This window comes from Pseudomonas chaetocerotis (assembly GCF_015712105.2).
Taxonomy (GTDB): Bacteria; Pseudomonadota; Gammaproteobacteria; order Pseudomonadales; family Pseudomonadaceae; genus Aquipseudomonas; species Aquipseudomonas chaetocerotis.
Genome location: NZ_JACFYX020000008.1, coordinates 1 through 225,052, shown reverse-complemented (window position 1 = coordinate 225,052; position 225,052 = coordinate 1). Strand labels below are relative to the sequence as shown.

Genomic DNA, 225,052 nt, shown 5'->3' with positions numbered 1-225,052 from the left:
GCGCAGCACGTAGCCACGACCTTCGTTGGACGGGGTCACGCCGTCGGCGATCAGGAAGCTGCAGGAACGGATGTGATCCGCCACCACCTTCAGCGAGGCCTGGCCTTCATTGGCGCAGCCGACGGCCTTGGCCGAAGCGGCCAGCAGGTTCTGAAACAGGTCGATCTCGTAGTTCGAGTTGACGTGCTGCAGCACGGCGCTGATGCGCTCCAGACCCATGCCGGTATCCACACTCGGAGCCGGCAGCGGATGCAGAACACCGTCAGCAGTGCGGTTGAACTGCATGAACACGTTGTTCCAGATCTCGATGTAGCGGTCGCCATCTTCTTCCGGACTGCCGGGTGGGCCGCCCCAGATGTGCTCGCCATGGTCGAAGAAAATCTCGGTGCACGGACCGCACGGGCCGGTATCGCCCATCGCCCAGAAGTTGTCGGAGGCGTACGGCGCGCCCTTGTTGTCACCGATGCGGATCATGCGCTCGGAGGGAACACCGATTTCCTTGTTCCAGATCTCGAAGGCCTCGTCATCGGTGGCGTAGACGGTGACCCAGAGCTTTTCCTTGGGCAGATTCAGCCACTTGTCGGAAGTCAGGAATTCCCAGGCGTAATGAATGGCATCGCGCTTGAAGTAGTCGCCGAAGCTGAAGTTGCCCAGCATTTCGAAGAAGGTGTGATGGCGCGCGGTGTAGCCAACGTTTTCCAGGTCGTTGTGCTTGCCGCCGGCGCGCACGCACTTCTGGCTGGTGGTGGCGCGAGTGTAGGCGCGCTTTTCCAGGCCCAGGAAGCAGTCCTTGAACTGGTTCATGCCCGCGTTGGTGAACAGCAGGGTCGGGTCGTTCGCCGGAATCAGCGAGCTGGAAGCGACACGGGTGTGCCCTTTTTCTTCGAAGAAGCTCAGGAAGGCTTCACGGATTTCTGCGCTTTTCATAGGGATATCCACGGAGTCAGGCGGCCACGGCAAAAGCCGGCAAAGCAGACCACGCGAACAAGGCGAGCAAGGGCCAGGCAAGGTCAAACAGGAGAAACGCGGTGTACAAGCTGTAAATTGAGCATGTCGACCGAGCTGGCGAGCAGCCTGTTTTAACGCCACATGACCGAGCGCAGCAGATTTCGCGCAGTCTGAAAGGGCCGCATTATATCGGGCCTACAGCCCGCGGCTAGTGCCTTTCTCGACTGTGCCGCCCTATCACCTGCAGAAAATCGAGCAAAACACCATTGATGCAATGAAGGAAGAGCCCCACGCTTTTCAGACACGTCTTATACAGCCCCTCCCCGCCCATCTTTAGAGTGGCCGCAGCTGTCGTCAGTCGGGAGGCCCCATGCACGCGCTCAAGATACTTCTCCTCGAACACAACCCCTACCAGTTGCTGGCCATGCATCAGCAGTTGAACGCTTGCGGGATCTACCAGGTCATGACCGCCGAGGACACCGCGCAGGCCGCCGACCTGATGGCGCGCCGTGGCAGCCCGGACATCCTGATTTGCGACCTGCTGCCGGATGACGAGGCTCGTCTGGCGTGGCTCAGGCAATTGAGCGAGCAACGCGCCTTCTACGCCCTGATCGTGCACGGCAACAGTCACCGCGCACAGCTCGAGCAGGCAACCCGACAAGCCAGGCAGCTTGGCATACAAGCATTGGGTTTCCTGCAGAAACCCTCCTCTCCACCTGCCTTGCGCAAGCTGCTGGAATTCTACAAAGCGGTATCCCTGCTACTGCCGGTGGCCATCGAACCCCACCACTACGGCGAGCTGCAGAGCCCCTCCGCCAGCCTGTGCCTGCCGAACTTCCCGAGCTGATCAGACGCGAGAAAACTCGGTGAAGGCCTGCACAACCTGCTCGACCTGCTCGGCGCCAACATCCAGATGGGTGACCAGGCGCAAGCGGGGCGCGGCACTCACCGCGATACCGCGCTCGGCCATGAAGGCCTTGACCGTGCCGGCCCGCTCACCGAGTTGCACGTAGACCATGTTGGTCTGCACCGGCTCGACGCTGTAGCCCAGTTCGATCAGAGCGCTGCCCAGGCGTGCCGCGTTGGCGTGGTCCTCGGCCAGGCGCTCGACCTGATGCTGCAGCGCATACAAGCCTGCCGCTGCCAGCACACCAGCCTGGCGCATACCACCGCCAACCATCTTGCGCAGGCGTCGCGCCCTGGCGATCAGCGCAACGCTGCCGCAGAGCACGGAGCCAACGGGCGCACCGAGCCCCTTGGACAGGCACACCGAGACCGAATCGAAGTGCTGGGTGATCTCGCGCGCCGGAACACCGAGCTTGACCGCCGCGTTGTACAGGCGGGCACCATCGAGGTGCAGGCTCAAGCCACGGCGACGAGTGAGTTCGCGGGCGGCAGCCAGGTAGTCGAGCGGCAGCACCTTGCCCTGCATGGTGTTTTCCAGCGCCAGCAGACGGGTACGGGCGAAGTGGAAGTCGTCCTGCTTGATCGCCGCTTCGACCTTGGCCAGATCCAGAGAGCCATCGGCTTCGCCGTCGATCGGCTGCGGCTGGATGGAGCCGAGTACGGCCGCACCGCCGCCCTCGTACTTGTAGGTGTGCGCTTGCTGGCCCACGATGTATTCGTCACCGCGTTCGCAGTGGGCCATCAGGCCCAGCAGGTTGCTCATGGTGCCGGTGGGGACGAACAGCGCCGCCGCGAAGCCCAGCTCATCGGCCAGCCAGGCCTCCAGACGATTTACCGTGGGGTCTTCGCCATATACATCATCACCCAGCTCGGCAGCCATCATGGCTTCGCGCATGGCGGCGGTAGGTTGGGTGACGGTGTCGCTACGCAGGTCGATCAGGGGCATGACAGGCTTTCCCGGCAATTGGCGAAAGGCTCATGCTAAAGAGGTCGCACAGACGGTGAAAGATACAGTTGCGCGATAAAGCGACTTGCCGACACCTTAGCCCGGATGCAATCCCGGGAAAATGTGCCGGTCATCCCCGGATTGCATCCGGGCTACAGCAAGCCGGCACCGTCATCCGGGACGATGAGAATGGCGGCGCGCAGGCCGTTCTTGACCTTGGGATTAGGGAAGATGATCCGCGCCCCCTTCTCTTCCACTATCCAGCGGCTGTCGGCGATGTCTTCGGCAAGCAGGTAACCGGGCTCCAGTTCGGTGAAATTTTCGATGTCGTCCGGCAGGTGCAACCGGAAGCTGTCGCTGTGCTTGATGACCTCACGTGACACCGCAAACAGCTGCAAGCCATCGAGCGTTGGCTCGCCGCTGATCACATTGCGCCCTTCGATCAGTGCGCGCAGCGCATTCTCCAGCAGATCGAGGTTGACCAACTCGTTCTGGCCGAAGGCACGCGCCTTGCCCAGCTCAAGGGTGAAGGCCTCGGCGCCGAGCTGTGCATAGGTGTAGGCGCTGAAGGTGATCGACGACTTGTTCTGCAGCAGCACCGCCTCGATACCGGCAGCGCGCAGACGCTCCAGCTCGCGACGCGAGTGAGCGCGACCTTCCTGCCAGGGATAGAGGGCGAACTGCTCGATCTTCGAGCCGCGAATAGCCGTGTGCAGGTCGTAATGCAGGCGAGTGCGACCCGTTTGCTTGCCGAAAAAGGTGGCGACCAGGTGCTCCAGATCGCAGGCACGAATGGCCTCGAAGCCACTGGATTGCTCGTGACGACCACTGAACAGGCGATTGAGGTCCTGCTCGATATAGCGCTCACCGCGGCGCATCGCCTCGGGATTGCCGAATAGAAAGAGAATACGCGCAGCCGGATGCAGTTCATTGCGCGCGATGCCGCGCAGCAGACGGTCGAGCAGCTCGATTGGCGCGGTTTCGTTGCCGTGGACACCGGCAGAAAGCAGCAGGTCGAGGCCATTGTCGCGCGCTGCAGGCGGAGTCACCTCCAGCGCTCCCTCATCGAGCCAGCGCAGACGCGTACCATCGGGCGTCAGTTGAATCTTCGCCGACGGCTCGTGGCCGGCCAGGGTCAGTTCAAGCAGTTTGCCGAGGGCAAGCATGGGGACTCCTTGGTTAGCAGCATTTTTGCAGGGTGGGCTTAAGCCCACCAACAGCGGCCAGCCTTGGTGGGCTGAAGCGGAGCGCCGCCCGGCACACCCTACAAGATTCAATCAGTGGTTGCAGTCCGGACCATGAACATGACCATCGTCATCGGCAATCATCGGCTCCATCTCCAGCTGCAGGCTCACCAGGTTGGTGGCCTGTGGACGCAACAGCAGGTTGACGTACTCGGTATCGCCCTCTTCCACATCGACACCGATCAGCAACTGATCACCAACGGCCTGTACCCATAGCTCCTTGCCCTGCCAGACCACGGCGAAGCGACTGCAGGAGGTCTCCAGCTGGGTACCGTCGTTATCTTCAAGAATCAGTTGCAGCGCGTCGCTCATAAAATCTCCGGGAATCGAGGTCAGGTTCAGGCTATCTGGAAAGGATAGACCGAGCCCAGTTTAAGGATCTGCGTCAGTTCATCCAATGCCGTGCGGCATTCGGTCAGCAATTGCGGGTCGGCCAGATCGGCTTCACTGAGGCGATCGCGGTAGTGCTTGTCGACCCAGGCCACCAGGGTGTCGTGTAGCGCGTCGCTCATCAGCACGCCCGGATTGACCGCAGCCAACTCCTGCTCATTGAGCGCCACACGCAGGCGCAGGCAAGCCGGACCACCGCCGTTCTGCATGCTCTGCTTGAGGTCAAACACGTGCACCTCGCGGATCGGCCCGCCGCTCGCGGTCAGTTGCTCCAGGTAGCGCCAGACACTGGCGTTGCTCTTGCACTCCTCTGGCACCACCAACAGCATGCTGCCATCGGCGCGGGTCAGCAGTTGGCTGTTGAACAGATAGGAACGCACCGCATCCTGCACGCTGACGGCAGAAGCTGGCACGCAGATGGCCTGGAAGTTGCCGCCGCGCCGAGCCAGTTTTTCACCCAGTTCGGCCAGTACCTTGTCAGTACCCAGGAAGGCATCCTGATGATAGAGCAGCACCTCGCCATTGCCCACGGCGATCACGTCATTATGGAACACGCCCTGATCGATCACTTCCGGATTCTGCTGGGCGAACACCACCCCGGCCTTGCCCAGGCCATGCAAGCGAGCCACCGCATGAGAGGCTTCCAGGGTCTGCCGCGCCGGGTAGCGCTGCGGAGCCGGATAGCGGCTGTCGAAGGCGCTGCGGCCGTAGACGAAGAACTCCACACCGGCGTCGCCGTAACCCTTGCAGAAGCGCGTGTGGTTGGCCGCACCCTCGTCGCCGAATTGGCTGACCGCCGGTAGCGCCGGGTGATGAGCGAAGTGCGCATCGCTGGCGAACATCGCCTGCAACACCCGGCTGGTGGTGGGGTGCTCGATGCTGCGATGGAACTTGCAGTTGAGGTTGGCAGCGGTGAAATGCACGCGTCCATCGGCCGTGTCGGCACTGGGGCTGACAGTGCAGGCATTGGCAGTCCACATGCTGGAGGCCGAACAGCTCGCAACCAATAAAGGCATGGCGCCCTTGGCAGCCTTGGCGATCACCTGCGCGTCGCTGCCGGTAAAGCCCAGGCTGCGCAAGGCGGCGACGTCCGGACGCTCCTGCGGGGCCAGCACGCCCTGCTTGAAGCCCATGTCCATCAGCGCCTTCATCTTCGCCAGGCCCTGCTTGGCAGCCTCCTTGGGGCTCGACACGGCCTGACTGTTGCTCTGCGACGCGACGTTACCATAGGACAACCCACCGTAGTTGTGAGTCGGCCCGACCAGGCCGTCGACATTCATTTCATAAGCAGTCATTACAGAGTCACTCCCGGGGTCAGGGTCGCGGGTAAGGCCAGATTTTCGCTCTCGAGCCCGGCCACCGGGTAAGCGCAGTAATCCGCTGCATAATAGGCACTGGCGCGGTGGTTGCCCGACGCGCCGATACCACCGAAAGGCGCAGTGCTGGCGGCGCCAGTGAGCTGTTTGTTCCAGTTGACGATACCGGCGCGGCTGTGCAGCCAGAACTGCTCGAAGCGCGCACGCGAGTCGGACAACAGGCCGGCGGCCAGACCATAAGCGGTGGCGTTGGCCTCGGCGATGGCTGCCTCGAAACTGTCGTAGCGGATCACCTGCAACAGCGGACCGAAGAACTCTTCGTCAGGACGATCACTCACGGCCGTGACATCGAGAATGCCGGGCGTCAGCAGCGCGGCACCTTCCTGCGGCTGGGTCATCGCCAGCAATGCGGTGGCGCCACCCGCCAGCAGGTCCTGCTGGGCCTGCATCAGTTGCGCGGCGGCCTGCAGGGAAATCACCGAACCCATGAACGGCGCCGGCTGCTCGTCGAAGCGACCGACCTTGATCTGCCCGACGACCTGCACCAGACGCGCCAGCAGAGCGTCGCCCCACTCCCCTTGCGGCACCAGCAGGCGGCGCGCGCAGGTGCAGCGCTGGCCGGCAGAAATGAACGCGGACTGGACGATGGTGTACACGGCGGCATCGACGTCCACGACCTGATCGACGATCAGCGGGTTGTTGCCGCCCATCTCCAGCGCCAGGATCTTGTCCGGGCGCCCGGCGAATTGGGCATGCAGCAGGTTGCCGGTGCGGCTGGATCCGGTGAAGAACAGCCCGTCGATACCGGGATGGCCGGCCAGGGCGACACCGGTTTCGCGGCCGCCTTGCAGCAGGCTGAGCACGCCTTCGGGCAGCCCGGCCTCTATCCAGCATTGCACGGTCAACTCGGCTACCTTCGGCGTCAGCTCGCTGGGCTTGAACAGCACGCAGTTACCAGCCAACAGCGCCGGCACGATATGGCCGTTAGGCAAGTGGCCGGGAAAGTTGTAGGGACCGAACACCGCGACCACGCCATGCGGCTTGTGGCGTAACACCGCGGTGGCGTCACCCAGCGGGCCGCTCTTCTCGCCAGTACGCTCGCGATAGCTCTGAATGGAAATGGCGACCTTGCCCACCATGCTGTTCACTTCGGTGGCAGCTTCCCACAATGGTTTGCCGGTCTCCTCGCCAATTGCCTGGCCCACTTCGTCGGCACGCGATTTCAGGCACGCGGCGAAGCGCTCCAGCACGGCGATACGGCCATCCAGCGAATGCGCGGCCCACAATGAGAAAGCGCCACGCGCAGAGGCAACGGCTGCATCGACCTGCGCAGCGGTGGCGCCCCGACCCTGCCAGAGCACGGCCTGGCTGACCGGGTCGAGCGATTGCAGCGACTCACCCTGACCGGGCTGCCACTGACCTGCGATGTAATGAGTGTTCATTTTGTTTTACCACTCCCAGCATTTTCCAGCGGCCTGCTTGGGCCGCCGCGCAAACCCATAACTCAGCCGTGCGCCGCCAGCGCCACGGCGCGTACCTGATCACCAGCGGAAAGGCGCAGACGCTTGGCGGTCAGCGGATCGACCACCAGAGTGCCGGCCGCCAGGCGCCCAGGCGCAGCGGTGATGCGGCAGTCCTGGCGCTTGCGGTTGTGCACCAGGAACGGTTTGGCGTCATCACCCGGCGTACCGATGGCCAGCACCAGATTCTGACTACTCTGCACGGCGCGAATCTTCGCGGTTTCCGCCTCTATGGCCGGACCTGCATCGAAGATGTCGACATAACCCTGATAACTGAAGCCCTCGGCCTTGAGCATGGCCAGCGCCGGCTCGGTGTCCGGGTGCACGCGGCCGATCACAGCGCGCGCATCCTCGGAAAGAAAGCAGGTATAGAGCGGAAACTTCGGCATCAACTCGGCAATGAAGGCCTTGTTGCCGACGCCGGTGAGGTAGTCCGCCTGACAGAACTCCATCTTGAAGAAATGCCGGCCGAGGCTCTCCCAGAACGGCGAGCGCCCACGCTCGTCGGACATGCCGCGCATCTCGGCGATCACCTTGTCGCCGAACAGCTCGCGAAACTCGGCGATGAACAGAAAGCGTGCCTTCGACAGCAAGCGTCCGTTGAGGCCAGTGCGGTAATCGGCGTGCAGGAACAGCGAGCACAGTTCGGAGTTGCCGGTCAGGTCGTTGGCCATGAACAGCGTCGGCACCTGGCGATGGATGTTCAACTCCTGCGAAGCGCTGACGGTCAGGCCGACCCGATAGTTGTACCAGGGCTCACGTAGACCGACGGCGCCGGCCACCGCAGAAATGCCCACGACCTTGCCGGCATCGTCTTCGAGCACGAACAGGTAGTCGGCGTCGGCCCGCTCGGCCTCGCCACGAAACGCCTTCTCCGCCCAGCCGACCCGATGCGCAAGGCGCTCCTCGTTGGCCGGCAACGTGGTCAGGCCAGCGCCGGTGCTGCGAGCCAGGTCGATCAGGGCCGGCAAGTCGGCACTGCGCACGGGACGAACAATCATAAAGCCTCCAGATTCCTCAAGAGCGCCGCCGGCACTCTCCTCTGCCCTTGAAGGGCGCCCACTCCAGCCGGAGAGAGCCTGTTAAACCGCTACCAACCTGACGCTGGCGCCTTCGCCGACACCCAGAGCCTCGGCCGCCTGTGCGCTGAGCACCACGGGCTTGCCCGGCACCCAGTCGAGGTCGGCGACGATGGCGCGAAAATCCTGCAGCTGGCCGTTGCTCACCAGATACTGGCGCCCGCCCGCCTCGGCCTCGCCGATCTTCACCGGCACCAGGCGGCTCTGCGCGATGCTGCGGATGCCCGAGGTGCGTGCATGCAGGGTCGGGCCACCGTCGAAGATATCGATGTAGTGATCGGTCTCGAAGCCTTCGCGCATGAGGATGTCGAAGGTGATCTGCGCGCGCGGATGCACCTGCCCCATGGACTCCTGCGCCTCGTCCGAGAGCAGCGGTACGTAGATGGGGTAATGTGGCATCAGCTCGGCGAGGAAGGTGCGGCTCTTGAGCCCGCACAGACGCTCGGCCTCGGCATAGGTCATGTCGAAGAAGTTACGCCCCAGCGCGTCCCAGAACGGCGAATCGCCGTTCTCGTCGCTGTGACCGACGATTTCCACCACCACGGCATCAGCGAAACGCTCCGGGTGACCCGCCATGAACAGCAGGCGCGCGCGCGAATTGAGCTCGGCGAACACGCTGCTGACCAGCGGGCGTTCAACGTAGAAGCTGGTTAGAAGGCTGTTGCCGGTCAGGTCGTGACACAGCGACAGCACGTGGATCTTGTTGTGGATCTTCAGCTCACGCGAGTTGTGCACGAAGGTTTCGTTGCGAAAGCTGTAGAAGGGTTCGGAATAGCCCGCCGAGGCGACGATGCCGGAACAACCGACCAGGCGACCGCTCTCGGTGTCTTCGAGGACGAAGAAGTAGCTTTCCTCGCCGTTGAAACTGACTTCGGCGGCGAACGACGCATCCGATGCGGCGATCTTGTCGCCCAGCCGATCTGCATCGTCCGGCAGTGAAGTGACACCTACCGGGCTGTCAGCAGCCAGTCGCTGCACTTCGGCCAGGTCCGCCATTTGCGCAGGGCGCATCACCAGCATGGGTCACTCCTTCTTAAACAGGGTATTCGTAGCCCGGGTCGGGCAAACAGCCGTGGGAGGCACTTTCGGCTCGGGCATCCTGCTTCGCTCTACCTCCTGCATCCATGCAGTCGCAGCGGCGATTGTCACGGCCAAAGCCTCCCACGGCAGGTCAGCAGGAACTCAGGCCGCCGTCAGTTTGCTCAGCGCACGCTCGAAACGCGCCAGGCCTTCGTCGATATCGGCCTCTTCGACCACCAGGCTCGGGGCGAAACGCACCACGTCCGGGCCGGCCTGCAGAATCATCAGCCCCTCGGCAGTGGCGGCATCGAGCACCTGCTTGGCCTTGCCCATCCACGCCTCGTTGAGTACGCAGCCGAGCAGCAGGCCCATACCACGTACTTGCCCGAACAGACCGTACTGCTTGCCCAGAGCCAGCAGGCGCGTCTTGAACTGCTCGCTCTTGACCTTCACACCGTCCAGGGTCTGGCGGGTGTTGACGATATCCAGCACCGCTTCACCGACCGCACAGGCCAGCGGGTTGCCGCCATAGGTGGTGCCGTGGGTGCCGGGCGAGAAATGCTTGGCCAGATCGGTGGTGGTGAGCATCGCGGCGATAGGGAAGCCGCCGCCCAGGCTCTTGGCGCTGGAGAGAATGTCCGGCACCACGCCGTAATTCATATAGGCGAATAGCTCGCCAGTACGGCCCATGCCGCTTTGTACTTCATCGAACACCAGCAGCGCGTTGTGTGCGTTGCACAGCTCGCGGGCGCCTTCCAGATAGGCCTTTTCAGCCGGAAGCACGCCGCCCTCGCCCTGCACGGGCTCCAGCACCACGGCGCAGGTCTTGTCGGAAATGGCGGCTTTCAGCGCGTCCAGATCGTTGTACGGCACATGGGTGATGCCTTGGATCTTCGGGCCAAAGCCGTCGGAGTACTTCGGCTGACCACCGACGCTGACGGTGAACAGCGTGCGGCCATGAAAGCTGTTGGTGGCGGCGATGATCTCGTGCTTTTCCGGGCCGAAACGGTCATGGGCGACGCGACGGGCCAGCTTGAACGCTGCCTCGTTGGCCTCGGCGCCGGAGTTGCAGAAGAACACCCGCTCGGCGAAGGTCGCTTCGACCAGCTTCTTGCCCAGGCGCAGGGTCGGCTCGTTGGTGAAGACGTTGGAGATGTGCCACAGGGTATTGGCCTGCTTGGTCAGCGCCGCGACCAGTGCCGGGTGGCAGTGGCCAAGCACGTTGACGGCGATGCCGCCGGCGAAGTCGATCAGCTCTCGACCGTTCTGATCCCAGACTCGCGAACCCAGGCCGCGCACGGGGACGAAGGCAGCAGGGGCGTAGTTGGGGACCATGAACTGGTCGAAATCGGCGCGTTGCACCGCATCGTGCTGAACGGACATCAAAGCTCTCCTGATGAGAAATACCGGCCGCTGGCAGGCGGTGAAGCGCCCGAAACGACAGGGAATGCAAGGATTGTAGGGACTGAATCGGGGCCGGCATTGTCGCCATGCGACAACTTCTTACAGCGCCACCCCGGGTTTTCCGCGGGTTTTCGTCCAAGCGACAGAAAGCGTCGGAAAGGCGCAGTTTAATCGCAGATCGCCGCCTGGAGCACGCCGCTGGAAAAATTATCCGCAGGCTGACCGGTCAGTATCGAAAGTCCTGCTTGCGTAGCTCGGATGCAATCCGGGGCCAACAACAGATCGCCCCGGATTTCATCCGGGCTACCGCCAGCGCACACCGTGGGAGGGGCGTTAGCCGCGACCGCCCCGATCAACCGCGCTCGACCGGCGTCGACGTCAGCTCGAAGGGGCTGTTGCTGCGACGCTGGTTGCGATCATCACGCGGCGTGGCGCCGAAGAAGTTGCGGTAGGCACTGGAGAAGTGCGGCCCCGAGGAGAAGCCGCAGGACAGGCCGATCTGGATGATCGACTTGCTGGTCTGCATCAGCAGCTGGCGTGCCTTGTTCAGGCGCAGCTCCAGGTAATACTGGCTGGGCACGCGGTTGAGGTACTGCTTGAAAATGCGCTCCAGCTGACGACGCGACACGCACACATGCTGGGCGATCTCGTCGGTGGTCAGCGGCTCCTCGATGTTGGCTTCCATCAGCAGCACGGCCTGGGTCAGCTTCGGATGGCTGGAGCCCAGGCGATTCTGCAGTGGAATACGCTGACGCTCACCGCCCTCGCGAATGCGCTCGACCACCAGTTCCTCGCTCACCGCACCGGCCAGTTCGGCGCCGTGATCGCGTGCCAGCACTGCCAGCAGCAGATCGAGCACCGCCAGGCCGCCACAGGCGGTCAGCCGATCACGATCCCAGTCGAACAGATGACTGGTGGCGATGACCTTGGGGAAGCGCTCGGAGAAATCGTCCTGCCAGCGCCAGTGCACTGCTGCGCGATAACCATCGAGCAAACCGAGCTGAGCCAGTGGATAGACCCCGGCGGACAGCCCGCCGATCACGCAACCGCTGCGCACCTGCTGCTTGAGCGCAGCCGCCAGACCGGCAGAAACCTGCGCCGGCGGCGCATCAGCGAGCAGGAACAGCTTGTCCAGCCCCTCCAGATGCCCGGCCCACGGCTCGCCAGGTAGACGCCAGTCGCCCGCGACCAACGGCTCGGCCTGGAGGAACACCAGCTCGTACACCACTTCCGGGTGAACACGCTGAGCGACACGCAGGGCCTCCTCCGCCAGAGACAGAGTCAGGGCCTTGGTGCCAGGCCAGTATAAAAAGCCGATTCGATGGGGTGTCATTAGTGTCTATTCAATGGGTTCAACGCACCAGTCAAGTGCGAAGTCTAGCTTCTTATTATTTGAGACTGCCGGAAAGGAACTGCTGCAGCCGCTCGGATTGCGGATTGGCCAGCACTTCCTTGGGGCAGCCGCGCTCTTCCACCAGCCCCTTGTGCAGAAATACCAGTTGGTTCGACACCTCGCGGGCAAAACCCATTTCGTGGGTCACCACAACCATGGTGCGGCCTTCGGTAGCCAGATCCTGCATGACCTTGAGCACTTCACCAACCAGCTCGGGGTCGAGCGCCGAAGTGGGTTCATCGAAAAGCATCACCTCCGGCTCCATCGCCAGGGCACGGGCGATGGCCACGCGCTGCTGCTCGCCACCGCTCATGTGCGCCGGGTAGGCGTCCTTGCGGTGCGCCACGCCAACCTTGGCCAGGTAGTGCTCGGCCTTGTCGCGAGCCTCGCCCTTGCTCACGCCCAGCACGTGCACTGGCGCTTCCATCACGTTCTCCAGGGCGCTCATGTGCGACCACAGGTTGAAGTGCTGGAACACCATGGCCAGACGCGAGCGCATGCGCTGCAGCTGCTTGGCGTCGGCGGCGCGCAGCGAACCGTCCTTGGCCGGTACCAGCCTCAGCTCTTCATTGTTGAGCAGGATCTTGCCGGCATGCGGCTGCTCCAGCAGATTCAGGCAGCGCAGAAAGGTGCTCTTGCCCGAGCCGCTGGAGCCGATGATGCTGATCACATCGCCCGCCTTGGCCGCCATCGACACGCCCTTGATCACCTCATGGCTGCCGTAGCGTTTGTGCAGGTCCTGAACTTCGAGTTTGTACATGTTCGGGTTCTCTTGAATCGTCAAGGCATCAGGCCTTGCGCGGCGCCATGTAGGCTAGCCAGCGGCGCTCGGCCAGCTTGAACAGGCGCACCAGGATGAAGGTCAACGCCAGGTAGAGCAGGCCGGCGGTGATGAAGGCTTCGAAAGGCATGTAGTACTGCGAGCTGACCGTACGCGCGGCGCCGGTGATGTCGATCAGGGTCACGATCGAGGCCAGCGAGGTGGTGTGTAGCATCATGATCACTTCGTTGCTGTACTGCGGCAGCGCACGGCGCAACGCCGACGGCAGCAGGATGCGCCGGTAGAGCTTGCTGCGCGACATGCCCATCGCCTTGGCCGCCTCGATCTCGCCGGGCGGCGTGGCCTTGAGGCTACCGGCAAGGATTTCCGCCGTGTAGGCGCTGGTGTTGATGGCAAACGCCAGGCAGGCACAGAAGGTGGCGCTGGAGAAATACGGCCACATGAAGCTGTCACGGATGAACTCGAACTGGGCCAGGCCGTAATAGATCAGGAACAGCTGTACCAGCATCGGCGTGCCGCGAATTACGTAGGTATAGAGCCAGGCCGGGAAGTTGACCCAAGGCGACTTAGACACCCGCATCAGCGCCAGTGGCAGCGCCAGGCTGAGGCCGAACGCCAGGGAGATCAGCAGGATTTTCAGGGTGACCAGCACGCCGCCCCAGTAAAGCGGCAGGTTCTCCCAGATCATTTGATAATCGAAAATCATAGATCAGCCACCTTGGCACCCACCGAGTAGCGCTTCTCGAGAAAGCGCAGCGCCAGCAGCGAAACACTGGTCAGCACCAGATACAGCCCGGCCACCGCCAGGTAGAAGGTAAATGGCTCACGCGTCGCGTCGGCCGCACTCTTGGCCTTGAACATCATGTCCTGCAGGCCGACCACGGAAATCAGCGCGGTGGCCTTGGTCAGCACCAGCCAGTTGTTGGTGAAACCGGGAATGGCGAAACGGATCATCTGCGGCACAAGAATGCGGAAGAACACCTGCATCCCGCTCATGCCGTAGGCCGCACCGGCTTCCGCCTGACCTTTGGGGATTGCCATGAAGGCGCCACGGAAGGTTTCCGACAGGTAGGCGCCGAAGATGAAGCCCATGGTGAAGACGCCAGCGACGAAGGGGTTGATGTCGATGTAGTCGTCATAACCGAGCATCGGCGCGATACGGTTCACCATGTCCTGGCCGCCGTAGAAGATCAGCAGGATCAGCACCAGGTCAGGAATGCCGCGAATAACCGTGGCGTAGGTATCGCCCAACGCCGCCAGCCAGCGGATCGGCGACAGACGAAAGGCCGCACCCAGCAGCCCGAGGAAGATCGCTACTGCCATCGACGTCAGCGCCAGAAGCAGAGTGAGCCAGGCACCATCGAGAATGGTCGAGCCGTAGCCTTGAAGCATGCGCTAATACCTCTCAGGCACCCCAGGCGCCGCCTAGCACAAAGAAAATTCATGTCGCTCACGCGACGGGCCGCAGGATGAATACCAGCATGGGTATTCACCGACTGCGCAGAACCAAGAAAAAAGTGGCACAACCTCAGAAGGTTAGTGCCACCTCTTCTGCCTGGGACGCTTACTCGCCGTATACGTCGAAGTCGAAGTACTTGTCCTGCACTGCCTTGTACTTGCCGTTGGCGCGGATGGCCAGGATGGCAGCACTGATCTTGTCGGCCAGCGCCTTGTCACCCTTGCGCACGGCGATACCCTGGCCTTCGCCGAAGTACTTCACGTCGGTGAAGTCCGGGCCGGCGAATGCGAAGCCCTTGCCAGCGTCGGTCTTGAGGAAGCCGTCATCGATGTTCACCGAGTCGGCCAGGGTGGCATCCAGACGGCCGGACTGCATATCCAGGAACACTTCGTTCTGCGAGCTGTAGCGCACGACTTCGGCTCCAGCCGGGGCGAAGATGTCGGTGGCGTAGCGGTCGTACACGGACGAACGCTGCACGCCAACCTTCTTGCCTTTCAGGTCGACCAGCGGGTCCTTGATCTCGGTACCGGCCTTCATCGCCAGCTTGGCAGGTGTGGCGTAGTACTTGCCGGTGAAGTCCACGGACTTCTTGCGATCTTCGGTGATCGACATGGAAGACAGTACAGCGTCGAACTTGCGCACTTTCAGTGCCGGGATCAGGCCATCGAACTCCTGCTCGATCCACTTGCACTCGACTTTCATCTCTTCGCACAGGGCGTTGCCGATGTCGTAGTCGAAGCCGGCAATCTGGCCATCGGGAGTCTTGAATGCGAAGGGCGGGTAAGCCGCCTCGATGCCGATGCGCAGCGGCTTCTCGGCCATGGCCAGGGGCGACATCAGGGACAGCGCCAGGGCGCCGAGCAGTGCGATCTTCTTCATTCTTTGCTCCTTCGAATTGGGTATGACATCGAGGCAGTGAGGGGCCCGGGCCTTTTAAGGATTGTAGAAGGCGGTGCTGCGCTGTCGTGGTGGACGAGCGACACAGGGGCCTTGGCTGGGTGTGCGGCATTCTAGCGGCAGGCAATGAGGCGATATTTCCTCAATGCGACAACTAATTACAGAAGCACAGGAAGCGCCGGCGACAGATATTGACAGCCAGGCAAAGGAGTGATCAAGCGAAAAGGGCAAACGGATATTTACAGCAATACTCAGGCCAGGAATCAACGAATGCCCATTTCATGGGCATCGACGCCTCTAACGCGCTCCATCCCGCGCTGAAATTTGCACCGTATCGGCACGCCCACGTTCCCTAACCGCCCAATTGAGTGCGCACTGTTACCGCGGCACCACTCAAACCGTAGGGTGCGCCGTGCGCACCGAGAGAACCGAGCTGATAGCGAAACCCACAAGAAGCCGGTGCGCATGGCGCACCCTACCCATCTACGCGCAGGCTCAGGCGCGCAGTCACGCGGTTTTCCTCGGCGCGGTCCAGCCCGGCTTCCTCGATGCGCACGCCCTGCCCCTCCAACGTCTGAATCCAGCGCAGCAACTGGGCGAATGCCACTGGCTGCAGGCTGACCTGCACCGCGCCAAAGCCCTCGGTATCCAGACGTTCGATCACCAGGCCCTGCTCGGCCGCACTTGCCGTGACTACCCCCTGCAGGCGCGCCGGTTCGAGGCTGGCGCGTGGCTGCAGGTCGCGCCCCTGCACCTGTGGCGCACGGCTCTGCATATAGGCGTACAGGGCTCGCTGCTCTTCGAATGCGCTACGCGCGGCCTGAGCATGACGCTGCACCGGTTGCCACAACGCCAGATAAAACAGCACCAACAGCAGGAAAACGCTCAGCGCCAAAAGTGCCAGGCGATCACGCGCCGGCAGCGTCTGCCAGCGCTGCGCCAGCGGCGAGCGCTGCCAGTGCAGGTGCAGACTTTCGCTCAACCCCGTCCTCGACATGCCCATCATCCTCCTATTACCACGCGTGCACTGACACCCTCGGCTTCACGGCTGGCCGAGCCCATCTGTACCGACAGGCCGGACTCCTCCAGACGCTCACGCAAACGCTCCAGCTCGGCAAAGCCCGGCGCCTGCAATTGCAACGACAGATCGCCACGGGTCGCGCTGTAATCGAGCTGATTGACCTGCACCAGCGCTGTGCCCTCGGCCTGCAGCGCCGCCGCGACCTCGGCCAGCAGGCCCAGCACCGGACTATCGCCGCCGGTGGACTGCGCCAGATGTTGATCGAACTGCGCACGCAGGTTGATCAGCTTGCTGTCCTGAGGAAACAACTCGCGGTACAGCGCCTCGCTGGACGCGGCGTAAGCATCGGCCTCGCGCTGCAGGTACCAACCCTGCGCGAGCGTGAAGCCCCACTGCAGTACGAAGCACAGCGCCAGTACCCCGGCCAGCGGGCGCCAACGCCGCCAACCGTCGCCACTCTGGCGCAGGGCGAACGCCCCCTGGGCCAGATCGACACCCTTGCCCTGACACACCAGCCATTGGTGCGCGTCCTCCAGCAGATGCACCTCATCGACCGGGTCGGGCAGCGCCTGCCCAGCCGGCGCACTGGCGATGCATGGCGATGGGCAACGACCTGCCAGCGCTGGCCAATCCTCGTTCTGCAAAGCCAGGCGCCAGGGCGCCTCGCCACCGAGCAACCAGCGCGACTGCAACCAGAGCAACTGACTGCCTTGTCGCGGTAACAGATCGGCATCGACGCGAATCGCCTGCGGCGGTTGCGCCGCGCACAGAGCCAGGCACTCGCGCAGCCAACTGGCGCGCAGCGCATAGACGCGGTGACGACCATCGGCCAGTTGCTCACCCAGCGCCAGGTGCATCAACTCGACATCCTCGGCCAGCAACTCCTCCACCGCGAACGGCAGCGCCTGGCGCATCCAGCGTGCCTTCTGTGTAGGCAGTTGCACGGCGCAGGCGGTGACCACCTCCACCGGCAGCACCAGCTCCCAGTGTGCCGGCAAATCAGCCAGGGCCTCGGCCAGACCAAGAGAGCGACTGCTGTCTGCCGTGACGCGCTGCACGGGTAGATCCGCTGAGGGCGCGTGGCACGCCTCAGGCGGCAGAAAAATCCATGTCGGGTTCATTCTTGTTCTTCCTCGATGGGCCGTGGCGGCATACCGCCCTGCCCCAGATCACGCGCCAGGACACTGACCTGGCCATCATTGCTGCGCTGCAGCAGGCTACGCAATACCACCCGGCGTTCACCCAGACTCACCTCGCTGAACACCTCGAAATACTGACTACCGACCGCCAGCCCCTGTACCACCTGTTCACCCAACCCGGCGAGCGCAGGCTGAGCGGCGAAAGCGGCCGGGCTCAGATACCCCTCGTTACCACGCCCGGCGATCAGTGCCAGGGCCGCGTCCGGCGTCAGGCCATCGGACAGGCTGGAGAGCACCATCGCGCTGGCGGTGTTGACGTTGAGCAGCGCCTCGCTCGGCAGCGCGCTGACGAAGGGCTGCAGCCGGCGATAGTCAGCGTCCTCCATCTCCAGCAGCAGGCGCAGTTCGGACACGTCGGTGATCTCGCGATTGGCAGTGCGATAAGGCGGTGTCGCCAGCAGATACTGGCCGTCCTCGGCGCCATTGCCGCCCCGCAGCTCACTGTCGCTATCGAGCCAATCCAGCAAGCGCTCGGCATAGGGTTTGTCGATGCCCAGACGCAACAAAAGGCGGCGCAGGCGCAGCACCGCCAGCTCATTGGGCCGGCCCTGGCGCACCAGACTGTTGAGGTTGAAACGGCCGTTGGGATCGGAGATGCGTACCCGTAGCTCGCCGCCTTCATCCAGCGGGAACGTCAGCAGCCTGGCCCAAGGTTCCAGCAGGTGATCAACCGGCTGACGTGGATCGCCCCGGCGCAGGTCGCGCTCCAGCACCGCCTTGGCCAGCGTCTCGCCCCCCAGGGCGTAGTGCCAGGCCTGGGTCACGTGCAACTGGTTGGCACTGCTGCGGATCGACAGCTGCTGACGAGCGATCAGCCCGGCGCATACCACCGTGACCACCGCGACCACCAGCAGCACAGTGATCAACGCCACCCCATTCTGCCGCTTCATGACTGCGGCACCTCGTTAGAATCCTCTGGCGGCACGCCGGTAGAGCTCTGCGCCGGCTGATCGGGCAGACGCAGCAGACGGCGCAGTTCGCCATAGCGGCGATGCTGCAGGCGTAGCTCCACAGCACGCGGCAGCTCGGTGAGCAAAGCGTCACCAGAGGCATTGGCCGGCGGCCAGTCAGGCTGCCACTGGCCGTCCTTGTCCAGATAACGCAGGCTCAACGACTCGACGCCATCGAGCGCCTGCTGGATCTGCGGCGTGCTGTCCTGCGCGCGATCCAGCACGCGCCAGTAACGCCGCTGCCACTGCTCGCCACTGAGCTGCCAACGCACCCGCTGTACCTCGGCACGCGGTTGGCCGAGCGGGTTGCGCCAGCCGACGCGGCTCAGCTCCAGTGCCGTGGCATCAGCCAGATCGCCGTGCAGCGCTGGCTGGGCATCACCGAAAGCATCGCGAATCGGCCGTACCGTCACCTGACGCAGATCGCGCTCGAAGGCTGACAGGGCGCGGGTCAACTCGCGCAACTGACGTTCGTGCTCGCGGGTGACAGCGTCGGTGCTGAGCACGCTGTCGAGCATGCGATAGGTGGCCAGACCCAGCAGGGCGAAGATGGCGATTGCGATCAGCAGCTCCAGCAGGGTGAAGCCGCGCTGTGGACGAGTCATTGCGGCGCCCCCAGGAAACCACTGAGCGTGACTTGCGCCCGCTCACGCAGATCGCCGCTGGCGCCGCGCTCCTCGGCGGCGACCCACAGCGTCACGCGACGCATGGCCGGCTCACTGGTGGCCTGAATTTCGCTCTGCCACGACCAGCGACGGCCGGCGAACGCCACCTGGCCCTGATCACGGCCATCAGCCGGTGGCGTGTCGGCCAGTTGCAGCTCGGTCAGCTGGTTGTCCGCCACCCACATGGCCAGGGTCTTGTTCTCAAGCTGGCTGGCCGTACGCACGCTCCGTGCGCTGGCAGTCAGCACGCTGGCGGCAATCAGGGCAAAGATGGCCAGGGCCACCAGCACTTCGAGCAGAGTAAAGCCGCGTAATGGCCTCATCGCGCGCGCCCCGTGCCCAGTTCCTCGACACGCGGCAGACCGAAGCCATCGCTGGACAGCTGCAGGCGCAGGCCGTCACGACGGGGTTCGGCGATACGCAGGCGAAACGGAGTCAGCTCGCCACTGGAAAGGATCAACAACTGCGGTGCATCAGCACTGGCCTCGCCCCCGAGCGTCAAGGCCTCGCCTTCCACGTCGCCCTCCACCTCAAGCGTCACTTCGGCCCACTCCGGCAGGCGATGAGCCTGGCGATCCAGCGCCTGCCATTCGCCGCGCTGCGGGTCGTAGCGCAGCACCCGATAGCCTTCACGGGTGAAACTCAGGCCGTACTCGCGATTGTCCAGCACCGCCTCGTCGACCAGCACGCCGATCAGCCCACCGAGGCGCTCGGCCTCGCTGCGCAGCTCGCGCGCGGGCCCGGCGATGCCGGTGCTGAGTACCGCCAGGCCGATCAGGCTGCCGAGAATGACCAGCACCACCAGTAGTTCGATGAGGGTGAAGCCGCGCGTCTTTAACGGCACGCCGATCATGTTCGGGTCAGAGATCCCAGTTGCCGATATCGGCGTTCAGATCGCTGCCACCCTGCTTACCGTCGGCGCCGAGCGAGTAGAGATCGAAGGCACCCTTGGTACCGGGGGCCAGGTACTGATACGGGTTGCCCCAGGGATCGATGGGCAGGCGCTTGAGGTAGCCATCCTTGCTCCAGTTCTTCGCTTGTGGGTTACCGCTCGGCTTGTTCACCAGCGCCTCCAGGCCCTGCTGGGTGCTGGGGTAGTTGTGGTTGTCGAGCTTGTACATGTCGAGCGACGCGCCGATAGCGCGGATGTCGTTCTGCGCAGCGGTGACCTTGGCCTGATCGGGCCGACTCATTACCTGCGGCACCACCAGTGCCGCCAGAATGCCCAGAATCACCACCACCACCATGATTTCAATCAGGGTGAAACCTGCTTGTCTGCTATTCACCTTGCTACCCCACCATCTGGTTCAAAGAAAGAATCGGCAGCAGGATGGCCAGAACGATCACCAGCACCACTGCCCCCATGAATACCAGCATGAACGGCTCGAACAAGCCGACCAGCAGCGCAATCTGCGCGCCGAGGTCGTTCTCCTGGTTCTTCGCCGTACGCGCCAACATCTGATCCAGCTCACCAGAGCGCTCACCGCTGGCGATCATGTGCAGCATCATCGGCGGGAACTGTCCGGTGGCCTCCAGCGAGCGGGTCAGGCTGCCACCCTCGCGCACTTTTTGCGCAGCCACCAGCACCTCACCACGAATCACCCGATTGCCGATCACCTCGCCGGCAATCGCCAGCGCCTCTACCAGCGGCACACCGCTGCGGGTGAGGATCGCCAGGGTCGAGGCGAAGCGCGCGCAATCGGTGGCGCGGCCCAGCTGACCGACCAGCGGTATGCGCAGCAGAAACCGATGCCAGCGCAGCCTGAACGCCTCATCACGCAGGGCTACGCGCAAGGCGACGACCGCCAGTATCAGCGCCACCAGGGCAACCAGCCCCCAGGCCTTGACCCAGTCGCTCAGGGCGATCAGCCCGCGTGTCAGGGCGGGCAGCGTCTGCCCCGAGTCGACGAACACCTTGACCACGTCCGGTACCACGTAGCCGAGCAGAAAGCCGACGATCAGCAACGAGGCACACATCAGGATCACCGGATAGAGCAACGCCAACTGCACCTTCTGCCGCGACTGCTGGCGCTGTTCGGTGTAGTCGGCCAATTGCTCCAGCACCGGACCGAGGTGCCCGGCATGTTCCCCGGCCGCCACTGTGGCGCGGTACAACTCGGGAAAGGCGGCCGGAAATTCCTTCAGGCTGCCGGCCAGGCTATGGCCCTCCAGCACGCGGGCGCGCACCGCCAGGAGCATGCCCTGGATACGCGAACGGGTGGATTGCGCCGCGGCAGCACGCAGCGCTTCTTCGATGGGCAGAGCCGCCTGGATCAGCGTCGCCAACTGGCGAGTGACCAGCGCCAGGTCGCGCGCCGACAGGCCACGTACAAAACCCAGGCGCGCCTGACCACTGTCCTGCTCGCGGCTGCGCGTGGCTTTGACCTCCAGCGGCGCCAGCTGGCGCTCGCGCAGCATTTGGCGCACCTGGCGCGCGCTGTCGGCTTCCAGCACGCCCTTCTGCTGGCGGCCGCGCCCATCGAGGGCAATATATTCAAAGGCAGCCATCGGCAAATCGCTCCGGTTGTTCCCGCAGCAGCGGCTTCAGCCGCGATCTCCGCCGACTCGCGGCTGAAGCGGAATGCCGCCCAGCCGCTCCTACAAGAGCCCATGCCAACATACCGATTGCCATCATTCCTCTCGCGTCACGCGCAGCACTTCCTCGACTGTGGTCACCCCTTCCAGCACCTTGCGTCGGCCATCGTCACGGATGCTCGGGCCCAGGCTGCGGGCGTGGCGAGTCAGGTCCTGCTCGGAAGCGCGGCTGTGCACCAGCGTGCGTATGACTTCATCGAAAACCACCAGTTCGTAGATACCGGTACGCCCACGGTAGCCCTGCTGATGACAGTGAGCGCAGCCGCGAGCGTGGTACAGGGTCGGCGGCGAGCTGGCCGGCACACCGAGCAACGCGCATTCGGCTGCATCGGCCGCATAGGGTTCCTTGCACGCGGGGCACAGCACCCGCACCAGGCGCTGGGCGAGCACACCCAGCAAGGATGACGACAGCAAAAAGGGCTCTACGCCCATGTCCACCAGGCGGGTTATGGCGCCGATGGCGCTGTTGGTGTGCAACGTGGAGAGCACCAGGTGGCCGGTCAGCGAAGCCTGTACGGCGATCTCGGCGGTTTCCTTGTCGCGGATCTCGCCGACCATCACCACGTCCGGGTCCTGGCGCAGGATGGCGCGCAGACCGCGGGCGAAGGTCATGTCCACCTTGGTGTTGACCTGAGTCTGGCCGATGCCTTCGAGGTGATATTCGATGGGGTCCTCGACGGTGAGGATATTGCGCGTATGGTCGTTGAGGCTGACCAGGCTGGCGTACAGCGTGGTGGTCTTGCCCGAGCCAGTGGGCCCGGTAACCAGCAGGATGCCGTGCGGCTTGCGCACCGTATCCTCCATGAGTTTGCGGTCCTCGGCGCGCATGCCCAGGTGCTGCAAAGACAGGCGCCCGGCCTGTTTGTCGAGCAGACGCAGCACCACCCGTTCACCATTGGCCGAAGGCAATGTGGACACGCGAATGTCCACCTCGCGCCCACCGACCTTGAGCGAAATGCGCCCGTCCTGCGGCACGCGCTTTTCGGCGATGTCCAGCCGCGCCATCACCTTCACCCGCGAGACCAGCAACGCGGCGAGCTCGCGCTTGGGTTCGAGCACCTCACGGAGGATGCCGTCGACGCGAAAGCGCACCACCAGGCGTTTCTCGAAGGTCTCCAGGTGAATGTCGGAAGCGTTTTCCTTGATCGCTTCGCCCAGGATGGCGTTGATCAGGCGGATGATTGGCGCGTCGTCCTCCTGCTCCAGCAGGTCTTCGGTTTCCGGCACCTGATCGGCCAGCGAGGCCAGATCGAAACTGCCGCCGATATCCTCGGCCAATTGCATGGACGCTGAATCGTGTTGATAGGCAGCACCCAACACCTGGGCGAACTCAGGGGCACTCAGTACCTGCAGCGGCAGGCGGCGCCCGGCGAAGCGCTGCGCCTCGGCCAGCGCCACCGGGTCACAATCGGCGCGATGGGCCAGGCTGGTGCGTTCGTCCTGCATGACGAACACCACACCGTGACGCTTGGCAAAGCTGAAGGGCAGACGGCGCAGCGGAATTTCCAGCAACGAAGTGTTCATGTGTGACCTTAGAACAGAACCTTATTCGGGCAGCACAGCCAAATCTGGCTGTTCGACCCAATGGCTACCTCTGGAACGGTCTTTTTATGCATACATTCGACTATCTTTAACACATCGTCTGTAACTGTACACCCACCCTATTTAGGGGATGCCAACCTCGCGCAGACTGCTATGATCAGCGCGCGACGCCCAGCACATAAGAAGAATTGGACTGTCGTTTTCGGAGTGATGCTTTTGCCCATCTCGGCTCTTTCCCAGCGGATCAAGGACAATGCCCCGAGCCTGATCGGTATGCTCGTGCTGATCGCCTTGAGCGTGAGTCTGGCGTGGCAAAGCGCAGAATTGCTGCGTCTGGTGCGCGGCCCCGTGCAGCAACCGCTCAGTCAGGATGCACCCGATCTGCAACAGCGCGCACAGGCGCCCATCGCCCAGTTGTTCGGCAGCCCGCGTCAGGCCGACAGCGGCCCGCTACCTGCCACCAACCTGCAACTGACCTTGCTCGGCAGCTTCGTCCACAGTGACCCGCAACGCTCCAGCGCCGTGCTCCAGCGCCAGGGCCAGAGCGCCCAGCGTTATACCGTCGGCATGGAGGTGGACAGTGGCGTGCGCCTGGATGCCGTCTATGCCGATCACGTCGAACTGCTGCGCAATGGCCGCCGCGAAAGCCTGGCCTTCCCTCGCCAGCAGAGTGGTCAGTACAGCCTGTATACGCCAGCGGAAGAGACAATCGACGACCCCGTCGAACAGCTCGATCAACTCGACCAGAACAACCTCGAACAACTGCGTCAGCGCATGCAAGACCTGCGCGAACAGATGGAAGCCTCTGGCACTCTGCCAGAGGAAACGCCCGCCGATCAGCTCATGGAAAGCGACTGAACCGATGCATGTTCTCCGAAGCAGACTGACCCTCGCCATCCTCGCCGCCGGCCTGGCTGCTGTCCCCTTGCCTTCGCTCGCGCAAATCGAGCAGGTACCGGCCAGCGCCAATCAGCAGGAAGAACGCTGGACCATCAACCTCAAAGGCGCCGACATTCGCGAGTTCATCGATCAGGTCGCCGCCATCACCGGGCAGACCTTCGTTGTCGATCCGCGCGTGAAAGGCCAGGTCAACGTGATCTCCAGCACGCCGCTGGGGCTGTCCGAGGTCTATCAACTGTTTCTCTCGGTGATGGCCACCCACGGTTTCAGCGTGCTTACCCAGGGCGACCAGGCGCGCATCGTGCCCAATGCCGAGGCCAAGGCCGAAGCCGATGCCGGCCGCCCGGCGCCGGACCGCCTGGAAACCCGCCTGATCCAGGTGCAGCACGCGCCAGTGGCCGAGCTGATCCCGCTGATTCGTCCACTGGTGCCGCAATATGGCCACCTGGCTGCCGTCACCTCGTCCAACGCGCTGATCATCAGCGACCGCAGCGCCAACATCGAACGCATCGAAGATCTGATGCGCCAGCTCGACCGCAGCGGCGCGCAGGACTTCAGCGTGGTCACCCTGCAGCACGCCTGGGTGATGGACGCCGCCGAAGTGCTCAACACCGCCATTGCTCGCGGCCAGGCCAAGGGCACCAGCGCGACCCAGGTGGTGGCCGACGCACGCACCAATCGCCTGATCCTGCTTGGCCCACCGGACGCCCGCACCAAACTGGCCGACCTTGCCCGCTCGCTGGACAGCCCCACCAGCCGCTCGGCCAACACCCGCGTGATCCGCCTGCGCCACAACGATGCCAAGTCCCTGGCCGAAACCCTCGGGGAGATCTCCGAAGGCCTGAAGAATCAGGAGAACAGCGAAACCACCGGCAGGCAGTCGAACATTCTCATCCGTGCCGACGAGAGCCTCAACGCGCTGGTGCTGCTGGCCGAGCCCGATCTGGTCGCCACCCTCGAAGACATCGTGCGTCAGCTCGACGTACCGCGTGCCCAGGTGATGGTCGAAGCGGCCATCGTCGAGGTCTCCGGCGACATCACCGACGCCCTCGGCGTGCAGTGGGCCGTGGATGCTCGTGGCGGCAGAGGCGGCCTGGGCGGGGTCAACTTCTCCGGCACCGGCCTGTCGGTGGGCAGCGTGCTGCAGATCCTGCAAAGTGACGAAATACCGGAAGACCTCACCCTGCCCGACGGCGCCATCATCGGCATCGGCAGTGATCGTTTCGGCGCACTGATCACCGCACTTTCGGCCAACAGCAAGAGCAACCTGCTGTCCACGCCGAGCCTGCTGACCCTGGACAACCAGAAGGCGGAAATCCTCGTCGGGCAGAACGTGCCCTTCCAGACCGGCTCCTACACAACCGACGCCTCGGGTGCCGGCAACCCCTTCACCACCATCGAACGCCAGGACATCGGCGTGACCCTCAAGGTCACCCCGCACATCAACGAAGGCGCCACCCTGCGCCTGGAGATCGAGCAGGAAATCTCCTCCATCGCCCCCAGCACCGGGCTCAACGCCCAGGCAGTCGATCTGGTGACCAACAAGCGCTCGATCAAGAGCACCATCCTCGCCGACGACGGTCAGGTGATCGTGCTGGGCGGCCTGATTCAGGACGACGTCACCCAGGCCATCTCCAAGGTGCCTCTGCTGGGCGACATTCCCTTGCTCGGCGGGTTGTTCCGTTCCACCCGCGAATCCCACATCAAACGCAACCTGATGGTCTTCCTGCGGCCGACCATCGTCCGCGACGGCGCTGGCCTGGCTGCACTGTCGGGCAAGAAGTACAGCGACATTCGCATCATCGGCAACGGCGGCCCGGACAACGGCCGCCCCAGCATCCTGCCCAGCACACCGGGCCAGTTGTTCGACGGCCAGGGCGCACCGGCGGTGGATTTGCGCCAGTAACGATAGGGCGTCATCTCGTATAGGGCGGTGAAACCCGCCGTTGCCATTGCGGCGGGTTTCACCCGCCCTACATATTGAGTTGTGGAGCGCCACAAACCGTGGGAGGCGCTTTAGCAGCGACAATTTCTGCAGCAGTCGCGGCTGAAGCCCCTCCTAAAGGGTGGCAGGTTCACGTCACAACGCAGGCGTGCGCGGCGGAACCTGACGCTTGCTGCCAGTCGACTCATAGGCCGCCGCCAGCTGCAGCAGTGCCGAATCATCATAGGCACGGCCGGCGAAGGTCAGGCCCACCGGCATGCCGATATCGGCCATCACGCCCATCGGCACGGTGACGGTCGGCACACCCAGGTGACGGATCGCCAGGTTGCCGTTGGCCACCCACACACCATTGCTCCAGGCGAGATCGGCGGATGCCGGATTCACATCGGCATCGGCCGGGCCGACGTCGGCCACGGTGGGGAATAACACCGCATCCAGGCCCAGTTGATCCATCCAGTCTTCCAGGTCGATCTTGCGTGTGTGCTCGAGGCCGCGCAGGCCGTCGGGCAGCGTGGTGATCTGATCCCAGGGCTTGATGCCGCGTTTAGCCATGTTGACGTACTCCTCCATGCCCGCCGCCAGATCACCCTCGCGGTTCGGCAGCGTGCCGGGGTCATGCGGAAAAATCTGCGGCCCGTCCACATCGGCCAGGCGGTTGAGTTTCGGATCAGCATTGGCGCGCAGGAAGTCGTCGAAAGCCCAGCCGCTCAGTTCCCACAGCTCGTCATGCAGGAACTCGGGCGTGACGATGCCGCGGTTGAACACAGTCGGTGCACCGGGGCGGTCGCCCTCACAGTTGGACACCAGCGGGAAGTCCACTTCGACCACCTCGGCGCCAGCCGCTTCCAGTGCCTGACGCGCCGCTTCCCAGAGAGCAATCACCGTCGGCCGGGTGTGAATGCGCTGGCCCGTCGGCCCGCCGATGCCAGGGCTCTCGCTGGTACCGGCCTCTTCGTCCTTATTGATGAACATGCGCGGCACGCCCAGGCGCTTGCCGGCCAATGCATCGGCCTTGGCCGCCAGCGCCAGGTAGGACTCGGGACGCACCTCGGAAGCTTTCGGGATCGCCACCCAAGGCTGCAGGCGCCACAGATCGCCACGGCTGTCGGCATCGTCGGCCACCACTACATCGAGCACTTCCAGCAGGTCGGCCATGGTGCGGGCATAGGGCACCACCACATCCATGGTCGGCGTAAGCGGCCAGTTGCCACGTACCGAAATCACCCCGCGCGACGGCGTGTAGGCGCACAGACCGTTGTTCGAGGCCGGGCCACGCCCGCTTGACCAGGTTTCCTCGGCCAGGCCGAAGGCCGCGAAGCTGGCGGCAGTCGCCGTGCCGGCGCCGTTGGACGAGCCCGAGGCGAACGGCGCCGTCAGGTAATCGGCGTTATACGGGCTTTCGGCACGGCCATAGACGCCACGCTGCATACCGCCATTGGCCATCGGCGGCATGTTGGTCTTGCCCAGGCAGATGGCGCCAGCCGCGCGCAGGCGCTCGACGGTGAAGGCATCACGCTGCGCCACCAGATCCTTGAACGCCGGGCTGCCGGAGGCCGCCGTCAGGCCCTTGACCAGATAGCTGTCCTTGGCGGTGTAGGGAATACCATCCAGCGGGCCGAGGGTTTCGCCGCGGGCGCGGCGCGCATCGGAGGCTTCGGCCTCCTTCAGCGCATCGGGGTTGCGCACCACCACCGCGTTGAGCCGGGTCTGCGTATTCGGGCCATCGTAGGCGTCGATACGCGCCAGGTAGGCCTTGACCAGCTCGACCGCCGTGGTGCGGCCGGACTCCAGCGCCGCGCGTAGCTCGGCAATGGAAACTTCGGTTACCTCGATCATGGTGTCATCACTCGCAGATGGCGGGCCGCGTCTACGGCCACAGATACGAAAACAGCGCTCGCATGACCGACGCGAACGGGCAGATTCAGTCATGCAACTATGTGCCCGATGATACATCCCACCAGGCTTCGCAGCATCCCGCGCCAATGGCCAGGATGCGCGCCAGCCATTACAGTCTCGTCACTGATTACGCAGCATTGAGCAGACGTGGCTTATGACCCGCGAAGAACGCATCCATCTGTGGTCGGCGCTTTCGGACGTATTCGTCGACACCGAAGTCGACTACGGATACATCGCCCGTCAGGTGGCAGGTTTCGACCCTGCCACAGTACAAGCCGCCTTCTTCGAGGACGTCGCTCCTGCGTGCTACTCCAACATGCTCGCGCCCATCCCACCGATCTGGACAGGCTTCGACAGCGCCTGGCTCAGCGAAATCATCGAACAAGCCCAGACCGCGCGACGAAGCTCCACCATGCGCCGCCTGCGCGACCGACTCTTCATCGCATACCTGAGGCGTGCCCTGAAAGCGGAATGGGCGAAGCTCGAGCAGGAACTGGATTTCGAACCGTAGGGGCCCGCTTACGGGCGATGCTTTTATCAGGATCGCCCGCAAGCGGGCTCTTACAACGTCATCGTCTTGCTCTTAACTGGCGAGCATTACGCCGCCTCCTGCTATGTTCTCAGTCCCCGAACACGAAACAGGAGAACATCGCCATGTCTCACCTCACCGGCGGCTGCCTCTGCGGCCAGGTGCGTTTCGAAACCAGCGGCCAGCCTTACAGGGTCGGCGTTTGCCACTGCATGGACTGTCGCAAGCACCACGGCGCCCTCTTTCACACCTCGGCAATCTTCCCGCAGGACGCGGTGAAGGTAGAGGGCGAAACCGGCCAGTACGCCGGCCGCCACTTCTGCCCACGCTGCGGCTCGCCGGTGTTCGCGCGCTCGGGGGATGAAGTCGAGCTGAACGTCGGGTCGCTGGACGAACCGAACCAGTTCACCCCCACCTACGAACTCTGGACCATCCGCCGCGAAGCCTGGCTACCGCCCTTGCCCTTCGACCGCCACTACCCACGCGACCGCGACCGCAGCACGCGCCACGAGTAGAGCCACTCAAGCATTGGTTTCGCGCCGGCTTATCCAACCATGCATCAGCCCCGCCTGGAAGAACTGCACCGGTGCCTTGAAACCGGCAGCCTGGATGATGCCAGCCACCTGCTGCGCCGGCAGCACCGCCACATCGCGGGCGTAGGCTGCACGTGCACGCTCCAGTGTCTGCGCATCGACCCCAGCCGATGCCATCAGCGTCATCCAGCCAGGCAGCAATACCTCGTAGGCCGGCGACTGGATATCCGCTGCCAGGTCGACACTGGCCAACAGCCCGCCGGGTTTCAGGCGCTGTGCGATCTGGCCGAAGAACGCGGTACGCGCGGCAGGTTCGAGCAGAAACTGCGACACCAGGAAACAGGTGGCGCCGTCGTAGACCGCCCCAGGCGCCAGCGTATCCAGATAGCCCAGGTGAAAGTCGCACCGCTGGGCAAAGCCGCCGCGCTCCGCACGCAGGCGACACACCTCGAGCATCGCCTCGGACGGATCGAGCGCGGTGAAACACCAGCCTGGAAAGCGCTCGGCCAGGTGCGCGATTTCCGCGCCCGTGCCGGTGCCCACGCACAGTATCCGCGCGTCAGCCGGCAGGTCGATGAACAGTGCATCGAGCAGCAGATACAGCGCCTCACGAATCGGCGTCATACCCGCCCACTGCTTGTCGTAGCCTGCTGCCTGTTGATCGAACAGCGCCTTGATTTCCTCATCACGCATGGCCATGCCTCCGTCGAATGATCACCATCACGCCTTCCAGTATCCCAGAGCTGTCAAGCCGCCCCACTGCATCGCCCAAAGCTCAATCCAACTTTGTCGGCACTTTGCCAGAGCATCGGGGGACTAACTGGCATGTCCCTTTCCAGCGAACTCGATATGCAGAGCCCGACCTTCGAACAGAAAGCCTTCATCCTGCTGCTCGTTCTGGTGACCATCGCCTTCTTCTGGATACTGCTGCCGTTCTATGGCGCGGTGTTCTGGGCCATGGTCCTGGCCGTGGTGTTTTTGCCCCTGCAGGAGCGCCTGATCCGTCGCATGGGCGGCCGAGGCAATCTGGCCGCTTTGCTGACGCTGATCATCTGCCTGCTGGTGGCGATTCTGCCGGTGATCTTCATCACCTCGGCCGTGGTGGCCGAAGGCACCGCCCTGTATCAGAAACTGGAGTCAGGCGAGCTGGATGCAGGCGCCTACGTCACCAGCGGCATACGCATGCTGCCGCCATCAATGCAGGAACAACTCGCCCGTGTCGGCATCTCCAACCTCGACGGCCTGCGCGAACAGATATCCAAGGGTGCCATGGCCGGTAGTCAGTATCTGGCCACCAAGGTGTTCGCCATCGGCCAGGGCACCTTCGAGTTCTTCATCGGCTTCTTCGTGATGCTGTACCTGCTGTTCTTCCTGCTGCGCGACGGCAAGTATCTGGTGCATAGAATCCGCACCGCCATCCCGCTGGCCGACACCACCAAACGGCGTTTGCAGATCAAGTTCACCCGCGTGGTGCGCGCCACGGTAAAAGGCAACGTGGTGGTCGCCGCCGTACAGGGCACACTCGGTGGCTTCATCTTCTGGGCGCTGGGCATCTACAGCCCACTGCTGTGGGGCGTGCTGATGGGCTTTCTGTCACTGCTGCCGGCAGCCGGCGCCGGCATCATCTGGGCGCCTGTGGCCATTTACCTGATGCTCAGCGGCAGCCTGATGCAAGGCATCATCCTCACCGCCTTCGGCGTGCTGGTGATCGGCCTGGTGGACAACATCCTGCGCCCCATTCTGGTCGGCAAGGACACCCGCCTGCCCGACTACCTGATCCTCATTTCCACCCTCGGCGGTCTGGCCCTGCTGGGCCTGAACGGCTTCGTGATCGGCCCGCTGGTAGCGGCGCTGTTCGTCGCCAGCTGGAATCTGTTCGGGGCGAAGAAGAAGGTCAGGTTGCCGGAGTGAGGACTACTGCGTGGGGCAGCACCGATCGCCTGCTACCGACCTCACCAGTCAGTCACTGGCCGGATCATCTGCGCTACAGGAGTCGGGATCATCGCTGAGCAGCATACGCACGATTCGGCCATCGTCGAAGTAAGGCACTTCGGGGCAATAGCGTTGGCCGGCAGAGGTCTCGGTCGATTTCCAGACAACGCTTTCTGAACGTAGAAGAAGCGGTTTCTCCCCAGGCTTGGCGGGTTTCCAGATGTCGATATGCGTGCGATGCAAAAAAGTCCAGTCGTCGATTTCGCAGGTGTTCGGGTCGATCTGATGCAGACGCAAGCGGCCATCTGCAGACTGCTCGACCCGGCCCGAATACTCGATGAAACCTTCACGGTAACCCGGGGCGACATAGCAAAGGCGCCGCGTACCACCAACCATCACAGGCAGGAAATAACTGCTCTGGCTATCGACTTCCTCCAGTTCGTCGCCCCGCCAGCGGTAAATGGATACGCCATGCTCACAACAACTGGCGCGCCAGAAGGAATAGACAATCTGGTGCTCCGGATCGAAATCAGGCGACGTGATGCCCTGCAACGTTGCAGGTGCATCGACGAAGCGCCCCGTCACCGGATCATAGAGCCATGTCTGATGAGGGATGTTAGGGCCCGCAGGCAGAAACTGAGCAATGCTCAGATCGGGCCAGCCATCGAAGTTCGCATCGAACAACACGGGCGTGAAAATACTGCAGGTCCCCTGAGACTCGGTTTCCAGCGTCTGCTGCAGCACACCGTCCTTGTACAGACGGATGGCCGACACCAGCGGGGGCGTCGGACAACCATCGCCCTCCGGCTCGGGTAGCCCATCCGCCAGCAGCCGTGTCTCATAGGAAAAGCGCACCTGCAAATCGCCCTCGGCCTCATACCTGCGCAAAGCCAGTGCAAGCCTGCGCTTGCCGTCAGGCGAAAGCCAGGTACCGGTGATCCCGTCTTGCAACGAGTCGATCTTCCAGATGCCGGTAGTGGCCGCTTGATTCGTGCGGTCTCGCTCGATCAGCTCCGCCCCGGCGCCTTGCATCTGCCCCTCCAGCACCAGTTGGATGCGCGTCTGATTGCTGCACGGTTGATAGCAGTAGGTACCCGACAGGTTATCGGCAACGCGGCTCAAGGAGAGCTCTACCTGCTTGCTGCCCAGCGTGCCGACAAAGGAGTGACTCCAGACAGGAAATTCCACCGAAGCGGCGGTGGCTTCAGTGGCACTGACATGCCGCGCGGGTATGCAGAGGGTGGTAATGAGGACCAAAAGAACAGGGAAATTTCGCATTGAAGGCATACAACGTCCTTGTTTCGTGGAGAGCCGGATGGCGTGCAGTATGCCGCCACAGAGGGAGGGAAGACGACTATCGACTGAAGCGTGCGCAGGGAAACGCCATCGTCTGCGTGAAAGTAGAGGGCTCCCTTTTCCCTAGCGTCCGACAAGGACACCCACATGCCCGACTACCGGATCCTCATTTTCACCCTTGGCGGCCTGGCACTGCTGGGCCACAACCGCTTCGTGATCGGCCCGCTGGTGGCAGTGCTGTTAGTGGCCAGCTGGAATCCGTTCGGGGCGAAGAAGACGGTCAGGTTGCCGGAGTGAGGGGGGCGCCGCTCACGCGCGCTCTGAAACTCCAAGGCAATGCGTCAGTTCGCCCCAGCGCATATTCAGTAAGGCAGTGATAAAAGACCGAGACGTCACTTTGCTCGGAACTAGAGATGGACTTCAGCGAATACGGAAACCCCGCAGGCAAACCGGTCGTTTACTTCCACGGGGTGCCGGGCTCGCCGTATGAGAGTTCCATATTCGACGCACCAGCGCGAGCACAGGGCCTGCGCATTATCTGTTTCGACCGTTTCGCCATCAATCCATCCATCACCGGCGCCGACTACCACCGGCATATCGCACAAGCCATCAGCGAGACGGTGCAAGGTGCCCGGGTCGACTTCATCGGCTTTTCCCTCGGCACGCATGCCGCATTGGAAGTCAGCACGCTTATGCCCGGCCAGATTCGCAGCCTGCATCTGGTTTGCGCCGCCGCCCCGCTCGATGGTGGGGACTTCCTCGATGAGATGGCCGGCAAGGCCGTGTTCTCACTGGCCAAGCGCAGCCCAGGTTTGTTCCAGTGGCTGGTGAAGTGGCAGGCGCTACTGGCCAAACGAGCACCGCAGATGCTGTTTCGCATGCTGTTCGCCAGCGCTGAGGGGCAGGATCGGGAGCGGGTGAAATCACCTGATTTCAGGGCGCTTATCTGTCAGGTATTGCAGCAATGCTTTGCTCAAGGCGCGTCCGGCTACACGCGGGATATCCAGCAGTATCTGAAGCCCTGGTCAGCCAGCATCTTCGCCAGCGAGGCAAACATCTGCCTGTGGCATGGCACGGCGGATAACTGGTCGCCTTTCGCTATGTCGGCCTATCTGGCAGAGCGTTTCTCACGCAAGGCACGCCTCGAGCGGATGGAGCGGCTCTCTCACTACTCCTGCCTGTATACCGCTGCACCGATCATTTGTGCACGGATTGCCAGCCCGTGATGTTGGCCCCTGACTGACACTTTGGGCGAGACGTTTAGTGGAGCCTTTACGTCTTTAATGATCGGGTTGCTTTCGGCCAGAAGCTGCCTCTCATAGAATTTGCTTCTAATTCAAGGTACCCGCCAGCACGGGAAGGCCTCATAGCCTCAGCTACTTCCGCTTGAAGGCTTCCCGGCGATCCTCGCGCTCGCCAAGGAAACGATTGCTGATCACCGCTTCCAGGTCCTTGCGCTCCACAGGGTCGCCGCAGTGAGGGCAAACGCGGGCCACGCCAACGTCATGGCCGCACGCGCGATGCACAAAATGCACGGCCAAGCCCTCATCCGGGTTCTTGCACCACTTCTCGCCCCAGGCGCGTAGCGCGTAGATCACGGGATAGAAGTCCCAGCCCTTGTCAGTCAGAAGGTATTCGTAGCGCAGCGGCTTTTCGCTGTAGGGCCGGCGTTCGACTAGGCCGTTGGCTTCCAGAGCTTTCAGGCGCGAGGTCAGCATCTGGGGCGTAGCTCCAGTCTGGATCTGCATTTCCTCGAAGCGTGTCGCGCCCATGTACAGCTCACGCATGACCAGAATGGTCCATTTGTCGCCCACCAAATCCACCGAGCGCGCCACCGGGCACACCGTGTCGTTCGTCTCATCCTGCATTGGCATAGCGCTGTTTTCCCTGTGGTAACTATCTTTTTCATAGTAACGCAACCAGGATCGCAATGCCTCACGGATAACCTCCCAAGGCCTCATTCCAATTGACACTATGATTTTCATAGTTAATATTAGCCCCGTGAGGATTACGCAGCGCCATGGGCAATCGAGGCATTTGCCCGTGCAGCATAAGTCCCAGCCCCTCTCCTCTATCTGGAGCACCGTCATGAGCCACCCTGTGTATTCCCCGGAGCGGACCGCTCTGCTGCTGGTCGACCCCTACAACGACTTCCTGTCCGATGGCGGCAAGCTGTTTCCCATGCTCAGAAGCGTCGCGGACGACGTTCATCTGCTCGACAACCTGCGCACCACTGTTGCCGCCGTTCGAGCGCAGGCCATCCAGGTGTACTACGTGCCACATCGGCGCTGGCAGCCCGGCGACTACGACCACTGGGATCACCCCAACCCGACCCAACGCCTGATCCAGCAGCGCCACACTTTTGCCAAGGGCTCCTGGGGCGGCGAATGGCATCCCGACTTCGTGCCGCAGGAGGACGACATCGTCGTCCAGGAGCACTGGGGACAAAGCGGGTTCGCCAATACCGACCTCGACTTCCAGCTCAAGCAGCGAGGCATCACACACGTGATCGTCGTCGGCCTGCTGGCGAACACCTGTATCGAATCAACCGCACGCTTCGCCATGGAGCTGGGTTACCACGTCACACTGGTACGAGATGCAACAGCCGCCTTCAGCAAGGAAATGATGCACGCGGCGCACGACCTGAACGGGCCAACGTTTGCGCACAGCATCGTCGATACCCACGGGCTCGTGCAGGCCCTGCAGCAGTGAAGGGATGGCGTCATGTCCGTCTCTTCTTCAGCTCCGATGAGCGTTTCCAGTCGACTCGTCACCCTCATGGCCCTTTGCTGCGCGCTGGCCGTCTCGACCATCTACTATCACCAGCCGCTTCTGCCACAGATGGCCGCGTCGTTTGGCCTGGCGCCGACACAGGCCGGTCTGGTCGCCACGTTGACGCAGCTTGGCTATGCGGCAGGCCTGCTGTTCATCGTGCCGCTCGCCGATTGCCGACAGCCACGCCAGCTCGCGTTGCTGGCCATCGCTGCAAATGCCGTCGCCTTGATCCTCTGCGCCATAGCGCCGAACTTCACAGTGTTGTGCGTGGGCAGCCTCCTGGTCGGTGTGACGGCAATCACTGCGCAGCTCATCATTCCCTCCCTGTCGGGACTGGCCACTCCGGCTGAGCGAGGTCGCATCGTCGGCAGCCTGCTCAGCGGCCTCTCGGCAGGTCTTTTGCTCGCGCGCACGCTCGGAGGGTTCGCCGGTGAAAATATGGGGTGGCGCGCCGTCTTCGTATTGGTTTCGCTCAGCGATGTCGTGCTGCTGATCATTGTTGCCAAGTGCCTGCCCGCTGCCACGAGCCTGACGACGATAAGCTATGGCTGGCTTCTGCGTTCGCTGGGCAGTCTGGTCAGGGAGGAAGGCGTGCTGCGTTACTGTGCGGCGAGCGGCCTGCTGATGTTCGCCGCGTTCAGTGCGCTTTGGGCCTCGCTTGCCGCGCTGTTGGCACAACCACCCTACGGCTTCGATTCCGCCACCATTGGGCTGTTTGGCCTGGTCGCGCTGTTGGGCATCGTCGCCTCTCCCCATATCGGCGCACTGACCGATCGTCTGGGCGTACGCACCATGGTCCTCGCCGGCGCAATGACCCTCGCCCTGGGCTTCGCCTGCATCGCAGCCGGCGGGCAACATCTTGGTTGGCTGATCCTAGGCATGGTGCTGCTCGACATTGGCAACCGTGCCGGACTGGTTGCCAACCAGGCACGCGTATTCACCCTGAGGCCCGAGGCCCGGAGCCGGCTCAATACCGTATTCATGGGGTCGTATTTTCTGGGCGGAGCGATCGGCGCCGCATTGGGCAATTACGGCGTGCACCGAGCAGGCTGGATCGGCCTTGCCGCTGTAGGCATCCTGCTGTCCTGCGCGGCCACGGTGCTCAATGCTCTTGCACCCCGTGAGTCGAACTCGGCGATGGGCAAGGTGCGCCCATGAGCGATGCAAAGACGACGCGGCCGCACACCTTCGGATGGTTGGCTTAGGCTTCGGGCCCTGCCGCAAGTCGGTGTTTAAGTGCCAGGCGGGTACATCACTCCGCCTGGAATTGGCGATGAGCCGGTCCAGCTCACTCGGCTGCGCGGTCCGCGCCAGCGCGCATATCCTTCAATCGCAGCAGCTCCTGAATGACTCGCTCCTGCTCTGCGTAATCGCCCTCGCCCATGTGCGCATAGCGAATATGCCCCTCGGCATCGATGAAGTAATGCGCGGGCCAGTACTGGTTCCCGAATGCACTCCACACCTGGTACTGATTGTCGATCGCCACCGGGTGGCGGATGCCCAGTTGTTTGATCGCCTGGCGGACGTTGGCAACGATGCGCTCATGGGGGTATTCCGGGGTATGCACGCCCACGACCACCAATCCCTGCTCGGCATAGCGCTGCGCCCACTGATTTACATAGGGCAGGCTGTTGCGGCAGTTGATGCAGTCATAGGTCCAGAAATCCACCAGCACCACCTTCCCTCGCAGTTGGGCCCAGTCTAGTGCTGCGCTGTTGAGCCACTGCGTAACGCCGCTCAGTTCAGGGGCGAGTCCCAGGTCTGGCAGATGAACGGGCACGTCCGCTCGAGCACTGCCGACCAACCCTTCGAACTCACGAGGCACCACCTCGAGCACCCGCCGTTCCAGAGTGGACAGCAAGCCCGACGCCGCCGGGTTGGCCAGTTGCGCATTGAGCCCACTGGCGATACCAATGATCGCCAGCAACGCCACCGCACCGGTGCCGCGCCGCAGCCATTCGACCAGGCGCAGCGAAGGTCGCAACCGCCGCAACGCAACGCGTCCGAGGAGGATCAGGATCGCCAGCGCCAGCGCGCTGCCCAGGCCGAAACTGAACAACAGCAGACTGGTGTTCGCGCTGGGCCCCTCAAGCATGGCCCCCGAAAGAATCAGTCCGAGTATCGGCCCGGCACAGGGTGCCCACAGCAAGCCGCTGGCAACACCCAGCAGCCAGGCCGAGAGCGCAGGCGGCAGGCGGCGGGCATCGCCCTGCAGGCGAGCGCCCAGCCACAGCCAGGGGCGGGACAAACAGGTGCCGACTCGCGCGGAGAGCAGCGCCAGCGCTGACAGCGTGAGGATCGCCAGGGCCAGATAGCGGCCCCATACGCTGGTCTCGATCACCCAGTTGGCAGAGACGGCGGCTAGGCTCGCCAGGGTGGCGAAGCCCGAAGCCAGCCCGAGCAGGGTCAGCAGGGTTGTACGGACGCTGCCACCGGCACTGCTCAGCAGCAACGGAATGACCGGCAGAATGCAGGGACTGAAGAGCGTCAGAACCCCGCCGAGAAAGGCGATGAGTAGCATGGTCACCTCGAAAACGAAAAAGGGTCAGGCCCGGCGAAACCGGGCACAGCGGTCTAAGGGCTGGGGATCAGTTTTCGTTCTCGCAAGCCTTGGCGTGCTTCAGATAGGCCAAGCTGCGCTCGTGGCCCTGGGAATCCAGGTAATCCATGCGTGCCTCCACGACCTGGCAACGCGATGACGGTACCTCTTCCAGCGCCAGAACCTTCTGAACATCCAGTTGCATGCCGTAGTGGTAGCGTTCAACCAGAGTGCGCTCCGCGGCGTGTAGGTTGAGGCTGCCGAAGGGCAGTACCAATGCGAGTACGAGGGAAGTGCGAGTAATCGCTTGCATGACAATCTCCTGATGATGGTGCGTGGGCGATGCGTCGCATCTGCCGGGTGCCCAATTGCACGTTCAGGAGGTATCGCCGATGTGTCCGCTGGCAAGAGTGATTGCAGCGCCAGGTATCACCCGGGCGCCCGGATACACTGCAATACAAAGGGTAGCGGGCAAGCGCCATCGAGCCCGATAGACTGGGCGCCGTCACTGCAATGAGAGATAGCCATGGAGCATGTCGATCACATCCTGATCGTCGACGACGACCGGGAAATCCGCGAGCTGGTGGGCAACTACCTGAAGAAGAACGGCCTGCGCGTGAGCCTGGCCGCCGATGGCCGGCAGATGCGCGCTGTCCTCGAAGGCAACGCGGTGGACCTGATCGTGCTCGACATCATGATGCCCGGCGACGACGGCCTGAAGCTGTGCCGCGAGCTGCGCGTGGGCAAACACAAGGCCACGCCGGTGCTGATGCTCACCGCGCGCAACGAGGAGACCGACCGCATCGTCGGCCTGGAGATGGGCGCCGACGACTACCTGACCAAGCCCTTCTCGGCCCGTGAGCTGCTGGCGCGGATCAACGCCGTACTGCGCCGAACCCGCATGTTGCCGCCGAACCTGCAGATCAGCGAGAGCAGCCGGCTGATCGGTTTCGGTCAGTGGCGCCTGGACACCAGCGCCCGCCACCTGCTGGACGAGGTCGACACCGTAGTCGCCCTCAGCGGCGCCGAGTACCGCCTGCTGCGGGTGTTCCTCGACCACCCGCAGCGGGTGCTGAGCCGCGAACAGCTGCTCAACTTGACCCAGGGCCGCGAGGCCGACGTGTTCGACCGCTCCATCGACCTGCTGGTCAGCCGCCTGCGCCAGCGCCTGCTGGACGACGCCCGCGAGCCGGCCTACATCAAGACGGTGCGCAGCGAGGGCTACGTGTTCTCGCTGCCCGTGCAACTGATCGAGCCCAACGCATGACGCCCCTGCTCCGCTGGCCGCGCAGTCTGGCCACGCGCCTCACGCTGATCTTCCTCACCGGCCTGGTGCTGGCCTACGGCCTATCGTTCGGCTCGCAGTTCTACGAGCGCTACCTGACCGGGCGCAACCTGATGCTCGACAACCTGGAGAGGGACCTGAGCACCTCCGTGGCGCTGATCGATCGCCTGCCGGCCGAGGAGCGAGCCAGCTGGCTACCGGTCCTGGAGCGGCGCAATTACCGCTATCGCCTGGACGGAGGTCTGCCCGGCACGCCGATGTCCATGGATGACATGCCCATGGCCGTGCCCTCCATCGAACGGGCCATCGGCAAGCGTTTCGCCCTGCGCTTCGAGACCATCGAGGGGCCGCACCCGCATTTCCAGGTGCACATCCGCCTCAGCGACGACAGCCCGCTGGTGCTGGACGTCACCCCCAGCAGCATTCCGGTGGCCCAGTGGCTGCCGCTGATGCTGGTCCTGCAGTTGCTGGTGCTGGCACTCTGCACCTGGCTGGCAGTGCGCACGGCGATTCGTCCGCTGACCCGCCTGGCCCACGCGGTGGATCACCTCGACCCGGACAGCCCGACGCCACTACTGGATGAACGCGGTCCCACGGAGGTGCAATACGCGGCCCGCGCCTTCAATGCACTGCAGGGCCGCATCGCTGCCTACCTGAAAGAACGCATGCAGCTGCTGGCGGCCATCTCCCACGACCTGCAGACGCCGATCACGCGCATGAAGCTGCGCGTCGAGCAGATGGACGATTCGCCGGAACGCGAGCGCCTGTGGAGCGACCTCGACGAGATGCAGCACCTGGTGCGCGAGGGCGTGGCTTATGCGCGCAGCATGGACGGCAGTCGCGAGGCGCTGTGTCGGATCGATCTGGACGCCTTCCTCGACAGCCTGGTGCTCGACTACCAGGACAGCGGCCAGGCGGTGAGCCTGGACGGCCGTAGCGGCGCGCTGATCGAGACCCGCCCGCACGCGCTGCGCCGAGTGCTGAGCAACCTGCTCGACAATGCCCTCAAGTTCGCCGGCAGCGCCCAGCTGCAGGTGCAGCGCGACGCACACGGCGTGCGCCTGCAGGTACTGGACGAGGGACCCGGCATCGCCGAGGCCGAACTGGAGGACGTGTTCAAGCCGTTCTACCGGGTGGAGAGCTCGCGCAACCGCAGTACCGGCGGCACCGGTCTCGGCCTGGCCATCGCTCTGCAGCTGAGTCAGGCCCTCGGCGCCCGCCTGAGTTTGCGCAACCGCGAACACGGCGGCCTGTGCGCGGAACTGGAACTCACTGTAACGAACTGAGACGAGGATACAGAGCGATACAAGACGGCCCTGGGCAGACACACGGGAGACAAAGCGGCTGGCGAGCATGACGGTCAACGCGGCACAGAACGCGCCGCGCCCATCCAAGGAGCCCGCCTCATGTCCCGATCCGCCACCTCATCCAGCCTGCACGGCTGGCGCCTGTTCAGCCTGCTCTCGCTGCTCGTCCTCGTCGCCACCGCGCTGGCCCTGCTCTGGCAGCCGCAGCTGGTGGAGGCACTGCGCAGTGCCATCCGCGTCACCGCCCGTACCTCCTTCGCCCTGTTCCTGATCGCCTTCCTCGCCTCGTCCCTGGCCCTCCTGCTGCCCAGCCCGACGACCCGCGCGCTGCTGCGCGAGCGTCGCTACTTTGGCCTGGCCTTCGCCTTCTCCCACCTGATCCACGGCGTGCTGATCCTGACCTACGCGAAGCTGTTTCCCGAGGTGTTCTGGGACGGTCGCTCGGTGGCCGCCAACATCCCCGGCTCGGTGGGCTACCTGTTCATCCTGCTGCTCAGCCTCACCTCCTTTCCCTGGGCGATGAAGGCCCTCGGTGGCCGCGGCTGGAAGTTGCTGCATGGCACCGGCACCTGGGTGTTGGCGGCGATCTTCTGCCTGTCTTTCTACAAGCGCATCCCGATCAGCCCCTGGTACGCGTTGGGCTTCGCCCTGATCTGCTCCGCCATCGTGCTCAAGCTCACCGCCAAGCTGGCCCAGCGCCTGCGCCGTGAGGTACAGCCGACCCGCGCCCCGCTCGTCACTACCCGCTGAGGTCACCATGTACAACAGCACATTCACCCCACTGCAAAACGCCTTCGCCCAGCTTGACCGTCTCGGTGTCTGGGGCGCCGACCTGCCGTTGCGCCTGTTCCTCGCCTGGGAATTTTTCGAGGCAGGCCTGGAGAAATGGAACGGGCAGAACTGGTTCGCCGAGCTGCAATTTCCCTTCCCCTTCCACCTGCTGCCAGCCGAACTGAACTGGCAGCTGTCGATGTGGGTGGAGCTGATCGCGCCGCTGCTCCTGCTGCTCGGTCTAGGTACGCGCCTGGCGTCGGCAATGCTGATCGTCCTGACCGTCGTGGCCATCGCCGCCGTGCACTGGCCGGCGCACTGGTCGAGCCTGGCGGAGCTGGCGCTGGGCTACTCGATCAGCGACCACGGCCATGGCAACTACAAGCTGCCGCTGATCTACCTGATAGCCCTGTTGCCGCTGCTGCTAGGCGGTGCGGGGCGCCTGAGCCTGGACGCGCGGCTGCGCCGCAGGGTCTGATCCGCGCAACAAAAAGCCCGCGCACCTTCACGGGTGCGCGGGCTTCTTATGGCCGCCGTTCAGGCGCCGCGGCGAGTGCCCAGCACCACGCCCTGACTGCGCAAGTCCTCCAGCAACGCCAGCCCGGCCGGCACGATTGCCTCCGGCGCCACGCCGATGGCCGCGGCCAGCAGCGCCAGATGCGCCTGGCCGCTGATAGTACGTTCCTGCAGCGACAGCAGCAGCGCATGGGCCAGCGGCGCCAGGCGCGAGAAGTACACGCGACGGTCCGCATCACGCCGCGCCAGGATCAGCGTGGGCTGCTCCGGAGCCTGCTGCGGCAGATGGCCCGGGCCGATCTCCGCCACCGGCCAGCGATAGGCCAGCGGCAGCGCCAGGGGCGACAACACCGGCACATCCTCGAGCAGATCGCCCCGCGGGTCGTGATGCGGCGTCGGCGCATCGCTGAGCAGCAGGACGCTCTCCATCCGCTCGTAGTGGGCCAGCTCGGCCAGCCACGGCGGCAGGTCCGCAGCCTCCGCGGTTTCCAGGTAGTCGACGAACTCGCCGCCCAGCTCGGTGAACAGCGGCGTGTGGCAGCGATGGTCTGCGTAGAAGGCCTGCACCAGCGCCTGCCAGCGGGCCGCGCCCAGGCTGGCCCGAGCAACGGGAAAGGCGCCGGCCAGCAGCGATTCGAGATTGCCGAGGAACAACTGCCGGTAGACCGCCAGACGCCGCGCCTCGACGCCCGGCGGCGGCGCGTGGCGTTGCGGGTCACGCACGTGGCGGGCCATGCGCATCAGCTGCTCGTGCAGTGCCTCAGCCATGGCGCACCTCCGGCAGCGCGGCGCGCTGATAGCGGCGGATCTGCCCGACCTCGGTCAGCAGCTCGGCCAGCGGCGGGAAGTTGAAGTCCCGCTCCAGCAGCGTCGGCACCGCGCCAAAGCGCGCGTAGGCCCGCTCCAGCAGGGTCCACACGTCAGCCTTCACAGCCGCGCCGTGGGTATCGATCTTCAGGTCCGGCGCCTCGTCGTAATGGCCGGCCACATGCAGGCAGACCACCCGCGCGGCGGGAATCGCCGCCAGGTAGGCCGCCGCATCGTAACCCTGGTTGATGGCGTTGACGAACAGGTTGTTGACGTCCAGCAGCAGGTCGCAGTCTGCCTCCTCCAGCACCGCACGGAGGAACTCGATCTCGCTCAGCGCCTGGTAGGGTGCGGCGTAGTAGGAGATGTTCTCCACCGCGATGCGCCGGCCGAGCACGTCCTGGGCCTGGCGGATGCGCGCGGCGACGTGGCGCACGGCCTCATCGGTAAACGGCAGCGGCAGCAGGTCGTACAGCTGGCCGTCGTCCGCGCAGTAGCTCAGGTGCTCGCTGTACAGCGGCACCCGGTGGCGTTCGAGGAACTGCCGGGTGCTGCGCAGCAGGTCGAGGTCCAGCGGCGCCGGGCCGCCAAGCGACAGCGACAGGCCGTGGCAGGTCAGCGGGATACGCTCGGTCAACGCGGCCAGGCCATCGCCGTGGGCGCCGCCGACGCCGATCCAGTTGTCCGGGGCGCATTCGAGAAAGTCGACGCTGCCCGGTGCCATCGCCAGCAACTCGGGAAGCAGGGCGCGGCGCAGGCCGAGGCCGGCACCGTGCACGGAAGAATGAGCGGTCATGGGGCTTCTCCAGATGGACGAACGCCCTCCCGGCCGATGACTGGGAGGGCGTGGTTACAGGGGACGGATCAGTCGCGGGCCTGGCTCATCTTGGTGAACAGCTCGGTCGGAACCTTCTTGCCGTTGCTGGTGTACTGGTTGCTGCGGAACCTGTAGACCTCGGCCTCGGACAGGTAGCCGTCGGCGTTGCTGTCCATGGCCTTGAACTCGTCGCTGCCGTTCGGCGCCACGGCCAGCAGCTCCTTGAGCGAGACGCGGCCGTCGTCGTCGGTGTCGGTACGGGCGAAGGAGGCATCGCCGCACTTGCCCTCACCGCATTTGCCTTCGGCCTGGGTCGTCTTGGCTTCGCCGCCACACTTGCCTTCGCCGCACTTGCCCTCCCCGGCCTTGTCGGCGGCAGCCAGCTGATAGCCCTGGGGCAGTTGCTCCACGGCGAAGGCGGTGGAGGCCAGGTGCATGCCGCCGGCCAGGGCGACAGCGAGCAGGCCGATGCGGGTCTTGTTGGAAACGGGGGTACGGGACATGGGAATTCTCCGGTGCTGAGCGCGATGGTGCGCGGATGTGCCACAAGGCAGTTGGCCCGGAGAGACCGCGCGGCGCGGACCACTCTCGGGTCGGGCCATTTGGCCGCGCGCGTGTGTCCGGCACGTATCGACGGCGGACGCGCTTTGTATGCCAGCGCCACAGGACGCGACGCCGATACAGAGTGATACGTAGGCTCAGACCTGAGCGGCCCAGCGGCGCTGCTGTTCCATGATGAAGTCGACGAAGGCGCGCAGGCGCAGGGGCATGTGCCGGCCATGGGGGTACAACAGGGTGAAAGGCCTCGAGCGCCCGGCAAAGGGTTGCAGCACCTCGACCAGCGAGCCCTCGGCCAGCTCGCGCTCGACGATGAAGCGATAGGTCTGGAACAGTCCCGCGCCGTGCTTGGCCAGGGTCACGCCGCCCAGCACGTCGTCGGAGCAGACGTAGCCGCCCTCGGTGAGGATCTCCCGCTCGGCCCCGCCCTCGCTGAACAGCCAGGTGATGCGTCGGCCGCTGCTGGGTAGCTCGAACTGGATGCAGTCGTGCCGCGCGAGGTCATCCAGGGTCTGCGGCGTGCCCGCACGCGCCAGGTACTCGGGTGTGGCCACCACCACCAGCCCGGCATCCTCCAGGGGCCTGGCGATCAGCGTCGAATCTGGCTGCGCACGCACGCGGATGGCCAGGTCGTAACCCTCACCGACGAAATCGATGTTGCGGTTACCCAGATGCACATCGACATGCACCTTCGGAAAGCGCCGGCGGAACTCGGGCAACAGCGGAAGAATGCGGTGATGGCCGTAGGTGGTGGGCAGGCTGATACGCAGGGTGCCGGTGGGCTCCTGCTGCTGGCCGGTCAGCGTGCGCTCGGCCTCCACCAATTGGGTTAGCGCCTGGCGGCACTGCTCGTAGTAGCCGCGCCCACCCTCGGTCAGGCGGATGCTGCGGGTGGTACGCACGAACAGCCGCGAGCCCAGGCGCTCCTCGAGCCGGCCGATCGAGCGGCTGACCGCCGCAGGCGTGACCCCCGCCGCCAACCCGGCCGCGGTGAAGCTGCCCAGCTCCGCCGCCAGGCAGAACAGCTCGATGCTGCCGAGCATCACGTCGTCGAATTGTCGCTGCATTAGTTACACCATGTACCAACTGAAGTTCGCGTGACCATATTTATCCGCCTATACAACAAAAATATAGTCCTCCCAACGGCGCTCTTCGGCGCCAACTGATCGGGAGAAACGACATGAGCAACAGCAAAACGGTGGTCATTACTGGCGCCTCCAGCGGCATCGGTCTCGGCCTGGCCAAGGCCTTCCTCGCCAACGGCTTCAATGTGGTCGGCAACGCCCGCTCGGCCGAACGCCTGGAAGAAGCCAGGGAACAATTGGGCAGCCCCTCCGCCTTCGTCGGTGTGGCCGGCGACATCGCCCGGCCGGACACCGCGAGCCGCCTGATCCAGACCGGCATCGAGGCCTTCGGCCAGGTCGACGTACTGGTCAACAACGCCGGTTTCTTCCTGCCCAAGCCTTTCATCGAGTACAGCCCGGAGGACATCGACGGCCTGCTGGAAACCAACCTCAAGGGCGTGGTCTACGCCTCCCAGGCCGCCGCCGTGCACATGATCGAGCGGCGCCAGGGGCAGATCATCAATATCACCGCCGCCGTGGCACTGCAGCCCAACCTCGCTGTGCCCGCCGCCCTACCGGTGCTGATCAAGGGCGGCCTGAACCAGGTCACCCGCGCCCTGGCGCTGGAACTGTCGCCGCACAACATCCAGGTCAATGCAGTGGCCCCAGGCATCATCGAGACGCCGATGCACGACCCGGCCAGCTTCGATTTCCTCAACGGCCTGCAGCCGGCCGGACGCATCGGCCGCGTCAGCGATATCGCCGACGCCGTGCTCTACCTGGCCAATGCCCGGTTCACCACGGGCGTGGTATTGCCGGTCGACGGCGGAATGAGCGTCGGTAAATGGTAATAGGCTGAACTTGACGGGGCGGCCTGCGCCTCCCCGTTTGACAACATCTACCCACACAGGAGCGACATCATGCCCTTCGTCAGCGTCCGTATCACTCGTGACGGCGTCACCCGCGAGCAGAAAGCCCAGGTCATCAAGGAAATTACCGAGACTTTGCAGCGCGTACTTAACAAGCAGCCCGAGCTCACCCACATCGTAATCGAGGAAGTCGACACCGATAACTGGGGTTACGCGGGCATGACCACCACCGAGTACCGCAGCAAAAAACCACAGGGATGAGCGCTCCAAGCTCGGCTATGCAAGCCCTGGGATGAATCAGGTCTTGCTGTATTGACCGCCCTGGAAGCGCAGATCAGCGCCTCCAGGGCGACCCCTTCGAGGTTTTCGCCTTAGAAGGAGCCCATGAATGCAGCGTCCCAAATAGGTCGTCGCTAGTGCAATCCTGCACTAACTGGTTAACGGCTAATGGTTGACCGCTATTGGCCGAAAGTATCCATTGCCCCTAACCCCAAACCGGTCCCCCTACTCCCACTCCACTCCACTCGATTCCGCCCGTGCATCTTCCCACGATACAGGGCGGCATCCGCCTGCTGCAGGTATGCATCGAAGTCCTGCGCACGGGTGAAGGCACCTGAACCGCCAAGGGTCGCCGTACAGCGAATCGGTTTGCTCAGCTCGGCGCCAGCCACTTCGCTGTGCTCGATTGCCACTCGCATGCGTTCGGCCAGTTGCAGAGCGCCGGCGCTGTCGGTGTCCAGGGCGATGACCACGAACTCCTCACCGCCCAAGCGGCAGACCAGGTCGCCCTGGCGTGCAGTAGCCTTGAGCGTACCGGCGACGTGGCTCAGAACACGGTCGCCCGCTTTGTGTCCGTGGGTGTCGTTGATGCGCTTGAAGTGGTCGATATCCACGATCAGTAGATACGCTGGAACGGCTGTGCGCGAACGGAAGTGTGCGTCCAGGGCGTCCATCAGCCCGCGCCGATTCAGCAACTGGGTGAGCGGATCATGTGCGGCCAGGTTGCGCAGCTCATCGGTAAGGCGGCGCAGCACCAGCCACACGACACTCGGCGGCAACACCGTCGCCAGGAACGACATGTAGAGGTAGAAAATCTTCTGGAAGCCACTGTTCATGTCGAGGGCGGCCAATCCGCCCTTGAGGATCATCCCGAACTTCATGGCGTTGAGGATGCAGATGCCGCCGATCAGCACGGCGAACACGAGCATCTCGACGCGCAGATCCCTGGCGAAGGTTCGACAGCCGTAGAGCACCGCCACCGTCATGGCCAGAAACAGCGATGCGCAGGCCGCTGCCAACATGGCGTGGCGGACTTCGACTCCCAGCAGCCATTGCACCAACAACTGCAATACCGTGTAGCCGGCAGCCAGGATTAGCAACGGACTCAGCACAAGCGTCGGACGCTCGAAAAAACGCATGGCGCCCAGCACGTAGACGACAGGAGCACTGAGCGTCATCGTGTGGTTGATGACACTCATCGGCCCCTCGTCCGGTGGGCCACCGAACAACTGCAGGATGTAGGCAAGGCCAAGCAGCAGGTTGCCCAGCGCGAAGATTTCCATGCCCATTTTCTTGCCATTCAGCCGGGTGCTGATCAGCAAGAACATCAAGGAAAAGCACAGCAGGTACACGCAGAGCATGCCGAGGATGACGGTAGTGACCATGGTTCGCGCAAGTTGAGAGGGGGCAACGGGGAGCCTAGCACTGGGGGGCGCGTAGCGGCGCGCTCGCCTCTCTCTGCGTTCCAGAGGCTGTCGGCATGGCATTTCAAATCGGCGAATCCTAGGCACATTGCGCCTGGAAGGCAATTTGCGATTCATCGCCTCTCCGGGGTACTGGAAGCCTGGCAGGCCGGCTTCGGCGCCGCTCAGGTGCTGCCGCCTGCTCCTGCATTCAAGGCGGCATGGGTACGCAGTTCTTCGTCGATGAATGCGGCGATCATCGCGCGGTAAACCTGCTCCACGACTTCTGCCGATGCGCCGCGCTCATCGGCGAGCGTACTCACCTTGGCGATGACCTGCTCGACGCGTGCGGGAGCGCGAACGGCCGCACTGTCTTTCTTGAAGCGAGCCGCCTGGGCGACGAGTCCGCCGCGTTGGGCGATGAGGTCGACCATGGAGCGGTCGATCTGGTCGATGCGCTCGCGCACCTCTTCAAGGGAATTGCATTGCACGTCCATATGACCCTTTCCTGTGGCAGTTCGAATAGGGCAAACACGTCAGTCAGCATGCCCCCGAGCGTCCAGCGCAAATGCCCGCCGCTTGTGCGCTGCGGGCCTTGCCTGTGACGCGTGTCTCTGGCGGGTGATTGAGCCTTGGTGGCGGCCTGAGCCAGCCTCCCGTCAATGATGCTCGATGCGATTACGCCCGCCGCGCTTGGCACAATACAGGGCGATATCGCTGCGCGACAGGGCGGCCTCGACGCTGGCATCGCTGGCGTTGAGCGATGAGATGCCGACGCTGACGGCGAGGAAGATCGGTTCCCCGGCATGCAGGATCGGCGCCCTGGCCAGTTCGCTCTGGATGCGCGTGGCGAAGCGCATGGCCTTGTCCAGATTGGCGTCGCTGAGCACCACGGCAAACTCTTCGCCACCCAGGCGCCCGGCGGTGTCGGTCTTACGCAGCTGGCTGCTTAGAATTCCCGCGAAATGGCGCAGCGCCTGATCGCCGACATCGTGGCCCCAGCGGTCGTTGATGGTCTTGAAGTAGTCCAGGTCGAACATCAGGATCGCTGCACTCTGTTCAGGGCTGCGTTGCAGGCGCGCCAGCTCTGCCTCGAGCTGACACATGAAGTGCCGGCGGTTGGCGAGCTGGGTGAGGAAGTCGGTAGTGGCGAAAGCCTGCAGCTCGGCCTCGATCTGCTTGCGTTCGGTCACGTCGGTCATGAAGCCATGCCAGATAACACTGCCGTCTTCTTCGCGGCGGGGGCAGGCTTCGCCCTGGCACCAGGCGATTTCACGCCCCGGCACCTGCACGCGGAACTCCAGATACCAAGGCGTGAGTTGCTCGGCCGATAGCTGGAAGGAATCGATGAAAGCTACGCGATCATCCGGGTGAACGATGGCCGTCAGCGCCTCAGCGTCCTGCATCAGTTGCATGGCGCTGAGGCCACAGATGGCTTGCGCGCCGGCGCTGGCGTAGGTAACGGCATACTTGCCATCGCTCTGCCGGCGGACCTGGAAGACCATGCCGGGGATTTCATTGGTCAGGTCGGTCATCAGGGTGGCGGTCTGCTGTACCTGCTCGGACAGGCGGCGCATGGCGGTGATGTCGGTGGTGGTGCCGATCATTCGCAGCGGTTTGCCGTGCTTGTCGCGCTCGACCACCTTGCCGCGGCTGCACACCCATTTGTACTGACCGTCACGGCAACGCAGGCGGTGCTCCACTTCATAGGCATCGGTACGCTGATCCAGATGCGCCTGGATGGTCTCGCGCACGTAGTCGAGGTCGGCAGGATGTACGCGGGTGTAGCTCTCCTCGATGCGACTGCCGATTTCGTGGTCGGCGTAACCGAGCAGCGCCTTCCAGCTGCTGGAGTAGTAAATCTCGCCGCTGCTGATGTCGCGATCCCAAATGCCGGTACCACTACCAGCGATGGCCAGCGCCATGCGTCGTTCACTATCGCGCAGGACGGCGATCTCATGACGCTGCCGGGCTTCGTCGGCCTCGCGTGCGAGTAGATCGAGGGCCAGGGCGGCGAAATCCAGCAGGCCTTCGCGCTGTTTGGCGTCGAGTGTATGTGGCCGGTCGAACTGCAGGTACAGCGTGCCGAGCCGGGTACCCGCCTGCACCAGCAATGGCCAGACGAGCGTGGTGGGCGTGGTTTCGCCGGTGCCGATGATCTTCGCCAGCCGCGCATCACTCAGGCCAGGGCTGGCCCAGATATGGCGCGCAGAGCCAGCGCCGGAAACCAGCACGGCGACCGAGTCGAAATACCGGCTAACCAGGCGCACGACCCCATCGAGTTGCTCATCATTGGCGCTGCGAGGCGCATTGACCGAACACAGGGGCTGCATAGTGATTCTGCTTGGGTATAAACACGAAAGGCGGTTGATATTGATACGCCATTGGCGGGCTGACGTCTAATCGTTCGTGCAGGTCAGGCCACTGCTCATCGGCCTTGCGCCGATTGTTCAGCCACAGAAGGCTCTGGCCAGAGCCTTCTGCGTCCCTCGCAGCTTGATTCAGAACTGGTCGAGCGCATTAAAATAGTTATGATATAACATCTATATCTTATGCAATTCGTCGATACGCCCCCGGCCGAACGGACAACCCGCCGCCTGGGGAGGCGCCAGCCAGTGCCTCTCCCCTCACTTAGAAAACGCAACGCTAGGAATACCCATGAAAGCCACCTCGGCCTCCCTCGTCGTCATCACCGCCCTGGTCACGCCTCCGCTTCACGCCGCCTCGTCCGGCAATTCCACCGTCTCGCTAGGCTCGGTCTACGTCACACCACAGGCCAGCGGCACGCTGCGCACCGACAGCATCCTGACGTCGGTCGACATCATGGGCAGCGACAAGATCGAGGATAAGAACGTGATGAACAGCTGGGAGCTGGTGGGCCAGATGCCCGGCATCCAGTTGACCGAGACGCGCATGGGCGCAGAGTCCGGCAAGGTGACCTTCCGCGCCTTCAACGGCGAGGGCTACATCAATGGCATCAAGACGCTGATCGACGGCGTACCGAGCAACGTCAACAGCGGCAACCAGCGCTTCATCGACATGGTCTTCCCGCTGGACCTGGACTACATCGAGGTGGTGCGCGGCACCAACGACCCGCGCTACGGCTTGCACAACATCGGCGGCAACATCAATTTCGTCACCCGCCAGGGCGGCAACTACACCGACGGCCGCCTGACCTATGGCAGCTTCAACACCCGCGAATTCCAGCTGGCCGTGGGCAAAGAGGAAGGCAACTTCGCGCAGAACTACTTCATGGCCAAGCAAGACTCCGACGGTTTCCGCGACAACAGCAACTCCAACAAATACTCGCTGGGCGGCAAGTGGTTCGTCACCGATGACCAGCAGACCATGAAACTTGGCGTGATCGCCCGCCTCTATCATCATCAGGCCGAGGAGCCGGGATTTCTCACCGCGCAGGAGCTGGCCGCGAGCCGCTCGCAATCGCCGGAGAAGAACGCCAACGACAGCGACGACCGCGACATGAAGCACCTCAGCGCGCATGCCGACTTCCAGCTCAACGACGACCTGAGCCTGAGCAACAAGCTGTACTACAACAGCTACGACGATGACCGTACCGTGACCTTCACCCGCTACCCGGTCGGCAACGCCCCGCGCCAGCGCCGCCAGTGGGAAGAACGCCAGACCGGCGTGCTGAGCAACCTGACCTGGCGTGCCCACGAGATGCTGACCCTCGACGGCGGCATCAACTACGAACAGCAGAACAACGAGTACCGCCGCTACCGCTACGACTTCGGCATCCCCACCGATTTCGACGCACCGCCGGCACGCACGCAAAACGACGACAGCTACACGCTGTACAACACCGGCGCCTATGCCCAAGCGATCATCCAGCCCATCGAGCAGCTCAAGATCATCCCGGCGTACCGCGTCGACAAGTTCTCCGGTAATACCGAGCTGATGAACGGCGAGAAGGCCGAGCTGCAGGACTATGGCTGGATCGAACAGCCCAAGCTCAGCGTGGTGTACAGCATCACCCCGGACGTGAATGTCTACGCCAACTGGGGGCGTACCTTCCAGATCCTCACCGGGTCCACCGCACCGGCCTACATGACCGCCGGCCAGGCTTCGTACAAACCGTCGATCAACACCGGCAAGGAAGTGGGCGTGAAGTTCAAGCCCTTTGCCGGCTCGGAAGCGCGCATCGCCGTGTGGCAACAGGAAGCCACCGGTGAGGTTTCCAACATGCCTGCGACCGGCACCACGGTCGGCCTAGGTGAAACCCGACGTCGCGGTATCGACATGCAACTCACCGCTCAGTTGAACGAACAGTGGACAGTGTGGGGCTCGCACGCCATTCAGGAGGCCAAGGTGATCAGCGCCTTTACCGACGGCGGTCGCTCGCTGGCAGGCACCGAGGTGATCTCCACGCCACGCTACATCAGCAACGCTGGCGTCGACTATCAGTTCAACGATGCCTGGCGCTTCGGCCTGCAAGCTCGCGCGCAAGGCGATTACTACATCGACACGCTCAACGAACAGGGCAAGTACGGCGGCTTCGCAGTGCTCGATGCCAACGTACGCTATCAGATATCGAACACCACCAGCCTCGACCTGCAGATGAAAAACCTGACCGATCGTGATTACGAGTACGTATGGTTCGACAACTTCTTCTGGGCCGCTGGCGACGAACAACCGATGTTCTCCCCCGCTCCGGGCCGCTCGGCCTATCTGTCGGTGAACATGAAGCTGTAAGCCGCAGCCACGCTGAAGAAGCGCTGCCCCGGCCTGCAGGAGCCCGCAAGCGGGCTCCTGCCATGCACGGCATCGCACCCTACGACAGCCGCTCTCAGAGGTATATCAACCAGCGAATATCACGACGCCGTGCCTTGAGCCTCGCGAACCATTGCGTGGGCGGAAACAGCACCAGCGCCAGCAGCACGGTCGCCGCCCAGACCCAACCCATCGAATCGAAGCCGAAGTAATACCCCTGGTTCGCGCCCCAGATGGCGAAGGCGGCGATATAGAGCAGCTTCAACACGTAAAGATGGAGCAGATAGAAGAACATCGGCGCGCTACCGAATACAGCCAGGGTACGTACCATGCACCCTTCGTTACGGCGCTCGAAGTACGCCAGCAGCAACAGGCCGACGCCCAGCGTCAGCGCCAGGAACAGCAGCGAAGGCGGGTATTTGGTGATGTTGAACAGGCCCATCAACGTTTGCAGTGCGGTTTCTTCCACCGCCCAGGGTTTCTCGCCATAGCCGTTGAGCAGGCGCAGCATCACGAACAGCGCCAGCGCGCCGAAACCCGCACAACGCAGCCATTGCAGACGCTGCTCGGGCGCGCTCGAGCCGCGAAACCAAGGGCCGATCACATAACCCAGGGCGATCACCCCGATCCACGGCAGCACCGGATACGACGTGCGCAGGCGCAGCGTGTCGGAAAACTCGATCCAGCCGCGGTCATGCAGGATCGCCCAGGGAATGTGCAGCGCCGACTCCGGGCCGAAGTGCAGCCCATCGAGCAGGTTGTGCCCCGCCACCAGCGCCAGACCCAGCACAGCCAGCAGCGTTCGCGGCAGCCACAGCAGCACGGAAAGCGCCAGCATGCTCAGGCCGATGGCCCAGATCACCTGCAGGTAGATTACCGTGGGCGGGAACTGGAAGGTCCAGGCGAAGTTGACCAGGGTGAACTCCAGCACCACCAGAAACAGCCCGCGCTTGAACAGGAAGGCGCTGGTCGCCGCCCGGCTCATCTGCTTCTCGCCATAGAGAAACGCCGAAAGCCCGGTGAGCAGGATAAATATCGGCGCGCACAGATGTGCCAGGCTACGACTGAAGAACAGCGCAGGCTCAGTAGCGGTCACGTCCATCGGGTCGCCGACCTGCTGGTGCAGGTAGAAGGTTTCGCGAACGTGATCGAGCAACATGAAGAGGATGACCAGGCCGCGCAGGGCGTCGATCGAGAGCAGACGATTGGAGGACATGGAAGGCTTCGAATGGGGCTTGAAGAGAACGTAATACTATAACCAGACTCTGCCGAGCCGATGCCATCCACCTGCGGCGCAGAGCCTTCAGCGCGAGAAGCGTCTTCGATAATCCCGCGGCGAAATCGCTAAATGACGTTGGAATGTCGCTCGCATTCGCTCTTCGTCACCGAAGCCGCATTGCCTGGCGATAACATCGATATTGCGGGTGGAGTCCTCCAGCAACCTGCGCGCGGCTTCGAGGCGGAAAATTTCCACTGCCTTGGCCGGCGTGCGCCCGGTCTTCTGTTTGTACAGGCGAGAGAAGTGCCGCGGGCTCATGTGGCAGCGCTCGGCCATGATCTCGATATTCAGCTCCGGGCTGCTCAGGTGATCGCCCAACCAGCGGTGCAGCTCATCGAAGGTCGAGGTGTCCTTAGCCTGTGCCTGCAACAGCTCGCTGAACTGCGCCTGCCCACCGGGACGCTTGAGAAAGACCACCAGCTCACGCGCCACCTGCATGGCCACCTCTCGCCCGCAATCGGCCTCGACCAGTGCCAGGGCAAGGTCGATACCGGCACTGACACCCGCAGAGGTCCACACTGCACCCTGCTCGATGAAGATGGCGTTGTTGTCCACTTCGATGGCCGGGAAACGCGCCTTGAGCATGTCGCACATCGCCCAATGCGTCGCCGCTCGCTTTCCCTCGAGCAAACCCGCATGAGCCAGCAGAAAGGTGCCACTGCATACGGAGGCCGTGCGCCGCACTCGACGTGCGTTGCTGGCGATCCAGGCGATCAGTTCGGCCGATTCGGCCACCGCACGCTCGATTTCCGGCGCACCAGGCACGATCAGCGTATCGACCTGCGCCAGCTGTACCTCTGCCAGCGGCTGGGTATCCACCACCAGGCCCTCGGCAGTGCCCACCAAACCGCCCGCAAGGCTGACAGTGAGGCGCTCGTAACCCGGCAAACCGCGTTCGTGCATGGCCTTGGTGGCCGCCCAGAAAACCGTCTGCGCGCCGGTAAGATCGAGCAGACCGACTTGCGGGTAGGCGAGAAACAGAACGGTACGCGGGCGAGTTGGCATGATTTCGGGGGTATATGTCGTATCTGCCGAAATGCTCCTCTCCTAGCATGGCTCCGTCAAACGAAACGAGCCAAAGCCAGGAGTACCAGATGAAACAACGCATTCTGATTGTCGGTGGTGGTTTTGCCGGGGTATGGAGCGCCCTCAGTGCCATGCGCCTGCTCGATCAACACGGACGAACGGATATCGGCGTGACCATGCTCGCCCCTCAGCCGGAGCTGCGCATTCGACCGCGCTTCTACGAACCGAATGTGCAAAGCATGAAAGCGCCTCTCACCGAGCTCCTGGCAGCCGTGGGTGTGGAATTCGTCCAGGGCACGGCCGAGGGTATCGATGCACCGCGTCAGCAGGTCAGCTATCGCGATGCCGCCGGCAAGCCGGGAAGCCTGAGCTACGACCGCTTGGTGCTGGCCTCGGGTAGCCACCTGATGCGCCCAGCGCTGGAGGGCCTGGAGGCGCATTTGTTCGATGTCGATGAAATCGAGCAGGCGGTGCGCCTGGAGCAGCACCTGGCGAGCCTGGCAGAGCGTCCGCCAAGCACCGCACGCAATACCGTGGTGGTTGCCGGCGGCGGCTTTACCGGCATCGAGACCGCGACGGAAATGCCGGCACGCCTGCGCGCCCTGCTCGGCGATGACGCCGACATTCGCGTGGTAGTGGTCGATCGTGGCGAAGAGATTGCCGCCGCGCTGGGTGATGGCATTCGTCCGGCGATCAGCGAGGCGTCGCAGGAACTGGGAATAGAATGGTGCCTGGGACGCATGGTGGTGGCGGTCGATGCCGATGGCGTGACCCTGGATGACGGCCAGCGTATCGCCTCCCATACCGTGATCTGGACCGTGGGTTTTCGCGCCAGCGCGCTGACCGAACAGATCAATACTCCACGCGATCATCAGGGCCGACTGCAGGTCGACAGCCAGCTCAAGGTCCAGGGTCAACCTGCAATCTTCGCAGCAGGCGATACCGCCCGCGCCGCAACGGACGATGTCGGCAACTTCAGTGTGATGTCCTGCCAGCACGCCATCGCCTTGGGTCGCCACGCCGGCAACAACGCTGCAGCCGAACTGATCGGGGTAGCGGCGACGCACTACAGCCAGCCCAAGTACGTGACCTGCCTCGATCTCGGTGCCTGGGGTGCGGTGTACAGCGAAGGCTGGGATCGCCAGGTAAAACTGATCGGCAGCGAAGCCAAGACGCTGAAACAACAGATCAACAGCCTGTGGATCTACCCGCCGGTCGCTGATCGAGCCACCGCCCTGGCAGCCGCCGACCCGGCGATTCCAGTAGCCTGAGCGAAGCAGCCAGTTTCCTCCCAACCTGAACAAAGCGCGGCGAAGGCAGTCGGAAAAGCAGGACAATCGTCACGGAAACCCTGCCCCATGCTGCCCAACCGCGCCCTTCTCTCCGCTTTCGTCGTGGCCCTGCTCAGCCCCCTTGCCGAGGCGCAGGAGCCGTTGCGCATCCAGAGCCTGCAGCGCTGCGGCGACCTGCTCGCCAGTGAAAAGCAGGAATGGTGCATGCAGGTGCGTGGCCTTGGCGCGAAGCTGCCCAAGCTGCGGCTCGGCGACGACCCCCTGCCCGCTTCGGCGGTCAAGCGCACTGGCGATGGCCTACGCCTACAGTTGAATAGCAACGAACATCGCAGCGCACCGCTGTGGCTGGAGGACGGCTCGCGCGCCAGCAATCCGGTGTGGTTGTCGCTGCATCGCAGCCATGTGCTCGCTGCCGGCCCGGATGAAGTGGCGAAGAACATGGATGGCCTGACCACCTATGTCGACCTGGTCAGCCTGCTGATCGAGGAAAGCCACGACGGCCTCGACGAAGCCAGGCGCCTGGCGAAGAAGTACGACGCCAAGGTGGTCGGTGCCATCCCACCGCTGAATGTCTACCAACTGCGCCTGCCGGTGAAGAACCTGACCGAGCGCGATGCGCTGGTGCTGCGCATCGGCAACGAAACCAGCGTCGATGCCGTGGTGGTGGAAGAAAGCGCACCGGAGCGCGGCGAAGAGCGCGAAGCCGCGCGCCAGCCAGCACGCAAACCGGAAAAGAACTCCGAAGAGTGGGCGGCGAACCGCTTCATGGATGCGGTGAACTATTACCAGCGACGCATCCCGGCGGGCGAGACGCCCATAGAAGCCGAACCGATCCGCGTCGGCGTGATCGAGCGCAATGTCGATTTCGATTCGCCCGACTTCGCCGATTACCTCGGCGCCTGCCCCGATGGCAAACCGCGCACCTGCGTCTATGCGCGTGATGCCGACGAGCCGGACAACCACGGCAGCACCGTGGCCGGGATTCTCGCCGCGCACTGGGACAAAGGCGGCAACACCGGTTTCCTGCGCGGGTTGGACAAGGCCAGCCAGGGCTTCGAAGTCATCGTCGAGCGCAACTCGGACGCCGGCATCACCGCCAACATCGCCGCATCGGTGAACCTGGTGGAAGACGGCGTACGCGTCATCAACTGGAGCTGGGGCATCCACCGCGTTGGCACGCGCAACGTCGAAGGCGACGAAATCGATTCGCTGGTGCGCTCGGGCATCGCCATGAGTGGCTATGAGGAGTTGCTGGAGGAGTTCTTCCTGTGGCTGCGCGAGGAACACCCGGACGTGCTGGTGATCAACTCCGCCGGCAACGGTTCGTCCTACTCCGGCCAGGACGAGTATCGCCTGCCCTCCTCCTTCATCACCGAGCAATTGCTGGTGGTCGGCGGGCATCAGCGCAACAAGGAAAAGGAGGTCGATATCGACGACCCGAGCTACGCGGTCAAACGCAACTCGTCGAACATCGACATGCGCGTCGACATCACCGCCGCCGCCTGTGCCCGCGCCTCCACTCGTGAGGTCGATGCGACCGGCGACGTGCATTGCGGTACCTCCTACGCCACGCCCCTGGTCACCGGTGTGGTCGCCGCCATGCTCTCGATCAATCCGCGTCTGCAGCCGGAACAGGTGCGCATGCTGCTACGGCGCAGCGCGATGACCATCGGCGGTGATTACGACTTCGAACCGATGGACGCCGAAGACCTGACCGCGCCGATCCTGCCATCGGAGCGCAACTACAAGATGAGCGACAAGGACGTGGGCCGCTCGGCGCGGCTGGATATGCAGAAGGCGCTGGACCTGGCGGTACAGAGTCGTGATCGGGCGCGTTGAGCCGGAGCGACTCAACGCAGCAGAGCGGGCACCTTGCGCTGCAACAGACTGATCAACTCCGGCTGCATGTAGGCGTAGTCATCGGGAATATCCAGACAGATCACCCGCTTGCCCGCCAGGACTTGCCGGTACTGGCGGGCCAGCTTGCTGCGCTGGCTCTTCTCCATCACGAAAATCAGCGTTGCCCAGTCGAGCTGTTCTGCCGAAACACGAACCTCGGCGTCAGGGGCGAGCCCGGCTGAGTCGGTCTCGACGCCTGGCCACTGCGCGAATACCCGCTCGGCTGTCGGGCTGCGCAAACGGTTGCGACTGCAGATGAACAGAGCGCGGATCACTCGCCGGAAACCCGCTCATAAAGCTCGACCGGCTCCAGCTTGCCCTGGCAACCGCACTGGCTGTGGCCCAGGCCCAGATGGCGGAACCCGGCCTTGAACAGCACACGGCCGGATTGCGGATTGCGCGCCAGGTGGCTGGCGTGCAGGCGACGCAGACGCAGTTGCTGGAAGGCGAAATCCACCAGGGCATTGCAGGCTTCGCTGGCGTAGCCACGGCTCCAGTAGGGCACGCCGATCCAGTAGCCCACCTCGGCCTCGCCTCGATTGATGTCCTTGAGCGCCATGCTGCCGACCAGCTTGCCGCTGTCCGACTCGGTGATGATGAAGCTGGCCGCCGCACCGCTGGCCCAATCCTGCGCGCAGCGTTCGATCCACTGCTGCGCCAGCGCGGGCGGATAGGGATGGGGAATGCTGCGGGTGACATCGGCGATGCGAAAATCACCGGCCAGCCGCTGTATCTCGTCGGCATCCTGCGGCTGCGGCGGGCGCAGCGTCAGGCGTTCGGTTTCGATGCGATGCTCATCCATTTGCGTCTCCTGTCAAACCCGTTGGGTGCGCTGCGCGCACCGGCGTTGCTCCCGAATTGCCCGCTCAGACCGGGGACGGCCCAATGGGATAGAACGCCCCGGCACTCCACACGCCCAACCAGGGCTCTCCGTCTATTTCGCGCTCCACCGCCAGTTCTACCAACTGGTAGAACACGTTGCGGTGAATCAGCGCCTCGAGGTTACGCCGCACCAGAATGTAGGGCGAGGGTTCGAGTGTCGCAGGGTCAATCTCGACGCGAATCGGATGCTCGGCACCGGCCACGACTTCGTCCTCGACATTGGTGGTAAAGCGCAACACCTGCGCCTCACCCTCACCTTCCACCTGCAAGGTCACGGCAACGAAGGGGGCGTCCTCGACCTGGATACCGACCTTCTCCACTGGGGTGATCAGAAAATAGTCGTCACCGTCACGACGAATGATGGTGGAAAACAGTCGCACCATGGGTTTGCGGCCGATGGGCGTGCCCTGGTAATACCAGGTGCCGTCGCGGGCGATACGCATATCGATATCGCCACAGAAATCGGGGTTCCACAGGTGCACGGGGGGCAGGCCCTTGCCTTCGCCCTTGGGGATCTGCGCCAGCAGGTCGCCGGCCTTGCCTGGATCGCTCATGCTCTCTCCTCGTCCGTTGCCCGGCACGCCGGGTCAGACGAACGAGGATACACCAGCTGACGGGTGATCCATGTGCAGCGGCCCCGTCCCGCGATTGCGTCACGGCGCCCATAGCCGGCAGGCTGACCCAAGACTGACGCACGAAAATCCGTCAGTCGTGGTCACGTCCCTGCACGCCTGTCACTGAGGAATCGGCAACTCTATGGCCTGCATGTCGAGTTGCAGACTCTCATCGGTTTCCTTGATGGCCAACGGCAAAGTGAAGTTCGGGAAGGCAAGTGCCAGCACAGCACCGTCATTCAGACTGGCTCGAATGGGCTTGGGCAAGGGTTCAGAGAATGTGGCGCACCCGTTTTTGTCGACACGTCCTTCGATGGAAAGATGCTCAGGCCGCTCCAGCGAGCGGTGAACCTGCAATCGCCATGACGTATTGATACCAAGATTGTAAGTACTGCCATACAGCTGGTTAAGATCCAGGCCACAGGCTTGCAGGTACAGAGGTTTTTCTGGCAAGGCCTTGGCCTGCTCGCGCTGACGCTGCAGAAAGCGCCCCCACTCCAGGCGGGAGGTGAGTGAGCGAGTCCGGTAGCCATCACCCTCGGGGCCCTGCAGCAAGGCCAACCGGCTGACGCCATCCTCGAGAGTGGCCAGGTCAGTCTCGGTGCGAAGCAACTCCACCAGATGATCGATGGCTGGCCGAACCGCCGCCTTCAGGCCCAACAAGGCCGCCTGCTCGTAGTGATACGCCTCTGCCTGCCGGTCAACAGCGGGCAGCCCCAAGCCGCTGGCGGCCATACGTGCCAGATGATAGTGAGCTGCAGCGACCTTGCGATCAGCACCTTGTTGCAAAGCCTGTCGGGCACCGTTGAAATCCCCCTCCTCCAGCAGCATCACCCCGTAGTTGGTCCATGACTGCTCGTTATCGCGTGCCTTGCCTTTGTCCAGCCACTCCAGGGCCTTGGCTCGCAGCCGGGTACGGTCGTCCTCTGTCGAGGTGCTGAAGTAGTTGTTACGCAGCGCCAGATAAGCCTGCAGATAATTGCGCGAGGCCTCCGTCAGCCAAGCGATGTCAGATTCCTGCTCATAAGCCAGGGCAAAGTAGTCACCCGACTGCTCCGCTCTGACAACTCCAGCATGCTGCAGGATCTGATAGTCGAGATCGGAAGGGCTATAGGCTCGGCCAAGGTTGATCAGCGTCGGCATCAGCAGGCCGCGTTGCAAGGCCTCTTCGAACAGAGGAATCGCATCGTTGGGCCGTTTTTCACTCATCAGCATAGAGCCAAGATTGTGGCTGGCTCGAGCCGAACCGCCTGCGCGAGCCTTCTCGTAATAGCTTCTGGCGAGCGCTTCGCTCTCGTCCACGCCCTGCCCAAGGTGATAAGCCTTGCCAAGCAAGAACAAGGCTAGCGTATCGCCTTTCGCCGCAGCACTTTCGGCCTTTGGCAGAAACTCGCTGTAACGCTGCTCGTTGAACAGGGCTTCCAGGTCGGCAGCATAAGCAGCGTGCGTGAGACACAGGCTGAGGGACAGGGCAAGGAACAGTCGCGACATGACATCAATCTCGGTGTGAATAAGGAACACAAACCGAATGCCAGGTACGACTCATTGACCGTGAACCGGTCAGGCGTGGATGTTGGCCAAGGGGAAAACCAAGGCAGCAACAGGCAACCTCTCCTTGGCGCTTATGAGTCTTCCCTGACATTAACTTTGCGCATGATACCTGCGTTTGCCACAGCGCAAGTAACCAGGGGGGAAATCTCTCGACGCTGTCTCAGTTTCCTGGGAGCACTCAAGCGCTCCTGAGTGTTTTTCGTAAACCCGGCTCAGCGCGCTACGCCAAGCAGACTGCGCGCATAGTCATGCAGCGGCGGGCCTATCAGATCCTGCGGCTGCGCGTCGTAGAACGTCAGGAATCCGCCACGGCTGCGAATCCGTGCAGTGTCCACCAGAAAGCGGGTATTGGTTTCAATCAGCATCAGCTGGATCGATGCCCGGTCTGTGCCGAGACGATCAAGCGCTTCCTGATCCTCCCATTCTTCCTCGGTGCCGATACGGTCGTCGCTGTAGGCGAAGCGGGCGTACAGCAGATAATGCGCGCCAGCGCTGCGCGCCTCGGCCATGGCTTCATCCAGGCCTGCTGGCTGACGTGCGCGGCGCACCAGCGGGAAGTATTCGACGAAGCCCTTGAAGGCTTCTTCGGCCACCACGTTGGGGCGCGGGTAACCGTGGCCCGGCGGCACGAAGTGGCCTTGGGCGATATAGATGAAGGAATCCTGCTGCAGACGCCGCGAGGCCATGCGCTCGGTGCGGCCGTGGTCGAGAAACCCGGCATCGCGCAGGTGATACTCGGCGCCGCTGGCCAGATCGCTGACCTTCATGCAGCCGGTCAGGCCCAGCAGCGTCACCAGTAGAAGCAGGTTACGCATGAATCGATCCTCCTCGTGCCGGTGACGGAAAACCGGCGGATAAGGGATAGATGCAGATTCTGCGCCAGCCTTCTTCAAGCCCGCTTTATCACGCCTGAAGCTGGCGCCTCCGCGGTCGAAACTTCAACTGGGCTTCGGCGTCTGACCGAGGGCCAATCCTTGAGTAGCGCACTGCTCATCGCGCTCGCCGACAGCGCCACGGTGTCGCTGGCCTCAAGCAATGACAGCAGACTTGTCGCACATCACCCTCACATGAATGCATGCCGATAGACTCTCCCTCCTATATTGCGCAGGAGCCTATGGATGACCGTTCAATCTGAAACCATGCAGGATGTCATCATCATCGGTGGCGGCCAGGCCGCCCTGGCCACCGCATACTTTCTGCGACGCACTGGTCTGTCATTCGTGATGCTCGATGCAGAGGATGGCCCCGGTGGCGCCTGGCGTCATGGCTGGAATTCCCTGCGACTGTTCTCTCCGGCGACCTGGAGTTCGATTCCCGGCTGGATGATGCCGCCAGTCGAGGATGGCTACCCTACTCGCGACCATGTGATCGACTACCTGAGCCGTTACGAGGATCGCTATCAGTTTCCGGTCAATCGACCTGTTCGGGTCACCTCAGTGGAGCGCCGTGCGCAGGCGCTGCGCGTTCATGCAGGGAATTCCCACTGGGACGGCAGGGCGGTCGTGAGCGCCACCGGCACCTGGAGCCATCCACATATCCCCCACTATCCTGGCAGCGAACTGTTTGGCGGCCAACAGTTGCACTCGGCTCACTATGTCGAGGCGCAGCCGTTCGCAGGTAAACGGGTGCTGGTGGTGGGCGGTGGCAACTCCGGGGCGCAGATCCTGGCAGAGCTTTCCAAAGTGGCCGACGCTACTTGGGTGACGCCCACCGAGCCGCTGTTTCTGCCCGACGATGTCGATGGTCGCGTGCTGTTCGAACGTGCCACCGAGCGCTGGAAAGCCCAGCAGGAAGGTCGCGTCATTGATCAGCCGGTGGGCGGGCTCGGCGATGTGGTCATGGTGCCGCCCGTGGTCGAGGCGCGGGAGCGTGGCGTGCTGCACGCGGTACGCCCGTTCGAACGGTTCACCCGTGATGGTGTGGTCTGGCCCGATGGCACACAGAGCAAGGTGGATGCGGTGATCTGGTGTACCGGTTTCAAACCGGCACTGGAACACCTGGCCAGCCTGGGGCTGATCACCGATGAAGGGCGAATGGAGGTTGAAGGTACCCGCGCCTTACAGGAGCCCAGGCTGTGGCTGGTGGGCTACGGCGAATGGACCGGCTCGGCGTCGGCCACCCTGATCGGGGTGACTCGCACGGCGCGCAGCACCGCCGCCGAGATCGAACAGTTCCTGAGCACAACGCAGACCTGAAAGCCTACGCTCCGAATGGCTGGATCAGGCCTGCGGAGCGGTATCGCGGTGTCTGGGCAAGGCGATGGAGATCAGCGCGGCGGCCAACACGAACGCGCTGGATACCCACAGACAGGCCTCCAGCCCATGGGCCTGGAAGACCCAGCCCGAGAGCAACGTGCCGATCAGCCGTCCCAGTGCGTTGGACATGTAGTAGAAGCCCACGTCCAGCGATACGCCGTCTTCCTTGGCGTAGCTGACGATCAGGTAACTGTGCAACGAGGAATTCACCGCAAACAGCACGCCGAACAGCATCAACCCGCCGAGCAAGACCCCCTGCGCCGACCAGCCGGTGCCCAGCCCCAAGGCGATCAGCGCTGGCAAGCCGGCCAGCAGCGCGGCCCAGACGAAGGCGGTGCGGCCATCCGGCACATGACCACTTTGCTTACCGGTAATGCGTGGGGCCAAGAACTGCACGATGCCGTAGCCGATCACCCAAGTGGCGAGAAAACCGCCCACCAGCCAGAAGTCCCAGCCGAACACCGTGCTCAGGTAAACCGGCAGCGCCACCACGAACCAGACGTCGCGTGCACCGAACAGGAACAGCCGGGCAGCCGAAAGAATATTGATCGCCCGGCTCTTGGAGAGCATGTCGCGGAACTTCGGCTTGGCCTTGGCCTTGCCCAGATCCTTCTTCAGCAGCACCAGGCTGGCCAGCCAGATCAGCGCCAACGCGGCGGCCATGGCCAGCACCGCGCCGGTGAAGCCGAGCACGGCGAGCAGCGCGCCCCCCAGGAAGAAACCAACACCCTTTAGCGCATTCTTAGAGCCGGTGAGGATCGCCACCCACTTGTACAGCGTGCCCTGCTGACTATCCGGCACCAGGAGCTTGATCGAGCTCTTGGCGCTCATCTTGTTCAGATCCTTGGCAATACCGGACAGCGCCTGCGCGCCCATGACCCAGGGCACGGTCAACCAGGCAGCCGGCACGGTGAGCATCAACAGCGCCAGCACCTGCAGGCCGAGGCCGATGTTCATGGTGCGATTGAGCCCCAGGCGTGCGCCCAGGTAGCCGCCCACCAGGTTGGTGACTACACCGAAGATTTCGTAGAACAGAAACAGCGCAGCGATCTGCAGCGGCGTGTAGCCCAGGCTGTGAAAATGCAGTACCACCAGCATGCGCAACGCGCCGTCGGTGAGGGTAAAGGCCCAGTAGTTGCCGGTGACCAGCAGGTACTGGCGCACTTCGGGGGCCAGGCGGGATAAGGCATGCATAACAAATCCTGTGTAACCCGTGGGAGGGGCTTTAGCCGCGACAGCAGACTGTAGGGTGGATGACGCCTTTTTCATCCACCTTGGTTATCTGGTGGATGGATAAAGCGTCATCCACCCTACGGATCAATTGACTGCCCCGACCAGCCTGGCCAGCTCCACCGCGCGGTTGGCATAGCCCCACTCGTTGTCGTACCAGGCGTAGACTTTCACCTGAGTGCCGGCCACCACCAGCGTCGACAGCGCATCGACGATGGACGAGCGCGGATCGGTGCGGTAGTCGATGGACACCAGCGGGCGCTCCTCGTAACCCAGGATGTTCTTCAGCGGGCCATCAGCAGCCGCCTTGAGCAGCGCGTTGACCTCCTCGGCCGTGGTGGCGCGCGCGACCTCGAACACGCAATCCGTCAGCGAGGCATTCGCCAGCGGCACCCGCACGGCATGGCCGTTCAACTTGCCACGCAGCTCGGGGAAGATCTCGGCAATCGCCGTGGCAGAACCGGTGGTGGTCGGGATCAGACTCATACCCGAGGCGCGGGCGCGGCGCAGATCCTTGTGCGGCTGGTCGAGGATGCTCTGGGTGTTGGTCAGGTCGTGGATGGTGGTGATCGAGCCGTGACGAATGCCCAGCGCCTCGTGGATCACCTTGACCACCGGTGCCAGACAATTGGTGGTGCAGGATGCCGCGGTGACGATGCGGTGCTGCGCAGGGTCGAACAAATGCTGGTTGACGCCCATCACCACGTTCAGCGCGCCCTGTTCCTTGACCGGCGCGCAGACCACCACGCGCCCCACGCCCTGCTCCAGATAACCCTGCAGCACGGCGACCGTCTTCATCTTGCCGCTGGCCTCGAGTACCAGGTCGCAGCCACTCCAGTCGGTATCGGCGATGGCCTTGTTGGCAGTCACCGCGATGCGCTTGCCATCGATCACCACGCAATCGCCGTCGCTGCTCGCCTCATGCTGCCAGCGGCCATGCACCGAGTCGAAGTTGAGCAGGTGCGCGTGGGTGGCGGCGTCGCCTGCAGGGTCGTTGATCTGCACGAACTCCAGTTCGGGCCAGCCCCAGGCGGCGCGCAGAGCCAGGCGGCCGATGCGGCCAAAACCGTTGATGCCTACTTTGATGGTCATGTCGATGCCTCTGTCAGTGGGTTGCGTCGAACTGGTTGATCCAATTGACGTGCGCAGGATGCTGGATGGCTTTGGGACGCAGCGCCTGCACCAGGGCGATGGCTTCATCGCGCGCGATGCCGGCTTCGATGAGAATGCGCGCGGCGATCAGGCCGGTGCGCCCGGAGCCGCCCTTGCAGTGAATGGCCAGCGAGCGGCCGCCACGCAGGTGCTCGATGAGCGCCTGGCGGGAGGCCCTCCAGCCTTCGCCGAAGGCTTCCAGCGGCACCTGTTCGTCGGCCACCGGCAGGTGATACCAGGCCAGATCCAGTGAATGGCACTGCTGGGCGATCTGCTCGGCGCCGTTGGCGGCAAGCTCGCTGTGGGGCATCAGCGTGATCACGCCCGCTGCACCGGCCTGCTGCAGAGCCAGCAGCGCCTGTTCGAGCGTGGTTTCCCGGGTGCCCGGGCAAGGCGTGAAGATCAGCGCGCCGGCCAGGCCGGGCACCTTCAGTACGTCGTAGGGATGAGTCATGGCGGGCAGTTCCTTCGCTCAGATGGCGCGCTGATTGACGCGCTTGGAGAGTTCTTCGGCCGACTCCTTGCGCTCGGAGTAGCGGTCGACCAGGTAGTCGGCGCGATCGCGCAGCAACAGGGTGAACTTGACCAGCTCCTCCATCACGTCCACCAGGCGGTCGTAGAACGAGGACGGTTTCATCCGGCCATCCGCGTCGAACTCCATGAAGGCCTTGGGCACCGAGGACTGGTTGGGGATGGTGAACATGCGCATCCAGCGTCCCAGCACGCGCAACTGGTTGACCACATTGAACGACTGCGAGCCGCCACAGACCTGCATCACCGCCAGGGTCTTGCCCTGGGTCGGGCGGACCGCGCCCATGGCCAGCGGCACCCAATCGATCTGCGCCTTGAACACGGCGCTCATCGCACCGTGGCGCTCGGGAGAGCACCACACCTGCCCTTCCGACCACTGCATCAGCTCGCGCAGCTCCTGCACCTTGGGGTGATCTTCCGGAGCATCGTCCGGCAGCGGCAGGCCGCGCGGGTCGAAGATGCGCGTCTCGGCACCAAAGTGCTGCAACAGGCGCGCGGCTTCCTCGGTCAGCAGGCGGCTGAAGGACTTCTCGCGAGTGGAGCCGTACAGCAGCAGAATGCGAGGCGCGTGGGTCGAGGCTGACTCGAGGGAGAGCTTGTCAGCAGTCGGTAGGTCGAGCAGTTGCAGGTCAGCATTGGGCAGATCGTCTTGCACGGTATCGCTCCAGAAATGGGTCAGAACAGGATCTTCACCAGGCTCGTCGCTCAGTCACAGGCCGGCTTGCGACCAGGGCGATCGCGCATCTGCCAAAGGCGCTGCACATCCGGGCGCAGCCACTCGGCATTGCTGTCCAGGGTTCGCTTGAGCACATCCCTGACCCACTCGGGCAACTGTGGATGCAGGCGGTAGTAAACCCATTGGCCATTGCGGCGATCTTCCAGCAGACCGCAACTGCGCAATAACGCCAGGTGCCGGGAAATCTTCGGCTGCGCCTCTTCCAGCGCCGAGGTCAGTTCACAGACGCACAGCTCCTGCTCCAGGGTGACGAGCATGGCGATACGCGCCCGCGTCTCGTCGGCCAGGCACTTGAACAATTCGGTAGGTGTCATGCCATCGCAGGCAACACTGGCAGGCTTGCTCTTGATCAAGACGAACATCTTTATCCGCTCGTGGATCTCGTGCAGGGTCTTGCGATAGGCGTCCTTCTGCGAGCTGGTCGCCGGGTCCTCGAAATTCCAGGCGATGTATTCGCCCGTACCAGGCAGCGCCAGGCACTCCAGCGCAGACTTGTCACATAGCGTGATCACATAGTCGAACGGCTCGCCCGCTACCTGCTCCACGGACTTGCTGAACAGCCCTGCGGTCGAGACACCCAGATGCTCGAGCACATCGCGGGTACGCGGGTCGACCTCAGTGGGTGCGCTGCCTGCACTGAAAGCCTCGAAGTGTTCGGAGTCGGTGTGGCGCAGCAGCGCTTCGGCCATCTGCGAGCGCGACGAGTTGGCCACGCAGAGAAACAGGACACGCTTTTTCTGGCTCATGTTGACTTCCATCATGGATGCACGCGAGCGAATATATTATTTTTCGAATATTCAGTAAATCGAATATGTTTGAGCCATTCACCCTGACGAGTACAGGCAACGAAGATGACAAATGCATGTGACACCGCCCTGAAGCAATCCGCAGGCGCGCCCCTGGGTTTCTTCGAGCGTTACCTGACCCTGTGGGTGTTCCTCTGTATCGCGGCTGGGACGGTACTCGGCCTGGTCGCTCCGCAGGCTGCCCAGGCAGTCGGCGCGATGGAGATTGCCCAGGTGAACATCCCGGTCGGCGTGCTGATCTGGGTAATGATCATCCCCATGCTGATGAAGATCGACTTCGGCTCACTGCATGAAGTGCGCGGACAGAAAGCCGGTATCGGTATCACCCTGTTCGTCAACTGGGTGATCAAGCCCTTCTCCATGGCCCTGATCGGCTGGCTGTTCATCAAGATCCTGTTCGCCGACTGGTTGCCGACCGAGCAACTCGACAGCTACATGGCCGGGCTGATCCTGCTGGGCGCTGCGCCTTGCACGGCGATGGTGTTCGTCTGGAGCAACCTGTGCAACGGCAACGCCAACTTCACCATCAGCCAGGTGGCGCTCAACGATCTGGTGATGGTGTTCGCCTTCGCCCCCATCGTCGCCCTGCTGCTGGGCGTATCGTCGATCCCGGTACCCTGGGACACCCTGCTGCTGTCGGTGGTGATGTACATCGTCATCCCCCTGGCCATCGCCCAGGTCGTGCGCGCCCAGCTGCTCAAGCGCGGCAAACCCGCCTTCGAAGCCGCGCTGGAAAAAATCTCCCCCTTCTCGATCCTCGCCCTGCTGGCCACCCTGGTATTGCTGTTCTCCTTTCAGGGCCAGGCCATCGTCGAACAGCCGCTGGTGATCGGCATTCTGGCTATGCCAATCCTGCTGCAGACACTGTTTATCGCCGCGCTCGGCTACTGGCTCAACCGCTGTCTCAAGGTGCGCCATGACGTGGCCGGCCCCTCGACCATGATTGGCGCGTCCAATTTCTTCGAGCTGGCCGTGGCGGTGGCCATCGTGCTCTATGGCTTCGACTCCGGCGCGGCGCTGGCCACCGTGGTCGGCGTGCTGATCGAGGTGCCGGTGATGCTCTGGCTGGTGCGCATGGTCAACAAGAGTCGCAGCTGGTACGAGCAGGCGCTGTAGCTCACACGCGAACGCAAGGCCTTCACACCTGGCTAGAAGCACTGGTTGACAAGGTGGTGAAGAAGATTGCGCCGCACCGGCTTGCGCCTACTCTTCAGGGAGCGGCTCAGGCTAGCGCCGAGCCTTGAAGAGTCGAGCACCAGAACAGCGAACCAAAGCGTCAGCCGCCGATAATCTTCATCACTGTAACGCCGCCGGAGAAGGCCAGGTCCTGCTTGTCACCCAGCGCCTTGACCAGCAGACGCTGCAGCGCCGGTAAGGCCTGGTGACGAGGCTTGTCCAACAGGTCGCCAACGAAGTGGCGATTGCTCGACGACAGGCAGCCGTGCAACCAACCGGTAGACGACAGGCGCAGGCGCGAGCAGGTACGGCAGAACGGCACACTTTCGTTGGCGATCACGCCGAAATGGCCGGCGCCGGGAATGGCGTAGCGCATCGCGGTGGCATCCACCGGAGCACTGGCCTGAACGTACTGGTGACGCGTGCCGATCAGCTCCAGCAGCTCCGGCAGACCGATGAATTGCTGGTTGAAGGCATTGGGATCACGCGCCAGGTGACCCATGCGCATCAGCTCGATGAAGCGCAGCTCGAAGCCACGCGCCAGGCAGTACTCGAGCAGTGGCAGCACCTGATCGAGGTTCTGCCCGCGCAACGGCACCATATTGACCTTGATCTTCATTCCGGCTTCACGCGCCGCTTCCATCCCGGCCAGCACGCTGGCCAGGTCGCCACCACGGGCGATGCTGCGGAAGGCGTCGGCGTCGAGGGTATCGAGGGAAACATTGAGGCGGCGAATACCGCATTCGACCAACAGCGGCAGCTTGCGCTCGAGCAGTTGGCCGTTGGTGGTCAGGCTGATGTCGTCGAGACCGAGCTGACTGACCTGGCGCAGGAAAGGCTCCAGCCGCGTGCTGACCAGCGGCTCGCCGCCGGTGATGCGCAGGCGTTCGATGCCGGCTGCTTCGATCAGATAAGCCACGCCGCGCGCCATGGCGTCGGCGGACAGTTCGTCCTGAGCGGCGACCAGACGCTTGCCGTTCGGCACACAGTAGGTGCAGGCGTAGTTGCAGGCGGCGGTCAGACTGACGCGAAGGTTGCGAAAGCGTCTGCCCTGGCGGTCGACGATCATTGAGAGCTCCAGTTCGTTAAGAGCCGGAGTATATCGCTATGTCGTCCACGGCACAGTCCCGTGGCCGACATACCAGGCATCAGGCGTCGCGCTTGCGCTTGTTGCCCATGCGCACGCCGATGTCCATGAGGAACTGGAAGAAGCCTTCCTGATCCTCGAGCACATTGCTCCAGAACGGCGAGTGGTACAGTGCCACGGCGCCATGCACCAGGGCCCAGGCGGCGCAGTAGTGGAAGTACGGCGGCACGTCTTCCAGCTTGCCCTCGGCGATGCGCCCCTTGATCAACTGGGTCAGACGCTCGAAGTTGGAAGCACGGATCTTGTGCAACTGCTCGACCATTTCCGGCACCTGATTGCCCTTGACCACCTTTTCTTCCAGGCGGTCGAACAGGCGATAGCGCTGCGGATCACGCATGCGGAATTCGAAGTAGGCACGCGACAGCGCTTCCTTGTCACGGTCCACGTCGGCCGAATGCAGCAGCTCGTTGAGATCGCGCTCGTAGTCGAGCATCAGGCGCAGGTAGATCTCCGCCTTGGACTTGAAGTGCTTGTAGATAGTGCCTTTGCCGATACCGACCGCATCAGCGATCATCTCGACGGTCACGCTGTCTTCTCCTTGTTCGAGGAAGAGTTTCAGCGCGGTATCGAGAATTTCTTGCTCGCGGCGACGGAATTCGCGGACCTTACGGGGTTCTTTCTGCATAAAGGGACTACGGGGTCAAAAATCGAAGCCGCCTATTATGCCCAAATGCGGCCAAATTGCACGGATCATCCGACCATGTACGTGTTTCATGATGAGTTCCCCCTGGAAAATGGACTGCGCTATCTGAATCATGCGGCAGTCGCCCCCTGGCCAAAACGCAGTGCTGAAGCGGTGCGGCGGTTCTCGGAGGCGAACGTGGCTAGCGGTGCGCGTGACTATCCCGACTGGCTGAAGCTGGAGCGTAGCCTGCGCGAACGCCTCATGCGCCTGATGAACGCACCAAGCACCGGTGATATTGCTCTGGTCAAGAATACGTCCGAGGCACTGTCCTTCGTGGCCTTCGGCCTGGACTGGCGAGCCGGCGACCAAGTGATCATCAGTGACGAGGAATTCCCCTCCAACCGTATCGTCTGGCTGGCACTGGCGGCCCAGGGCGTGGAAGTGATCGAGGTCAGCCTGAAGGGCGACGATCCGGAGGCGTCACTGCTCGCTGCCTTCACCTCACGAACACGCCTGCTGTCGGTGAGCGCCGTACAGTTCGCCAGCGGCCTGCGCCTGGATCTTCCACGCCTCGGCCAAGGCTGCCGCCAGCGTGGCGTGTTGTTCTGCATCGATGCCATCCAGCAACTGGGCGCCCTGCCCTTCGATGTCCAGGCCTACGACTGCGACTTCGCCATGGCCGATGGCCACAAATGGATGCTCGGCCCGGAAGGCCTTGGGGTGTTCTATTGCCGCAGCGCAGTGCGCGATCAACTGAGACTGCATGAGTACGGCTGGCACATGCTGGAGCATGCCGGAGACTACACCCGCCAGGACTGGCAACCGGCCCGCAGTGCAAGACGCTTCGAATGCGGCAGCCCGAACATGCTCGGTGCCTTCGCCCTGGAGGCGAGTTTGTCGTTGCTAGAAGAGGTGGGCATGGAGCGGGTCGGTACACTCCTGGAGGATCGTGTGCAGCGCCTGGATGAGGGTATCCGCGCACTACCCGGTGCAGTGATCCATAACCCGCTCGACCCTGCGCGCCGTGCCGGCATCCTCAACTTCAGCCTGGCAGGCTGGGACAACCCGGCGCTGTACCAACGCCTGCGCGAAGACCAGGTGATCTGCGTGCAGCGCGGGCCTGGAGTACGCCTGTCGCCGCATTTCTACACCAGCGAGCAGGTGATCGAGGAGACTCTGGGTCTGCTAACCCAGCTGGCAAAAGGGTGAGGACTCAGCAGCGGCCGCGGTATTCCAAATCCGTTTAAAAAACTCAGGCTTTGGCCTGGACGCTCGCTGATCATGACCAATACTGAAATTTACTGGTGTGCGGCATCTCCCCCCAAGTGCCCCGCCAGCCAAGGTACCGTGGACCGCGTACCTTGATTTACTCCTAATGGTCTTAACCCGGATTCATCCCCCAGAATCCGGGTTTTTTTTGCTCAGCAGATCGGCGTTCCCGTAGGGTGGGTTAGCCGCCTGTCACGGTCGCTGGTTTCACCGGATCTGGGTGCGGCGTAACCCACCATCGATTCAATGTCTTACATCGCTTGGTGCGCGCGGCGCACCCTGCGGGCTCAGAAGCGCGGACCGTAGCCCGGATGCAATCCGGGAGGTATCTACCGACGGCCCCGGATTGCATCCGGGCTACATCATGGTTTCAGGCCACGCCAGCCAGCGGAAACAGACGCTTGAAGTTGCTCGAGGTCTGCTCGGCCAAGGCCTCGTAGCTGACGCCACGCAGCACCGCCAGGTACTCGGCCACTTCGCGCACGTATTGCGGCAGGTTGGGCTTGCCACGATGCGGTACGGGCGCCAGGTAAGGCGAGTCGGTTTCCACCAGCAGGCGGTCGACCGGCACCTGGCGCGCCACATCACGCAGTGCCTCGGCATTGCGGAAGGTGACGATACCGGACAGGGAAATATAGAAACCGATGTCCAGCGCCGCCTTGGCCATCTCCCAGTCTTCGGTAAAGCAATGCAGCACGCCGGCCTGCGGCAGCGCCGCTTCGCGCAACAGCGCCAGGGTGTCGGCGCGGGCCTCGCGGGTATGCACGATTACCGGCTTGCCAGTGACGCGCGCCGCCTCCAGATGCAGACGGAAGGAGGCCTGCTGCAGCGCCGCGGATTCCGGCTCGTAGTGATAATCCAGGCCAGTTTCACCGATGGCCACCACCTTGGGGTGAGCCAGCTCGCCGAGTAGCCAGTCCAGTGCAGGCTCTGCGCCTGGTTCCAGATCCAGCGGATGCACGCCCACCGAGCAATCGACATCGTCATAACGCTCGGCCAGGCTCTTGACCGTGGCAGCGTTGTTGGCGCTGACACCGATGCACAGAAAATGCCCCACGCCAGCGGCGCGAGCGGCATCCAGGGCAGCATCCAGCGAGCCGCCATGGGCAGTGAGGTCGAGACGATCAAGGTGGCAATGGGAGTCGATCAGCACAGCGGGAAAACTCGGGCAAAGGGAAAGCCCGAATTGTAATCGAAAGCGGCCGGCGCCTGGATGCTCTGAGGGAGATGCTTCGGCCGCAAGGAGGATCAGCTCGCGGCCAACGGGTTACATGGTGTGAGTCGGACGGTCGGACTTCAGCGCGCCAGCGAGGTAGGTTTCTATCTTGTTGCGGGCGGTGTTGTCGCCGTCGTTGAATTGCACGCCGACACCGGCGGCACGGTTGCCCTGAGCACCTTTAGGGGTAATCCACACCACCTTGCCGGCCACCGGAATCTTCTCCGGCTCGTCCATCAGGTTGAGCAGCATGAACACTTCGTCACCGAGCTTGTAGCTCTTGTTGGTGGGTATGAAGAGACCGCCATTCTTGATGAAAGGCATGTAGGCCGCGTACAACACGGACTTGTCCTTGATGGTCAGGGACAGAATTCCGTTACGGGGACCCAGATTGGGTGGCAGGCTCATCAGCGCATTCCTGGCGTTTATTGCTTAATGGCTGATTCTAGGGCTTGTTCATGCCCATGCGCAAACAACCGGGTGGCAGGCAACCGGCAGAATGTGACGCCCTGCCGAATCCGGCTCTCGCGCTGGTCAGCCGCGATCCTGCCCTGGCAAGGCGGCCCACTGCACCAACAGGGCTTCCAATAGCAGCACACGATTGAGATTGGCTTTGCCCATCACCTTCTGCCGCTGAGCGAGCAGCCATTCCTGAATCGCCAATACCTTGGCCAGCGCGCTCTTGTCCGCCAGGTACTGCACCACCTTGCGCATATCGGCCTGGCCCAGGCCTGCCTCGTCCCTGGTCAGTTGGTAGCGCAACATCAGTTGCGCCCAGTCGCAAAACCAGTCGAAGAGCAGATTCAGCGGCAGTGAATTCCAGCTTTCCGCCAGTTGGCTCGGGGAGACCTGCTGCTTGAGCAGCTTCTTCACACCTTCCACCGCCTGGGCACGCTGCTCACGAACGCCCTGTGCCTGCAAGCGCGCAGCCTCCAGTGGCGAACCCGCTGCCAGGGTCAGCAAATCAGTGCGCTCATCGTCGCCCAGCTCAGGCAGTGCCTGGGCCAGCCAGGCCAGGCTCATCGCCTCGCTCGGCAATGGACAGCCCTGCTGCACGCAGCGACTCTTGATGGTCGGCAGCAGACGACTGGGCTGGTGACTGATGAGCAGCAACACGGTATTACCGGAGGGCTCTTCCAGACTCTTGAGCAGCGCGTTGGCGGCGTTGAGGTTCATCGCCTCGGCCGGCTCCAGCAGCACCACCTTGCGCCCACCGAGCTGCGCGGTCTGAACCACGAAGTCGACCAGCTCACGCACCTGATCGACCTTGATCGCCTTGTCCGCTTCTTCGGGCTCCAGCACGTAGTTGTCCGGATGAGTACCAGCAGCCAACAGGTGACAGGATTTGCAGTTGCCACAGGCGTCCAACCCATTCGGACTCTGGCACAGCAGTCGCGCCATCAGGCGCTCGGCCAGCGCACGCTTGCCGATGCCGGCCGGACCATGCAGCAGATAGGCATGAGCATGCTGGCTGCGGCCGGCCAGTTGCTGCCAGAGCGCTTGTTGCCAGGGATAGACCTCAGCCACGGCAGGCCTCCAGCAGGCTCGGCAGCAAGGCATCGATATCGGCCTGCACCTGGGCCAGGGTCTGCCCGGCGTCCAGCACGCGATAGCGTTGCGGCGCCTGCTCGGCGCGCTGCAGATAGGCCTGGCGCACGGCCTCGAAGAAGCCACGGCCCTCCTGCTCAAAACGATCCAGACGACCACGGGCCGCTGCGCGAGCCAGACCGATCTCGATGGGCAGATCGAAGATCAAGGTCAGATCCGGGCGCAACTCGCCCTGGACGAACTGCTCCAGCTGCGCGATGCGCTCGATGGAGAGCCCCCGACCACCGCCCTGGTAGGCGTAGGTGGCATCGGTGAAACGGTCGCACAATACGACGCTGCCCCTGGCCAGAGCCGGACGAATGACCTGCTGCAGGTGCTGGGCACGGGCAGCGAATACCAGTAGCAACTCGGCATCGGCAGCCATCGGTTCCTCGCTCGGATCGAGCAGCAATTCACGGATACGCTCGGCCAGCGGCGTACCGCCGGGCTCGCGGGTCAGCAGCACATCGATGCCCTGCTCGCGCAGGCGCTCTGCCAGATACTCGCGATTGGTGCTTTTGCCGGCACCTTCCGGGCCTTCCAGGGTAATAAACAGACCGGTCACGGATTGCCCTTATTCGGTTTCGGCCGCCGCGCGTGGCGCGGGGCTGGAGCGGTAGTCGGCGCGACGTTTGAGCTGGTATTCGCGCACCGCGCGGTTGTGCTCGGCCAGGGTGTTGGAGAACACATGGCTACCGTCGCCTCGCGCGACAAAATACAGGCTGGTGCCATCGAGCGGATTGAGCGCCGCGTGAATCGCCTCACGACCGACCATGGCGATCGGCGTCGGCGGCATGCCATCGATGGTGTAGGTGTTGTAAGGCGTTGGCGTACGCAGGTCGGCGCGTGTGATGCGGCCGTTGTAGCGTTCGCCCATGCCGTAGATGACGGTGGGGTCGGTCTGCAGGCGCATGCCGATACGCAGACGACGCACGAACACGCCAGCGATCTCGCCACGCTCTTCGGGTACACCGGTTTCCTTCTCGATCATCGAGGCCATGATCAGCGCATCGTAGGGCTCGCGATAAGGCAAACCTTCGGCACGCTTGTGCCACTCCTCGGCCAATACGCTCTCAAGACGAGCATTGGCCTGCTTGAGCAGGTCCTCGTCGCTCATTCCGCTTACGTAGCGATAGGTATCGGGAAAGAAACGCCCTTCCGGATTCTGCCCGGCCAGCCCCAGGCGTTCCATCAACTGGGCATCGGTAAGATCGGCCAGCCGCTGTTCCAGGCGCTCCTCACGGCCCAGAGCCGCGCGGACCTGGCGGAAGTTCCAGCCCTCGACCAGGGTCAGGCTGTACTGCACCACCTCACCGCGCTGCCACAGGCCGAGCATGTCTCGCGCAGTTTGCTGCGGCAGCAGGCGGTATTCGCCGCTGTGCATGGCCGGAGCGCGCAGGTTGAAGCGCCAGTACAGACGCAGCCAGAAGGCATTGTCGATCACGCCCTCCGCCTCCAGGCGATTGAGCAGACCGCTCGGCGTGGCACCGGAGGGCACCTCCAGGAGTCTTTCCTCAGTCAGATGCAGAGGCTGCTCCAGCGCTCTCTGCTGCTGCCAGGCAGCACCCACGACTAGCAGCGCAGCCAGTAGCACGCCGCACTCAAGCAGCACCAAGATCTTGCGTAGCACCAGTTATTTACTCAGTAGGTCGCAGACGATGGCCTGCAGTTTACGGGTGAGCGGCCCGACCGACCAGTGTCGCTCTTGCAGCGCCCGCACAGGCCAGATGCCGTAAAGGCTGTTGCAGAGGAAGACTTCATTGGCATCCAGCAGTTCGTCGAAGGAAACATCGCGCAACTCGACAGACAGCCCGAGCAACTGCGCCTGCTGCAGGATCTCCGCACGCATCACGCCGGCCACGCCACAGCGCGACAGATCGGCCGTCACCAGCCCGCCGTCGACGACCAGAAACAGGTTGCTGTACACCCCCTCGATGACCCGGCCGCTGCTGTCTCGCATCAGGCCCTCGGCATGCTCGGCGTCCTGCCATTCGGCGCGCGCCAGTATCTGCTCCAGGCGGTTGAGATGCTTGAGCCCGGCCAGCAAGGGCTGCTCGGCCAGACGCGTCACACAAGGGAAGAGACGAACACCCTGCTCGGCATGAACGGCAGGGTACTGCGGCAACGGCGCCGCCTGCAGGATGCGCAGCGGCTGGCAAGGTTGCGGCGGCGCGTAGCCGCGCTGACCTTCGCCACGGGTGACGATCAGCTTGGCCACACCGTCGCCCAATTGCCTGGCGAAAGCCTGCAACTCGCTGTTCATCAGCATCAGATCGAGGGGAATGGACAAACGCTGACAGCCCTCAGCCAGGCGCGCCATATGCCGCGCCAGCAGCGGGATGCGTCCGCCGAGAACGGCGATGGTCTCGAACAGACCATCGCCGTAAGCCAGGCCACGGTCTCGAACCGACAACTGCTCGCCGGGCGCACCGTTGACCCAGCTCAGCATCAGCCGTTGAACCGACGGAACAGCAGCGAGCCGTTGGTGCCGCCGAAGCCGAAGGAGTTCGACAGAGCGATTTCGATCGGCATGGCTTTGGCCTGGTGCGGTACGAAGTCCAGGTCGCAACCTTCGTCGGGCTCATCCAGGTTGATGGTGGGCGGTGCCACCTGATCACGGATCGCCAGAATGCTGAAGATCGCCTCCACCGCGCCCGCTGCTCCGAGCAGGTGACCGGTCATGGACTTGGTCGAGCTGACCGACAGCTTGTAGGCATGCTCACCGAACACGCTCTTCACTGCCGCGGCTTCGGCCAGGTCGCCCGCCATGGTCGAGGTGCCATGGGCGTTGATGTACTGCACCTGATCGGCATTGATACCGGCATCACGCAGGGCAGCCGCCATGCAGCGCGCCGCACCTGCGCCATCCTCGGGTGGTGAGGTCATGTGGAAGGCGTCTCCGCTCATGCCGAAGCCGATCAGCTCGGCATAGATTGTGGCACCACGCGCCTTGGCGTGTTCCAGCTCTTCCAGCACCAGGGCGCCGGAGCCGTCGGACAGGACGAAGCCATCACGGCCCTTGTCCCACGGACGGCTGGCCTTGGTCGGCTCGTCGTTGCGCGTCGACAGCGCGCGCGCCGCACCGAAGCCGCCCATGCCCAGGCCGCAGGCCGCCATCTCGGCGCCACCGGCGACCATCACGTCAGCTTCGCCATAGGCGATGTTGCGTGCGGCCATGCCGATGCAGTGAGTACCGGTGGTACACGCCGTGGCGATGGCGTAGTTAGGCCCCTGCAGACCCAGGTGGATCGACAGGAAACCGGAAATCATGTTGATGATCGAGCCCGGCACGAAGAACGGCGAAATGCGCCGCGGCCCCTGCTCATGCAACGACTTGCAGTTGTTCTCGATGTTGGTCAGGCCGCCGATGCCGGAGCCCATGGCCACACCGATACGCTCACGATTGGCGTCAGTGATGTCCAGGCCGGAATCACGCACAGCCTGGAAGCAGGCAGCGAGACCGTACTGGATGAAAAGGTCGAGCTTGCGCGCCTCCTTGGCGGAGAGATACTCCTCGACGTTGAAGCCCTTTAGCGACCCGCCAAAACGGGTGGAGTAGGCCGACAGGTCCATGTGCTCGATCAGACCGATGCCACTGCGCCCGGCCAAAATGCCCTGCCAGCTGCTCGGCACATCGTTACCCAGCGGCGACAGCATGCCCATACCGGTAACCACGACGCGTCTACGCGACACAGCAATCTCCTCTTGTTCTACTCAGGCGCCACATGCGCCTTGCACGTAAAGAAAAACCGCACGCCTGATTAGGGCAGTGCGGCTTTTCTCGATCAGAAAGCTGACTGTGACTTATTGCGCGTGGGCAGTCACGTAGTCGATAGCTTCCTGAACGGTGGTGATTTTCTCAGCTTGCTCGTCCGGGATCTCGGTCTCGAATTCTTCCTCGAGAGCCATCACCAGCTCAACGGTGTCAAGAGAGTCGGCACCCAGGTCTTCAACGAAGGAAGCGCTGTTGGTTACTTCCTCTTCCTTGACGCCAAGTTGCTCAGCAACGATTTTCTTGACGCGTTCTTCGATGGTGCTCATACCTTGTTTTCACTCCTATTGGACAAATCCAGGCAGCTGGTAGCGGCCAAGTGTATAGAAAGGGTTTTTAGCATTTCAAGCTGAATGCCGGGGAGCCCCCAGGAACACTTCAACGATCTGTCTATAAACCTGTTGCAGCTTTATAACGGATTTTAGACAGCGACTATGACAGTTTTCTGATGGCTCGCGTCACATTCGAGAGCCTCCGGACATTCGGAGGCGCCCTTTTTAGCTCATGTACATACCGCCATTCACCGGGATAGTAGCCCCAGTGACGTAACCTGCGCCATCAGAAGCCAGGAAACCGACCACCTTGGCGATCTCTTCGGCCTGACCCAGACGGCCCAGCGGAATCTGCGTCAGCAGCGCGTCACGCTGGCCTTCCGGTAGCTCACGGGTCATATCGGTGTCGATGAAACCTGGAGCCACCGAGTTGACCGTGATACCACGCGAACCAACCTCCCGCGCCAGCGCGCGGCTGAAACCTTCCAGACCAGCCTTGGCTGCAGCGTAGTTGACCTGACCGGCATTGCCCATCGCACCGACCACGGAGCCGATGTTGATGATGCGCCCGAAGCGCGCCTTGGTCATGCCACGCAGCACAGCCTTGGACAGACGGTAGAGGCTGTTCAGGTTGGTATTGATGACATCATGCCATTCGTCGTCCTTCATCCGCAGCATCAGGTTATCGCGGGTGATGCCGGCGTTGTTGACCAGGATCAGCGGCTGACCAAGATGTTGCTGAATATGTTCGAGGGTGGTGGCAACCGATTCGTCATTGCTTACGTCGAGCACCAGGCCGGCGCCTTCGACGCCATTGGCCTTGAGGGTTTCCGCGATGCGCTCGGCACCCGAGGCGCTGGTGGCAGTGCCGATGACGATGGCACCCTGACGACCCAGTTCCAGGGCGATTGCCTGACCGATGCCACGGCTGGCGCCGGTGACCAGCGCGACCTTACCTTGCAGACTCATATTCGTTCTCCTTTCTCAGGCCAACGCAGCGCGAGCAGCGGCGAAAGCTTCGGGGGTATCCAGATTGTAAGTGTTGATGCCTTTGACACAGCGCTTGTTCAGGCCGCCCAGCACCTTGCCAGGACCGCACTCGACCAGATCGGTCACGCCCTGCTCTGACAACCGCACCATCGACTCGACCCAGCGTACCGGGCTGTAGAGCTGCGCCAGCAGATCAGCCTTGAGAGTGGCCAGATCGGACACCACGGCGGCACTGACGTTCTGCACCAGCGGGATCTGCGGCGCCTGCCAGTTCAGCGCCTCGACCGACTCGGCGAAACGCTCGGCGGCCGGCTTCATCAGGGCGCAGTGCGACGGCACACTGACCGGCAGCGCCATGGCGCGCTTGGCACCACGAGCCTTGCACGCCTCGATGGCACGCTCGACGGCAGCCGCGCTGCCGGCGATAACCACCTGGCCAGGGGCGTTGAAGTTGACCGCGCTGACTACATCGCCCTGCGCGGCTTCGGCACAGGCGGCCAGTACGTCGGCGTCTTCCAGACCGAGGATGGCGGCCATGCCGCCCTGCCCGGCCGGCACGGCCTGTTGCATCAGTTGACCACGACGTTCTACCAGCTTCACCGCATCGGCAAAGGCGATGCTGCCTGCGGCGACCAGCGCGGAGTATTCACCCAGGCTATGACCGGCAACGAAAGCCGGCTTGGCACCGCCATCGGCCTGCCACAGACGCCACAGGGCGATGGAAGCAGTGAGGATGGCCGGCTGGGTCTTGTCGGTCTGGTTCAGTTGCTCTTCCGGACCTTGCTGGGTCAGTGCCCAGAGGTCGTAGCCGAGCGCTTCGGACGCCTCGCCGAAAGTATCGAGTACCAGCTTCTGCTGGGCGCCGTGGTCGGCAAGCATGGCCAGGGCTTGCGAGCCTTGGCCGGGGAAGACGAATGCGAGGGATGCAGACATGAATAAGTCCCTTGAGTCGAAAAACCAACGCCAGGCGAGCCTGGCGCAGCAAACTGACAGTTGGATGACAGGCTGCGTGCCGCGGTCACATCAGGCCGCCAGTCACGCCCCGAAAAACGTGACGAGTTTACAGCAACAAGTCCTCGAGGCGACCATGCAGTCGCTGCGGCAAATTTTCCTGCACCTCGCGCAGCGCACAGCGAATGGCGCTCTGAAAGCTTTCCTGGCCTGCCGCACCGTGGCTCTTGACCACGATGCCCTGCAGACCGAGAAAGCTCGCACCATTGTGCCTGGCTGGCGCCAGATCAGCCTTGAGGCGGCGCAGCAGCGGCATCGCCAGGGCACCAATCGCCTGGGCGAACAACCCCTCGCTGAACAGCGTCTCGACCCGACCGGTGATCATCCTGGCCAGGCCCTCGCTGGATTTGAGCAGGATATTGCCAACGAAACCGTCGCATACCACGACATCGGCTTCGCCGCGATACATGCCGTCACCCTCTATGTAGCCGATAAAGTTCAGTCCATGCGCCTGCTGCAGCATATTGGCCGCCAGCTTGACCTGCTGATTACCCTTGATGTCTTCGGTACCGACATTGAGCAAGGCAACCCGCGGCCGGGACACGCCCAGCGTTTCTGCCGCCACGGCCCCCATGATCGCGAACTGATAGAGATGCTCGGCGCTGCAATCGACATTGGCACCCAGATCCAGCAGGTAGCAGTGCCCGCGTTCAGTGGGAATCGGGCTGACCATCGCTGGCCGGTCGATACCCGGCAGCGTCTTGAGCACATAACGCGACAGCGCCATCAACGCACCGGTATTGCCAGCACTGACGCAGGCATGCGCCTTATGCTGCCGCACCAACTCCAGCGCCACGCGCATCGAGGCGTCGGGCTTGCCACGCAGAGCCTGGGCCGGACGCTCGTCCATGGCGATCACTTCGCTGGCGTGATGAACCTGCAGGCGCGAGCGATCCACGCCAGACTGGCGAGCGAGCTGTTCTTCGATGAGGGGAGCTTGACCAACGACGGTCAGATGCAGCGAGGGGAATTCGGCCAACGCAGAAATGCAGGCCGGAACAATGCAGTGGGGACCGAAGTCCCCACCCATTGCATCAATCGCGATGATCGAGGCAGACAAGGATTACTCGTCAGCGCCCTTGTCGATCACTTTACGACCGCGGTACACGCCTTCCGGAGAAACGTGGTGGCGCAGGTGAACTTCACCGGTGCTCTTCTCTACGGACAGGGTGCTGGCCTCGAGAGCGTCGTGCGAACGACGCATGTCGCGGGCGGAACGGGATTTTTTGTTCTGCTGAACAGCCATAATTCATTAACTCCTAAACGTTTGGGTCACGCTTTAACTGCGCCAATACACTGAACGGGTTGGACCGCGATACCTCGTCCTCGCCTGGTTCGGGCTCATCGAGACCGTCCGGCTGCTGGCAATCACCTGGGGCATGAGCAGGAACGATGGGCAAGGCGAGAAGCAACTCTTCCTCGACCAGACCAAGCAGCTCCAGCGGCTCTTCGCCCACTTCCAGCACGTCGTAGCCCTTAGGCAAGGACTGAGTGTTCGCTCCAACCCGAACCACGGCGTATTCACATTCGCTGCGGATGGGTAGCGCGACCAGCTCCAGACAACGCTGGCAGACCATTTTGACCTCAACCTCGAGCTCACTGCGGATAACCACAGTTTTCTGCTCGTCACGGGCGAAATGAAACTTCGCCTGCACCGCGCCAACCGTATCGGAAAGCGGTTCGCAGAGACGCGGCAGGCTGGCCAGTTCGAGCTGCCCTTCGAGGGTAGCTTCGCGGTCGGCGAGCTTGCGCGGATCAACGTGAGGTGGAATCGGCCCATTCAACATAGGCGCAGCATTCTAGGGATGCACCCCGCCTGTGTCAAAGGAAATTCAGCCTGTCTTCAAGCAGCTGCGATCAGTAGAATTTCTCACCCCCCGTATAAAGGAAGAGAACATGCCTGCGCTGCTGCTCGCCTCCAGCTCACGCTACCGTCGCGAGCTGCTCGATCGCCTGCAACTGCCCTTTACCTGGCAATCGCCGAGCATCGACGAAACCCGCCTGCCCGGTGAAGCAGCCATCGACCTGGTCAAGCGCCTGGCCGAAGAAAAGGCCCGCGCCCTCGCCGCCAGCCATTCTGAGCATCTGATCATCGGCTCGGACCAGGTCGCCGTACTCGGCGATGGACAGATACTCGGCAAACCCCACGACCTGCCGAGAGCCCAGCAACAGCTGCGCGCCGCCAGCGACAGCAGCGTCACCTTCCTCACCGGCCTGGCACTGCTCAACACCAGTAACGGCAGGCGCCAGGTGGACTGCGTGCCTTTCACCGTGCACTTCCGTCAACTTAGCGACGAGCAAATCTTGCGCTATCTGCAACGCGAGCAACCATTCGACTGCGCCGGCAGCTTCAAATCGGAAGGCCTGGGCATCAGCCTGTTTCGCAGCACCGAAGGCGAAGACGCCACCAGCCTGATCGGCCTACCGCTGATTCGCCTGGTGGACATGCTACTGAACGAAGGAATCGAGATTCCTTGAGCTACCAACGAAGAAGGCCCGCTACGCGGGCCTTCTTCGTATACATCAGCGCAATGTCGGCCCCTGAAAGCCCATCCACAGCGCGATGCGATCCGCCACACTGGTCCCCAAGCGCTTGGCGAAGCGGTCGAATGGCGTATCACGCTGAGTGAAGTCGACCATCTCTTTCTGGCCAACCACCTCACGCGCCACATAGCTGGCACTGCCCAGCGCATCGACCAACCCCAACTGCAGCGCCTGCTCACCCGACCAGACCAACCCCGAGAACAGCTCGGGATGCTCGTCAGCCTTGAGACGCTCACCGCGCCCCTGCTTCACGCTTTCAATGAATTGGCGATGAGTCGTGTCCAGCACCCCTTTCCAGAAGCGGGTTTCCTCTTCCTTCTGCGGCTGGAACGGATCGAGAAACGCCTTGTGCTCGCCCGACGTATAAACACGGCGTTCCACGCCAAGCTTCTGCATGGTTTCAACAAAGCCGAAACTGGCCGCCGTGACACCAATGGAGCCGACCAGACTGGCCTTGTCGGCATAGATCTCATCGGCCGCACTGGCGATGTAGTAGGCACCGGAGGCACCCAGATCACTGATCACCGCATAGACCTTGGTCTGCGGATACTCGTCGCGCAAACGGCGGATCTCGTCATAGATGTAGCCGGACTGCACCGGACTGCCGCCCGGGCTGTTGATGCGCAGGATCACACCTTTGGTATTGGTGTCCTCGAAGGCGGCACGCAGGCTGCCCACCACCTTGTCAGCACTGGCTTCCTCACGATCAGCGATCATGCCGCGAATTTCGATCAGCGCGGTATGCGCCTCGGTGGTCGAGGCTTTCTTCAGGTCAAGCACCGGCAAAACCAGCGCCAGCGCACCGAACAGGTAGATAAAGGTCAGCAGCTTGAAAAAGATGCCCCAGCGACGCGAACGACGCTGCTCCTGAACACTGGAAAGCAGTGCCTTTTCCAGCAACTTCCAGCTCTTGGCATCCTCGCCCGACGAAGACGATGATTTCCACTCATCCGACATGCTCACTCACCTCTGCAGGACGCTGCGCATGACGGCCTTCCAGCCATGCACGCAGCTCATTGAATTCATTGATCGCCAAACGCGGCGAGCACTCGCGCAGCACCGACAATGGCTGCGCACCGAAACCGACCGCCACCGAGTCCATTCCGGCATTGCGCGCCATCAGCAGGTCGAAGGTCGAATCCCCCACCATCAGCGCACGCTCGGGCTGCACCCGACAATGCGCAAGAATCTCGTGAAGCATCAGCGGATCGGGCTTGCTCGCAGTCTCGTCAGCACAACGGGTTATATCGAAGTAATCCAGCCAACCCTTGTCAGCCAGCACTCGATGCAACCCCTTGCGCCCCTTGCCAGTGGCCACGGCAAGACGATAACCCTGATCACGAAAGACTTCGAGCGACTCGCGCACGCCTTCGAACAACGGCGACGGCTCGGTTTCCAGCACCAGATACTGCTCGCTGTAGGCGCGCCGGATGGTTTCGATTCGCAGCGACTCGTCGAGTTCCGGGTAAAGCGTGCGAATCGCCACACCCAACTCCAGACCAATGATGCCGCGCACTGCAACATCCGTGCAGCGCGGCACGCCCGCCACATCTGCCGCGCGATGCATGGCCTCGACGATACGACCGATGGAGTCCACCAGCGTGCCATCCCAGTCGAAGATCAACAGTTGATAATCAGGCACTCAGACGCTCCAGCGTTCGCGCCCACATTTCATCCACCGGCGCCTCGAGCTTCAGCACGCCACCATCGGGTAGCGGCACGTGCAATTCGTAGGCATGCAGGAACAAACGCTTGCCGCCCAGCTCGCGAATTTCGCGGGTGAACTCGTCATCACCGTACTTGGAGTCACCGGCGATGGAATGCCCGGCATGCTTGGCATGCACGCGAATCTGATGGGTGCGGCCGGTCACCGGCTTGGCCTCGACCAGGGTGGCGAACTCACCGAAGCGACGCAGCACGCGAAACAGCGTCAATGCCTCCTTGCCCTCGGCGTCGACCTCGACCATCCGCTCACCAGAACGCAGGTTGCTCTTCTGCAGCGGCGCATTGACCTGCTTCTTGGCAGTCGCCCAGTGACCACGCACCAGCGCCATATAGCGTTTGTCGACGCCATCGCCACGCAATTGTTCGTGCAGATGACGCAACATGCTGCGCTTCTTGGCGATCATCAGAAGACCGGAAGTATCGCGATCAAGACGGTGCACCAGCTCCAGATCCTTGGCATCCGGACGCAACTGACGAAACGCTTCGATCACCCCGTAATTCAGGCCGCTGCCACCATGCACGGCGATGCCGGCAGGCTTGTTCAGCACGATCAGCGCCTTGTCTTCATAGACGATGGCTGCTTCGAGGCGCTCGAGCAGCCCCTGCGCCAATGGCTCGGGCTCATCGCGCTCGGCCAGGCGCAGCGGCGGCACGCGCACCACGTCACCCGCCTGGAGTTTGTATTCGGGCTTGATCCGCCCCTTGTTAACTCGCACTTCGCCCTTGCGCAGAATGCGGTAAATCAGGGTCTTGGGCACGCCCTTGAGCTGTGTCCTGAGGAAGTTGTCGATACGTTGGCCGGCGAGTTCCGGTGCAACCTCGATCAGCTGAACGCCGGAGGTTGGAGAGGCAGGAGTAGTCATCGCGCAATCATAACAATTTTTTATGGAATTGAAGCACTTAATCATTGCTGCTATAGTCGCGAACGCCGCCAAAAGCGGCCTGGCTTGCGGATGAATGCCAAATTTGCCATCCCCTGCCCGCGCAAACGTATTTGGACGTGAGGCCGTCCGACGGATTCTTCAGGTTAGAAAGGCCGCTAAAGGCCACGAAGACTTCGGAAATAACGCCTTGAGTATGATGCGCGATTCGCCCACCGGGCGGTCGCGGTAACTGACAACCGCTGCGGAATCCGCGCGCGGCACCCGATTTTCAGCGATACGTGTAGGGTGGAGATGTACAACTGTCGGACTGCGTAGCATATCGCTTGATCAAAGACGCCTCATCTCGTCCGCTACCGCCAGTTGATTCCTCTTCCTGACTGAGTGCTTTCTGTCACCACAGCAAGCAGGAGACGTCCGTCGCGACCGCGGCCTGATAATGGCTGACCGTCGCTAGACAGTGGAACGATTTACGACCGTTTCTGACGCGCCTGACACCGACCCTGAGAGTCGTGTGTGCCTAACGTGGCTTCCGCTAGCCCCGGAACCCATTGGTACCACATGAAAAGAATGCTAATTAACGCGACTCAGCCTGAAGAGTTGCGTGTTGCCCTGGTAGATGGCCAAAAACTCTACGATCTGGACATCGAGTCCGGTGCCCGCGAACAGAAAAAGGCCAACATCTACAAAGGCCGCATCACCCGCGTTGAACCCAGCCTCGAAGCCGCCTTCGTCGACTTCGGCTCAGAACGCCACGGCTTCCTCCCCCTCAAAGAAATCTCCCGCGAGTATTTTTCCAAAGCCCCTGAAGGCGGCCGCGTCAACATCAAGGATGTGCTCAAGGAAGGCCAGGAAGTCATCGTCCAGGTCGAGAAGGAAGAACGCGGCAACAAGGGCGCAGCCCTGACCACCTTCATCAGCCTGGCCGGTCGTTACCTGGTGCTGATGCCGAACAACCCGCGTGCCGGCGGTATCTCCCGCCGCATCGAAGGCGAAGAGCGCAATGAACTGCGTGAGGCGCTGAACGGCCTTAACGCTCCGGCTGACATGGGCCTGATCGTTCGTACCGCCGGCCTGGGTCGCTCCAGCGAAGAAATGCAGTGGGACCTCGATTACCTGCTGCAACTGTGGAGCGCCATCAAGGAAGCCTCCACCAGCCGCCCAGCCCCGTTCCTGATCTACCAGGAATCCAACGTCATCATCCGCGCCATTCGCGACTACCTGCGCCAGGACATCGGCGAAGTCCTGGTCGACAGCGTCGAAGCCCAGGAAGAAGCCCTGTCCTTCATCCAGCAGGTGATGCCGCAGTACGCCAGCAAGATCAAGCTGTACGAAGACAGCGTGCCGCTGTTCAACCGCTTCCAGATCGAAAGTCAGATCGAAACCGCCTTCCAGCGTGAAGTGAAGCTGCCGTCCGGTGGCTCCATCGTCATCGACCCGACCGAAGCCCTGGTGTCCATCGACATCAACTCGGCGCGCGCCACCAAAGGCAGCGACATCGAGGAAACCGCGCTGCAGACCAACCTGGAAGCGGCAGAGGAAATCGCCCGCCAGTTGCGCCTGCGTGACATCGGCGGCCTGATCGTCATCGACTTCATCGACATGACCCCGGCGAAGAACCAGCGCGCTGTCGAAGAGAAGGTGCGTGAAGCCCTGGAAGCCGACCGCGCCCGTGTTCAAGTCGGTCGTATCTCGCGCTTCGGTCTGCTGGAGATGTCCCGTCAGCGCCTGCGTCCGTCCCTGGGTGAAACCAGCGGCATCGTCTGCCCGCGCTGCAACGGTCAAGGCATCATCCGCGACGTCGAATCTCTGTCGCTGGCCATCCTGCGCCTGATCGAAGAAGAAGCACTGAAGGATCGCACCGCCGAAGTCCGCGCCCAGGTACCGATCCCGGTCGCCGCCTTCCTGCTCAACGAAAAGCGCAACTCGATCACCAAGATCGAACTGCGCACCCGTGCGCGCATCGTGATCCTGCCGAACGACCATCTGGAAACCCCGCACTTCGAAGTGCAGCGCTTGCGTGATGACAGCCCGGAAGCCCTGAGCGGCCAGACCAGCTACGAGATCGCCGCCACTGCGGAAACCGAAGAGGCTGCCGCTCAGCCGGCTGCCGCCACGCGCACTCTGGTTCGCCAGGAAGCTGCAATCAAGGCTGCGCCGCGCAGCAGCGCCCCGGTCGCTGCCGAGCCGCAAGCACCGCTGGCTCCGACCAAGACGCCAGAGCCGAGCCTGTTCAAGGGCCTGGTGAAATCCCTGGTCAGCCTCTTCGCCAGCAAGGAAGAAGAAGCCCAGCCTGCAGTGGTCGAAAAGAAGAGCAACGAGCGTCCGCCACGCGAAGAGCGCCGCAACGGTCGTCAGCAAAGCCGCAACCGTGGCGGTCGCCGCGATGAGGAGCGCAAGCCTCGCGAAGAGCGCGCCCCACGTGAAGATCGTCAGGCCCGTGAACCGCGTGAAGAGCGCCAGCCACGCGAAGAGCGTCAACCGCGTGAAGAACGCGCGCCACGCGAGCCGCGCGAAGGTCAGGAAAATAATCGCCGCGAGCGCAAGCCGCGCGAAGAACGCGCCCCGCGTGAAGAGCGCGTGCGCGAACTGCGTGAACCACTCGATGCCGATGCGGGTAACGAGCAACGCGAAGAGCGTGCCGAGCGCCAGCCGCGTGGCGAACGTCAGGAGCGTCAGCGTCAACCGCGTGAAGAGCGTCAGCCGCGCGCCGAGCAAACCGAGGCCCTGCAGGACGAAGCACTGCCGAACGAAGAGCAGATGCAGGACGACGAACAGGACAGCAACGATGGCGAACGCCCGCGTCGCCGCTCTCGCGGTCAACGTCGTCGCAGCAATCGTCGCGAACGTCAGCGTGATGCCGATGGCAACCTGATCGAGAGCGCCGAGAACAGCGAAGCGGCCGGTAACGACGCTCAGGCCGTCACCCCGGTTGCCGTGGCTACTGCCGCCGCAGTGGTTGCAGAAAGCGTCGACAGCAACGAAGCCATTGCCAGCGAGGCCCCGGCCGTCGAAGCACCGTCTGTTCAGGTTGAAGAAGCCCCTGCTGCTCAACCGGTCGAGGCGCAAGCCGAGGCTGCTGTGGGTGAAGTGGCCGAAGCCGCTCCGACCACAGAGAAAGCAGTTGAGGCAGAACCGGTCGCAGTCGAACCCCCTGCTGCCGTTGAAGCGCCAGTTGCCGAACCGGTCGCTCAAGCTGAGCCGACTGTCGAAATTGCCCAGGAGCCTGCTCCGACACCGGTCGAACAAGCACCTGCTGCCGCACCGATTCCGGCCAATGCCACTGGCCGTGCGCCGAACGACCCGCGCGAAGTGCGTCGTCGTCAGCGTGAAGCTGAGCGCCTGGCGCGCGAAGCTGCGCAGGCCGCCGCTGCAGCACCGGCTGTAGAAGCTGCCCCAGCAGTCGACGCCGCGCCGGTCGCTGAAGCAAGCGCCCCGGCAGAAGCCGAAGCCGCTGCAGTCGAAGCAGCTCCTGTAGTCGAGCCGGTCGCAGAAGCCGAAGCCACCTCTGTCGTCAGCGAGCAAAGCGTGAGCGAAGCGGTAGAGCAAGCGCAGCCGGAAGAAGAAACGCCAGCCGACAAGGAGGAGGTCAAGCCTCAGGCTTGATCCTTCTGCGGTAACAAAAAAGGGGATGCCTAGGCATCCCCTTTTTCATTTCCGTCACCGGTAGCCCGGATGCAATCCGGGAGCGGCATTCACCGGTTCACGTCCGCCCCACAGATCAAAGCACGTTGGGTTCGATTTCCAGCGTTACGCCAAAACGCGCCAGGATATCGGCCTGGATACGCTGCGCCAGCCGCAGCAGCTGCGCCCCTGTGGCGTTGCCGTAGTTGACCAGCACCAGCGCCTGCAAACGATGCACACCGGCATCACCCTCACGCACGCCCTTCCACCCTGCCCGCTCGATCAACCAACCCGCGGCCAGCTTGGCCAAACCAGCGCCAGCCGGATAGCTGACCAGATCGGCATGCTCGCCGCGAATGCGCTCGGCTAATTCGAATGGCACCAGCGGATTCTTGAAGAAGCTGCCGGCGTTACCCAGCTCGGCGGGATCCGGCAGTTTTTCGCGGCGAATGGCGCAGATTGCCCGGCTGACGTCGCTCGCGGTGGGCGCTTCCACGCCCATCTCAGCGAGACGCTGGCGCACCGGACCGTAATCCAGACGCAGCGAAGCCAGACGACTCAGATGAAAGCGCACGCGCAGGATCAGCCAGCGCCCAGCCTCACGCTTGAACAGGCTATCGCGGTAGGCGAAGGCGCATTCATCAAGCGCGAAGTCGCGCAGCTCGCCGGTCTGCCGATCCAGCGCGGTCAAGCCGGCGAACAGGTCCTTGATCTCCACGCCGTAGGCGCCGATGTTCTGCATCGGCGCCGCGCCGACAGTACCGGGAATCAGGCTGAGGTTTTCCAGGCCGTTCAGGCCCTGCGCCAGGCTCCACTGCACGAAAGGATGCCAGGGCTCACCGGCTTCGGCCTCCAGAAGCACATGCTCGCCATCATCCTCAAGGATACGAATGCCACGGCTGGCCATACGCAGCACCAACGCCTCGACATCATGGGTGAGCAGCAGATTGCTGCCCCCGCCGATTACCAGCAGCGGCAGTCCCTGCTGACTCGCCAGGCTCAGCGCCTCGCGTACATCGTCATCATCGTGCGCTTCGGCGAAACGCCGTGCATGCACATCGACGCCGAAGCTGTTGAAGGCCTTGAGCGAAACGTCACTCTGCAGATTCAGACTCACAGGCGCCCCTTGATTTCCACCAGCAGTGCGTCGCTGGCCTGCTCGATCAGGTCCAGCACCTGCTCGAAACCGTCTTCGCCGCCGTAATAAGGATCGGGTACTTCATCCAGCGCCAGCTCATAGCGGCGCAGGTACAGGTCAATATCGGCTCGGGCATTCGCAGGGCGCAGTGCCTTGAGGTTGCGCAGATTGCTCTGATCCATGGCCAGGATCAGGTCGAAGCGCTGAAAATCGGCGACCTCGACCTGGCGTGCACGCTGCGCCGACAGGTCATAGCCTCGGCGCAGCGCCGCTTGACGCGTGCGACTATCCGGCGCCTTGCCGACATGCCAGTCGCCAGTGCCGGCAGAGTCGACCTGCACCCGATCTTCCAAGCCAGCCGCACGCAGCTTGTGGCGAAAAACGCCCTCGGCCGTGGGTGAACGGCAGATGTTGCCCAGGCAGACGAACAGAACCTTCATCAGGCCCCCAGCAGGTGGCGCACCCGCTCCAGGTCTTCGGCGGTATCCACGCCGGCAGCGGGCGCCTCAAGGGCGTCGGCAACATGAATACGTACGCCGTTGTACAACGCGCGCAGTTGCTCCAGACACTCGGTGTCTTCCAGCCAGCACGGGCCCCAGGCGACGAAGTCATGCAGGAAGCCGGCGCGGTAGGCGTAGATGCCAATATGGCGTCGATATGGCACGCCAGCCGGCAACACGTCGCGGCTCCTGGCAAATGCATCGCGCGCCCAGGCCAGTGGTGCACGGCTGAAAGTCAGGGCCAGACCGCGCTTGTCGGCGACCACCTTGACCACATTGGGGTTGAACAGCGCGGTGACGTCCTCGATGGGCTCAGCCAGGGTGGCGATACCGGCCTGCGGGTTGGCCGCCAGGTTGGCCGCCACCTGATCGATGATCACAGGCGGAATCAGCGGCTCATCGCCCTGCACGTTGACCACGATGGCATCGGCCGGTAAACCGAGCTGGCTGGCGACTTCGGCCAAACGATCGGTCCCGGAGTTGTGATCCTCGCGAGTCAGCAGCACCTCGGCGCCAAAGGCCTGACAGGCCTCGACGATACGTGCGTCGTCGGTGGCGATCACCACGCGCTGAGCCGAACTCTTTTTCGCCTGCTCCCAGACGTGCTGCACCATTGGCTTGCCGGCGATATCCTGCAACGGCTTGCCTGGCAGGCGGGTGGAGGCGTAACGGGCGGGAATGACGACGCTGAAGGCTGCGCTCATTTACTTGTCCAGACGCTCGTCGGTGCTCAGAGTACGGGCTTCGCTCTCCAGCATCACCGGGATGCCGTCGCGAATCGGGTAGGCGACGCCGGCACCCTTGCTGATCAGTTCGGTCTTGTCTTCGGAGAGCTGCAGCGGGCCCTTGCAGATCGGGCAGGCGAGAATATCGAGCAGTTTAAGGTCCATGACACAGTCCTTGATGGGGTCTTCAGGACCCCGGTATGAGGCGAGCCAGCTCCTTATCCAGCCAGTCGACGAACGCTGGCGTGGGCACGGCGTCGACGGCCAGGTACCACCAGTCGGCGGCGGCGAAGGCCCGGCATTTCACCGCATCCTTCTCGGTCATCAACAGTGGCAGCGATGGCTCGAAGCTGAGCTGCGCGGCGTCGTACTGGGCATGGTCGGCGAAGGGATGCGGAACCGGGCGCCAGTTTAGCGCTTCGAGGGTATTGAAGAAACGTTGCGGGTTGCCGATACCGGCCACCGCATGCACCGCCTGACCGTGCGGCAGATGATCGAGACCGACGCGCTCACCACTGGCCAGGTTGACCAAGGCGCAGGGCTGCAAGCGAAACGCGTAGCCATCGGCGCGATCCGCCGATGCACCGTTGAACAGCACAGCATCCACCTCCTCCAGACGCTCGGCCGGCTCGCGCAGTGGCCCGGCTGGCAGGCAGCGGCGATTACCCAGGCCACGCGCGGCGTCGATCAAAACCAGTTCCAGATCACGCGCCAGGCGGTAATGCTGCAGGCCATCATCGCAGAGGATCAGATCCAGTGGCTCCTCGGCCAACAGCGCACGCACGGCGCCGCTGCGATCCGGATCGATCATCAAGGGCACACCCGTACGCTGGACGATCAGCAGCGGCTCGTCACCCGCCTGCGCTGCCGACTGCTCGGCACGCACCCGCCACGGCAGACTGGGTGGCGTGGCGCCGTAGCCACGGCTGACCACGCCGACCTTGAGGCCACGGGCGCGACAGTGTTCGATCAGAAAGAGAATGAGCGGCGTCTTGCCGGTGCCACCAACCGTGATGTTGCCCACCACCAGCACGGGCACCGGGGCACGGTAGATATCGCCTTCACCAGCCAGGAAACGCGCACGCTTGCCCTGCACCACGCGGCGATACAGCCACTCCAGCGGACGCAGCAGCGTCAGCGCCGGGTGGCCGCGATACCAAGCTTGGAGCAAGCGATCGGCAGCGCTCACTCAGGGGGCTTCCTGTGCTTCCACCGTGGTGATGCGCAGGTGCGAGAAGCCCAGCTTGCCGGCCGCATCCATCGCAGTGATCACCGACTGGTGCGGCGTCTTGCCGTCGGCACTGATGATCAGCGGCAGGCTGTTGTCGCCATCGGATTCCTTCTGCAGAGCCGCCATGAGATTGCTCAGGTTGCTCTCCAGCAGTGTCTTGCCATTGACCGAAAACGCGCCGTCGGCGCCAATCAGCACCTCGACCTGCTTGAGCTCGGTCTGCTCGGGCGGCGTGCCACTGGCCGCCTCGGGCAAGTCGACCTTGAGCTGGGTCTCGCGGGTGAAGGTGGTGGTGACCACGAAGAACAGCAGCAGGATGAATACCACGTCGATCAACGAGGCCAGGTTGATCTCGACGTTCTCCCGCGGTTTGCGTCGGAATTTCACGCCTTGCCCTCACCCAGGTCGACGTCGCGATCTCCCTGCACCATTTCCACCAGCTTGATCGCTTCCTGCTCCATGCCGACCACCAGCTCGTCGACGCGACGCTGCAGGTAGCGATGGAAGAACAGCGCCGGGATCGCCACCATCAGGCCAGCTGCCGTGGTGATCAGCGCCTTGGAGATACCACCAGCGAGCATCGGCGCGTTGGCCATGCCCGAGCCCATGAAGGAGCTGAAGATCTCGATCATGCCCAGCACGGTACCGAGCAGACCAAGCAGCGGCGCGATGCCGGCGATGGTGCCGAGGGCATTGAGGTAGCGTTCCAGGTCATGAATGACCCGGGCGGCGGCCTCCTCGATGCACTCCTTCATGATCTCGCGACCATGCTTGGAGTTGGCCAGGCCGGCGGCGAGAATCTGCCCCAGCGGCGAATCCTCGCGCAGCTCCTTGAGCTTCTGGTTGTTGAGTTTCTTGTCCTTGATCCAGCGCCAGACCTGAGCCAGCAGGTTGGCCGGAGTGACGCGGGCGGGCCGCAGGGTCCACAGGCGCTCGGCGACGATGCCGGCAGCAGCGATGGAACAGAGAATGATCGGCAGCATCATCCAGCCGCCAGCTTTGACCAGTTCCCACACGGTAGAGAGTCCCCCTCGAAAAAGTGGCGCCACTCTAGCATAGGGTGCCGCCCTCGCCGACCGTCGCCGTTCTCATTTTTCCCGCCAGAAACGTGGCTCGCGTCGCAACCCATACGGCGCAGCATGCTCACCCAGACGCAAATGCAGAGCGCCATCCAACGCTGTGTCATGGACCTCGACACCGGCTGCCCGATAACGCTCCAGTACCTGCGGGTGAGGATGCCCAAAGGCATTGTGGCGACCGCGGGTGATCAGCGCATGCTGCGGCGCGACAACATCGATGAAGGCTCGGCTGGATGATGTGCGACTGCCGTGATGAGGCGCCAGCAGCCACTGGGAGGCCAGGGGAAAGTCGGCCTGCATCAGCGCACGCTCGGCCAGGATGTCGATGTCACCGGTCAACAGCAGGCGCTCGTCGCCAGCCTCAACCTGCAGCACGCAGGAGCGCTGATTACCGGAGCTGGCCCGCTGCCACTGCCACACCCGGAACGTCACGTCATTCCATTGCCAGCTTCTTCCCGATTCACAAGCCTCGGCACCAAGCGCCTTGGCCACCCGCAGCGGCTCGCCACTGATGACCCGCGCCACCGGCATCCCGGCCTTGATCGCGGCAGCACCACCGACATGATCATTGTCGGCATGACTGAGCAGCATCAGATCGAGCCCTTTGAGGTTCATCGCACGCAAGGAAGGCAGGACGATGCGCTCCCCGGTATCGAAATCGCCGAAGCGCGGCCCTGCGTCGTACAGCAGGCTGTGGTCTCGGGTGCGTACCAGCACCGCCAGCCCCTGCCCCACATCCAGCACCCAGACATCGGCACGGCCATCATCCAGCTGCTTCATGGGCAGTAGCAATGCAGGCAACAACAGCGCCAGGCCGGGTAGACGTAGCGGCACCCCGGCAGGCAGCAGGAACAACAAGGCACCTGCCGCTGCCAGTAGCCAGGCCCAAAGCGGCAGGTTGCCGGGCAGCCAGGCAGGTAGCCAACCCGCGACGACACCGAGCAATTCGAATAACAGATGCAGCGCTCCACCGGCCAGCCACAGCAACCCCTCCCCAACCACGGGAACGGGCAGCAGCAGAGTGCCCAGCAAGGCCAGGGGTACGACGACCAGCCCCACCCAGGGCACAGCCACCAGGTTGGCCAGTGGCCCGCTGCTGCTGACTGGCAAACCGAGGATCAGCATCATCGGCAACAGACCGATGGCCATGGTCCACTGCGCCCGCGTCAACCCATGCCACCAAGCCCAGACGCCCAGCCGGCCACCGAATACCAAAGCGAGAACCGCGACGGCCGAGAACGACAGCCAGAACCCCGCTTGCAAGGACGCCAATGGCTCGAGCAGCAGCACAACGATCAGCGCCAGCAACAATGGCCACCAGGCTCCCAGGTGACGAAAGCGCATGCGCCAGAGCAGCACCAGCGCAACCATCACGCAGGCCCTGCGCACCGGCACCTGGAAACCCGCCAACATTCCATAGACCAGGGCCCCGCTCAAGGCCAGCGCACAGGCGCAGGGCAGCCAGGGCCAGCGCCTTGGCCAGACACCGACTCTCGCCAGTAACGCCACCAGTGCGTAAAGAAAGCCGGCCAGCAGCGCGATATGCTGGCCGGAGATGACCATCAGGTGCACCGTGCCCGTATGCTGCAACAGGCGCCAGTCGCCCGCACTCAGGCCGGATCCATCACCCAGGACCAGAGCGGCGATGGCGCCCTCTCGCTGGAAAGCCGGCACAGCCAGCAGATGCTGACGCAGGCTGTCACGCCAGCTCCCCCAACCTGTCGCAGGGGATAACCGCTGGCCAGACTTGATCGTGCCCGTCGCGCCAATGCGCTGGGCCAGCAGCCAGGCCTCGTGATCGAAACTCTGCGGATTGACCAACCCATGTGGGCGCTTCAGGTTGACCACCACCCGCCATCGCTCGCCGCCCTGCACCGGCGGCCCGCCGTGCCAGGCCAGACGCATTCTTTTCGGCAGCTCGGCACGCCGCGAGCGCGCGTCCTCGAACTGGAAGCGCACTACGCCATCGGACACCTCCGGCAGGCCGACCACTCGACCCTCCAGCCACAAGGTACGGCCATCGAGCTGCGGAGCGAGGCGGTCATCCAGCGCCGATTGCGCCGAGCCGCAGGCCCAGGCCAGCCCCAACAAAAAGAACCCCAGCGGATAAAGGCGTGAGAACAACAGCGCAAGACCGGCGCAGGCCGCCACCAGCAACAGCCAGCCCGGCGGTAGGCTGGGCAGAAAGCGCAACGTCAATAGCCCAAAGGCTAGCGCCAACATCCCTGTTCGCATGGTTTCTCCTTGCTCATCGAGCTAAGGGGCGCGCGTCCAGCGCTCACCTCCAGTCACAATATGGAAACGCTGGCCAGGCTGAATCCGTGCATAATACCGGCGCTTTTGCCTGCCCAGAGACTCTTCATGCCGCGTCGTTTATTCAAGCGCTACATGCCCAACCCCGACAGCATCAAGGGTAACAAGTCCCTGCGCTTTCTCGGCAAACTCATTCATGACCCCAATCTCTGGCATCTCAACCGCCATTCGGTAGCCCGTGGCATGGCCATCGGCCTGTTCTGGGCGATGATCCCCATGCCCATGCAGATGCTGGCCGCCGCCGCCGTCGCCATCCCGATGCGCGCCAACCTGCCGATTTCCATCGGCCTGGTTTGGCTGACCAACCCTATCACCATGCCGCCGGTTTTCTACTGCACCTACAAGCTGGGCGCGTGGATCATGCAGACGCCTCCGGTGCGCATGCCGACGACCCTGAGTCTGGAGTGGATCACGGCTGAGGTGGCAGTGCTGTGGAAACCACTGTATCTGGGCTCCTTCGTCGCTGGGATCATTCTCGCGGCGGCAGGCTATGTGCTGACCATGCTCTACTGGCGCTGGTGGGTCCAGCGCAGTTGGCGCAAACGCCAGGAACGTCGCCGCCGGCAGCAGTAACCTCAACCAGGCGCACCACGGCGCCAAGAGACGGATACGCATGAACGAGCCGGGCTTTCGCATACGACGCCTGACCGGGTTGGGCGTGGAGATCGTCGAGGCCGACTCCGACCGCAGCTTCGCACGCCATATCCACGAACAGTTCGGCATAGGCCAGATCCTCCAGGGCGCCCAGCGCTCGGCCAGCGGCCGGGGCCAGGTACAGGCGCAAGCCGGCGACCTGATCTCGCTAAACCCCGGTGAAGTCCACGATGGCGCACCACTGGGTGGCAACACCCGGCGCTGGCGGATGCTGTACTTCGAGCCCGCGCGGATCGCCCAGGCCTTCGCCGACATGGCCAGTGACGAAGGTCCGACACCCAGCGAACTGGCCTATCCGGTGCTGCGCAAGCGCCAGGCCAGCCATGCCTTCGCGGCGCTGTACCGGGCCATCGCCCAGCCTGGCATGCCAGCGGCGCAACTGGCCGGCGAGCAGACCCTGCCCGTGCTGCTCGCGCACCTTCTGGAACACCGTCCGGGCAAGCCTCTGGCCGCCGGAAACGGTGCCAGCCGAGCCAAGGCGCTGATCGACGACGACCCCATGGCACCCCTGACGCTGGCGCTGCTGGCGGAGCAGGCACAGCTCAGCCGCTTCCAACTGGTGCGTGCCTTCTCCCGCCTGACTGGACTGACACCCCACGCGTACCTGCTGCAACGACGCCTGCTCAAGGCGCGCCAGCTGGTAGCCGCCGGCCTGCCACTGGCCGAGGCTGCGGCAATTGCGGGCTTTGCCGACCAGAGCCACATGAGCCGCCACTTCGTGCGCTGCTTCGGCTTCACCCCAGGGCTGTATGCCCGCCCGGAACGCTGAGCCCCTGCAATTTCGTTCAAGATCGTCCGGAACACGACTCGACAGACTGCGGGCTCACTCGTCACAGGGAAAGCCCCATGCACAGGCACGATCGCAATACAGGCCCGAACGACCAGGGAGGGCCTGCGGCATGAGCCTCGAATTTCTTCTCACTTCGCTGCTGGTGGTGGCCTCGCCAGGCACCGGCGTGGTCTACACCATCGCCGCCGGCCTGGCACAGGGTTGGCGCGCCAGCCTGATAGCGGCCTTCGGCTGCACGCTGGGTTGCGCGCCACATGCCTTGGCCGCCGTCAGCGGGCTGGCCGCGCTGCTCTACGCCAGTCCCCTGGCGCTGCAAGCACTCAGCTACGGCGGCGCGCTCTACCTGTTGTGGATGGCCTGGGGCATGCTGCGTGAACAGGGTCCGCTGCAGTTGCAGGCGCATCAGCGCGCACGTTCGAGCGCCACGCTGATACGCTCGGGCGTCGCGCTCAACCTGCTCAACCCCAAGCTGTCGATCTTCTTCCTGGCCTTTCTGCCGCAGTTCCTCGAGCCCGGCCAGGCGTATGCCGTGCAGCACCTGCTGACACTCAGCGGACTGTTCATGGCAGTGACCTTCGCCGTTTTCAGCGTCTACGGGCTGTTCGCCGCAGCGCTGCGCCAGCATCTGCTGCAGCGTCCAGCGGTACTTCGCACGCTGCGCTACCTGTTCGCCGCCGCCTTCGCGGTGCTGGCGCTGCACCTGGCCGGGTGGTGGTGAGGCGGCCTCACTCGTAGCGCAGGGCTTCGGCCGGCTGCACCTGGGCGGCGCGCCAGGAGGGATAGAGGGTGGCCAGGAAGCTGAGCAGCAGCGCGGCGGAACAGATCAGCGCCACATCCGTCCACTGCAGATCTGACGGCAAGCTGCTGATGAAGTACACATCGGAGCTCATCACCTGCTGACCGGCGAACGACTCCAGCCAGGCCACCAGCGCGCTGACATTGAGTGCCGCCAGCACACCCAGTACCGTGCCGATCAGCGTACCGACCAGGCCGATCACCGAGCCCTGCACCATGAAAATCGCCATGATCTGCCGCGGTGTGGCGCCCAGGGTACGCAGAATGGCGATATCGCCGCCCTTATCGGCCACCACCATGATCAGCGTGGCGATGATGTTGAACGCCGCCACGGCAACGATCAGCAAGAGCAGCAGACCGATCATGGTCTTCTCCATTTTCATTGCGCTGAACAGGCTGCCCTGGGTATGAGTCCAATCATCGGCGCGATAACCCGCGCCCAGCTCGGCGACCAATGCCTTGGACACCTGCGGCGCCTGGTAGAGGTCTTTCAGCGCCAGGCGAATGCCCGGCACCGTGCCTTCCGGCAGGCGCTGCATGGCAGCGGCATCGGCGACGTTGATCAGTGCCAGCGAGCTGTCCAGCTCGGCACCGACCTTGAACACCGCCGCCACGTTCAGGCGCTGCATGCGCGGGGTGACGCCGCCGGGCGCACGGCTCAGCTCGGGGATGATCAAGGTCAGTTTGTCACCCACCTGCAGGCCGAAGCGGCGCGCGGTGATATCGCCAATCACCACACCGAATTCGCCGGGCTGCAGATTGTTCAGGCTGCCCTGGCGGATGTGCTCGGGCAGGATCGACACCTTGCCCTCCTGCGCCGGATCGATGCCGTGGATCTGAATCGGCTGCATCAGCCCGCGGTGCGACAGCATGCCCTCCAGCTCGGCATAGGGCGCCGCGGCCTGCACCTGTGGGTTGGCCATGGCCTTCTCCGCCAGGGCACGCCAGTCGGCGACCGGCTCGGCACCGTAGAGCATGGCGTGCGGCACCATGCCGAGAATGCGCGAGCTCATTTCCTTCTGGAAGCCGTTCATCACCGACAGCACCACGATCATCGCCAGCACGCCCAGCGCCAGGCCGATCATCGAGGTTAGCGATATGAAGGAGATGAAATGGTTGCGGCGCTTGGCCCGTGTGTAGCGGGCACCGATGAAAAGACTCAGCGGACGAAACATCAGAGGGTCACCAGTTTGCCGTCCTGCAGGCTGAGCACGCGATCCATCTGCCGTGCCAGCTGCATGTCGTGGGTCACCACCAGGAACGCGGTGTTGGAATCACGGCTGAGTTCGCGCATCAGCTCCTGAATGCCTTCGGCAGTGTGCTGATCGAGGTTGCCGGTGGGTTCATCGAGCAGCACCAGCCCCGGGCGGTTGACCAGGGCACGGGCAATCGCCACACGCTGGCGCTCCCCGCCGGAGAGTTCGGACGGTTTGTGATTGAGGCGATGGGCAAGACCTACGCGCTCGAGCAGCCTGGTGGCACGCTCGCGCGCCTCACTGATCGACGTCTTGCCGATCAACAGCGGCATACAGACGTTCTCCAGTGCGGTGAACTCGGCCAGCAGGTGGTGAAACTGGTAGACAAAACCCAGCGCACGGTTGCGCAACAGGCCACGAGCGGTCTCGCTCAGCGCCGAAAGCTGCTCGCCAGCAAGCCAGACACTGCCGTCGCTGGGCGTATCCAGGCCACCGAGCATGTTCAGCAGGGTGCTCTTGCCGGAACCGGAGCTGCCGACGATGGCCACGCGCTCGCCGGGCAGCAGCTCAAGCTCCAGACCATCGAGCACCACCACGGATTCCGGGCCCTCGTCATAACGCTTGCTCAGGTTGCGACAGCTGAGCACGGCATTGTGCTGTTTCATGGCGTTCTGGTTCATGGACTCACTCATAGCGCAGGGCCTCGGCCGGCTGGGTACGCGCAGCGCGCCAGGCTGGATACAGGGTGGCGAAGAAGCTCAGCAGCAACGCCGCGGTACAGACCATCACCACGTCGGCGCTCTGCAGTTGCGAAGGCAGGTAATCGATGAAGTAGACATCGGCATTGAGAAACTTTATGCCCAGCAGGCGCTCGATACCGGCGATCAGGCTGCTGACGTTCAGCGCAGCGAGAATCCCCAGCACTGCGCCGATGAAGGTGCCGACCACACCGATCACCGTGCCCTGCACCATGAAGATGGCCATGATCTGCCGCGGCGTGGCGCCGAGGGTACGCAGGATGGCGATATCGCCCTTCTTGTCGGTCACCACCATCACCAGGGTGGAGATGATGTTAAAGGCGGCCACCGCGACGATCAGCAGCAGGAGCAGACCGATCATGGTCTTCTCCATGCGAATGGCCTGATACAGATTGCCGTGGGTTCGGGTCCAGTCGCGGGCATAGAAATCACCGTCGAGGGTCTGAGCGATCTCCCAGGCGCTGCGCGGCGCCTGGAACAGATCATCGAACTTCAATCGCAGGCCCTGTACCTGATCCGGCTTCCAGCGCTGCAGACGCGCCAGGTCGCTGATGTTGGCCAGCGCCAGTGCACCGTCGATCTCGCCAGCGCCGACGTGGAAGATGCCGGTGACGGTAAAGCGCTTCAGGCGCGGGAACATGCCGGCGGGGGTCACGGTAACCTCGGGCGCGACGAAGGTGACCTTGTCTCCCAGTTTCAGGCCCAGCTTGGCCGCTGCCTTGTCGCCGATGACCATGGCGAAATCGCCGGGTTTAAGGCTGTCGAGACTGCCCTGCTGGAAGAAGCCGTCGATGATCGACACCTTGCGCTCCTGCTCGGGGTCGATGGCATTGATCAGCACCTTCTGCACCTTGCCATCGTGCGTCAGCAAGCCCTGCATCTGGGTGAAGGGCGCCAGCGCCTCGACACGCGGGTGGCGCTCGACATGACGCGCCAATGCCGGCCAGTCACTGACCGGGGTCGGCGACTCGACCGTGGCATGAGGAATCATCCCCAGCACGCGGGTGCGCATTTCGTGGTCGAAGCCATTCATCACCGACAGCACCAGGATCATTACCATCACCCCGAGGGTGAGGCCGAGCATGGACGTCAGGGAAATGAAGGAGACGAAGTGGTTGCGACGCTTGGCCCGCGTGTAGCGCGTACCGATGAATACGAACAGAGGTCTGAACATGTCGGAGAGATTCGGGGGAAAGAAAAACGTCCTTGTGGCAGGGCCAGGTCAGCAGCCTTACACTCAGAAACAACTCAAGGTCTGCTGCGTATCGGGCATGCTGCGTTAAAGACACTCGGAAAGCCGCTTATGGCTGACGCGCTTCAGTGTGGCTCCGAAGGGGCGAGCGAAGCGAGCAATGCTCGTTTACCATTCGTAACCGACGCTTGCCCGGCGACACTTGTCTGGCACGCATCCGGTCCGCGAGACTTTCAACAGGGTCTTCGACCACCACCGCTTTCATGGGTTCGCCATGTCGACTAACGATGTAGATGATCGCCGCGAATACTATCGTATCGACGATACGATCGCACTGGAATTCAGCCTGCTGTCGGGGGCCGAAGCCCATGCCAGCGACGCGCTTCACGATCCATCGCCGCTGTTCAACCTGCTCAGCGACCTGCACCTGATGGATTTCGAATCCCAGCATCTGCTGCGCCACATCACCGAACGCGACCGCACCCTGGCCAACTACCTGAAGGTGATCAACAAGCGCATCGACCTGCTCGGCCAGGCCGTGGCGCAGAGCCTGCTACGCGACATCGGCGCGCCACGCCAGGTATCGCTGTCCGAAGGCGGTATCAGCTTCAATAACGCCCAGGCCGTGGCACCGGGCAGCCATCTGGCAATCAAGATGGTGCTGATGCCCCAGGCGCTCGGCCTACTGCTGCGTGGCCAGGTGGTGCACTGCAGTCAACGCGCGGACGGTCAATTCGAGATCGGCACCGAGTTCGAAGCGTTGACCGACGCACAGCGCCAGTTGCTGGCCCGGCATATCCTGCAGAAGCAGGCTCTGGAACGTCGCCAAGCCCGCGAATGACAGCCGCCAAGGAACCGCCATGTATCGTCTCGCTCTGCTTTTCACCCTACTCGCCCCTACTACTCTGCTCGCCGATACCCTGACCATTCCCCTGGGCAACCAGGGCGCCGAGCTCGACACCCGCAACCTGCCACACAAAGGTCAGTCCAAGCGCTTGGTGCTGGAGCGTTTCGGCCTGGCCGATGAAGAGCACAAGCCTGTTGGTCAGCCACCGATCACGCGCTGGGACTACCGCGAATTCAGCGTCTATTTCGAATACGATCACGTGATCAACAGCGTGCGCCATCACCAGCCGCGCCACCTCGACACCGTCAAGGAGCAACAGTGACTCACATTTACGGCCATCGCGGCGCCAAAGGCGAAGCCCCGGAAAACACTCTCGCCAGTTTCCAGCGCTGCCTGGAACACGGCGTCGATCGCTGCGAGCTGGATCTGCATCTGTCGCGCGACGGCGAACTGATGGTGATCCACGATCCTACGCTCAAGCGCACCACCGGCCTGCGCGGCAAGGTGGTTGAGCACGACGCTGCCGAGCTGGCGAAGTACGACGCGCGCAAGGGTGGCCCTGGCTGGGTGCGTCCATGCCCCATTCCGCGCCTGGAAGAATTGTTCGAGCAATGCACGTTCGAGCATTGGCAACTGGAGGTGAAAAGTGCCTCGAAAGTGCGCGCCGCGCGCACCGTGCTGGCCATTGCCGAGCTCGTCGAGCGTTTCGGGCTGCGCGAGCAGATCACCATTACCTCCAGCTCGCGGGAGGTACTTAAGGCCGCGCGCGAACTGACCCCGCAACTGCAGTTGGGTCTGGTTGCCGAGTACGCCTGGCTCGACCCACTGAAAGTGGCGGCGCACTACGACTGTCACCTGCTGGCATTGAACTGGACCCTGTGCACCCCGGAGCGCCTGATCAAGGCGCAGAAACAGGGGCTGCACGTGTCGGTCTGGACGGTCAATGAGCCGGCATTGATGCGCCGCCTGGCTGACTTCGGTGCCGACAGCATCATCACCGACTTTCCCGGCCTGGCGGTGCAGACGCTCCGCGGCTGAGACTCAATGGATTAACGCCACGTAGCCCGGATGCAATCCGGGAGTGTCATCGCTCCAGTGCCCGGATTGCATCCGGGCTACGAATACGACGTCCAATAATGAAAAAACCGGCCCAAGAGCCGGTTTTTTCATTGCTGCCACCTGAGACGCTAGAAGCTCTCCCGATTCGGCCAGCGCCACTCGGAAGCCACTACCCAGCCTGTCTCCCCGACCGGCTCAGGCCGCCGGCCGGAGCCGCTCAAAAAAGCCGGTTGAGACCGTCGAACGCGGCAACCCGATAGGCCTCGGCCATGGTCGGGTAGTTGAAGGTGGTGTTGATGAAGTACTTGATGCTGTTGGCATCACCCTTCTGGTTCATGATTGCCTGGCCGATATGGACGATCTCCGAGGCCTGATAGCCGAAGCAGTGCACGCCCAGCACTTCCAGTGTTTCACGGTGGAAGAGGATCTTCAGCATACCCACCGGCTCGACCGAGATCTGCGCACGAGCCATGCCCTTGAAGAAGGCCTTGCCCACTTCGTAAGGCACCTTGGCCTGAGTCAGTTCCCGCTCGGTCTTGCCGATCGAGCTGATCTCCGGAATGGTGTAAATGCCGGTCGGTACGTCATCGACGAAACGCCAGCTGCCGTTGTCAACGATGCTGCCGGCAGCGGAACGCCCCTGGTCGGCAGCCGCACTTGCAAGGCTCGGCCAGCCGATCACATCACCGGCAGCGTAGATGTTGCTGACCTCGGTGCGATAATGCTCGTCGACCTGGATCTGGCCACGGCTGTTGACCGCGATACCGATGTTCTCCAGGCCCAGCTGATCCGTATTGCCGGTGCGGCCGTTACACCACAGCAGCGCGTCGGCCTTGATCTTCTTGCCTGACTTCAGATGCAGGACCACACCGTTTTCCACACCCTCGATGCGCTCGTACTCTTCGTTGTGACGAATCAGCACGTTGTTGTTGCGCAGGTGATAGCTCAGGGCATCGGAGATTTCCGAGTCGAGGAAGCTGAGCAGTTGATCGCGGTTGTCGATAAGGTCGACCAGCACGCCCAGACCACTGAAGATCGAGGCGTACTCGCAACCAATGACCCCGGCGCCGTAGATGATCAGGCGGCGCGGCGTATGGCCGAGACTGAGAATGGTATCGCTGTCGTAGATACGCGGATGACGGAAATCGACATCGGCCGGGCGATAGGGGCGCGAGCCGGTCGCGATGACGATCTGCTTGGCCACGAGTTTTTCCACAACGCCGTTGATACAGACCACTTCGACCGTCTGCTCGTCGGCGAAGCTGGCGGTGCCGAAGTATGTATCGATGCGGTTGCGCGCGTAGTAGCCCGTGCGCGAGGTGACCTGCTTGGCGATCACCTTCTCGGCGCTTTTCAGCACGTCAGGAAAGGAGAACCAGCGCGGCTCGCCAATCTGGCGGAACATCGGGTTGGTATTGAACTGCATGATCTGCCGCACCGAGTGGCGCAGCGCCTTGGAGGGAATGGTCCCCAGGTGAGTACAGTTGCCACCGACCAGCGGACGATTGTCGACCACGGCCACCTTGCGCCCGGCCTTGGCCGCGTTCATCGCCGCGCCTTCGCCCGCTGGGCCGGAGCCCAGCACCACCACATCGTAGTTGTAGACCGCCATGTTTACTCCTTCAGATCAGGCCGGAGCGCTTGTGGCGCACCCTCGGCGGGGCCGGCAGCGGATTGCGACTACCGGCTGTCAAACCATACCGCCAGCTCAGCGCTTGCTCGCGTCGTAAGCCAGGTCGGTGTTCGGCGCTTCGCTCTGCTCGCGATTGACCTCTTCGCACTTCTCGCGGCTACCACCGCAGATCGAGCACTCCTTCTCGATACCCAGGTTGGCGATACCACCGCAGGAACCGGCGATGGGTTTGCGCCCCATGATCACACCAACGGCCATCATGCCGACGACCAGAATCATGGCCAGAAATACAACCAGAAAAGTCATTGCTCATCTCCTGCAGCGAATAGCTGCTCGAATGCGGTCGTGCCCTGTGTGACGAATCCCTCGCCCTCACGCGTCACGAAAAACGCCGCGATACCGTTACGCTCGGCGAAGGCCATCCCGGCTTCCGGCCCGAGCACCATCAATAGGGTAGACAAGCCATCGGCGCGCAAGGTCGATGGATCTGCCACCGTCACCGCCGCCAGCTTGTGGTTGACCGGCTTGCCGCTCAGCGGATCGAGCGTGTGCGAGTAGCGCTGGCCGTTCTCTTCGAAGTAGTTGCGGTAGTCACCCGAGGTGGAGATACCGTAGCCATCGAGTTGCAGAATACGCTGAGCGACCCGCTGATCGTCGCGCGGGGCTTCCAGGCCGATACGCCAGTGGCTGCCATCGGGTTTGAAGCCAGCTGCCTTGAGCTCGCCAGTGGCCTCGACCAGGTAGCTGGTGACGCCCAACTCGCCCAGACGCGCCGCGATCAGATCGACGGCATAACCGGCCGCGATGCTGTTGAAGTCGACTTCAACGTCAACGTCCTTGCACAGCTGCTCACCTTCGATGCTCAGGTGCTGTTGACCGACCCGCTTACGCACTTCGGCCAGGCGCTCGGCATCCGGCACCGCCACGCCCTGCCCTTTGGGTCCGAAGCCCCAGAGGTCGAGCAGGGGCTCCAGCGTCAGATCGAAATAGCCCTGGCTCTCCTGGTGCAGACGATCACCGGCGCGAACCAGGTCCAGCAGGCCTTTGGGCATGGCCTGGCAGGTACCCGCTGGCGCACGGTTGAACTGCTCGATCAGCGAATCATCGCGATAGGTGGACATCTGCAGATCGATCTCGGCGAGGATCGCCTCGGTCGCGGCCTTGAGTTCGGCTTGCGGCGCGACACCTTCACTGCGGACGTATTTGATCGAATAGGTGCTGCCCATGGTCGGGCCACCGAACTCTTCGATCCGTTCAGAATGCAAGCAGCCCGTTAGGGCTGCCGCCAGGGCGACAGCGATAACGGGCTGAAGTACAGCAGACTTCATGCTTAGCCGCCGAAGTCGTCGAGGAGGATGTTCTCCGGCTCGACACCCAGGTCGGTCAGCATCTTGATCACAGCGGCGTTCATCATGGGTGGACCGCACATGTAGAACTCGCAATCTTCCGGAGCCGGGTGGTCCTTCAGGTAGTTCTCGTACAGCACGTTGTGAATGAAGCCCTTGAGGCCAGTCCAGTTGTCTTCCGGCTGCGGGTCGGACAGCGCCAGGTGCCACTGGAAGTTCGGGTTCTCGGCGGCCAGTTGGTCGTACTCTTCGTTGTAGAACGACTCGCGCATGGAGCGCGCACCGTACCAGAAGCTGATCTTGCGCGTGGACTTCAGGCGCTTGAGCTGGTCGAAGATGTGCGAGCGCATCGGCGCCATACCGGCACCACCACCGATGAAGACCATTTCGGCGTCGGTGTCCTTGGCGAAGAACTCACCGAACGGCCCGTACACGGTGATCTTGTCGCCCGGCTTGAGGCTGAACACGTAGGAAGACATCTTGCCCGGTGGCAGATCGTCCTTGCCGGGGGGCGGCGAGGCGATACGGATGTTGAACTTCACCAGACCGCGCTCTTCCGGGTAGTTGGCCATGGAATAGGCACGGATCACGGTCTCCTCGACCTTGGACACGTACTTCCACTGGTTGAACTTGTCCCAGTCGCCGCGATACTCCTCCTGGATGTCGAAGTCCTTGTAGTACACGGTGTGCGGCGGGCACTCCAGCTGCACATAACCACCGGCGCGGAAGTCGACGTTTTCGCCTTCCGGCAGCTTCAGCGTCAGCTCCTTGATGAAGGTAGCGACGTTGGGGTTGGACTCGACGGTGCATTCCCACTTCTTGACGCCGAAGACCTCTTCCGGGACTTCGATCTTCATGTCCTGCTTGACCGGGGTCTGGCAGGAAAGACGCCAACCCTCACGGGCCTCGCGCCTGGTGAAGTGCGACTCCTCGGTGGACAGCATCTCGCCGCCGCCGGATTCGACGACACACTTGCACTGCGCGCAGGTGCCGCCGCCGCCGCAGGCGGAGGACAGGAAGATGTTGTTGTCGGCCAGGGTCTGCAACAGCTTGCCGCCAGCCGGTACCACGATGGTTTTTTCGCCGTTGATCTCGATGCTCACGTCACCGCTGGAAACCAGCTTGGCGCGCGCGGCGAGGATGATCAGCACCAGCGCGAGAACGATGGCGGTGAACATGCCGATGGCGAGGAAAATTTCGTAATTCATCTGTTCATCCTTTCCTTACAGCTGCACGCCGGAGAAGGACATGAAGCCCAGCGACATGAGACCGATGGTGATGAAGGTGATGCCCAGACCCTGCAGGCCAGCCGGTACATCGCTGTACTTGAGCTTCTCGCGGATACCGGCCAGCGCGGCGATGGCCAGTGCCCAGGACACGCCCGCACCGACACCGTAGACGGTGCTCTCGGCCAGGTTGTAGTCACGCTCGACCATGAACAGCGAGCCACCCATGATGGCGCAGTTCACGGTAATCAGCGGCAGGAACACGCCGAGGGCGTTGTACAGCGAGGGCACGTACTTATCCAGGGTCATTTCCAGGATTTGCACGATGGCCGCGATCACGCCGATGAAGGTCAGCAGACCGAGGAAGGACAGGTCCACCTCAGGCATGCCGGCCCAGGCCAAGGCACCATCCTTGAGGATGTTGGTATAGATCAGGTTGTTCACCGGCATGGTGATACCCAGCACCACGACCACGGCGATACCCAGGCCGATGGCGGTTTCCACCTTCTTGGAGATGGCGATGAAGGTACACATGCCGAGGAAGAACGCCAGCGCCATGTTCTCGACGAACACCGCACGGACGAACAGGCTGATGTAATGTTCCATTAATAGGCCTCCTTGCTGGATACCTGAGGCGCCATCTTGTAAGCGTTGGCCTCGATCTGATCCTTCTTCCAGCTACGGATGGCCCAGATGAACAGACCGATCAGGAAGAACGCCGAAGGCGGCAGCAACAGCATGCCGTTGGGCTGGTACCAGCCACCATCGTTGACCACCGACAGAATCTCGTAGCCCATCAGCTTGCCGGCGCCGAACAGTTCACGGATAACGCCCAGGGCAATCAGCATGGCGCTGTAGCCCAGACCGTTACCGATACCGTCAAAGAACGACAGCACAGGCGGGTTCTGCATGGCGAAGGCCTCGGCACGGCCCATCACGATGCAGTTGGTGATGATCAGACCAACGAACACCGACAGCTGTTTGGACAGGCTGAAGGCATACGCCTTGAGCACCTGGTCCACCACGATCACGAGCGAGGCGATGATCACCATCTGCACGATCATGCGGATCGAGCCCGGAATCTGACTGCGGATCATTGAGATGAACAGGTTGGAGAAACCGGTCACCAGCGTCAGCGCAGCGGACATCACCAGCGCGGTCTGCAGGTTCGAGGTCACCGCCAGCGCCGAGCAGATGCCCAGAATCTGCAGGCCGATTGGATTGTTGTTGAAGATCGGGTTGAGCAGGACTTCTTTAATAGTCGGCTGCGACATGATCAAGCCTCCCCTGCACGCAGGTTAGCGATAAACGGACCGAAGCCGTTCTGGCCGAGCCAGAACTTCAGCAGGTTGTCCACACCGACGCTAGTCAGAGTGGCGCCCGCCAGGCCATCGACCTGGTGGGTAGCGTTCGGGCTTTGCGGATCGACACCGCCCTTGACCACCTGTACGGCCAACTTGTCGTTGTCGTCGAACAGGGTCTTGCCCGGCCACTGACCCTTCCATTTCGGGTTGTCCACCTCGCCGCCAAGACCCGGGGTCTCGCCGTGCTGGTAGAAGCCCATGCCGACCACGGTATTGAGGTCGCCCTTGACGGCGATGAAACCGTGCAGGGTGGACCACAGACCATAGCCGCGAACCGGCAGGATCAGGGTTTCGACTTCACCATCCTTCTCCACCATGTAAACGGTGGTGTAACGCTCCTGGCGCTTGATCCCGGCAATATCCTCGCTGCCTTTCAGAGCCTCGGAGGTTTTCGGGTCCTTGGCAGCCTTGAGCGGATCGAAGGTAATCGGGTCGAAAGCATCGGAGAACGTGCCGCTCTCAAGATCCACCAGCTTGGCGGTGATGGTGGTGTCAAACAGCTCCTTGACCTTGGCGCCGGACATACCCGCTTCGCCCAGGCCGGCAATGGCCAGGATGCTGCGCTGCTTGTCCAGCAGGCGGTTTTCAACCTGAGTCGGCTTCAGTGCGATGGCGGCACCGGCGACGAACACCGAGCACACCAGACACACCAGCACCGCCACCGTCAGCGTGCGGACGGTGGATTCTTTTTGACTAGACATTGCGTGCCAGCCTCCGCTTGATATTGGCTTGAACGACGAAGTGGTCGATCAGCGGTGCAAACAGGTTGGCGAACAGGATCGCCAGCATCATGCCCTCGGGGAAGGCCGGATTGACCACGCGGATCAGTACTACCATCACGCCGATCAGGGCTCCGAAGATCCACTTGCCGATATTGGTCATCGAGGCCGACACCGGGTCGGTGGCCATGAAGAACATGCCAAAGGCGAAGCCGCCGACAACCAGATGCCAGTACCACGGCATGGCGAACATCGGGTTGCTGGTGGAGCCGATCAGGTTGAGCAGCATGCTCAGACCGATCATGCCCAGCATCACGCCAGCGACGATGCGCCAAGCGGCGATCTTGGTGATCAGCAGGACCAGGCCGCCGATGGCAATTGCCAGGGTGCTGGTTTCGCCGAGCGAACCGTGAATGGTGCCGACGAAAGCATCCATCCAGGTGATGCCGTTATTGATCACGTTCTCGATGCCGCCGGAGGCTGCCAGGCTCAGCGAAGTAGCACCAGCGAAACCGTCGACCGCAGTCCACACCGCATCACCCGACATCTGCGCCGGATAGGCGAAGAACAGGAAGGCACGACCGGTCAGAGCCGGGTTGAGGAAGTTCTTGCCAGTACCACCGAACACTTCCTTGCCGATCACCACGCCGAAGCTGATGCCCAGGGCCACCTGCCAAAGCGGAATGCTCGGCGGCAGAATCAGGGCGAACAGAACGGAAGTGACGAAGAAACCTTCGTTGACTTCATGCTTGCGGATCGAAGCGAACAGCACTTCCCAGAAGCCGCCGACGATGAAGGTCACCGCGTATACCGGCAGGAAATAAGCCGCACCCTGGATGAAGTTATCCCACAGGCTGTTCGCATCGAAACCGGCCAACGAGCCGATCAGCGCGAAGCGCCAGCCTTCCTGGCTCGCCAGCAGCTCGGGGCTCTGGGCGAAGATCAGGTTGGCCTGGTAGCCGGTGTTCCACATGCCGAAGAACATGGCCGGAAAGGTGCACAGCCATACGGTGATCATCATGCGCTTGAGGTCGATGCCGTCACGCACGTGAGCCGTGGTTTTGGTCACGCTGCCAGGACGATAGAAGAAGGTGTCGATCGCCTCGTACAAGGCATACCACTTCTCGTACTTGCCGCCCTTCTCGAAGTTGTGCTCGATTTTATCGAGCAATGCACGAATACCCATGAGTTAACCCTCCTTCTCGATGCGGGTGAGGTTATCCCGCAGGATCGGGCCATATTCATACTTGCCGGCACACACATAGGTGCACAGCGCCAGGTCTTCTTCGTCGAGTTCCAGGCAACCCAGTTTCTGGGCCATCTCGGTGTCACCGACGATCAGGTAGCGCAACAGTTGAGTCGGCAGGATATCCAGTGGCATCACTGCTTCGTAGTTGCCCACCGGCACCATGGCGCGCGGGCTGCCGTTGGTGGTGGTGGTGAAGTTGAACAGCTTGGCTCCCGCCAGCTTGGAGACGAAAACGTTCAGAACCGAGTGCTTGTTAACGCCGGCACGCAGGTAATGCATCATCTCGCGATCGTTACCCTCGCCCAGGCAAGACACCTGATTGTGGTAGCGCCCCAGGAACGCGAACGCGCCCTGAGCAGTACGACCGCCAAATACCGAGCCTGAAATCACGCGATTGAAGCCAGGTTTCAGCTCACCGGCGGTAAGTTCCTCCAGGCTGGCGCCCAAGCGGGTACGCAGCAGACGCGGCTGCTCGGCAACCGGGCCGCCCAATGCAACCACGCGCTCGACGAACAGCTGACCGGTGGTGAACAGTTTGCCCACCGCGATCACGTCCTGATAACCGATCTGCCAGACACTCTTGCGGGTGCTGACCGGGTCGAGGAAGTGAATATGGGTGCCTGGCAGACCCGCCGGGTGCGGGCCGGCAAAGGTTTCGCTTTGCACCTTGGCAATATTCTCACCCGGCAGGCTGACACCCTCGGCCTTGCACAGGAAAATCTTGGCCAGGTTACCGAGAACCTTGAGGCCGTTTTCGAAGTCAGCGGCATGTTCACCGATGATCACTGCAGGATCAGCGGCAAGCGGATGCGTATCGACTGCAGTCACGAAAATCGAGCTTGGCACTGCATCGAGCGCCGGCACCTTGCTGAACGGGCGCGTGCGCAGAGCCGTCCACAGGCCGGACTGTTGCAGATTCTCGCGAACCTGCTCATCACTGAGCGCTTCAAGCTGGTCGGCCGCGTACTGAGCGAAGGTTTCCTGGTCGTCGCCATCGATATCGATGACCACGGACTGCAGAACACGCTTCTCGCCACGGTGAATGGCGCTGATCACGCCTGCAGCGGGGGCGGTGTAGCGCACGCCGGGTGTCTTCTTGTCGGTAAACAGCAATTGACCGAGTTTGACCCGGTCACCGACCTGCACTTCCATCGTCGGCTTCATCCCGTGATAGTCGAAGCCGATGACGGCGACACTGCGTACGGGCCTGGCGGCCTCGATACGCTGTGCCGGCGCACCCGTTATGGGCAAATCAAGCCCATGCTTTAGTTTGATCATAGGTTTGCCTAACCACTGATTTAGAAAGCTTTTTATAGGACAGGCGGCGCTAGCGAAGGTCTAATAGACCCAACCACACCAATGCGATATGGGCGTGGAGGAAGGCGCCAAACCTGGGTAAAAAATCCGCTTGATTATAAAGACGCCCCCCCTCACTGACCACCCAAGCGCTTGCTTTTTTTGGCTTTTCGGTAACAGGGCGCAACAAGTTCGATGCTGACCCATATCAACTCGCCAACTTCCACCGGGTCATTTCCTGCACATAAAAAAACGGGAGCCGAAGCTCCCGTTTTTCATGCGACCCCGGCGCTTAGCGCGGGAAGGCCGGCGGGTTGACCCCAGCCATGTCTTCCATCACGCGAACCACCTGGCAGCTGTAACCGAACTCGTTGTCATACCAGACGTAGAGCACGACACGGTTGTCGTTGGCGATGGTGGCTTCGGCATCGACCACGCCAGCATGGCGCGAACCGACGAAGTCGGTCGATACCACTTCCTGCGAGCTGACGAAGTCGATCTGCTTCTGCAGATCCGAGTGCATGGCCATCTGGCGCAGGTACTCGTTGATTTCTTCACGGCTGGTGGCTTTCTCGAGGTTCAGATTGAGAATGGCCATCGACACGTTCGGCGTCGGCACACGAATGGCGTTGCCGGTCAGCTTGCCTTTCAGCACTGGCAGCGCCTTGGCTGCAGCGGTTGCGGCGCCAGTTTCGGTGATGACCATGTTCAGCGCGGCACTACGACCACGACGACTGCCTTTGTGGAAGTTGTCGATCAGGTTCTGGTCGTTGGTGTACGAGTGAACGGTCTCGACGTGACCGTTGATGATGCCGTACTGATCATTGACCGCTTTGAGCACCGGCACGATGGCGTTGGTGGTGCAGGAAGCGGCAGAGATGATCTTGTCATCAGCAGTGATTTCGCTGTGGTTGATGCCATGCACGATGTTCTTCAGCGCGCCCTTGCCAGGCGCAGTGAGGACAACGCGATCGACGCCCGGGCAAGCCAGGTGCTGACCCAGGCCCTCGGCATCGCGCCACACACCGGTATTGTCCACCAGCAGCGCGTTCTTGATGCCGTACTGGGTGTAGTCGACTTCCTTCGGCTCCTTGGCATAGATCACCTGGATCAGGTTGCCGTTGGCCGTCAGGGTGCTGTTCTCTTCATCGATGGTGATGGTGCCGTTGAACTTGCCGTGTACCGAGTCACGACGCAGCAGGCTGGCGCGCTTGACCAGATCGTTGCTGGCACCCTTGCGCACGACGATGGCGCGCAGACGCAGGCCGTCGCCACCACCGGTCTTCTCGATCAGGATGCGCGCCAGCAGACGGCCGATACGACCGAAGCCGTAGAGAACCACATCAGTGCCCTCACGCGCCGAACCGTTCTGCTTGCCCACTACGTCGGCCAGCTCGTCCTTGACGAACTGCTCGACGCCGCGACCAGCGCCTTCGGCCTTGAACTTGGCGACCAGCTTGCCCAGGTCCACCGAGGCGGCACCCAGTTTGAGCTCGCTCATGGCCTTGAGCATGGGGAAGGTGTCGTGCACCGACAGCTCGGTCTCATCGGCAAGGCGATGACGAGCGAAACGGTGAGCCTTGAGGATGTCGATGACCGAACGATTGATCAGGCCACGGCCATAAATCGAGGTCACCACATTGTTGTTGCGGTAGAGCTGACCAATCAGCGGAATCATCGCTTCCGCGAGGGCTTCACGATCGATCCATTCACCGAGACACTGGTCGGGCTTCTGAGTCACGGGCAGTACCTTCCACATGTAGGGGCTGAAAAAAGGGGCTACATTATGACGGCGCGCGCGGGCATGAGCAATGCGCGCCTGTCGCGACTGACATTGACCACCAAGCCCCGCTACAATTCCCGGCCTTTCGTCACGACCGTGAGCCGCCCGTGTCCGTACTGCGTCTTCCGTCTCTACCGGCCAGCGCCGGCAAACAACAGTGGGGCAACCTGCCTGGCGCCGCCCTGTCCCTGACCATCGCCGAAGCGGCCAGCGGTGCTGGACGCTTCACGTTGGTGCTCACCGAAGGCAGCCAGAGCGCCGAGCGGCTGCAGGAAGAACTGGCGTTCTTCGCCCCCGATCTTCCAGTGCTGCACTTTCCCGACTGGGAAACCCTGCCCTACGACGTCTTCTCGCCGCACCAGGACATCATCTCGCAACGCATCGCGGCGCTCTACCGCCTGCCGCAACTGAGCCGTGGCATCCTCGTAGTGCCGATCACCACCGCCCTACACCGCCTTGCACCGAAGCGTTTTCTGCTGGGTGGCAGCCTGGTGCTGGATGTGGGCCAGAAACTCGATGTCGAGCAGATGCGCACACGCCTGGAGGCCGCCGGCTACCGCTGCGTCGATACGGTGTATGAGCATGGCGAGTTCGCCGTGCGCGGCGCATTGATCGATCTGTTCCCGATGGGCAGTGACACGCCCTACCGCATCGACCTGTTCGACGACGAAATCGAAACCCTGCGCACCTTCGACCCCGAGACCCAGCGCTCGGTGGACAAGGTCGAGTCGATCCGCCTGCTTCCGGCGCGTGAATTTCCGCTAGAAAAGAAAGCCGTCACCGATTTTCGTGGGCGTTTCCGCGAGCGCTTCGACGTGGATTTCCGTCGCTGCCCGATCTATCAGGACCTTTCCACCGGCATCACCCCAGCCGGCATCGAGTACTACCTGCCGCTGTTCTTCGAAGAGACGGGCACCCTGTTCGACTACCTGCCAGGCGACACCCAGGTGTTCTCTCTACCCGGCATCGAGAAGGCCGCCGAACACTTCTGGACCGATGCGCGCAACCGTTATGAGGATCGCCGGGTCGATCCGGAACGCCCGCTGCTGCCACCTGCCGACATTTTCCTGCCGGTCGAGGACTGCTTCGCCCGCCTGAAGAGCTGGCCGCGAGTGGTGGTCAACCAGGATGACATCGAGCCCGGCGTCGGCCAGACCCGTTTTGATGCACGCGCCCTGCCCGACCTGGCGATTCAGGCCAAGGCCGGCGAGCCGCTGGCTGCGTTGCGTCGCTTTATCGAAGAGTATCCGGGCCGCGTGCTGTTCTGCGCCGAATCGGCCGGGCGCCGCGAAGTGCTGCTGGAGCTGCTCGCCCGCCTCAAGCTCAAGCCCAGGGAAGTCGACGGCTGGTCGGCCTTCGTCGCCAGCCCCGAGCGCCTCAACATCTGCATCGCGCCCCTGGATGAGGGGCTGCTGCTCGACGACCTGGCGCTGATCGCCGAGAGCCCGTTGTTCGGCCAGCGCGTCATGCAGCGTCGTCGCCGCGAAAAAGGCCGCGAAGGTGGCGACAACGTGATCAAGAACCTCACCGAGCTGCGCGAAGGCGCACCGGTGGTGCATATCGATCACGGCGTCGGCCGCTACCTGGGCCTGGTGACCATGGAATTCGACGGCCAGGCCGCCGAATTTCTCGCCCTGCAGTACGCCGACGAAGCCAAGCTTTATGTGCCGGTCGCCAGCCTGCACCTGATCGCGCGCTACACCGGCAGCGACGATGCCCTGGCACCGCTGCACCGCCTTGGCTCGGAGGTCTGGCAGAAGGCCAAGCGCAAGGCGGCCGAGCAGGTGCGCGATGTTGCCGCCGAGCTGCTCGACATATACGCCCGCCGCGCCGCCCGCGAAGGCTTCGCCTTCCAGGACCCAGCTCTGGACTACGCCACCTTCAGCGCCGGCTTCCCCTTCGAGGAAACCCCGGATCAGCAGGCTGCCATCGATGCCGTACGCGCCGACATGCTCGCCGGTAAACCGATGGATCGCCTGGTCTGCGGCGACGTCGGCTTCGGCAAGACCGAAGTGGCCATGCGTGCGGCCTTCATCGCCGTGCATAGCGGCAAGCAGGTCGCCGTGCTGGTTCCCACGACCCTGCTCGCCCAGCAGCACTACAACAGTTTCCGCGACCGCTTCGCCGACTGGCCGGTGAAGGTCGAGGTGATGAGCCGCTTCAAGAGCGCCAGGGAAGTCGACGAGGCCGTACAGCAACTGGCCGAGGGCAAGGTGGATATCGTCATCGGCACGCACAAGTTGCTGCAGGATGACGTCAAGTTCCACAACCTCGGCCTGGCCATCATCGACGAAGAACATCGCTTTGGCGTGCGCCAGAAGGAACAGCTCAAGGCATTGCGCAGTGAGGTGGACATCCTCACCCTGACCGCCACGCCGATCCCGCGCACGCTGAACATGGCCGTGGCCGGTATGCGCGACCTGTCGATCATCGCCACGCCGCCGGCACGCCGCCTCTCGGTGCGCACCTTCGTCATGGAAAGCAACAAGCCGACCATCAAGGAAGCGCTGCTGCGCGAGCTGCTGCGCGGTGGCCAGGTGTACTACCTGCACAACGATGTAAAGACCATCGAAAAATGCGCCGCCGATCTGGCCGAACTGGTGCCCGAGGCGCGTATCGGCATCGGTCACGGGCAGATGCGCGAACGCGACCTCGAGCAGGTGATGAGTGACTTCTACCACAAGCGCTTCAACGTGCTGGTGGCCTCCACCATCATCGAAACCGGCATCGATGTGCCCAGTGCCAACACCATCATCATCGACCGCGCCGACAAGTTCGGCCTGGCCCAGTTGCACCAGTTGCGCGGCCGTGTCGGCCGCAGCCACCACCAGGCATACGCCTACCTGCTCACCCCGCCGCGCAAGCAGATGACCCCGGATGCGGAAAAACGCCTGGAGGCCATCGCCAATGCCCAGGACCTGGGCGCCGGCTTCGTCCTGGCCACCCATGATCTGGAAATTCGCGGCGCCGGCGAACTGCTTGGCGACGGCCAAAGCGGCCAGATTCAGGCCGTCGGCTTCACCCTCTACATGGAAATGCTCGAGCGTGCGGTCAAGGCCATTCAGAAAGGCGAACAACCGAACCTCGACCAGCCACTGGGCGGCGGCCCGGAGATCAACCTGCGTGTACCGGCGCTGATCCCCGAGGACTACCTACCCGACGTGCACAGCCGCCTGATCCTCTACAAACGCATCGCCAACGCCAGCGACGAGGACGGCCTTAAGGAGCTGCAGGTGGAAATGATCGACCGCTTCGGCCTGCTGCCGGAGCCGACCAAGAACCTGATGCGCCTGACCCTGCTCAAGCTGCAGGCCGACAAGCTGGGTATCACAAAGGTGGATGCAGGACCGCAAGGAGGACGCATCGAGTTCGCCGCGGAAACCTGCGTCGACCCGCTGACCCTGATCAAGCTGATCCAGGCTCAGCCCAAACGCTACAAATTCGAAGGCGCCACCGTCTTCAAGATCCAGGTGCCGATGGAGCGCGCGGAAGAGCGTTTCAACACCCTGGAAGCCCTGCTCGAGCGCCTCGCGCCCACCACCTGAAGGACTCACACATGCGCCCACTGCACCTGATCGCCCTGCTGCTCTGCCTGTTGGCACCGAGTGCTTTTGCCGAACGTCTTTACCAGGTCGAACTGCTGGTCTTCCGCCAGGCCGGCGAACCGGTCATCGCGCCCCAGGTGGCGCCGGACGACTGGGCAGGCACGGCATTGCCGATCACCGGCAACGAACGCCCGACAACGCTCGATGGCGAGGCGGCCAAGCTCAATCCGGGCAACGGCTATCAGGTTTTGCTGCACAAGGCCTGGAGCCAGACCATCGGCAACTCACCGAGCCGAATGGCCGTCAGCAGTGGTGAAGAGCACTTCGGCCACCACGCGATCGAAGGCACTCTGAGTTTTACCCAGGAGCGCTTTGCCGACCTGGACCTGGAACTTTGGATCAACCGATTCAGTGTCGACGGCCTGCTCGAAAGCAGCGAGCACATGAAGGTGGCTCAACGCCTGAAGGACAACAGTCTGACCTACCTGGACCATGGCAGCCTGGGCGCACTGGTACGCATCAGGCCGCTTTGAGCAGAGATCCAATGCCACCAGGCTTTTCGCAGGAGCCCGCCCCGAGCAAAGTTTTTCAGACGCGCGCCGCCCAAGTTCACGGCGGGGCGCCGCTCCTGCAGATTCGGCACGTCGATGCTCAACTGGCGGGCATAGACCGCTGTCTTTATAGAGAAGCTAGTTACTCAGCACACGCGCCAGCACCGCCTTGACCGTCCCCATGCCCTGCTCGATCACTCGCTCGATCTCGGCCATGGTGATCAGGGCGCTGGATTTCCCCGCCGCCGGATTCACCACCAGCGCCAGGCAGGCATAGGGCAGCGCCAACTCGCGCGCCAATACCGCTTCGGGCATACCGGTCATGCCCACCAGATCGCAACCATCGCGCTCCATGCGAGCGATTTCCGCCACCGTTTCCAGTCGCGGTCCCTGGGTGCAGCCATAGATCCCGTGATCGCTAAATGCCGCATTCTCGGCACGCAGTGCCGCCACCAACGCCTCGCGCAACTGCTTGTCGTACGGCTGACTGAAATCGACGTGGGTCACGTGCTCCAGATCGCCTTCGTAAAAGGTGTGCGCACGCCCGGAGGTGTAATCGATGATCTGATGTGGCACGCAGAAATGCCCAGCGCCCATGGCAGCATGAATCCCCCCCACCGCATTGACGGCGACAATGGCGTTGGCGCCGGCCTGCCTGAGCGCCCAGAGGTTGGCCCGGTAGTTCACCTGGTGCGGCGCAATCCGATGTGGTTGTCCGTGCCGGGCAAGGAACAGCACCTCGCGCCCGGCGTAGCTGCCGCACAGGATATCGGCCGAGGGCGCGCCGTAAGGTGTATCCAGCGGCAGCGCTTCGTGAATCGTCAAGCCCTCCAACTGGGTCAGGCCGGTACCACCGATAATGGCGTAGACAGTCATTGGCAGATCCTCAGTCAAGCAACTGGGCAGCTCTCAGGGCCGCCACAGCGGTAAGCCAGCGTGGGGCCTGGCGGTATTCGGTAGCGGCATGAGCACGGCCACGCATGCGCTCGAGGCGCGCAGGCGGCGTCACCCGAAGACGCTGCAACGCACTGAGCGCCAGCTCGGCCGAAGCACGGTCATTGCACACCAGCCCCATATCGCAGCCCGCAGCGAGCGCCGCCTCGATACGCTTGCCAGCATCACCGACCACGTGGGCACCCGCCATGGACAGGTCGTCGCTGAAGATCACACCCTCGAAGCCAAGCTCGCCACGCAAGATGTCCTGCAACCAGCGACGGGAGAAGCCAGCCGGTTGTTCGTCAACCTGAGAATAGATGACATGCGCCGGCATCACTGCATCGAGCTCGTGCACCAGACCTTTGAACGGCTGCATGTCGCAAGCGCGGATTTCATCGAGACTGCGCTCGTCGAGCGGGATGGCGACATGAGAATCCGCCTCGGCCCAGCCGTGCCCGGGGAAGTGTTTGCCGGTAGCGGCCATCCCTGCCTGATGCATGCCGCGGATGAAAGCGGCCGCCAGCGTGGTGGCCCGTTGCGGATCCCCCTCGAAGGCACGACTGCCCACCACCGCACTGCGCTGGTGGTCGAGATCCAGTACCGGCGCAAAGCTCAGATCCAGGCCAACCGCCAACACCTCGCTCGCCATCAACCAGCCGCAGTGCTCGGCCAGCACCTCGGCATTGTCGTTGTCGGCGATGGCGCGCATCGCCGGCAAGCGCACAAAGCCCTGACGCAGACGCTGCACCCGTCCACCTTCCTGGTCCACCGCCAGCAGCAGGTCCGGGCGCACCGCACGGATGCTCTGGCACAGCTCGCGCACCTGGCGCGGCGATTCGATGTTGCGGGCAAAAATGATCAGACCACCCACTTCGGGCTGGCGCAGCATCTGGCGATCCTCGGCGGTCAACCAGGTGCCGGCGATGTCCATCATCAAAGAGCCTTGCATGAGTCTATTTCCTCAGGTGAAGTCTAGGTCTGCAGCCCACTGCGGGCACGGCGCCTCATCGATACGCACTTTGCAATGCAGCGGTACGCACTCGAAAAGCGCCAGCATGTCGGCGTTACGCAAACGAATGCAGCCATGGGACAACGGTGTACCCATGGGTTCCGTATCCGGCGTGCCATGCAGATAGATATAACGGCGAAAGGTGTCGACCTCGCCCAGGCGATTGCGCCCCGATTCAAGACCGCTCAGCCAGAGAATACGGGTGAGAATCCAGTCACGGCCAGGAAACTGCTCGTGCAGCTCAGGTGACCACACTTCCCCCGTCCAGCGACGACTGCGCAATACGGCCGCCAGAGGCAAACCAGCGCCGATTTTCGCGCGCACCTGATGCAGCCCGCGCGGCGTACAGCCTGAGCCGTTAAGCTCACCCGCCCCACCGAGCGCAGTGGAGACAGGCAAGCTCAGCAGCAGCCGCCCGGCACTGAAGCCGTAGAGCGCCTGATCGGCAATGGAGATATGGAGTAGATCTAGATCGGACATGGGCCGCTAGCTTAGCCGAAGGGCGAAGCCAAGCCCACCTGCCGCCAGGTCAAACCTTGGGCATGGTGCTGGGTGTCTTGCTGCGCGGCTTGAGTTGCGCGCCGGCCAATGCCGGATCGGCGATACCGGTTTCCGAACGCATGCCGGCAGCCAGAAACGGCACCATCATGCGCATCACCTGCTCGATCGAGGTGTTGACGCCGAAATCAGTCTCGGCCATCGCGCGCAAAGCCTTGATACCGGACATGCTGAACGCCGCAGCGCCGAGCATGAAGTGCACACGCCAGAACAGTTCCAGTGGTGGAATACGCGGCGCCGCCTCATGTACCAGCAGCATGTAACGACGGAAAACCTTGCCGTAGACCTCTTCCAGATACTTGCGCAAGTGACCCTGGCTCTGGCTGAAGGCCAAACCGAGCAGGCGCATGAAAATGGACAGGTCGTTACCGCTGCGCGGCTTGACAGCCAGGGCCTGCTCGACCAGAAGCTCGAGCAGCTCCTCAAGGGAAACCTGGGTTTCGGACTTGGCCTGACGGCGATCGAGTTCCTTTTCCAGGCTGGTACAGAAAGGTCCCAGGAAACGCGAAAAGACCGCTTGAATCAGCGCCTTCTTCGAACCGAAGTGATAGTTGACGGCAGCCAGGTTGACCCCAGCCTTGCTGGTGATCAGGCGCAGCGAGGTCTCGGCGAAGCCTTTTTCCGCGAACAGCTGTTCCGCAGCATCGAGAATGCGTTCAACGGTTTCCGACTGAGCCATGAGTTATCACCTGACAAACACTTGTTTGAAACATACGTTTCATTCCACTGAATTGTCAAGCCGCATCAGCCGTCTTTTGGCCGGCGGGTCACAGCTTACAACAAGCAGAGACGCAGATGACCCGGCATGGGTAACAAGCCGGACGGCAGGCCTTCGCAAAATGGGCGTTGCCAAGCCCCGCTTACTGTATATAATCCCAGTCACTGTATAAAAAGACAGAGCCCAGCCATGCTGAAACTGACGCCACGCCAAGCCGAGATCCTTGCCTTCATCAAGCGCTGCCTGGAAGACAACGGCTACCCACCCACCCGCGCGGAAATCGCTCAGGAACTGGGGTTCAAATCACCCAACGCCGCAGAAGAGCACCTCAAGGCCCTTGCCCGCAAGGGTGCCATCGAGATGACGCCAGGCGCTTCACGCGGCATCCGCATTCCCGGCTTCGAGGCAGGCGCTGCGAACGAGGATACGGGCCTCCCGGTAATCGGCCGTGTCGCCGCAGGCGCACCGATCCTTGCACAGCAACATGTCGAGGAATCCTGCCAGATCAACCCGGCATTCTTTCAGCCCAAAGCCGACTATCTGCTGCGTGTACGCGGCATGAGCATGAAGGACATCGGCATCTTCGATGGTGATCTGCTCGCCGTGCACACCACCCGGGAAGCCCGCAATGGCCAGATCGTCGTCGCCCGTATCGACGATGAAGTGACGGTCAAGCGCTTCAAGCGCGAGGGCAACAAGGTCTGGCTGATTGCCGAGAACCCTGAATTTGCACCGATCGAAGTGGATCTGGAACACCAGGATCTGGTCATCGAAGGTTTGAGCGTCGGTGTAATCCGCCGCTGAGGAGACACCATGCACGTGCAGCAGTCGTTCGAGCGTCCACAACTTCCCCTTTTCGACGCCTTTCTTGGCCGAACGTCGAGTGAGCCACGGTTAGCAACCGAAGACATCTCTCGCAACGAGGATGATCAGGCGTTCAGCGAACTCGCTCTACGTGGCGCTGCCGGCCACTGCCTGCACTTGCTGGCCCCGATTCTGCGCGAGTTGAGCGAGAACCAGGACGCGCGCTGGCTGACCCTGGTGGCACCACCAGCCAGCCTTACGCAAAGCTGGCTGCGCGAGGCAGGTCTGAATCGTGAGCGCATTCTCCTGCTGCATCCACGGCAGGGGCAGAATGCCCTGGCACTGGCGGAAGAAGCCCTGAAACTCGGCCGCAGCCATACCGTGATCAGTTGGCTGCATCCGGTCGAGAGCAGCACTCGCCAGCGCCTTGCACAGGCCGCCAATGCAGGCGGCGCGCAGAGCCTGAATATCAGCCTGGGTTGAACTCGCCAGGTTGCATCTGCGCAAATGAAAACGGGGCTCCAATGGAGCCCCGTTTTCGTCGAACCGTAGCGATTCAGTGGAGAACGCGCGCGCCTTCGTCTTCACCACTGAAATCACCCTCAGCCATTCGGCCGGCCATCTGCACACCCACATTGAGCATGGCCTTAGCCACCTCGATGTGCTGCCCCTGCAGGAAAGCCTTGGCATCAGAGGAGAAGTCCAGAGTCACCAGGGCCTCTTCATCCTCTGCGCGACGCAGGGCAATACGCCCATCGGGCAGTTCGACGATTTCCAGGAAGGATGTGGGCATGGCTCAGTCTCTGTGCAAAAACACGACATTGTAACAGTCAGCCGGGGTCATCCCCAGTCCACTGGTCCAGTTAAACCCGATCAGCACTCGCTGAGGCCTTCGCGAAAGCGTAGCACCAGAGTCTTGAGCTGCTGACGCCAGACATCGACCTCATCGATGCTCAGCTCGGCCGGTTCTTCGCCAACGCTGATGGCTGTGATCAAGGGCAGGGACGGATCGACCTTAGCCCTGTGCTCCTCACGCGGGGGCTGGAACAGCGCAGCATAGGCCGCCAGCAGCTCGGCCAGCCAGGTTTCGCGCTGCTGCGCCAACTCGACCAGTTCGGCCAGTTCCGGGCTGGGCGAGCCATCAAGCACAGCCTGCTGCACAAAGGACTCGACACGCGAAGGCGTCACGTCGTTCATGCGGTAATAGCCGGCAATCTCATGACACAGCCCAAGCAGCCCGCCATAAAGGTGAAACAGGGCAGCCTCGCGCTCGGCCTGCGCCAGAGCCTGCACATTAAACGCGGAGGAGGCTTCGGCCTTGCGCCAGTTATCCAGGGCAATACCGGCGAAGAAGATCTTCTGATTGGTACGGGTATAGATTTCTTTGGCCATTACGGCGACCTCCACAGCAGATGGGTCATGATACGCGCGTCTGCCCTGCCTGACGCGCATCTCGTCAGGCATTCAGGGCGCCGCTGTTACGACGCCAGGCCGACGCGCGGCAGGTCGTGATCAAGCGCTAGCGCTTGTCCTCGACCTTCCATTTGCCGCCATCGAAGAACGCACGCCAGCCAGTCGGCTTGCCATCGACTTCGGACTGCACGTATTGCTCCTTGGTCTTGCGGCTGTAGCGAATCACCGCCGGACGGCCATCCGGATCCTTCTGCGGGGCATCGCAAAGGAAGTGGTACTTGGGATCGATCTCATGCTTGTGCGGAACGATCTCCAGCACCAGCGGCGCACGCGTCTCGCGGTTCTTGGGGAACTGGCTGGCAGCAAGGAACAGGCCCGATGCGCCGTCGCGCAGCACGTAGGTGTCGTCCACCTTCTCGCACTTGAGCTCCGGCATATCCACCTTGTCCATCTTCGGCGGCGCCGCTTCACCGTTCTTGAGCAACTTGCGGGTGTTCTTGCAGCTCGTGTTGGTGCAACCGAAGAACTTGCCGAAGCGGCCCGTCTTGAGCTGCATCTGGCTACCGCACTTGTCGCACTCCAGGCTCGGACCTTCGTAGCCTTTGATGCGGTACTGGCCCTGCTCGATCTCGTAGCCGCTGCAATCGGGATTGTTGCCGCAGATGTGCAGCTTACGGGTTTCATCCAGCAGGTAGGCATCCATCGCGGTGGCGCAGATCGGGCAGCGATGCTTGCCGAGCAACACCAGGGACTCGGATTCGCCTTCATCGTCAGCCGCGATTTCATCGCCCGGCACCAGGTTGATGGTGGCCTTGCAACGCTCCTTCGGTGGCAGCGCATAGCCCGAGCAACCGAGGAACACGCCGGTGGAGGCGGTGCGAATCATCATCGGCCGGCCGCACTCGCGGCAGGGAATATCGGTCAGCGTCGGCTGGTTGGCACGCATGCCGCCCTCACCCGCCTCGGCAACTTCGAGCTTCTTCTTGAAATCACCGTAGAACTCGTCGAGCAGGTGCTTCCACTCGCGCTCGCCCTGAGCCACATCGTCGAGATGTTCTTCCATGGTGGCGGTAAAGCTGTAATCCATCAGGTTGGCGAAGCTCTCGTCGAGACGCTCGGTGACGATGTCGCCCATCTTCTCGGCGTAGAAGCGACGGTTGTGCACCGTGACGTAGCCACGATCCTGAATGGTGGAAATGATCGCCGCATAGGTGGACGGACGACCAATCCCGCGTTTTTCCAGCTCCTTGACCAGGCTGGCTTCGGAGTAACGCGCCGGTGGCTTGGTGAAGTGCTGGCTGGGGTCGAGCTGGATCAGCTTGAGGCCCTCGCCCTCCTTCATTTCCGGCAGGACGTCGTCCTCGCCCGGCTTGCTCTGTTGCGGCAACACGCGAGTGTAACCGTCGAACTTGAGGATGCGGCCCTTGGCGCGCAGCTCGAAGTTGCTGGCAGCAACGGTGACGCTGGTGGACAAGTACTCGGCCGGCGGCATCTGGCAGGCGACGAACTGACGCCAGATCAGGTCATACAGGCGCTCGGCATCACGCTCCATGCCGGACAACTGGGTCGGGCGCAGGTTGACGTCGGACGGACGAATCGCTTCGTGCGCCTCCTGAGCGCCCTCCTTGCTCGAGTACAGGATCGGCTTGCCCGGCAGGTACTTGTCGCCGTACTCGCTGCTGATGAAGCCACGCACCATCTCCACGGCGTCGTTCGAAAGGTTGGTCGAGTCGGTACGCATATAGGTGATGTAGCCAGCTTCGTACAAACGCTGAGCCATCATCATGGTTTTCTTCACCCCGAAGCCCAGGCGGTTGCTCGCAGCCTGCTGCAGGGTGGAGGTAATAAAGGGTGCCGACGGTTTGCTGCTGGTCGGGCGGTCTTCACGCTTGACCACGCTGTAGCTGGAAGCCTTGAGCTTCTCCAGCGCGGCCATGGCCTGTGCTTCATTGACCGGTTTGAAGGCAGCGCCGCTCTCGCGCACCACCTCGAAACGCACCTTGGCGTTCTTCGCGGTGCCGAGGTCGGCATGCACTTCCCAGTACTCTTCCGGGACGAAGGCACGGATTTCTTTCTCGCGCGCCACCACCAGCTTCACGGCTACAGACTGCACACGACCGGCAGACAGGCCACGAGCGATCTTCGCCCACAGCAGCGGCGAGACCATGTAGCCCACAACGCGGTCGAGGAAGCGGCGCGCCTGCTGTGCATTGACGCGGTTGATGTCCAGCTCGCCCGGTTTGGAGAAGGCTTCCTGAATCGCCTTCTTGGTGATCTCGTTGAACACCACACGCTTGTAGCGGCTGTCATCGCCACCAATGGATTCGCGCAGGTGCCAGGCGATGGCTTCCCCCTCGCGATCCAAGTCGGTTGCGAGATAGATGGTGTCGGCATCCTTGGCCAGACGGCGCAGTTCTTCGATCACCTTTTCCTTGCCGGGGAGGATCTCGTACTTGGCCTTCCAGCCGTGCTCGGGGTCGACCCCCATACGCGTGAACAGCTGGCGTTTGGCCTTTTCCTTGGGCGACAGCGCAGGCGCTTCACCAGCAGCAGCCTTGCCGCGCTTGGCAGGCTCCTTGGTGGCGCTTGCCGAGCCACTGGTAGGCAGGTCACGGATGTGGCCGATGCTCGACTTCACCACGTACTGGCTGCCCAGGTACTTGTTGATGGTCTTGGCCTTGGCCGGGGATTCCACGATGACCAGCGATTTGCCCATGGATCAGAAGATTCCTGAATTGCGAAATATAGAAGGCACGAAGCCGAAGGTGTTTACAAAGCAGCGAGCGAAGGTCAGGCAAGGCGAAAACAGTCGAAAAAGCGCAGTGTACGAGCTGTACATGAGCATTTTGAGGCTGGTTTCAACGCAGCATGGCCGAGAGCAGCAATTTGTAGACGCCCTCTAAGGCCCCGCTATATATAGTGGTGACCAAGCGAAGGTCAAGCGCAGGGGCTGCGCAGTCAGACTTGCGAAGCGCCGATGGGGCTGACTTCGGCCTGAATCAAAGCAAAGCGTGGAACGCGCTCGCCGTCCACTTCGATCTCTTCACAGAACATGCTCAGCGGCCTTACCCACAAGCCAAACTCGCCATACAGCGCTTGGTAGACCACCACCTCTTCCTCGTTCTCGGAATGGCGGGCCACCCCGAATACGCGGTACTGCGGACCTTTGTAGTGGCGATAGAGTCCTGGCTGCAACTGCATGAGCGGTTCCCAATATAAAAAGCCGTAAAAAGCAAAACCGGGGCACTGGGCCCCGGTTTCTGTCCGCTGACGCTTAAACGCGCTCGAAGACGGTGGTGATGCCTTGGCCAAGGCCCACGCACATGGTGGAGACACCCAAGGTGCCGCCGTTCTGTTTCATGACGTTGAGCAGGGTACCGGAGATACGGGCACCGGAACAACCGAAGGGGTGACCCAGGGCGATCGCGCCGCCGTGCAGGTTGACCTTATCTTCCATCTTGTCGAGCAGCTTCAGGTCCTTCAGCACAGGCAGAGCCTGGGCGGCGAATGCTTCGTTGAGCTCGACGAAATCGATGTCAGCCATGCTCAGACCGGCGCGCTTGAGGGCCTTCTGGGTGGACGGTACTGGGCCGTAACCCATGATCGCAGGATCGACACCAGCAACGGCCATGGCGCGAACCACGGCCATCGGCTGGATGCCCAGATCCTGGGCGCGCTGGGCGCTCATGACGATCATGCAGGAGGCGCCGTCGGTGATCTGCGAGGACGTACCTGCAGTCACGGTGCCGCCTTTCGGGTTGAACGCGGGCTTCAGCGCAGCCAGGCTTTCCAGGGTGGTTTCCGGACGAATGGTTTCGTCGAAGTCGTACACCTTCAGGAAGCCATTCTCGTCGTAGCCCTGCATCGGGATGATTTCATCCTTGAACTTGCCTTCGACAGTGGCCTTGTGCGCCAGACGGTGCGAACGCTCACCGAAGGCGTCCTGCTGCTCGCGGCTGATGCCGTGCATCTTGCCCAGCATTTCAGCGGTCAGGCCCATCATGCCGGACGCCTTGGCGGCGTACAGCGACAGGTGCGGGTTCGGGTCGACGCCGTGCATCATGCCAACGTGGCCCATGTGCTCCACACCGCCGACGACGAACACGTCGCCGTTGCCGGTCTGGATCGCCTGCACGGCGGTGTGCAGGGCGCTCATGGACGAACCGCACAGGCGGCTGACGGTCTGGCCGGCACTGGTGTGCGGGATCTGGGTCATCAGCGATGCCATGCGTGCGATGTTCCAGCCCTGCTCCAGGGTCTGGTTGACGCAGCCCCAGATCACGTCCTCGACTTCGGCCGGATCGACCTTGGCGTTACGCTCCAGCAGCTTACTGATCAGATGCGCGGACATGGTCTCCGCGCGGGTGTTACGGTGCATGCCGCCCTTGGAACGACCCATCGGGGTACGACCGAAGTCGACGATCACTGCATCTCTAGGATTCAGGCTCATATTTCTACTCTCGCTCTGTTCGCTGCACGATTAACCGAAGAACTTCTGGCCCTTGGCGGCCATTTCGCGAAGTTTTGCGGTCGGGTGGTACAGGGCGCCCAGCTCGGCATATTTGTCAGCCAGGGCGACGAATTCAGCCACACCGATGGAATCGATGTAGCGCAGCGCACCGCCACGGAAGGGAGGGAAGCCGATACCGTAGATCAGGCCCATATCGGCCTCGGCTGCGGTGTCGACGATGCCGTCTTCCAGGCAACGAACGGTTTCCATGCACAGCGGGATCATCATGAAGTTGATGATGTCCTCGTCGCTGACTTCACGCTCTTCGACCACGATGGACTTGAGCAGCTCGTAAGCAGCCGGGTCGGTGACCTTCTTCGGCTTGCCGCGCTTGTCGGTCTCGTAGGCGTAGAAGCCCTTGCCGTTCTTTTGGCCCAGGCGGTCGGCGTCGTACATCACGTCGACGGCAGTCCTGCCTTCCACGGCCATGCGGTCCGGGAAGCCTTCGGCCATCACGTCACGGCCGTGGTGGCCAGTGTCGATGCCGACCACGTCGGAGAGATAAGCCGGGCCCATGGGCCAACCGAACTTCTCCATCACCTTGTCGATGCGCACGAAGTCGACGCCGAAGCCCAGCAGCTTGGAGAAGCCGCCGAAATACGGGAACAGCACGCGGTTGACCAAAAAGCCCGGGCAGTCGTTGACCACGATCGGGTTCTTGCCCATCTTCTTGGCGTAGGCAACGGTGGTGGCTACGGCCACTTCGCTGGACTTCTCGCCACGGATGACTTCCACCAGCGGCATCATGTGCACCGGGTTGAAGAAGTGCATGCCGACGAAGTTTTCCGGACGCTTGAGCGCCTGGGCCAGCAGGGAGATGGAGATGGTCGAGGTGTTGGAGGCCAGGATGGCGTCTTCACGCACCACGCCTTCCACTTCGGCCAGCACGATCTGCTTGACCTTGGGGTTCTCGACCACGGCTTCGACGACGATGTCGACGTTACCGAAATCGCCGTAGGACATGGTCGGACGGATGGCATTGAGGGCTTCGGCCATCTTCGCCGGGGTCATGCGGCCTTTCTCGACGCGCTTGCCGAGCAGCTTGGAAGCCTCGTTCAAGCCCATCTGGATACCCTCTTCACGGATATCCTTCATCAGGATCGGGGTGCCCTTGGAGGCCGACTGATAGGCGATGCCGCCACCCATGATGCCGGCGCCGAGTACGGCGGCCAGTTTCACGTCGCGAGCGATCTCGTCGTGGTGCTTGGCTTTCTTCTTCAATTCCTGATCGTTGAGGAACAGACCGATCAGGCTCTCGGCAACCGAGGTCTTGGCCAGCTTGACGAAGCCGGCGGCCTCGACTTCCAGCGCTTTGTCACGACCGAAGTTGGCCGCTTTCTGAATGGTCTTGATCGCCTCGACCGGCGCCGGGTAGTTCGGGCCGGCCTGGCCAGCGACGAAGCCCTTGGCGGTCTCGAAGCACATCATCTGCTCGATGGCGTTGAGCTTGAGCTTTTCCAGCTTGGGCTGACGCTTGGCCTTGTAGTCCAGCTCGCCGGAGATGGCGCGCTTGACCAGATCGAGAGCGGCGGCCTGCAGCTTGTCTGCACTGACCACAGCATCGACGGCGCCCACTTTCAGGGCGTCTTCGGCACGGTTCTCCTTGCCCGAAGCGATCCATTCCACGGCGTTATCGGTACCGATCACGCGCGGCAGGCGCACCGTGCCGCCGAAGCCCGGGTAGATGCCCAGTTTGACTTCCGGCAGGCCGATCTTGGCACTGGCGCTCATTACGCGATAGTCAGCGGCCAGACACATCTCGAAACCGCCACCCAGGGCGATGCCGTTGATGGCGACGACGGTCGGCACGGCGAGGTCTTCGAAATCACTGAAGATCTTGTTGGCTTCCAGGTTGCCAGCCACCAGCTCTGCGTCGGGCAGTTTGAAGTTGTCGACGAACTCGGTGATATCGGCGCCGACGATGAACACGTCCTTGCCACTGGTGACAATCACGCCCTTGATCGAACCGTCAGCCTTGATCGCGTCGACGGAGGCGCGCAGCTCGTTGAGGGTAAGACGGTTGAATTTGTTGACGGACTCACCCTTGAGGTCGAACTTCAATTCGACGATGCCGCTCTCAAGAGCCTTAACCGTGATGGCTTTACCTTCGTAAATCATCAACTGATCTCCACGGTATGGAAGCTGAACAGTACACATCGGAGCCAACCGGCAGGCCAGCCCGCGGCAGCGCCGCACGAGCATAGCCCCAATCGGTACGACACACCCACCGACGCGATATTCGGGCTGCATATGGCGCGCCTGACAAGGCAAACGCTCAATTCATACGCCCGTTTGATTTGGGTGTGCACACCTTCAGGGAAAAGCCTGCACTTGTCAATTGGCCTCTTTTCGTCGATTTCCCGACGTTTTCTGCAGGCCTGGTCATTCGTGGCCTCCAGCCGGTTCCAATAAACAGCGTCAATAACGCGCCATTGCGAGCGTCTGCCTGCCTGGTATGGACAGGTCCAGGCGCCTAGCCAAATCGCCCCGCTCCGGGTACAGTCGTCTCACTTTCAGCTGGCACAGCGCCACCTGAGGGCAACACAAAAACAAATCGAGCCCCTCGATGGGCCATACGGAGTCGCCAATGTCGAGCCGCCGTTCGCTTGTATTTCCCCTGAGCGCCCTGCTCCTTTTCGTCGTCACCTCACTCTCCTCCACCTTGCTCAGCGCCGCGCCAGCCAATGATCTGCTTCGCCTGCACCAGCTGCGCCTGGCAACCCAGAAAAGCCTGGGCGATTTCTACATGTATAACGGCATGGAAGGCGACCAGCGCTACGCACGGATGATTGGCGAGTCCCTGCAGGAAGGCCAATCACACCTGAACGATCTGGGCAAAATGCCCGGCGATGCGAGCAAGGCGCTACGCGCGCAGCTGCAAACCAATTGGCAAAGTTATCGCAGCGGGCTCCAGGTACTGATGGACGCCATGCGCAGCCAGGGTTTCACCGACCTGCAACCCGTCGCCGATCTGGCCGAGAACAATCAGCGCATCATGGCCATCAGTCAGGAGCTGTATCAGAAGATTCAGCAAGAAAGCGGTTTCAGCGTACCGCAACTGACGCAGAAGAGCCGCGAGCAGAGCCTGCTGATGCAGAATATCGCTCTGGACTACGCTTCACGCAGTGCCTCGGTCGGCGCCAGCTTCTTCGGCGGCGGCGAAGAACGCGCCATCGACGAGCTGGCCGGTGAATTCGCCAGCAAGCTGGACAATCTCAGCGCCGCCCAGCAGAACACCCCGGAGATCAACGCGGCCCTGAGCGCCATCGGCACCAAATGGCGTTACATCGAGAACTCCCTGCGCAACTACAACGAAAACACCGTACCTTTCCTGATCAGCAAGTATTCCGACAGCATCATCGAAGGCCTGGAAGCCGTTGCCGCCCAGTACGCCACCAGCCAGCACTGATGCCCCATGTTTCCGGCCTGCCTGGCCCAACTCTTGCCCGGTGCTAGCACCGGGCTTTTCTTTGCCTTTTTCACGACCAGTCGCCCTATCCCACACAATGGGGCCATACTTGAGACAGAGCCATTTGCCCCCCTTAAGGAGGAGTTCACCATGCCCTACCAGCACATTCTGGTCGCCGTCGACCTGACCGAGGAATGCGACCCTGTCGTGACACGTGCGCAGAAGCTGGCGAAGGCCAGTGGCGCCAAGATGTCTCTGGTGCATATCGTCGAACCCATGGCCATGGCCTTCGGTGGTGACGTGCCGATGGATCTGTCGATGCTGCAGCAACAACAGTTCGAGCAGGCACGCGAGCGCCTGGACAGCTTTACCGGCAAGTACCCGGAACTCACCGCTGATCAGCGTCACCTGGCCTACGGGCAACCACGCCAGGAGATCCACCGCCTGGCCGAAGAACAGGGTTGCGACCTGATCGTGGTCGGCAGCCATGGCCGCCACGGCCTGGCGCTGTTGCTGGGCTCGACCGCTAATGACGTACTGCACGGCGCGCCCTGCGATGTACTCGCAGTGCGCCTGAAGAAAGGCGAAAAAGGCGCTTGAGATCGCGTCGCGGCTGAAGCCCCTCCCACAGTAGCCGCATTGGCTCTGCCCGTGGGAGGCGCTTCAGCGGCGAGCTTTTTCGCTTCGGCCTTACTCGAACGAATCGCCTGCGCTCATGACCAGCGGGCGAATCTTCTGCAGCTGGGTTTCCAGCGACACCGTCATGCTCGATGACATCGAGAAGAAGGTGAGGAAGGCCTTGAGGTTGGAGTCGCCTTCACAGGTGTCGTGAATGCGCTGCCAGAAAGCCTGATTGACCAGCTTCAGTTGCTGGAACAGGCGCACCAGCCCTTTCAGCTCCCAATCGGCCAGACGCCCCTCGCGCATGTTGAAATACTGCCGCGTCAGGTACAGCGATACCGCGCGCAGGATGAATTCCTGATTGTTGGCAAAGGGCAGATGGTGCTGCGCCATGGGTTTCAGGCGCGCCAGCACCGGACAGGCGCTAGTGGCCATGATAACCCCGAGCAGCGCACGCAGGCCCTCCTCCAGGCCGACCTGCTTGGTGTACTCACGCTCCGGTGTGCGCACCCAGACGCTGGCCTTCTTGAAAGCTGGCAGGCCACGAAAATCCTCGATCACCCGATGCAGATCGACCGCTGCCGGACAATGGCTGAACTGCTCGCGACTCAGCGGACAATTGCTGCATTGCTGATGTTCAAGGCGCGTCCAGGCGGGGGCCTGTTGCGCCTGGACTGGGTCATATTCGCGGTTCAGCTCGATCCGGTAGCTGAACTGATGATTGTCGTCGAGAGTAATGCGGTACTCGATGGCCATTGCCCGTTCGTTCCTTCGTCAGCCTTCCAGCTCTGCCCAGCGCTCGAGCAACTCGTCCATTTCCTTCTGCAAGCCCTCGAGACGCGCCAATACTTCCGTGGTGACCTGCACCGGCTGCTGGTAGAAGGCAGGGTCAGATACCTGCTCCTGTACTGCGGCCATTTCCTGCTCCAGGGCATCGATCTGCCCAGGAATCGCTTCCAGCTCGCGCTGTAGCTTGTAGCTTAGTTTCTTCTTCGCCGGCTCGACGCTCTCTTGCACGGGAGTCACTGCGGCCGCGGCCGGCGCTTCGACGATGGCCGTGGCCAGTTCGGCCTTGCCGGACTTGCTTTCACCCACACCGAGCAGGCGCGGCGAACCGCCCTGGCGCAGCCAGTCCTGGTACCCGCCGACGTACTCGCGCACCTTGCCTTCACCCTCGAACACCAGGGTGCTGGTCACGACGTTGTCAAGGAAGGCACGGTCGTGGCTGACCATCAGCACGGTGCCAGGGAAATTGAGCAGTACTTCTTCGAGCAGTTCCAGGGTTTCTACGTCCAGGTCGTTGGTCGGTTCGTCGAGCACCAGCAGGTTGGCCGGCTTGCTGAACAGCTTGGCCAGCAACAGTCGTGCCCGTTCGCCGCCCGATAGCGCCTTGACTGGCGTACGGGCGCGTTGCGGGCTGAACAGGAAGTCGCCCAGGTAGCTCAGTACATGGCGGTTCTGGCCGTCGATGGTGATGAAGTCGCGGCCTTCGGCGACGTTGTCGATTACCGTCTTCTCCGGCTCGAGCTGGTGACGTAATTGGTCGAAATACGCCACTTCCAGTTTGGTGCCGACCTCGATCTTGCCGCTGCTCGGTTGCAGGTCGCTGAGCAAAAGCTTGAGCAGGGTGGTTTTGCCGGTACCGTTGGCGCCAAGCAGGCCGATGCGGTCGCCGCGCTGCAGGACCATGGAGAAATCCTTGACCAGGAACGGGCCGCCGGCGTGAGCGAAACTGACGTTCTCTGCCACCATCACCTGTTTGCCGGACTTGTCCGCGGTATCGAGCTGGATATTCGCCTTGCCCTGGCGCTCGCGCCGCTCGCTACGCTCCGCACGCATTGCCTTGAGCGCACGTACACGCCCTTCGTTACGGGTGCGACGGGCCTTGATGCCCTGACGAATCCACACTTCCTCCTGAGCCAGGCGCTTGTCGAACAGCGCATTGGCGGTTTCCTCGGCAGCCAGTTGCTGCTCTTTATGTACCAGGAAGCTGGCGTAGTCGCCGTTCCAGTCGATCAGGCCGCCACGATCCAGTTCCAGGATGCGCGTAGCGAGGTTCTGCAGGAAGGAGCGGTCGTGGGTAATGAACAGCACGGCGCCGCCGAAGTCTTTCAGCGCCTCCTCCAGCCAGGCGATGGCGCCGATGTCCAGGTGGTTGGTCGGTTCATCGAGCAGCAGCAGATCCGGCTCGGACACCAGTGCCTGCGCAAGAAGCACGCGACGGCGCCAGCCCCCGGAGAGCTCGGCCAGCGTCTTGTCGGCCGGCAACTGCAGGCGGCTCAGGGTGCTGTCGACCAGTTGCTGCAGACGCCAGCCATCTTTGGCTTCCAGCTCCTGCTGCACGTGCATCAGTTGCTCGAGGTCGTCGTCGCCATGGATGTTCTGCGCCAGGTGATGATAACGCGCCAGCAGCTCGCCAACGCCGGCCAGGCCTTCGGCGACCACGTCGAACACCGTGCGCTCGTCGGCGCGCGGCAGCTCCTGCGGCAGCTCGCCGATCTTCAGCCCCGGGGCGCGCCAGATCTCGCCGTCATCGGGCATCTGGTCGCCCTTGACCAAGCGCAGCATGCTCGATTTACCGGTGCCGTTGCGGCCGATGATACACACCCGCTCACCCCGCGCAATCTGCCAGGACACTCCATCGAGCAGGGGCATGGCGCCATAGGCGAGGGATACGTCGGCAAACTTGAGCAGGGTCATGGGCATCTCCAGAAACAGGGGGCGCATTCTACCCGAGTTGCAGGCTGGCTGTAGCCGTTTCCGCCCCGGCAGCAGGCACCTCGGTAGCGCACTTGCAATAGCACTGCGCCACGCATTTTTTCCGCATGTGTCCATCTGACCCGACAGCATTCACCGAGCCCCGCTGAAGCGCTAAGCTAAGGGTATGCAACGACACGGAACGTGTTGCCCCACTCTCTGCTTGCCCCCTGGAAATGCCATGCGCGGTCGCCTTCTCTCTGTAGTCTCTTGCCTGATCCTCACCACCACTGCTGGCCTTACCAGCGTCGAAGCCGCCAACCTGGCGCAGCAACGCCAGTACTACGACGAAGCCAAGCGTGCCCTGGCCAAGGGTGACAGCGGACCTTATCGCCAGTACGCCAACGCGCTACGCGATTACCCACTGACGCCTTATCTGGCCTATGACGAGCTGACCAACCGGCTCAAGTCGGCCAGCAATGCCGAGATCGAGAAGTTTCTCGCCGAACACGGCGACCTGCCTCAGGCCAGCTGGATGAAACTGCGCTGGTTGCGCTGGCTGGCCGAGCGTGGCGACTGGAAACCCTTTCTCGATCACTACGACGCCAAGCTCAATTTCACCGAACTGGATTGCCTGTATGGCCAGTACCAGCTCAGCCACGGCCTGACTGCCGAAGGCAACGCCACCGCCGAGAAGCTCTGGCTGGTGGGAAAATCCCAGCCCAACGCCTGTGACCCGCTGTTCGAACGCTGGGCCGCCAATGGCCAGCTCACCGAGCAACGTCGCTGGCAGCGCACCAAGCTGGCGGTGGAAAGCGGCAACTACGGCCTGGCCAACTTCCTGATCAAGGGCATGCCAACGCTCGGTGAGCGCGGCAAGCTGATGGTCGAAGTGGCGCAAAAGCCGCAACTGCTGAAGAACACTGCGCGCTTCGCGCCAGCCGATAGCACCATGAGCGATGTGGTCGGCCTCGGCTTGCGCCGCTTGGCTCGACAGAGCCCGGAAGATGCCCTGGCCCTGCTCGACGGCTACGCCCAGCGCATGAAGTTCTCCTCCGACGAACAGGTCGCCATCGCTCGGCAGATCGGCCTGCGCCTGGCGCAACGCTTCGACCTGCGCGGCCTGCAGGTAATGGCCAAGTACGACCCGCAACTGCGTGACAACACCGTCAGCGAATGGCGTGCGCGCCTACTGCTGCGTCACGGCCGCTGGGAAGAGGCCTATCAGCTGACCCAGAACATGCCGTCCGATCTGGCCAGCAGCAACCGCTGGCGTTACTGGAATGCGCGCAGCCTGCAACTGGCACAACCCAACAGCCAGCAGCCGGCCGTGCTGTTTCAGGCACTGGCCAAGGAACGCGACTTCTATGGTTTCATGGCGGCGGATCAGGTCAAGGCGCCCTACGCGTTGAACAACCAGCCACTGGCCCTCGATCCCAAGGTGGTGCAGAAAGTGCGCAACACTGCCGGCATCGAGCGCGCGATTGAATTCCATGAACGCGGGCAGATCGTCGATGGCCGCCGCGAGTGGTATCACGTCAGCCGCCTGTTCAGCCGCGATGAACTGGTGGCCCAGGCGCGCCTGGCCTACGAAATGGAGTGGTATTTCCCGGCCATCCGCACCATCAGCCAGGCCCAGTACTGGGACGACCTGGAAGTACGCTTCCCCATGGCCCACCGTAACGAGCTGGTACGCGAAGCCAAGCGCCGTGACCTGCATTCGAGCTGGGTGTTCGCCATCACCCGCCAGGAAAGTGCCTTCATGGCCGACGCCCGCTCCCACGCAGGCGCCATGGGCCTGATGCAGCTGATGCCGGCCACCGCCAAGGAAACCGCACGCAAGTTCGGCATCCCCCTGGCTTCGCCGCAATTGGCACTCAACCCGGACACCAACATCCAGCTGGGTGCGGCTTATCTCAGCCAGGTATACGGTCAGTTCAACGGCAACCGCGTACTCGCCTCGGCAGCCTACAACGCCGGTCCAGGTCGCGTGCGGCAGTGGCTGCGTGGCGCCAATCACCTCAGTTACGACGTCTGGGTCGAGAACATTCCGTTCGACGAAACCCGCCAGTACGTGCAGAACGTGCTGTCCTACTCGGTGATCTACGGCCAGAAGCTGGGCGCCCCCCACCCGCTGGTGGCGTGGAACGAGCGTTTCTTCGACGATCAGTAAAACGAAAGCCCCGATCAGGCAGGTGTCTGATCGGGGCTCGCTATTCCATACGCCAATCAGGGGCCAGAGGGCGTTCCGCTTCAGTACCGCATGGGCCTCAGACCACCGCCGCGACAAAAGTTGCCGCGCCCATCAGATGTTCCGGCAGCTAGCGGATCACCCGGTGCGCACGGCGCATCCTACTCCAGGACTTCGACCGGCATTCCTACCTGCAGCTCACCGATGCCACGCGGCAGCAAGTTCTGCCCGAAATATACGTCGCCATCGCGTTCCCGATAGGTTTTGAGCGTCGCCAGTGGCTCACGCTGAGCGCTGCGCTCCCCCGTCTGCGGGTCGACGGTGGTGAGGATGCAGCGCGAGCAGCCCTTGGCTACCTCGAACTCCACCTCGCCGATGCGGATGCGCTTCCAGCTGTCTTCCGCGTAGGGTTCGCTGCCGGTGACGACCAGATTGGGGCGAAAACGCAGCATCGACAGTGGCTGCCCGACTCGCCGGGAGAGATCGTCCAACGAGGCCTGGCCAATCAGCAGCAGCGGGAAACCATCGGCGAAGGCCACGCGATCCCCCGGCTGCGCATAGGCGGTATCGACCTGGCGGGTACGTTCTTCCGGCACCTGCACCAGGCGGCAAGGCTTGCCTAGCAAGCCGCTGAGCCACGCGGCCGCTTCATCACCGGCATCCGGCACGCGAAGGCTGTCACGCCAGACGATGACGCCACGCAGATCCTGCTCAGGGTCGGGCAGCGCTACGGACAGATCGTCACGACCCGGCGCACTCAGGATCAGGCCACCGCGCGCGTCGTACAGGGCGCTCAACTGACTCATCTGCGGCAGCAGGCGCTGGGTGATGAAGCGGCCGTTGTCGGCGTCGACCAGCATCCAGCGCCGATCACCCTGCAGGCCGAGACCGTCGACCGCGCTGCGCTGCAGCACTTCGCCGCGGCCGGACTTGAGCGGATAACGGTACAGCCCCGAAAGACTCGGCATGGGTCAGCTTCCTATTGGCAAAATGCCGTTATACGAGCTGACGGCGATGCTCACAAGCACTGCGAGGCATCAAGGACTTAGCGAGGTTCATCCAGCTCGAGACGTTGACGAATTACATCGACCAGTTTGTCCGGCTGGAACTTGGAGAGGAAATTGTCGCAGCCGACCTTCTTCACCATCGCCTCGTTGAAGCTGCCCGACAGCGACGTGTGCAGCACCACGTAAAGATCCTTGAGACGCGGGTCGTTGCGAATTTCGCTGGTGAGGCGATAGCCGTCCATTTCCGGCATCTCGGCATCGGTGAAGATCATCAGCAGCTTGTCGGTCATCACCTCACCGGTGTCGGCCCACTTCTTGAGCAGGTTGAGGGCCTTGAGGCCATCGCTGGTCATGTGCAGGCGAATACCCAGTTGCGACAGGGTATCGCGTAGCTGGCTCAGCGCCACACTGGAGTCGTCAACCAGCAGCACTTCACGACCACGGGCTTTTTCCAACAGCGGATCGGCGAGTTTCTCTTCGGAGACCTTGGTGCTCATCGGCACGATCTCGGCCAGCACCTTTTCCACGTCGATGACCTCGACGATCTGTTCATCGACCTTGGTGATCGCAGTCAGGTAGTGCTGGCGACCGGCCCCACCGGGCGGCGGCTGGATCGACTCCCAGTTGAGGTTGAGAATGCGATCCACACTGCCAACCAGGAAAGCCTGCACCGAGCGGTTGTACTCGGTGACGATGATGGTGCTGCGCTCATCCGGCACCAGTGGACGCATGCCGATGGCCTGGGACAGATCGATCACCGGCAGGGTCTGACCGCGCAGGTTGACCACGCCGCAGACGAAGCGATGACGCTGTGGCATCAGCGTCAGTTTGGGCATCTGCAGGACTTCCTGCACCTTGAACACGTTGATGGCGAACAACTGCCGGCCAGCCAGGCGGAACATGAGAATTTCCAGACGGTTCTCGCCGACCAGTTGCGTGCGTTGATCTACTGAATCGAGGATGCCGGCCATCATGTGCTCCGAGGTATGTAAGGTGATTCTAGTCTGCCGTTCGGGTTATCGGCGGACTGCCGGCAGACTGAAGCATTGCTGGCGCGCAGCCATCATGCCTCAGCGCTCTGTACCTGGCCAGCGAGCAGCGAAGAATGCTCAGGTAGATGCAAACGCAGGGCGCCAGGTTCTGCACGAAAGCGCAAACCTTTACTTTCCATCGGCTCGCCGTCGAGATTCAGATCCAACCCCTCCAGCGCTTCCACCTCCAGCCAGGGCAGCCGCGCGCTGACCGCAACGCTCTGCAAGCCAAGTATGCCCCCGGACAATAACGTGCCCAAGGTGCCGACGACATCCAGCGCCGCCGGCACGATGCAGATATCGAGCAGGCCATCGTTGATGCTCGCCTCCGGACAAAGCAGGTGCCCACCACCGGCCTGTCGCCCGTTACCGATGCCCAGGGCCAGGAACTCGCCCTGCCATTCGAAATCCGGCCCATGAAAACGACCGGCGGCCGCACGCACTTCGGAAAACCGACTGAGTCCCGTGAGCAGATAGGCGGCGCCACCCAGGACTTTCTTGAGTTCTTCAGGCGTATTGGCCGTAACGTTGGAGCCGAAACCACCAGTGGCCATGTTCAGGAAGACCCGCTCGCCCGCCATGCCCACATCCACCGCCACCGGCTCGAACTCGAGCAGGGCCAACGCCGCAACAGGCGTCAGCGGAATACCGGCAGCGTGGGCAAAGTCATTGGCCGTGCCCAGCGGCAGCAGTGCCAGGCTCGCTTCGCTCCGCGCCTTGACCAGCGCCTCGACCACATCACGAAGGGTGCCGTCACCACCGCCGGCGATCAACGTTGAATAGCCAGCGGCCAATCCCTCCTCAACCAGCCGCTCGGCGTCGCCACCTTCCCAGGTCAGGCGCACGGCCAGATCCCAACCACGCTCGCGCAGACCGTTCACCGCCGCCCTCACCTCTGCGTTCAACGCTTGCTTGCCATGCAGGATCAACCAGGCCTTACGTTCGCGCATGGCGCGTCCTCCTTGAAAGAATCAGCGAAAGCCTAGTGCCTGGCCTTCATGAAAATTAATCAAATAAATCGATATTAATTCTGTAAAAATTGCGCTTTTAAATCGATTGATCCAAATGGATCATTCGCCATCAACGCGGCACGGGACTTAACTCGTGCATGACTGGAGGATTGACCATGATCGATGTACGTCCGTTCGAACAACTCGGTGGTGCTCACCACGGCTGGCTCAACGCCCGTCACCATTTTTCCTTCGCCGAATACTATGACGCCGAGCGGATGAACTGGGGCCGTCTGCGCGTCTGGAACGACGACGAGATCGCACCGCACTCGGGCTTCCCGCCGCACCCGCATCGCGACATGGAGATCATCACCTACGTTCGCGAAGGCGCCATCAGCCACGAGGACAACCTGGGCAACAAAGGCCGTACCGAGGCCGGCGATGTACAGGTGATGAGCGCCGGTACCGGTATCGCCCACAGCGAGTACAACCTGGAGGACGAAACCACCAAGATCTTCCAGATCTGGATTCAGCCAAACCAGGCCGGCCTGCCGCCCTCCTGGGGCGCCAAGCCTTTCCCCAAAGGTGACCGCTCGGGATCATTCGTCACCCTGGCCAGCGGTTACGAGGAGGATGTCGACGCACTGCGCATCCGTACCGACGCGCGCCTGGTTGCGGCCACGATCAAGGCTGGAGAGAGTGCCGAATACAGCCTGCAACCGGGCCGCAAGGCCTATCTGGTGGGCGCTACCGGTGCTTTCAGTGTCAACGGCGTAGCCGTCAAGGCACGTGATGGCGTGGCCATAGCCGATGAAACGCTGATCCGCATCGAAGCGCAGGAAGACAGCGAGATCGTGCTGGTGGACGTCGCCTGATGCCAAACCAACCGCCCTCCATTCTGGAGGGCGGTCTGTTTCTGTATGAAGTAGCCCGGATGAAATCCGGGAGAGCTTGGATGCGCTGCCCCGGATCATCCGGGCTACGAATGGGTGCCCTAAGCCGGATAACCGGTGATCTTGCGAATGCTCTGGTACAGCGGCTTGAGCTGGCGGTACATGCGCTGATAGACCTGCGTGTACAACTGTTCGTAGATTCGCAGAGCCTCGGGGTTCGGTACAAAGACCTGACCAACACGCGTCATGGCGGCGATTGCAGCCGGATAATCGGCGTGCAACCCCAGCCCAACTGCGCAGTTGATCGCCGCACCCAGGCCGCTGGTTTCATAAAGGTGCGGCCGTTCGGCCGGCAGGCCAAAGATGTCGGCTGTCAGCTGCATCGCCGCATCGCTCTGCGAACCTCCGCCAGACACGCGCAGGCGCTCGATGCGAGTGCCGGAGCGTTTTTCGATACGTTCCTTGCCCTGGCGCAGGGCATAGGCCAATCCCTCCAGAATCGCCCGATAAAAGTGCGCGCGTGTGTGTACGTCACCAAAACCGATGATCGAGCCCTTGGCTTCCAGGCCCGGCTCACGAATGCCCGGCGTCCAGTAAGGTTGCAGCATCAGGCCCATGGAGCCAGGCGGCACGGCGTTGACCAATTCATCGAACAGCGCCTCGGGCGACACACCCAGCGCCTCGGCGCGCTGCATCTCGCGCAGGCCGAACTCGCGCTTGAACCAGCTGACCATCCAGAAACCCCGATAGATCATCACCTCGGTGTTGAAGTGATCCGGCAGCGCTGCCGGATACGGTGGTATCAGCGGGATGGTTTCCAGATAGCGACTGCGCGTGGTGTTGATGGTGGCCGTGGTGCCGTAGGAGAGGCAGGCAGTAGTCGCCTCCAGTGCGCCCGAACCGAGGATCTCGCAGGCCTTGTCGGCTCCGGCGGCGATCAGTGGTAGCCCCACGGGAATACCGGTATGTTGGCTCGCGGCGGCCGTGATATGGCCGAGGCGCTCACCCGGTTTGAACAGCTCGGGCAGTTGCTCACGACGCACCGAAAGCGCCTGCCACTTCCAGTCACCGGGCGCAGCCCAGCGCAGGCGCTTGTAATCGAACGGCAGGTAGGCCACGCAACTGCTGGTCGAATCGACGAAGCGACCACACAGGCGATGGGTGAGAAAGCCCGAGAGCAACAGCACCTTGTGCGCGCGATCGGCGATGTCCGGCTGATGCTGGGCGACCCAGTTGACCTCGGCCTGGCCACGAAAATGATTCACAGCCTCCTCGGCACGCACCAGTTTGAACAGCCAGCCCCACAGGCCCTTGATACGTCCCGCGACCTCGGCACGTCGCTGGTCGAGCCAGAGAATCGCCGGGCGCAACGGCGCGCCCTGCTCATCGACGTGAATGATGCTACCGCGCTGGGTGGTGACGGCGACGCCCCTGATCAGGCTGCGGTCGATATCTACCTGCTGCCACAGCAGGCGACAGGCCTCGCCGAGGCTGGCCCAGTAGTATTCCGGGTCCTGCTCGGCCCAGCCCGGCTGGCTGGAGAAATAAGGGTCGAGCTCCACCTTGCCCTTGGCCAGCAGGTTGCCCTGAGTATCGAACAGCAGCGCGCGCACGCTCTGGGTGCCGTTATCGATGCTCAGCAGGTAGCTTGATTCGCTCAAGGTGTGATCCTTCTTGTCATGCGTTTGGCTATGCGTAGCCCGGATGAAATCCGGGAGCTGCCTGTTGGTTCAGTCCCGGATTTCATCCGGGCTACAGCAAGTCTGGATCGGCGGGTTGCGGGTGCGCATGGCCCAGGCGGTCCCGCGACACCCTACGGGCCGGGTAATCCGGGTCATGGCAGGCTGTAACAGCGCTGCCAAAGCGCCAGGTAATCGCTCTCTTCCTGCTGCCAGCGCGCATCGCTCCAGCCCAGGCGCGGCTGGCAAAGCACGCGGATACGCGGCAGCTCGGCGCGGCCGCCGCCTGCCAGTAGCAGACCCAGGCGCGTGCGGCGTAGCAACAGGTCGTCCAAGTGCAGCACCAGCTCGCCCTCAGCGGCCCATGCCAGTTCGGCCCACAGGGTGTTCGTACCCGCGACGCAATCGCTGCCCATCTCGTCGATAAGACACAGCACCTCGCCCAGCTGGCGGCCATGGCGACCGGCCAGACGACGTTGCTGCGCCGGAGTCAATGCCGGCGTCGGCATCGGCGTACTCGAAGCGAAGACCGCGCCGCCCTGATCGTCCACCGGCTTTCCGACGAAACCCGCGCAGGCGCGCAGCACCTCCAACGCCAGCAGGCGGAAGGTGGTCAGCTTGCCCCCAGCCAGCGTCACGCTGCCTGGCTCGATCCACAGCGCATGCTCGCGCTTTTCATCGGAGGGCTTCAGCGCGCTGCCACCATCGCCCACCACCGGGCGCACGCCGGCCCAGGTCGACAGCACGTCACCGCGCGTCACCTGCGCGGTCGGGAACTGCTGAGCGCAAGCGGCCAGCAGATAGTCGACCTCCTCATTACTGATAGCAGCCTCAGTGTCCAGATCGCCCGCATGATCCAGATCGGTGGTGCCGATCACCGTCGCGCCCTCCCAGGGGAAGACGAAGACCGGCCGGCCATCACTCTCGTGCATGAAGCTGAAGGCATGCGCCACCGGCAACCGCCAGCCCGGCAGCAGCAGGTGGCTGCCGCGCAGCGGACGGATGCGACCCTTGCCGGGCTGGCGCAGACGATCGGCCCAGGCCCCGGTGGCCTGGGCCACGGCGCGGCTGCGCAGGCGGTATCGGTTGCCTGTTTCTACATCTTCGGCGAGCACACCGACTACCTGCCCCGCCTCACGCAGCAACTCGACCACACGCATGCCATTGAGCGCTTCGCCACCTTCGGCACGCGCCTCGCCCAGTACGCGCTGCACCAGGCGAGCATCGTCGGTCACTGCATCGAAGAAGCGCGTGCCACCGAGCAGGCCATCCTCACGAATGCCCGGCGCCACATAACGCAGTTGCTGCAGCGGGTAGAACAGGTGATTGCGCTTGCCGGCCAGGGCGTCGTACAGGCTGAGCAGTCCGCCGAAGACTTTGGGCCCAGGAAAACCACCACGGTAGTGCGGCATGACGAAGCTCAAGGGCTCCACCAGCCCCGGCGCCTCGCCGAGCAGGCGCTGGCGCTCGCGCACCGAGTCGCGGGTCAGCCCCAACTGGCCCTTGGCAACGTAGCGCAGGCCACCGTGCACCATCTTCGACGAGCGGCTGGAGGTACCCCAGGCGAAGTCGCGCTGCTCCAGCAACAGGCAGCGCCAACCACGCCGCGCCGCCTCACGCAGGATACCGGCACCGCAAATGCCGCCGCCGATCACCAGCAGATCCCAGTCACGCGCTGCCAGTTCAGGCAGTGCGCGCGTGCGCCAGGTGGCGTTCCACGGTTCCATGCTCAGTCCTGCAGCAACACGCCAGGCACCAGGCGCTGGTCGGGATCGAAATGCGTGGCCAGGCTGCGCAGCGTGGCCATGCCCAGCTCGCCCTTCTCCGCCGCCAGGTAGGGCGCGTGATCGCGGCCAACGCCATGCTGGTGGCTGATGGTGCCGCGGTTGCCTGCGATCGTGCGGCTGGCCGCCGCCTTGAGCCGATGCCAGCGCGCCATGGCCGCGGCGTAGTCGCTGCCGGGGCGGAACACATAAGTGGTGTAGATGCTCGAGCCTTCGCCATAAACGTGCGACAGGTGGGTGAAGACGTGCACGCGCTCGCCGTCGCCGGCCAGCTCGTCACGCAGGCTGGCCTCGATCTTGTTCAGCAGGTTGTCGACATTCGACCAATCGGTGGCGGTTTCCAGGGTGTCGACCAGGTAACCGCGCTCCCACAGACCATGGCGCAGATAAGGGAAGCGGAAGCGATTTTGCTCCCACTTCTTGCCCAGCAGGGTACCGGTGAATACGCCGCCGAAGCCTTTCAGCAGGCGCCGCGCCTGTTTCAGCGAAGCGGCATTCTGCATGCGGCTGCCAGTGACGCCGAAGGTCAGCATGCACTTGCCGTCGCGTGCGCCCCGCAGGGCCAGGTACTTCTCCAGCAGGGCGATCTGCTGTGGGTGACCGGCCAATGCCAGTTGGGTACGGGTCTCGATGGCGTTGGACAAGCGCAGCATGGACAGCGGAACCCGCGCCTGGGCCAGGCTGCGAATGGCACTCACCGCCTGCTGCCAGTTGGGCAGAAAAACCGCATAGAAGCGCTCCTGCTCGGCCAGGCGGCTGATGCGCACACGCACCTCGGAGATCACCCCGAAGCGCCCTTCCGAGCCCATCACCAGCTCACGCAGGTCGGGCCCGGCGGCCGATGCCGGGAAGGTGGGAATGTCCAGGGTGCCGGCGAAGGTTTCCAGCTTGCCGCCGGCGAACAGTTGCTCGATTCGCCCGTAACGCAGCGACTGCTGGCCGCTGGAACGGCTGGCGACCCAGCCGCCGAGGGTCGACAGCTCCCAGGACTGCGGGAAATGCCCCAGAGTGTAGCCGCGTGCGCGCAGTTGACTCTCCACTTGCGGGCCATTGGCACCGGGGCCGAAAGTAGCGATCAGGCTGTCCTCGTCGATATCCAGCAAGCGCGTCATACGCTCCAGCGACAGGGTCAGCACCGGGCGCTGGCCAGCCTGCGGGTTGATGTGCCCGGCCACCGAGGTGCCACCGCCGTACGGAATCAGGGTGACATCATGCTTCTGCGCCCAGGCCAACAGCTCGCGGATCTGCTCGGTGCTTTCCGGGCAGGCAACGCCGTCGGGAAACAGGCCGAAGTCACCGGAGCGCATCGCCAGCCAGTCCGGCAGGCTCTGGCCACGGGCATGACGCATGCGCACTTCGGCGTCCTGACAGATCAGCGGATGCGGCGCCAGGCGCGACGCCGGCACGCGCGCCAGCACATCCTGCAGGCTGGCATCGGCCAGACGCTGGCCCGGCCCGATCAGCTCAGCGAGAAAGGCCTCGCCGTGGGCCGGCAGCTCCACTTCGGTCGCCTCGTCACCCCACCCGTTCCAGCGTCGCATCGCATCCCCCCATTCCGATCAGCACTTGTGGCTGCCTATACTAGCCAGCCGCCGATTTTCGTCACTGTCGAATCGGGACAGGCGCTATCGCCAATCAAGACAGGCCTCGCAGAACAAGAAGAATCCATGGAAAACCTCGGCTATACCTCGGTTCCCGCCCTGCTCAAATACCTGCGTCAGGCCGAACAGCTCGGCCTGGACATCGACCGCGCCCTGGCCGCTGCCGGCATTGGCCCGCAGGACCTGACCGACAATGGCAAGCGTATGCCCAGCGAGGTGCATGAGCGCCTGCTGGCGCATCTGCTGGAGGTTTCCGGCGACAGGTTGTTCGGCCTGCATGCGGCGCGTTTCGTCCAGCCCGGTTCGTGGAGCGTGCTCGGCTACATCGCCATGAACTGCGCCACCCTCGGCGAAGCCATGAGCCGCATCGTGCCCTACGAGAAACTGGTGGGCGACATGGGCACCAGCCGTATCGAGGCGGCCGAGGATCACGTGCGGCTGATCTGGAGCTGTCGCCATCAGGCACCGGACGTCCGTCGCCACATGGTCGAGAACGTGCTCGCCTCCTGGCTGCTGTACGCCCGCTGGATCGCCGACTCCGAACATTCGCCGCGCGAGGTCTGGTTCGAACACGCACAACCGGCCGCCACCGACCTGGCCGAATACCAGCGACTGTTCGGCTGTCCGGTGCTGTTCGAACAACCCTGCAATGCCTTGCTGGTGCCGCTGGACTACCTCGGTGTGCCGTTGCGCCAGGCCGACGCCAACCTGCTGCGCACACTGGAAGAACATGCACTGACTCTGATGGCCGGGATGGATGACGACGAGCCACTGCCTCGCCGGGTGAAAAACGCCCTGCGCCTGCTGCTCAAGGACGGCCTGCCGCGCAAGGAACGGGTGGCAGAGAAGTTCAACATGACCGTGCGCACCCTGCAGCGCCACCTGCAGCAGGCCGGCACCAGCTACCAGCAGATCCTCGACGAGCTGCGCCAAGAGCTGGCCGAACACTACCTGCTGCGCAGCGAGCTGGCGATACAGGACATCGCCTGCTACCTGGGCTTCACCGAATCACGCTCGTTCCACCGCAGTTTCAAGAGCTGGACCGGGCAGACGCCGGGCGAGTTTCGCGAAAGCCGGCGCCGTGACAATCCGCTGGGCTAGATCGCCGCACGCGGCATCCTGAAACGTCGCGCCAGCCAGTAGTCGAGGCTCAGCCAGCGTCCCGCGCCACTGAAGAACAGTGCCACCAGCATCACCAGGTAGGTGGCGGCGAACTCGATGCCATTGTTCAGCACCACGAACTTGCCACTGCCGGTCAACCAATCGTAATTGCCGTGCTCACGCAGGATGCTCCGCGCCCGTTCGAGCTTCTCCGCCGCAGCCAGCACACGTTCATTGGCAAAGGGTGCCGATGGGTCGGCAATCGCCTGCCAGCCATAGGGCCAGTGCACGGCGAAGATTGCCACCAGCATGGTGACGATCAGTGGAATGCTCACCCAGCGAACGGCCAAGCCGAACAGCAGCAGGATGGCACCACCAGCCTCGGTCAGCGCTGCCGCCCAGGCAAGCAGCTCGGGAAACGGCAGGCCAAGGCCCCAATCCGGGTTGCCGAACCAGGCAGCGGTGGCCTCGATATCCGCAAGCTTCCGCGTGCCGGCCATCCAGAACACCGGCACCAGATACAGGCGCAGCAACAGCGGACCGAGAAAATCCAGACGCCGGCAGGCATCCAGCGCGTCCTGAAGACGATTGAGCAGCGTGATCATGATGGTGACTCCTCGGAATACGCAAACCAGATATCGCGCATCTGCCACTCATCCAGCAGCGCGCGGGCGTTATCGAAATAGCTGCGATCAGCGGCCAGGCCATGCGCCGAAGCCAGCTCCAGCTGCGCCTGCAGGGGGGGCTCGCCAGCCTGCAGCCGCAGCGCCAGCTGATAGGCGAAGGCCGTCAGTTGCATGAAGCGCACCTGATCCTGGCGGTCGCGCCAGACCAGCAGGCAGGTCGGCTCGGCAGGCGGCTGCGTGGGGCAATGATCGACACCGATCATCTGCACCGGCCAGTGGTAGGCCAGCGGCCAGGCCAGTGGCGACCAGCCGCGTTCGGGCAACTGCGCATCGCTGACATCCAGCGCGAGCTCGACCCACTCGTAATGCGCCAGCTCCAGCATGAACGCTGGGTCGTCAGGCTCGGCACGATAGCCCTGCTGCAACCAGGCGATGAACTCCTGGCTGATCTCCAGAAAGTACGGCGTGCTCGCCCGGTGCTCGGCGAAAAAGGTGCGTAGCAGCCGCTGCCAGCGCTCAACCCCGAGGATGCCGCGTAGCACCGGGAAGGCCCCTCCAACCAGGCTGGCGACGTTGTTGAAGAACAGCTCTTCGTAGACCGCCATGCGCTCGGCCGTGATGCCCGGCAGCAAAGACTGCGCCTCAGGCTGACGGATCCGTGCAGCGAAGTCGCGCTGCTGCTCGATACCGCTCATGTGCCATACCTGCTCAGCGGTTGTGCGGCCTGCTGCAGGCTGCGGATATGTGCCAGCTCGGCATACAGCTCGGCCAGTGGCGGGAAGTTGAAGTCACGCTCCAGCAGCGTCGGGCGTACGCCATGCTGCGTATAAGCACTGCTGAGCAGCGTCCACACTGGATCGATCACCGGCGCACCGTGAGTGTCGATCTTCAGGTCTGCCGCCTGGTCGTAATGACCGGCGACATGCAAATAGGCGATGCGCTCACTGGGCATCGCGGCGATGTAAGCCTCGGCATCGAAGCCGAAGTTCAGGCTGTTGACGTAGACGTTGTTGACGTCGAGCAACAGCTGGCAGTCGGCACGCTCCAGCACCGCGCGGACGAAGCCTGCCTCATCCAGCTCGCCGGGCAGGCGAGCGTAGGCCGAGACGTTCTCGATGATCAGCGGCCGCTCCAGCACGTCCTGCACGATGCGCACGCGCTCGGCAATGCGCAGTACCGACGCTTCGGAAAACGGCAGCGGCATCAGGTCATACAGCTGGCCATCGTCGGCACAGGCCGACAGGTGCTCGCTGTAGGCCAGCACACCATGGGCGTCGAGAAAGCCCTTGATGGCGTGCAGCAGCTCCAGGTTCAGCGGCGCGAAACCGCCAAGGTTGAGGGACAGACCATGGCACAACAACGGCCGGCGCTCGCTCAGGGCGCGCAGTTGCTTGCCCAGGCGGCCACCGACGCCGATCCAGTTCTCCGGCGCCACTTCGAGAAAATCAGCGCCGCTGGCGTCATCACCGATCAGCTCGGCGAGCAACCCGCGACGCAGGCCGAGGCCGGCGCCGGTGAGGTTTGCGAGTTGCATGATCCGTCCTCCCCTTTGCCCTTACTCGCTTTTCTCGCCGCCGCATTTGCCTTCGCCGCACTTACCTTCGGCGCCGGCTTTCATCTCGCCACCACACTTGCCCTCGCCGCACTTGCCCTCTGCGTCGCCTTTCATCTCACCGCCGCATTTGCCTTCGCCACAGGAACCTTCCTGCGCCTTCTCGGCAGCAGCCAGGCTGTAGCCGCTGGCCAGTTCCTGAGCGGCGAAGGGGTTGCTGGCGGCATGGGCAGTGAAGGCCATGGAAGTCAGCAGCGCAGCGCCCAGGGTGGCAGTCAGGGTATTGAGTTGTTTCATGGCATCTCTCCATCGGTTTCGAATGCGGGGCCGGATTGGCGCCCTCGCAGCAATTGACGAGGCAGAGATGTGGGCGTTACAGCGGGCGAAAAAGTTTTTCGTAGGCCGGATGAAATCCGGGAGCTTTGCCCGCTACCAGTCGCGGCTACGACTGCATGGATGCAGGAGGTAGAGCGAAGCAGGATGCCAGAGCCGAAAGCCCCTCCCAAAGGTACAGGGACATCCACCGCCACGTGGGAGGCGCTTCAGCGGCGAGGCTTTCAAAAGCAAATGCGGGAAGGGGAAAAGAAAAACCCGGATCGCTCCGGGTTTGCTTCAATCATTGTGACGACGCGCCTGCGCCAGGCGCTCGGCCAGGGCGTCGAGTTCGGGTAACTCCTCATCCGGCATCTGTCGGATCACCGCCTGGGTCAGTTTCATCTGCCGGATGAAACGTCGGCAGTTGCCGCACATGGCCAGGTGCGTGCGCACGGCCAGGCGCTGGCGCAGCGTCATTTGGCCGTCGAGATAATCGCTGGAATGAGCGACCAATTCCTTGCAGGTCAGCATTGGCCTGTCTCCTCGAAATGTTCCAGGGTGGCGAAGACTTTCAGGCGTGCTCGGTGCAGCAGCACACGGGCATTGGAGAGCGAGATGTCGAGAAGATTACAGATCGCCTCCAGTTCCAGGCCCTGTCGCTCGCGCAGCACCAATACGCTGGCCTGCAACTCGGACAGGCTGGCCAATGTGTGCTCCAGGCACTCGCGCAATTCGTCTTCGGTGAGCAGGGCTTCGGGGCTGTCCTGGTGCCAGGCATGCGGCGCCAGCAGCCAGTGACCATCATCGGCGAAACGCTCGTCACCCACCGTGCCGTGCGGCGCGGCCAGGTCATCGAGCAGCACCTCGCGGCGGTTGTGCTTGAGACGAGTCTTGGCGGTATTGGCGGTGATGGTCAGCAACCAGGTCTTGAGGCTGGAGCGCCCCTGAAAGCCGCTGAGGCTGCGCACCACGGCGAGCCAGGCATCCTGCACCACCTCATCGGCGTTGCGGCTGCCGACGATGGCATAAGCCACCGCGCGCATCGCCCCCTGATAGCGAGCGACCAGCTCGCGGTAGGCCTTCTGCTCACCGGCGAGCAGACGATCCAACAGATCGGTATCGGACATGGAACTCCCGTAGGTAGCACGTATGCACGAGGCCGAACGCCCCGTGCACTTCAGGCATTCCTACAGAGAGTTCAGCGCTTGCGCAAAATTACACTGCCGATCGAATAACCGGCACCGAAGGAGCTTAGAACACCCAGGCTACCAGCAGGCAGATCGTCCTGATTCTTGTGCAAGGCAATCACCGAGCCGGCCGAACTGGTGTTGGCATAGGTGTCGAGAATCACCGGTGCCTCATGCGGTTCGGCGTCGCGACCGAGCAGCTTGCGCGCGATCAGCAGGTTCATGTTGAGGTTGGCCTGGTGCAGCCAGAAGCGCTTGACGTCGCTGACGTTGAGCTGGTTTTCCGCCAGGTGCGCGGCAATCAGCTCGGCGACCATCGGACAGACGTCCTTGAACACCTTGCGGCCTTCCTGCACGAACAGTTTGTCGCGCGCGCCCACGCCCTCTTCCGCGGCGCGATTGAGGAAACCGAAGTTGTTGCGGATGTTGTTGGAGAACTGGGTCAACAGCTTGGTGCCGACCACATCGAACTGGTGCCTGGAGGCCGCCAGGTCGGCACGCTCGATGATCACCGCAGTGGCGGCGTCGCCGAAGATGAAGTGGCTGTCGCGGTCACGGAAGTTGAGGTGGCCGGTGCAGATTTCCGGGTTGACCATGAGGATGGCGCGGGCCTGGCCGGTCTGGATGGCAGTGGTGGCAGCCTGGATGCCGAAGGTGGCCGAGGAGCAGGCCACGTTCATGTCGTAGCCCCAGCCCTGGATGCCCAGGGCTGCCTGTACTTCGATGGCCACCGCCGGGTAGGCACGCTGCAAATTCGAGCAAGCGACTATCACCCCGTCGATGTCTGCAACGGTCTTGCCGGCACGCTGCAGCGCCTCCTTGGCGGCGCCCACGGCCATTTCGCAGAGAATGCCCCAGTCGTCGTTGGAGCGCTCGGGAATGCTCGGCACCATGCGCTGCGGGTCGAGAATGCCTTTCTTGTCGATGACGAAGCGGCTCTTGATGCCCGACGCCTTCTCGATGAAGCCGCTGCTGGACTCGCTCAGCGCCTCCACCTCACCGCGGGCGATGGCCTCGGCGTTGTCGGCGTTGAACTGCTGCACATAAGCATTGAAGGATGCCACCAGCTCGTCGTTGGAAATGCTGTTGGCCGGGGTATAGAGGCCGGTACCACTGATGACGACGTTATGCACGCTCATTCCTCTTCTCGGCCGCTGGCGGCCTCAGGCAGTAGGCCGGCGACAATGGCGCAGGCCGAAAATCGGGAGACTTGGGCCAAGCTCTTGCGACGCTTGGCTCCGGGCCACTGAGTGTGCCACAGGGCGAGGGGGTTCGTCCTCAGCCCTTGAGAGTGTCTAAGTGGACAGAACATGACCCAATATAGCCGTTTGGTCTAAAGTCTTATCTCGATCCGCGCACCTGGAGCTTGCATGAACCTCTCCCTGCTCAGCCGCTACGCATTCTTCGCCTTCTGCGTGCTGTTCACCCTGGCCAGCCTGCCTTTCCTTGGCCATGAATGGATGTGGCCCTTCACCCTGCTCAGCGCCTTACTCAGCCTGATCGGGATCGGCGATCTCCTACAGACGCGCCATGCGGTACGGCGCAACTACCCAATCCTGGGCAATATCCGCTACCTGGTCGAAGGCATCCGCCCGGAGATTCGCCAGTACCTGCTCGAAGGCGACGCCGAGCAACTGCCCTTTTCCCGCGCCCAGCGCTCGCTGGTGTACTCCCGCGCCAAGAACGAAGGCGCCGACAAGCCTTTCGGCACGCTGAGCGATGTGTACCAGAACGGCTTCGAGTTCATCAGCCACTCGATGCGCCCGGCGCCGCTGACCGACCCGTGCAGCTTTCGTGTGGAGATCGGCGGGCCGCAGTGCAGCCAACCGTACTCGGCCTCCTTGTTCAATATCTCGGCGATGAGCTTCGGTTCACTCAGCGCCAACGCCATTCGCGCGCTCAACGAAGGGGCAAAACTGGGCGAGTTCTACCACGATACCGGCGAAGGCAGCATCAGCCCCTACCACCGCGAACACGGCGGCGATCTGGTCTGGGAGCTGGGCAGCGGCTACTTCGGTTGCCGTGCTTCCGACGGGCGCTTCGACCCAGAGCGTTTCGCCGCTCAGGCCAGCAGCGCGCAGGTGAAGATGATCGAGATCAAGCTCAGCCAGGGCGCCAAGCCGGGGCACGGTGGCATCCTGCCCAAACACAAGGTCACCGAGGAAATCGCCAGCACCCGTGGCGTACCGATGGGTGAAGACTGCATCTCGCCGTCGCGTCACAGCGCCTTCTCCACCCCCATCGAGCTGCTGCAATTCATCGCTCAGCTGCGCGAGCTTTCGGGCGGTAAACCGGTCGGTTTCAAGTTCTGCCTGGGCCATCCCTGGGAGTTCATGGGCATCGTCAAGGCCATGCTGGAGACGGGCATCCTGCCGGACTTCATCGTCGTCGACGGCAAGGAAGGCGGCACCGGTGCAGCGCCGCTGGAGTTCACCGATCACCTGGGCGTGCCGCTACGCGAAGGGCTGCTGTTCGTGCACAACACCCTGGTCGGCAGCAACCTGCGCGACAAGATCAAGCTTGGCGCCAGCGGCAAGATCGTCAGCGCCTTCGATATCGCCCGTGTGCTGGCCATCGGCGCCGACTGGGCCAACTCGGCGCGCGGCTTCATGTTCGCTATTGGTTGCATCCAGTCGCAGTCCTGCCACACCAACAAGTGCCCGACCGGCGTGGCCACCCAGGACCCGCTGCGCCAGCGCGCCCTGGTCGTCGAGGACAAGGCCCAGCGCGTCTTCAACTTCCACCGCAACACACTCAAGGCACTGGCCGAGATGCTCGCCGCCGCAGGCCTCGACCACCCGGCGCAGATCGATGCCAAGCACCTGGTGCAGCGCATGTCGGCTACCGAGATCAAGCTGTTCGCCCAACAGCACGTGTTTCTCGCGCCGGGCGAGTTGCTCAGTGGCCAGATCGCAGGGGAGTTCTACGAGCGCATGTGGCGCATGGCGCGCGCCGACAGCTTCGAACCGGCGCCGGCTTGAGCGGCCGTCGTCTGGTCTGTTACGGCCAAGCTCGGCGCGGCACCGCTTAACGTCTTGAACCGGTAACCGCATGCGCCTTTCACTTTCCGCCCTGCTGCTTCTGCTCTGCCTCGCAGCCTCGGCCCAGGAGCAGCGCCCGCTCCGGTTCTCGGTGTCCGAGAGCTGGGCCATGCCGATGATCCAGATCGTCGATGGCAGGGCCACGGGCGGGATTCTCTACGACCTGCAAATACGCCTGGCACAGAAGGTCGGCCGCCGTGCAGAGATGCTGGTGCTACCGCGCCTGCGCGTTCAACGTTTGCTGGTCAGCGGCGGGATCGACGTGCGCTGCTACGTCAATCCAGACTGGCTCGTTGAATCCCATCATCAGTACATCTGGAGCCTGCCCTTCATGGTGCAGCGCGACCTGATCGTCGCTCGCCACGCCGAGCCGGACTTCAAGCTGGAGCAGTTGCGGGATGAGCGCCTGGGTACGGTGCTGGGCTTCAGCTATCCAAACCTGGAGCCGCTGCTGGCCAATGGTGCAATACACCGCGAAGACGCCCGCACCCAGGAACTGGCCCTGGAGAAACTCGAGGCCGGCCGCTACCGCTATGCCATCAGCAATCACCTGGCGTTGGCCTGGTTCAATCGCGACCTGCCGCCTAACCAACGCCTGCATGCGCTCGGTGAAATCAGCGCCGACCTGATCGCCTGCATCGTCCGCGACGAGCCGGATGTACCGACCCAGGCGCTGCTGCGTGCCCTGGTGCAGATGAGACAGGATGGCGAGTTCGACGCCATTCTCGAACGCTATCGCTGAAGCGCACGGCGAGCGTGGCTAGCCGCTCAGATGCCGCAACACCTGCTCGACTCGCTGCAACAACGAACCGCTCAAACAGGTGAACGCCCAGCCACGCCGATCCAGCTCCTGCTCGTACCACCGATTTTGTCGGCGGCGAAAGGCCTCGCCCTGGCGCGTGCCGTCCTGCACGAAGGGGAAGTCATCGGCGCACAGAAACAGGTGCTGATAACGACGCTCGGCCAACTGTTCCAGCTCGGCCTCGGCACGACCGAACAATTCACGGCAGTAGAACAGCGTGGTCAACGGCGTGGTGTCGCACACCAGGTAGCGCTGGCATTGCCCGGCCAGCGCCTGCTCACGGGCGACCTGGGTGCGGCCGATGCGCAGCAGATCGTCATAGGCGAGTACACCGCCCTGCTCTTCCCACAACTCACGGCCGTACTCGGCGGCGTGACGCGTACCCAGGGCTTCGGCCAGCGCCTGGGCGAGGCTGCTCTTGCCGCTGGACTCGCCACCGAGCAAGGCGATGCGCTCGACGAAATCGCCGTAGACCTGCGCCGCCAGGTAGTGGCGCAAGCCATGAATATCGGCGCGCAGACGCGTACCCGAAACCGGTACCTGAATGCGCGCACGATCGATCTCGACATGCTGAACTGGACGGCCGAAACACCGGGTCAGGTGCGCGGCAAAACCATCGCCATAAGCCTCGCTGGTAAATACCGCGTCAACCGGGTGACCGAGCACGGCCAGACAGAAATCGGCAACGAACTGGCGCTGCGCGGCATCGGCTGCGGATTCGTGGGGAAGGTCCGGCAGCAACAGGCCACGTGCGCGCTGCCGGGCAACCCACTCGGGCGTCACCACCCAGCTACGCAGTTCGGGAAAACGCACCTGCAACCAGTTCGCCCGCCGTTCAGGCTCGTAGCCGGCAAGCTCCGGGCATACCCAACTGAGCAACACCAACTGCTCGCACTGCTCTTGCGCCTGACGGATCAACCACTCATGCCCGAGGTGTAAAGGCGCGAACTTGCCGACCACCAGCCCAATGGAAAATCGCTTGCTCATCTCAGACCGTCTGCGCGTTCAGTTCACGGCGCCAGCAATACAGGCCGTACCAGGCGTTGCACCAGAACAGCAGGTAGATGAACGCCGTCAGATACAACTCGCGCGACGCGAACAGCGGCACCGCGAGGGTGTTCACCAGCAGCCAGCCGTACCAGGTTTCCAGCTTGCGACGCATCAGCAGCAATTGCGCCAACACGCTCAACGTCAGCACCAGCGAATCGATGAAGGGCGCGTAGGCATCGGTGAAATGATGTAGTAAGGCGCCGTATGCGCCGGCCACGGCCACCGCGAGCAGCAGCGCCAGGCCAAGCCCGGCTCCGCGCGAACGACTGATCGGCAGCGCCTCGCCCTGGCGACCGTGCAACCAGTTCCACCAACCCAGCAGACTGGTGGCGATGAAGAACGCCTGCAAGGTGACATCGGCATACAGCTGTACGCTGAAGAACAGCCAACCGAACAGCACACAACCGGCCAGGCCAACGGCCCAGGTGTGCACCGAGTTGCGCGCCGCCAGCACGACCGAGATCAGATAGAAGAAGTTGGCGAAAATCTCCAGCGACGACGGCATGCACGCATCCTTATGAACATGGAATCAGCCGCGCAGCCTAGCACGTGACGTGGGCCACAGCCGTGCATGCGTCACCTGACAACAGGACCGATCCATGCTCTGATAAGCCTCCCCTCGCACTCCAAAGGACTGGATCGCCCCATGCCTCTGCTCGCCCTGCTGGTCATCGCCTGCCAAGTCACCTGCGGCCTTCACGTGGTTCGCAGTGGCCAGGAACGCTACTGGCTGTACCTGATCATTGCCCTGCCCGGGCTTGGTTGCCTGATCTACTTCCTCGGCATCATGCTGCCGGACCTGCTCGGCAGCCGACGCGGCCGGCAAACGCTCAACCGCCTGCACGACAGCATCGACCCGCAGCGCCATCTGCGCGCCCTGCGCGATGAACTGGATATTCGCGACACCCGCGATACCCGCGTCAACCTGGCCGATGAACTGCTGCGCATGGGCCAGGCCGAGGAAGCAGCCCAGCACTATCAGGCGGCTCTGCGCGGCATCCACAGCGATGCTCCGGACATTCTCCTCGGCCTGGCCAAGGCACGTTTCGCACTGGCTGATTTCGCCGGCTGCCAGGCGAGCCTCGATCAACTGATTAGCCACAATCCCGACTTCCGCTCCAGCGACGGCCACCTGCTGTATGCCCGCGCGCTGGAAGGCCAGGGCAACGACCTCAAGGCCGAAGAGGAATACCGCGCCCTCGGCAGCTACAGCGCCAGCCCGGAAGCCAACTACCGCCATGCCCTGCTGTTGCGCCGACTGGGGCGCCAGCGCGAGGCCATCGAACTGCTGCAGCAGATCCAGACGCACGCCCGCCGCTCCGCCCGGCACTACCGCACCTTGCACAAGGAGTGGCTGGATCTGAGTCAGAAGGCGTTGCTCGAACTGCAGCGCGACTGAACGGCCGGCTGCCAGGCTACTCCCAGGCCTCGCGCTCACCCTTCCAGGCATGCAACTCGCGCTTCTGCGCCCCGGACCACAGCCAGCCGCCACGTGCACCAACCAGGGTGCTGACCGCATGCTGGCGGCCGAAGCGGTTGTGCCGGGCGAGCATCAGAGCGATATCGCGCAGCACGGCCAGGGTGTTGCTGTTGGACTGGAACAGCGGCGTCAGCAGGCGGCTGGCCTGGCGGTAGTAACGCAGATGATCACGGCGCGCATCGCCGTAGCCGGTGAAGATGGCGTTCCAGTCGAGCGCGTGCTGGTGCTGGTCACCGGCATTGCCGAGCGCATCGGCCAGTGCAGCGGCATCGACCAGCGCCATGTTGGCGCCTTGTCCCAATTGCGGGCTCATGGCGTGGGCACAATCACCGATGGCCAGGACGCGGCCATCGTTCCAGCGTTGCATACGCACGTCCGCATAGGCCGCCAGGGTCAGTTGCGCGGGATCATCGATCTGCTGCAGATAGGCCTCCGCAGCCTCGCCGGCGAGGCTGCGCACACGGTTTTTCCAGGCCCCCAGCCCACTGCTGCGCCAGCTCTCATGCTCGTTCAGTGGCAGGCTCCAGAACAGGCTGGTCAGCGAATTCTCACGTGCCTGATGGGTACAGCCGGTCGGCATCAGCCCGAACATCTCTCGGCAGCCGCGATACCACTGGCGCAACTCGCCAGACTCGGTCGCAGGCGAAGTCGGCAACATGCTCCACAGGGCGCCCCAGGGATAAGGCCGCGACCACTGCCGTATCTGCATCTGCGCGCGCAGGGTCGAACGCGTGCCATCGGCCAGGATCAGTGCGGCGAAGTCTCCCAGGGGTTGCTCGTCGCCCGCTTCGCTCTGACGCAGCAAGCGCACATGGCCGCTCGCCTGCTCGAAGCGGCTGACCGTAACGCCGGTTTCCACCTGCACGCCCGCACACTGCGCAGCATTGAGCAATGCCGTCATCAACACGCCGCGATGAATGCCAAGGCCGAAGCTGCCTGGCTGCCAGTCGTGATAACGCGTATCGAGGATCACCCGCCCCTGGCAGCTGGTGCCATACAGGCGGCTGACTGGCGCACCCAGCGCGGTGCACTCGGCCAGTAGACCCAGACGCTGCAGAACAGCCAGACCGGAAGGCTGCAAGAGGATGCCGGCGCCCACCGGCTGCAGGCGTTCGACCCGCTCCAACAGGCGCACTGCGTAGCCCTGACGGGCAAGGAATATGGCGCTGGCCAGGCCAGCGGTGCCCGCCCCTACGATGGCTATCGGCAATCCATTCACATTCATGCTCCCTGTTTTGATGCAGGGAATATTAACCGCCTGGCGTCACGCTAGATATGAACACTCGCACAGCGGCAAAGCGATCAGGGCTTGTCCGGACGGATATCGAAGCCGCCCTTGTTCTGGCTGACGATGCGCAGGTGCTGGGTTTCCCCGGTTTTCACCGGCACCGCCACCTCACGCAGCAAACGGCCCATGCCGCACAGGGTGTCGTCCATGCGATCCGGCGTGATGCCGACCACGCGCGTGCCTGGCGGCACCTGGAAGGTCGCGACTTCGCCGACGCCGATGCGGGCTGCGACCTTGCGATCCACCTCGATGGCCACGAAGCAGCCCCCTCCCATCATCCCGAAGTCGCGATTGACCACGATCTGCGCACTGTTCGCCTGCGCCTCCTGAAACGCCAGCAGGCGATCTTCCGGCACAGGTTCTACATGCTCGGGGTCGCCCCGAAACGACGAACAACCGGCCAACAGCAACAGAGGTAGAGCGATGAAGATCGAGCGCATGAAGCCCTCCATGGGCAGGTGAATGCCGCCTGAGTATTGGGCTTGGCGAGCCTGCGGGCAAGATATCGATGGCAGCGATTTTTGCTAGCACAAGCATCGATTTCTGCAATGAAGGGCGCGGTGTTTTCATTGCTCCCGAACCCAGCGCCACCTGAGTCGGCGCAACTGATCGGAGATTACCCGGATGAAATTCGCAGCCCTCAACGCCACCCTCCTCGCCGCTTTCGCCCCCATGGCCTTCGCCAGCGAGAAAGCACCTACCAGCACCAAAGTGGATGTGCAGGAATACCACTACGGCATGCAACTGGACATCGAACAGGTTCTGCAGCGCACCGACAACAGCCGCAAGAGCGGTATAGTGCCCAGCGTCCTGGTGTACCGCGACAGCCAGGGCGAAGTGCACGCCGTGCGTTTCGTAGAGTGGGGCGGGCTGAGCAACCAGAACGGCTAACCCACAGGTTGCCTGATGCCCCGGCCGAGTCACTCGTCCGGGGCAATACCGCTTCAGCCCTGCAGGCGTTTTACCAGACGTGCCTGCAGCGCTTCCAGCTCGGCCGGGTCGGCCTTGGTGGCCGCATGAATACCCAGCCCCTCGCCCTCGAAGCGCGGGATTACGTGCATGTGGATATGGAACACCGTCTGCCCGGCAGGCGCACCATTGAACTGCGCGACCTGCACACCAGCCGGTTGCAGTTCGTCGACAACCGCCTGGGTGACCTTCTTCACCACGGCCATGACCTTGGCCAGGCTGGCGTCGTCGATTTCCAGGATATTGCGCGCGGCGGCGCGCTTGGGGATCACCAGGCTGTGGCCCCTGGACTGCGGAAACAGATCGAGGAAGGCCAGTACATCGTCGTCCTCGTAGAGTTTGTAGCAGGGCAAGTCGCCACGAATGATCAGGGCGAAGATGTTCTGGGAGTCGTAAGTACCGTGCAGGCTCATGCCGATGGGTTCCGTGCCGGGTGGATGAAAAACCCACCATACCGCCTCGCTCGCGTGCAGGGAACCAGGCAGGATTGCTCGAGTCGATGACTACTAGCAGCTGGATCGATTTCCTTCGCTCTGACCACTCGTGTTCTGATCGCCTCTTCTTCGGCCCATTCGACATGGAACCCACATGACCGACCTCAGCCCCTTCCACATCACCCGTAAATGGCCCGCCCAGCATCCCGAGCGCCTGCAGCTGTATTCGCTGCCCACGCCCAACGGGGTCAAGGCCTCGATCATGCTGGAAGAAATCGGCCTGCCCTACGAACCGCACCTGGTCGACTTTGGCAGCAACGACCAGCTCAGCCCCGAGTTTCTCTCGCTGGCGCCGAACAACAAGATTCCCGCCATCCTCGACCCCGACGGCCCCAATGGCCATCCGCTGGCGCTGTTCGAGTCCGGGGCGATTCTGATCTATCTGGCGGAGAAGACCGGCAAGCTGCTGCCACAGGACGCCGCTGCCCGCTACGAGACGATTCAATGGCTGATGTGGCAGATGGGCGGCCTGGGCCCGATGTTCGGCCAGCTCGGCTTCTTCCATAAATTCGCGGGTGCCGAGTACGAGGACAAACGCCCGCGCGACCGCTACGTGGCAGAATCCGCACGCCTGCTCGGCGTTCTCGATCAGCGCCTGCAAGGCCGCGACTGGATCATGGGCGAGTACAGCATTGCCGATATCGCCGTGCTGCCCTGGGTACGCTGCCTGGTGGACTTCTACAAGGCCGGCGATCTGGTGCAGTTCGAACGCTTCACCAACGTGCGCCGCGTACTCGATGCCTTCCTCGCCCGCCCGGCCGTTCAGCGCGGCCTGAACATTCCCGCGCGCGGCTGATGATATTGCGGGAGTCGGCAGCCGACTCCCGTATCGCTGCAACGGCAGCGTTGCGCTGAGCTAGCGGGTCGTCGCCAACTGCTGCTCGACACTGCGCTGATCGGCCTGCCCACCCAGGTACCAGCCGAGCAATCCCCACAGCGCCGCACAGGCAGCGCCCACCAACGCTACCAGCCAGGCGCCCTGAGCCAGCATGTCGAGCAGGCTCTTGAGCCAGCCACTCATGGCATCGCCCGCGCGATAGACCACAGTGTCGATGAAGTTCTTCGCCTTGTACTTGCTCTCGGCATCCAGCGGCGCGAAGAGCATTTCCCGCCCTGGCCGCACGAAGGCGTATTCACCGATACGGCGCACGATCATCAGCGCCGCCAGCATGGCGAAGGTCGGCATCAATGCCAGGCCGATAAAGCCAACGCACACCAGCAGCGGCACGCAGGCCAGCAACACCCGCACCCCCATGCGCCTGGCGATACGCCCGGTGATGAACAGCTGGGCAAGCAACGCACCAGCCTGCACCACGAAATCGATGGCCCCGAACACCCGCACCTGATCGGCACGCTGCGGGAACAACTCGGCCACCAGGCGGGCCTGTTCGAAGTAGAGAAAGGTACTGGCCGTGGCGAGCAGGATGACGAAACCGGCGATGCCAAACAGGTAGGGCGAAGACAGCACGCGCATCAGGCCACTGAACGGGTTACCCGGCACCGGTAGCCGCGGGCTTTCCGCGCGCACGGCACCGGCCCGCCCCGCACCGCCCTGCTCGCGCCAGCGCATCAGCACCTGCTTGAGCGACAGCGCCACGGCCAGCAGCACAGCGGCCAGCAGGATCAACCCACTCTGCCCCAGCGTGCTCACCAACAAGGCACTCAGCGCCGGACCGACCAGACCGCCAACGCTGGCACCAGCGGCGATGAAGGCGAACAGTCGCTTGGCCTGTTCGCTGTCGAACACGTCAGCCATCAGGCTCCAGGCCACCGATACGACGAACAGGTTGTAGACCGAAATCCACACGTAGAAGCTGCGCGCCAGCCACACGCTCTCCTCAGCACTGAAGAACAACAGGGCGAACAACGCCAGATTCAGGGTGAAGAAACCATACACCCAGTCGATGAAGTGAATCCGCGGCACCCGCGAACTCAGCCAGGCGAACAACGGCACCGCGATCAGCATCACCACGAAGGTGGCGGTGAACAGCCATTGCAGGTTCTCCACCCCCGAGACGATGCCCATCGCCTCGCGGATCGGCCGCAGCATGAAGTAGCCCGAGAACAGGCAGAAAAACAGGGTGAAACCGGCCAGCGCCGGCCACAGCTCGTTGCGCTGCGCGTTGATGGCCACGGCCACACGCTGCGCCATCGTTGACGATGACATGCGAAATTCCTCGAAAGGGCGCGCCTGTGCAGCGCGCCGGCATGACTCAGCCGTACCTGACGCCCGTCAGACGCTCGGCCACCGACCACAGGCGGGCCGCATCATCGGCGTCCGCCGCAGCCTCCGGCACCTTGGCCAGGCCTAATGGACCGCGTTTTTCCTCTGCGCCGGTCGGCCCGTAGTAGCGACCGCCCTCGGCCTCGGCAGCCGTCGCCGCGAACAGCGACGACAGCGCGCCTTGCGCCGCCGAGTGATAGACATCGCGGTCCTTGGCCCACTGCTGAGCGAACTCGCTTTCAAGCCCTGGCCCGCGCTCGACCAGTTCGGTCACGGCCACACCCGGGTGCGCGGCGACGCTGCGAATACCCCAGTCATTGGCCAGGCTGCGCCGCTGCAGCTCGAAGGCCATCATCAGGCAGGCCAGCTTCGACTGGGCGTAGGCGGCGTAAGGGTTGTAGTCGCGCTCGGACTGCAAGTCATCGAAATTGATACGGCCACGATTCACGGCAATGCTCGCCAGCGTCACCACGCGTGGGTCGGACGACTTGCGCAGCGACGGCAGGAGCAAGCCCGTGAGTGCGAAATGGCCAAGGAAGTTGGTCGCCAGTTGCATCTCGAAGCCATCGCGGGATACGCCGCGCTGAGGCGGCGCCATGATCGCGGCGTTGTTGATCAGCACGTCCAGCACCTCGCCCTCGGCATTCAGACGCTGGGCCAGGCTGCGTACAGAAGCCAGGTCGGCCAGATCCAACTGCTCGAAACGCACGCGTGCATCCGGCACCTGGGCACGAATACGCGCGATGCTTTCGGCGCCGCGCTGTCCATTGCGCGCGGCGATGATCACCTGCGCGCCGGCCCCGCTCAGGGCCAGGGCGTCCTCGAAGCCCATGCCGCTGGTGCCGCCAGTGACCAGCATGCGCTTGCCAGTCAGCGCCGGCATGTCGCTTGCCTGCCATCCCGGTGCCACGTTGGCCCAGGCCATTGTCGGTGCGCCGCCCAACACCCCATGCAAGGCCAGGCTGCCGCCTACCATGCCGAACAGTTTCAGGGCGTCACGACGGGTATGACCTCGCCCCACAGCATGCTTCTTGTCCATCGACTGATTCCTCGTGTCCGTTGACTCGATGCGCCAGAGCAGGCGCAGTTACAGGACATAGGGTGCGGGCAGACGGCGCGTACGATAAGCCGTCCAAAGCCGAACAGCGCATACGGTCAGGCGAACAGTTACCCGATGTTTCGCGGGCGCGAAGCGTAGCCTGGATGCAATCCAGGGCCGTTCGTACGCATTCCCGGATTTCATCCGGGCTACATCCCTGCGGACGCTCCTCAGGATTGGCAAAGCGGCCGCTGCGCCGCATTATCAGCCCCTTCGTCATCACACAGCCGACACCCATGCGCCAACCCAACCTGTCCGATATCGCCCTGTTCGCTGCCGTGGTCGAGGCCGGTGGTTTTCGCGTCGCGGCGCAACGTCGAGGCATGTCGGCCTCGTCGCTGAGCGATTGCGTGCGCCGCCTGGAAAAGGAGCTGGGCGTGCGTCTGCTCAACCGCACCACACGCGGCCTGACGCCGACGGAAATCGGCGCCCGCTTGTTGGAGCGGCTGCGCCCCGCGCTGGATGAAATCAACGCCGCGCTCAACGATCTGCAGGAAGACCCGCAACACCCGGTCGGCTCGCTGCGCCTGCATGTGCCCGGCGTGATCGCGCGGCACATCCTGCCGCAACTGCTGGATGGCTTTCTCGCTCGCTACCCGGGCATCGCACTGGAGGTGAACATGGACAACACCTTCATCGACGTGATCGGCGCCGGTTACGACGCGGGCATCCGCTACGAGGAAAGCCTGGCCAAGGACATGATCGCCCTCCCCATCGGGCCGCGCCGACAATGCTTCATGGCAGTCGCCGCGCCCAGCTACCTGCAGCGCCATGGCACGCCGCAACACCCCAGCGAATTGAGCGAACATCGCCTGCTCGGCTACCGCTTCGCCAGCGGCAAGCTCGGCGTGTGGGAGTTCGAGCAGGATGGACGCACCCTGCGCGTCACCCCGGAGGGCAGGCTGGTGAGCTCGTCGCAGGACCTGCTGATCGCAGCGGCCTGCGCCGGCCACGGCATTCTCTACACCTTCGAGGAATACATCGCGACGCACCTCGCCAGCGGTCAGCTGCAGCCCTTCCTGCATGACTGGTGGCAGCATTTCGACGGCCCCTACCTGTACTACCACAGCAGACGCCACGTACCGGCGCCGCTGCGCGCCTTTGTTGACTACGTGAAGACCCTCAACGCCTCCGACCACTCGTCTCCAGGCCCGAAATAGAGCGGCCGCCAATACCCAAGCAATGCGCTGGGAGATTATAATCGCGCGCTTGCTTCTCCCCCCTTCCAGGTCACTCATGAACAGTTCTGCATCCGACGCCGCGACGAGTCTGTCGCCGGGCGCGATCCTTCTCATTCAACTCGCCCTCGCGCTCGGCGGGTTCGCCATCGGCACCGGCGAATTCGCCATCATGGGCCTGATGCCCAACGTCGCTGCCGATCTCGGCGTCAGCGAGCCGCAGGTCGGCCACGTGATCAGCGCCTATGCCCTTGGCGTGGTGGTCGGCGCACCGGTGCTGGCCTTGCTTGGTGCACGCCTGCCGAGGCGCATCCTGCTTCTGCTGCTGATGGGCTGCTTCGCCCTCGGCAACTTCGCCAGCGCCCTGGCACCGAGCTACGAGCCACTGCTGATCTTCCGCTTCATCGCTGGTCTGCCGCACGGCGCCTACTTCGGCATCGCCATGCTGGTGGCCGCCTCGATGGCGCCGCCACACAAGCGCGCCAAGGCCGTGAGCCGGGTGCTGGCCGGCCTCACCGTGGCCATCCTGATCGGTAACCCGCTGGCCACCTGGCTCGGCCAGTTCATGAGCTGGCGCTACGCTTTCGCCCTGGTCGGGGTGATCGCCATCACCACCATCGCCATGGTCGCAATCTTCCTCCCCGCCGACCCGCACGAGCAGCGCAGCAGCCCATCGGGCGAACTGCGTGCTTTCAACCGCGCGCCGATCTGGCTGGCCCTGGGCATCGGCTCCATCGGTTTTGCCGGGATGTTCTGCGTGTTCAGCTACATGGCGCCGACCCTGCTTCATGTCACTCAAGTCGGGCCCGGCTGGATTCCCCTGGCCATGGGCGTGTTCGGCGCCGGCTGCATCGTCGGCAACAGTGCCGGCGGCTGGCTGTTCGACCGTCTGCGCCTGCGCGCCGTAGCCTGGATTCTGGCCTGGAGCACGCTGGTGTTGCTGGCCTTCCCGTTCGCCGCACACAGCCTGTGGACCCTCCTGCCGGCGATCTTCGCCCTGGGCACCATGATCGCCCTCGGCCCGGCCCTGCAGACCCACCTGATGGACGTCGCCACTGGCGCGCAGACACTCGCTGCCGCGTCCAACCACGCCGCGTTCAACGTCGCCAACGCGCTCGGTCCCTGGCTCGGCGGCCTGGCCATCAGCGCCGGCATGGGCTGGACCGTGACCGGCTACATCGGCGCGGCCACGGCCATCGGCGGCCTGCTGCTGTTCGCCTGGGCGTGGCAGGTGCAGCGCCAGAACGCAGCAATCTGACAGATGCGAGATAGTGCGCCGGCAGGTATCGTCTACCTCCCGAGCCACTATCGCGTAACCCGCCCGATGATTGCCCAGCGTTTACGATTCGCCCTGATCGGCACAGCTCTGTTCACCGCCCTGACCGCCCACGCTCAGGTGGAGGTCGAGGCCAATGCCGGCCTGCTGGCGGCGAAGATTTCCGAAGAGATCGTTCCCGGCGACTACGAGAAACTGCTGCAGGGTTTGCGCGCCAATCCGGGCAAGCACACGCGCAAGATCGTGCTGCTCGACAGCATCGGCGGCAGCGCGCCGGAGGCCATCCGCATGGGTCGCCTGCTGCGCGAAACCGGCTTCGAGGCGCTGGTGCCTTCTGGTGGCCTGTGCCAGGGCAGTTGCGTCTATCTGCTGGCTGCCGGCAGCAAGCGCACCGTCAACGGCCACGTTGCCCTGCGCCGACCACCCTTCCCCGCTGGTGACTCGGCGCTGGCACAGGCCGCCCATGGCAGCCAGCCGTTCAGCCCAGCCAGGTACTTTCGCGACATGGGCGTCGATATCAGCCTGGCCGAAGCGATCTACCAGGTCGCGCCGGGGCGCTTGCATCTGCTGAGCCAGGATGATTTGCGACGCTATCGGCTGAAATAGCGAAAGGCGCTTGCTCGTACCTGGCCAGCAAGATATCTTCCACGCCGGCATGGCAACAGGCCACCAAGGAAATGGAATTCGAGCATGCGCAGGATGCGTGCAGGCAAAGCCCCCTTCTTCGTGCAACTCCTACTCCATTCCCGATAGCTCGCAACGGCTGAACACCCAGATCCGTGCTGCCGCTTTGCCGTGCTCATCATTCATCGATATTCGGAGTCATCATGCTGAAGAAATTGGTCCTGGCCGCCTTTGCCTCATCGCTGCTCGTCGGCTGCGCCTCGGTTCCCATGGAAGACAAGAACGCCTCTGCCGAAGCCAAGCGCTTTGCAGCCCCCGCGCCCGGCAATGCCGGCCTGTACATATACCGCAACTCGGGTGCAGGCACTGCGTTGAAGAAAGACATCTGGGTCAATGACACATGCATCGGTGAATCCGCACCGAATGTCTTCTTCTACGAGCAGGTCAAGGGCGACATGGAGCACAAGATCTCCACCGAATCCGAGTTCTCCCCGAACGATCTGCTGGTCAAGACCGAAAGCGGCAAGAACTACTTCATCAAGCAGTACATCAAGATGGGCGTATTCGTGGGCGGCGCCAACCTGGAACTGGTCGACGAGAAGGAAGGCAAAGCGGACATCGCGAAGCTGGAACTGGCCCGCAAAGGCAACTGCTCCAAGTAAGACGACAGGCAGCAGAAAGCCCCGACATCGAACGATGCCGGGGCTTTTTTTCATCAGAACAGGAAGGTCAGTGCCAGGTTGAACATCATCGCTGCGACGAAGCCGATGGGCGCGGCACGCAGCAGCAGTTGCGAGAACAAGGTCGAGCGCACCTTGTCGTCCGTGCAGGAGCCCAGCAACAGGCTGCCGCCGGAGGAGAACGGCGAGATTGAGGTGGCCTGGGCACCTACGACGATGGCGATGAAGATGATCATCGGATCGATCGACATCGACGCCGCCAACGGCAGCACCATGGGGAACAGTGCCGGCGTCACCACACCGAGCGTGCTGGCGAAGATCGACATCAGCGCCGCGATCACACCAAAGGCCACCGGAATCATCAGTGGCGGGATGTTGCCGCTGATCCAGGACGCCAGGGCATCGATGGTGCCAGCCTTGATCGCAACGGTAATCAGCATGCCGACACCGCAGATCATGATCAGCGTGGCCCAGGGCACGGACGCGATGGCCTTGCGCTCGTCACCCAGCTTGAGCAGCAGTGCGATCACCGAGAACACGCTGGCGATCAGGCCGATATCCACCTTGCTGTTGATGAACCTGACCGTGGCGTTGTCCGGAAAGGCCAGCAGTGCCAGGGGCGCGGCAAGCACCAACACCATCATCAGCAGAGTCAGCAGCAAGGTCAGCTTCTGTTCACGATTGAAGGCATCCGGCAGATCGGCGGCGAGCACCGCATTCTTCAGGTTGCGGCCATGACCACCGAGGAAGACGAAGGCGGAAATCACCAGCACCGGGATAATCGTCGTGCTGGCGAAGATCGCCAGGGCGTTGACGAAGGCTTCGCTCTCGGGCATGCCCGCGCCGGTCATCAGGCCACGGAAGATGATGCCACTCTGACTGGAAACGAAGTTGGCTCCGGCCAGTGCCCCATAGTTCACCGCCATGCCGCCGAGAATCAGGCTCATACCGGTACGCTGGCACAGCAGCAGGGTCAGCGGTGCCATGAAGGCCAGCACGGTGTAGTAACCGGCACCCATGGCAGCGATCACCCCCGAGGTCAGCAAAATGGCATAGGGCAGCAGGTGCGGCACGCCACGGCAGCGATACAGCAGATGCCCGGCGAGTTTTTCCAGGGTGCCGTTGACGGTGGCGAAGCTGTAGAACAGGCAGACCGAGAAGATCACGAAGAAGATCTTCAGTGGCCACATGTTGATGATATCGCCCGGGCTCATGCCCATGCCGAAGCAGCCCAGCAGATAGGCGAAGGCAATGGCGAACAGGCCGATATTGATCTTGGTGGTGTACCCCAACGCGACGGCGAGGACGATCGCGGCGACGACGAGCAGGCTCATCATGGTTTGACTCCTTTTGTTGTTCTGATGCGAGCGACGGTTACGCCGAGGCGAAACCGAACAGGGTTGCGGGGTTATCCACCAGAACGCGTCGGCGCTCCTCGGGGTTGGGCAGCAGGGCCTCGAGCAGCGCGAACTGCTGATCGTAGCGGGTCTTCGACTCAAACTGGGTGTTGGGCCAATCGCTGCCCCAGAGGAATCGCCCTACTCCACTGCAGGCTTCACGCAGGCGCGCTTCGATGGCCTGGGCGCGGGCCAGATCGGACTGACTGCGATAGGCCGCCGACAGCTTGATCCACACCGGCGCCTGGCCGAGCAGATCGAAGAAAGTGTCATGCTGCGCAGCGTCCAATTGCACGCTCGGTGCCGGCAGGCCGAAATGATCGATCACCAGGGTGACGCCTGACTCGAGAATCGCCGGCACGATCAGCGCCAGGTCGTCGAAACCACGCTGGATCTCCACCTGCCAGCCGCGTCGCGCCAGGCGGCGGAACAGACCGTTCCAGGCCGGCCCCGTGTAGTCCTCCAGCACCTTGCCGATCAGGTTCAGGCGTATGCCCACCACACCCGCGGCGGCCAATTCGTCCAGCTCGGCATCGCTGACCTGCGCGTCGACCACCGCGACGCCACGCAAACGCTGCGGGAAACGCTGCAGCGCCGCGAGCATGTAGTGGTTGTCGGTACCGAGAAAGCTCGGCTGGATCAGTACCCCGTGGGACAGCCCGCAGGCGTCCAGGTGAGCCAGGTACTGCTCCACGGTGGCGTCATAGCTGGGGCTGTAGCGGCGGCCGGGAACCATGGGCAGGTCCTGGCGAAAGATGTGCGCGTGGGTGTCGATGCCGGTGATTGCGGCATAAGGCATGGGCGTCACGAAGCGATACCTCTGTCATTTTTTGTACGAGCCGCCGGTACGAGCGACTCCTTCTTGTAAAACATATATTCATATATATGATTAGATGACTGTATCTACAGAGATCAAGTGCTGTCAATCTGCAGGCCAGTGGTAAAGTGACGGCCGGTCGACTTTCGGATTTGAGGTTTATGAGCACCACGGCTCTGGGACAGGACGAACGCCTGCCGCTTTATCAGCGGTTACGCGACGAGATGCTGGGCAAGATCGCCGCTGGCGAATGGCTACCCGGCGAGGCCATTCCTACCGAAGCGGAGTTGACCCGCCACTACGGTGTGGCCGTAGGAACAGTGCGCAAGGCGGTGGAAACCCTGGTTGCCGAAGGCCTGCTGCTGCGTGCCCAGGGTCGCGGCACCTTCGTGCGGCGGCCGAACTTCGACGGTTCACTGTTCCGCTTCTTCCGTCAGGTCAACGCCAGCGGCCAGTCTCAGGTGCCGCAAAGCCGTATCCTCGACTGCCGCCAGGTGCCGGCCGACGCGGCCGCCAGCCAGGCGCTGAAGCTGAGCGAAGGCGCCCCCTGCATATTCCTCCAACGCCTGCGCCTGATCGACGGTCGCCCGCTGTTCCATGAACGTATCTGGCTACCGGCTTCGCGCTTCGGCGCTTTGCTGAACATCGCCGCCGGTGACTTCCCGCAGTTGCTCTACCCCTTCTACGAGCAGCACTGCGGCCAGCGCATTGCCTCGGCCCAGGAGACCCTCACCGTCTCTGCAGCCGATGCCGAGCTCGCGGCCGCCCTGGATGTAGCCGAGGCCAGCCCGAGCGTGGTCATCGAACGCACCGCATTGGGCTACGACCGCACGCCGCTGGAATATCGCCTGTCACGTGCGGCGGCGGAGAACTTTCGTTACCAGGTAGAAATCAGCTGACAGGCCGTTGTCCTGACAGCAAAACGCCCGGGCAAGCCCGGGCGTTAGATGCACTGCTGAACGTCCCTGATCTAGAACAACCCGAGTGTCCAGGCCGCACCGAACAGCACCAGCGAGAAGCCCCACATCCACCACAACGAGTAGCGGATGTGCCGGCCCAGATCCAGCCCGGCCAGACCCAGTGCCAGCCACAGCGCCGGCGAGAACGGGCTGATGAAGGTGCCGATGATGTTGCCGATGGTCAGCGCATAAACCACGCTGGCTGGCTCGACACCCTGGGCGCCGACCACTTCCAGCGTTACCGGCAGCAGCCCAAAGTAGTAGGCGTCGGTGCTCAGCATCAGCTCCATCGGCAGGCCGAACAGACCCAGCACGATGTGCATCTGCCCCACCAGCGGCGCCGGCAGTACCTGCGCCAGGTCCTGGGCGATGGACGTGAGCATGCCGGTGCCGGTGAAGATACCCAGCATCGAGCCAGCGGCCAGGATGATCATACCCATGCTCAGCGCAGCCGGAGCGTGCGCGGAGATACGCTGCATCTGCGCCTTGCCGCCGGGGTAGTTGATCAGCAGCGCCAGGCACAGGCCGATCATGAAGATATAGCCGGCCGGCAGCACGCCAGAGAACAGCGAGACCAGCACCGCCAGGAACAACGCGGAGTTGGCCCAGAGCAGGCGCGGGCGTTCCAGCTCGCGCTCCTCGGCGCTCGGCTCATGCAGGTCAGTGCTGGTTTCCACCAGTACACCTTCGTCCCCGGTCGTGCCGGCCGCGATACGCCGCTGTTCACGCCAGCCCAGCAGCGCCGCCAGGGCAACCAATAGCACTACGCCAATACCCTGCACCGCGATCAACGGACGCCACAGCTCGGTGACCTCGATACCGGTCACTGCCGAGGCACGCCCCAGCGGCCCGGCCCAGGGCAGCATGTTGAAGATGCCGGCACCAATCGCCAACAGCAGCAGCATTAGGTACGGGCTCATGCGCAACTGCTTGTACAGCGGCAGCAAGGCAGGAACGGTGAGCAGGAAGGTGGTGGCACCAGCGCCGTCGAGGTGCGCCAGCATGCCGATCACCGCCGTGGCGACGGTCACCGCGATCACGTTGCCGCGGGTCAGGCGCACCATGCCATTGATCAGGGGCCTGAACAGCCCGGTGTCCTGCAGCACGCCGAAAAAGGTGATGGCAAACACGAACATGGTGGCAATAGCCGTCACGCGGCCGATGCCATCGGTGAAGAAACCGGAAATCGCCTCCGGGCCAAAGCCTGCGGCCAGAGCACCCAGCAACGGCACCACAATCAATGGCAGAACAGGCGACATGCGCCCGATAAGCAACAGCACAACCAGGCTGCAGATGGTCAACAGGCCAATCAAGGTCAACAAACCGCTTTCTCCTCTTTTTCTTGTAAGGCACGCGAAAGGCGCGTGCGGAGGCTAAGAGGCGAACCTTTCAACAACCTTTAAGCGGCGAACATGCGTCACGCCAAATGTCAGTGGATATGTCGCAGAGTCGGGGCGGCAGCCCTGCCGCCCCGGCGTGGTTCATTGCAGGGTGTAGCCCTTGTCCACCACCCAATCCTGACCATGAACGCCACGCGCACCATTGCTCAGCTGAAACAGCACCACCTCGGCAATCGCCTGCGGATCGAGGAACTCGCCGTCGACTAGGCGCCTGCCGACTTCACTGGCGACGCCCGCCAAGGCATCTTCGGCCAGGCCCAGGCTGCTCCAGATCGGTGTCGCCGTCGGCCCTGGCGAAACCAGATTGAGCCGCAAGCCTTCAGCGGCATGCTCGAGCGCCAGGCTGCGCACCAGCGCCGAGAGTGCGGCCTTGCTGGCGATGTAACCGCCAAGCCCGACGAAGCCGAGTTGACGCAGGAAGGTGCTGATGAATACCACCGATGCAGGCCGCGCCAGATGAGGCTTGAGCACCTGAAAGGTATTGATTGCACCGGCGCCGTTGACCCGCCACTGCTGCTCGAACGCCTGCATGTCGCAGCCCGATGCCAGGCGTGCGATCCCGGCGTTGGGTACCAGGTAGTCGACGGCACCAAGCCGCCCCGCCCGCTCGGCCAGCCCATGCAGCGCATCGATATCGGTGACGTCGCCCGCACACCAATGCAGCTGTTCGGGATGTAACGCCTGCAGCGCTTCCAGCGCGCCCAGACGCCTTGAGAAAGCCAGCACGCGCGCGCCGCGCTGCAGCAACAGATCACACACCGCCAGGCCGATACCCGAGCTGGCCCCGGTGACGACGGCCAGACGACCCTGAAAATTCATACTCATGACGTTCCTCGAAGCGAAAAGAGAGTGAGTGCAGCGACTCGCGCGAGCCGCGCTGAAATCGACTTACTGCGCCTGCAGGCGGATGCCATTCATCTCCACCTGCTGACCCAGCGCGAAGCGCTCCCTGGGCGAGCGCACCCACTGCTCACGACCGCCTTCGTGGCGCACCACATAGGCGGTTCCACTATTGCCAGTGGCAGCCTGGGCCTGCGCACCGGTCCAGAGCCCGGCGGCACCACCGACCAGCGCACCGACAGGGCCACCCGCGGCGGCGCCCAGCATCAGGCCGGACAAACCTCCGAAACCGGCACCCACCGAGTTTTCTTCACGTTCGGCCACTACTTCGGCAGCCTGCAGAACATTGGCGGCCACAAGGCCGAGGGAAAGGGCAAGCAAGGCAATGGATTTCATCTGATTTCTCCTGTAATGGGCATTGCACCCGGAGAGAGTCAGATTCTGTGCCATATATTTTCTTTATCAAAAACAAATAGATAAGAAAAAACAGGTGCTAATGACAACAAGGAAATCGGGTCATAATGACAACTTTAAAGTCATTGTGACCCTAACCTTGGATCGACAGGACGTGTTCAGCTAAACGTTTTGACCTGCTCCAGCCACGCCAGGTCGAGCCGCGTCTGCTCGATGTCCAGCCCCTGCTGCTCCATCGCCTCGCGATGGCTGTCAATCTCGCCCACCATCTGGCTCAGTTCGCTGGAATTGCCATCGAGTTGATGCATCTGGCTCACCCCCAGGTGGTAGAAGCGCAGCAGCTTCATCGCGCTGTCATCACCCTGCGCCACGCCCGCCTTGACGTGATGCATGACGTTGGTGATACGCATCAGGCTGCGCTTGAGTCGCCAGCCGTAAACGGCCGGCGCCATGAACGGCCGCGACCAGAGTCGCTGGCGCACCAGGGCAATGGTCAGGCCGAGCCCCGCCAGCACACCGAGCATGTTCCACTTGAAGTTGTCGCCACCGGGCGTGCCGAACGCCTGCGTGCTCAGCGTGGCGCAAAGCATGGCCAGCGCCAAGAAGATGAGCGCGATCACCACGGTGCTGCGGCGGGTCTGCTGGCGGTAGTAGGCGGGGTCGATGGGCTGGATTTCGAACATGCGCGAAGGCTCGTGGCGGGATCAGTCGGCGATGGTACGACAGCTTGCCACGCTGCACGAACCCGTCACGCCTCTGTACGGCCCTGAAGATAAGGACCGATCGCCGCCATCGCCCCCGCCAGGTACTGCGCCTTCTCACCCACCGGCGCCACGTAGTGCAGCGCCTGGCGCGCCTCGTCGAGGCCGAGCAGACGGGCGATGACCCAGGCGGCGAGATAGGTCGACGCCAGGCAGCCGCCCGCCGTTGCGACATTGCCATGGGCGAACAGCGGCTGATCGAGCACCCGCACGCCTGCCTCCTGCACCCAGGGCTTGCTGGTCAGGTCGGTACAGGCGGCGACGCCGTCGAGCAAGCCGAGCTTGGCCAGTATCAACGTGCCGGAGCACTGCGCCGCCAGCAGTTGGCGCGCCGGGTCGAGGCGCAGTTGCGCCATCAGCGCTTCATCCGCCACCACCTCACGGGAGCGCATGCCACTGCCGACGATCACCGCATCGGCCGCGCAGGCCTGCTGCAGGTCGATCTGGCTATCGATCACCAGCCCGTTCATGGATGTCACACGCGCAGTTGGGCTGGCGATGCTGACGCGCCAGTCGGGCCGGTGTATGCGGTTGAGAATGGCGTAAGCGATCAGCGAGTCGAGTTCGTTGAACCCTTCGAAGGTCAGAATGGCGATGTGCATGGCGGCTCCTGTCATGAAACGGGTTGCCACGCAGCTTCGAGGCAATGATCATGACAATCAAATAATTGTCATGGATACAACCCATGCCCCGCGCGCGCTACAAGCAACTGGTCGATCAGTTGGCCGCCGACATCCGCCGTGGCGCGCTCGCGCCTGGCACACGCCTGCCCACGCACCGCGAACTGGCCGCGCAGCACGGCATCGCCCTGGTCACCGCATCACGGGTCTACACCGAGCTACACGCCATGGGCCTGGTGAGTGGCGAAACCGGGCGCGGCACCTTCGTACGCGAGACCAGCCTGGCGCCCGGTCACGGTATCGACCAGCCGGCGACCGAAGGCGGCATGCTCGACCTCAACTTCAACTACCCAACGCTGCCGGGGCAGGCCGACCTGCTGCGCCAGGCCCTGCGCCAGCTGGCATTGTCCGGTGACCTGGAGGCGCTGCTGCGCTACCAGCCCCATGCCGGGCGCCCCCATGAGCGGGCATTGCTGGCCAGGCACCTGACGGATCAGGGACTCCCGGTCACGGCGCAACAGGTGCTGATCGTCAACGGCGCCCAACACGGCCTGGCGCTGACCCTGCAGACTCTGCTCAAGCCCGGTGACGTGGTCGCGGTCGACGCCCTCACCTACCCCGGTTTCAAGGCGGCCGCCGCCGCGCGCGGCGTGGAATTGCTGGCGCTGCCCTGCGAGGCCAGCGGCCCCGATTTCGATGCCCTGGCGGCGCTGTGCAGAACGCGCCGGGTACGGGCGATCTACAGCATGCCGACCCTGCACAACCCACTGGGCTGGGTACTCGACCAGCTACAGCGCGAGCGCCTGATCGACATCGCCCGCCAGCACGACCTGCTGATCATCGAGGATGCCGCCTATGCCTTCCTGGCCAGCTCGGCACCAGCGCCACTGGCCGCCCTGGCGCCCGAACGCACGGTGCATGTGTCCGGCTTCTCCAAGAACATCGCCACCGGCTTGCGGGTTGGCTACCTGACTGCGCCTGCCGCCTGGGTCGCCGCACTGGAGCGCAGCATCCGCGCCAGCACCTGGAACACTCCGGGCATCATGACGGCGCTGGTCTGCGCCTGGATCGAAGACGGCACACTGGCCCGCCTGCAAGCGCAGAAGCGCGAGGACGCCCGCTGTCGGCAAGCTCTGGCTCGGCGCGTGCTGGCCGGCCTGCAACTGATCGGCCATAAGGCCGGCTATTTCCTCTGGCTGCCGTTACCGGCCGAGGTGCGCGCCGACCAGGTCGTGGCGCGCCTGCTGCACGAGCAGGTGGCGGTCTCCACCGCTGAGCCGTTCAGCACCTCGGAGCAGGTGCCCCATGCGCTGCGCCTGGCCCTTGGCTCGGTTACCCTGGCGCAACTGGAAGACGCGCTGGACAAGGTCAGGCATGCCATCGCCCATTTCGCCTATTGAGCGACCTGACGCAGCCACTCGCTGGGACTCGCCCCCACCTTGCGGCGAAATGCGCGGGCCAGGGCCGAGGGGCTTTCATAACCGACCTCGTCGGCGATCAGCGCCATGGGCCGGCCCTCGCGTAGACGCTTCTGCGCCAGGCTGACGCGCCAGCCGACCAGATAATCGGCCGGCGTAGCACCGACCACGTCGTGGAAATGCGCAGCAAAACTGGCGCGCGACATGCCGGCCAGCGCCGCCAGCTCGGCCACCGACCAGCCATGCTGCGGCCTCTCGTGCAGTTGATTGAGCGCTCGCGCCAAGCGTGGCTCGGCCAGGCCCGCCATCATCCCGGAGGCCAGCTCGCGGCTGTTCATCAAATGGCGCAGCAGCTGGATCACCATCAACTCGAACAGACGATTGAGTACCAGCTCGCGCCCGCAATCCTCCCCAGCCGCCTCGGCGAACAGCCAGTCCAGGCAACCGCTCAGGCTCGGTAGCTCGCGCAGCGGTTTGACGATGGCGCCCGGTAGCGACCGCGACAGCGGATTGTCGATGCCGCCGTCGAAGGCCAGGGTCGCGCAGACCAGTTCGGCACCGTCGGCCTCGCTGGCCGTCATCTGGTGCAGGCGCGGCCTTGCCACCAGCATCAGGCTCGGCTCTTCCAGGCGCAGCTCACGGCCATCCCCTTCGCGAAAGCTCATGCGCCCGGCGCGCAGCAGGTGAATGTAGCCATGCGGCTCCTGCTCGCCGTGGTTGCTGGTGCCGCAGAAGCCACCCCGGTGAAAGGTGCTGGCGTGCAGGTTGAAGTGATGCAGCAGGCTGGACAGGCGATCCATGGTCATCTCGCACTCCTGGACGATCTGTCGCATAACATCGACGATCTGAATCCGAAAAGCCAGATCGATTGCCTAGCATGGCTCCAGGCTTGAACGACAAGCTCCCCACCCAAGACTGGAGAATCACCATGACGCGTATCACCGCACTGCCCTTCGAACACACCGCTGCCAGCGCCCAGGCGCAACTGGAAGGCATCCGCAAGGGCCTCGGCTTCATCCCCAATACTTTCGCCACCCTGGCCCACGCACCGGCCGCGCTGAGCGGCTACCTGGCGCTGTCCCAGGCGCTCGGCAAGGGCACGCTGAACGCCAAGGCGCGCGAAGTGGTGGCGCTGGCCAGCTCGCAGGTCAACGGCTGCGAATACTGCCTGGCCGCACACACTCTGTTCGCCGGCAAGGCCGGCCTGAGCGCAGCGGACATTCGCAGCGCCCGCGATGGCGAGTTCGATGCCGTGGCGCGCCTGACCCGGCAGATCATCGACAGCCGCGGCCGCCTCAGCGATGCGCAACTGCAGGCCGCGCGCGATGACGGGCTGAGCGAGGCCGCTATCGTCGAAGTGGTGGCCAACGTCGCCTTGATGACGCTGACCAACTACCTCAACAACCTGGCCGAAACCGTTGTCGACTTTCCGCCGGTAGCCGTCTGAAGACGCAGGAGGTGCATCATGCAAGCCGTTACCCTCTACACCACCGGGCACTGCCCCTACTGCGTCAACGCCAAGACACTGCTGACACGCAAGGGCGCGACCTTCGAGGAAATCGACGTAGGCAGTTCGCCGCAGCGGCTGGCGGAAATGCTGCAACGCAGCAACCGCCGCAGCGTGCCGCAGATATTCATTGGCGAGCATCATGTCGGCGGCTTCGATGACCTCGCCGCACTGGAACGTGGCGGCGAACTGGATGCGTTGCTGCAAGCCTGAACCCTGATGGCCGACCTCGCCGGCGGCCATCACCCTTTCTGAGCCGGCAGCTGTGCCGGCCTACTCCTTTTCGTCAAAGCGCTCGTCTTTGCCCTCATGCACCTGGCCATCGCTGCCGATACAAGAGCGGCAACATCGGCCCGATAGGCTGAGCGTCGCCCTGCGCCCTATCTCGAAATGGAGTCTCCCCATGCGTCTCGACGCCCTCTCTTTGAAAACCCGCCTGATCATCGCGGTGGCGATTCCCTGCATCGCCCTGCTGCTGGTGGCGCTGACCAGCCTGAGCAGCATGTCGAGCATGCATCGGGACACGGAGGTTCTCTATCTCAATACGGCCGCGCCGATGCGCGCCATGGCCGAGGTCGCCTCGCGCATCCCGCGCATGCGTGTAGGGCTCGACATGATGCTGCTGCAGGAAACCCCGCTGCGCGACGAGCGCGGTGTGAAATCCCGCGTACAGGACGCCCGCAACGAGGACGTGCCCGGCATGCGCGAGGCGATGCGTCAGGCCGTGGCCGCCCAGGTCAACCCGGAGCGCAAGGCCCAGGCGCAGCAATTGCTCGATCAGTTCGAAGCCATGGTCAGCAACGAACTGAACCCGATGCTCGCCGCCTTCGATGCCGGCGACATGGCCAAGGCGCAGCAGATCTATCGCGATCAGTACGCCAAGACCTACGGGGTGATGCGCCAGGGCGCCAACGACCTGCTCGACGCGCTGCTCGAGCAGGCCGAGCAGCAAAACCTGCACAGCGCGCAAAGCTATGACGATGGCCTGACCCGCCAGATCGCCATCATCGCCACCGGCCTGCTGGTGTCGATCATCATGTCCTGGCTGATCGTGGTACAGCTACGTCGCCGTGTGGCGGTGTTGCAGAGCAGCCTGGGCCAGGCCGCCGACAACCTGGCCCTGGACACCCGCATCGAACTGCGCGGCCAGGACGAACTGAGCGAGATCGCCCGCAGCTTCAACCAGTTCATCGACAAGGTGCACGGCGCCATGCGCCAGCTCGCCGACAACTCGCGCCAGCTCTCGGGCATGGCGCGCGATGTGGCCGAACGCGCACGCCTTACGCAAAGCAACTGCACCGCACAAAGCGACCGCACGGTACAGGTGGCCACCGCCATCAACGAGCTGGGCTCGACCGTCAACGAGATCGCGCGCAACGCCGAGAACGCCGCAGAAGTTGCCCGCGAAGCCACCCTGCATGCCAGCGACGGCAGCGCAGTGGTCAGTCAGGCGCATCGTCAGGTCGACGCCCTCAACGGCGAACTGGAGCAGGCCGCAAAGGTGATCGAGGCACTGGCCGCGCAGACCAACGCCATCAGCACCACGCTCAACACCATTCGCAGCATTTCCGAGCAGACCAACCTGCTCGCCCTCAACGCCGCCATCGAAGCGGCGCGCGCCGGCGAACAGGGTCGTGGCTTTGCCGTGGTGGCCGACGAGGTACGCACCCTGGCCAGCCGTTCCGGCGCCTCTACCGAGGAAATCCAGCAAGTCATCGACCGCCTGCAGAACGAATCACGCTCGGCCGTCGAGGCCATGGCCAAGGGGCAACGGCAGAGCGCGCTGGTGGTGGAGTACGCGAGCAAGGCGTCGGTGGCGCTGGAGCAGATCAACAGCCATATCGGCCAGATCAGCGACCAGAACATCCAGGTCGCCACCGCTACCGAGGAACAGTCCAGCGTGGTGGAAGACATCAACCGCAACATCGTCGACATCAACGAGCTGACCGTCGGCACCACCCATATCGCCGATCAGCTCAACCAGGCCAGCAGCGATTTGCAGGCGCTGTCGACCCAGCTCGATGGCCTGGTCGGACGTTTCCGGTTGTAACCTGAACTTTAGAACCTCCGCCATTGCGACCAAGCGGGTGCGCGCGGCGCACCGGGCCATCTACAAGTCTTCGTCGATGCGCTCGCGCAAATAGGCGTAGAAGGGGTTGGACGTCATACGCTGCAAACTATCGAGCCCCACCACCAACACGCCGTGCTCACCGCGCGGTGCCAGCGTGCCAAGGGCCACGCCGTAGAACTCCTCGGCGGTCGGTTCGCTGCCATACAGCGGATCGTCAGGCGGGAACGGCAATGCGACGTGCGACAGCGAAAACAGCTGGCTCGGGTACTCGACATTCAATGGCGTCGCCACCGCCTCACGCTCGCCAGCTGCAATTCGCCGCGCCTCGACCTGACGACCACCGCTTTGCGCAACGCCGACCACGGTCAGGTCGTAATCACGCTCGGCCGGCGGCAGCAGTTGCTCCAGCAGGCCACTCATGTCCGGTCGCAGCAACGAGCCGATGGCCTGCGAGCGGTTGATGTCGAAGATCACCAGCTCGCTGCCGTTGGCCGGCAGACGCTCGAACAACTGATGCACCACTGCCGGCGTGCTCACCGTGCTGTCGGCCAACGACTGAAAGGCCAGCACCGGCGGCAGTCGTGACAGGCGGCCATCGACCTCGGCAGCATCGAAGGCATCCTGCACCTCGCTGGTCAGCTCATAGGTCTGCCGCGCTGCATGCACCGGAAAGGAGTTGTACTTGAACGGGTTGAACTCCGGCAGCACATTCATCCAGGCCGACTTGGCGAAAGCAGGCAGCAACGCCGGCAGGGCCGCCAGCCCGGCGTAACGGGCGTAGCTGGTGACGCCAATCATCGGCGAGATCAGCACCAGGCGCTGCGGCATGGCCAGGCTCTGGTCCTCCAGCGCAGCCAGGCTGTAGCGCAACGCCAGCGCCCCGCCATTGGAATAGCCGAGCAGATACAGCGGCCCGTCCGGCACCTGGCGCCGCGCTTCGCGAACGGCCAAGCGCGTGGCAGCCAGCCATTGCTCCCAGTGCGCAGCGGTGAGCGCCGCCGGCACCGTGCCGTGGCCAGGCATGCGCGGCACCACGGCGAGCAGGCCCTGCTCACTCAGTTGCCGGGCGATATGGCGCAGGCTGTAGGGCGAGTCGGTCAGGCCATGCAGCAACACCACCACGCCACGCGCCGGGCCTGGCGGCTGCAGGATGAAGGAGCGGTTCCAGTCGCGCGGCAGATTGCCGGGGTAGACCGGGCTATCGCTGGAATAGCGGCTGTATGCGGCGCTGCCGGCGGCCGTGACCGGCTCGATCAGCTCACGTTGCAGGTGCTCGAACAGGGCCGCCTCGGCAGCCAGGTAGGCCTGCCAGTCAGCCGCATCCAGCTCGTCGACCTCAAGCTCCTGCGGCACCAGGCGATGCCAGGGCTGCAGCTCTGGCAACGCCGACAGCCCGGCGATACGAATGCCGAGCAAGACCACCACGATCAACAACACCACCACCAGCGTCCAGGCCATCACGTTGCGCATGCGCGGTAAACGCATCAAGCGCCTCCCTCGAAATATCTGGCCGGGAAAATCCGTCCCGGCGACCGGCTCAGGGACTTTAGTGCAAAGCGGCTGCTGGCCACCACTGGGATTGCCTGGGTGCAGCGAGTCGGATCACGCTTCGTTTGCCACCAAGGGTGAGAACTGCTGGAGCTTCGGCAGAGGCGCTTGCGCGGCGAAAATAGCGGCCGCGACTGCCTGGATGCAGGAGGTAGAGCGAGCGAAAGCCGCTCCCACGCAGGGGAGCGGCAGCCTGATCAGCCCGCCGCTGAGTAGAGCGGCGAGGCAGCCAAGTACAGCATGACCAGCACAGCGACCAGCGTCAGTGCATTGAATTGAATCCGCCGGACCTTGCCGAGGCCGGCAAACTCCTTGGCAACACTCAACACGAAGACAGCCCCGACCACCAGCATTGCCGGCATGGAAACCAGGGTATCGGCAAGCCAACTGTTCATCAGTCGCTCGCTGCCCGGGTAGAGCTCCTGGCTGATCGCCATATAGCTTGGCCTGGCGCTGACCATGCCCCAGTACGCAGCCAGGGTGATCAGTTGCAACAGCAGTAGAAGCAGATTGCACAGGGTCTTCAAACGCGGGAAACGACCTGCATCGCGATTAGCCACAGAGCATGCTCCCGCTCTGGGTCTGCCCCATCATGTCCTTGATCACGCCGCGAACCTTGGTATCGGCCAACTGCCCGCCGTTCGACTCGACCTGCACCCGGCTGAGGGAAAAATGGGCCTCGTTATTGGCGTCGTAAATGGTGAAGGCGACGTCCACGCTGCCACTGAACAGCAACGTACCCTTGAGCTCGATTTCCCCCAACTTGCCGACCAGCGATGAACGACTGCACAACCAGGCATGCTTGCTGACGTCGATTTTCATCCAGGCAGTTTCGATATGACCGGCGATCAGCGTGCCGCTGTTACCGCCGATCTCAGGCCCGGTAGCGATACCGAACACCTGCGGCTTCTCGGCACTCGAGCGTCTGAGTTGTATGTAGACGCCACTGAACAGATTGAACCCAATGCTGGTCTTGGGGATGGCCGCGCCGACGCCGCTGGCCAGAATCTTCATTTCCATTACATGTTCCCTATGTAGGTTTGAATCAAGCGCGAAGCTTGAAGCAATGCGGCCCACTTTGCCATGAACGGGCCCACAAACGGGCGCTCGTGGGCCGCTCAGCGCTTCTGACCATCGGAGTCGGTATTGGTGCCGTGCGATCAGCAGGCTGCGTTATCTGGGAGCCGCTCAGATGCGCCAGATCAACTGAGCAGGCAGCCAACGAGCACCGCTGCTAGGCTGCGCGCATGAATTTCGCCGCTCAACTACAGACACTCATTGTCACCGACCTACAGCGCCTGCGTATCCTGCAGCAGGTGCGCGAGCTCGACCTACCCGACTGCTGGGTCGCCGCAGGTTTCGTGCGCAGCGCGGTGTGGGATCACTTGCACCAACGCACGCCATCTCCGCTGCCGGAAGACATCGACGTGATCTGGTTCGACTGCGCCCATACCTCTGAGGAACGCGATGCAGAACTGCAAGCGACTCTGCGCGGTGGCAACGGTGACTTGCAGTGGTCGGTAAAGAACCAGGCGCGCATGCACCTGCGCAATGGCGATGCACCTTACGCCTCGGCGACCGAAGCGATGCGGCATTGGCCGGAAACCGCGACGGCGCTGGCCGTAAGGCTCGATGAAAACGACAGGGTCGAGGTTGCCGCACCACTCGGTCTGGAGGATCTGTTCGGCCTAATCGTGCGCCCGGCCGGACGCTTTCAGAACGAGAAACGGCGGATCTACCAGCAGCGGCTACATGACAAGAACTGGCTGGCAACCTGGCCGAAGTTGAAGGTGCTCCCGTAGGGTGGATCACGCTTCATCGATCCACCGGCTGGTGGATGTAAAGAGCGACATCCACCCTACGCACTACGCACTGGCCGAAGTCGAAGGCGCTGCCGTAGGGTGGATCACGCTTCATCGATCCACCATGTGGTGGATGTAAAGAGCGACATCCACCCGCACCTCCCACAACACCGGTCAGATACTGGCGACCACCGCGCAGAAGCCCGGCGCGCTGGCGGCGAACTGGCTGCACAGGTGATTGATGGAGGTCACCAGCACCTGCTCGGGCGAGGAGATGAAATCCACCGACATCATCACGCTGAGCATGGTGATGGTGACGATGGAGAAGGTGAACAGCTTGCGCGCCCACACCCGATCGTCGGCGGCCTTGTAGCCCGACACGCCCATCCACAGCCAGTAGGCACCGCTCAGCGCGGCGACCACGAAGTAGCTGTAGCCGGCGTAGCCACTGAGCGTCAGCATCAAGGTCGCGACCACGAAGGCAGCGATGTACAGCACGATCTGCCGCTTGGCAGCCGAGATCCCCTTGATCACCGGCAGCACCGGGATGTTCGCAGCCTGGTAGTCATTGAAACGGAAGATGGCGATGGCATAGGAATGCGGCATCTGCCACAGGCTGAAGATCAACAACAGGATGGCCGCGCCGGCGTCGAACTCGTTGCTCACCGCGCAGTAGCCGACCACGGGCGGAGCCGCCCCGGACAGGCTGCCGACCAGAGTGCCGTACACCGAGCCGCGCTTGAGCCACAGGCTGTAGAGGCCGACGTAGACCACGAAGCCCATCAGCACCAGCATCACGGCCAGCGTGTTGGTGGCGGCGTACAGCAAGGCCACCCCCGCCACACCGAGCATGCAGGCATAGACGATGGCGTGCGCAGGCGATACCAGCCCCTGCGCCAGAACCCGGTTACGAGTCCGCTCCATCTTCTGGTCGATGTCCCGATCGATGTAGTTGTTGAACACGCAGCCTGAGGCGATCACCAGCGAAACCCCCAGTGCTGTCGCGAAAAACAGCGCCAGGTCGGCATCGCCACGCGAAGCCAGGAAGAAACCGCCCGTGACGGAAATCAGATTCCCGAACACGATGCCCGGCTTGGCGAGGTTGAGGTACTGCTTCAGGAGCGCCAGCATCAGTTGATCATCATGTGATAGTGCATGCTCCACATGATCCAGACCGACAGGCCGACCACGAACGCGATGATCAGCACGGTGAAGATCATCGAAACGACGTTCCAGCGGCCCTCCTCGTCGGTCTTCATGTGCAGGAAGTACACGAGGTGGACGAGCACCTGCACCAGACCGAAGAGCACCACGGTGATCAGTGTCGCGCCACGGCTCAGGCCCAGCACGTCAGGGTGCATGACCAGCATGAAGGGGATCACGGTGAGAATCACCGACAGGATGAAACCGCTCAGGTAATCCTTGAATCCCACGGCGTGGGCGGCGTGATTGTCTTGGTGAGCCATTTACAGCACCCCCATCAGGTAGACGACGGTAAACACGCAGATCCACACCACGTCGAGGAAGTGCCAGAACAGGCTGAGCAGCCCCACGCGGGTCTTGTTGGTGTCGGTCAGGCCACGGCTGCCGACCTGCAGCATCAGCACCAGCATCCACAGCAGACCGGCACTGACGTGCAGGCCGTGGGTGCCGACCAGGGTGAAGAACGCCGACCAGTAGGCACTGACCTGCGGCCCGGCACCTTCATGGATCAAGTGACGGAACTCGTACAGCTCGATGCTGATGAAGGCCACACCGAACAGGAAGGTGATGCCCAGCCAACGCAGCACCGCGCCCTTGTCGCCACGGTAGGTGGCGAGCATGGCCATGCCGTAGGTGATACTGGAAAACAGCAGGGCGAAGGTTTCCACCAGCACCAGGTGCAGGCCCGGCCTGAGCATTTCCTTGGCGGTGGGGCCACCGGCGAAGGAATTGCTCAGTACCGCGAAGGTGGCGAACACCGTGGCGAAGATCAGCAGGTCGGTCATCAGGTAAACCCAGAAGCCGAACAGCTTGATGCCACTGCTGTCGTGGTGGTGCTCATGGCCGTGGCCATGAGCGTCGTGTGGATAGTGGGGTTCGTAAGCGGTCATGATCAGGCCTGTACGACTGCGTTGGCTTTGGTTTGGTGGTGCGCCTGCTCGATCCGCGCGATCTCTTCGGGCTGCACGTAGTAGTCGATGTCCTCGTCGTAGGAACGCACGATGAAGCTGACCACGGCGCCGACCAGACCCACGATGGCGAGCCACCAGATGTGCCAGATCATGGCGAAGCCGAAGGCGATGACGAACGCCGACACGATCAGGCCGTTACCGGTGTTCTTCGGCATGTGGATCGGTTCGTAGTGCTCCGGCGCGGGCATCAGCTCGACACCGTTCTTCTTCGCCTCGTAAAAGGCGTCGATCTTGTCCGCCGTCGGGATGACCGCGAAGTTGTAGAACGGTGGCGGCGAGGACGTCGCCCACTCCAGGGTGCGGCCATCCCACGGGTCGCCGGTGACGTCGAGGTTGTCCTTGCGCTTGATGTAGCTGGTGACGAACTGCACCACGGTAAACACGATGCCGATACCGATCAGCACAGCGCCGACCACGGCCACCTGCACCCACGGCACCCAGGCCGGGTTGTCGAAGTGGTTGAGGCGACGGGTCATGCCCATGAAACCCAGCACGTACAGCGGCATGAAGGCGAAGTAGAAGCCGATCAACCAGCACCAGAACGAGTAACGGCCGAAGCGGTCGAGCAACTTGAAGCCGAAGGCTTTCGGGAACCAGTAGATGATGCCGGCCAGGTAGCCGAACACCGCACCGCCGATGATCACGTTGTGGAAGTGGGCGATCAAAAACAGGCTGTTGTGCAGCACAAAGTCCGCCGCCGGCACCGCCATCAGCACACCGGTCATGCCGCCGATGGAGAAGGTCACGAGGAAGCCCAGGGTCATCCAGGTCATGGCGTTGAGTTGCAGACGGCCACGGAAGATGGTGAACAACCAGGTGAAGATCTTCACCCCGGTGGGGATGGCGATGATCGAGGTCATGATGCCGAAGAAGGCGTTGACGCTGGCCCCCGAGCCCATGGTGAAGAAGTGGTGCAACCACACCACGAACGACAGCACGCCAATGGCCGCAGTCGCCCAGACCATCGAGGCATAGCCGAACAGGGTCTTGCGCGAGAAGGTCGCCACCACCTCGGAGAACACGCCGAACGCCGGCAGGATGAGGATGTACACCTCCGGGTGACCCCAGATCCAGAACAGGTTGGCGTACATCATCGGGTTGCCGCCCAGTTCATTGGTGAAGAAGTGGAAATCCAGGTAGCGGTCCAGCGATAGCATCGCCAGGGTCGCGGTCAGCGGAGGGAAGGCACCGCAGATCAGCACGCAGGTAACGAGAATGGTCCAGGTGAAGATCGGCATCTTCATCAGGCTCATGCCCGGTGCACGCATCTTGAGGATGGTGGCGATGAAGTTGACCCCCGTCAGGGTCGTGCCCAAGCCCGATAGCTGCATGCTCCAGATGTAGTAATCCATCCCCACGCCGGGACTGTACTGAATCCCAGACAACGGCGGATAAGCCACCCAGCCGGTCTTGGCGAACTCGCCCAGGCCCAGCGACAGGTTGATCAGCAGCGCGCCGCCGACGAACAGCCAGAAGCTCAGCGAGTTGAGGTAAGGGAAGGCCACGTCACGCGCGCCGATCTGCAGCGGCACGACGATGTTCATCAGGCCGGTGACCAGTGGCATGGCCACGAAGATCAGCATGATGATGCCGTGCGCGGTGAAGATCTGGTCGTAGTGCTCGGGCGGCAGGTAGCCCTGCCCGTCACCGTGCGCCATCGCCAGATGGGTACGCATCATGATGGCGTCGGCGAAGCCACGCACCAGCATGACCAGCGCGACGAGGATGTACATCACGCCGATTTTCTTGTGGTCCACCGAGGTGAGCCACTCGCGCCACAGGTAGCCCCACTTCTTGAAGTAGGTCACCGCCGCGAACAGCCCCAGACCGCCCAGCGCCACCATGGCGAGGGTGATCATGATGATGGGCTCGTGGTACGGAATCGCGTCCAGAGTCAGTTTTCCAAACATAGTCACTCCTGCACCTGCGCTGCTTCGTGCATGGCCGTGCTGTGGGAATCTTTCAGGGTCACGTACTGCCCGATCACCGTATTGAACAGGTTCGGTTCGACCTGGCCGAAGTAGCGGACCGGGTAGATCGGATAGCGGTGGTTGACCATCTCGCCCGGCTCGCCAACCTGCTTGAAGGTGGCGAAATCCATGACCTCAGGCGACTGCTTGACCGTGTCGAGCCACTGCGCGAAGCCTTCGTCGCTGACCGAGTGAGTGGTGAAGCGCATGGCCGAGAAGCCTTCACCGCTGAAGTTGCCGGACTGGCCGAAGAACTCGCCCTGCTCGTTGGCGATCAGGTTGAGCTGGGTGCGCTGGCCGCCCATGGCGTAGATCATCCCGCCGAGTTGCGGGATCGACAGCGCGTTCATCACCGTGTCGGAGGTGATGTGGAAGGTCACCGGCGTCTTCTCCGGAATCACCAGCTCATTGACCACGGCCACGCCCTGATCCGGGTAGATGAACAGCCATTTCCAGTCGAGTGAGACGACTTCGATGTTCAGCGCCGGCTTGTCCGACTCGATCGGGCGATAGGGGTCGAGCGAATGCGAGGTTTCCCAGATGATGACCGCCAGCACCGCGACGATGATCAGCGGGACGCCCCAGACGACCAGTTCGATCTTGTGCGAATGTGCCCAGTCGGGCATGTAGGTGGCCTTCTCGTTCGACTCGCGATAACGCCAGCCAAACCAGAACGTCATGATGATCACGGGGATGACCACGATCAGCATGAGTCCGATGGAGATCAGGATCAGATTGCCCTGCTCGACACCGATCTGCCCTTTCGAGTTGAACAGTGCCCAGTCACATCCACCGAGCGCTGAGAAGGCAATCGCCATCAGCAACCAGCGCGCACAACGATGGTATTTCTCTTCTTTCATGTCACGACCTTCAACTGAGTGATGCCCACAGTCGGCTTCGGTTGCCGTGCGGCCCATCGAGCAAAAGGCCGGCAGCGAAAACTCAGAGCTTGAGCATCCGTGCAAGCGAAGCGGTAAAACCGTGGGAATCGACGATGTTGCAGGCTATCGAGGTCTCGCACAATTCATTAGCAGCCTACTTATGAGCATACTGACAGCCTCCCTGCGACATATTTCGCAACATTTACGCAAAGATTTGAAACACTTTGCAGTAAGAAGCCGGCAAAGAATCGCAGGGGTGCGACAAATGATCACAGGCCCGTTTTAGAGCTGTTTGTCAGCGAATTGACAGGAATCAATGACACGAAAGATGCCGCTAGCTGATTGCAGGATCAGCCTTGACATTTAGGAGGTTTCGAGAGTCGTGAATGCGTAGGTGAGGCGCGTCAGCCCTGCGAAAGGCAGGGTCCCAAAGCAGCGCCAGGTAGACGACGGGGACGACTGGTGATGTAGCCCGGATGCAACCCGGGGCGATTGAGCGCGGCCAGCCGCAATAGCTTCGCAACCCGGCACGATTGGCTATGTGTCCCGGATTGCATCCGGGCTACGCAATTGCAGCCGTCGACGGCGTCTGGGGGCTGGGGGCTGGGGGCTGGGGGCTGGGGGCTGGGGCTGGGGGCTGGGGCTGGGGGCTGGGCAGCATTGCGCTTTAGCTGCGATGCGCTTCGCAACTGAAGCGCAATGCCTACGCCACTACTTCCAGGCGCAATAGCAGCCCACCGCCAGGCCGCTGGCCAGGGACACATGGCGCCCCTGGGTCAGTGCATCGAGCACCGGCTCGACGAAGCTGTTGCTGGAGTTGCACACCAGCCCTTCGCTGTAAGGGCCGGCATAGGCCAGCTTGCCGTCACGATCCCAGATCGCCAGGGCTGGGCTGGCCGGCAGCGATTCCATGCCCTCGATCCCCGGCAAGGGCGTCATCCGCCCACGCAGGAACGGCGCGATCTCGCCCGTGCTGCCCGGCTTCTGCACGCTGTAGAAGGCGACATCGACATTGCGGTGCAGGCCGATCAGGTAGCGCAGGTGCGCGTCGGTTTCCGCGTTGCAGGGGCAGTCCGGGTCCCAGAAGTGCACCACGCGAATCGGGCCGGGGCCGGCCAGTTCAGCCGGCAGCTGCAACTCGCCCTGACCGAAGATCACCGTCTGCTCGGCATAAGGCCGCAGATAGGCCGCGCCGCTGAGCCACCAGATCAGCACGATTGCCGCCAACACCACGGCAAAGAAGCCCAGCACAACGTGCTTGAGCGTCAGGCGGCTGAACACACTCATGGTTTTTCGCCGAACTTACGCAGGAACTGCTTTTCCATTTCCTGGCAACTTTCCACGGTGAAGGCGCGCTCACTGTCTGCACCCTTGGCACGCTCCCAGCAGGCGGCGATGGCCGCGCGCTCACCCGCTTCAATCTCGCCACCCTGCGGACGGGTGACAAAGTAGATAAAACCGGCAACCAACGAAATGACAAACAGCAGCCCCACCACAAACAGCCCCAGGCAGCCACTGCGGCTCAGCCCGGCGTTTTCATCTTTTGCACTCATGTATCACGTCAACCTTACAGTGGAACCCACTTCGAATCGGGCGCCAGGCGCCCTACCCTGCCGCGCCGGCCCGGGCAGTGCAGCCCAGGCCACGCCGATCACGCATCAACCAGCGTCCACTGCTTGCTCAGGCGCTTGTCTGAAACCGCCATCTTCGTCCCCAGTTGCTGGGCGAACAGCGACACGCGGTACTCCTCCAGCATCCAGCGATACAACGTCAGTTGCGGGTCACGCTTGCCCTCCTGGGCATGCTTGCCGGTGCGCGCCTGGTACTGTTCCCAGTAGCCCGCCAGTTCGCCCGTCCACACGCGGTCACGCTGCACCTGCGCGCCCACCTTGTCCAGGCGCTGCTCGATGGCCTTGAGGTAACGCGGGATTTCCTTGAGCCACTCGCCCGGCGTTTCACGCACGAAGCCGGCATAGACCAGATTGGCCAACTGCTGCTTGATGTCGTTGAGCGCCATGGCCTGGGCCAGGTCGATCTTGCCCTTGAAGCGCTTCTGCAGGCCGTGGTTGAGCTTGAGGATTTCCAGCACCAGGCGGGCGATGCGCTCGGCGTGCGCCGTCCAGTCGCCGCGCTTGCGTTCGGCCAGTTGCGCCAGGGCCGCACCATCGCGCGGCAGCGTGGCTTCGCCGTCGAGGATGCAGGCATCCAGACTGGCCAGCAGAATGTCCTCGACCAACGCCTCGACGCGGCCGATATCGCGGTACAGCAAGCCCAGCTCGGTCAGCCCCGGCAACTTGCCACGGAGGAATTTCGCCTGCTCGGCCAGTTGTTGCAGCAGCAGGCGTTGCAGGGCGCGGCGATGTTGGAAGTCGGCTTCGGCCTGGGTCGGGAAGCGCCCTTCCTTGACCACACCGGCCTCTTCTACCAGCGCCGGATAGACCGTCATGGAAAGCCCGGCGATCTTCTGCTGGGCCTTCTCGGCCACCTCGGCGAAGGCCTTGGCCTCCACCGCTTTCGGCTTGTCGCTCTGCTGCGGGATGGCCAGCGCAGCCTGGCTGGCTTCGGCGAAACGCGCGGTCAGCTCGGCCAGGTCACGACCTTCGCCGAGGAACTTGCCGCGCGCATCGACCACCTCGATATTCATCTTCAAGTGGCTTTCGATGCTTTCAGCCGCCTCCGCCCAGGCCTCGTCCGGCACCCGTGCACCGGTCATGCGCAACAATTCATGGCCCAGCGCCTGCGGCAGCGAACCCTGACCGAACACCAGCTTGTCCAGCGCGGCGCCGACGAAATCCGGCACTGGCACGAAGTTCTTGCGCAGCGCCTTGGGCAGGCCGCGCACCAGGGCGATGCACTTGGCTTCCAGCAGCCCTGGCACCAGCCATTCCAGGCGCTCGGGTTGCAGTTGTGGCAACAGCGGCGCCGGCACGCGCAGGGTCACGCCGTCACGCGGATGGTTGGGCTCGAAGTGATAGGACAGCGGCAGTTGCAGCTCGCCGATGCGCAAAGTGTCCGGGTACTGCGCGGCGGTGACTTCCTTGGCATCGCGGGCCAGGGCGTCTTCCTCGCGCATGATCAGCAGCTGCGCGTCGGTAGCGCTGCCCTTCTTGTACCAGCTCTCGAAACTGGCAGCCTGGTAGATGTCCGGCGGGATGCGCGCGTCGTAGTAGCCGAACAGGGTTTCCTCGTCGGCGAGGATGTCGCGGCGGCGCGACTTGGCCTCCAGCTCATCGAGGCGTTCCAGTAACTGGCGGTTGGCGGTCAGGCAGCGCACGCGGCTGTTGATCTCGCCGCGCACCAGGCCCTCGCGAATGAACATCTCGCGCGCAACCGGCGGGTCGATGGGGCCGTAATGCACCGGACGACGACCGACGATGATCATGCCGTACAGCGTGACCTGCTCGTACGCCACCACCTGGCCGCGCTTCTTCTCCCAGTGCGGTTCCAGGTGGTTCTTCTTCACCAGATGCGCCGCCAGCGGCTCGATCCAGTCCGGCTCGATCTTCGCCACCATGCGCGCGAACAGCTTGGTGGTTTCCACCAACTCGGCGGCCATCACCCAGTTGGGCTTCTTGCGGCCGATCACGCTGGAGGGGTGAATCCAGAAACGTCGTTGCCGTGCGCCGAGGTAATCGCCCTCCTCGGTCTTCTGGCCGATCTGGCTGAGCAGGCCGGCGAGAATCGCCTTGTGCACGGCGGCGTAATTCTTCGCCCGCACCGCCGCCTCGCTGGCCTCGGCCTGCTGACGGGCGATGGCGTTGACGCGAGTATCCTTGGTCGGTGCCGGGCTTTGAGCCTTTTCGTAGGGTGGCTGGCCGGAGCCATCCACCTTGGCGGACGCGATATCCACCTTACCTGCGCCTTTGCCCAACAACTGCAGATCACGGGCGATCAACACCAGTTGCCGGTGCGCATCGCGCCATTCGCGCAGGCGCATGTAGTTGAGGAAGTTCTTCTTGCACCAGGTGCGCAGCGGGTTGCTGCCCAGCTCCTGGCGCTTTTCCTCGAAGCCGCGCCACAGGTTGATCAGCGCGGCGAAGTCCGAGTCCACATCCTTCCACTGCGCGTGCGCCTGGTCGGCGGCCTGCTGACGATCCATCGGTCGCTCGCGCGGGTCCTGCACCGACAGCGCGGCGGCAACGATGAGGATTTCCTCCAGGCTGCCCTGCTTGGCGCCTTCGAGCACCATGCGCCCCAGGCGCGGGTCGATGGGCAGGCGTGCCAGCTGGCGACCCAACGGTGTGAGCTGGCCTTCGCGGTTGACCGCCGACAGCTCCTGCAACAGGTTGAAGCCGTCGCTGATGGCCTTGCCGTCTGGCGGCTCGATAAAGGGGAAGGCCTCGATGCTGCCCAGGCGCAGGTGCAACATCTGCAGGATCACCGCCGCGAGGTTGGTACGCAGAATCTCCGGGTCGGTGAATTCCGGGCGACCGAGAAAATCCTCCTCGCTGTACAGCCGAATGCAGATGCCCGGCTCGACCCGCCCGCAACGGCCCTTGCGCTGGTTGGCGCTGGCCTGCGACACCGGCTCGATGGGCAGACGCTGCACCTTGGCGCGGTAGCTGTAACGGCTGATGCGCGCGGTGCCAGAGTCGATCACGTAGCGGATGCCCGGCACCGTCAGCGAGGTTTCGGCGACGTTGGTGGCCAGCACGATCTTGCGCCCCGGCATGGGCGCGAAAATCTTCTGCTGCTCGGCCGGCGTCAGCCGTGCGTACAGCGGCAGCACCTCGGTAAAACGCAGATTGGCCTTGCGCAGCACCTCCGCCGCCTCGCGAATCTCGCGCTCACCCGGCAGGAACACCAACACGTCGCCGGGCCGCTGGCCCACGCTGCGCTCGTGCTCGGCGATCTCCTCCAGCGCAGCGAGAATGCCCTGGTCGATGGACAGGTCATCGAGCAGGCGCTCGCCCTCCTCGTCCACCTCGGCCGCCAGCGGGCGATACCAGGTTTCCACCGGGTAGGTGCGGCCAGACACCTCGATGATCGGCGCACCATTAAAGTGTTTGCTGAACCGCTCCAGATCGATGGTCGCCGAGGTGATGATCAGCTTCAGATCCGGGCGGCGCGGCAGCAGGGTCTTCAGGTAGCCGAGCAAAAAATCGATGTTGAGGCTGCGTTCATGCGCCTCGTCGACGATGATCGTGTCGTACTTTTCCAGAAAGCGGTCGTGCTGGGTCTCGGCGAGCAGAATGCCGTCGGTCATCAGCTTGATCAGCGTGCCGTCCTTGCTCTGATCCTCGAAACGCACCTGATAGCCCACCAGCTCGCCCAGCGGCGTACCGATTTCCTCGGCCACCCGAGTCGCCACGCTGCGCGCCGCCAGGCGGCGCGGCTGGGTATGACCGATCAGGCCATGCACGCCCCGGCCAATCTCCAGGCAGATCTTCGGCAGCTGCGTGGTCTTGCCCGAACCGGTCTCACCGGCGATCACCACCACCTGGCTCTTCTCCAGCGCGGCCTTGATCTCGTCGCGCTTGGCCGCAATCGGCAGCGCATCGTCATAGCGCATCGCCGGGATGCTGCTGCGCCGCGCCGCGACCTTATCGCTGGACGCCTGAAAACGCGCCAGCCACTGCGCCAGCTTGGCCTCATCGGGCTGCTTCTGCAGCTCATGCAACTGCCGGCGCAAGCGATGACGCTCGGCGATCATGACGTGGTCGAGGTTGTTCTGCAGCGTGGCGAGGTCAGTCATCTGGATCGGGCAATCAGGGCAAAGGCGCGATTGTCGCAGATTACGGCTTATGGCGGGCAGGCTATGCCGCTGCGGAGGCGTGCGAGATTAGGGCGTAAAGGAGCGGCGGGTTTCGGCCATTTGCAGCCGTTCATGATGGCAGCTACCGGCTAAAAGTGGTCACTCCTGACCGCGCTGAAATTAGTGACGCCCGTGCTCAGAGCAGCAGCTCTCAACGCCCCCGCTTGCTTGGATTGTTTACGTCAAAATACCTATAGCGAACTGCTAGAAATTCACTTTCCGGCTCGATAGCTGGTGGTAGGGCAGTGGTCGCTAGTCGGCTCCTAATGGAGAGACCATGCTGAACCAAGCGCAGCCGCGACGAGAGGCAGTTTCGATAGGTTATCAACGCAGATACGTCGGTAAACCACTTCTGCTCAACGTTTGCGATGCCCTCCAGAAGCCTCTCTCGCTCAGATTGAGCCTCTTCTAGAGGAAGGCACGCGTAATACATAGCCACTGGATAATCAAAAGAGCATACGGCAGGCGCGTGCAGGTGCTTGCCTTCATCCTGCCCGTAATCCCATTTATCCCATCTCAAAAATGCGAGCCGCCACATTTCTGATGATGCCCCATCCTTCAAGGCATCCTGGAATGCATTGAGAATATTGGCCACCGGTTGAACGGTTCCCGCATATGTCCAAAGCTCAATAGCATCCAGAAAGTCAGCCCAGTGGACTGCGCCCAACTCCGCTAGAGCCTTGGGAAGAGCCTTCTCAGCAACCGCACCCACGTGAGGATAGTGAACGAGCCCAGAAATCCAGGCCCTCCAATGATCGGTTTTGGCGACTTGCAGAAGCAGATGGTAGAGATCCTCCACAGAACCATAAGGAGCTGATGCTTCCTCTATATCGGCAAGCGAAGCAGCACAAATAAATTTAAAACTGAGGTCACTAACTGAAAGTGCAAAGCCGGCTGCATCTGCGGCGAGAACATCTCGGGTGCCAATTGAAAAGAAGATGTCCTGCTTTTTTTCTATAAACCTGGCAAGCCTTTGGGGGGCGAACCTCCTGAGGAGCAGCACTGCCAGCCTGACCTCGGATGTAAGAAAGATAGGCTGATGTCGGATTAGGCTTTCAAGCAAGCGGTACTGATGGCCACGGCATAAAGTCTGAGCTTCCTGGCGCGACTGAGGATAATCGCGACCACCGTAACCGCCCTGTGTATCTAGGTCTGTCGCCCCCAAAATAGATTCCAATCCATCCAAAAGCGGCTGGCTGACCATTTCCTGCGTAACCGCGGCGAGGGCCTCAGCATCTGATGCTGATGAAATGGCTAGAGTCGTAAGGGCTATCTGTAGGCGATAAAAACCCTGCAAAGACCCAGGTGTTATGAACGCAAACTCCTGAAGTGCCCAATCTTTGGCACTGAGCCGCTGTAGATTCTGCTCATCTGCTCCCGGGCTTCCTAACTCGTGCCCATGCCATAGCGTTTCATTGAGGTCGTCCCTCAGATCCCCAAGGGGAAAAGACTCAGATTGAGCATCGATATTCTGTATGCGCACTAAGGCTCTTGCAGCTGCAGCAGGTATCTCTGGCCCTGTCGAATCGACCATATTTACTTCTGCCTCAGTCATGGCGTCTTCCAGATTAGATACTGCTCACCTTCAAGCTGCTCCCAGAGCTCCTGAAAGGCTTGAGCTATGGGTTCTCCGTGAGCAACCTTTTGTAGGATGTGGTGTTCATCCCCATAGCTATTTATCGAGGTGCCCAATGACCACGCCAAAGCCGAGCCTATTTCGCGCGGGAAGATAATGAAGCGATCATGGAACCCCCAGCCTGCTCCTCCTTCACGAACGCGAAACTCAAGATGCAAGCCCCTGCCATTTCCCTTAGCTGCTTCAAGATGAGCGGCCTGATCACGTTTTTTTTGTTCAGCTCGAGCAAGGGCCTGTCGACGACGCTCGCGCTCGTCGGCATCCTCAACTACTGAATTCGGCCCGTCGTCAGGGGGGGCTTTGCCAGCAGTCAATGCGCGGAGCTGCACGCCGTGGTGAGGACAAAAGAACAATGTGCGCAACACATCCTCTGCGTTAAGAAATGGATCCCACAACCAGACCCCCTCTCCACCATGTTCTTTCATCAACCACCGGAGATCCTCTAGCGCCACCATTCGCCTTGTGAACTTTCGCGATAGGTTCTCTGCGCTTGTGTCCTCAGCTTGAATACTCTCAGGCTCCGCAGCCGGTTTTTTTTCGACTTCTTGCAGCACGCCTTCGTCAAGGCCGTACTGAACAAACTCCCTTCTCGATTTGAGGCTTGCGACCGATTCGCTGAACACGCGTTGCGAAACCCACGGTTCACGAGGAGCCTCAGGCTTGCTGCCGATGAGCTGCGCGCTTCTTTCCTGGATTAGTGCCAGTGATTGTGGGGCCATATTTCCCATGGAATCCGGCAACAGGAAGTCTCTCCTGGGCGACGAGCTTCCAGGATGGGCGATAGACATCGAAAAGGACGCAGCAGTGAGGAAGTGCACTGGAGGTGTTGCACTCAGAAGTACTCGTCTGTCCTCATCCCAAATTTGGGTCCGGGCCCCACCACCCGGCGAATTAAGCTGCAGCGTCGCCTCACCAGTAGAAATGACAGCGGCATCGAAACTGGTCACAGTGGAGTCCTGCCAAATTTCAGCAGCAACACGCACGTTTCTAGGAGAGACGTCAGGGTGCCAAGTGATAGCTACCGAATGGTCGTAATCAGAGGAGCTACGTGCCTCCGAGGAAATCACTGTGACAGGTAGCTGAATGATGATGTTGCCTAGACGATCTGACATCCCGTCCAGCTTTATCGGTAGATACTCTCCAACAAGTTCGGCAAGACAGGTTAATCGTCTTGACTCGCCAAATAGGAATCGCAAGTGCTCTTTGCTGGTATCGAACAGCTCCAGCACGTGAGAGCCCTCAAAAAAGTTGTTCTTGAGAACTCCATTCCATGGATGACTCTTAAAACCGTCGGCAGGAACGAACTGAGGAGGCACAGCCGCCAACGTGCCGGTTTGGAGCTCCACGGGGGCGGGCCTCCATCGACCGGTCATTTCAAACTCAGAGACCTTTTCAAGAAAGGCATCTAGCGATAGCCGATATTGTGCAATCCCCACATACCAATCGGTTCCACGTAATTTCAACCGCTTTTGGTTTAGAAGGATCGACTTCCAATCAACCTCAGCAGGCGCCTCAACCGGCTCCGCAACTGCAAGCGTCAAGAAATTTGTGAGCGCCTTGCCTTGAACCCCCAATACTTCGGTGACTTCAACACTGCGATAGAAGCCAATTACTCCTGGCTCTACCAACTCGTCCAGCTTTGCCCGTGTTCTTGCCGCATCCCAGGCAATCATCTTCTTCGGCATTGAAATCTGGCCTTACTCCGTGGTTACAACACATTGCGGACATCACAAAAAACAAAGCAAACTTAATTTCCGTTGAGACGCACCATGACTGATGTTGGCCGATTGCCGCCGGTTAGGACGGGCAGCTACCGGCCAGCAGGAGTCGGGCTAGCCTATTCGAAACTACCAGTACGCTCGCGCTCTTCTTCGTCCTCTCGAAGCTCTTCCGCTGCGATTCTTCGTTCGAGGCTCGCTCTAGCTGTCGCCAATACTGGCTTAAGCTGTTCCTCGTTACCGAGACTCAGAGCATCGAGCAGCGGAATCCGTTTCTTCAGGATTTCGGCCAAAGACCCGGACCAGCCAGAAGGCGTAAATCGCTTCAAATAGGCTTCGATTACAGCCTTCTTATCAGGAGCATTAGTGAGCACAGCGAGCGCGGCATCCGAAATAACCAACTCAGAATCGTCCGCAGAGTCGATATTGGTATGCTCTTCACTTGCTCGACTTCGGGTGTCGAATAGCTTGCAGCTCCGCGCCGCGAACACGTAACGATCAGGCGGCGAGGCATTACACCAATCGACCAATACGTCCACAGGGACAACGCTCAGAGCTGTCTCCTTCCGATCACTGTAAGGGCGCCCAATCACCGGCGACATCTGACGGTAGTAGGCTTCCTCGCCGGGAACATAGATCGCGTCGAGCGCTTGTCGCGGCATGTGCCTGAGGAACAGCGAGATGGCGTCTTTGATGGCATCTCTAGCGGAATAACTAATTTCCATCGTGCGCGCAAAGGTAACTAGACCGTTCAACACCTCCAGCGCTGCTTCGGAAGAAGCTAATCGCTTCAGCGAAAACTCCAATATGCTCTCAATGCGGTAACCGCTATTGGCGCGATCCCCAAGAACCTTTCCCCACTCGGCTGAGCGCAGAAGATTCAGGCAGGTTATCGCGAGAGACTCCTTATACGCATCATCGTGATCTGACGCGCAGTGGACGACCATAGAGAGGATGTCGAGAAACACAGCACCTCCATCGGGCAGCAGTGCTATCGCGTAAAGCAACTCGCCAATCTCTTCAACAGAGAACGAGTCGGTTTGTCTGCCCATCCCGAGATAGGAGTATTGCCAGGCGGGAGTATTTCCAGCCTTGATTGATCGGTGGATTCGATTGTAAGCCGCTTGGTTCAGCGGTATGCAATGAAGGTCCATGATCCACTTGACCCAAATTGCATCAGTCACCGCGCTGTCGAGGAACTCCTCGGCACAAGCGGGAGATGCGTGATGCCAGCCGTTGATCAAGCCGCGTAGGAACAAGACACCGACTGCTCCGGGCGTGGCAGTGGCGATATGTTCCTTAGCCGCATCCAAAATCCATCTCGGGTCCGCAATCTGCTTTCCAACGCCAACCCCGAAAGGAAATGCATTGGCTCCTGACTTGGTTGAGATCAATTGCGGGAGTAACTCCAAGAGAAGGCCGTCAATGGTGGCAGCAGTCTCCCCAAGCTCCTCCACGGCCTGATTTGATCTGCGGATTCGCTCACTAGTCGTTTTATCGAGCTGATCTGCATCATCGCCATCAAGATCCAGGTCGAAATGGTTCGAGTCTAGAAGTCGAGCTCGAATCATGTCTGGTATAGCCTTCGGTTTGAGAAGCTCCACCAATTCGCGCAGCTCGTTCTGAACTGCCTCATCGCATTTGCCCGAGTCATAGCGAAGGATGCTTTTGACTCCAAACCAACCTTGAGGCCAGCTCACGACTGAAGCCAGTTCTTTTACGGCTGCACACACTTCTGGCCTCAGACTCGTGCCAAGCCAAAGTCCTCTTAAGCGTCGACCCAAAATAGATCTGCAACTTTCAGCAAGGTCGGACTTCTGCTTACCAATGTCGAGTGCCATGCGGAGGAACGGCATAAACCACGCCTCAACGTCTAATCGGGATTCCGGAGCCCATCCCTCGCTCCGCTTTCGAGCTCCGAAATCGAATCTGCTCACGGAGGTAAAATGCCCTGCCTCAAGCGCCGCATCGAGCAGCAACAGCCCCAACTGCTCTCGCTCGGCATCGCCAGACTTAAGCAGTTTTATGACGAACTCTGCCCTTTGATTAGGAGGGGCATTCGTACCTGATAGCACGCAGAAAAACAGAGACTTCAAAATTTCAACAATAGATTCGTGCCCCCCATTTTCCTTAGGGTCCAGCAAGGCAAACCGGACGAGAATATCGGCGGCCATATCGAAGTCTTCTTCTTCGAACGCGATGGCTTTCAACGTATTCGCATACTGAGCACGCTTGCTGTTTTCGCCCGAAAGGAAGCTAGGGACATTAGCAGCCCGTCCAATCGCCGCTAGGGCGATCTTTGGGGATACAGGCGCAATGTTGTGAAAGATCTCATGGCCAATGTCATTGAGAGTCGTTAGGTCGCCAAAACGCCCAGATGGCGAGAGCCAGTCCCGTATGAGCTCGGCGGCTTTTGCGCTTTCATGTAGGTAACCAAGTCGCCGCGAGAACGACCGGGCAACACGTTCGGTCGCGGTATCGACAAAGATACTCACGATCTGCGATTTGGGTATCGCTTCTAGTGCCTGGGCTGCAAGTCGATTGGCAATCGCGTGTGGCAAAACAGCACGCCATTTTCCACGCGCCTGTACGAGACCTCTTCGCTGTAGATCAACCACTTTTCGCTGTAGGGTGATCAATGAAACGTCAGCAACAGCGGCAATTTTGTTGAGCTCTGAACCAGGCCCATCGTCCTCGCCGTCGAACGAGTACAAGATACTGGCCGCTTCCGCGCAGCTGAGGAGATCTTCATTCTCGGCGTTCTTCTGATGAAACAGGCGCTTGAACAAGTCAGAGTCTCGCAACCGCGCCAACTCACCAGTCGTCGTGACCGTCGCTGCCAACGCAAACGCGACGCGAGCATTACCGTCTGAGAATGCGGTGATCGTATCGACATCACTGAGCGATAGGACTGGATAACGCCGCTGAAGAAGCTGCTTGATTACGTCATCGGAGGAGCCTTCGAGACGGTAGCACTTCGTGGCGTCTGGTAAATCGTCTCGAACGTCGTACTCAACAGTAACCAAACCTATCTTGCTGCCAGACTTTTTCAGCAGCTCGGTGAGCCTCTGATGAGTGTCAGCTCCGCAGTTGTCCACGACGAGAACACAGTGACTTCCGTCTTCAATTAGCGCTTCGAGCATCGCTGAAGGTTGAGGCGAAGGCCCATCTGATAGGTCTGTGTACAGCACGTCATCAGCACTCAGCGCAGCTTGGTTCGTCTGTACACGTGGATCGAAAAGAGCCTGTACCAATCTAGTTTTGCCGACGCCAGATAAGCCGACAATGCGTACGCTTGCCCCCTTCGACAGGTCGAGACGCAGGCGATCAATGGTGGCCGAGACATTAATGCCCTTCTCCGCGTCAGGCGTGAACACTTTGACTCGATCATCAAGCAGATATTCTGAGTCGACGGTCGTCTCCTGGTATGCCCAGCCCGAGTATGGGCGCCAACCCACAAGTGGCTTGCCTAGCTCGTGTTTCACCCAAGCTGCGATCGCAGGGTGTTGCTCGACCCAGTCTGCGATCTTTCTTGCGTCATAGAAGGCAACATGCGGCGAGGAGCCGAGGCCGTTGGCCGACAAGCAAGCTCTCATTGCATTGAGTCGAAGATCGAGAGCGGATTCGGAGGTATCGTCTCGCGTCGCGGCGATGACGTAACTTCCTTTGGTCGTAGCGAGGTCGCGTATTGCTTGTCTTAGCACTCCCTTGGGCGCCATTTCCCCAGGTATCTTGCTGGGGGTGAACACCTCGGCCTTTACCTGAAAGGCTGTGTTGTCATTGGGTAGATAGCCAGATATCCCCAGTGGCGGATTTATCTCTACCCTGACGTCCACCCCTCCATCTTTTGCTCTTTGATCGCCACCCCAGGTGACGGCCGACTCGGAGCCCCCGTGCTTGCGAATCTCAGCCCGACACAATCTTGCGATCAGTGTGCGCGCTTGCTCATCGTTCAGGGCTTTTATGTCCGCAGTGTCTACGTGAAATAGTGTGTGCATTTGGGGGCGTCAGGCTGACTGAGGCCTTAGCTTATAGCCTGAAGGCGCTTTTGGCGCAGCAAAGACTGGCGAGACGAAATAGTCGAGGGTTGGTTCCATCCGGCTAGCATGGCTGCAAACCAAACCGGAAAATCCAGAGTCCTCCGGGTATTCACCTCTGGCCGGTAGGATCCTCCTCGTAGTGAGGCTTGGCGTCTTCGATGCCACTGCTTGGCAGCCTCGATGACTGCTCTTGGCCGGACGCGGTCGCGAGGCAGCCAGCGTCTATGGAAGTTGCTGGAGGACTCCGCCTTGGCGAAGCCAGCAGCACCTGCCGACTAATCCCTACCCACCGCTCGTGAATCACATCGACCAAAACTGGACGGGCAGTCGCTCCTCATCGAACCGCTGGGTAGTGGCGTGAGGTTGTACAGGAACGATGATGAGGTAGTAGTTGGAAGTAGGGGCCACTGGAGGGTGCTCATCTCCCACCCAGGCGAGGATCTTGGAAACTGCTAGTACGCCAACTGCTACCAGGTGGAGGATGCTGATCAACTGCTTGTTCATTTGGGGTGTCCCGCTTGATTTAAGGGACACCCATTTAATGGCCACTTTCCGCGTGCCAGTACCACCTGCAAAAATTTCCTCGGCTCCCAATTTAGGAACTGAGATTGGGGCTATGCACACCTTCTAGCGTGTCACCAGGCCGCTTCAAAATATTATCAGCGCTGGAAGAACCGGGAAGACTCCTGGCTTTCAGGTGGTAAATTGGAGGGATGACTCGGCTCAAGGACAGATCGATCCGATGTATCTTGCACGCACCAATGACGGCAGGCGTATGCTCTGCGGCCTAGTCTTGGCAGTAGGTGAAAGCACTCATGCAAGCGTTCATTCTCAGAATCGCGCCCAGCAACATCGACAAGGTGCCTGAAGCGCTCAAAAGCGATCAAATCATTATCGGGTGGTCAGCAACGCCAGGCTTACTTGATGCGTCGCTGCCTTGGAAGAAATTCAGGCAGCAAATCCACATCAACCATTACTCAGAAGAGAAGACCCTTCGCCGTGCCGGTGCAGCTGCTGGCCACATGTGGCGCTTCGTTCGCGAGATGCAGATTGGCGATCTTGTGGTGGTTCCCTCTGGCCCGAGTTTCTACGTGGCTGAAATCATCGGGGATGCCGTTTATCTGCCAGAAAGGTCAAGTGATGACACGAGTTATCGGCGCGCCGTCAGGTGGCTCAATGGCAAAAAACCGATCCCTAGGAATTATGCGAAGGCCGCTCTTATTTCCAGGATGAAGGTTTACGGAACGTCGGCATCAGCAACAGACTTGGTGGAGGAGATCAATGACGCGCTTACGCGAGCGGCCTCCGGCAGCAAGCCTTCTTTCAAAGTCGAATTGCAGGGCGCACTTATTGAGAAGACCGTTGCTCATCTCCGGTCAGGCCATATCGACAGCTTTGGATTCGAGGAGCTGATCAAGGAGCTGCTGATCGAAATGGGTGCCAAAAATGCGCAGGTGATCGCTCGCCGCCAGGATAAAGGGGCAGACGTGTTAGCCACCTTTCGAGTCGCAGAAACATTCCAGTACACGCTTGCTGTTCAAGCGAAGCATTGGAATGGGAGCTCTCCCGTTACAAGCAAGGTGGTTAAGCAGCTCATTGATGGGATCGAGGCGTCCAACGCCAACCTAGGGATGGTGATTACCTCAGGAACCATCGATGAGAGCGCGGTAAAAGCTGCTATGGCTTATACGGAAGCTAACGGTACTCTAATTGAACTGGTTGATGGTGAGCAGTTCGCAAAGATGCTCATCGAACAGGGCATCGGTAGATGGTAATCTTCATGGACTAGGTTTGCGCAGCACAATAGTGCTTAGAGGCGCCGCTGGGCCCTGCTACTCAGCTAAAGCCTTGAAGGTTACGGGTTGAATAAAGCCAGACTCTAGACCTTTTTCATAAACAGTATCGAACGCCCTGTTGAATGCAGCTGCATCTTCAAGTTTTGAAGTCCAATTATTCAGCTCTGCATACCCTAGGAACAAACACGGAATCCCGACATCTTTCGATAGCGCCAGCACTCTTTTAGAGTAACTTTCTCTGTCATCATCAAAAACTTCTTGTAGAACGATCAAGCAGCGTGATTTGGATTGGGCCGTTTGAATATAGAGCGTGCCGTTCCCGAAATGAATCTCAAGGGTGGCGGATTTCTTCAAATATCTAGCCGCCCCTCTTGTTTGCATGATTGCCTTATCGAGAGATTTTGATACCGTTTTTCTCTTCCGTTGAAGAGAACGATTCATGGATTGTTCAGTGTTAGGGCTGTCTTTTGCTTGCACAAGCAAATTGTAACCAGCGCATGAAACAAGCACATCAACAAATTCTTCGTTGTTGTCGGTACGAAGTGGATTTATGTAGATGAGATCCTCGAAGAAATTCCTGGATAGAAGTCTGGCAATGTCGGATTCCTGAAAAGACCCAGGCTCTTCTCTCTCCAGCATGGAAATGAAAAAACTGCTGCCGCTGTGAGTTATTCCTCTTCCTGAGGTCAAGTCCATGATCGCGATGTCGTCTGCGATTATCGACTCTATGAATTCCAGTTTAATGGCGCTTTCATCATCCTTATAATCTCTTAAGGAAAACCAATATCTGCCAAGCTCGACAAGCTTCTCGGCATTCTGAATTGTCGACGTCGCAAGAGAATAATCGTCAGGATTAAAGCTTTTATAACTTGGGTTTCGCGCCTTATATGCCAGCAGCTCGCGATTGTTCTCGTCAAAGAAGTGAATATCAAATGACTCATACGAAAGCATCTGCAATATAGACTCCGCCATTTCATCTTGCAGGAGTGGAGTGACAAGCATCAGAGGGTCGAAATCATCGTCCGGGAAAGCTGTGACTAAAGTATGTACAATAGAGTCGTTTATATGGCATTTAGCTAGATAAAAATGAATCGTTTTTTTGAGCTTGACTGCTAGCAAAGCCTCTTTCGTGGCTTTTACCACCATCATGTATTTATTTGATACAGGGTCGGCAAAGGTGCAGATTCCGATAGGAACCATTGAGATGAAATTTAGTAGTCCTGGCTGTTTTACTGAGAGCATTACTGCGAGTCCCTATGTTGAATCAATGGCAGATAGATGTGTTTGATCATATCGAGTCGTTTTGCAATTCAAACAGCGACATTGCCCTAGCCTCACCAAATACCTGGGGCAGACCGCGATAATGAGGCTGCTGATAGGCAGCTACCGGCCAGAAGCAGCCCTTCGCAGTAGTCAAGAGCAGGCAAAAAGAGGACGATCTCACAGTCATCGGGAGACCATATTGAGGCTTGAAGATCTCTGGGAAACTGGGGGCGATTCAAGGATCCGGAGGCGCCGGGATGAATGCCCACACGGACGGGCGCCTCAGGTGACGGCTTTTTCGCGACGTTCGTCGCTTCGGCTAGCTGTAGGTGCCAACTTCAGTCCTTCTGCGATCAAAGGGAATAGCCACGTAATATCTCAGATGCATGACCATCTTATACAGGATCACTCTGGGCTTTATTGCTACCAAACACCAGATTCCATAGGGTAGGAGCATCCCTATGTGTGTAGCTTTTAAGCGGTATATCTTTGGTATTGACTTCGAAAAAGTGGCCGTCCATCAGCCACTCCATGAAGCCTAGCAAATCAGGTGTGTAGTCAAGGACATAGAGTTCCTTGGACTTGGACGCTTTGGTTGAGGAGATTTCAAAGTCGGCTCCTGCGAAGTAGTTGTCCTGGAGAATAAAAAAGTAGTAGCAGCCGATCTTAAAGTGGATAATGGGGAGGTGGATAAAAGATAGGGCTATACCTCTTCTCTCATCAGCGATGAGGTGGGCTTTCAAGCCCTGTCTAATTGTGTATTTAAGGGCGTTGTCGTCTATTAGATTTTTCGAAATATTCTTGGTTAGTTTATCAATAGGTAGCGCGTATACTGAGTGATGGCACTTCTCAGTTTCATTGTTGAGATAGTCTCGCATCATTGATTCTGAAAGAGAGTAGATTGCTTCAAATGTATTCTCTTTTGGTTGTGTGTCTTTTAGGCGCTCTGTAGACGCGATTAATCGCCATGCGATTGAGATGGCGAAATTGTACACTTCGTCATCGATTGGGCTTGGCGTTTTGCCTCGATAATATTTCTTGAAGATCTCGTCGGTAAAGTATTTTTCGAAAGTTGAGAATTTATCCTCGCAAGTTTTGCACATCATCTTAAAGGCTGGTGTGTCGGCCACCATTTTTTCACGATCATTGTTGAAGTAGAAACTATTAAGCTTGCTCGCTCGCTTTAGCCAGCGCATTACAAATTTGGGGATGATATGGCCGAGCTCGTCTAGTTCTCCTGTTTTGCAAAGCAGGCACTTGGTAGGCATTTTTTCTGCTTTAAAAAGTTCTTCATATATTCCAAGGTTGGTGAGCTTTTCCAACAAACTTTTCCTTCGATTGGTTCATAGTGACGCGTTTGTAGACGTGTGCTTGCTGCAAGGTATTCAGCTACTCTCACAGCGCCGTTCACTGAGCTGCTAAGCGGGGCATCGGAATGAATTCCAGAATTTCATCACCCGCCGACACGCCTGAGGCAATATCTACATCCCTGCCGTTTACAAGCGCAACATCACAGGTGCTCGAAACAGTTCCACTAATTGCAGCGGTCTCACTCATCAGGGTGAGCATGAACGACACGACGGACTGCTTGACTTGATTGGCTGGTAAGGACTCAAGAGCTTCAGTAACCACAGCCTGGAGCCTGGCCTGCAACGCCTGAGCTTGCGCCAGAGAGAAACCACCTGGGAAGCACATCACTCTACCCTCGGTTAGGCGACATAGGGATTCGGCGCTGTGGTGCTGGTGGAAGTAGACGAAACGAGTAACAGGTTGATCATTCACCAGAGTGGGGTATGTGAACATCCATGACGTCTCGGCGAGATCGGCTGCTAGGCGAGGGCTATCAGCATGAACCTGTGCAAATGAGGCGCGGGCTTGCAGGATCAGCTCCAATACCTCATCAGGACTGCCGAAGCCATGGTCTCTGACAAGCGATTTGACAGGATCAAGCATCGCCAGGGAGCCGGCGCCCGTGATGATGCCAACCTCTGTTCTGACGATCTTCTCTTCGTTGTCACCGCAAGGGATTCTTGCGCCGTGCTCGGTGATCTGAGTGACACGTTTGTCAGCCGCGATGATGACCTCATCACCTAAATGCGCGACCAGAATGCAGGTCATGAATTCTCTCTCCTTGGCGTGGGGCCAGCAGTTGCGACTGAGCTCTGGGCAGCCGCAAGGCACGAGCGTGCGCAGGCATGATAGCCCGAAGGCATTCGGCTGGGTCTGGAAGACCAAGTACCCAATCACTCGACCTTTTCGAAGAATCGCCATGGCCGTTTTCGCGACAGTGGCCTGTTCCGCTGGTTGTTCAATGAGGTGCTGCGGCGCTGCATGGTGGCCGGCCTGGTCAAGGGTGAAGGTTTCGCCGTTGACGCCAGCATCATCAAGGCGGATGCCCGCCGGCAACGTGGAGTGGCGGGAGATGAAGTCGATTGGCGTGAACCTGCGCTCAGCAGCCGCGCCGTGCGCGAGTACCTCGAAGCCCTTGATGAAGAGGCCCTGGCTGAAGCTCTTCCCAAGAAAGTTTCGCTCACCGATCCGCAGTCCCGTTGGACAGCAGCGCCAGGCGGCCCGGCCTACCTTGCTTACTCTACGGACTACCTGATCGACACTGAGCACGGCGTGATTATGGATGTAGACGCGACCCCGGCGCACCGTACCGCCGAAGTTGATTCGACCAAAACGATGGTCGAGCGCGTCGAAGCGCAGTTCGACCTCACGCCTGAGCGACTCATCGGTGATACCGCCTATGGCACTGCCCCGATGCTGGCCTGGATGGTCGAAAAGAACATCGACCCGCATGTCCCAGTCTGGGACAAGACCGAGCGCAAGGACGACAGCCTCTCCAGTAACGACTTCCACTGGAATCCGGAGGCCAATGAATACCACTGCCCAACCGGCAAACCGCTACGCAGTGAATGGCGCGCCTTCATCCAGAAAAGATCGCGGGTGACCAAGGCCAACACCATTATCTACCGCTCCAGCCAAACCGGCTGCGCTACCTGTCCGCTAAAAGCGAAGTGCTGCCCCAATACACCGAATCGGAAGATCGTCCGCAGCATCCATGAAGCTGCCCGCGACGTGGCTCGACGCATCGCCAAGACACTGGAATACCTCATCTCTCGCTGCGAACGAAAGAAGGTGGAGATGCTGTTCGCCCACCTCAAACGGATCATGAAACTCGACCGCTTACGACTGCGTGGCCTGACCGGCGCGACTGACGAATTCACTTTGGCCGCGACCGTCCAAAACCTGAGACGTATGGCCAAGCTCCTGCCTCACGGGCCACCGCTCACGGGATAGGTACGCCTGCGGCGAGCAGAAACCCTCGAATTAACCCTCAAACCTGAGTAAGGACGCTCAGTGAAACACCGAAAGGAAACTTGAAGTGGCTTGCAGCCACTTCGACAGCAGGTACACCTGACTGACTGGTTGCCACTGAACCTACTTTTTCAACAGAATCGGCCAGAAGCAGCCGTTCGACTACGACTGTTTTCGATCCGAAGCAGGCGCTTAGCCTTGATAAGGCTCTTGCCATTAAATAACATTCATCCGTAAAGATCACCGATCTCAGTTTTTGTTTATTGAGCTCTGTCGTAGGAAACGCACGTCAGAACTGGAATATAAAACCAAGGGAGCCAGTCTCCCAAAGACAAAATATTTTTTCTTTAGCAGCAAATAGAAACAAGGAATTTAATGTGTCTTCCAGCCGAAAAGGGATGCGCGCACTAGGCGTGTTAGATAATCCAATAAAAACAGCAGCACTTATATTTATTCTTGTAGTTATTTTTGTGTTCTCTATAACTGCTGGCTGGGGTTGGGTTAGCGGAAATGTACTTCCAGCAACCACTCTTGGCTTATATGACCGAGGGTTTTGGGAGAATGTGCTGGTTGAAATGCATGGAATGGTTGTTGAACTAGCGGTGGTAGGTATCCTTTTGCTTTGGCTAGATGGGAGACGAGATAAAAAGAAAAACCTAGACCAGTGCAGAGAGGATCTAAAGAATTATGCGCGTTTAGACTTCCCTGAGGCTCATCTAAAAAAAATTGGTGCCCTAAAAACACTTATCGAGGCTAACGAGGCAGGGCTTGATGCTCGCTACCTACATCTATCAGGCCGCACTTTGACAGAAATCAACATAGTCGGTTGGAATTTGATTGGGCTCAAGATAAATGGAGGAAAACTTGAGGCGTCAATATTTACAGGAGTTGACGCACGATCGAGTAACTTTGTTCAGTGTAAAATAAAAAACACAACCTTTGAGGGTGGTAGCCTCTATCGCTGTAAATTTGAGGGAGCTAGATTAAGGCAAGTTGTATTTAGAAATGTTCGGATAGAGAGCGCAGAGTTTACACGCTGTGACATGCAGAGCACTGTATTTGATGGGGTAAGCTTACAGGGCGTAAAATTTGAGGGGGCGAATTTAGATAATTGCAGCTTCAAATCAGCTCTTGATATTGATGTGCATGAGCTTAGCAGAGCCGCCACGCTTAATCACATTGCGATTAATGATGAACTGCTTATTCAGCTTATCGCGCTACGACCTGATATGAAATATCAGTCTCGAAGACTCCGGCCGCAGGGGAATTGAACCCCATCACCTCTTATCAAGGCTGACCCACATCCAGCCACGGAAAGGTGAATTTACCGTTAGAGCCTCCGCAAATCAACCTCTGGAGGGGGGGGCTTGTTGATCCTCAGCAGCCCTGACGATAGGCCGGTTGCGGACGCCTGCGACATGCTCCTTACGGTGAGCATTATCCACTTAAGTCAGTGTCCACTCAGTCCAGGACAGACCACGCGAGAAGGTTGTGGCAGGTCAGGGAATGGGGTTTGCACTCACATGGGGATGCAGGGGCAAGTGGCACCATGCCATGATTCGGGATCGACGAACCAGGGAGCCTTGTCGTGGCGCTGTTCTTGCAAAAACCGGTGTTCTGGAATACCCGAAATTACGAGCAACCCTCTGGTGTGTGGGCCACCAGCGGGTTTCCCAAGGACTATGGGTTCGGCCACGAGGAATGGAACAACTCGCCCCGCTTGAGGTTGCTCGATCGCAAGAAGGGCTACCGAGCATTTCATACGGAGGAGGTTGGCAATGCTCCAGTGGACAGCAACTTCGGGCAGAACTTCATCTTCATGACCGCCTCCCATGATGGTGTTCAGCAACTGGTCGGAGTCGCAGCCAACGCCGTGTCCCTGATGAGCTCAAGGCCCGGGCGGGAGGCTATCGTCAAGGCGCTTGGGCTTGACGATCTCTGCGCCGAAGCCTGGGCAGTGCCCCGGGTGCGAGAGCAATTCAAGCACTCGAAGCGGGACTTCAACAAGCTATGGAAACGCAACCTCCACTGGATACCGACCTGGATCTGTCCCGAGGAGTACTTCCTGTGGCTGGATGAGCCAGTGACCCTGGACCCGAAAAGGATCACCGGCAAAAAACGCCTGCTGGGCATGTACATCAGCCATACGACGCTGGATCGGGGTACCGCGCAACTGTTCATGGATGCAGTCCCACAGGCCATGCGCAACGAACGATGGTCCCTTATCGTCGATGCCATCCAGACAGCGCCGTCGACACCCGCCTTCAGCGACGAGATCGAAGGGAAGGACGCGCTTGTCACCGAGGTCCTGGCGCAGTCCCTGGCCCGGCGCGGCCAGGGCCAGTTTCGCCAAAGCCTTCACCAATCATGGGATCGCGCCTGCGCCGTCACCCGCTTAGATTGCCCGAGCGTGCTCAGGGCTTCCCATATCAAGCCGTGGGCCAGGTCGAAGGCTAATGAACGCCTGGATCCGAACAACGGCCTGTTGCTGTGCGCCAACCTGGACGCCCTGTTCGACGCGGGCCTGATCACCTTCGAGGATAACGGTGACATGCGCGTCAGCGCGGATCTCACCCGGCAACAGCAAAAAGCCCTGGGTTTGCCCATGGGCCTTTGCAAGCCACCCACGCCTGCCCAGCAGCGTTACCTGAAACATCACCGCGACAAGGAGTTCGAACGCTGGAAATAGCGCCGGGCCTCAATGCCCCGCCGCTTGGCCAAGGCACTTGTAATAGATCAGGAGCTTGCCCTCGCGCTGGTAACCAAGGACCGCTTCTGGCCGACAGCAGCCACTCCACACCTTGCCCTCTCCCTCACCCCGCGCTACAGTCCGCTCCGTCACGGTCAATCCCGTGACCGGGTGTAGGAACCCGTTCTGTCCGGGCGCGGTAGCGCCATAGTCGAGAGCAGGCGCTTTTTTTGTGCCTGTTGTTTTCTCGTGCATTTATGGCGGGCCGTGTGAGGCAGGCTTCGGCCTGGCCGGTTCCCTCGGACGCCGGTATTCCTACCCTTGCACGGTCCGCCACCCACGCCCGTAGGAAGGCTGGATGGCGGCTCCTTAAATCGTTCGAGGAGCATAAGGAAAATGCACTATCCCCCTTTTACCCAAGGGCGCCGCCCTGGGCTGCTAGCTGCCGTGTCGACTTCCGTTGTGGAGGTGCCGCATGTCCACATCTGAATCCGTCGTCATTCACTTCCCTTCGCCACGCAATCCGTTGCACAGCTTTGTCGCGAACGAATACCCCTTGCAGGCAGCCGCCGAATATCGCGCGGCCTTGCTGGCGATGCTGTTGCGGGGCTTGCCGGAACCGGAACTGGCGAACGCCACCAGCGCGCTGCTGAGCGAGTTGATCGTGCTCTACCGCCGGGCCATCGCCCAGGCAGCCTGGAGGGCCGAGCATGAATGAGCTGCAACGACACTTCACCCACCTGCCCGGCCATGACGGACAACCGCCCGCCGAGTTCGGCTGGAACACCGATTGCCAGACGAGCTTCGGTCACGGCGTGCAGACTGCGCAGGCCTGGCTGGACGACGCCAACAGCGGCTGGCTGTGGGCCAATCTGTTGCTGGAGCGCCAGCTCTATCCGCCAGGTGCGCAGCGCCATGCCTTCGAGACGGGCTTTCTCAGCCGCATTCACCAGCGTTTGTGCTCGCCGCTGGGCGGCGAGCACGGGGCCGGGCGCACCGAGTTCAGGCTGTAGCCAACCGGCGAGGCGCCTCGCACAGGCGGCAGCCACTCGGAGGTGCGCGCGGCGCCCCCTCCCCTTGCGTCGTCTGCTTATTTGGCGTCCCGGCATGTAATACCCTGCCGTCAATCTCCGCGATGGCTGAAGTTACATGTGCCAAGTGATACCATTGCGCGCTTCGACGTCGCCCTGAGCAGCACCAGGCCCCGGCGCCACGATGCCCGACACTCCCCCCATGCCTCACCAGCCTATCGGCTCGTCTGCCGGCAGGGGCGTAGCGTTCACCCATATGCGCAGGTTCGTCTTCCTCGGTTCGGGCCGGGCTGAAAGGCTCGAAAGCGGTATCACCCTTTAAACAGCGCACCTCAAGTTACTGATAGGTAAGTCCTTTGATTTCCACCGCTAACATCACCATGCAGTTCGGCGCCAAGCCGCTGTTCGAGAACGTTTCCGTCAAGTTCAACAACGGCAACCGCTACGGCCTGATCGGCGCCAACGGCTGCGGCAAGTCGACCTTCATGAAAATTCTTGGCGGCGACCTCGAGCCCTCCGGCGGCCAGGTGATGCTCGAGCCGAACGTGCGCCTGGGCAAGCTGCGCCAGGATCAGTTCGCCTATGAAGAATTCAACGTGATCGACACCGTGATCATGGGTCACGAGGAGCTGTGGAAGGTCAAGGCCGAACGCGACCGCATCTATTCGCTGCCGGAAATGAGCGAAGAAGACGGTATGAAGGTCGGCGAGCTCGAAGGTGAGTTCGCCGAGATGGACGGCTACACCGCCGAGTCCCGCGCGGGCGAGCTGCTGCTGGGCCTGGGCATTCCGCTCGAGCAGCATTTCGGCCCGATGAGCGAAGTCGCCCCCGGCTGGAAGCTGCGCGTGCTGCTGGCCCAGGCGCTGTTCTCGGACCCGGACGTGCTGCTGCTCGACGAGCCGACCAACCACCTGGACATCAACACCATCCGCTGGCTGGAAACGATCCTCACGGCGCGCAACAGCACCATGATCATCATTTCCCACGACCGTCACTTCCTCAACTCGGTCTGTACCCACATGGCTGACCTGGATTACGGCGAGCTGCGCCTGTTCCCGGGCAACTACGACGAGTACATGACCGCCGCGACCCAGTCACGCGAGCAGCTGCTGGCCGACAACGCCAAGAAGAAAGCGCAGATTTCCGAGCTGCAGAGCTTCGTCAGCCGCTTCTCGGCCAACGCCTCGAAAGCCAAACAGGCCACCAGCCGCGCCAAGCAGATCGACAAGATCCAGCTGGCAGAGGTCAAGCCGTCGAGCCGCGTCAGCCCGTTCATTCGCTTCGAGCAGACCAAGAAACTGCACCGCCAGGCCGTGACCATCGAGAAGGTGTCCAAGGCCTTCGACGACAAGGTACTGTTCAAGAACTTCAGCTTCACCGTCGAAGCCGGCGAGCGCGTGGCGATCATCGGCCCCAACGGTATCGGCAAGACCACCCTGCTGCGCACCCTGGTCGGCGAAATGGAGCCGGATGCCGGTTCGGTGAAGTGGACCGAGAGCGCCGAGGTTGGCTACTACGCCCAGGATCACGCCCACGATTTCGAAGATGACGTGACCCTGTTCGACTGGATGGGCCAGTGGACGACCGGTGAGCAGGTGATCCGCGGCACCCTCGGGCGCATGCTGTTCTCCAACGACGAGATCCTCAAGTCGGTGAAGGTCATCTCCGGTGGTGAGCAAGGCCGCATGCTGTTCGGCAAGCTGATCCTGCAGAAGCCCAACGTGCTGGTGATGGACGAACCGACCAACCACCTGGACATGGAGTCGATCGAGGCGCTCAACCTGGCGCTGGAGAACTACCCGGGCACGCTGATCTTCGTCAGCCATGACCGCGAGTTCGTTGGCTCCCTGGCCACGCGCATCATCGAGCTGTCGGACAACGGCGTGACCGACTTTTCCGGCACCTACGACGACTACCTGCGCAGCCAGGGCATCATCGTCTGACGCCTGCTGCAGAAATGACAAAGCCCGCTTTCGCGGGCTTTGTTGTTTCAGCGCTCTGCTCAGGCAGTAGCGAACAGCTCGGAAATACGCTGCGCTGCACCCTTCATGGCTTCGGCGCGCGGCTCTTCGCCGTAGGCCAGGCCTTCGGCACGAACGATCTCGATGTCGTCGATGCCGACGAAGTTCAGCATGCGCACCAGATAGTCCTCATGCGCCTGGCCAGACGGCTGGCCGGCATGAATGCCACCGGCGCTGGAGGCGATCACCACGGTCTTGCCGCCAGCCAGCCCTACCGGGCCGTTCTCGGTGTACTTGAAGCTCTTGCCGGCGACGGCGATGCGGTCGATCCAGGCCTTGAGTTGGCTGGGAATGGCGAAGTTGTACATCGGCGCACCAATGACGATGGCATCGGCAGCAAGAAACTCTTCGAGGGTGCGTTCGGCCAGCTCGGCCTCGTGCTTCTGCGCGGCGTCACGCAGCTCGGCCGGGGTGCCGGCGGCGACCAGGGTGGCAGCGGAAAAGTGGCTCAGCGCATCGCTGGCCAGGTCGCGGTAAGTCACCTGAGCATCTGCAGCGACAGCGCTCCAGGCCTCGACCACAGAACGGCTGAGCTGACGGGAAGCGGAAGCATCGCCGAGGATGCTGGAATCGAGGTGCAGTAGTTTCATGGGTGCTCTCCAGAGTGCTATGCGACGTGGTGACGCAATTGCGGGGAGGCTACAGATGGAACCAATAGCCGATAAGACAGCAAAAATGCGATAGTTCGTCCCATTGATAGGACGATGACATGCATGACCTCAATGATCTGTTCTACTTTGCCAAGGTAGTGGAAGCCGGTGGTTTCGCCGCTGCCGGGCGCGCACTGGGCATTCCCAAGTCGCGCCTGTCGCGGCGCATCGCCGAGCTGGAGCAGCGCCTGGGCGCGCGTTTGCTGCAACGCTCGACACGCAAGCTGGCGCTGACCGATATCGGCGAGCGCTACCTGCGCCATTGCCAGGCGATGTTGCTGGAGGCCGAACAGGCCGAGGAAACCGTGACCAACCTGACCAGCGAGCCGCGTGGTCGGGTGCGCTTTTCCACCCCACCGGGCGTGGCCCTATTGCCCGACGTGATCAATGATTTTCTGACGCGCTATCCCCGGGTGCAACTGGAGGTCGTGCAGACCAGCCGCCGTATCGATCTGCTCAACGAGGCAGTGGACGTCGCCCTGCGCGTGCGCAACGCCGATGACGAAGAACCGGGCCTGATCACTCGCCGGCTGCTACCGGCGCGCGCGCTGGTAGTGGCGCGCCCGGATCTGATCGCCGGGCTGCGCCTGGAGCAGCCCGAAGATCTGCAGCAGTTGCCCGCGCTGGGCGCCATCGGAGCCGACCGGCGCATTCATCTGCGCTTTCATCACAATACGACGCAGGAGGCTCGCGAGATCGCCCTGGAAGCGCGCCTGGCCGTCGACGACTTTCCCATGCGCAAGTCGGCGGCACTGGCCGGGGTGGGCATCACGCTGCTGCCCACCACCTACTGCCACGAGGAATTGGCCGATGGCCGCCTGGTGTCATTGTTGCCGCACTGGACGGTGCCAGAGGGCTATGTCCAGTTGGCCTACAGCCACAGGCGCGGTATGTCGCCGGCTGTCCGCGCCTGGATCGAGTTGCTCAGCGACGCATTCAGTCGCTGGAGCTTCCCGCTCTGACTCAGATGCGGAACTGACGCACCAATGCCCCGAGGCGATCACCGAGGCCAGCCAGGCTGCGAGCAGTCTGTGCGCCACGCTCGGTTTCGTCGGCGACGCTGTCCACGGCGACGGCGATCTGATGCACACTGCGATTGATCTCCTCGGCCACTGCGGTCTGCTCCTCGGCGGCGCTGGCGATCTGCGCGTTCATCGCGTTGATGGTGGCAATCAGCTGAGCAATGGCGTCGAGCGATTCGCCGGCCTTGTTGGCCTGCTCGCTGGTCAGCTCACCGGCATCACTGGAGCGGCGCATCGAGGTCACTGACTGCTGCGTACCCTGCTGCAGGCGGTCGATCATGCCCTGGATTTCCTGGGTGCTTTGCTGGGTGCGGCTGGCCAGTGCACGCACCTCATCGGCGACCACGGCAAAACCGCGCCCGGCCTCACCGGCACGCGCGGCTTCGATAGCGGCGTTGAGCGCCAGCAGGTTGGTCTGCTCGGCGATGGAGCGGATCACGTCGAGCACGCTGACGATGGACAGCACGTCCTGCTGCAGGTTGTCGAGCGATACGCCGCTGCTGCGGATGTCCTCGACCAGCGAGTGAATACGCTGAATGCTGCCATCGACCACGCTTTTGGCTGCCTGCCCTTCGCGGTCGGTCTGTTGCGCAGCTTCGGCAGCGTTCTGCGCGCTCTTGGCGACTTCGTGGGCGGCGGCGGACATTTCGTTGATCGCCGTGGCCACCTGATCGGTTTCATGGCGCTGCTGCCCCATGGCCTGCTCGGAGCGCTGCGCCTGCTCGGAAACCTGGCCCACCAGCTCGGTGAGCTGCCCGGTCATTTCGACGATCTGCCGCACCAGGCCATGCACCTTCTCGACAAAACGGTTGAAGGAACCTGCCAACTGGCCCAACTCGTCCTGGCTGGTGACGGGCAGACGGCGGGTCAGATCGCCCTCGCCTGCGGCGATATCGTCGAGGTTGGCCTTGATCTGCTGTAGCGGACGCAGGAAGGCGTTGCTCAGCCAGACACCTATCACGCCAAACACCAGCAGAAGGATCGCCGCCACTACCATGATGCTGGTGATGATGGTGCCGATGCGGCGGTCGATCTCGGCCTGGACTTCGGCGATCTGCGCCTCGATACCGTCGAGATTGAGCGCGGTGCCAAGGGCCATGTCCCATTTGGGCAGGTAGTAGCTGTAGGCGAGCTTGGGCACCATTACCGATTCGTTACCCGGCAGCGGCGAGGAGTAGTTGACGAAGTAGCTGTTGTTCTTCGCCACGTTGACCAGCTCACGGTTGATGTACACACCGTTCGGGTCGCGCCGGTCGGCCAGGCTCTTGCCGACATCCACCGGGCTGTCGCCACGGAACAGGCGCACCACGTTGGAGTCATGACCGAAGAAGTAGCCGTCGGCACCGTACTTGATCTTCGAGAGGATGCCGATGGCCTGTTCGCGACTGGCCATGTCGCCTTGCGCGGCGCCATCGTAGAGCCCCTTCACCGAGCCCAGTGCGATCTGGATGTAATGCTCGAGCTCGCTGCGTTTCTCCTGCAGCAGACGCTCGCGCGTCTCGGCCACTTCGTCAGCAGCCAGATTCTGCAACACCCTCGCCGCCGTACCGCTGAGCACCAGCGCGAAAAGGATGACGGGAACCAGCGCAAGCAGGATTACCTTGGCTTTCAATGTCAGGCGCATTGTTGTTGTCCTTGTGTGCGAAAGCAAAAACGGGGCTACCGATGTATCGGCAGCCCCGTGGAGGAATTAAGCGACTCAAGGCGCCGAGCACTTGATCCGGCGTCTGTTCACGCCTTTACAGCAGCATAGCGGCGGCCCAACCGAAAGCCAGCAGCGGCAGGTTGTAGTGCAGGAAGGTGGGCACGACGCTGTCCCAGATGTGGTTGTGCTGACCGTCGGCGTTCAACCCCGAGGTTGGCCCGAGCGTCGAGTCCGAGGCGGGTGAACCGGCGTCGCCCAGAGCACCGGCAGTACCGACGATGCAGACGATGGCCAGCGGGCTGAAACCCAGTTGCACACCCAGCGGCACGAAAATCGCCGCGATGATCGGAATGGTCGAGAAGGAAGAGCCGATGCCCATGGTCACCAGCAGCCCGACCAGCAGCATCAACAGCGCGCCAACGGCCTTGTCGTGGCCGATCAGGGCCGCCGAGCTATCGACCAGCGTCTTGACCTCACCGGTGGTCTTCATCACTTCGGCGAAACCGGCCGCAGCGATCATGATGAAACCGATCATGGCCATCATCTTCATGCCTTCGGTAAACAGGCCGTCCGCCTCCTTCCAGCGCACCACGCCGGACACAGAGAAGATCACGAAGCCGACCAGCGCGCCGATGATCATCGAGTCCAGCCACAGCTGCACGACGAACGCCGCGGCGATGGCCAGCCCTGCCACCAGCAGGCTCAACGGGTTGTACTGCACGTCCACACGCTCGGCCTGCGAGACCTTTTCCAGGTCATAGACGCGCTTGCCGCGATAGCTGAACAGCACTGCCACGAGGAGACCGAAGAGCATGCCCAGCGCCGGAATGGCCATGGCCTGGGTGATGCTGATGCCGGTGACGTCGACACCGGACTTGGCGACATTGGCCAGCAGGATCTCGTTGAGGAAGATGCCGCCAAAACCCACTGGCAGGAACATGTACGGCGTGATCAGACCGAAGGTCAGCACGCAGGCGATCAAGCGGCGGTCCAGTTGCAACTTGCTCAATACATAGAGCAGCGGCGGTACCAGCATCGGGATGAAGGCGATATGAATCGGCAGCAGGTTCTGCGAGGAGATCGCAACAGCCAGCAGCAGCCCGATCAGCAACCACTTCAGCGTACCCCCTGCGCCTTCCTGCTGCTTATCGACCAGCGCCAATGCCCTGTCCGCCAGGGCGTGAGCCAGGCCCGACTTGGCGATGGCCACAGCGAAAGCGCCCAGCAGCGCGTAAGACAGGGCAACTGTCGCCCCGCCACCGAGCCCCTGGTTGAACGCCTTCAGCGTGCCCTCGACGCCCAGCCCACCCAACAGCCCGCCGGCCAGCGCACCAATGATCAGCGCCACGACCACGTGTACGCGACAGAGACTGAGGACCAGCATGATGCCGACCGCAGCGATTACAGCGTTCATAAAGCACTCCACCTTCACGGCGCAAAAAGCCGCGTACTTTGCCGCAAGCGAGCCATCGCTGTCAAAACGCATGATCGTTCATTATTTAAACCGAAACGTGCATAATTCCGACCGCACACCGTATCGATCAAGAATACGGGCCGCACACCGATAACACTGTTAGCCCATGTAGAAAGGAACGCACCATGCTGTTCAGCCGTCTTTCGATCCAGTGGAAGATCACCCTGCTCGCCGGCCTGTGCCTGCTCGCCATCGTCACCTTGCTGGTGGGTGCCTCGCAGTATCAGTCCAGCCGCAGCGCCAGCCTGGTGCGCGACGCAAGCTCTGCCATGCTGGAAGAGAGCGCGACACTGCGCCTAAAGGCGCGCAGTGAATTACAGGCGATTCGCATCCAGCGTTACTTCATGGACGCCTACCAGTACGGCAAGGGGTTTTCCCGGCAGATCCTGTTTCTGCGCGAGCAGGCCGAGAAGCGCTTTCTCGATGCTTTCGACCTGCGTGAGGACCTGACCCGCCAGGTGCGCAGCAGCCTGGAAGCCAATCCAGCCCTGCTCGGCCTGTACCTGGTGTTCGAACCCAACGCCCTGGACGGCAAGGACGAACTGTTCGCCGATCAGCCCGATCTGGGCAGCAATGAGGCTGGACGCTTCGCGCTTTACTGGGCGCAACCCACGATCGGTCAACTGGAAGCCGAGGCCATGACCGAGCAATTGCTGGGCGACACCACACCAGGTGACAACGGCGTGGCCTACAACGCCTGGTATACCTGCCCCCGCGATACCCGCCAGGCCTGCGTGCTGGAACCTTATTACGACGACGTCGGCGGGCAGAAGACGCTGATGACCAGCATCGCCTTTCCCCTGGAGCTCGATGGCAAGATCATCGGCGTCATGGGCGTGGATATCAGCCTGGCCAGCCTGCAGCAGATCAGCCAGGAGGCCAATCGCGAGCTGTATGACGGCCAGGGCCATATCAGCATCTTCAGCCCCGGCGCCTTGCTGGCAGGCCACAGTCGCGACGGCAGCCTGCTGAGCCAGCCGGTCGAGCGTGCCTTTCCCGAAAACGCCAGCGAACTGCGTAGCTTGATCAAGACCGGCAGCGACGCCGAGTTATGGCACGGCGACATATTGCGTGAAGTCAGCCCTTTCAAACCGATTCCCGAGGCAAAGCCCTGGTCGGTGCTGCTCGAAGTGCCTCAGCAAGTGCTGCTCGAGCGCGCCATCGAACTGGGCGCACAACTCGATGCCACCCGCACCCGTGACAGCCTGGTCGCGCTGGTGATGGGGCTTGTCGCGGTGATCGCCGGTCTGTTGCTGATGTGGCTGACGGCACGCGGCGTAACGCGGCCGATTCTCGGCGTGGCCGCCATGCTCAAGGATATCGCCAGCGGCGAAGGCGACCTGACTCGCCGTCTGCAATACGCCCGACAGGACGAGCTGGGCGAACTCGCCGGCTGGTTCAACCGCTTCCTCGACAAGCTGCAACCCATCATTGCCGACGTGAAAAGCAGCGTGATCGACGCCCGTGGCACGGCCGACCAGTCGGCGGCTATTGCCAGCCAGACCAGCGCCGGCATGCAACAGCAGTACCGCGAGGTCGACCAGGTGGCGACCGCCTTCCAGGAAATGAGCGCCACCGCCCAGGATGTCGCGCACAACGCCGCGCAGGCCGCAGAAGCCGCGCGCAATGCAGACCAGGCCAGCCGCGAAGGCCTGCAAGTGATCGACCGCACCACCAGCACCATCGATCTTCTGGCCAATGAAATGAACGTGGCCATGCAGGAGGTCGAAGGCCTGGCCAGCAGCAGCGAGCAGATCGGTTCGGTACTGGAAGTGATTCGCTCGATTGCCGAGCAGACCAACCTGCTCGCCCTCAACGCCGCCATCGAGGCCGCGCGTGCGGGCGAAGCCGGTCGTGGCTTTGCCGTGGTCGCCGACGAAGTACGCAACCTGGCCAAACGCACCCAGGATTCGGTCGAGGAAATCCGCCAGGTAATCGAAGGCCTGCAGAACGGCACGCGCGAGGTGGTCAGCACCATGCACAGCAGCCATCGCCAGGCTCAGGGCAGCGTCGAGCAGGTGCAGCAAGCCGTGGCCGCGCTGCAGCGTATCAGCCAGGCGGTCAGCACCATTACCGACATGAACCTGCAGATCGCCAGCGCCGCTGAGGAGCAGAGTTCGGTGGCCGAGGAGATCAACCGCAATGTCGCCTCGATCCGCGACGTCACCGAGGCCATCACCGCTCAGGCCGACGAGTCGGCGCAGGTGAGCCAGAACCTCAATCGCCTGGCCAATCACCAGCAGAGTCTGATGGATCAATTCCGCGTGTAACGTCGTAGGGTGCGCCGCGCGCACCAAAATACCGGCGGCGCATCAGTGGGCATGACGCCAAATCATCCTCGATCTGGCGGCGCTTCCCTTGCAGCACAGGCAGGCAATCGCCTAGCCTGCGTTCTTTTTTTCGGGGAAGCAGCATGCTCAATATCGCCTTGGTCGCCGGCTCCAGCCGCAACAACAGCCAATCGGGAAAGGTCGCTCGCGTGCTGCGTCAGCGCCTGATCGAGATGGGTCAAACCACTCAGGACACCAGCAGCATCATCGATCTGGGCCTGGCGCCCCTGCCGCTGTGGCCCGCTGAAGACGCCGGCCCCTGGTCCATGTATCAGCAGCAACTGACGGCCGCCGATGCCGTGGTGATCATTGCGCCGGAGTGGAACGGCATGGCCTGTCCGGCGATCAAGAACTTCTTCATCTACGCCAGCAAGGCCGAACTGGCGCACAAGCCAGGCCTGCTGGTTGGCGTTTCTTCCGGTATTGGCGGCGCCTACCCGATCAGCGAACTGCGCGCCTCCAGCTACAAGAACTGCCGCCTGTGCTACCTGCCGGAGCACCTGATCGTGCGTCAGGTCGAGAAAGTGTTGAACGGTCCGCAGGCGGTGGACGAAGCCGATGAGCGCATCCGCGCCCGCGTCGATTACGCGCTCGATGTACTGGTGCGTTACGGCCACGCCCTGCAGCCGGTCCGCGCTGCCATCAACTTCGATAACCCGGCCTTCGCCAACGGCATGTAATAGAGAGCCTTGCACGGCCCGTAGTGTGGGTTAGCGGCGCTGAACGCAGCGTTTGCACGCGCCAACAAACTTACCGCGCCGCGTAACCCACCAGACCGGCGTGAGCCTGAGGTTCAACGCCGTGGCAGACTGACCACCACTCGCAACCCGCCCAACGGGCCGTCCTGCAGCTCGATACGACCGTGCCAGGCCTCGATGATATCGCGCACGATGCCGAGGCCCAGGCCATGCCCTGCTACCTGCTCGTCCAGGCGGGTACCACGCCCAAGCACGGCCTCACGGCGTTCGGCATCGATACCAGGGCCGTCATCATCGACACATAGGCGATAGCCCTCGGCGCTCTCCTCCACCGTCAGTTGCACACGCTGATCGGCCCATTTGCAGGCGTTATCCAGCAGGTTGCCGAGCAGCTCCAGCAGATCCTCACGGTCACGCGGCAGGACCAGGCCAGGCGGCGCCTGCCAATCCAGGCTCAGGCCGCGGTCATGAATCATCGACAAAGTGTCGAACAGCCCCGGCAGCTCCTGCGCGCAATCGAAGCGCGCCCCCGGCAACACCTCGCCAGCCAGACGCGCACGCCCCAGCTCGCGACTGAGACGCTGCCCGATCTGCTCCAACTGCTCGCGCATGGTCGCGCGCAATGCCGGATGGGCTGCCAACTCCTCGCGGCCGACCAGGCTGATCAACACGGCCAGCGGCGTTTTCAGCGCATGGCCAAGATTGCCCAACGCATTGCGCGAGCGCTTGAGGGTGTCCTCGGTATGCGCCAACAAATGATTGATCTGCGCGACCAGAGGCTCCAGCTCTTCGGGCACCTCAGCATCCAGACCCGTACGCCGTCCCTGCTGCAACTGAACGATCTGCTGACGCACCTGTTCCAGTGGGCGCAGGGCACCGCGAACGGTGTAGCGTTGGGCAACAAGGATCAGCAGCAGCGCAGCACCTCCCAGGCCCAAACCCACCCACTGCATACGACGAAAGCTCTGCAGTACCGGCTGGTAATCCTGTGCCACGCTGATCGACAGGTTCTCGCCATAGCGGCGGTAGTCGGCGCGATAGATCAGCAGTAACTGGCCTTGCGGGCCATCGCCCAGCTCGGCCTGCATGCCAATGCCATTGGGTTTGAGCAGCTCACGATCCCACAGCGAGCGCGAACGCCAGCTGCGGTCGGAAAAATCGATACGAAAATAATGCCCCGAGAATTGCCGCTGGAACGAGGGATCGAGACGTCGCTCATCCAGTTGCAAACCAGCCGGCCCGCGCACCAGTGCGGCCAACAGGCCTTGCGCTTCGTCACGCAAATCCTCTTCCAGATAAGCGCGCAGGCCGCGGTCGAAGACCCAGAGACTGGCCTGCGCCAGAACCAGCCCAACCAGCAGCAGCGTCGCGGCCAGGCCAATACCGAGCCGACGCTGAATGGACCTCAACCCTGCTCTCCGGTAAAGCGGTAACCCTGCCCACGGCGGGTCTCGATCACGTTGCGTCCGAGCTTGCCGCGCAGGCGATTGACATGCACTTCGATGACGTTGGAGTCGCGCTCGGTCTCGCCATCGTAGAGGTGGTCGGCGAGATGACTCTTGGACAGGATCTGCCCCGGGTGCAGCATGAAATAACGCAGCAAGCGAAACTCTGCGGCAGTCAGGTCGATGGCTTCGCTGCCTGCCGTCACGCACTGGCGACTCTCGTCCAGTTGCAGGCCGGCGGCCTCCAGTTGCGGCTGGTTGGCCAGGCCATGGGCGCGGCGCAACAGCGCCTGGATACGCAAGGCCAGTTCCTCGGGGTGGAAGGGTTTGGTCAGGTAATCGTCGGCACCGGCCTTCAGCCCCTCGATGCGCTCGGCCCAGGAACCTCGCGCAGTCAGCACCAGCACCGGCGTGGCCAGTCCGCCAGCACGCCACTCCTGCAGCACCTCCAACCCCGGCTTGCCTGGCAGGCCGAGGTCGAGAATGATCAGGTCATAAGGCTCGCTGGCACCCTGATAGGCCGCGTCACGACCATCGGCCAGCCAGTCCACGGCATAGCCCTGGCGAGTCAGGCTGGCGGTCAGTTCATCGGCCAGGGGTACATGGTCTTCCACCAGCAACAGGCGCATCAGTCGTCTTCCTCATCCTTCAGAATAGTGCCGTTGCGGGCATCCAGTTCGAGCTCGCGCACCACACCCGAGGTGGTCAGAATCTCGACTTCATAGACCAGCACGCCATCCTCTTCCTCCAGCTCCGCTTCAAGCAGCGTGGAGCCGGGGTAGGCATTGCCGATGTGCTGCATCAGTTGCTCGAAGGGCATGATGACACCCTCGCGCCGCAGGCGCAGAGCCTCATCCTGATCGAGGTCGCGCGCAACGCCTGGTACGCTGGCAAAACCGCATGCCAGTACCAGCAATAGCGCGGTGGTACGTCGAAACTTCATCAATCATCCTGGTGGTTCTTGAGCATTTCCCCGGTGCTGGCATCCAGCTCCAGGTCCCACTGCACGCCCTGGGTATCGCGCAGCTCGATCTGATAGATATAGCGGCCGTATTCGTCTTCCAGCTCGGTTTCTTCGATGCGTGCACCTGGGTGTTGGGCCAGTGCCGCCTCATTGAGCTGTTCGAAGGATTTGATGGTCCCGGCATCACGCAGACGCAGGGCCTCGTCCGGGCCAAGGTCGCGCGCTTGGGCAATGGTAGCGACGCTGACGAGGGTGGCAAGTGTTGCGAGGCTGATCAATCGTTTCATGGGTTTCTCCAGCAGTGAATCAGTGACTGCCACTCTAGGCCAAGGCACTTAATTCAAGCTGAATTCACTCGCGTCATTCACCGCATGAAGTGGCTTGGCCTGCGCACTCAGCCCTCTATAATCGCCTGCTGCGAAAGGAGGCACGATGAGCGCGATCCATATCAAAAACCCTGCCCTAACCCTCAAGGCCGGCCCCAGGGCCTTGGCGAGAATTCGCCAGAATGGCCTGAGCCCGGCGGACGTCGGCATCCTGCCTGGCGCGGCGGGCGGACCCAAAGGCATCGGCATTCAGGGGCTGGATCTCGCACTCTTTGGGGACTGGCTACCTCGTGCGCCACGCGAACGCGCCCTGATCGGCGCTTCCATCGGCTCCTGGCGCTTTGCCAGCGCCTGCCTGCCGGACCCCGCCGCCGGGATTCGACGACTGGGCGAGCTGTACACCTCTCAGCGCTTCGCCAAGGGTGTGAGCATGGCCGAGGTGTCGGGCAGTTGCCGGCAGATGCTCAGCGAGCTGCTCGCCGATCAGGACGCCGCCATCATTGCCAACCCGCACTATCGCCTGCACATCGTCGTGGTGAAGAGCCATGGCCTGCTGCAACACGATCATCGCGGCAAACTCAGCCTCGGCCTGTCATCGGTGATCGGCAACAACCTCCTGGCCCGCCAGCGCCTTGGCCGCCATTTCGACCGGGTGATTCTGCATGATGCGCGGCAGGTGCCGCCGCTCGCGAAACTTAGCGACTTCCGCTCGCACTTCCATGCGCTGACCCCGGAGAACCTGCGCCACGCCCTGCTGGCTTCGGGCTCGATTCCCATGGTGATGGAGGCGATTCGCGAGATTCCTGGCCTGGAGCCGGGTGCCTATCGCGATGGCGGCCTGCTCGACTATCACCTCGACCTGCCCTACAGCGGCGAAGATATTGTGCTCTATCCGCACTTCACCGATCGTGTGATACCCGGCTGGTTCGACAAGAGCATGCCCTGGCGCCATGGCGACCGCACGCGTCTGCAGGATGTGCTGCTGCTCGCGCCATCACGCGAATACCTGGCGCGTCTGCCGCACGGCAAACTGCCGGACCGCACCGACTTCAAACGCTATCTGGGCAATGACGAAGGACGCGAGCGCTACTGGCGCCAGGCGATGGCCGAGAGTTCGCGGCTCGGTGACGAATTTCTCGAGCTGGTCGAAAGCAGCCACCTGGCAGAACGCCTGCAACCGCTTTGATACAAGGCATATGAGCGGCTGCCCAACCTGTAGAGCGGACGTGATTAGGCGGCAATTGGAGCAGACCTGTTAAACTGCGCAGCTCAACGCCAATCAGGCGAAATCATTTACGCGAGCGCTGTTCAGTGGAATTGTTCAAAGAATTCATCTTCGAGGCGGCTCATCGCCTGCCACACGTACCGGAAGGCCACAAATGCGGCCGCCTGCATGGTCACTCCTTTCGAGTTGCCATCTATATCGAAGGTGAAGTCGATCCCTATACCGGCTGGATTCGTGACTTCTCCGAGATCAAGGCGATCTTCAAACCGATCTACGAGCAGCTCGACCACAACTACCTGAACGACATTCCCGGCCTGGAAAACCCAACCAGCGAAGTGCTGGCCAAGTGGATCTGGCAACAGGTCAAACCACTGCTACCAGAGCTGTCGCGCGTACGCATCCACGAGACCTGCACCAGCGGCTGCGAATATCGCGGCGATTGATCATTACCCAGAAACACCGAAGGCCACCTCCAAGGTGGCCTTTTTATTGACACCGACAAAGCGCAGCCTTCCCCGC

216 protein-coding genes and 5 pseudogenes (1 of these 221 cut by a window edge) are annotated in these 225,052 nt (G+C 62.3%); 68 read left to right on the top strand and 153 right to left on the bottom strand.

Annotation, left to right across the window (positions count from 1 at the left end; all coding sequences use genetic code 11):
* A protein-coding gene (alaS, locus tag H3221_RS16005; protein WP_196474563.1) for an alanine--tRNA ligase crosses the window boundary here: on the bottom strand, positions 1 to 927 show its beginning. 1,698 nt of this gene lie to the left of the window's left edge; the window shows 927 of its 2,625 coding nt (coding positions 1–927); it begins with the start codon at positions 925 to 927; its stop codon lies beyond the left edge, outside the window.
* A 391-nt stretch (positions 928 to 1,318) separates the two neighbouring features.
* On the opposite strand from alaS, the gene H3221_RS16000 reads away from it, so the two are divergent.
* Positions 1,319 to 1,795: a response regulator gene (locus tag H3221_RS16000; protein WP_196474562.1), complete on the top strand. Its 477-nt coding sequence runs from the start codon at positions 1,319 to 1,321 to the stop codon at positions 1,793 to 1,795.
* Here the strand turns inward: H3221_RS16000 and ltaE are convergent, their stop codons facing one another.
* The 22 genes from ltaE to gspE all read right to left on the bottom strand — a co-directional run bounded on the left by ltaE (position 1,796) and on the right by gspE (position 23,257).
* A complete protein-coding gene (ltaE, locus tag H3221_RS15995) occupies positions 1,796 to 2,800 on the bottom strand; it encodes a low-specificity L-threonine aldolase (RefSeq protein WP_196474561.1) in 1,005 nt (334 codons plus the stop codon). It abuts the gene before it with no gap.
* A 152-nt stretch (positions 2,801 to 2,952) separates the two neighbouring features.
* A complete protein-coding gene (astE, locus tag H3221_RS15990) occupies positions 2,953 to 3,966 on the bottom strand; it encodes a succinylglutamate desuccinylase (protein ID WP_196474560.1) in 1,014 nt (337 codons plus the stop codon).
* A gap of 111 nt (positions 3,967 to 4,077) precedes the next feature.
* A complete protein-coding gene (locus H3221_RS15985; RefSeq protein ID WP_196474559.1) occupies positions 4,078 to 4,356 on the bottom strand; it encodes a topoisomerase II in 279 nt (92 codons plus the stop codon).
* 26 nt (positions 4,357 to 4,382) lie between these two features.
* On the bottom strand, positions 4,383 to 5,729 hold the full coding sequence (gene astB / locus H3221_RS15980) for an N-succinylarginine dihydrolase (RefSeq protein ID WP_196474558.1): 1,347 nt from the start codon (positions 5,727 to 5,729) through the stop codon (positions 4,383 to 4,385).
* Positions 5,729 to 7,192, bottom strand: coding sequence for a succinylglutamate-semialdehyde dehydrogenase (gene astD / locus H3221_RS15975; RefSeq protein WP_196474557.1), 1,464 nt, complete (start codon positions 7,190 to 7,192; stop codon positions 5,729 to 5,731). Before astD ends, astB begins: the two co-directional genes overlap by 1 nt.
* A 62-nt stretch (positions 7,193 to 7,254) precedes the next feature.
* Positions 7,255 to 8,271, bottom strand: coding sequence for an arginine N-succinyltransferase (gene astA / locus H3221_RS15970; protein WP_196474556.1), 1,017 nt, complete (start codon positions 8,269 to 8,271; stop codon positions 7,255 to 7,257).
* Positions 8,272 to 8,352: 81 nt separating this feature from the next.
* Positions 8,353 to 9,369, bottom strand: a complete 1,017-nt coding sequence (gene aruF, locus H3221_RS15965; RefSeq protein ID WP_196474555.1) for an arginine/ornithine succinyltransferase subunit alpha — start codon at positions 9,367 to 9,369, stop codon at positions 8,353 to 8,355.
* 162 nt (positions 9,370 to 9,531) lie between these two features.
* On the bottom strand, positions 9,532 to 10,752 hold the full coding sequence (locus H3221_RS15960; RefSeq protein ID WP_196474554.1) for an aspartate aminotransferase family protein: 1,221 nt from the start codon (positions 10,750 to 10,752) through the stop codon (positions 9,532 to 9,534).
* Between the two features lie 373 nt (positions 10,753 to 11,125).
* A complete protein-coding gene (gene argR / locus H3221_RS15955) occupies positions 11,126 to 12,106 on the bottom strand; it encodes a transcriptional regulator ArgR (protein WP_196474553.1) in 981 nt (326 codons plus the stop codon).
* A 55-nt stretch (positions 12,107 to 12,161) separates the two neighbouring features.
* On the bottom strand, positions 12,162 to 12,926 hold the full coding sequence (locus tag H3221_RS15950) for an ABC transporter ATP-binding protein (protein WP_196474552.1): 765 nt from the start codon (positions 12,924 to 12,926) through the stop codon (positions 12,162 to 12,164).
* Between the two features lie 28 nt (positions 12,927 to 12,954).
* On the bottom strand, positions 12,955 to 13,653 hold the full coding sequence (locus H3221_RS15945; protein WP_196474551.1) for an ABC transporter permease: 699 nt from the start codon (positions 13,651 to 13,653) through the stop codon (positions 12,955 to 12,957).
* Positions 13,650 to 14,339 carry an ABC transporter permease gene (locus H3221_RS15940; protein ID WP_160020307.1) on the bottom strand — a complete coding sequence of 230 codons (690 nt, stop codon included), beginning with the start codon at positions 14,337 to 14,339 and terminating at the stop codon, positions 13,650 to 13,652. The genes H3221_RS15945 and H3221_RS15940 overlap by 4 nt, the downstream gene beginning before the upstream one ends.
* Before the next feature lie 172 nt (positions 14,340 to 14,511).
* Positions 14,512 to 15,285 carry an ABC transporter substrate-binding protein gene (locus tag H3221_RS15935; protein ID WP_196474550.1) on the bottom strand — a complete coding sequence of 258 codons (774 nt, stop codon included), beginning with the start codon at positions 15,283 to 15,285 and terminating at the stop codon, positions 14,512 to 14,514.
* 493 nt (positions 15,286 to 15,778) lie between these two features.
* Complete coding sequence (locus H3221_RS15930) at positions 15,779 to 16,306, bottom strand: type II secretion system protein M (protein ID WP_196474549.1); 528 nt, start codon at positions 16,304 to 16,306, stop codon at positions 15,779 to 15,781.
* A complete protein-coding gene (gene gspL, locus H3221_RS15925) occupies positions 16,306 to 17,445 on the bottom strand; it encodes a type II secretion system protein GspL (protein WP_196474548.1) in 1,140 nt (379 codons plus the stop codon). The genes H3221_RS15930 and gspL overlap by 1 nt, the downstream gene beginning before the upstream one ends.
* A complete protein-coding gene (gene gspK, locus H3221_RS15920; RefSeq protein ID WP_196474547.1) occupies positions 17,442 to 18,413 on the bottom strand; it encodes a type II secretion system minor pseudopilin GspK in 972 nt (323 codons plus the stop codon). Before gspK ends, gspL begins: the two co-directional genes overlap by 4 nt.
* Positions 18,410 to 19,078 carry a type II secretion system minor pseudopilin GspJ gene (gene gspJ, locus H3221_RS15915; protein ID WP_196474546.1) on the bottom strand — a complete coding sequence of 223 codons (669 nt, stop codon included), beginning with the start codon at positions 19,076 to 19,078 and terminating at the stop codon, positions 18,410 to 18,412. The genes gspK and gspJ overlap by 4 nt, the downstream gene beginning before the upstream one ends.
* Entirely contained in the window at positions 19,075 to 19,461 is a 387-nt protein-coding gene (gene gspI, locus H3221_RS15910; protein ID WP_196474545.1) for a type II secretion system minor pseudopilin GspI, read from the bottom strand. The genes gspJ and gspI overlap by 4 nt, the downstream gene beginning before the upstream one ends.
* Positions 19,458 to 19,991, bottom strand: a complete 534-nt coding sequence (gene gspH, locus H3221_RS15905) for a type II secretion system minor pseudopilin GspH (protein WP_196474544.1) — start codon at positions 19,989 to 19,991, stop codon at positions 19,458 to 19,460. Before gspH ends, gspI begins: the two co-directional genes overlap by 4 nt.
* A 7-nt stretch (positions 19,992 to 19,998) precedes the next feature.
* Positions 19,999 to 20,424 carry a type II secretion system major pseudopilin GspG gene (gspG, locus tag H3221_RS15900; RefSeq protein WP_160020315.1) on the bottom strand — a complete coding sequence of 142 codons (426 nt, stop codon included), beginning with the start codon at positions 20,422 to 20,424 and terminating at the stop codon, positions 19,999 to 20,001.
* Between the two features lie 4 nt (positions 20,425 to 20,428).
* Positions 20,429 to 21,646 carry a GspF family T2SS innner membrane protein variant XcpS gene (gene xcpS / locus H3221_RS15895; protein WP_196474543.1) on the bottom strand — a complete coding sequence of 406 codons (1,218 nt, stop codon included), beginning with the start codon at positions 21,644 to 21,646 and terminating at the stop codon, positions 20,429 to 20,431.
* A 123-nt stretch (positions 21,647 to 21,769) separates the two neighbouring features.
* Complete coding sequence (gene gspE, locus H3221_RS15890) at positions 21,770 to 23,257, bottom strand: type II secretion system ATPase GspE (RefSeq protein WP_196474542.1); 1,488 nt, start codon at positions 23,255 to 23,257, stop codon at positions 21,770 to 21,772.
* Between the two features lie 228 nt (positions 23,258 to 23,485).
* Here gspE and H3221_RS15885 point away from each other — a divergent pair, with 228 nt between their 5' ends.
* Complete coding sequence (locus tag H3221_RS15885; RefSeq protein WP_224490633.1) at positions 23,486 to 24,133, top strand: type II secretion system protein N; 648 nt, start codon at positions 23,486 to 23,488, stop codon at positions 24,131 to 24,133.
* Positions 24,134 to 24,137: 4 nt separating this feature from the next.
* On the top strand, positions 24,138 to 26,081 hold the full coding sequence (gene gspD, locus H3221_RS15880) for a type II secretion system secretin GspD (RefSeq protein WP_196474540.1): 1,944 nt from the start codon (positions 24,138 to 24,140) through the stop codon (positions 26,079 to 26,081).
* A 174-nt stretch (positions 26,082 to 26,255) separates the two neighbouring features.
* Here the strand turns inward: gspD and H3221_RS15875 are convergent, their stop codons facing one another.
* Positions 26,256 to 27,956: an amidase gene (locus H3221_RS15875; RefSeq protein WP_196474539.1), complete on the bottom strand. Its 1,701-nt coding sequence runs from the start codon at positions 27,954 to 27,956 to the stop codon at positions 26,256 to 26,258.
* A 214-nt stretch (positions 27,957 to 28,170) separates the two neighbouring features.
* Between H3221_RS15875 and H3221_RS15870 the strand changes: the two genes are divergently transcribed.
* Together H3221_RS15870 and H3221_RS15865 are read left to right on the top strand one after the other, a co-directional pair.
* Positions 28,171 to 28,527 carry a DUF7079 family protein gene (locus H3221_RS15870; RefSeq protein ID WP_196474538.1) on the top strand — a complete coding sequence of 119 codons (357 nt, stop codon included), beginning with the start codon at positions 28,171 to 28,173 and terminating at the stop codon, positions 28,525 to 28,527.
* 143 nt (positions 28,528 to 28,670) lie between these two features.
* The gene (locus H3221_RS15865) at positions 28,671 to 29,060 is read left to right on the top strand and encodes a GFA family protein (RefSeq protein WP_196474537.1); all 390 of its coding nucleotides are present in this window, start codon (positions 28,671 to 28,673) and stop codon (positions 29,058 to 29,060) included.
* Between the two features lie 6 nt (positions 29,061 to 29,066).
* Here H3221_RS15865 and H3221_RS15860 read toward each other — a convergent pair whose 3' ends face one another.
* Positions 29,067 to 29,771, bottom strand: a complete 705-nt coding sequence (locus H3221_RS15860) for a class I SAM-dependent methyltransferase (RefSeq protein WP_196474536.1) — start codon at positions 29,769 to 29,771, stop codon at positions 29,067 to 29,069.
* A 156-nt stretch (positions 29,772 to 29,927) separates the two neighbouring features.
* On the opposite strand from H3221_RS15860, the gene H3221_RS15855 reads away from it, so the two are divergent.
* Positions 29,928 to 30,989 carry an AI-2E family transporter gene (locus tag H3221_RS15855; protein ID WP_196474610.1) on the top strand — a complete coding sequence of 354 codons (1,062 nt, stop codon included), beginning with the start codon at positions 29,928 to 29,930 and terminating at the stop codon, positions 30,987 to 30,989.
* A 48-nt stretch (positions 30,990 to 31,037) separates the two neighbouring features.
* Here H3221_RS15855 and H3221_RS15850 read toward each other — a convergent pair whose 3' ends face one another.
* Positions 31,038 to 32,297: an XAC2610-related protein gene (locus tag H3221_RS15850; RefSeq protein WP_196474535.1), complete on the bottom strand. Its 1,260-nt coding sequence runs from the start codon at positions 32,295 to 32,297 to the stop codon at positions 31,038 to 31,040.
* Between the two features lie 156 nt (positions 32,298 to 32,453).
* Here H3221_RS15850 and H3221_RS15845 point away from each other — a divergent pair, with 156 nt between their 5' ends.
* Together H3221_RS15845 and H3221_RS15840 are read left to right on the top strand one after the other, a co-directional pair.
* On the top strand, positions 32,454 to 32,603 hold the full coding sequence (locus H3221_RS15845; RefSeq protein WP_397428066.1) for a hypothetical protein: 150 nt from the start codon (positions 32,454 to 32,456) through the stop codon (positions 32,601 to 32,603).
* Positions 32,604 to 32,719: 116 nt separating this feature from the next.
* The gene (locus H3221_RS15840; protein ID WP_196474534.1) at positions 32,720 to 33,532 is read left to right on the top strand and encodes an alpha/beta hydrolase; all 813 of its coding nucleotides are present in this window, start codon (positions 32,720 to 32,722) and stop codon (positions 33,530 to 33,532) included.
* Between the two features lie 150 nt (positions 33,533 to 33,682).
* Here H3221_RS15840 and H3221_RS15835 read toward each other — a convergent pair whose 3' ends face one another.
* Entirely contained in the window at positions 33,683 to 34,180 is a 498-nt protein-coding gene (locus tag H3221_RS15835; RefSeq protein WP_196474533.1) for a winged helix-turn-helix transcriptional regulator, read from the bottom strand.
* A 214-nt stretch (positions 34,181 to 34,394) separates the two neighbouring features.
* On the opposite strand from H3221_RS15835, the gene H3221_RS15830 reads away from it, so the two are divergent.
* Complete coding sequence (locus H3221_RS15830; protein WP_196474532.1) at positions 34,395 to 35,018, top strand: isochorismatase family cysteine hydrolase; 624 nt, start codon at positions 34,395 to 34,397, stop codon at positions 35,016 to 35,018.
* Between the two features lie 12 nt (positions 35,019 to 35,030).
* Entirely contained in the window at positions 35,031 to 36,239 is a 1,209-nt protein-coding gene (locus tag H3221_RS15825; protein ID WP_196474531.1) for an MFS transporter, read from the top strand.
* Positions 36,240 to 36,369: 130 nt separating this feature from the next.
* On the opposite strand, the gene H3221_RS15820 is transcribed toward H3221_RS15825, so the two are convergent.
* Together H3221_RS15820 and H3221_RS15815 are read right to left on the bottom strand one after the other, a co-directional pair.
* Positions 36,370 to 37,602: a cytochrome c biogenesis protein DipZ gene (locus H3221_RS15820; RefSeq protein WP_196474530.1), complete on the bottom strand. Its 1,233-nt coding sequence runs from the start codon at positions 37,600 to 37,602 to the stop codon at positions 36,370 to 36,372.
* Positions 37,603 to 37,669: 67 nt separating this feature from the next.
* The gene (locus H3221_RS15815; protein WP_196474529.1) at positions 37,670 to 37,933 is read right to left on the bottom strand and encodes a DUF2790 domain-containing protein; all 264 of its coding nucleotides are present in this window, start codon (positions 37,931 to 37,933) and stop codon (positions 37,670 to 37,672) included.
* A gap of 213 nt (positions 37,934 to 38,146) precedes the next feature.
* Between H3221_RS15815 and H3221_RS15810 the strand changes: the two genes are divergently transcribed.
* The 4 genes from H3221_RS15810 (at position 38,147) to H3221_RS15795 (ending at position 41,461) form a co-directional block, all read left to right on the top strand.
* Positions 38,147 to 38,887: a response regulator gene (locus H3221_RS15810; RefSeq protein ID WP_196474528.1), complete on the top strand. Its 741-nt coding sequence runs from the start codon at positions 38,147 to 38,149 to the stop codon at positions 38,885 to 38,887.
* A complete protein-coding gene (locus H3221_RS15805; protein WP_196474527.1) occupies positions 38,884 to 40,191 on the top strand; it encodes an ATP-binding protein in 1,308 nt (435 codons plus the stop codon). The genes H3221_RS15810 and H3221_RS15805 overlap by 4 nt, the downstream gene beginning before the upstream one ends.
* Before the next feature lie 120 nt (positions 40,192 to 40,311).
* Complete coding sequence (locus H3221_RS15800) at positions 40,312 to 40,962, top strand: ferric reductase-like transmembrane domain-containing protein (protein ID WP_196474526.1); 651 nt, start codon at positions 40,312 to 40,314, stop codon at positions 40,960 to 40,962.
* A 7-nt stretch (positions 40,963 to 40,969) separates the two neighbouring features.
* On the top strand, positions 40,970 to 41,461 hold the full coding sequence (locus H3221_RS15795; RefSeq protein ID WP_196474525.1) for an HvfX family Cu-binding RiPP maturation protein: 492 nt from the start codon (positions 40,970 to 40,972) through the stop codon (positions 41,459 to 41,461).
* Between the two features lie 59 nt (positions 41,462 to 41,520).
* Here H3221_RS15795 and H3221_RS15790 read toward each other — a convergent pair whose 3' ends face one another.
* The 4 genes from H3221_RS15790 to H3221_RS15775 form a co-directional block, all read right to left on the bottom strand.
* Entirely contained in the window at positions 41,521 to 42,267 is a 747-nt protein-coding gene (locus tag H3221_RS15790) for an HvfC family RiPP maturation protein (protein WP_196474524.1), read from the bottom strand.
* On the bottom strand, positions 42,260 to 43,102 hold the full coding sequence (locus H3221_RS15785) for an HvfB family MNIO-type RiPP peptide maturase (protein WP_196474523.1): 843 nt from the start codon (positions 43,100 to 43,102) through the stop codon (positions 42,260 to 42,262). Before H3221_RS15785 ends, H3221_RS15790 begins: the two co-directional genes overlap by 8 nt.
* Before the next feature lie 68 nt (positions 43,103 to 43,170).
* Entirely contained in the window at positions 43,171 to 43,626 is a 456-nt protein-coding gene (locus tag H3221_RS15780; protein WP_196474522.1) for an HvfA family oxazolone/thioamide-modified RiPP metallophore, read from the bottom strand.
* A gap of 195 nt (positions 43,627 to 43,821) precedes the next feature.
* Positions 43,822 to 44,748, bottom strand: coding sequence for a LysR family transcriptional regulator (locus H3221_RS15775; RefSeq protein ID WP_196474521.1), 927 nt, complete (start codon positions 44,746 to 44,748; stop codon positions 43,822 to 43,824).
* Positions 44,749 to 44,861: 113 nt separating this feature from the next.
* Between H3221_RS15775 and H3221_RS15770 the strand changes: the two genes are divergently transcribed.
* Together H3221_RS15770 and H3221_RS15765 are read left to right on the top strand one after the other, a co-directional pair.
* Entirely contained in the window at positions 44,862 to 45,596 is a 735-nt protein-coding gene (locus H3221_RS15770; protein ID WP_196474520.1) for an SDR family NAD(P)-dependent oxidoreductase, read from the top strand.
* A 69-nt stretch (positions 45,597 to 45,665) separates the two neighbouring features.
* Positions 45,666 to 45,875, top strand: a complete 210-nt coding sequence (locus tag H3221_RS15765) for a tautomerase family protein (RefSeq protein ID WP_196474519.1) — start codon at positions 45,666 to 45,668, stop codon at positions 45,873 to 45,875.
* A gap of 197 nt (positions 45,876 to 46,072) precedes the next feature.
* Here H3221_RS15765 and H3221_RS15760 read toward each other — a convergent pair whose 3' ends face one another.
* The 3 genes from H3221_RS15760 to H3221_RS15750 form a co-directional block, all read right to left on the bottom strand.
* Positions 46,073 to 47,278 carry a GGDEF domain-containing protein gene (locus H3221_RS15760; RefSeq protein WP_196474518.1) on the bottom strand — a complete coding sequence of 402 codons (1,206 nt, stop codon included), beginning with the start codon at positions 47,276 to 47,278 and terminating at the stop codon, positions 46,073 to 46,075.
* Positions 47,279 to 47,481: 203 nt separating this feature from the next.
* Positions 47,482 to 47,793, bottom strand: coding sequence for a chorismate mutase (locus tag H3221_RS15755; RefSeq protein ID WP_196474517.1), 312 nt, complete (start codon positions 47,791 to 47,793; stop codon positions 47,482 to 47,484).
* Positions 47,794 to 47,955: 162 nt separating this feature from the next.
* A complete protein-coding gene (locus H3221_RS15750) occupies positions 47,956 to 49,629 on the bottom strand; it encodes a sensor domain-containing diguanylate cyclase (RefSeq protein WP_196474516.1) in 1,674 nt (557 codons plus the stop codon).
* Between the two features lie 325 nt (positions 49,630 to 49,954).
* On the opposite strand from H3221_RS15750, the gene H3221_RS15745 reads away from it, so the two are divergent.
* On the top strand, positions 49,955 to 52,009 hold the full coding sequence (locus H3221_RS15745; protein WP_196474515.1) for a TonB-dependent receptor: 2,055 nt from the start codon (positions 49,955 to 49,957) through the stop codon (positions 52,007 to 52,009).
* 94 nt (positions 52,010 to 52,103) lie between these two features.
* On the opposite strand, the gene H3221_RS15740 is transcribed toward H3221_RS15745, so the two are convergent.
* Positions 52,104 to 53,243: a DUF1624 domain-containing protein gene (locus H3221_RS15740; protein WP_196474514.1), complete on the bottom strand. Its 1,140-nt coding sequence runs from the start codon at positions 53,241 to 53,243 to the stop codon at positions 52,104 to 52,106.
* A gap of 87 nt (positions 53,244 to 53,330) precedes the next feature.
* Positions 53,331 to 54,311: a GlxA family transcriptional regulator gene (locus H3221_RS15735; protein ID WP_196474513.1), complete on the bottom strand. Its 981-nt coding sequence runs from the start codon at positions 54,309 to 54,311 to the stop codon at positions 53,331 to 53,333.
* Between the two features lie 89 nt (positions 54,312 to 54,400).
* On the opposite strand from H3221_RS15735, the gene H3221_RS15730 reads away from it, so the two are divergent.
* Positions 54,401 to 55,603 carry an NAD(P)/FAD-dependent oxidoreductase gene (locus tag H3221_RS15730; RefSeq protein WP_196474512.1) on the top strand — a complete coding sequence of 401 codons (1,203 nt, stop codon included), beginning with the start codon at positions 54,401 to 54,403 and terminating at the stop codon, positions 55,601 to 55,603.
* Between the two features lie 87 nt (positions 55,604 to 55,690).
* A complete protein-coding gene (locus tag H3221_RS15725) occupies positions 55,691 to 57,463 on the top strand; it encodes a S8/S53 family peptidase (RefSeq protein ID WP_196474511.1) in 1,773 nt (590 codons plus the stop codon).
* Between the two features lie 11 nt (positions 57,464 to 57,474).
* Here the strand turns inward: H3221_RS15725 and H3221_RS15720 are convergent, their stop codons facing one another.
* From H3221_RS15720 to H3221_RS15700, 5 genes are all read right to left on the bottom strand, one after another.
* Positions 57,475 to 57,798, bottom strand: coding sequence for a low molecular weight protein tyrosine phosphatase family protein (locus tag H3221_RS15720; RefSeq protein WP_196474510.1), 324 nt, complete (start codon positions 57,796 to 57,798; stop codon positions 57,475 to 57,477).
* Positions 57,795 to 58,325 (bottom strand): GNAT family N-acetyltransferase, encoded by a 531-nt coding sequence (locus H3221_RS15715; protein WP_196474509.1) that lies wholly within the window; start codon positions 58,323 to 58,325, stop codon positions 57,795 to 57,797. The genes H3221_RS15720 and H3221_RS15715 overlap by 4 nt, the downstream gene beginning before the upstream one ends.
* 64 nt (positions 58,326 to 58,389) lie before the next feature.
* Positions 58,390 to 58,959, bottom strand: coding sequence for a DUF1285 domain-containing protein (locus H3221_RS15710; RefSeq protein ID WP_196474508.1), 570 nt, complete (start codon positions 58,957 to 58,959; stop codon positions 58,390 to 58,392).
* A 180-nt stretch (positions 58,960 to 59,139) separates the two neighbouring features.
* On the bottom strand, positions 59,140 to 60,321 hold the full coding sequence (locus H3221_RS15705; protein ID WP_224490631.1) for an SEL1-like repeat protein: 1,182 nt from the start codon (positions 60,319 to 60,321) through the stop codon (positions 59,140 to 59,142).
* Between the two features lie 461 nt (positions 60,322 to 60,782).
* Positions 60,783 to 61,385, bottom strand: coding sequence for a DUF4823 domain-containing protein (locus H3221_RS15700; protein ID WP_160020334.1), 603 nt, complete (start codon positions 61,383 to 61,385; stop codon positions 60,783 to 60,785).
* 303 nt (positions 61,386 to 61,688) lie between these two features.
* Between H3221_RS15700 and H3221_RS15695 the strand changes: the two genes are divergently transcribed.
* On the top strand, positions 61,689 to 62,765 hold the full coding sequence (locus H3221_RS15695) for an ArsO family NAD(P)H-dependent flavin-containing monooxygenase (RefSeq protein WP_196474506.1): 1,077 nt from the start codon (positions 61,689 to 61,691) through the stop codon (positions 62,763 to 62,765).
* A 24-nt stretch (positions 62,766 to 62,789) separates the two neighbouring features.
* On the opposite strand, the gene arsJ is transcribed toward H3221_RS15695, so the two are convergent.
* From arsJ to H3221_RS15670, 5 genes are all read right to left on the bottom strand, one after another.
* The gene (gene arsJ, locus H3221_RS15690; protein WP_196474505.1) at positions 62,790 to 64,019 is read right to left on the bottom strand and encodes an organoarsenical effux MFS transporter ArsJ; all 1,230 of its coding nucleotides are present in this window, start codon (positions 64,017 to 64,019) and stop codon (positions 62,790 to 62,792) included.
* A 123-nt stretch (positions 64,020 to 64,142) separates the two neighbouring features.
* Complete coding sequence (locus H3221_RS15685; RefSeq protein ID WP_196474504.1) at positions 64,143 to 65,147, bottom strand: ArsJ-associated glyceraldehyde-3-phosphate dehydrogenase; 1,005 nt, start codon at positions 65,145 to 65,147, stop codon at positions 64,143 to 64,145.
* 13 nt (positions 65,148 to 65,160) lie between these two features.
* On the bottom strand, positions 65,161 to 65,661 hold the full coding sequence (locus tag H3221_RS15680) for a cyclin-dependent kinase inhibitor 3 family protein (protein WP_196474503.1): 501 nt from the start codon (positions 65,659 to 65,661) through the stop codon (positions 65,161 to 65,163).
* An 18-nt stretch (positions 65,662 to 65,679) separates the two neighbouring features.
* Positions 65,680 to 66,393: an arsenical resistance protein ArsH gene (gene arsH / locus H3221_RS15675; protein ID WP_224490628.1), complete on the bottom strand. Its 714-nt coding sequence runs from the start codon at positions 66,391 to 66,393 to the stop codon at positions 65,680 to 65,682.
* 50 nt (positions 66,394 to 66,443) lie between these two features.
* Positions 66,444 to 67,220: a metalloregulator ArsR/SmtB family transcription factor gene (locus tag H3221_RS15670; protein WP_196474502.1), complete on the bottom strand. Its 777-nt coding sequence runs from the start codon at positions 67,218 to 67,220 to the stop codon at positions 66,444 to 66,446.
* 105 nt (positions 67,221 to 67,325) lie between these two features.
* On the opposite strand from H3221_RS15670, the gene arsB reads away from it, so the two are divergent.
* Positions 67,326 to 68,396, top strand: a complete 1,071-nt coding sequence (arsB, locus tag H3221_RS15665; protein WP_196474501.1) for an ACR3 family arsenite efflux transporter — start codon at positions 67,326 to 67,328, stop codon at positions 68,394 to 68,396.
* Positions 68,397 to 68,556: 160 nt separating this feature from the next.
* Here the strand turns inward: arsB and H3221_RS15660 are convergent, their stop codons facing one another.
* Together H3221_RS15660 and H3221_RS15655 are read right to left on the bottom strand one after the other, a co-directional pair.
* Positions 68,557 to 69,525, bottom strand: coding sequence for a GTP 3',8-cyclase MoaA (locus H3221_RS15660; RefSeq protein ID WP_196474500.1), 969 nt, complete (start codon positions 69,523 to 69,525; stop codon positions 68,557 to 68,559).
* Between the two features lie 79 nt (positions 69,526 to 69,604).
* Positions 69,605 to 70,228 (bottom strand): TetR/AcrR family transcriptional regulator, encoded by a 624-nt coding sequence (locus H3221_RS15655; protein WP_003461933.1) that lies wholly within the window; start codon positions 70,226 to 70,228, stop codon positions 69,605 to 69,607.
* Positions 70,229 to 70,303: 75 nt separating this feature from the next.
* On the opposite strand from H3221_RS15655, the gene H3221_RS15650 reads away from it, so the two are divergent.
* On the top strand, positions 70,304 to 71,437 hold the full coding sequence (locus H3221_RS15650; RefSeq protein ID WP_196474499.1) for an aminotransferase class V-fold PLP-dependent enzyme: 1,134 nt from the start codon (positions 70,304 to 70,306) through the stop codon (positions 71,435 to 71,437).
* 430 nt (positions 71,438 to 71,867) lie between these two features.
* Here H3221_RS15650 and H3221_RS15645 read toward each other — a convergent pair whose 3' ends face one another.
* The 13 genes from H3221_RS15645 to H3221_RS15585 all read right to left on the bottom strand — a co-directional run bounded on the left by H3221_RS15645 (position 71,868) and on the right by H3221_RS15585 (position 82,132).
* The gene (locus H3221_RS15645; RefSeq protein WP_196474498.1) at positions 71,868 to 72,650 is read right to left on the bottom strand and encodes a TatD family hydrolase; all 783 of its coding nucleotides are present in this window, start codon (positions 72,648 to 72,650) and stop codon (positions 71,868 to 71,870) included.
* Positions 72,651 to 72,764: 114 nt separating this feature from the next.
* On the bottom strand, positions 72,765 to 73,121 hold the full coding sequence (locus H3221_RS15640) for a PilZ domain-containing protein (RefSeq protein WP_003245164.1): 357 nt from the start codon (positions 73,119 to 73,121) through the stop codon (positions 72,765 to 72,767).
* 126 nt (positions 73,122 to 73,247) lie between these two features.
* Positions 73,248 to 74,240 carry a DNA polymerase III subunit delta' gene (locus H3221_RS15635; protein WP_196474497.1) on the bottom strand — a complete coding sequence of 331 codons (993 nt, stop codon included), beginning with the start codon at positions 74,238 to 74,240 and terminating at the stop codon, positions 73,248 to 73,250.
* Complete coding sequence (gene tmk, locus H3221_RS15630; protein ID WP_160020345.1) at positions 74,233 to 74,865, bottom strand: dTMP kinase; 633 nt, start codon at positions 74,863 to 74,865, stop codon at positions 74,233 to 74,235. Before tmk ends, H3221_RS15635 begins: the two co-directional genes overlap by 8 nt.
* 9 nt (positions 74,866 to 74,874) lie before the next feature.
* The gene (gene mltG, locus H3221_RS15625; RefSeq protein WP_196474496.1) at positions 74,875 to 75,930 is read right to left on the bottom strand and encodes an endolytic transglycosylase MltG; all 1,056 of its coding nucleotides are present in this window, start codon (positions 75,928 to 75,930) and stop codon (positions 74,875 to 74,877) included.
* Positions 75,931 to 75,933: 3 nt separating this feature from the next.
* On the bottom strand, positions 75,934 to 76,749 hold the full coding sequence (gene pabC / locus H3221_RS15620; RefSeq protein ID WP_196474495.1) for an aminodeoxychorismate lyase: 816 nt from the start codon (positions 76,747 to 76,749) through the stop codon (positions 75,934 to 75,936).
* Positions 76,749 to 77,993, bottom strand: coding sequence for a beta-ketoacyl-ACP synthase II (fabF, locus tag H3221_RS15615; RefSeq protein ID WP_196474494.1), 1,245 nt, complete (start codon positions 77,991 to 77,993; stop codon positions 76,749 to 76,751). The genes pabC and fabF overlap by 1 nt, the downstream gene beginning before the upstream one ends.
* Positions 77,994 to 78,104: 111 nt before the next feature.
* Positions 78,105 to 78,341, bottom strand: coding sequence for an acyl carrier protein (gene acpP, locus H3221_RS15610; protein ID WP_003245177.1), 237 nt, complete (start codon positions 78,339 to 78,341; stop codon positions 78,105 to 78,107).
* Between the two features lie 228 nt (positions 78,342 to 78,569).
* On the bottom strand, positions 78,570 to 79,313 hold the full coding sequence (gene fabG / locus H3221_RS15605; RefSeq protein ID WP_003245179.1) for a 3-oxoacyl-ACP reductase FabG: 744 nt from the start codon (positions 79,311 to 79,313) through the stop codon (positions 78,570 to 78,572).
* A 15-nt stretch (positions 79,314 to 79,328) separates the two neighbouring features.
* Entirely contained in the window at positions 79,329 to 80,267 is a 939-nt protein-coding gene (gene fabD / locus H3221_RS15600; RefSeq protein ID WP_160020349.1) for an ACP S-malonyltransferase, read from the bottom strand.
* Between the two features lie 127 nt (positions 80,268 to 80,394).
* A complete protein-coding gene (gene plsX, locus H3221_RS15595) occupies positions 80,395 to 81,405 on the bottom strand; it encodes a phosphate acyltransferase PlsX (RefSeq protein ID WP_192981105.1) in 1,011 nt (336 codons plus the stop codon).
* Between the two features lie 3 nt (positions 81,406 to 81,408).
* Complete coding sequence (gene rpmF, locus H3221_RS15590; RefSeq protein ID WP_003245185.1) at positions 81,409 to 81,591, bottom strand: 50S ribosomal protein L32; 183 nt, start codon at positions 81,589 to 81,591, stop codon at positions 81,409 to 81,411.
* 13 nt (positions 81,592 to 81,604) lie between these two features.
* The gene (locus H3221_RS15585) at positions 81,605 to 82,132 is read right to left on the bottom strand and encodes a YceD family protein (RefSeq protein ID WP_196474493.1); all 528 of its coding nucleotides are present in this window, start codon (positions 82,130 to 82,132) and stop codon (positions 81,605 to 81,607) included.
* A 109-nt stretch (positions 82,133 to 82,241) separates the two neighbouring features.
* Here H3221_RS15585 and H3221_RS15580 point away from each other — a divergent pair, with 109 nt between their 5' ends.
* The gene (locus H3221_RS15580) at positions 82,242 to 82,823 is read left to right on the top strand and encodes a Maf family protein (RefSeq protein ID WP_196474492.1); all 582 of its coding nucleotides are present in this window, start codon (positions 82,242 to 82,244) and stop codon (positions 82,821 to 82,823) included.
* Between the two features lie 45 nt (positions 82,824 to 82,868).
* Here the strand turns inward: H3221_RS15580 and sppA are convergent, their stop codons facing one another.
* The 3 genes from sppA to rluC are packed head-to-tail and all read right to left on the bottom strand — an operon-like array spanning position 82,869 to position 85,477.
* On the bottom strand, positions 82,869 to 83,846 hold the full coding sequence (sppA, locus tag H3221_RS15575; protein ID WP_196474491.1) for a signal peptide peptidase SppA: 978 nt from the start codon (positions 83,844 to 83,846) through the stop codon (positions 82,869 to 82,871).
* Entirely contained in the window at positions 83,836 to 84,531 is a 696-nt protein-coding gene (locus tag H3221_RS15570) for an HAD-IA family hydrolase (protein WP_196474490.1), read from the bottom strand. Before H3221_RS15570 ends, sppA begins: the two co-directional genes overlap by 11 nt.
* Positions 84,524 to 85,477: a 23S rRNA pseudouridine(955/2504/2580) synthase RluC gene (rluC, locus tag H3221_RS15565; protein WP_196474489.1), complete on the bottom strand. Its 954-nt coding sequence runs from the start codon at positions 85,475 to 85,477 to the stop codon at positions 84,524 to 84,526. The genes H3221_RS15570 and rluC overlap by 8 nt, the downstream gene beginning before the upstream one ends.
* A 579-nt stretch (positions 85,478 to 86,056) precedes the next feature.
* On the opposite strand from rluC, the gene rne reads away from it, so the two are divergent.
* Positions 86,057 to 89,101, top strand: coding sequence for a ribonuclease E (rne, locus tag H3221_RS15560; protein ID WP_196474488.1), 3,045 nt, complete (start codon positions 86,057 to 86,059; stop codon positions 89,099 to 89,101).
* Positions 89,102 to 89,216: 115 nt separating this feature from the next.
* Here rne and murB read toward each other — a convergent pair whose 3' ends face one another.
* The 8 genes from murB to H3221_RS15520 all read right to left on the bottom strand — a co-directional run bounded on the left by murB (position 89,217) and on the right by H3221_RS15520 (position 96,015).
* Positions 89,217 to 90,236, bottom strand: coding sequence for a UDP-N-acetylmuramate dehydrogenase (gene murB, locus H3221_RS15555; protein WP_196474487.1), 1,020 nt, complete (start codon positions 90,234 to 90,236; stop codon positions 89,217 to 89,219).
* Positions 90,233 to 90,697: a low molecular weight protein-tyrosine-phosphatase gene (locus H3221_RS15550; RefSeq protein ID WP_196474486.1), complete on the bottom strand. Its 465-nt coding sequence runs from the start codon at positions 90,695 to 90,697 to the stop codon at positions 90,233 to 90,235. The genes murB and H3221_RS15550 overlap by 4 nt, the downstream gene beginning before the upstream one ends.
* Positions 90,697 to 91,461: a 3-deoxy-manno-octulosonate cytidylyltransferase gene (kdsB, locus tag H3221_RS15545; RefSeq protein WP_196474485.1), complete on the bottom strand. Its 765-nt coding sequence runs from the start codon at positions 91,459 to 91,461 to the stop codon at positions 90,697 to 90,699. The genes H3221_RS15550 and kdsB overlap by 1 nt, the downstream gene beginning before the upstream one ends.
* The gene (locus H3221_RS15540) at positions 91,462 to 91,647 is read right to left on the bottom strand and encodes a Trm112 family protein (RefSeq protein ID WP_196474484.1); all 186 of its coding nucleotides are present in this window, start codon (positions 91,645 to 91,647) and stop codon (positions 91,462 to 91,464) included.
* Between the two features lie 22 nt (positions 91,648 to 91,669).
* A complete protein-coding gene (gene lpxK, locus H3221_RS15535; protein ID WP_196474483.1) occupies positions 91,670 to 92,671 on the bottom strand; it encodes a tetraacyldisaccharide 4'-kinase in 1,002 nt (333 codons plus the stop codon).
* Positions 92,672 to 93,100 carry an ExbD/TolR family protein gene (locus tag H3221_RS15530; RefSeq protein WP_196474482.1) on the bottom strand — a complete coding sequence of 143 codons (429 nt, stop codon included), beginning with the start codon at positions 93,098 to 93,100 and terminating at the stop codon, positions 92,672 to 92,674.
* Complete coding sequence (locus tag H3221_RS15525) at positions 93,097 to 93,729, bottom strand: MotA/TolQ/ExbB proton channel family protein (protein ID WP_013714801.1); 633 nt, start codon at positions 93,727 to 93,729, stop codon at positions 93,097 to 93,099. The genes H3221_RS15530 and H3221_RS15525 overlap by 4 nt, the downstream gene beginning before the upstream one ends.
* 72 nt (positions 93,730 to 93,801) lie before the next feature.
* Positions 93,802 to 96,015 carry a DNA internalization-related competence protein ComEC/Rec2 gene (locus H3221_RS15520; protein ID WP_196474608.1) on the bottom strand — a complete coding sequence of 738 codons (2,214 nt, stop codon included), beginning with the start codon at positions 96,013 to 96,015 and terminating at the stop codon, positions 93,802 to 93,804.
* 138 nt (positions 96,016 to 96,153) lie between these two features.
* Between H3221_RS15520 and H3221_RS15515 the strand changes: the two genes are divergently transcribed.
* The 3 genes from H3221_RS15515 (at position 96,154) to H3221_RS15505 (ending at position 98,267) form a co-directional block, all read left to right on the top strand.
* A complete protein-coding gene (locus H3221_RS15515; RefSeq protein WP_196474481.1) occupies positions 96,154 to 96,678 on the top strand; it encodes a DUF2062 domain-containing protein in 525 nt (174 codons plus the stop codon).
* 40 nt (positions 96,679 to 96,718) lie between these two features.
* Positions 96,719 to 97,528 carry an AraC family transcriptional regulator gene (locus H3221_RS15510; RefSeq protein WP_196474480.1) on the top strand — a complete coding sequence of 270 codons (810 nt, stop codon included), beginning with the start codon at positions 96,719 to 96,721 and terminating at the stop codon, positions 97,526 to 97,528.
* A gap of 130 nt (positions 97,529 to 97,658) precedes the next feature.
* Positions 97,659 to 98,267, top strand: a complete 609-nt coding sequence (locus tag H3221_RS15505) for a LysE family translocator (protein WP_196474479.1) — start codon at positions 97,659 to 97,661, stop codon at positions 98,265 to 98,267.
* Between the two features lie 7 nt (positions 98,268 to 98,274).
* Here H3221_RS15505 and H3221_RS15500 read toward each other — a convergent pair whose 3' ends face one another.
* The 3 genes from H3221_RS15500 to H3221_RS15490 are packed head-to-tail and all read right to left on the bottom strand — an operon-like array spanning position 98,275 to position 101,472.
* Positions 98,275 to 99,519, bottom strand: a complete 1,245-nt coding sequence (locus tag H3221_RS15500) for a lipoprotein-releasing ABC transporter permease subunit (protein WP_196474478.1) — start codon at positions 99,517 to 99,519, stop codon at positions 98,275 to 98,277.
* Positions 99,519 to 100,205: a lipoprotein-releasing ABC transporter ATP-binding protein LolD gene (gene lolD, locus H3221_RS15495; RefSeq protein ID WP_397428076.1), complete on the bottom strand. Its 687-nt coding sequence runs from the start codon at positions 100,203 to 100,205 to the stop codon at positions 99,519 to 99,521. Before lolD ends, H3221_RS15500 begins: the two co-directional genes overlap by 1 nt.
* 19 nt (positions 100,206 to 100,224) lie before the next feature.
* Complete coding sequence (locus H3221_RS15490) at positions 100,225 to 101,472, bottom strand: lipoprotein-releasing ABC transporter permease subunit (RefSeq protein WP_196474476.1); 1,248 nt, start codon at positions 101,470 to 101,472, stop codon at positions 100,225 to 100,227.
* A 292-nt stretch (positions 101,473 to 101,764) separates the two neighbouring features.
* Between H3221_RS15490 and H3221_RS15485 the strand changes: the two genes are divergently transcribed.
* From H3221_RS15485 to H3221_RS15475, 3 genes are read left to right on the top strand one after another with little or no spacing between them, the layout of a single operon-like run.
* Positions 101,765 to 102,331 (top strand): PilZ domain-containing protein, encoded by a 567-nt coding sequence (locus tag H3221_RS15485; protein ID WP_021488566.1) that lies wholly within the window; start codon positions 101,765 to 101,767, stop codon positions 102,329 to 102,331.
* A 19-nt stretch (positions 102,332 to 102,350) separates the two neighbouring features.
* Entirely contained in the window at positions 102,351 to 102,659 is a 309-nt protein-coding gene (locus H3221_RS15480) for a phosphodiesterase (protein WP_196474475.1), read from the top strand.
* Entirely contained in the window at positions 102,656 to 103,375 is a 720-nt protein-coding gene (locus H3221_RS15475; protein ID WP_196474474.1) for a glycerophosphodiester phosphodiesterase, read from the top strand. Before H3221_RS15480 ends, H3221_RS15475 begins: the two co-directional genes overlap by 4 nt.
* A 238-nt stretch (positions 103,376 to 103,613) precedes the next feature.
* On the opposite strand, the gene sthA is transcribed toward H3221_RS15475, so the two are convergent.
* From sthA to H3221_RS15425, 10 genes are all read right to left on the bottom strand, one after another.
* Positions 103,614 to 105,008 carry a Si-specific NAD(P)(+) transhydrogenase gene (gene sthA / locus H3221_RS15470; protein ID WP_196474473.1) on the bottom strand — a complete coding sequence of 465 codons (1,395 nt, stop codon included), beginning with the start codon at positions 105,006 to 105,008 and terminating at the stop codon, positions 103,614 to 103,616.
* A gap of 96 nt (positions 105,009 to 105,104) precedes the next feature.
* On the bottom strand, positions 105,105 to 105,335 hold the full coding sequence (gene nqrM, locus H3221_RS15465) for a (Na+)-NQR maturation NqrM (RefSeq protein WP_160020370.1): 231 nt from the start codon (positions 105,333 to 105,335) through the stop codon (positions 105,105 to 105,107).
* Complete coding sequence (locus H3221_RS15460) at positions 105,332 to 106,255, bottom strand: FAD:protein FMN transferase (RefSeq protein ID WP_196474607.1); 924 nt, start codon at positions 106,253 to 106,255, stop codon at positions 105,332 to 105,334. Before H3221_RS15460 ends, nqrM begins: the two co-directional genes overlap by 4 nt.
* A gap of 104 nt (positions 106,256 to 106,359) precedes the next feature.
* Positions 106,360 to 107,583, bottom strand: coding sequence for an NADH:ubiquinone reductase (Na(+)-transporting) subunit F (nqrF, locus tag H3221_RS15455; RefSeq protein ID WP_160020371.1), 1,224 nt, complete (start codon positions 107,581 to 107,583; stop codon positions 106,360 to 106,362).
* 15 nt (positions 107,584 to 107,598) lie between these two features.
* Positions 107,599 to 108,207: an NADH:ubiquinone reductase (Na(+)-transporting) subunit E gene (nqrE, locus tag H3221_RS15450; RefSeq protein WP_160020372.1), complete on the bottom strand. Its 609-nt coding sequence runs from the start codon at positions 108,205 to 108,207 to the stop codon at positions 107,599 to 107,601.
* On the bottom strand, positions 108,207 to 108,881 hold the full coding sequence (locus H3221_RS15445) for an NADH:ubiquinone reductase (Na(+)-transporting) subunit D (RefSeq protein WP_178094790.1): 675 nt from the start codon (positions 108,879 to 108,881) through the stop codon (positions 108,207 to 108,209). Before H3221_RS15445 ends, nqrE begins: the two co-directional genes overlap by 1 nt.
* Positions 108,878 to 109,666: a Na(+)-translocating NADH-quinone reductase subunit C gene (locus H3221_RS15440; RefSeq protein WP_196474472.1), complete on the bottom strand. Its 789-nt coding sequence runs from the start codon at positions 109,664 to 109,666 to the stop codon at positions 108,878 to 108,880. Before H3221_RS15440 ends, H3221_RS15445 begins: the two co-directional genes overlap by 4 nt.
* Complete coding sequence (locus tag H3221_RS15435) at positions 109,659 to 110,870, bottom strand: NADH:ubiquinone reductase (Na(+)-transporting) subunit B (RefSeq protein WP_196474471.1); 1,212 nt, start codon at positions 110,868 to 110,870, stop codon at positions 109,659 to 109,661. The genes H3221_RS15440 and H3221_RS15435 overlap by 8 nt, the downstream gene beginning before the upstream one ends.
* A 3-nt stretch (positions 110,871 to 110,873) precedes the next feature.
* Complete coding sequence (locus H3221_RS15430) at positions 110,874 to 112,211, bottom strand: Na(+)-translocating NADH-quinone reductase subunit A (protein ID WP_196474470.1); 1,338 nt, start codon at positions 112,209 to 112,211, stop codon at positions 110,874 to 110,876.
* Between the two features lie 310 nt (positions 112,212 to 112,521).
* Positions 112,522 to 113,988, bottom strand: a complete 1,467-nt coding sequence (locus H3221_RS15425) for a glyceraldehyde-3-phosphate dehydrogenase (protein ID WP_196474469.1) — start codon at positions 113,986 to 113,988, stop codon at positions 112,522 to 112,524.
* A gap of 131 nt (positions 113,989 to 114,119) precedes the next feature.
* On the opposite strand from H3221_RS15425, the gene mfd reads away from it, so the two are divergent.
* Both mfd and H3221_RS15415 read left to right on the top strand, forming a co-directional pair.
* A complete protein-coding gene (gene mfd, locus H3221_RS15420; protein ID WP_196474468.1) occupies positions 114,120 to 117,557 on the top strand; it encodes a transcription-repair coupling factor in 3,438 nt (1,145 codons plus the stop codon).
* A gap of 11 nt (positions 117,558 to 117,568) precedes the next feature.
* Positions 117,569 to 118,090 (top strand): peptidoglycan binding protein CsiV, encoded by a 522-nt coding sequence (locus tag H3221_RS15415; RefSeq protein WP_196474467.1) that lies wholly within the window; start codon positions 117,569 to 117,571, stop codon positions 118,088 to 118,090.
* Between the two features lie 156 nt (positions 118,091 to 118,246).
* Here H3221_RS15415 and H3221_RS15410 read toward each other — a convergent pair whose 3' ends face one another.
* From H3221_RS15410 to H3221_RS15395, 4 genes are read right to left on the bottom strand one after another with little or no spacing between them, the layout of a single operon-like run.
* On the bottom strand, positions 118,247 to 118,984 hold the full coding sequence (locus H3221_RS15410) for an S-methyl-5'-thioinosine phosphorylase (protein WP_196474466.1): 738 nt from the start codon (positions 118,982 to 118,984) through the stop codon (positions 118,247 to 118,249).
* A 10-nt stretch (positions 118,985 to 118,994) separates the two neighbouring features.
* Positions 118,995 to 119,993, bottom strand: coding sequence for a beta-N-acetylhexosaminidase (gene nagZ, locus H3221_RS15405; RefSeq protein ID WP_196474465.1), 999 nt, complete (start codon positions 119,991 to 119,993; stop codon positions 118,995 to 118,997).
* Positions 119,994 to 120,005: 12 nt separating this feature from the next.
* The gene (locus H3221_RS15400) at positions 120,006 to 120,533 is read right to left on the bottom strand and encodes a L,D-transpeptidase (RefSeq protein ID WP_196474464.1); all 528 of its coding nucleotides are present in this window, start codon (positions 120,531 to 120,533) and stop codon (positions 120,006 to 120,008) included.
* Positions 120,534 to 120,582: 49 nt separating this feature from the next.
* Positions 120,583 to 121,290 (bottom strand): TetR/AcrR family transcriptional regulator, encoded by a 708-nt coding sequence (locus tag H3221_RS15395; RefSeq protein WP_196474463.1) that lies wholly within the window; start codon positions 121,288 to 121,290, stop codon positions 120,583 to 120,585.
* Between the two features lie 228 nt (positions 121,291 to 121,518).
* On the opposite strand from H3221_RS15395, the gene lexA reads away from it, so the two are divergent.
* The gene (lexA, locus tag H3221_RS15390; RefSeq protein ID WP_074855904.1) at positions 121,519 to 122,133 is read left to right on the top strand and encodes a transcriptional repressor LexA; all 615 of its coding nucleotides are present in this window, start codon (positions 121,519 to 121,521) and stop codon (positions 122,131 to 122,133) included.
* A 9-nt stretch (positions 122,134 to 122,142) separates the two neighbouring features.
* Positions 122,143 to 122,616, top strand: coding sequence for an SOS-induced cell division inhibitor SulA (gene sulA / locus H3221_RS15385; RefSeq protein WP_196474462.1), 474 nt, complete (start codon positions 122,143 to 122,145; stop codon positions 122,614 to 122,616).
* 73 nt (positions 122,617 to 122,689) lie between these two features.
* Here sulA and H3221_RS15380 read toward each other — a convergent pair whose 3' ends face one another.
* From H3221_RS15380 to fadB, 6 genes are all read right to left on the bottom strand, one after another.
* The gene (locus H3221_RS15380; RefSeq protein WP_196474461.1) at positions 122,690 to 122,926 is read right to left on the bottom strand and encodes a hypothetical protein; all 237 of its coding nucleotides are present in this window, start codon (positions 122,924 to 122,926) and stop codon (positions 122,690 to 122,692) included.
* An 80-nt stretch (positions 122,927 to 123,006) separates the two neighbouring features.
* Complete coding sequence (locus H3221_RS15375) at positions 123,007 to 123,525, bottom strand: DUF6586 family protein (protein WP_196474460.1); 519 nt, start codon at positions 123,523 to 123,525, stop codon at positions 123,007 to 123,009.
* Positions 123,526 to 123,652: 127 nt separating this feature from the next.
* Entirely contained in the window at positions 123,653 to 126,262 is a 2,610-nt protein-coding gene (topA, locus tag H3221_RS15370) for a type I DNA topoisomerase (protein WP_196474459.1), read from the bottom strand.
* A gap of 242 nt (positions 126,263 to 126,504) precedes the next feature.
* The gene (locus H3221_RS15365; protein WP_074855894.1) at positions 126,505 to 126,747 is read right to left on the bottom strand and encodes a DUF1653 domain-containing protein; all 243 of its coding nucleotides are present in this window, start codon (positions 126,745 to 126,747) and stop codon (positions 126,505 to 126,507) included.
* A gap of 73 nt (positions 126,748 to 126,820) precedes the next feature.
* Positions 126,821 to 127,996, bottom strand: a complete 1,176-nt coding sequence (fadA, locus tag H3221_RS15360) for an acetyl-CoA C-acyltransferase FadA (protein ID WP_196474458.1) — start codon at positions 127,994 to 127,996, stop codon at positions 126,821 to 126,823.
* 30 nt (positions 127,997 to 128,026) lie between these two features.
* On the bottom strand, positions 128,027 to 130,174 hold the full coding sequence (gene fadB, locus H3221_RS15355) for a fatty acid oxidation complex subunit alpha FadB (RefSeq protein WP_125878626.1): 2,148 nt from the start codon (positions 130,172 to 130,174) through the stop codon (positions 128,027 to 128,029).
* Between the two features lie 469 nt (positions 130,175 to 130,643).
* Here fadB and H3221_RS15350 point away from each other — a divergent pair, with 469 nt between their 5' ends.
* Complete coding sequence (locus H3221_RS15350) at positions 130,644 to 131,465, top strand: hypothetical protein (protein WP_196474457.1); 822 nt, start codon at positions 130,644 to 130,646, stop codon at positions 131,463 to 131,465.
* 150 nt (positions 131,466 to 131,615) lie between these two features.
* On the top strand, positions 131,616 to 132,065 hold the full coding sequence (locus tag H3221_RS15345; protein WP_017677654.1) for a universal stress protein: 450 nt from the start codon (positions 131,616 to 131,618) through the stop codon (positions 132,063 to 132,065).
* Between the two features lie 90 nt (positions 132,066 to 132,155).
* On the opposite strand, the gene H3221_RS15340 is transcribed toward H3221_RS15345, so the two are convergent.
* Entirely contained in the window at positions 132,156 to 132,842 is a 687-nt protein-coding gene (locus tag H3221_RS15340; RefSeq protein ID WP_003462081.1) for a DUF6901 family protein, read from the bottom strand.
* Between the two features lie 18 nt (positions 132,843 to 132,860).
* The gene (locus tag H3221_RS15335) at positions 132,861 to 134,786 is read right to left on the bottom strand and encodes an ATP-binding cassette domain-containing protein (RefSeq protein WP_196474456.1); all 1,926 of its coding nucleotides are present in this window, start codon (positions 134,784 to 134,786) and stop codon (positions 132,861 to 132,863) included.
* Between the two features lie 238 nt (positions 134,787 to 135,024).
* On the opposite strand from H3221_RS15335, the gene H3221_RS15330 reads away from it, so the two are divergent.
* Positions 135,025 to 136,956, top strand: coding sequence for a transglycosylase SLT domain-containing protein (locus tag H3221_RS15330; RefSeq protein WP_196474455.1), 1,932 nt, complete (start codon positions 135,025 to 135,027; stop codon positions 136,954 to 136,956).
* A gap of 179 nt (positions 136,957 to 137,135) precedes the next feature.
* Here the strand turns inward: H3221_RS15330 and H3221_RS15325 are convergent, their stop codons facing one another.
* The 3 genes from H3221_RS15325 to yegS form a co-directional block, all read right to left on the bottom strand.
* Entirely contained in the window at positions 137,136 to 137,942 is an 807-nt protein-coding gene (locus tag H3221_RS15325) for an MOSC domain-containing protein (RefSeq protein WP_196474454.1), read from the bottom strand.
* A 77-nt stretch (positions 137,943 to 138,019) separates the two neighbouring features.
* Positions 138,020 to 138,952, bottom strand: a complete 933-nt coding sequence (locus H3221_RS15320) for a chemotaxis protein CheV (protein WP_196474453.1) — start codon at positions 138,950 to 138,952, stop codon at positions 138,020 to 138,022.
* Between the two features lie 92 nt (positions 138,953 to 139,044).
* The gene (yegS, locus tag H3221_RS15315) at positions 139,045 to 139,962 is read right to left on the bottom strand and encodes a lipid kinase YegS (RefSeq protein WP_196474452.1); all 918 of its coding nucleotides are present in this window, start codon (positions 139,960 to 139,962) and stop codon (positions 139,045 to 139,047) included.
* Positions 139,963 to 140,138: 176 nt separating this feature from the next.
* Between yegS and H3221_RS15310 the strand changes: the two genes are divergently transcribed.
* The gene (locus H3221_RS15310) at positions 140,139 to 140,837 is read left to right on the top strand and encodes a pirin family protein (protein ID WP_196474451.1); all 699 of its coding nucleotides are present in this window, start codon (positions 140,139 to 140,141) and stop codon (positions 140,835 to 140,837) included.
* A gap of 119 nt (positions 140,838 to 140,956) precedes the next feature.
* On the opposite strand, the gene H3221_RS15305 is transcribed toward H3221_RS15310, so the two are convergent.
* From H3221_RS15305 to H3221_RS15295, 3 genes are all read right to left on the bottom strand, one after another.
* Complete coding sequence (locus tag H3221_RS15305; protein ID WP_196474450.1) at positions 140,957 to 142,516, bottom strand: FGGY-family carbohydrate kinase; 1,560 nt, start codon at positions 142,514 to 142,516, stop codon at positions 140,957 to 140,959.
* Positions 142,517 to 142,689: 173 nt separating this feature from the next.
* The gene (locus H3221_RS15300; RefSeq protein WP_196474449.1) at positions 142,690 to 144,261 is read right to left on the bottom strand and encodes a glycerol-3-phosphate dehydrogenase/oxidase; all 1,572 of its coding nucleotides are present in this window, start codon (positions 144,259 to 144,261) and stop codon (positions 142,690 to 142,692) included.
* Between the two features lie 2 nt (positions 144,262 to 144,263).
* Entirely contained in the window at positions 144,264 to 145,859 is a 1,596-nt protein-coding gene (locus tag H3221_RS15295; RefSeq protein ID WP_196474448.1) for an FAD-binding oxidoreductase, read from the bottom strand.
* Between the two features lie 126 nt (positions 145,860 to 145,985).
* Here H3221_RS15295 and gliR point away from each other — a divergent pair, with 126 nt between their 5' ends.
* The gene (gene gliR / locus H3221_RS15290) at positions 145,986 to 147,020 is read left to right on the top strand and encodes an AraC family transcriptional regulator GliR (protein ID WP_196474447.1); all 1,035 of its coding nucleotides are present in this window, start codon (positions 145,986 to 145,988) and stop codon (positions 147,018 to 147,020) included.
* On the opposite strand, the gene H3221_RS15285 is transcribed toward gliR, so the two are convergent.
* The 7 genes from H3221_RS15285 to H3221_RS15255 all read right to left on the bottom strand — a co-directional run bounded on the left by H3221_RS15285 (position 147,017) and on the right by H3221_RS15255 (position 151,833).
* Positions 147,017 to 147,625, bottom strand: coding sequence for an HvfX family Cu-binding RiPP maturation protein (locus H3221_RS15285; protein ID WP_196474446.1), 609 nt, complete (start codon positions 147,623 to 147,625; stop codon positions 147,017 to 147,019). The two genes, gliR and H3221_RS15285, sit on opposite strands and share 4 nt — an antisense overlap.
* Positions 147,622 to 148,341 (bottom strand): HvfC family RiPP maturation protein, encoded by a 720-nt coding sequence (locus H3221_RS15280; RefSeq protein WP_196474445.1) that lies wholly within the window; start codon positions 148,339 to 148,341, stop codon positions 147,622 to 147,624. Before H3221_RS15280 ends, H3221_RS15285 begins: the two co-directional genes overlap by 4 nt.
* Entirely contained in the window at positions 148,338 to 149,180 is an 843-nt protein-coding gene (locus H3221_RS15275; RefSeq protein ID WP_196474444.1) for an HvfB family MNIO-type RiPP peptide maturase, read from the bottom strand. Before H3221_RS15275 ends, H3221_RS15280 begins: the two co-directional genes overlap by 4 nt.
* Before the next feature lie 21 nt (positions 149,181 to 149,201).
* On the bottom strand, positions 149,202 to 149,495 hold the full coding sequence (locus H3221_RS15270) for an HvfA family oxazolone/thioamide-modified RiPP metallophore (RefSeq protein WP_196474443.1): 294 nt from the start codon (positions 149,493 to 149,495) through the stop codon (positions 149,202 to 149,204).
* A gap of 315 nt (positions 149,496 to 149,810) precedes the next feature.
* Entirely contained in the window at positions 149,811 to 150,044 is a 234-nt protein-coding gene (locus H3221_RS15265; protein ID WP_196474442.1) for an anti-sigma factor family protein, read from the bottom strand.
* A complete protein-coding gene (locus H3221_RS15260) occupies positions 150,038 to 150,640 on the bottom strand; it encodes an RNA polymerase sigma factor (RefSeq protein ID WP_196474441.1) in 603 nt (200 codons plus the stop codon). Before H3221_RS15260 ends, H3221_RS15265 begins: the two co-directional genes overlap by 7 nt.
* A 71-nt stretch (positions 150,641 to 150,711) precedes the next feature.
* Positions 150,712 to 151,833 (bottom strand): beta-ketoacyl-ACP synthase III, encoded by a 1,122-nt coding sequence (locus tag H3221_RS15255; protein WP_196474440.1) that lies wholly within the window; start codon positions 151,831 to 151,833, stop codon positions 150,712 to 150,714.
* Positions 151,834 to 152,070: 237 nt separating this feature from the next.
* Between H3221_RS15255 and H3221_RS15250 the strand changes: the two genes are divergently transcribed.
* On the top strand, positions 152,071 to 153,681 hold the full coding sequence (locus tag H3221_RS15250) for an FMN-binding glutamate synthase family protein (RefSeq protein WP_196474439.1): 1,611 nt from the start codon (positions 152,071 to 152,073) through the stop codon (positions 153,679 to 153,681).
* A 70-nt stretch (positions 153,682 to 153,751) separates the two neighbouring features.
* Positions 153,752 to 154,483, top strand: a complete 732-nt coding sequence (locus H3221_RS15245) for a substrate-binding periplasmic protein (RefSeq protein WP_196474438.1) — start codon at positions 153,752 to 153,754, stop codon at positions 154,481 to 154,483.
* An 18-nt stretch (positions 154,484 to 154,501) separates the two neighbouring features.
* On the opposite strand, the gene H3221_RS15240 is transcribed toward H3221_RS15245, so the two are convergent.
* On the bottom strand, positions 154,502 to 155,530 hold the full coding sequence (locus H3221_RS15240) for an AAA family ATPase (RefSeq protein ID WP_196474437.1): 1,029 nt from the start codon (positions 155,528 to 155,530) through the stop codon (positions 154,502 to 154,504).
* 1 nt (position 155,531) lies between these two features.
* On the bottom strand, positions 155,532 to 156,098 hold the full coding sequence (gene pnuC, locus H3221_RS15235) for a nicotinamide riboside transporter PnuC (protein ID WP_196474436.1): 567 nt from the start codon (positions 156,096 to 156,098) through the stop codon (positions 155,532 to 155,534).
* A 141-nt stretch (positions 156,099 to 156,239) separates the two neighbouring features.
* Between pnuC and H3221_RS15230 the strand changes: the two genes are divergently transcribed.
* Entirely contained in the window at positions 156,240 to 156,992 is a 753-nt protein-coding gene (locus tag H3221_RS15230) for a tetratricopeptide repeat protein (protein WP_196474435.1), read from the top strand.
* A 16-nt stretch (positions 156,993 to 157,008) separates the two neighbouring features.
* On the opposite strand, the gene H3221_RS15225 is transcribed toward H3221_RS15230, so the two are convergent.
* Both H3221_RS15225 and H3221_RS15220 read right to left on the bottom strand, forming a co-directional pair.
* Entirely contained in the window at positions 157,009 to 158,298 is a 1,290-nt protein-coding gene (locus tag H3221_RS15225; RefSeq protein WP_224490626.1) for an FAD-dependent oxidoreductase, read from the bottom strand.
* 77 nt (positions 158,299 to 158,375) lie between these two features.
* Positions 158,376 to 158,801 (bottom strand): PQQ-binding-like beta-propeller repeat protein, encoded by a 426-nt coding sequence (locus H3221_RS15220; protein WP_196474433.1) that lies wholly within the window; start codon positions 158,799 to 158,801, stop codon positions 158,376 to 158,378.
* A 184-nt stretch (positions 158,802 to 158,985) separates the two neighbouring features.
* Between H3221_RS15220 and H3221_RS15215 the strand changes: the two genes are divergently transcribed.
* Entirely contained in the window at positions 158,986 to 159,252 is a 267-nt protein-coding gene (locus tag H3221_RS15215) for a DUF2790 domain-containing protein (protein ID WP_196474432.1), read from the top strand.
* Positions 159,253 to 159,305: 53 nt separating this feature from the next.
* Here the strand turns inward: H3221_RS15215 and H3221_RS15210 are convergent, their stop codons facing one another.
* Positions 159,306 to 159,743: an HIT family protein gene (locus tag H3221_RS15210; protein WP_017677695.1), complete on the bottom strand. Its 438-nt coding sequence runs from the start codon at positions 159,741 to 159,743 to the stop codon at positions 159,306 to 159,308.
* A gap of 175 nt (positions 159,744 to 159,918) precedes the next feature.
* On the opposite strand from H3221_RS15210, the gene H3221_RS15205 reads away from it, so the two are divergent.
* Positions 159,919 to 160,620 (top strand): glutathione S-transferase N-terminal domain-containing protein, encoded by a 702-nt coding sequence (locus tag H3221_RS15205; RefSeq protein WP_196474431.1) that lies wholly within the window; start codon positions 159,919 to 159,921, stop codon positions 160,618 to 160,620.
* Between the two features lie 60 nt (positions 160,621 to 160,680).
* Here the strand turns inward: H3221_RS15205 and H3221_RS15200 are convergent, their stop codons facing one another.
* Positions 160,681 to 161,991 (bottom strand): NTP/NDP exchange transporter, encoded by a 1,311-nt coding sequence (locus H3221_RS15200; RefSeq protein ID WP_196474430.1) that lies wholly within the window; start codon positions 161,989 to 161,991, stop codon positions 160,681 to 160,683.
* Positions 161,992 to 162,037: 46 nt separating this feature from the next.
* Positions 162,038 to 163,087, bottom strand: a complete 1,050-nt coding sequence (locus H3221_RS15195) for an SDR family oxidoreductase (RefSeq protein ID WP_196474429.1) — start codon at positions 163,085 to 163,087, stop codon at positions 162,038 to 162,040.
* Between the two features lie 296 nt (positions 163,088 to 163,383).
* Between H3221_RS15195 and H3221_RS15190 the strand changes: the two genes are divergently transcribed.
* The 4 genes from H3221_RS15190 (at position 163,384) to H3221_RS15175 (ending at position 166,887) form a co-directional block, all read left to right on the top strand.
* A complete protein-coding gene (locus H3221_RS15190; RefSeq protein ID WP_196474428.1) occupies positions 163,384 to 164,307 on the top strand; it encodes a LysR family transcriptional regulator in 924 nt (307 codons plus the stop codon).
* Between the two features lie 76 nt (positions 164,308 to 164,383).
* On the top strand, positions 164,384 to 165,583 hold the full coding sequence (locus tag H3221_RS15185) for an MFS transporter (RefSeq protein ID WP_196474427.1): 1,200 nt from the start codon (positions 164,384 to 164,386) through the stop codon (positions 165,581 to 165,583).
* A 66-nt stretch (positions 165,584 to 165,649) separates the two neighbouring features.
* Positions 165,650 to 166,207 carry a COG3904 family protein gene (locus H3221_RS15180; protein ID WP_196474606.1) on the top strand — a complete coding sequence of 186 codons (558 nt, stop codon included), beginning with the start codon at positions 165,650 to 165,652 and terminating at the stop codon, positions 166,205 to 166,207.
* A 221-nt stretch (positions 166,208 to 166,428) separates the two neighbouring features.
* Positions 166,429 to 166,887, top strand: a complete 459-nt coding sequence (locus tag H3221_RS15175) for a DUF2846 domain-containing protein (protein ID WP_196474426.1) — start codon at positions 166,429 to 166,431, stop codon at positions 166,885 to 166,887.
* 53 nt (positions 166,888 to 166,940) lie between these two features.
* On the opposite strand, the gene H3221_RS15170 is transcribed toward H3221_RS15175, so the two are convergent.
* Both H3221_RS15170 and H3221_RS15165 read right to left on the bottom strand, forming a co-directional pair.
* The gene (locus H3221_RS15170) at positions 166,941 to 168,242 is read right to left on the bottom strand and encodes an SLC13 family permease (protein WP_263482793.1); all 1,302 of its coding nucleotides are present in this window, start codon (positions 168,240 to 168,242) and stop codon (positions 166,941 to 166,943) included.
* 37 nt (positions 168,243 to 168,279) lie between these two features.
* Complete coding sequence (locus tag H3221_RS15165; protein ID WP_196474425.1) at positions 168,280 to 169,101, bottom strand: amidohydrolase family protein; 822 nt, start codon at positions 169,099 to 169,101, stop codon at positions 168,280 to 168,282.
* A gap of 179 nt (positions 169,102 to 169,280) precedes the next feature.
* On the opposite strand from H3221_RS15165, the gene H3221_RS15160 reads away from it, so the two are divergent.
* On the top strand, positions 169,281 to 170,018 hold the full coding sequence (locus tag H3221_RS15160) for a GntR family transcriptional regulator (protein WP_196474424.1): 738 nt from the start codon (positions 169,281 to 169,283) through the stop codon (positions 170,016 to 170,018).
* Between the two features lie 71 nt (positions 170,019 to 170,089).
* Here the strand turns inward: H3221_RS15160 and H3221_RS15155 are convergent, their stop codons facing one another.
* The 5 genes from H3221_RS15155 to H3221_RS15135 all read right to left on the bottom strand — a co-directional run bounded on the left by H3221_RS15155 (position 170,090) and on the right by H3221_RS15135 (position 174,095).
* Entirely contained in the window at positions 170,090 to 171,400 is a 1,311-nt protein-coding gene (locus H3221_RS15155) for a CitMHS family transporter (protein WP_196474423.1), read from the bottom strand.
* Between the two features lie 159 nt (positions 171,401 to 171,559).
* The gene (locus H3221_RS15150; protein WP_196474422.1) at positions 171,560 to 172,303 is read right to left on the bottom strand and encodes an SDR family NAD(P)-dependent oxidoreductase; all 744 of its coding nucleotides are present in this window, start codon (positions 172,301 to 172,303) and stop codon (positions 171,560 to 171,562) included.
* Between the two features lie 63 nt (positions 172,304 to 172,366).
* Entirely contained in the window at positions 172,367 to 172,714 is a 348-nt protein-coding gene (locus H3221_RS15145; RefSeq protein ID WP_196474421.1) for a hypothetical protein, read from the bottom strand.
* Positions 172,715 to 172,890: 176 nt separating this feature from the next.
* Positions 172,891 to 173,415 carry a DUF3087 domain-containing protein gene (locus H3221_RS15140; RefSeq protein ID WP_196474420.1) on the bottom strand — a complete coding sequence of 175 codons (525 nt, stop codon included), beginning with the start codon at positions 173,413 to 173,415 and terminating at the stop codon, positions 172,891 to 172,893.
* A gap of 65 nt (positions 173,416 to 173,480) precedes the next feature.
* Positions 173,481 to 174,095 carry a DJ-1/PfpI family protein gene (locus H3221_RS15135; protein ID WP_196474419.1) on the bottom strand — a complete coding sequence of 205 codons (615 nt, stop codon included), beginning with the start codon at positions 174,093 to 174,095 and terminating at the stop codon, positions 173,481 to 173,483.
* 83 nt (positions 174,096 to 174,178) lie between these two features.
* Here H3221_RS15135 and H3221_RS15130 point away from each other — a divergent pair, with 83 nt between their 5' ends.
* The gene (locus H3221_RS15130; protein WP_196474418.1) at positions 174,179 to 175,513 is read left to right on the top strand and encodes an aminotransferase-like domain-containing protein; all 1,335 of its coding nucleotides are present in this window, start codon (positions 174,179 to 174,181) and stop codon (positions 175,511 to 175,513) included.
* Here the strand turns inward: H3221_RS15130 and H3221_RS15125 are convergent.
* Positions 175,507 to 176,337, bottom strand: coding sequence for an AraC family transcriptional regulator (locus H3221_RS15125; protein ID WP_196474417.1), 831 nt, complete (start codon positions 176,335 to 176,337; stop codon positions 175,507 to 175,509). The two genes, H3221_RS15130 and H3221_RS15125, sit on opposite strands and share 7 nt — an antisense overlap.
* A 122-nt stretch (positions 176,338 to 176,459) precedes the next feature.
* On the opposite strand from H3221_RS15125, the gene H3221_RS15120 reads away from it, so the two are divergent.
* The 4 genes and pseudogenes from H3221_RS15120 (at position 176,460) to H3221_RS25855 (ending at position 179,088) form a co-directional block, all read left to right on the top strand.
* Entirely contained in the window at positions 176,460 to 176,978 is a 519-nt protein-coding gene (locus H3221_RS15120; protein WP_196474416.1) for a carboxymuconolactone decarboxylase family protein, read from the top strand.
* Between the two features lie 18 nt (positions 176,979 to 176,996).
* On the top strand, positions 176,997 to 177,251 hold the full coding sequence (gene grxC / locus H3221_RS15115) for a glutaredoxin 3 (protein WP_196474415.1): 255 nt from the start codon (positions 176,997 to 176,999) through the stop codon (positions 177,249 to 177,251).
* Between the two features lie 190 nt (positions 177,252 to 177,441).
* Positions 177,442 to 178,230 (top strand): annotated as a pseudogene (locus tag H3221_RS25860) (MCP four helix bundle domain-containing protein); the annotation flags it as partial.
* 18 nt (positions 178,231 to 178,248) lie between these two features.
* Positions 178,249 to 179,088, top strand: a complete 840-nt coding sequence (locus H3221_RS25855; RefSeq protein WP_397428075.1) for a methyl-accepting chemotaxis protein — start codon at positions 178,249 to 178,251, stop codon at positions 179,086 to 179,088.
* Between the two features lie 60 nt (positions 179,089 to 179,148).
* Here the strand turns inward: H3221_RS25855 and H3221_RS15105 are convergent, their stop codons facing one another.
* The 3 genes from H3221_RS15105 to H3221_RS15095 form a co-directional block, all read right to left on the bottom strand.
* The gene (locus H3221_RS15105; protein WP_196474413.1) at positions 179,149 to 180,594 is read right to left on the bottom strand and encodes an alpha/beta hydrolase; all 1,446 of its coding nucleotides are present in this window, start codon (positions 180,592 to 180,594) and stop codon (positions 179,149 to 179,151) included.
* Between the two features lie 260 nt (positions 180,595 to 180,854).
* Positions 180,855 to 181,217: a hypothetical protein gene (locus tag H3221_RS15100; protein WP_196474412.1), complete on the bottom strand. Its 363-nt coding sequence runs from the start codon at positions 181,215 to 181,217 to the stop codon at positions 180,855 to 180,857.
* Positions 181,210 to 181,677, bottom strand: a complete 468-nt coding sequence (locus tag H3221_RS15095) for a hypothetical protein (protein ID WP_196474411.1) — start codon at positions 181,675 to 181,677, stop codon at positions 181,210 to 181,212. Before H3221_RS15095 ends, H3221_RS15100 begins: the two co-directional genes overlap by 8 nt.
* 227 nt (positions 181,678 to 181,904) lie before the next feature.
* Here H3221_RS15095 and H3221_RS15090 point away from each other — a divergent pair, with 227 nt between their 5' ends.
* Positions 181,905 to 182,459, top strand: coding sequence for a nucleotidyltransferase family protein (locus tag H3221_RS15090; protein WP_196474410.1), 555 nt, complete (start codon positions 181,905 to 181,907; stop codon positions 182,457 to 182,459).
* Positions 182,460 to 182,633: 174 nt separating this feature from the next.
* Here H3221_RS15090 and cyoE read toward each other — a convergent pair whose 3' ends face one another.
* The 12 genes from cyoE to H3221_RS15030 form a co-directional block, all read right to left on the bottom strand.
* Positions 182,634 to 183,590 carry a heme o synthase gene (gene cyoE, locus H3221_RS15085; RefSeq protein ID WP_196474409.1) on the bottom strand — a complete coding sequence of 319 codons (957 nt, stop codon included), beginning with the start codon at positions 183,588 to 183,590 and terminating at the stop codon, positions 182,634 to 182,636.
* Entirely contained in the window at positions 183,590 to 183,925 is a 336-nt protein-coding gene (cyoD, locus tag H3221_RS15080; RefSeq protein WP_196474408.1) for a cytochrome o ubiquinol oxidase subunit IV, read from the bottom strand. The genes cyoE and cyoD overlap by 1 nt, the downstream gene beginning before the upstream one ends.
* The gene (gene cyoC, locus H3221_RS15075) at positions 183,926 to 184,555 is read right to left on the bottom strand and encodes a cytochrome o ubiquinol oxidase subunit III (RefSeq protein ID WP_397428074.1); all 630 of its coding nucleotides are present in this window, start codon (positions 184,553 to 184,555) and stop codon (positions 183,926 to 183,928) included.
* Entirely contained in the window at positions 184,555 to 186,543 is a 1,989-nt protein-coding gene (gene cyoB / locus H3221_RS15070) for a cytochrome o ubiquinol oxidase subunit I (RefSeq protein ID WP_196474406.1), read from the bottom strand. The genes cyoC and cyoB overlap by 1 nt, the downstream gene beginning before the upstream one ends.
* A 2-nt stretch (positions 186,544 to 186,545) precedes the next feature.
* Positions 186,546 to 187,463 (bottom strand): ubiquinol oxidase subunit II, encoded by a 918-nt coding sequence (gene cyoA / locus H3221_RS15065; RefSeq protein WP_196474405.1) that lies wholly within the window; start codon positions 187,461 to 187,463, stop codon positions 186,546 to 186,548.
* A 732-nt stretch (positions 187,464 to 188,195) separates the two neighbouring features.
* Entirely contained in the window at positions 188,196 to 188,771 is a 576-nt protein-coding gene (locus H3221_RS15060; RefSeq protein ID WP_224490624.1) for a DUF6436 domain-containing protein, read from the bottom strand.
* Positions 188,768 to 189,037 carry a hypothetical protein gene (locus H3221_RS15055; RefSeq protein WP_196477131.1) on the bottom strand — a complete coding sequence of 90 codons (270 nt, stop codon included), beginning with the start codon at positions 189,035 to 189,037 and terminating at the stop codon, positions 188,768 to 188,770. The genes H3221_RS15060 and H3221_RS15055 overlap by 4 nt, the downstream gene beginning before the upstream one ends.
* Before the next feature lie 98 nt (positions 189,038 to 189,135).
* On the bottom strand, positions 189,136 to 193,179 hold the full coding sequence (gene hrpA, locus H3221_RS15050; RefSeq protein ID WP_196477130.1) for an ATP-dependent RNA helicase HrpA: 4,044 nt from the start codon (positions 193,177 to 193,179) through the stop codon (positions 189,136 to 189,138).
* Between the two features lie 211 nt (positions 193,180 to 193,390).
* On the bottom strand, positions 193,391 to 194,794 hold the full coding sequence (locus H3221_RS15045; protein WP_196477129.1) for a hypothetical protein: 1,404 nt from the start codon (positions 194,792 to 194,794) through the stop codon (positions 193,391 to 193,393).
* Positions 194,791 to 196,560 (bottom strand): VPA1262 family N-terminal domain-containing protein, encoded by a 1,770-nt coding sequence (locus H3221_RS15040; RefSeq protein WP_196477128.1) that lies wholly within the window; start codon positions 196,558 to 196,560, stop codon positions 194,791 to 194,793. Before H3221_RS15040 ends, H3221_RS15045 begins: the two co-directional genes overlap by 4 nt.
* A 152-nt stretch (positions 196,561 to 196,712) precedes the next feature.
* Positions 196,713 to 200,591, bottom strand: a complete 3,879-nt coding sequence (locus tag H3221_RS15035; RefSeq protein ID WP_196477127.1) for a hypothetical protein — start codon at positions 200,589 to 200,591, stop codon at positions 196,713 to 196,715.
* A 342-nt stretch (positions 200,592 to 200,933) separates the two neighbouring features.
* Positions 200,934 to 201,137 (bottom strand): hypothetical protein, encoded by a 204-nt coding sequence (locus H3221_RS15030; protein ID WP_196477126.1) that lies wholly within the window; start codon positions 201,135 to 201,137, stop codon positions 200,934 to 200,936.
* Between the two features lie 311 nt (positions 201,138 to 201,448).
* On the opposite strand from H3221_RS15030, the gene H3221_RS15025 reads away from it, so the two are divergent.
* Positions 201,449 to 202,408, top strand: coding sequence for a restriction endonuclease (locus H3221_RS15025; protein WP_196477125.1), 960 nt, complete (start codon positions 201,449 to 201,451; stop codon positions 202,406 to 202,408).
* A gap of 57 nt (positions 202,409 to 202,465) precedes the next feature.
* Here the strand turns inward: H3221_RS15025 and H3221_RS15020 are convergent, their stop codons facing one another.
* From H3221_RS15020 to H3221_RS15010, 3 genes are all read right to left on the bottom strand, one after another.
* Positions 202,466 to 203,671, bottom strand: a complete 1,206-nt coding sequence (locus H3221_RS15020) for a hypothetical protein (RefSeq protein ID WP_196477124.1) — start codon at positions 203,669 to 203,671, stop codon at positions 202,466 to 202,468.
* A 416-nt stretch (positions 203,672 to 204,087) separates the two neighbouring features.
* Positions 204,088 to 205,014 carry a hypothetical protein gene (locus H3221_RS15015; RefSeq protein WP_196477123.1) on the bottom strand — a complete coding sequence of 309 codons (927 nt, stop codon included), beginning with the start codon at positions 205,012 to 205,014 and terminating at the stop codon, positions 204,088 to 204,090.
* Positions 205,015 to 205,099: 85 nt separating this feature from the next.
* Positions 205,100 to 205,810, bottom strand: coding sequence for a hypothetical protein (locus tag H3221_RS15010; protein WP_196477122.1), 711 nt, complete (start codon positions 205,808 to 205,810; stop codon positions 205,100 to 205,102).
* Positions 205,811 to 205,906: 96 nt separating this feature from the next.
* On the opposite strand from H3221_RS15010, the pseudogene H3221_RS15005 reads away from it, so the two are divergent.
* The 6 genes and pseudogenes from H3221_RS15005 to H3221_RS14980 form a co-directional block, all read left to right on the top strand.
* Positions 205,907 to 206,995: pseudogene (locus H3221_RS15005) on the top strand (transposase); the annotation flags it as partial.
* Between the two features lie 395 nt (positions 206,996 to 207,390).
* Positions 207,391 to 208,284, top strand: coding sequence for a pentapeptide repeat-containing protein (locus H3221_RS15000; RefSeq protein ID WP_196477121.1), 894 nt, complete (start codon positions 207,391 to 207,393; stop codon positions 208,282 to 208,284).
* A 317-nt stretch (positions 208,285 to 208,601) separates the two neighbouring features.
* Positions 208,602 to 209,702 carry an HNH endonuclease gene (locus H3221_RS14995; protein WP_196477120.1) on the top strand — a complete coding sequence of 367 codons (1,101 nt, stop codon included), beginning with the start codon at positions 208,602 to 208,604 and terminating at the stop codon, positions 209,700 to 209,702.
* A gap of 475 nt (positions 209,703 to 210,177) precedes the next feature.
* A complete protein-coding gene (locus H3221_RS14990) occupies positions 210,178 to 210,420 on the top strand; it encodes a hypothetical protein (RefSeq protein WP_196477241.1) in 243 nt (80 codons plus the stop codon).
* Positions 210,413 to 210,715 (top strand): LasR-specific antiactivator QslA, encoded by a 303-nt coding sequence (locus H3221_RS14985; protein ID WP_224490622.1) that lies wholly within the window; start codon positions 210,413 to 210,415, stop codon positions 210,713 to 210,715. Before H3221_RS14990 ends, H3221_RS14985 begins: the two co-directional genes overlap by 8 nt.
* A gap of 374 nt (positions 210,716 to 211,089) precedes the next feature.
* Entirely contained in the window at positions 211,090 to 212,676 is a 1,587-nt protein-coding gene (locus H3221_RS14980; protein ID WP_106732466.1) for an ABC-F family ATPase, read from the top strand.
* A gap of 59 nt (positions 212,677 to 212,735) precedes the next feature.
* Here the strand turns inward: H3221_RS14980 and H3221_RS14975 are convergent, their stop codons facing one another.
* The gene (locus H3221_RS14975) at positions 212,736 to 213,344 is read right to left on the bottom strand and encodes an FMN-dependent NADH-azoreductase (RefSeq protein WP_196477185.1); all 609 of its coding nucleotides are present in this window, start codon (positions 213,342 to 213,344) and stop codon (positions 212,736 to 212,738) included.
* 119 nt (positions 213,345 to 213,463) lie between these two features.
* On the opposite strand from H3221_RS14975, the gene H3221_RS14970 reads away from it, so the two are divergent.
* Positions 213,464 to 214,366, top strand: a complete 903-nt coding sequence (locus H3221_RS14970; protein ID WP_196477184.1) for a LysR substrate-binding domain-containing protein — start codon at positions 213,464 to 213,466, stop codon at positions 214,364 to 214,366.
* A 1-nt stretch (position 214,367) separates the two neighbouring features.
* Here the strand turns inward: H3221_RS14970 and H3221_RS25850 are convergent.
* From H3221_RS25850 to H3221_RS14960, 3 genes and pseudogenes are all read right to left on the bottom strand, one after another.
* Positions 214,368 to 215,366 (bottom strand): annotated as a pseudogene (locus H3221_RS25850) (methyl-accepting chemotaxis protein); the annotation flags it as partial.
* Between the two features lie 159 nt (positions 215,367 to 215,525).
* A pseudogene (locus H3221_RS25845) lies at positions 215,526 to 216,050 on the bottom strand (cache domain-containing protein); the annotation flags it as partial.
* Positions 216,051 to 216,165: 115 nt separating this feature from the next.
* Complete coding sequence (locus H3221_RS14960) at positions 216,166 to 217,485, bottom strand: Na+/H+ antiporter family protein (protein WP_196477182.1); 1,320 nt, start codon at positions 217,483 to 217,485, stop codon at positions 216,166 to 216,168.
* 185 nt (positions 217,486 to 217,670) lie between these two features.
* Here H3221_RS14960 and H3221_RS25840 point away from each other — a divergent pair.
* From H3221_RS25840 to H3221_RS14950, 3 genes and pseudogenes are all read left to right on the top strand, one after another.
* A pseudogene (locus H3221_RS25840) lies at positions 217,671 to 218,957 on the top strand (PDC sensor domain-containing protein); the annotation flags it as partial.
* A gap of 102 nt (positions 218,958 to 219,059) precedes the next feature.
* Positions 219,060 to 219,815: a methyl-accepting chemotaxis protein gene (locus H3221_RS25835; RefSeq protein WP_370605273.1), complete on the top strand. Its 756-nt coding sequence runs from the start codon at positions 219,060 to 219,062 to the stop codon at positions 219,813 to 219,815.
* Positions 219,816 to 219,958: 143 nt separating this feature from the next.
* Positions 219,959 to 220,555 (top strand): NADPH-dependent FMN reductase, encoded by a 597-nt coding sequence (locus H3221_RS14950; RefSeq protein ID WP_196477180.1) that lies wholly within the window; start codon positions 219,959 to 219,961, stop codon positions 220,553 to 220,555.
* A gap of 113 nt (positions 220,556 to 220,668) precedes the next feature.
* Here the strand turns inward: H3221_RS14950 and H3221_RS14945 are convergent, their stop codons facing one another.
* Genes H3221_RS14945 through H3221_RS14930 form a run of 4 tightly spaced genes read right to left on the bottom strand, consistent with a single transcriptional unit; the run spans position 220,669 to position 223,269 of the window.
* Entirely contained in the window at positions 220,669 to 221,982 is a 1,314-nt protein-coding gene (locus H3221_RS14945; protein ID WP_196477179.1) for a sensor histidine kinase, read from the bottom strand.
* Complete coding sequence (locus H3221_RS14940) at positions 221,979 to 222,647, bottom strand: response regulator transcription factor (protein WP_196477178.1); 669 nt, start codon at positions 222,645 to 222,647, stop codon at positions 221,979 to 221,981. The genes H3221_RS14945 and H3221_RS14940 overlap by 4 nt, the downstream gene beginning before the upstream one ends.
* Positions 222,647 to 222,961 carry a PepSY domain-containing protein gene (locus tag H3221_RS14935; RefSeq protein WP_074941072.1) on the bottom strand — a complete coding sequence of 105 codons (315 nt, stop codon included), beginning with the start codon at positions 222,959 to 222,961 and terminating at the stop codon, positions 222,647 to 222,649. Before H3221_RS14935 ends, H3221_RS14940 begins: the two co-directional genes overlap by 1 nt.
* Positions 222,961 to 223,269 (bottom strand): PepSY domain-containing protein, encoded by a 309-nt coding sequence (locus H3221_RS14930; RefSeq protein ID WP_196477177.1) that lies wholly within the window; start codon positions 223,267 to 223,269, stop codon positions 222,961 to 222,963. The genes H3221_RS14935 and H3221_RS14930 overlap by 1 nt, the downstream gene beginning before the upstream one ends.
* 145 nt (positions 223,270 to 223,414) lie before the next feature.
* Here H3221_RS14930 and H3221_RS14925 point away from each other — a divergent pair, with 145 nt between their 5' ends.
* A complete protein-coding gene (locus H3221_RS14925) occupies positions 223,415 to 224,494 on the top strand; it encodes a patatin-like phospholipase family protein (RefSeq protein ID WP_196477176.1) in 1,080 nt (359 codons plus the stop codon).
* A 125-nt stretch (positions 224,495 to 224,619) separates the two neighbouring features.
* Complete coding sequence (queD, locus tag H3221_RS14920) at positions 224,620 to 224,976, top strand: 6-carboxytetrahydropterin synthase QueD (RefSeq protein WP_003461315.1); 357 nt, start codon at positions 224,620 to 224,622, stop codon at positions 224,974 to 224,976.
* The last annotated feature ends 76 nt before the right edge of the window (positions 224,977 to 225,052 follow it).

What these genes read in the sequence shown, in the direction of transcription:
- H3221_RS16000 (WP_196474562.1), top strand. Translation starts at nt 1,319, where the DNA reads ATGCACGCGCTCAAGATACTTCTCCTCGAACACAACCCCTACCAGTTG.
- ltaE (WP_196474561.1), bottom strand. Translation starts at nt 2,800, where the DNA reads ATGCCCCTGATCGACCTGCGTAGCGACACCGTCACCCAACCTACCGCC.
- astE (WP_196474560.1), bottom strand. Translation starts at nt 3,966, where the DNA reads ATGCTTGCCCTCGGCAAACTGCTTGAACTGACCCTGGCCGGCCACGAG.
- H3221_RS15985 (WP_196474559.1), bottom strand. Translation starts at nt 4,356, where the DNA reads ATGAGCGACGCGCTGCAACTGATTCTTGAAGATAACGACGGTACCCAG.
- astB (WP_196474558.1), bottom strand. Translation starts at nt 5,729, where the DNA reads ATGACTGCTTATGAAATGAATGTCGACGGCCTGGTCGGGCCGACTCAC.
- astD (WP_196474557.1), bottom strand. Translation starts at nt 7,192, where the DNA reads ATGAACACTCATTACATCGCAGGTCAGTGGCAGCCCGGTCAGGGTGAG.
- astA (WP_196474556.1), bottom strand. Translation starts at nt 8,271, where the DNA reads ATGATTGTTCGTCCCGTGCGCAGTGCCGACTTGCCGGCCCTGATCGAC.
- aruF (WP_196474555.1), bottom strand. Translation starts at nt 9,369, where the DNA reads ATGCTGGTGATGCGCCCTGCGCAAATGGCGGACCTGGCCGAAGTGCAG.
- H3221_RS15960 (WP_196474554.1), bottom strand. Translation starts at nt 10,752, where the DNA reads ATGTCCGTTCAGCACGATGCGGTGCAACGCGCCGATTTCGACCAGTTC.
- argR (WP_196474553.1), bottom strand. Translation starts at nt 12,106, where the DNA reads ATGACACCCCATCGAATCGGCTTTTTATACTGGCCTGGCACCAAGGCC.
- H3221_RS15950 (WP_196474552.1), bottom strand. Translation starts at nt 12,926, where the DNA reads ATGTACAAACTCGAAGTTCAGGACCTGCACAAACGCTACGGCAGCCAT.
- H3221_RS15945 (WP_196474551.1), bottom strand. Translation starts at nt 13,653, where the DNA reads ATGATTTTCGATTATCAAATGATCTGGGAGAACCTGCCGCTTTACTGG.
- H3221_RS15940 (WP_160020307.1), bottom strand. Translation starts at nt 14,339, where the DNA reads ATGCTTCAAGGCTACGGCTCGACCATTCTCGATGGTGCCTGGCTCACT.
- H3221_RS15935 (WP_196474550.1), bottom strand. Translation starts at nt 15,285, where the DNA reads ATGAAGAAGATCGCACTGCTCGGCGCCCTGGCGCTGTCCCTGATGTCG.
- H3221_RS15930 (WP_196474549.1), bottom strand. Translation starts at nt 16,306, where the DNA reads ATGGGCATGTCGAGGACGGGGTTGAGCGAAAGTCTGCACCTGCACTGG.
- gspL (WP_196474548.1), bottom strand. Translation starts at nt 17,445, where the DNA reads ATGAACCCGACATGGATTTTTCTGCCGCCTGAGGCGTGCCACGCGCCC.
- gspK (WP_196474547.1), bottom strand. Translation starts at nt 18,413, where the DNA reads ATGAAGCGGCAGAATGGGGTGGCGTTGATCACTGTGCTGCTGGTGGTC.
- gspJ (WP_196474546.1), bottom strand. Translation starts at nt 19,078, where the DNA reads ATGACTCGTCCACAGCGCGGCTTCACCCTGCTGGAGCTGCTGATCGCA.
- gspI (WP_196474545.1), bottom strand. Translation starts at nt 19,461, where the DNA reads ATGAGGCCATTACGCGGCTTTACTCTGCTCGAAGTGCTGGTGGCCCTG.
- gspH (WP_196474544.1), bottom strand. Translation starts at nt 19,991, where the DNA reads ATGATCGGCGTGCCGTTAAAGACGCGCGGCTTCACCCTCATCGAACTA.
- xcpS (WP_196474543.1), bottom strand. Translation starts at nt 21,646, where the DNA reads ATGGCTGCCTTTGAATATATTGCCCTCGATGGGCGCGGCCGCCAGCAG.
- gspE (WP_196474542.1), bottom strand. Translation starts at nt 23,257, where the DNA reads ATGAACACTTCGTTGCTGGAAATTCCGCTGCGCCGTCTGCCCTTCAGC.
- H3221_RS15885 (WP_224490633.1), top strand. Translation starts at nt 23,486, where the DNA reads ATGCTTTTGCCCATCTCGGCTCTTTCCCAGCGGATCAAGGACAATGCC.
- gspD (WP_196474540.1), top strand. Translation starts at nt 24,138, where the DNA reads ATGCATGTTCTCCGAAGCAGACTGACCCTCGCCATCCTCGCCGCCGGC.
- H3221_RS15875 (WP_196474539.1), bottom strand. Translation starts at nt 27,956, where the DNA reads ATGATCGAGGTAACCGAAGTTTCCATTGCCGAGCTACGCGCGGCGCTG.
- H3221_RS15870 (WP_196474538.1), top strand. Translation starts at nt 28,171, where the DNA reads ATGACCCGCGAAGAACGCATCCATCTGTGGTCGGCGCTTTCGGACGTA.
- H3221_RS15865 (WP_196474537.1), top strand. Translation starts at nt 28,671, where the DNA reads ATGTCTCACCTCACCGGCGGCTGCCTCTGCGGCCAGGTGCGTTTCGAA.
- H3221_RS15860 (WP_196474536.1), bottom strand. Translation starts at nt 29,771, where the DNA reads ATGCGTGATGAGGAAATCAAGGCGCTGTTCGATCAACAGGCAGCAGGC.
- H3221_RS15855 (WP_196474610.1), top strand. Translation starts at nt 29,928, where the DNA reads ATGCAGAGCCCGACCTTCGAACAGAAAGCCTTCATCCTGCTGCTCGTT.
- H3221_RS15850 (WP_196474535.1), bottom strand. Translation starts at nt 32,297, where the DNA reads ATGCCTTCAATGCGAAATTTCCCTGTTCTTTTGGTCCTCATTACCACC.
- H3221_RS15845 (WP_397428066.1), top strand. Translation starts at nt 32,454, where the DNA reads ATGCCCGACTACCGGATCCTCATTTTCACCCTTGGCGGCCTGGCACTG.
- H3221_RS15840 (WP_196474534.1), top strand. Translation starts at nt 32,720, where the DNA reads ATGGACTTCAGCGAATACGGAAACCCCGCAGGCAAACCGGTCGTTTAC.
- H3221_RS15835 (WP_196474533.1), bottom strand. Translation starts at nt 34,180, where the DNA reads ATGCCAATGCAGGATGAGACGAACGACACGGTGTGCCCGGTGGCGCGC.
- H3221_RS15830 (WP_196474532.1), top strand. Translation starts at nt 34,395, where the DNA reads ATGAGCCACCCTGTGTATTCCCCGGAGCGGACCGCTCTGCTGCTGGTC.
- H3221_RS15825 (WP_196474531.1), top strand. Translation starts at nt 35,031, where the DNA reads ATGTCCGTCTCTTCTTCAGCTCCGATGAGCGTTTCCAGTCGACTCGTC.
- H3221_RS15820 (WP_196474530.1), bottom strand. Translation starts at nt 37,602, where the DNA reads ATGCTACTCATCGCCTTTCTCGGCGGGGTTCTGACGCTCTTCAGTCCC.
- H3221_RS15815 (WP_196474529.1), bottom strand. Translation starts at nt 37,933, where the DNA reads ATGCAAGCGATTACTCGCACTTCCCTCGTACTCGCATTGGTACTGCCC.
- H3221_RS15810 (WP_196474528.1), top strand. Translation starts at nt 38,147, where the DNA reads ATGGAGCATGTCGATCACATCCTGATCGTCGACGACGACCGGGAAATC.
- H3221_RS15805 (WP_196474527.1), top strand. Translation starts at nt 38,884, where the DNA reads ATGACGCCCCTGCTCCGCTGGCCGCGCAGTCTGGCCACGCGCCTCACG.
- H3221_RS15800 (WP_196474526.1), top strand. Translation starts at nt 40,312, where the DNA reads ATGTCCCGATCCGCCACCTCATCCAGCCTGCACGGCTGGCGCCTGTTC.
- H3221_RS15795 (WP_196474525.1), top strand. Translation starts at nt 40,970, where the DNA reads ATGTACAACAGCACATTCACCCCACTGCAAAACGCCTTCGCCCAGCTT.
- H3221_RS15790 (WP_196474524.1), bottom strand. Translation starts at nt 42,267, where the DNA reads ATGGCTGAGGCACTGCACGAGCAGCTGATGCGCATGGCCCGCCACGTG.
- H3221_RS15785 (WP_196474523.1), bottom strand. Translation starts at nt 43,102, where the DNA reads ATGACCGCTCATTCTTCCGTGCACGGTGCCGGCCTCGGCCTGCGCCGC.
- H3221_RS15780 (WP_196474522.1), bottom strand. Translation starts at nt 43,626, where the DNA reads ATGTCCCGTACCCCCGTTTCCAACAAGACCCGCATCGGCCTGCTCGCT.
- H3221_RS15775 (WP_196474521.1), bottom strand. Translation starts at nt 44,748, where the DNA reads ATGCAGCGACAATTCGACGACGTGATGCTCGGCAGCATCGAGCTGTTC.
- H3221_RS15770 (WP_196474520.1), top strand. Translation starts at nt 44,862, where the DNA reads ATGAGCAACAGCAAAACGGTGGTCATTACTGGCGCCTCCAGCGGCATC.
- H3221_RS15765 (WP_196474519.1), top strand. Translation starts at nt 45,666, where the DNA reads ATGCCCTTCGTCAGCGTCCGTATCACTCGTGACGGCGTCACCCGCGAG.
- H3221_RS15760 (WP_196474518.1), bottom strand. Translation starts at nt 47,278, where the DNA reads ATGGTCACTACCGTCATCCTCGGCATGCTCTGCGTGTACCTGCTGTGC.
- H3221_RS15755 (WP_196474517.1), bottom strand. Translation starts at nt 47,793, where the DNA reads ATGGACGTGCAATGCAATTCCCTTGAAGAGGTGCGCGAGCGCATCGAC.
- H3221_RS15750 (WP_196474516.1), bottom strand. Translation starts at nt 49,629, where the DNA reads ATGCAGCCCCTGTGTTCGGTCAATGCGCCTCGCAGCGCCAATGATGAG.
- H3221_RS15745 (WP_196474515.1), top strand. Translation starts at nt 49,955, where the DNA reads ATGAAAGCCACCTCGGCCTCCCTCGTCGTCATCACCGCCCTGGTCACG.
- H3221_RS15740 (WP_196474514.1), bottom strand. Translation starts at nt 53,243, where the DNA reads ATGTCCTCCAATCGTCTGCTCTCGATCGACGCCCTGCGCGGCCTGGTC.
- H3221_RS15735 (WP_196474513.1), bottom strand. Translation starts at nt 54,311, where the DNA reads ATGCCAACTCGCCCGCGTACCGTTCTGTTTCTCGCCTACCCGCAAGTC.
- H3221_RS15730 (WP_196474512.1), top strand. Translation starts at nt 54,401, where the DNA reads ATGAAACAACGCATTCTGATTGTCGGTGGTGGTTTTGCCGGGGTATGG.
- H3221_RS15725 (WP_196474511.1), top strand. Translation starts at nt 55,691, where the DNA reads ATGCTGCCCAACCGCGCCCTTCTCTCCGCTTTCGTCGTGGCCCTGCTC.
- H3221_RS15715 (WP_196474509.1), bottom strand. Translation starts at nt 58,325, where the DNA reads ATGGATGAGCATCGCATCGAAACCGAACGCCTGACGCTGCGCCCGCCG.
- H3221_RS15710 (WP_196474508.1), bottom strand. Translation starts at nt 58,959, where the DNA reads ATGAGCGATCCAGGCAAGGCCGGCGACCTGCTGGCGCAGATCCCCAAG.
- H3221_RS15700 (WP_160020334.1), bottom strand. Translation starts at nt 61,385, where the DNA reads ATGCGTAACCTGCTTCTACTGGTGACGCTGCTGGGCCTGACCGGCTGC.
- H3221_RS15695 (WP_196474506.1), top strand. Translation starts at nt 61,689, where the DNA reads ATGACCGTTCAATCTGAAACCATGCAGGATGTCATCATCATCGGTGGC.
- arsJ (WP_196474505.1), bottom strand. Translation starts at nt 64,019, where the DNA reads ATGCATGCCTTATCCCGCCTGGCCCCCGAAGTGCGCCAGTACCTGCTG.
- H3221_RS15685 (WP_196474504.1), bottom strand. Translation starts at nt 65,147, where the DNA reads ATGACCATCAAAGTAGGCATCAACGGTTTTGGCCGCATCGGCCGCCTG.
- H3221_RS15680 (WP_196474503.1), bottom strand. Translation starts at nt 65,661, where the DNA reads ATGACTCATCCCTACGACGTACTGAAGGTGCCCGGCCTGGCCGGCGCG.
- H3221_RS15670 (WP_196474502.1), bottom strand. Translation starts at nt 67,220, where the DNA reads ATGAGCCAGAAAAAGCGTGTCCTGTTTCTCTGCGTGGCCAACTCGTCG.
- arsB (WP_196474501.1), top strand. Translation starts at nt 67,326, where the DNA reads ATGACAAATGCATGTGACACCGCCCTGAAGCAATCCGCAGGCGCGCCC.
- H3221_RS15660 (WP_196474500.1), bottom strand. Translation starts at nt 69,525, where the DNA reads ATGATCGTCGACCGCCAGGGCAGACGCTTTCGCAACCTTCGCGTCAGT.
- H3221_RS15655 (WP_003461933.1), bottom strand. Translation starts at nt 70,228, where the DNA reads ATGCAGAAAGAACCCCGTAAGGTCCGCGAATTCCGTCGCCGCGAGCAA.
- H3221_RS15650 (WP_196474499.1), top strand. Translation starts at nt 70,304, where the DNA reads ATGTACGTGTTTCATGATGAGTTCCCCCTGGAAAATGGACTGCGCTAT.
- H3221_RS15640 (WP_003245164.1), bottom strand. Translation starts at nt 73,121, where the DNA reads ATGAGCCTGCCACCCAATCTGGGTCCCCGTAACGGAATTCTGTCCCTG.
- pabC (WP_196474495.1), bottom strand. Translation starts at nt 76,749, where the DNA reads ATGCTGAGCTGGGTCAACGGTGCGCCCGGCGAGCAGTTGTCGGTTCGA.
- acpP (WP_003245177.1), bottom strand. Translation starts at nt 78,341, where the DNA reads ATGAGCACCATCGAAGAACGCGTCAAGAAAATCGTTGCTGAGCAACTT.
- fabG (WP_003245179.1), bottom strand. Translation starts at nt 79,313, where the DNA reads ATGAGTCTGCAAGGTAAGGTCGCGCTGGTCACCGGCGCCAGCCGTGGC.
- fabD (WP_160020349.1), bottom strand. Translation starts at nt 80,267, where the DNA reads ATGTCTGCATCCCTCGCATTCGTCTTCCCCGGCCAAGGCTCGCAAGCC.
- rpmF (WP_003245185.1), bottom strand. Translation starts at nt 81,591, where the DNA reads ATGGCTGTTCAGCAGAACAAAAAATCCCGTTCCGCCCGCGACATGCGT.
- H3221_RS15585 (WP_196474493.1), bottom strand. Translation starts at nt 82,132, where the DNA reads ATGTTGAATGGGCCGATTCCACCTCACGTTGATCCGCGCAAGCTCGCC.
- H3221_RS15580 (WP_196474492.1), top strand. Translation starts at nt 82,242, where the DNA reads ATGCCTGCGCTGCTGCTCGCCTCCAGCTCACGCTACCGTCGCGAGCTG.
- sppA (WP_196474491.1), bottom strand. Translation starts at nt 83,846, where the DNA reads ATGTCGGATGAGTGGAAATCATCGTCTTCGTCGGGCGAGGATGCCAAG.
- rluC (WP_196474489.1), bottom strand. Translation starts at nt 85,477, where the DNA reads ATGACTACTCCTGCCTCTCCAACCTCCGGCGTTCAGCTGATCGAGGTT.
- rne (WP_196474488.1), top strand. Translation starts at nt 86,057, where the DNA reads ATGAAAAGAATGCTAATTAACGCGACTCAGCCTGAAGAGTTGCGTGTT.
- H3221_RS15550 (WP_196474486.1), bottom strand. Translation starts at nt 90,697, where the DNA reads ATGAAGGTTCTGTTCGTCTGCCTGGGCAACATCTGCCGTTCACCCACG.
- kdsB (WP_196474485.1), bottom strand. Translation starts at nt 91,461, where the DNA reads ATGAGCGCAGCCTTCAGCGTCGTCATTCCCGCCCGTTACGCCTCCACC.
- H3221_RS15540 (WP_196474484.1), bottom strand. Translation starts at nt 91,647, where the DNA reads ATGGACCTTAAACTGCTCGATATTCTCGCCTGCCCGATCTGCAAGGGC.
- H3221_RS15520 (WP_196474608.1), bottom strand. Translation starts at nt 96,015, where the DNA reads ATGTTGGCGCTAGCCTTTGGGCTATTGACGTTGCGCTTTCTGCCCAGC.
- H3221_RS15515 (WP_196474481.1), top strand. Translation starts at nt 96,154, where the DNA reads ATGCCGCGTCGTTTATTCAAGCGCTACATGCCCAACCCCGACAGCATC.
- H3221_RS15510 (WP_196474480.1), top strand. Translation starts at nt 96,719, where the DNA reads ATGAACGAGCCGGGCTTTCGCATACGACGCCTGACCGGGTTGGGCGTG.
- H3221_RS15505 (WP_196474479.1), top strand. Translation starts at nt 97,659, where the DNA reads ATGAGCCTCGAATTTCTTCTCACTTCGCTGCTGGTGGTGGCCTCGCCA.
- H3221_RS15500 (WP_196474478.1), bottom strand. Translation starts at nt 99,519, where the DNA reads ATGTTTCGTCCGCTGAGTCTTTTCATCGGTGCCCGCTACACACGGGCC.
- lolD (WP_397428076.1), bottom strand. Translation starts at nt 100,205, where the DNA reads ATGAAACAGCACAATGCCGTGCTCAGCTGTCGCAACCTGAGCAAGCGT.
- H3221_RS15490 (WP_196474476.1), bottom strand. Translation starts at nt 101,472, where the DNA reads ATGTTCAGACCTCTGTTCGTATTCATCGGTACGCGCTACACGCGGGCC.
- H3221_RS15485 (WP_021488566.1), top strand. Translation starts at nt 101,765, where the DNA reads ATGTCGACTAACGATGTAGATGATCGCCGCGAATACTATCGTATCGAC.
- H3221_RS15480 (WP_196474475.1), top strand. Translation starts at nt 102,351, where the DNA reads ATGTATCGTCTCGCTCTGCTTTTCACCCTACTCGCCCCTACTACTCTG.
- sthA (WP_196474473.1), bottom strand. Translation starts at nt 105,008, where the DNA reads ATGGCGGTCTACAACTACGATGTGGTGGTGCTGGGCTCCGGCCCAGCG.
- nqrM (WP_160020370.1), bottom strand. Translation starts at nt 105,335, where the DNA reads ATGACTTTTCTGGTTGTATTTCTGGCCATGATTCTGGTCGTCGGCATG.
- H3221_RS15460 (WP_196474607.1), bottom strand. Translation starts at nt 106,255, where the DNA reads ATGGGCAGCACCTATTCGATCAAATACGTCCGCAGTGAAGGTGTCGCG.
- nqrF (WP_160020371.1), bottom strand. Translation starts at nt 107,583, where the DNA reads ATGAATTACGAAATTTTCCTCGCCATCGGCATGTTCACCGCCATCGTT.
- nqrE (WP_160020372.1), bottom strand. Translation starts at nt 108,207, where the DNA reads ATGGAACATTACATCAGCCTGTTCGTCCGTGCGGTGTTCGTCGAGAAC.
- H3221_RS15440 (WP_196474472.1), bottom strand. Translation starts at nt 109,666, where the DNA reads ATGTCTAGTCAAAAAGAATCCACCGTCCGCACGCTGACGGTGGCGGTG.
- H3221_RS15435 (WP_196474471.1), bottom strand. Translation starts at nt 110,870, where the DNA reads ATGGGTATTCGTGCATTGCTCGATAAAATCGAGCACAACTTCGAGAAG.
- H3221_RS15430 (WP_196474470.1), bottom strand. Translation starts at nt 112,211, where the DNA reads ATGATCAAACTAAAGCATGGGCTTGATTTGCCCATAACGGGTGCGCCG.
- H3221_RS15425 (WP_196474469.1), bottom strand. Translation starts at nt 113,988, where the DNA reads ATGTGGAAGGTACTGCCCGTGACTCAGAAGCCCGACCAGTGTCTCGGT.
- H3221_RS15415 (WP_196474467.1), top strand. Translation starts at nt 117,569, where the DNA reads ATGCGCCCACTGCACCTGATCGCCCTGCTGCTCTGCCTGTTGGCACCG.
- H3221_RS15410 (WP_196474466.1), bottom strand. Translation starts at nt 118,984, where the DNA reads ATGACTGTCTACGCCATTATCGGTGGTACCGGCCTGACCCAGTTGGAG.
- nagZ (WP_196474465.1), bottom strand. Translation starts at nt 119,993, where the DNA reads ATGCAAGGCTCTTTGATGATGGACATCGCCGGCACCTGGTTGACCGCC.
- H3221_RS15400 (WP_196474464.1), bottom strand. Translation starts at nt 120,533, where the DNA reads ATGTCCGATCTAGATCTACTCCATATCTCCATTGCCGATCAGGCGCTC.
- H3221_RS15395 (WP_196474463.1), bottom strand. Translation starts at nt 121,290, where the DNA reads ATGGCTCAGTCGGAAACCGTTGAACGCATTCTCGATGCTGCGGAACAG.
- lexA (WP_074855904.1), top strand. Translation starts at nt 121,519, where the DNA reads ATGCTGAAACTGACGCCACGCCAAGCCGAGATCCTTGCCTTCATCAAG.
- sulA (WP_196474462.1), top strand. Translation starts at nt 122,143, where the DNA reads ATGCACGTGCAGCAGTCGTTCGAGCGTCCACAACTTCCCCTTTTCGAC.
- H3221_RS15380 (WP_196474461.1), bottom strand. Translation starts at nt 122,926, where the DNA reads ATGCCCACATCCTTCCTGGAAATCGTCGAACTGCCCGATGGGCGTATT.
- H3221_RS15375 (WP_196474460.1), bottom strand. Translation starts at nt 123,525, where the DNA reads ATGGCCAAAGAAATCTATACCCGTACCAATCAGAAGATCTTCTTCGCC.
- topA (WP_196474459.1), bottom strand. Translation starts at nt 126,262, where the DNA reads ATGGGCAAATCGCTGGTCATCGTGGAATCCCCGGCCAAGGCCAAGACC.
- H3221_RS15365 (WP_074855894.1), bottom strand. Translation starts at nt 126,747, where the DNA reads ATGCAGTTGCAGCCAGGACTCTATCGCCACTACAAAGGTCCGCAGTAC.
- fadA (WP_196474458.1), bottom strand. Translation starts at nt 127,996, where the DNA reads ATGAGCCTGAATCCTAGAGATGCAGTGATCGTCGACTTCGGTCGTACC.
- fadB (WP_125878626.1), bottom strand. Translation starts at nt 130,174, where the DNA reads ATGATTTACGAAGGTAAAGCCATCACGGTTAAGGCTCTTGAGAGCGGC.
- H3221_RS15350 (WP_196474457.1), top strand. Translation starts at nt 130,644, where the DNA reads ATGTCGAGCCGCCGTTCGCTTGTATTTCCCCTGAGCGCCCTGCTCCTT.
- H3221_RS15345 (WP_017677654.1), top strand. Translation starts at nt 131,616, where the DNA reads ATGCCCTACCAGCACATTCTGGTCGCCGTCGACCTGACCGAGGAATGC.
- H3221_RS15340 (WP_003462081.1), bottom strand. Translation starts at nt 132,842, where the DNA reads ATGGCCATCGAGTACCGCATTACTCTCGACGACAATCATCAGTTCAGC.
- H3221_RS15335 (WP_196474456.1), bottom strand. Translation starts at nt 134,786, where the DNA reads ATGACCCTGCTCAAGTTTGCCGACGTATCCCTCGCCTATGGCGCCATG.
- H3221_RS15330 (WP_196474455.1), top strand. Translation starts at nt 135,025, where the DNA reads ATGCGCGGTCGCCTTCTCTCTGTAGTCTCTTGCCTGATCCTCACCACC.
- H3221_RS15325 (WP_196474454.1), bottom strand. Translation starts at nt 137,942, where the DNA reads ATGCCGAGTCTTTCGGGGCTGTACCGTTATCCGCTCAAGTCCGGCCGC.
- H3221_RS15320 (WP_196474453.1), bottom strand. Translation starts at nt 138,952, where the DNA reads ATGGCCGGCATCCTCGATTCAGTAGATCAACGCACGCAACTGGTCGGC.
- yegS (WP_196474452.1), bottom strand. Translation starts at nt 139,962, where the DNA reads ATGCGCGAACGTAAGGCCTGGTTGATCCTGCATGGCAAGCAAGCGTTG.
- H3221_RS15310 (WP_196474451.1), top strand. Translation starts at nt 140,139, where the DNA reads ATGATCGATGTACGTCCGTTCGAACAACTCGGTGGTGCTCACCACGGC.
- H3221_RS15300 (WP_196474449.1), bottom strand. Translation starts at nt 144,261, where the DNA reads ATGGAACCGTGGAACGCCACCTGGCGCACGCGCGCACTGCCTGAACTG.
- H3221_RS15295 (WP_196474448.1), bottom strand. Translation starts at nt 145,859, where the DNA reads ATGCGACGCTGGAACGGGTGGGGTGACGAGGCGACCGAAGTGGAGCTG.
- gliR (WP_196474447.1), top strand. Translation starts at nt 145,986, where the DNA reads ATGGAAAACCTCGGCTATACCTCGGTTCCCGCCCTGCTCAAATACCTG.
- H3221_RS15285 (WP_196474446.1), bottom strand. Translation starts at nt 147,625, where the DNA reads ATGATCACGCTGCTCAATCGTCTTCAGGACGCGCTGGATGCCTGCCGG.
- H3221_RS15280 (WP_196474445.1), bottom strand. Translation starts at nt 148,341, where the DNA reads ATGAGCGGTATCGAGCAGCAGCGCGACTTCGCTGCACGGATCCGTCAG.
- H3221_RS15275 (WP_196474444.1), bottom strand. Translation starts at nt 149,180, where the DNA reads ATGCAACTCGCAAACCTCACCGGCGCCGGCCTCGGCCTGCGTCGCGGG.
- H3221_RS15270 (WP_196474443.1), bottom strand. Translation starts at nt 149,495, where the DNA reads ATGAAACAACTCAATACCCTGACTGCCACCCTGGGCGCTGCGCTGCTG.
- H3221_RS15265 (WP_196474442.1), bottom strand. Translation starts at nt 150,044, where the DNA reads ATGCTGACCTGCAAGGAATTGGTCGCTCATTCCAGCGATTATCTCGAC.
- H3221_RS15260 (WP_196474441.1), bottom strand. Translation starts at nt 150,640, where the DNA reads ATGTCCGATACCGATCTGTTGGATCGTCTGCTCGCCGGTGAGCAGAAG.
- H3221_RS15250 (WP_196474439.1), top strand. Translation starts at nt 152,071, where the DNA reads ATGAACCTCTCCCTGCTCAGCCGCTACGCATTCTTCGCCTTCTGCGTG.
- H3221_RS15245 (WP_196474438.1), top strand. Translation starts at nt 153,752, where the DNA reads ATGCGCCTTTCACTTTCCGCCCTGCTGCTTCTGCTCTGCCTCGCAGCC.
- H3221_RS15240 (WP_196474437.1), bottom strand. Translation starts at nt 155,530, where the DNA reads ATGAGCAAGCGATTTTCCATTGGGCTGGTGGTCGGCAAGTTCGCGCCT.
- pnuC (WP_196474436.1), bottom strand. Translation starts at nt 156,098, where the DNA reads ATGCCGTCGTCGCTGGAGATTTTCGCCAACTTCTTCTATCTGATCTCG.
- H3221_RS15230 (WP_196474435.1), top strand. Translation starts at nt 156,240, where the DNA reads ATGCCTCTGCTCGCCCTGCTGGTCATCGCCTGCCAAGTCACCTGCGGC.
- H3221_RS15225 (WP_224490626.1), bottom strand. Translation starts at nt 158,298, where the DNA reads ATGAATGTGAATGGATTGCCGATAGCCATCGTAGGGGCGGGCACCGCT.
- H3221_RS15220 (WP_196474433.1), bottom strand. Translation starts at nt 158,801, where the DNA reads ATGCGCTCGATCTTCATCGCTCTACCTCTGTTGCTGTTGGCCGGTTGT.
- H3221_RS15215 (WP_196474432.1), top strand. Translation starts at nt 158,986, where the DNA reads ATGAAATTCGCAGCCCTCAACGCCACCCTCCTCGCCGCTTTCGCCCCC.
- H3221_RS15210 (WP_017677695.1), bottom strand. Translation starts at nt 159,743, where the DNA reads ATGAGCCTGCACGGTACTTACGACTCCCAGAACATCTTCGCCCTGATC.
- H3221_RS15205 (WP_196474431.1), top strand. Translation starts at nt 159,919, where the DNA reads ATGACCGACCTCAGCCCCTTCCACATCACCCGTAAATGGCCCGCCCAG.
- H3221_RS15200 (WP_196474430.1), bottom strand. Translation starts at nt 161,991, where the DNA reads ATGTCATCGTCAACGATGGCGCAGCGTGTGGCCGTGGCCATCAACGCG.
- H3221_RS15195 (WP_196474429.1), bottom strand. Translation starts at nt 163,087, where the DNA reads ATGGACAAGAAGCATGCTGTGGGGCGAGGTCATACCCGTCGTGACGCC.
- H3221_RS15190 (WP_196474428.1), top strand. Translation starts at nt 163,384, where the DNA reads ATGCGCCAACCCAACCTGTCCGATATCGCCCTGTTCGCTGCCGTGGTC.
- H3221_RS15185 (WP_196474427.1), top strand. Translation starts at nt 164,384, where the DNA reads ATGAACAGTTCTGCATCCGACGCCGCGACGAGTCTGTCGCCGGGCGCG.
- H3221_RS15180 (WP_196474606.1), top strand. Translation starts at nt 165,650, where the DNA reads ATGATTGCCCAGCGTTTACGATTCGCCCTGATCGGCACAGCTCTGTTC.
- H3221_RS15175 (WP_196474426.1), top strand. Translation starts at nt 166,429, where the DNA reads ATGCTGAAGAAATTGGTCCTGGCCGCCTTTGCCTCATCGCTGCTCGTC.
- H3221_RS15170 (WP_263482793.1), bottom strand. Translation starts at nt 168,242, where the DNA reads ATGATGAGCCTGCTCGTCGTCGCCGCGATCGTCCTCGCCGTCGCGTTG.
- H3221_RS15165 (WP_196474425.1), bottom strand. Translation starts at nt 169,101, where the DNA reads ATGCCTTATGCCGCAATCACCGGCATCGACACCCACGCGCACATCTTT.
- H3221_RS15160 (WP_196474424.1), top strand. Translation starts at nt 169,281, where the DNA reads ATGAGCACCACGGCTCTGGGACAGGACGAACGCCTGCCGCTTTATCAG.
- H3221_RS15150 (WP_196474422.1), bottom strand. Translation starts at nt 172,303, where the DNA reads ATGAGTATGAATTTTCAGGGTCGTCTGGCCGTCGTCACCGGGGCCAGC.
- H3221_RS15145 (WP_196474421.1), bottom strand. Translation starts at nt 172,714, where the DNA reads ATGAAATCCATTGCCTTGCTTGCCCTTTCCCTCGGCCTTGTGGCCGCC.
- H3221_RS15140 (WP_196474420.1), bottom strand. Translation starts at nt 173,415, where the DNA reads ATGTTCGAAATCCAGCCCATCGACCCCGCCTACTACCGCCAGCAGACC.
- H3221_RS15135 (WP_196474419.1), bottom strand. Translation starts at nt 174,095, where the DNA reads ATGCACATCGCCATTCTGACCTTCGAAGGGTTCAACGAACTCGACTCG.
- H3221_RS15130 (WP_196474418.1), top strand. Translation starts at nt 174,179, where the DNA reads ATGCCCCGCGCGCGCTACAAGCAACTGGTCGATCAGTTGGCCGCCGAC.
- H3221_RS15125 (WP_196474417.1), bottom strand. Translation starts at nt 176,337, where the DNA reads ATGACCATGGATCGCCTGTCCAGCCTGCTGCATCACTTCAACCTGCAC.
- H3221_RS15120 (WP_196474416.1), top strand. Translation starts at nt 176,460, where the DNA reads ATGACGCGTATCACCGCACTGCCCTTCGAACACACCGCTGCCAGCGCC.
- grxC (WP_196474415.1), top strand. Translation starts at nt 176,997, where the DNA reads ATGCAAGCCGTTACCCTCTACACCACCGGGCACTGCCCCTACTGCGTC.
- H3221_RS25855 (WP_397428075.1), top strand. Translation starts at nt 178,249, where the DNA reads ATGCGCCAGCTCGCCGACAACTCGCGCCAGCTCTCGGGCATGGCGCGC.
- H3221_RS15105 (WP_196474413.1), bottom strand. Translation starts at nt 180,594, where the DNA reads ATGCGTTTACCGCGCATGCGCAACGTGATGGCCTGGACGCTGGTGGTG.
- H3221_RS15095 (WP_196474411.1), bottom strand. Translation starts at nt 181,677, where the DNA reads ATGGAAATGAAGATTCTGGCCAGCGGCGTCGGCGCGGCCATCCCCAAG.
- H3221_RS15090 (WP_196474410.1), top strand. Translation starts at nt 181,905, where the DNA reads ATGAATTTCGCCGCTCAACTACAGACACTCATTGTCACCGACCTACAG.
- cyoE (WP_196474409.1), bottom strand. Translation starts at nt 183,590, where the DNA reads ATGCTGGCGCTCCTGAAGCAGTACCTCAACCTCGCCAAGCCGGGCATC.
- cyoD (WP_196474408.1), bottom strand. Translation starts at nt 183,925, where the DNA reads ATGGCTCACCAAGACAATCACGCCGCCCACGCCGTGGGATTCAAGGAT.
- cyoB (WP_196474406.1), bottom strand. Translation starts at nt 186,543, where the DNA reads ATGTTTGGAAAACTGACTCTGGACGCGATTCCGTACCACGAGCCCATC.
- cyoA (WP_196474405.1), bottom strand. Translation starts at nt 187,463, where the DNA reads ATGAAAGAAGAGAAATACCATCGTTGTGCGCGCTGGTTGCTGATGGCG.
- H3221_RS15060 (WP_224490624.1), bottom strand. Translation starts at nt 188,771, where the DNA reads ATGAGTGTGTTCAGCCGCCTGACGCTCAAGCACGTTGTGCTGGGCTTC.
- H3221_RS15055 (WP_196477131.1), bottom strand. Translation starts at nt 189,037, where the DNA reads ATGAGTGCAAAAGATGAAAACGCCGGGCTGAGCCGCAGTGGCTGCCTG.
- hrpA (WP_196477130.1), bottom strand. Translation starts at nt 193,179, where the DNA reads ATGACTGACCTCGCCACGCTGCAGAACAACCTCGACCACGTCATGATC.
- H3221_RS15045 (WP_196477129.1), bottom strand. Translation starts at nt 194,794, where the DNA reads ATGACTGAGGCAGAAGTAAATATGGTCGATTCGACAGGGCCAGAGATA.
- H3221_RS15040 (WP_196477128.1), bottom strand. Translation starts at nt 196,560, where the DNA reads ATGCCGAAGAAGATGATTGCCTGGGATGCGGCAAGAACACGGGCAAAG.
- H3221_RS15035 (WP_196477127.1), bottom strand. Translation starts at nt 200,591, where the DNA reads ATGCACACACTATTTCACGTAGACACTGCGGACATAAAAGCCCTGAAC.
- H3221_RS15030 (WP_196477126.1), bottom strand. Translation starts at nt 201,137, where the DNA reads ATGAACAAGCAGTTGATCAGCATCCTCCACCTGGTAGCAGTTGGCGTA.
- H3221_RS15025 (WP_196477125.1), top strand. Translation starts at nt 201,449, where the DNA reads ATGCAAGCGTTCATTCTCAGAATCGCGCCCAGCAACATCGACAAGGTG.
- H3221_RS15020 (WP_196477124.1), bottom strand. Translation starts at nt 203,671, where the DNA reads ATGCTCTCAGTAAAACAGCCAGGACTACTAAATTTCATCTCAATGGTT.
- H3221_RS15010 (WP_196477122.1), bottom strand. Translation starts at nt 205,810, where the DNA reads ATGACCTGCATTCTGGTCGCGCATTTAGGTGATGAGGTCATCATCGCG.
- H3221_RS14990 (WP_196477241.1), top strand. Translation starts at nt 210,178, where the DNA reads ATGTCCACATCTGAATCCGTCGTCATTCACTTCCCTTCGCCACGCAAT.
- H3221_RS14985 (WP_224490622.1), top strand. Translation starts at nt 210,413, where the DNA reads ATGAATGAGCTGCAACGACACTTCACCCACCTGCCCGGCCATGACGGA.
- H3221_RS14975 (WP_196477185.1), bottom strand. Translation starts at nt 213,344, where the DNA reads ATGAAACTACTGCACCTCGATTCCAGCATCCTCGGCGATGCTTCCGCT.
- H3221_RS14970 (WP_196477184.1), top strand. Translation starts at nt 213,464, where the DNA reads ATGCATGACCTCAATGATCTGTTCTACTTTGCCAAGGTAGTGGAAGCC.
- H3221_RS14960 (WP_196477182.1), bottom strand. Translation starts at nt 217,485, where the DNA reads ATGAACGCTGTAATCGCTGCGGTCGGCATCATGCTGGTCCTCAGTCTC.
- H3221_RS25835 (WP_370605273.1), top strand. Translation starts at nt 219,060, where the DNA reads ATGCAACAGCAGTACCGCGAGGTCGACCAGGTGGCGACCGCCTTCCAG.
- H3221_RS14950 (WP_196477180.1), top strand. Translation starts at nt 219,959, where the DNA reads ATGCTCAATATCGCCTTGGTCGCCGGCTCCAGCCGCAACAACAGCCAA.
- H3221_RS14940 (WP_196477178.1), bottom strand. Translation starts at nt 222,647, where the DNA reads ATGCGCCTGTTGCTGGTGGAAGACCATGTACCCCTGGCCGATGAACTG.
- H3221_RS14935 (WP_074941072.1), bottom strand. Translation starts at nt 222,961, where the DNA reads ATGAAGTTTCGACGTACCACCGCGCTATTGCTGGTACTGGCATGCGGT.
- H3221_RS14930 (WP_196477177.1), bottom strand. Translation starts at nt 223,269, where the DNA reads ATGAAACGATTGATCAGCCTCGCAACACTTGCCACCCTCGTCAGCGTC.
- H3221_RS14925 (WP_196477176.1), top strand. Translation starts at nt 223,415, where the DNA reads ATGAGCGCGATCCATATCAAAAACCCTGCCCTAACCCTCAAGGCCGGC.